The sequence below is a fragment of the Planktothrix agardhii genome (assembly GCF_904830935.1).
Lineage (GTDB): Bacteria > Cyanobacteriota > Cyanobacteriia > Cyanobacteriales > Microcoleaceae > Planktothrix > Planktothrix agardhii.
The window spans coordinates 346,030-576,715 of the sequence record NZ_LR882952.1; the positions used below are offsets into that span (position 1 = coordinate 346,030).

The 230,686-nt window shown below is 39.1% G+C and carries 198 protein-coding genes, 3 tRNA genes and 3 pseudogenes (2 of these 204 running past the window's edge); 106 read left to right on the forward strand and 98 right to left on the reverse strand.

All coding sequences use genetic code 11. From position 1 onward, the window contains the following. Positions 1-548: the 3' portion of an IS1634 family transposase gene (locus tag NMG88_RS01595; RefSeq protein WP_254035043.1), read on the forward strand. It extends 1,096 nt beyond the left edge of the window; the window shows 548 of its 1,644 coding nt (coding positions 1,097-1,644); the start codon falls outside the window, past its left edge; its stop codon occupies positions 546-548. 532 nt (positions 549-1,080) lie between these two features. Here NMG88_RS01595 and NMG88_RS01600 read toward each other — a convergent pair. The 3 genes from NMG88_RS01600 to NMG88_RS01610 all read right to left on the reverse strand — a co-directional run bounded on the left by NMG88_RS01600 (position 1,081) and on the right by NMG88_RS01610 (position 6,563). Next, positions 1,081-3,033, reverse strand: coding sequence for an iron uptake porin (locus tag NMG88_RS01600; RefSeq protein ID WP_227398203.1), 1,953 nt, complete (start codon positions 3,031-3,033; stop codon positions 1,081-1,083). Between the two features lie 163 nt (positions 3,034-3,196). Then, positions 3,197-5,455: a PhoX family protein gene (locus NMG88_RS01605; protein ID WP_254035044.1), complete on the reverse strand. Its 2,259-nt coding sequence runs from the start codon at positions 5,453-5,455 to the stop codon at positions 3,197-3,199. A 367-nt stretch (positions 5,456-5,822) separates the two neighbouring features. After that, positions 5,823-6,563, reverse strand: coding sequence for a winged helix-turn-helix domain-containing protein (locus NMG88_RS01610; protein ID WP_042151207.1), 741 nt, complete (start codon positions 6,561-6,563; stop codon positions 5,823-5,825). A gap of 520 nt (positions 6,564-7,083) precedes the next feature. On the opposite strand from NMG88_RS01610, the gene NMG88_RS01615 reads away from it, so the two are divergent. Next, positions 7,084-7,830 carry a creatininase family protein gene (locus NMG88_RS01615; RefSeq protein WP_042151209.1) on the forward strand — a complete coding sequence of 249 codons (747 nt, stop codon included), beginning with the start codon at positions 7,084-7,086 and terminating at the stop codon, positions 7,828-7,830. A 129-nt stretch (positions 7,831-7,959) separates the two neighbouring features. Here NMG88_RS01615 and NMG88_RS01620 read toward each other — a convergent pair whose 3' ends face one another. After that, positions 7,960-8,628: a retropepsin-like aspartic protease family protein gene (locus NMG88_RS01620; protein WP_227349911.1), complete on the reverse strand. Its 669-nt coding sequence runs from the start codon at positions 8,626-8,628 to the stop codon at positions 7,960-7,962. A 181-nt stretch (positions 8,629-8,809) separates the two neighbouring features. Between NMG88_RS01620 and NMG88_RS01625 the strand changes: the two genes are divergently transcribed. The 9 genes from NMG88_RS01625 to metK all read left to right on the forward strand — a co-directional run bounded on the left by NMG88_RS01625 (position 8,810) and on the right by metK (position 18,347). Next, positions 8,810-9,136 (forward strand): hypothetical protein, encoded by a 327-nt coding sequence (locus NMG88_RS01625; RefSeq protein WP_042151211.1) that lies wholly within the window; start codon positions 8,810-8,812, stop codon positions 9,134-9,136. Between the two features lie 552 nt (positions 9,137-9,688). Beyond that, positions 9,689-11,218 carry a photosystem II chlorophyll-binding protein CP47 gene (psbB, locus tag NMG88_RS01630; protein ID WP_042151214.1) on the forward strand — a complete coding sequence of 510 codons (1,530 nt, stop codon included), beginning with the start codon at positions 9,689-9,691 and terminating at the stop codon, positions 11,216-11,218. A 227-nt stretch (positions 11,219-11,445) separates the two neighbouring features. Continuing rightward, positions 11,446-11,541: a photosystem II reaction center protein T gene (locus NMG88_RS01635; RefSeq protein ID WP_071782559.1), complete on the forward strand. Its 96-nt coding sequence runs from the start codon at positions 11,446-11,448 to the stop codon at positions 11,539-11,541. A 250-nt stretch (positions 11,542-11,791) separates the two neighbouring features. Continuing rightward, entirely contained in the window at positions 11,792-12,364 is a 573-nt protein-coding gene (nrdR, locus tag NMG88_RS01640) for a transcriptional regulator NrdR (RefSeq protein ID WP_036831501.1), read from the forward strand. Between the two features lie 743 nt (positions 12,365-13,107). Next, the gene (locus tag NMG88_RS01645) at positions 13,108-14,154 is read left to right on the forward strand and encodes a 30S ribosomal protein S1 (RefSeq protein ID WP_042151220.1); all 1,047 of its coding nucleotides are present in this window, start codon (positions 13,108-13,110) and stop codon (positions 14,152-14,154) included. A 154-nt stretch (positions 14,155-14,308) separates the two neighbouring features. Continuing rightward, the gene (locus NMG88_RS01650) at positions 14,309-15,079 is read left to right on the forward strand and encodes an HAD family hydrolase (protein ID WP_042156958.1); all 771 of its coding nucleotides are present in this window, start codon (positions 14,309-14,311) and stop codon (positions 15,077-15,079) included. A 239-nt stretch (positions 15,080-15,318) separates the two neighbouring features. Further along, positions 15,319-16,278 (forward strand): orange carotenoid-binding protein, encoded by a 960-nt coding sequence (locus NMG88_RS01655; RefSeq protein ID WP_027254869.1) that lies wholly within the window; start codon positions 15,319-15,321, stop codon positions 16,276-16,278. A gap of 235 nt (positions 16,279-16,513) precedes the next feature. Further along, positions 16,514-16,843: a hypothetical protein gene (locus tag NMG88_RS01660; RefSeq protein WP_254033602.1), complete on the forward strand. Its 330-nt coding sequence runs from the start codon at positions 16,514-16,516 to the stop codon at positions 16,841-16,843. Positions 16,844-17,087: 244 nt separating this feature from the next. Next, positions 17,088-18,347, forward strand: coding sequence for a methionine adenosyltransferase (gene metK / locus NMG88_RS01665; RefSeq protein ID WP_027254870.1), 1,260 nt, complete (start codon positions 17,088-17,090; stop codon positions 18,345-18,347). A 395-nt stretch (positions 18,348-18,742) separates the two neighbouring features. Here metK and NMG88_RS01670 read toward each other — a convergent pair whose 3' ends face one another. Next, positions 18,743-18,907 (reverse strand): element excision factor XisH family protein, encoded by a 165-nt coding sequence (locus NMG88_RS01670; RefSeq protein WP_202807865.1) that lies wholly within the window; start codon positions 18,905-18,907, stop codon positions 18,743-18,745. 7 nt (positions 18,908-18,914) lie between these two features. Next, positions 18,915-20,594 carry a sensor histidine kinase gene (locus NMG88_RS01675; RefSeq protein ID WP_233428017.1) on the reverse strand — a complete coding sequence of 560 codons (1,680 nt, stop codon included), beginning with the start codon at positions 20,592-20,594 and terminating at the stop codon, positions 18,915-18,917. A gap of 332 nt (positions 20,595-20,926) precedes the next feature. Between NMG88_RS01675 and NMG88_RS01680 the strand changes: the two genes are divergently transcribed. Next, positions 20,927-21,595 carry a glycoside hydrolase family 108 protein gene (locus tag NMG88_RS01680; protein WP_026797495.1) on the forward strand — a complete coding sequence of 223 codons (669 nt, stop codon included), beginning with the start codon at positions 20,927-20,929 and terminating at the stop codon, positions 21,593-21,595. A gap of 254 nt (positions 21,596-21,849) precedes the next feature. Here NMG88_RS01680 and hemL read toward each other — a convergent pair whose 3' ends face one another. Next, positions 21,850-23,145, reverse strand: coding sequence for a glutamate-1-semialdehyde 2,1-aminomutase (gene hemL / locus NMG88_RS01685; RefSeq protein ID WP_026787237.1), 1,296 nt, complete (start codon positions 23,143-23,145; stop codon positions 21,850-21,852). Between the two features lie 140 nt (positions 23,146-23,285). Here hemL and hisE point away from each other — a divergent pair, with 140 nt between their 5' ends. Further along, positions 23,286-23,861: a phosphoribosyl-ATP diphosphatase gene (hisE, locus tag NMG88_RS01690; protein ID WP_254034524.1), complete on the forward strand. Its 576-nt coding sequence runs from the start codon at positions 23,286-23,288 to the stop codon at positions 23,859-23,861. A gap of 171 nt (positions 23,862-24,032) precedes the next feature. On the opposite strand, the gene NMG88_RS01695 is transcribed toward hisE, so the two are convergent. Continuing rightward, a complete protein-coding gene (locus tag NMG88_RS01695) occupies positions 24,033-24,746 on the reverse strand; it encodes a DUF4079 domain-containing protein (protein WP_026797493.1) in 714 nt (237 codons plus the stop codon). Between the two features lie 127 nt (positions 24,747-24,873). Here NMG88_RS01695 and NMG88_RS01700 point away from each other — a divergent pair, with 127 nt between their 5' ends. The 3 genes from NMG88_RS01700 to NMG88_RS01710 are packed head-to-tail and all read left to right on the forward strand — an operon-like array spanning position 24,874 to position 30,079. Continuing rightward, positions 24,874-26,184: an FAD-binding oxidoreductase gene (locus tag NMG88_RS01700; RefSeq protein WP_235760499.1), complete on the forward strand. Its 1,311-nt coding sequence runs from the start codon at positions 24,874-24,876 to the stop codon at positions 26,182-26,184. Between the two features lie 32 nt (positions 26,185-26,216). Then, positions 26,217-27,623, forward strand: a complete 1,407-nt coding sequence (locus NMG88_RS01705) for a (Fe-S)-binding protein (RefSeq protein WP_042151234.1) — start codon at positions 26,217-26,219, stop codon at positions 27,621-27,623. Between the two features lie 53 nt (positions 27,624-27,676). Continuing rightward, positions 27,677-30,079, forward strand: coding sequence for a serine/threonine-protein kinase (locus NMG88_RS01710; protein WP_042151236.1), 2,403 nt, complete (start codon positions 27,677-27,679; stop codon positions 30,077-30,079). Between the two features lie 286 nt (positions 30,080-30,365). Here NMG88_RS01710 and NMG88_RS01715 read toward each other — a convergent pair whose 3' ends face one another. Then, a complete protein-coding gene (locus tag NMG88_RS01715) occupies positions 30,366-31,019 on the reverse strand; it encodes a peptidoglycan-binding domain-containing protein (RefSeq protein ID WP_042151240.1) in 654 nt (217 codons plus the stop codon). Positions 31,020-31,246: 227 nt separating this feature from the next. Here NMG88_RS01715 and NMG88_RS01720 point away from each other — a divergent pair, with 227 nt between their 5' ends. From NMG88_RS01720 to NMG88_RS01730, 3 genes are all read left to right on the forward strand, one after another. After that, positions 31,247-32,548, forward strand: a complete 1,302-nt coding sequence (locus NMG88_RS01720) for an FGGY-family carbohydrate kinase (RefSeq protein WP_227357715.1) — start codon at positions 31,247-31,249, stop codon at positions 32,546-32,548. Positions 32,549-32,891: 343 nt separating this feature from the next. After that, positions 32,892-33,128 carry an SDR family NAD(P)-dependent oxidoreductase gene (locus NMG88_RS01725; RefSeq protein WP_072005166.1) on the forward strand — a complete coding sequence of 79 codons (237 nt, stop codon included), beginning with the start codon at positions 32,892-32,894 and terminating at the stop codon, positions 33,126-33,128. A gap of 44 nt (positions 33,129-33,172) precedes the next feature. Continuing rightward, positions 33,173-33,742, forward strand: a complete 570-nt coding sequence (locus NMG88_RS01730) for a Uma2 family endonuclease (RefSeq protein ID WP_026797546.1) — start codon at positions 33,173-33,175, stop codon at positions 33,740-33,742. A gap of 150 nt (positions 33,743-33,892) precedes the next feature. Here NMG88_RS01730 and NMG88_RS01735 read toward each other — a convergent pair whose 3' ends face one another. After that, positions 33,893-34,423, reverse strand: a complete 531-nt coding sequence (locus NMG88_RS01735; protein WP_155806214.1) for a WcbI family polysaccharide biosynthesis putative acetyltransferase — start codon at positions 34,421-34,423, stop codon at positions 33,893-33,895. 272 nt (positions 34,424-34,695) lie between these two features. Between NMG88_RS01735 and NMG88_RS01740 the strand changes: the two genes are divergently transcribed. Both NMG88_RS01740 and NMG88_RS01745 read left to right on the forward strand, forming a co-directional pair. After that, entirely contained in the window at positions 34,696-34,938 is a 243-nt protein-coding gene (locus NMG88_RS01740; protein ID WP_254035045.1) for a hypothetical protein, read from the forward strand. A gap of 210 nt (positions 34,939-35,148) precedes the next feature. Further along, the gene (locus NMG88_RS01745) at positions 35,149-35,943 is read left to right on the forward strand and encodes a hypothetical protein (RefSeq protein ID WP_254035046.1); all 795 of its coding nucleotides are present in this window, start codon (positions 35,149-35,151) and stop codon (positions 35,941-35,943) included. Positions 35,944-35,957: 14 nt separating this feature from the next. On the opposite strand, the gene NMG88_RS01750 is transcribed toward NMG88_RS01745, so the two are convergent. The 7 genes from NMG88_RS01750 to NMG88_RS22445 all read right to left on the reverse strand — a co-directional run bounded on the left by NMG88_RS01750 (position 35,958) and on the right by NMG88_RS22445 (position 52,289). Beyond that, positions 35,958-38,417 (reverse strand): glycosyltransferase, encoded by a 2,460-nt coding sequence (locus NMG88_RS01750; protein WP_254035047.1) that lies wholly within the window; start codon positions 38,415-38,417, stop codon positions 35,958-35,960. 630 nt (positions 38,418-39,047) lie between these two features. Continuing rightward, a complete protein-coding gene (locus tag NMG88_RS01755) occupies positions 39,048-40,097 on the reverse strand; it encodes a class I SAM-dependent methyltransferase (protein ID WP_254035048.1) in 1,050 nt (349 codons plus the stop codon). A 20-nt stretch (positions 40,098-40,117) separates the two neighbouring features. After that, the gene (locus NMG88_RS01760; protein WP_254035049.1) at positions 40,118-40,930 is read right to left on the reverse strand and encodes a sulfotransferase; all 813 of its coding nucleotides are present in this window, start codon (positions 40,928-40,930) and stop codon (positions 40,118-40,120) included. 76 nt (positions 40,931-41,006) lie between these two features. After that, positions 41,007-42,317: a glycosyltransferase family 4 protein gene (locus NMG88_RS01765; RefSeq protein WP_254035050.1), complete on the reverse strand. Its 1,311-nt coding sequence runs from the start codon at positions 42,315-42,317 to the stop codon at positions 41,007-41,009. A gap of 42 nt (positions 42,318-42,359) precedes the next feature. Continuing rightward, positions 42,360-45,680, reverse strand: coding sequence for a tetratricopeptide repeat protein (locus tag NMG88_RS01770; protein ID WP_254035051.1), 3,321 nt, complete (start codon positions 45,678-45,680; stop codon positions 42,360-42,362). A 32-nt stretch (positions 45,681-45,712) separates the two neighbouring features. After that, positions 45,713-50,845, reverse strand: a complete 5,133-nt coding sequence (locus NMG88_RS01775) for a tetratricopeptide repeat protein (RefSeq protein WP_254035052.1) — start codon at positions 50,843-50,845, stop codon at positions 45,713-45,715. Positions 50,846-51,089: 244 nt separating this feature from the next. Next, complete coding sequence (locus NMG88_RS22445) at positions 51,090-52,289, reverse strand: calcium-binding protein (RefSeq protein ID WP_278047049.1); 1,200 nt, start codon at positions 52,287-52,289, stop codon at positions 51,090-51,092. Positions 52,290-52,500: 211 nt separating this feature from the next. On the opposite strand from NMG88_RS22445, the gene NMG88_RS01795 reads away from it, so the two are divergent. After that, positions 52,501-52,719: a hypothetical protein gene (locus NMG88_RS01795; protein WP_027249426.1), complete on the forward strand. Its 219-nt coding sequence runs from the start codon at positions 52,501-52,503 to the stop codon at positions 52,717-52,719. Positions 52,720-52,908: 189 nt separating this feature from the next. Here NMG88_RS01795 and NMG88_RS01800 read toward each other — a convergent pair whose 3' ends face one another. Continuing rightward, complete coding sequence (locus tag NMG88_RS01800; RefSeq protein ID WP_027249425.1) at positions 52,909-54,111, reverse strand: argininosuccinate synthase; 1,203 nt, start codon at positions 54,109-54,111, stop codon at positions 52,909-52,911. A 174-nt stretch (positions 54,112-54,285) separates the two neighbouring features. On the opposite strand from NMG88_RS01800, the gene NMG88_RS01805 reads away from it, so the two are divergent. Continuing rightward, positions 54,286-55,206 carry a glycosyltransferase family 2 protein gene (locus NMG88_RS01805; RefSeq protein ID WP_227349934.1) on the forward strand — a complete coding sequence of 307 codons (921 nt, stop codon included), beginning with the start codon at positions 54,286-54,288 and terminating at the stop codon, positions 55,204-55,206. Positions 55,207-55,338: 132 nt separating this feature from the next. Here the strand turns inward: NMG88_RS01805 and NMG88_RS01810 are convergent, their stop codons facing one another. The 3 genes from NMG88_RS01810 to NMG88_RS01820 form a co-directional block, all read right to left on the reverse strand. After that, on the reverse strand, positions 55,339-55,593 hold the full coding sequence (locus tag NMG88_RS01810) for a hypothetical protein (protein WP_027249423.1): 255 nt from the start codon (positions 55,591-55,593) through the stop codon (positions 55,339-55,341). Positions 55,594-55,717: 124 nt separating this feature from the next. Continuing rightward, entirely contained in the window at positions 55,718-56,440 is a 723-nt protein-coding gene (locus NMG88_RS01815; protein ID WP_027249422.1) for a response regulator transcription factor, read from the reverse strand. A 9-nt stretch (positions 56,441-56,449) separates the two neighbouring features. Continuing rightward, positions 56,450-56,629 carry a hypothetical protein gene (locus tag NMG88_RS01820; protein WP_042151281.1) on the reverse strand — a complete coding sequence of 60 codons (180 nt, stop codon included), beginning with the start codon at positions 56,627-56,629 and terminating at the stop codon, positions 56,450-56,452. Positions 56,630-57,000: 371 nt separating this feature from the next. On the opposite strand from NMG88_RS01820, the gene NMG88_RS01825 reads away from it, so the two are divergent. From NMG88_RS01825 to NMG88_RS01845, 5 genes are all read left to right on the forward strand, one after another. Further along, positions 57,001-58,284, forward strand: coding sequence for an ABC transporter substrate-binding protein (locus NMG88_RS01825; RefSeq protein ID WP_346732937.1), 1,284 nt, complete (start codon positions 57,001-57,003; stop codon positions 58,282-58,284). Positions 58,285-58,293: 9 nt separating this feature from the next. Beyond that, entirely contained in the window at positions 58,294-59,202 is a 909-nt protein-coding gene (locus tag NMG88_RS01830; protein WP_227349936.1) for a carbohydrate ABC transporter permease, read from the forward strand. After that, a complete protein-coding gene (locus tag NMG88_RS01835; RefSeq protein ID WP_254035053.1) occupies positions 59,203-60,066 on the forward strand; it encodes a carbohydrate ABC transporter permease in 864 nt (287 codons plus the stop codon). A gap of 34 nt (positions 60,067-60,100) precedes the next feature. Beyond that, the gene (locus NMG88_RS01840; RefSeq protein ID WP_227349938.1) at positions 60,101-61,165 is read left to right on the forward strand and encodes an ABC transporter ATP-binding protein; all 1,065 of its coding nucleotides are present in this window, start codon (positions 60,101-60,103) and stop codon (positions 61,163-61,165) included. A 76-nt stretch (positions 61,166-61,241) separates the two neighbouring features. Further along, positions 61,242-61,445: a DUF751 family protein gene (locus tag NMG88_RS01845; protein WP_026787086.1), complete on the forward strand. Its 204-nt coding sequence runs from the start codon at positions 61,242-61,244 to the stop codon at positions 61,443-61,445. Between the two features lie 64 nt (positions 61,446-61,509). On the opposite strand, the gene NMG88_RS01850 is transcribed toward NMG88_RS01845, so the two are convergent. After that, on the reverse strand, positions 61,510-62,064 hold the full coding sequence (locus NMG88_RS01850; RefSeq protein WP_144390412.1) for a peroxiredoxin: 555 nt from the start codon (positions 62,062-62,064) through the stop codon (positions 61,510-61,512). A gap of 189 nt (positions 62,065-62,253) precedes the next feature. Between NMG88_RS01850 and NMG88_RS01855 the strand changes: the two genes are divergently transcribed. After that, positions 62,254-63,597, forward strand: coding sequence for a peptidylprolyl isomerase (locus NMG88_RS01855; RefSeq protein ID WP_254035054.1), 1,344 nt, complete (start codon positions 62,254-62,256; stop codon positions 63,595-63,597). 73 nt (positions 63,598-63,670) lie between these two features. On the opposite strand, the gene NMG88_RS01860 is transcribed toward NMG88_RS01855, so the two are convergent. From NMG88_RS01860 to NMG88_RS01880, 5 genes are all read right to left on the reverse strand, one after another. After that, entirely contained in the window at positions 63,671-63,877 is a 207-nt protein-coding gene (locus tag NMG88_RS01860; protein WP_026787083.1) for a hypothetical protein, read from the reverse strand. A gap of 70 nt (positions 63,878-63,947) precedes the next feature. Further along, positions 63,948-65,303 (reverse strand): DUF3370 domain-containing protein, encoded by a 1,356-nt coding sequence (locus NMG88_RS01865; protein WP_254035799.1) that lies wholly within the window; start codon positions 65,301-65,303, stop codon positions 63,948-63,950. A 139-nt stretch (positions 65,304-65,442) separates the two neighbouring features. Next, positions 65,443-65,514: transfer RNA gene (locus NMG88_RS01870), tRNA-Asn, on the reverse strand. 124 nt (positions 65,515-65,638) lie between these two features. Beyond that, the gene (locus tag NMG88_RS01875; RefSeq protein WP_227349940.1) at positions 65,639-66,184 is read right to left on the reverse strand and encodes an NYN domain-containing protein; all 546 of its coding nucleotides are present in this window, start codon (positions 66,182-66,184) and stop codon (positions 65,639-65,641) included. Between the two features lie 324 nt (positions 66,185-66,508). Then, entirely contained in the window at positions 66,509-67,408 is a 900-nt protein-coding gene (locus NMG88_RS01880) for a 2OG-Fe(II) oxygenase (RefSeq protein WP_042151296.1), read from the reverse strand. Positions 67,409-67,631: 223 nt separating this feature from the next. On the opposite strand from NMG88_RS01880, the gene NMG88_RS01885 reads away from it, so the two are divergent. Continuing rightward, positions 67,632-70,037 (forward strand): dynamin family protein, encoded by a 2,406-nt coding sequence (locus NMG88_RS01885; protein ID WP_254035055.1) that lies wholly within the window; start codon positions 67,632-67,634, stop codon positions 70,035-70,037. A gap of 607 nt (positions 70,038-70,644) precedes the next feature. Here NMG88_RS01885 and mnmG read toward each other — a convergent pair. Beyond that, positions 70,645-72,561 (reverse strand): tRNA uridine-5-carboxymethylaminomethyl(34) synthesis enzyme MnmG, encoded by a 1,917-nt coding sequence (gene mnmG, locus NMG88_RS01890; RefSeq protein ID WP_254035056.1) that lies wholly within the window; start codon positions 72,559-72,561, stop codon positions 70,645-70,647. A gap of 257 nt (positions 72,562-72,818) precedes the next feature. Between mnmG and NMG88_RS22450 the strand changes: the two genes are divergently transcribed. Continuing rightward, a complete protein-coding gene (locus tag NMG88_RS22450; protein WP_267880436.1) occupies positions 72,819-72,953 on the forward strand; it encodes a hypothetical protein in 135 nt (44 codons plus the stop codon). Between the two features lie 9 nt (positions 72,954-72,962). Here NMG88_RS22450 and NMG88_RS01895 read toward each other — a convergent pair whose 3' ends face one another. Together NMG88_RS01895 and NMG88_RS01900 are read right to left on the reverse strand one after the other, a co-directional pair. Next, positions 72,963-73,649 carry a DNA-methyltransferase gene (locus NMG88_RS01895; RefSeq protein WP_254035057.1) on the reverse strand — a complete coding sequence of 229 codons (687 nt, stop codon included), beginning with the start codon at positions 73,647-73,649 and terminating at the stop codon, positions 72,963-72,965. 65 nt (positions 73,650-73,714) lie between these two features. Continuing rightward, a pseudogene (locus NMG88_RS01900) lies at positions 73,715-73,881 on the reverse strand (FAD-dependent oxidoreductase); the annotation flags it as partial. 100 nt (positions 73,882-73,981) lie between these two features. Between NMG88_RS01900 and NMG88_RS01905 the strand changes: the two are divergent. The 9 genes from NMG88_RS01905 to NMG88_RS01945 all read left to right on the forward strand — a co-directional run bounded on the left by NMG88_RS01905 (position 73,982) and on the right by NMG88_RS01945 (position 80,106). Continuing rightward, positions 73,982-74,170 (forward strand): type II toxin-antitoxin system Phd/YefM family antitoxin, encoded by a 189-nt coding sequence (locus tag NMG88_RS01905; RefSeq protein WP_042151303.1) that lies wholly within the window; start codon positions 73,982-73,984, stop codon positions 74,168-74,170. A gap of 23 nt (positions 74,171-74,193) precedes the next feature. Further along, the gene (locus tag NMG88_RS01910) at positions 74,194-75,519 is read left to right on the forward strand and encodes an AAA family ATPase (RefSeq protein ID WP_254035058.1); all 1,326 of its coding nucleotides are present in this window, start codon (positions 74,194-74,196) and stop codon (positions 75,517-75,519) included. 3 nt (positions 75,520-75,522) lie between these two features. Further along, positions 75,523-75,672 (forward strand): hypothetical protein, encoded by a 150-nt coding sequence (locus NMG88_RS01915; RefSeq protein ID WP_158442869.1) that lies wholly within the window; start codon positions 75,523-75,525, stop codon positions 75,670-75,672. A 36-nt stretch (positions 75,673-75,708) separates the two neighbouring features. Then, positions 75,709-76,137, forward strand: coding sequence for a DUF29 domain-containing protein (locus NMG88_RS01920; RefSeq protein WP_042151307.1), 429 nt, complete (start codon positions 75,709-75,711; stop codon positions 76,135-76,137). A gap of 97 nt (positions 76,138-76,234) precedes the next feature. Continuing rightward, the gene (locus NMG88_RS01925; protein ID WP_042151310.1) at positions 76,235-76,777 is read left to right on the forward strand and encodes a Uma2 family endonuclease; all 543 of its coding nucleotides are present in this window, start codon (positions 76,235-76,237) and stop codon (positions 76,775-76,777) included. 64 nt (positions 76,778-76,841) lie between these two features. Then, complete coding sequence (locus NMG88_RS01930; protein ID WP_026793748.1) at positions 76,842-77,318, forward strand: YbjN domain-containing protein; 477 nt, start codon at positions 76,842-76,844, stop codon at positions 77,316-77,318. After that, a complete protein-coding gene (locus NMG88_RS01935) occupies positions 77,287-78,078 on the forward strand; it encodes a lipoate--protein ligase family protein (RefSeq protein WP_036842407.1) in 792 nt (263 codons plus the stop codon). The genes NMG88_RS01930 and NMG88_RS01935 overlap by 32 nt, the downstream gene beginning before the upstream one ends. Before the next feature lie 39 nt (positions 78,079-78,117). Next, positions 78,118-79,320: a 4-hydroxy-3-methylbut-2-enyl diphosphate reductase gene (locus NMG88_RS01940; RefSeq protein WP_254033559.1), complete on the forward strand. Its 1,203-nt coding sequence runs from the start codon at positions 78,118-78,120 to the stop codon at positions 79,318-79,320. A 171-nt stretch (positions 79,321-79,491) separates the two neighbouring features. After that, positions 79,492-80,106 carry a Uma2 family endonuclease gene (locus NMG88_RS01945; protein ID WP_227349946.1) on the forward strand — a complete coding sequence of 205 codons (615 nt, stop codon included), beginning with the start codon at positions 79,492-79,494 and terminating at the stop codon, positions 80,104-80,106. Positions 80,107-80,204: 98 nt separating this feature from the next. Here the strand turns inward: NMG88_RS01945 and NMG88_RS01950 are convergent, their stop codons facing one another. From NMG88_RS01950 to psbN, 5 genes are all read right to left on the reverse strand, one after another. Beyond that, complete coding sequence (locus tag NMG88_RS01950) at positions 80,205-80,429, reverse strand: DUF4926 domain-containing protein (protein ID WP_042151323.1); 225 nt, start codon at positions 80,427-80,429, stop codon at positions 80,205-80,207. 21 nt (positions 80,430-80,450) lie between these two features. Next, positions 80,451-80,999, reverse strand: a complete 549-nt coding sequence (locus tag NMG88_RS01955; protein ID WP_042151326.1) for a DUF3747 domain-containing protein — start codon at positions 80,997-80,999, stop codon at positions 80,451-80,453. Between the two features lie 48 nt (positions 81,000-81,047). Continuing rightward, entirely contained in the window at positions 81,048-81,959 is a 912-nt protein-coding gene (locus NMG88_RS01960) for an MBL fold metallo-hydrolase (RefSeq protein ID WP_042151330.1), read from the reverse strand. Between the two features lies 1 nt (position 81,960). Further along, the gene (gene aroC / locus NMG88_RS01965) at positions 81,961-83,061 is read right to left on the reverse strand and encodes a chorismate synthase (protein ID WP_042151333.1); all 1,101 of its coding nucleotides are present in this window, start codon (positions 83,059-83,061) and stop codon (positions 81,961-81,963) included. A gap of 132 nt (positions 83,062-83,193) precedes the next feature. After that, positions 83,194-83,325, reverse strand: a complete 132-nt coding sequence (gene psbN / locus NMG88_RS01970) for a photosystem II reaction center protein PsbN (RefSeq protein WP_026787065.1) — start codon at positions 83,323-83,325, stop codon at positions 83,194-83,196. Between the two features lie 231 nt (positions 83,326-83,556). On the opposite strand from psbN, the gene psbH reads away from it, so the two are divergent. The 7 genes from psbH to gifA (NMG88_RS02005) all read left to right on the forward strand — a co-directional run bounded on the left by psbH (position 83,557) and on the right by gifA (NMG88_RS02005) (position 87,743). Then, positions 83,557-83,760, forward strand: a complete 204-nt coding sequence (psbH, locus tag NMG88_RS01975) for a photosystem II reaction center phosphoprotein PsbH (RefSeq protein WP_042151338.1) — start codon at positions 83,557-83,559, stop codon at positions 83,758-83,760. A 182-nt stretch (positions 83,761-83,942) separates the two neighbouring features. Continuing rightward, positions 83,943-84,203 carry a TatA/E family twin arginine-targeting protein translocase gene (locus NMG88_RS01980; protein WP_026787063.1) on the forward strand — a complete coding sequence of 87 codons (261 nt, stop codon included), beginning with the start codon at positions 83,943-83,945 and terminating at the stop codon, positions 84,201-84,203. A 49-nt stretch (positions 84,204-84,252) separates the two neighbouring features. Continuing rightward, complete coding sequence (gene pth, locus NMG88_RS01985; protein WP_042151341.1) at positions 84,253-84,897, forward strand: aminoacyl-tRNA hydrolase; 645 nt, start codon at positions 84,253-84,255, stop codon at positions 84,895-84,897. Further along, on the forward strand, positions 84,894-85,160 hold the full coding sequence (locus NMG88_RS01990) for a DUF3146 family protein (RefSeq protein ID WP_042151344.1): 267 nt from the start codon (positions 84,894-84,896) through the stop codon (positions 85,158-85,160). The genes pth and NMG88_RS01990 overlap by 4 nt, the downstream gene beginning before the upstream one ends. A 278-nt stretch (positions 85,161-85,438) precedes the next feature. Next, the gene (locus tag NMG88_RS01995) at positions 85,439-87,031 is read left to right on the forward strand and encodes a glycoside hydrolase family 57 protein (protein ID WP_042151347.1); all 1,593 of its coding nucleotides are present in this window, start codon (positions 85,439-85,441) and stop codon (positions 87,029-87,031) included. 236 nt (positions 87,032-87,267) lie between these two features. Then, positions 87,268-87,459, forward strand: coding sequence for a glutamine synthetase inactivation factor IF7A (gifA, locus tag NMG88_RS02000; protein WP_027249406.1), 192 nt, complete (start codon positions 87,268-87,270; stop codon positions 87,457-87,459). 92 nt (positions 87,460-87,551) lie between these two features. Beyond that, positions 87,552-87,743 (forward strand): glutamine synthetase inactivation factor IF7A, encoded by a 192-nt coding sequence (gene gifA, locus NMG88_RS02005; RefSeq protein ID WP_027249405.1) that lies wholly within the window; start codon positions 87,552-87,554, stop codon positions 87,741-87,743. A gap of 42 nt (positions 87,744-87,785) precedes the next feature. On the opposite strand, the gene NMG88_RS02010 is transcribed toward gifA (NMG88_RS02005), so the two are convergent. Next, a complete protein-coding gene (locus tag NMG88_RS02010; protein WP_227349950.1) occupies positions 87,786-87,995 on the reverse strand; it encodes a type II toxin-antitoxin system HicB family antitoxin in 210 nt (69 codons plus the stop codon). 347 nt (positions 87,996-88,342) lie between these two features. Between NMG88_RS02010 and NMG88_RS02015 the strand changes: the two genes are divergently transcribed. Genes NMG88_RS02015 through NMG88_RS02025 form a run of 3 tightly spaced genes read left to right on the forward strand, consistent with a single transcriptional unit; the run spans position 88,343 to position 89,158 of the window. Beyond that, a complete protein-coding gene (locus NMG88_RS02015) occupies positions 88,343-88,543 on the forward strand; it encodes a hypothetical protein (protein WP_042151350.1) in 201 nt (66 codons plus the stop codon). Then, positions 88,534-88,950, forward strand: a complete 417-nt coding sequence (locus NMG88_RS02020) for a type II toxin-antitoxin system VapC family toxin (RefSeq protein ID WP_042151353.1) — start codon at positions 88,534-88,536, stop codon at positions 88,948-88,950. The genes NMG88_RS02015 and NMG88_RS02020 overlap by 10 nt, the downstream gene beginning before the upstream one ends. Before the next feature lie 10 nt (positions 88,951-88,960). After that, a complete protein-coding gene (locus NMG88_RS02025) occupies positions 88,961-89,158 on the forward strand; it encodes a hypothetical protein (RefSeq protein ID WP_042151356.1) in 198 nt (65 codons plus the stop codon). 21 nt (positions 89,159-89,179) lie between these two features. Here the strand turns inward: NMG88_RS02025 and NMG88_RS02030 are convergent, their stop codons facing one another. Beyond that, on the reverse strand, positions 89,180-90,643 hold the full coding sequence (locus tag NMG88_RS02030) for a glycoside hydrolase family 13 protein (RefSeq protein WP_254035059.1): 1,464 nt from the start codon (positions 90,641-90,643) through the stop codon (positions 89,180-89,182). Positions 90,644-90,852: 209 nt separating this feature from the next. Here NMG88_RS02030 and NMG88_RS02035 point away from each other — a divergent pair, with 209 nt between their 5' ends. Continuing rightward, positions 90,853-92,817 (forward strand): S8 family serine peptidase, encoded by a 1,965-nt coding sequence (locus NMG88_RS02035; RefSeq protein ID WP_254035060.1) that lies wholly within the window; start codon positions 90,853-90,855, stop codon positions 92,815-92,817. Between the two features lie 50 nt (positions 92,818-92,867). Here NMG88_RS02035 and NMG88_RS02040 read toward each other — a convergent pair whose 3' ends face one another. Further along, the gene (locus NMG88_RS02040; RefSeq protein ID WP_254035061.1) at positions 92,868-95,498 is read right to left on the reverse strand and encodes an NACHT domain-containing protein; all 2,631 of its coding nucleotides are present in this window, start codon (positions 95,496-95,498) and stop codon (positions 92,868-92,870) included. Positions 95,499-95,777: 279 nt separating this feature from the next. On the opposite strand from NMG88_RS02040, the gene NMG88_RS02045 reads away from it, so the two are divergent. From NMG88_RS02045 to NMG88_RS02060, 4 genes are all read left to right on the forward strand, one after another. Next, positions 95,778-97,067 carry a glucose-1-phosphate adenylyltransferase gene (locus NMG88_RS02045; RefSeq protein WP_026793759.1) on the forward strand — a complete coding sequence of 430 codons (1,290 nt, stop codon included), beginning with the start codon at positions 95,778-95,780 and terminating at the stop codon, positions 97,065-97,067. A 206-nt stretch (positions 97,068-97,273) separates the two neighbouring features. Beyond that, positions 97,274-98,437: a hemolysin family protein gene (locus tag NMG88_RS02050; protein ID WP_042151369.1), complete on the forward strand. Its 1,164-nt coding sequence runs from the start codon at positions 97,274-97,276 to the stop codon at positions 98,435-98,437. A gap of 97 nt (positions 98,438-98,534) precedes the next feature. Continuing rightward, positions 98,535-98,616: transfer RNA gene (locus NMG88_RS02055), tRNA-Tyr, on the forward strand. Positions 98,617-98,684: 68 nt separating this feature from the next. Beyond that, positions 98,685-98,756: transfer RNA gene (locus tag NMG88_RS02060), tRNA-Thr, on the forward strand. Positions 98,757-98,835: 79 nt separating this feature from the next. On the opposite strand, the gene argZ is transcribed toward NMG88_RS02060, so the two are convergent. Further along, on the reverse strand, positions 98,836-100,953 hold the full coding sequence (argZ, locus tag NMG88_RS02065; protein WP_254035062.1) for a bifunctional arginine dihydrolase/ornithine cyclodeaminase: 2,118 nt from the start codon (positions 100,951-100,953) through the stop codon (positions 98,836-98,838). A 668-nt stretch (positions 100,954-101,621) separates the two neighbouring features. Between argZ and NMG88_RS02070 the strand changes: the two genes are divergently transcribed. Next, positions 101,622-103,820, forward strand: a complete 2,199-nt coding sequence (locus NMG88_RS02070; protein ID WP_254035063.1) for a hypothetical protein — start codon at positions 101,622-101,624, stop codon at positions 103,818-103,820. A gap of 283 nt (positions 103,821-104,103) precedes the next feature. Here NMG88_RS02070 and NMG88_RS02075 read toward each other — a convergent pair whose 3' ends face one another. Both NMG88_RS02075 and NMG88_RS02080 read right to left on the reverse strand, forming a co-directional pair. Continuing rightward, a complete protein-coding gene (locus NMG88_RS02075) occupies positions 104,104-104,667 on the reverse strand; it encodes an EF-hand domain-containing protein (RefSeq protein ID WP_042151378.1) in 564 nt (187 codons plus the stop codon). Between the two features lie 301 nt (positions 104,668-104,968). Then, a complete protein-coding gene (locus NMG88_RS02080; RefSeq protein ID WP_027249394.1) occupies positions 104,969-105,208 on the reverse strand; it encodes a type II toxin-antitoxin system HicB family antitoxin in 240 nt (79 codons plus the stop codon). Between the two features lie 239 nt (positions 105,209-105,447). Here NMG88_RS02080 and gltB point away from each other — a divergent pair, with 239 nt between their 5' ends. After that, entirely contained in the window at positions 105,448-110,043 is a 4,596-nt protein-coding gene (gltB, locus tag NMG88_RS02085) for a glutamate synthase large subunit (RefSeq protein WP_227382136.1), read from the forward strand. A gap of 389 nt (positions 110,044-110,432) precedes the next feature. On the opposite strand, the gene NMG88_RS02090 is transcribed toward gltB, so the two are convergent. The 3 genes from NMG88_RS02090 to NMG88_RS02100 form a co-directional block, all read right to left on the reverse strand. Beyond that, positions 110,433-111,083 (reverse strand): Uma2 family endonuclease, encoded by a 651-nt coding sequence (locus NMG88_RS02090; RefSeq protein WP_254035064.1) that lies wholly within the window; start codon positions 111,081-111,083, stop codon positions 110,433-110,435. 159 nt (positions 111,084-111,242) lie between these two features. Continuing rightward, a complete protein-coding gene (locus NMG88_RS02095) occupies positions 111,243-114,068 on the reverse strand; it encodes a hypothetical protein (protein ID WP_254035065.1) in 2,826 nt (941 codons plus the stop codon). 53 nt (positions 114,069-114,121) lie between these two features. Further along, complete coding sequence (locus NMG88_RS02100) at positions 114,122-114,280, reverse strand: type II toxin-antitoxin system Phd/YefM family antitoxin (RefSeq protein WP_193372470.1); 159 nt, start codon at positions 114,278-114,280, stop codon at positions 114,122-114,124. Between the two features lie 181 nt (positions 114,281-114,461). Here NMG88_RS02100 and NMG88_RS02105 point away from each other — a divergent pair, with 181 nt between their 5' ends. Together NMG88_RS02105 and NMG88_RS02110 are read left to right on the forward strand one after the other, a co-directional pair. Then, positions 114,462-114,674, forward strand: a complete 213-nt coding sequence (locus NMG88_RS02105) for a hypothetical protein (RefSeq protein ID WP_026797583.1) — start codon at positions 114,462-114,464, stop codon at positions 114,672-114,674. 70 nt (positions 114,675-114,744) lie between these two features. After that, positions 114,745-115,398, forward strand: a complete 654-nt coding sequence (locus tag NMG88_RS02110) for a peptidase M15 (RefSeq protein WP_254035066.1) — start codon at positions 114,745-114,747, stop codon at positions 115,396-115,398. Here NMG88_RS02110 and NMG88_RS02115 read toward each other — a convergent pair. Then, a complete protein-coding gene (locus tag NMG88_RS02115; RefSeq protein ID WP_254033546.1) occupies positions 115,388-116,752 on the reverse strand; it encodes a cytochrome P450 in 1,365 nt (454 codons plus the stop codon). The genes NMG88_RS02110 and NMG88_RS02115 overlap by 11 nt on opposite strands. A gap of 245 nt (positions 116,753-116,997) precedes the next feature. Between NMG88_RS02115 and NMG88_RS02120 the strand changes: the two genes are divergently transcribed. Continuing rightward, the gene (locus tag NMG88_RS02120; protein ID WP_254035067.1) at positions 116,998-119,190 is read left to right on the forward strand and encodes a phosphoketolase family protein; all 2,193 of its coding nucleotides are present in this window, start codon (positions 116,998-117,000) and stop codon (positions 119,188-119,190) included. A gap of 489 nt (positions 119,191-119,679) precedes the next feature. Then, the gene (locus NMG88_RS02125; protein WP_026787023.1) at positions 119,680-120,438 is read left to right on the forward strand and encodes an LmeA family phospholipid-binding protein; all 759 of its coding nucleotides are present in this window, start codon (positions 119,680-119,682) and stop codon (positions 120,436-120,438) included. Between the two features lie 188 nt (positions 120,439-120,626). On the opposite strand, the gene psb35 is transcribed toward NMG88_RS02125, so the two are convergent. After that, the gene (psb35, locus tag NMG88_RS02130; RefSeq protein ID WP_162832327.1) at positions 120,627-120,800 is read right to left on the reverse strand and encodes a photosystem II assembly protein Psb35; all 174 of its coding nucleotides are present in this window, start codon (positions 120,798-120,800) and stop codon (positions 120,627-120,629) included. Between the two features lie 151 nt (positions 120,801-120,951). On the opposite strand from psb35, the gene NMG88_RS02135 reads away from it, so the two are divergent. The 3 genes from NMG88_RS02135 to NMG88_RS02145 all read left to right on the forward strand — a co-directional run bounded on the left by NMG88_RS02135 (position 120,952) and on the right by NMG88_RS02145 (position 125,801). Continuing rightward, positions 120,952-123,804 carry a glycerol-3-phosphate acyltransferase gene (locus tag NMG88_RS02135; RefSeq protein ID WP_254035068.1) on the forward strand — a complete coding sequence of 951 codons (2,853 nt, stop codon included), beginning with the start codon at positions 120,952-120,954 and terminating at the stop codon, positions 123,802-123,804. 131 nt (positions 123,805-123,935) lie between these two features. Beyond that, complete coding sequence (locus NMG88_RS02140; protein ID WP_071782555.1) at positions 123,936-124,583, forward strand: ApaLI family restriction endonuclease; 648 nt, start codon at positions 123,936-123,938, stop codon at positions 124,581-124,583. Positions 124,584-124,607: 24 nt separating this feature from the next. After that, positions 124,608-125,801: a DNA-methyltransferase gene (locus NMG88_RS02145; protein ID WP_254034491.1), complete on the forward strand. Its 1,194-nt coding sequence runs from the start codon at positions 124,608-124,610 to the stop codon at positions 125,799-125,801. Here the strand turns inward: NMG88_RS02145 and NMG88_RS02150 are convergent. Further along, positions 125,798-126,085 (reverse strand): hypothetical protein, encoded by a 288-nt coding sequence (locus NMG88_RS02150; protein ID WP_027249387.1) that lies wholly within the window; start codon positions 126,083-126,085, stop codon positions 125,798-125,800. The genes NMG88_RS02145 and NMG88_RS02150 overlap by 4 nt on opposite strands. 266 nt (positions 126,086-126,351) lie before the next feature. On the opposite strand from NMG88_RS02150, the gene NMG88_RS02155 reads away from it, so the two are divergent. Both NMG88_RS02155 and NMG88_RS02160 read left to right on the forward strand, forming a co-directional pair. After that, positions 126,352-128,601 (forward strand): protein-arginine deiminase domain-containing protein, encoded by a 2,250-nt coding sequence (locus tag NMG88_RS02155; protein WP_254034490.1) that lies wholly within the window; start codon positions 126,352-126,354, stop codon positions 128,599-128,601. A gap of 4 nt (positions 128,602-128,605) precedes the next feature. Further along, positions 128,606-129,973 (forward strand): 2-succinylbenzoate--CoA ligase, encoded by a 1,368-nt coding sequence (locus NMG88_RS02160; protein WP_254035069.1) that lies wholly within the window; start codon positions 128,606-128,608, stop codon positions 129,971-129,973. On the opposite strand, the gene NMG88_RS02165 is transcribed toward NMG88_RS02160, so the two are convergent. Next, positions 129,951-130,367, reverse strand: coding sequence for a DoxX family protein (locus tag NMG88_RS02165; protein ID WP_173400993.1), 417 nt, complete (start codon positions 130,365-130,367; stop codon positions 129,951-129,953). The two genes, NMG88_RS02160 and NMG88_RS02165, sit on opposite strands and share 23 nt — an antisense overlap. 65 nt (positions 130,368-130,432) lie before the next feature. After that, the gene (menA, locus tag NMG88_RS02170) at positions 130,433-131,332 is read right to left on the reverse strand and encodes a 2-carboxy-1,4-naphthoquinone phytyltransferase (RefSeq protein WP_042151411.1); all 900 of its coding nucleotides are present in this window, start codon (positions 131,330-131,332) and stop codon (positions 130,433-130,435) included. 345 nt (positions 131,333-131,677) lie between these two features. Between menA and NMG88_RS02175 the strand changes: the two genes are divergently transcribed. After that, the gene (locus tag NMG88_RS02175; protein ID WP_026797591.1) at positions 131,678-133,159 is read left to right on the forward strand and encodes an isochorismate synthase; all 1,482 of its coding nucleotides are present in this window, start codon (positions 131,678-131,680) and stop codon (positions 133,157-133,159) included. Between the two features lie 98 nt (positions 133,160-133,257). Further along, positions 133,258-134,271, forward strand: coding sequence for a thiamine-phosphate kinase (thiL, locus tag NMG88_RS02180; RefSeq protein ID WP_027249381.1), 1,014 nt, complete (start codon positions 133,258-133,260; stop codon positions 134,269-134,271). Between the two features lie 26 nt (positions 134,272-134,297). On the opposite strand, the gene NMG88_RS02185 is transcribed toward thiL, so the two are convergent. Next, complete coding sequence (locus tag NMG88_RS02185) at positions 134,298-135,317, reverse strand: type I glyceraldehyde-3-phosphate dehydrogenase (RefSeq protein WP_042151414.1); 1,020 nt, start codon at positions 135,315-135,317, stop codon at positions 134,298-134,300. 184 nt (positions 135,318-135,501) lie between these two features. Here NMG88_RS02185 and NMG88_RS02190 point away from each other — a divergent pair. The 4 genes and pseudogenes from NMG88_RS02190 to NMG88_RS02205 form a co-directional block, all read left to right on the forward strand. After that, a pseudogene (locus NMG88_RS02190) lies at positions 135,502-135,777 on the forward strand (site-2 protease family protein); the annotation flags it as partial. Positions 135,778-135,852: 75 nt separating this feature from the next. Next, positions 135,853-136,875, forward strand: a complete 1,023-nt coding sequence (locus NMG88_RS02195) for an ABC transporter ATP-binding protein (RefSeq protein ID WP_227349974.1) — start codon at positions 135,853-135,855, stop codon at positions 136,873-136,875. Positions 136,876-136,953: 78 nt separating this feature from the next. Continuing rightward, a complete protein-coding gene (locus NMG88_RS02200) occupies positions 136,954-137,829 on the forward strand; it encodes an ABC transporter permease (protein ID WP_026787011.1) in 876 nt (291 codons plus the stop codon). 158 nt (positions 137,830-137,987) lie between these two features. Then, the gene (locus NMG88_RS02205; protein WP_051340064.1) at positions 137,988-138,353 is read left to right on the forward strand and encodes a hypothetical protein; all 366 of its coding nucleotides are present in this window, start codon (positions 137,988-137,990) and stop codon (positions 138,351-138,353) included. A 117-nt stretch (positions 138,354-138,470) separates the two neighbouring features. Here NMG88_RS02205 and NMG88_RS02210 read toward each other — a convergent pair whose 3' ends face one another. After that, positions 138,471-139,058: a phycobiliprotein lyase gene (locus tag NMG88_RS02210; RefSeq protein WP_042151423.1), complete on the reverse strand. Its 588-nt coding sequence runs from the start codon at positions 139,056-139,058 to the stop codon at positions 138,471-138,473. A 222-nt stretch (positions 139,059-139,280) separates the two neighbouring features. On the opposite strand from NMG88_RS02210, the gene NMG88_RS02215 reads away from it, so the two are divergent. Beyond that, positions 139,281-139,448 carry an NblA/ycf18 family protein gene (locus NMG88_RS02215; protein ID WP_042151427.1) on the forward strand — a complete coding sequence of 56 codons (168 nt, stop codon included), beginning with the start codon at positions 139,281-139,283 and terminating at the stop codon, positions 139,446-139,448. 196 nt (positions 139,449-139,644) lie between these two features. Here the strand turns inward: NMG88_RS02215 and pstB are convergent, their stop codons facing one another. The 4 genes from pstB to pstS all read right to left on the reverse strand — a co-directional run bounded on the left by pstB (position 139,645) and on the right by pstS (position 143,935). Continuing rightward, the gene (gene pstB / locus NMG88_RS02220; protein WP_042151430.1) at positions 139,645-140,463 is read right to left on the reverse strand and encodes a phosphate ABC transporter ATP-binding protein PstB; all 819 of its coding nucleotides are present in this window, start codon (positions 140,461-140,463) and stop codon (positions 139,645-139,647) included. A gap of 160 nt (positions 140,464-140,623) precedes the next feature. Further along, a complete protein-coding gene (pstA, locus tag NMG88_RS02225; RefSeq protein WP_042151433.1) occupies positions 140,624-141,523 on the reverse strand; it encodes a phosphate ABC transporter permease PstA in 900 nt (299 codons plus the stop codon). 69 nt (positions 141,524-141,592) lie between these two features. Further along, positions 141,593-142,549 carry a phosphate ABC transporter permease subunit PstC gene (pstC, locus tag NMG88_RS02230; RefSeq protein ID WP_026797593.1) on the reverse strand — a complete coding sequence of 319 codons (957 nt, stop codon included), beginning with the start codon at positions 142,547-142,549 and terminating at the stop codon, positions 141,593-141,595. 219 nt (positions 142,550-142,768) lie between these two features. Then, entirely contained in the window at positions 142,769-143,935 is a 1,167-nt protein-coding gene (gene pstS / locus NMG88_RS02235) for a phosphate ABC transporter substrate-binding protein PstS (RefSeq protein WP_042151436.1), read from the reverse strand. 262 nt (positions 143,936-144,197) lie between these two features. Here pstS and bioB point away from each other — a divergent pair, with 262 nt between their 5' ends. From bioB to NMG88_RS02255, 4 genes are all read left to right on the forward strand, one after another. Continuing rightward, positions 144,198-145,316 (forward strand): biotin synthase BioB, encoded by a 1,119-nt coding sequence (gene bioB / locus NMG88_RS02240; RefSeq protein ID WP_042151439.1) that lies wholly within the window; start codon positions 144,198-144,200, stop codon positions 145,314-145,316. A 19-nt stretch (positions 145,317-145,335) separates the two neighbouring features. Then, positions 145,336-145,920 (forward strand): biotin transporter BioY, encoded by a 585-nt coding sequence (locus NMG88_RS02245; RefSeq protein WP_144390413.1) that lies wholly within the window; start codon positions 145,336-145,338, stop codon positions 145,918-145,920. 72 nt (positions 145,921-145,992) lie between these two features. Next, positions 145,993-146,463, forward strand: coding sequence for a signal peptidase II (gene lspA / locus NMG88_RS02250; RefSeq protein WP_254035070.1), 471 nt, complete (start codon positions 145,993-145,995; stop codon positions 146,461-146,463). Positions 146,464-146,512: 49 nt separating this feature from the next. Next, on the forward strand, positions 146,513-148,783 hold the full coding sequence (locus NMG88_RS02255) for a transglycosylase domain-containing protein (RefSeq protein ID WP_254035071.1): 2,271 nt from the start codon (positions 146,513-146,515) through the stop codon (positions 148,781-148,783). Positions 148,784-148,907: 124 nt separating this feature from the next. Here NMG88_RS02255 and NMG88_RS02260 read toward each other — a convergent pair whose 3' ends face one another. Beyond that, on the reverse strand, positions 148,908-149,543 hold the full coding sequence (locus NMG88_RS02260) for a Uma2 family endonuclease (RefSeq protein WP_254035072.1): 636 nt from the start codon (positions 149,541-149,543) through the stop codon (positions 148,908-148,910). A gap of 359 nt (positions 149,544-149,902) precedes the next feature. On the opposite strand from NMG88_RS02260, the gene NMG88_RS02265 reads away from it, so the two are divergent. Continuing rightward, positions 149,903-151,927 carry a serine/threonine-protein kinase gene (locus NMG88_RS02265; protein ID WP_254035073.1) on the forward strand — a complete coding sequence of 675 codons (2,025 nt, stop codon included), beginning with the start codon at positions 149,903-149,905 and terminating at the stop codon, positions 151,925-151,927. Positions 151,928-151,975: 48 nt separating this feature from the next. Here NMG88_RS02265 and NMG88_RS02270 read toward each other — a convergent pair whose 3' ends face one another. The 10 genes and pseudogenes from NMG88_RS02270 to NMG88_RS02315 form a co-directional block, all read right to left on the reverse strand. Then, a complete protein-coding gene (locus tag NMG88_RS02270) occupies positions 151,976-152,266 on the reverse strand; it encodes a nucleotidyltransferase family protein (RefSeq protein WP_083620904.1) in 291 nt (96 codons plus the stop codon). A gap of 111 nt (positions 152,267-152,377) precedes the next feature. Further along, entirely contained in the window at positions 152,378-152,749 is a 372-nt protein-coding gene (locus tag NMG88_RS02275) for a DUF5615 family PIN-like protein (protein ID WP_026793793.1), read from the reverse strand. Next, on the reverse strand, positions 152,724-153,077 hold the full coding sequence (locus NMG88_RS02280; RefSeq protein ID WP_254035074.1) for a DUF433 domain-containing protein: 354 nt from the start codon (positions 153,075-153,077) through the stop codon (positions 152,724-152,726). Before NMG88_RS02280 ends, NMG88_RS02275 begins: the two co-directional genes overlap by 26 nt. A 189-nt stretch (positions 153,078-153,266) precedes the next feature. Then, complete coding sequence (locus NMG88_RS02285) at positions 153,267-153,584, reverse strand: DUF433 domain-containing protein (protein ID WP_026793796.1); 318 nt, start codon at positions 153,582-153,584, stop codon at positions 153,267-153,269. A gap of 194 nt (positions 153,585-153,778) precedes the next feature. Continuing rightward, the gene (gene rpoD / locus NMG88_RS02290) at positions 153,779-154,870 is read right to left on the reverse strand and encodes an RNA polymerase sigma factor RpoD (RefSeq protein WP_430204088.1); all 1,092 of its coding nucleotides are present in this window, start codon (positions 154,868-154,870) and stop codon (positions 153,779-153,781) included. Positions 154,871-157,555: 2,685 nt separating this feature from the next. Then, positions 157,556-158,740 (reverse strand): annotated as a pseudogene (locus tag NMG88_RS02295) (WD40 repeat domain-containing protein); the annotation flags it as partial. Between the two features lie 165 nt (positions 158,741-158,905). Continuing rightward, positions 158,906-159,214 carry a TMEM165/GDT1 family protein gene (locus tag NMG88_RS02300; RefSeq protein WP_027249374.1) on the reverse strand — a complete coding sequence of 103 codons (309 nt, stop codon included), beginning with the start codon at positions 159,212-159,214 and terminating at the stop codon, positions 158,906-158,908. Positions 159,215-159,233: 19 nt separating this feature from the next. Further along, positions 159,234-159,542 carry a TMEM165/GDT1 family protein gene (locus tag NMG88_RS02305; RefSeq protein WP_227351445.1) on the reverse strand — a complete coding sequence of 103 codons (309 nt, stop codon included), beginning with the start codon at positions 159,540-159,542 and terminating at the stop codon, positions 159,234-159,236. A 290-nt stretch (positions 159,543-159,832) separates the two neighbouring features. Continuing rightward, positions 159,833-160,189, reverse strand: a complete 357-nt coding sequence (locus NMG88_RS02310) for a YkgJ family cysteine cluster protein (RefSeq protein ID WP_026786992.1) — start codon at positions 160,187-160,189, stop codon at positions 159,833-159,835. A gap of 21 nt (positions 160,190-160,210) precedes the next feature. Further along, positions 160,211-161,377, reverse strand: a complete 1,167-nt coding sequence (locus tag NMG88_RS02315; RefSeq protein ID WP_052369330.1) for a Ycf66 family protein — start codon at positions 161,375-161,377, stop codon at positions 160,211-160,213. 230 nt (positions 161,378-161,607) lie between these two features. Here NMG88_RS02315 and NMG88_RS02320 point away from each other — a divergent pair, with 230 nt between their 5' ends. Beyond that, the gene (locus tag NMG88_RS02320; protein WP_155806209.1) at positions 161,608-161,763 is read left to right on the forward strand and encodes a hypothetical protein; all 156 of its coding nucleotides are present in this window, start codon (positions 161,608-161,610) and stop codon (positions 161,761-161,763) included. A gap of 377 nt (positions 161,764-162,140) precedes the next feature. Here the strand turns inward: NMG88_RS02320 and NMG88_RS02325 are convergent, their stop codons facing one another. Together NMG88_RS02325 and rfaE2 are read right to left on the reverse strand one after the other, a co-directional pair. Continuing rightward, positions 162,141-162,893, reverse strand: coding sequence for a GUN4 domain-containing protein (locus tag NMG88_RS02325; protein WP_042156990.1), 753 nt, complete (start codon positions 162,891-162,893; stop codon positions 162,141-162,143). A gap of 75 nt (positions 162,894-162,968) precedes the next feature. Next, complete coding sequence (gene rfaE2, locus NMG88_RS02330; protein WP_042151474.1) at positions 162,969-163,457, reverse strand: D-glycero-beta-D-manno-heptose 1-phosphate adenylyltransferase; 489 nt, start codon at positions 163,455-163,457, stop codon at positions 162,969-162,971. A gap of 184 nt (positions 163,458-163,641) precedes the next feature. Between rfaE2 and hpsJ-B the strand changes: the two genes are divergently transcribed. Together hpsJ-B and NMG88_RS02340 are read left to right on the forward strand one after the other, a co-directional pair. Continuing rightward, positions 163,642-164,475, forward strand: a complete 834-nt coding sequence (gene hpsJ-B / locus NMG88_RS02335; protein ID WP_042151479.1) for a hormogonium polysaccharide biosynthesis protein HpsJ — start codon at positions 163,642-163,644, stop codon at positions 164,473-164,475. A gap of 156 nt (positions 164,476-164,631) precedes the next feature. Next, entirely contained in the window at positions 164,632-165,528 is an 897-nt protein-coding gene (locus NMG88_RS02340) for a glycosyltransferase family 2 protein (RefSeq protein ID WP_227349990.1), read from the forward strand. 239 nt (positions 165,529-165,767) lie between these two features. Here the strand turns inward: NMG88_RS02340 and psbC are convergent, their stop codons facing one another. Together psbC and psbD are read right to left on the reverse strand one after the other, a co-directional pair. Beyond that, complete coding sequence (gene psbC, locus NMG88_RS02345; RefSeq protein ID WP_026786983.1) at positions 165,768-167,150, reverse strand: photosystem II reaction center protein CP43; 1,383 nt, start codon at positions 167,148-167,150, stop codon at positions 165,768-165,770. Continuing rightward, positions 167,134-168,192 carry a photosystem II D2 protein (photosystem q(a) protein) gene (gene psbD / locus NMG88_RS02350; RefSeq protein ID WP_026786982.1) on the reverse strand — a complete coding sequence of 353 codons (1,059 nt, stop codon included), beginning with the start codon at positions 168,190-168,192 and terminating at the stop codon, positions 167,134-167,136. Before psbD ends, psbC begins: the two co-directional genes overlap by 17 nt. A 344-nt stretch (positions 168,193-168,536) precedes the next feature. On the opposite strand from psbD, the gene NMG88_RS02355 reads away from it, so the two are divergent. The 4 genes from NMG88_RS02355 to NMG88_RS02370 all read left to right on the forward strand — a co-directional run bounded on the left by NMG88_RS02355 (position 168,537) and on the right by NMG88_RS02370 (position 172,422). Further along, positions 168,537-169,103, forward strand: coding sequence for a photosystem I assembly protein Ycf4 (locus NMG88_RS02355; RefSeq protein WP_042151486.1), 567 nt, complete (start codon positions 168,537-168,539; stop codon positions 169,101-169,103). A gap of 32 nt (positions 169,104-169,135) precedes the next feature. After that, positions 169,136-169,894, forward strand: coding sequence for a peptidylprolyl isomerase (locus tag NMG88_RS02360; RefSeq protein WP_042151489.1), 759 nt, complete (start codon positions 169,136-169,138; stop codon positions 169,892-169,894). 150 nt (positions 169,895-170,044) lie between these two features. Further along, a complete protein-coding gene (locus NMG88_RS02365) occupies positions 170,045-171,202 on the forward strand; it encodes a beta-ketoacyl-ACP synthase (protein ID WP_254035075.1) in 1,158 nt (385 codons plus the stop codon). An 86-nt stretch (positions 171,203-171,288) separates the two neighbouring features. Continuing rightward, a complete protein-coding gene (locus tag NMG88_RS02370; RefSeq protein ID WP_254034485.1) occupies positions 171,289-172,422 on the forward strand; it encodes a DNA cytosine methyltransferase in 1,134 nt (377 codons plus the stop codon). On the opposite strand, the gene NMG88_RS02375 is transcribed toward NMG88_RS02370, so the two are convergent. Both NMG88_RS02375 and NMG88_RS02380 read right to left on the reverse strand, forming a co-directional pair. Next, positions 172,411-172,878, reverse strand: a complete 468-nt coding sequence (locus NMG88_RS02375) for a DUF29 domain-containing protein (protein ID WP_227349993.1) — start codon at positions 172,876-172,878, stop codon at positions 172,411-172,413. The two genes, NMG88_RS02370 and NMG88_RS02375, sit on opposite strands and share 12 nt — an antisense overlap. 168 nt (positions 172,879-173,046) lie before the next feature. Next, entirely contained in the window at positions 173,047-173,568 is a 522-nt protein-coding gene (locus NMG88_RS02380; protein WP_042151498.1) for a DUF4149 domain-containing protein, read from the reverse strand. 312 nt (positions 173,569-173,880) lie between these two features. Between NMG88_RS02380 and queC the strand changes: the two genes are divergently transcribed. After that, positions 173,881-174,567 carry a 7-cyano-7-deazaguanine synthase QueC gene (gene queC, locus NMG88_RS02385; protein ID WP_042151502.1) on the forward strand — a complete coding sequence of 229 codons (687 nt, stop codon included), beginning with the start codon at positions 173,881-173,883 and terminating at the stop codon, positions 174,565-174,567. Between the two features lie 150 nt (positions 174,568-174,717). Here the strand turns inward: queC and NMG88_RS02390 are convergent, their stop codons facing one another. After that, complete coding sequence (locus NMG88_RS02390; RefSeq protein WP_042151504.1) at positions 174,718-175,650, reverse strand: isoaspartyl peptidase/L-asparaginase; 933 nt, start codon at positions 175,648-175,650, stop codon at positions 174,718-174,720. Between the two features lie 24 nt (positions 175,651-175,674). Further along, positions 175,675-175,821, reverse strand: coding sequence for a DUF2256 domain-containing protein (locus NMG88_RS02395; RefSeq protein WP_071782553.1), 147 nt, complete (start codon positions 175,819-175,821; stop codon positions 175,675-175,677). A 47-nt stretch (positions 175,822-175,868) separates the two neighbouring features. Between NMG88_RS02395 and NMG88_RS02400 the strand changes: the two genes are divergently transcribed. Both NMG88_RS02400 and NMG88_RS02405 read left to right on the forward strand, forming a co-directional pair. Continuing rightward, on the forward strand, positions 175,869-176,633 hold the full coding sequence (locus NMG88_RS02400; RefSeq protein WP_042151507.1) for an RNA methyltransferase: 765 nt from the start codon (positions 175,869-175,871) through the stop codon (positions 176,631-176,633). Between the two features lie 218 nt (positions 176,634-176,851). After that, positions 176,852-178,339 (forward strand): serine hydrolase, encoded by a 1,488-nt coding sequence (locus tag NMG88_RS02405; protein WP_254035076.1) that lies wholly within the window; start codon positions 176,852-176,854, stop codon positions 178,337-178,339. Between the two features lie 213 nt (positions 178,340-178,552). Here the strand turns inward: NMG88_RS02405 and NMG88_RS02410 are convergent, their stop codons facing one another. The 6 genes from NMG88_RS02410 to NMG88_RS02435 all read right to left on the reverse strand — a co-directional run bounded on the left by NMG88_RS02410 (position 178,553) and on the right by NMG88_RS02435 (position 188,512). Beyond that, complete coding sequence (locus NMG88_RS02410; RefSeq protein ID WP_254035077.1) at positions 178,553-179,128, reverse strand: Uma2 family endonuclease; 576 nt, start codon at positions 179,126-179,128, stop codon at positions 178,553-178,555. Positions 179,129-179,221: 93 nt separating this feature from the next. Next, entirely contained in the window at positions 179,222-180,676 is a 1,455-nt protein-coding gene (gene brxL / locus NMG88_RS02415; protein WP_254035078.1) for a BREX system Lon protease-like protein BrxL, read from the reverse strand. Continuing rightward, the gene (locus tag NMG88_RS02420; protein ID WP_227382111.1) at positions 180,663-182,882 is read right to left on the reverse strand and encodes a PglZ domain-containing protein; all 2,220 of its coding nucleotides are present in this window, start codon (positions 182,880-182,882) and stop codon (positions 180,663-180,665) included. The genes brxL and NMG88_RS02420 overlap by 14 nt, the downstream gene beginning before the upstream one ends. Next, entirely contained in the window at positions 182,875-187,191 is a 4,317-nt protein-coding gene (locus tag NMG88_RS02425; RefSeq protein ID WP_254035079.1) for a coiled-coil domain-containing protein, read from the reverse strand. Before NMG88_RS02425 ends, NMG88_RS02420 begins: the two co-directional genes overlap by 8 nt. Positions 187,192-187,245: 54 nt before the next feature. Further along, positions 187,246-187,695 (reverse strand): hypothetical protein, encoded by a 450-nt coding sequence (locus NMG88_RS02430; protein WP_235750933.1) that lies wholly within the window; start codon positions 187,693-187,695, stop codon positions 187,246-187,248. Further along, complete coding sequence (locus tag NMG88_RS02435) at positions 187,682-188,512, reverse strand: DUF4007 family protein (protein ID WP_235750934.1); 831 nt, start codon at positions 188,510-188,512, stop codon at positions 187,682-187,684. The genes NMG88_RS02430 and NMG88_RS02435 overlap by 14 nt, the downstream gene beginning before the upstream one ends. 480 nt (positions 188,513-188,992) lie before the next feature. Between NMG88_RS02435 and NMG88_RS02440 the strand changes: the two genes are divergently transcribed. Continuing rightward, complete coding sequence (locus tag NMG88_RS02440; RefSeq protein WP_158442870.1) at positions 188,993-189,160, forward strand: hypothetical protein; 168 nt, start codon at positions 188,993-188,995, stop codon at positions 189,158-189,160. Here the strand turns inward: NMG88_RS02440 and NMG88_RS02445 are convergent, their stop codons facing one another. Continuing rightward, entirely contained in the window at positions 189,161-189,493 is a 333-nt protein-coding gene (locus NMG88_RS02445) for a 2Fe-2S iron-sulfur cluster-binding protein (RefSeq protein ID WP_042151530.1), read from the reverse strand. It abuts the gene before it with no gap. A 199-nt stretch (positions 189,494-189,692) separates the two neighbouring features. Between NMG88_RS02445 and cimA the strand changes: the two genes are divergently transcribed. The 3 genes from cimA (at position 189,693) to NMG88_RS02460 (ending at position 193,989) form a co-directional block, all read left to right on the forward strand. Next, positions 189,693-191,312 (forward strand): citramalate synthase, encoded by a 1,620-nt coding sequence (cimA, locus tag NMG88_RS02450; protein WP_254034480.1) that lies wholly within the window; start codon positions 189,693-189,695, stop codon positions 191,310-191,312. Between the two features lie 148 nt (positions 191,313-191,460). Next, on the forward strand, positions 191,461-192,990 hold the full coding sequence (locus tag NMG88_RS02455) for a YifB family Mg chelatase-like AAA ATPase (protein ID WP_026793818.1): 1,530 nt from the start codon (positions 191,461-191,463) through the stop codon (positions 192,988-192,990). Positions 192,991-193,164: 174 nt separating this feature from the next. Beyond that, entirely contained in the window at positions 193,165-193,989 is an 825-nt protein-coding gene (locus NMG88_RS02460; RefSeq protein ID WP_042151536.1) for a PEP-CTERM sorting domain-containing protein, read from the forward strand. A gap of 63 nt (positions 193,990-194,052) precedes the next feature. On the opposite strand, the gene NMG88_RS02465 is transcribed toward NMG88_RS02460, so the two are convergent. Further along, the gene (locus NMG88_RS02465; protein WP_346732938.1) at positions 194,053-194,793 is read right to left on the reverse strand and encodes a peptidylprolyl isomerase; all 741 of its coding nucleotides are present in this window, start codon (positions 194,791-194,793) and stop codon (positions 194,053-194,055) included. 20 nt (positions 194,794-194,813) lie between these two features. After that, positions 194,814-197,174, reverse strand: coding sequence for a calcium-binding protein (locus NMG88_RS22455; protein WP_278047050.1), 2,361 nt, complete (start codon positions 197,172-197,174; stop codon positions 194,814-194,816). 187 nt (positions 197,175-197,361) lie between these two features. Here NMG88_RS22455 and NMG88_RS02475 point away from each other — a divergent pair, with 187 nt between their 5' ends. Further along, the gene (locus NMG88_RS02475; RefSeq protein WP_026793820.1) at positions 197,362-197,565 is read left to right on the forward strand and encodes a hypothetical protein; all 204 of its coding nucleotides are present in this window, start codon (positions 197,362-197,364) and stop codon (positions 197,563-197,565) included. 123 nt (positions 197,566-197,688) lie between these two features. On the opposite strand, the gene NMG88_RS02480 is transcribed toward NMG88_RS02475, so the two are convergent. From NMG88_RS02480 to NMG88_RS02505, 6 genes are all read right to left on the reverse strand, one after another. Continuing rightward, positions 197,689-197,961 (reverse strand): hypothetical protein, encoded by a 273-nt coding sequence (locus NMG88_RS02480; RefSeq protein ID WP_235750938.1) that lies wholly within the window; start codon positions 197,959-197,961, stop codon positions 197,689-197,691. A gap of 98 nt (positions 197,962-198,059) precedes the next feature. Further along, positions 198,060-198,284, reverse strand: coding sequence for a hypothetical protein (locus NMG88_RS02485; RefSeq protein WP_235750939.1), 225 nt, complete (start codon positions 198,282-198,284; stop codon positions 198,060-198,062). Positions 198,285-198,747: 463 nt separating this feature from the next. Then, the gene (locus tag NMG88_RS02490) at positions 198,748-199,125 is read right to left on the reverse strand and encodes a HetP family heterocyst commitment protein (RefSeq protein WP_026793823.1); all 378 of its coding nucleotides are present in this window, start codon (positions 199,123-199,125) and stop codon (positions 198,748-198,750) included. A gap of 30 nt (positions 199,126-199,155) precedes the next feature. Further along, a complete protein-coding gene (locus tag NMG88_RS02495) occupies positions 199,156-200,772 on the reverse strand; it encodes a beta-barrel domain-containing protein (RefSeq protein ID WP_227382089.1) in 1,617 nt (538 codons plus the stop codon). A gap of 497 nt (positions 200,773-201,269) precedes the next feature. Continuing rightward, positions 201,270-204,347: an ABC transporter transmembrane domain-containing protein gene (locus NMG88_RS02500; RefSeq protein WP_235765573.1), complete on the reverse strand. Its 3,078-nt coding sequence runs from the start codon at positions 204,345-204,347 to the stop codon at positions 201,270-201,272. A gap of 480 nt (positions 204,348-204,827) precedes the next feature. After that, positions 204,828-205,532, reverse strand: a complete 705-nt coding sequence (locus tag NMG88_RS02505) for a YdcF family protein (protein WP_227366363.1) — start codon at positions 205,530-205,532, stop codon at positions 204,828-204,830. 16 nt (positions 205,533-205,548) lie between these two features. On the opposite strand from NMG88_RS02505, the gene NMG88_RS02510 reads away from it, so the two are divergent. The 6 genes from NMG88_RS02510 to NMG88_RS02535 all read left to right on the forward strand — a co-directional run bounded on the left by NMG88_RS02510 (position 205,549) and on the right by NMG88_RS02535 (position 212,757). Continuing rightward, positions 205,549-205,908 carry a hypothetical protein gene (locus tag NMG88_RS02510; protein ID WP_051319773.1) on the forward strand — a complete coding sequence of 120 codons (360 nt, stop codon included), beginning with the start codon at positions 205,549-205,551 and terminating at the stop codon, positions 205,906-205,908. A gap of 85 nt (positions 205,909-205,993) precedes the next feature. Then, positions 205,994-208,750 (forward strand): efflux RND transporter permease subunit, encoded by a 2,757-nt coding sequence (locus NMG88_RS02515; RefSeq protein ID WP_227350012.1) that lies wholly within the window; start codon positions 205,994-205,996, stop codon positions 208,748-208,750. A gap of 28 nt (positions 208,751-208,778) precedes the next feature. After that, positions 208,779-209,768, forward strand: a complete 990-nt coding sequence (gene hpnA / locus NMG88_RS02520) for a hopanoid-associated sugar epimerase (protein ID WP_227382085.1) — start codon at positions 208,779-208,781, stop codon at positions 209,766-209,768. A 44-nt stretch (positions 209,769-209,812) separates the two neighbouring features. Beyond that, the gene (gene hpnH / locus NMG88_RS02525; RefSeq protein WP_026786951.1) at positions 209,813-210,823 is read left to right on the forward strand and encodes an adenosyl-hopene transferase HpnH; all 1,011 of its coding nucleotides are present in this window, start codon (positions 209,813-209,815) and stop codon (positions 210,821-210,823) included. Positions 210,824-210,945: 122 nt separating this feature from the next. After that, positions 210,946-211,767, forward strand: a complete 822-nt coding sequence (locus tag NMG88_RS02530; RefSeq protein WP_026786950.1) for a metal ABC transporter permease — start codon at positions 210,946-210,948, stop codon at positions 211,765-211,767. A 69-nt stretch (positions 211,768-211,836) separates the two neighbouring features. Then, positions 211,837-212,757 carry a hypothetical protein gene (locus NMG88_RS02535; RefSeq protein ID WP_254035080.1) on the forward strand — a complete coding sequence of 307 codons (921 nt, stop codon included), beginning with the start codon at positions 211,837-211,839 and terminating at the stop codon, positions 212,755-212,757. 91 nt (positions 212,758-212,848) lie between these two features. On the opposite strand, the gene NMG88_RS02540 is transcribed toward NMG88_RS02535, so the two are convergent. Next, positions 212,849-215,539, reverse strand: a complete 2,691-nt coding sequence (locus NMG88_RS02540; RefSeq protein WP_254035801.1) for a DEAD/DEAH box helicase — start codon at positions 215,537-215,539, stop codon at positions 212,849-212,851. Between the two features lie 167 nt (positions 215,540-215,706). Between NMG88_RS02540 and NMG88_RS02545 the strand changes: the two genes are divergently transcribed. Both NMG88_RS02545 and NMG88_RS02550 read left to right on the forward strand, forming a co-directional pair. Then, complete coding sequence (locus NMG88_RS02545) at positions 215,707-216,840, forward strand: M14 family zinc carboxypeptidase (RefSeq protein WP_254035081.1); 1,134 nt, start codon at positions 215,707-215,709, stop codon at positions 216,838-216,840. 57 nt (positions 216,841-216,897) lie between these two features. Then, a complete protein-coding gene (locus NMG88_RS02550; protein WP_026786946.1) occupies positions 216,898-217,377 on the forward strand; it encodes a flavin reductase family protein in 480 nt (159 codons plus the stop codon). A 294-nt stretch (positions 217,378-217,671) separates the two neighbouring features. Here NMG88_RS02550 and NMG88_RS02555 read toward each other — a convergent pair whose 3' ends face one another. The 3 genes from NMG88_RS02555 to NMG88_RS02565 all read right to left on the reverse strand — a co-directional run bounded on the left by NMG88_RS02555 (position 217,672) and on the right by NMG88_RS02565 (position 221,194). After that, positions 217,672-219,651, reverse strand: coding sequence for a sensor histidine kinase (locus NMG88_RS02555; RefSeq protein WP_043938705.1), 1,980 nt, complete (start codon positions 219,649-219,651; stop codon positions 217,672-217,674). 90 nt (positions 219,652-219,741) lie between these two features. After that, positions 219,742-220,422 (reverse strand): response regulator transcription factor, encoded by a 681-nt coding sequence (locus NMG88_RS02560; protein ID WP_026786945.1) that lies wholly within the window; start codon positions 220,420-220,422, stop codon positions 219,742-219,744. Between the two features lie 79 nt (positions 220,423-220,501). Beyond that, positions 220,502-221,194, reverse strand: a complete 693-nt coding sequence (locus tag NMG88_RS02565) for a response regulator transcription factor (protein ID WP_254035082.1) — start codon at positions 221,192-221,194, stop codon at positions 220,502-220,504. A 140-nt stretch (positions 221,195-221,334) separates the two neighbouring features. Here NMG88_RS02565 and NMG88_RS02570 point away from each other — a divergent pair, with 140 nt between their 5' ends. From NMG88_RS02570 to NMG88_RS02585, 4 genes are all read left to right on the forward strand, one after another. After that, a complete protein-coding gene (locus NMG88_RS02570; protein WP_254035083.1) occupies positions 221,335-221,751 on the forward strand; it encodes a heavy metal-responsive transcriptional regulator in 417 nt (138 codons plus the stop codon). A gap of 118 nt (positions 221,752-221,869) precedes the next feature. Further along, positions 221,870-222,301, forward strand: coding sequence for a protein tyrosine phosphatase family protein (locus tag NMG88_RS02575; RefSeq protein WP_254035084.1), 432 nt, complete (start codon positions 221,870-221,872; stop codon positions 222,299-222,301). Between the two features lie 93 nt (positions 222,302-222,394). After that, on the forward strand, positions 222,395-222,637 hold the full coding sequence (locus tag NMG88_RS02580; RefSeq protein WP_254035085.1) for a thioredoxin family protein: 243 nt from the start codon (positions 222,395-222,397) through the stop codon (positions 222,635-222,637). Positions 222,638-222,771: 134 nt separating this feature from the next. Beyond that, entirely contained in the window at positions 222,772-223,764 is a 993-nt protein-coding gene (locus NMG88_RS02585) for a permease (protein WP_254035086.1), read from the forward strand. A 20-nt stretch (positions 223,765-223,784) separates the two neighbouring features. Here the strand turns inward: NMG88_RS02585 and NMG88_RS02590 are convergent, their stop codons facing one another. From NMG88_RS02590 to NMG88_RS02610, 5 genes are all read right to left on the reverse strand, one after another. Further along, entirely contained in the window at positions 223,785-225,722 is a 1,938-nt protein-coding gene (locus NMG88_RS02590) for a tetratricopeptide repeat protein (protein WP_254035087.1), read from the reverse strand. 204 nt (positions 225,723-225,926) lie between these two features. Next, on the reverse strand, positions 225,927-226,097 hold the full coding sequence (gene psb34, locus NMG88_RS02595) for a photosystem II assembly protein Psb34 (protein WP_141294150.1): 171 nt from the start codon (positions 226,095-226,097) through the stop codon (positions 225,927-225,929). A gap of 100 nt (positions 226,098-226,197) precedes the next feature. Beyond that, positions 226,198-227,025: a thiazole synthase gene (locus tag NMG88_RS02600; protein ID WP_042151572.1), complete on the reverse strand. Its 828-nt coding sequence runs from the start codon at positions 227,023-227,025 to the stop codon at positions 226,198-226,200. A gap of 113 nt (positions 227,026-227,138) precedes the next feature. Further along, positions 227,139-228,014: a sulfurtransferase gene (locus tag NMG88_RS02605; protein ID WP_042151577.1), complete on the reverse strand. Its 876-nt coding sequence runs from the start codon at positions 228,012-228,014 to the stop codon at positions 227,139-227,141. 228 nt (positions 228,015-228,242) lie between these two features. Next, positions 228,243-229,493 (reverse strand): NupC/NupG family nucleoside CNT transporter, encoded by a 1,251-nt coding sequence (locus tag NMG88_RS02610; RefSeq protein WP_227366358.1) that lies wholly within the window; start codon positions 229,491-229,493, stop codon positions 228,243-228,245. Between the two features lie 163 nt (positions 229,494-229,656). On the opposite strand from NMG88_RS02610, the gene der reads away from it, so the two are divergent. Beyond that, positions 229,657-230,686: the 5' portion of a ribosome biogenesis GTPase Der gene (gene der / locus NMG88_RS02615; protein ID WP_254035088.1), read on the forward strand. The gene runs 335 nt beyond the window's last position; the window shows 1,030 of its 1,365 coding nt (coding positions 1-1,030); its start codon is at positions 229,657-229,659; its stop codon lies off the right edge, out of view.

Below are 230,686 nucleotides of genomic sequence, written 5' to 3' on the forward strand. Positions count from 1 at the left end.
AAACAGAAAAAGGGAATCAAGAAAAGACAATAGTTTATCAAGTAACAGGAGAGATAGAACCTAGAGAATCAGTGATAGAAGCGGAAAAAATCAAAGCCGGAAGATTTATATTAGCGACAAATATATTAGACAAGAAAGAGGTGAGTAATGAAAAGCTATTAGCCGAATATAAAGCGCAGCAAAGTAACGAGAGAGGATTTAGATTTTTAAAAGATCCGTTATTTTTCACAGCAAGTGTATTCGTGAAAAAACCAGAGAGAGTGGAAGCAATAGCGATGATAATGGGATTGTGCTTGTTAGTGTATAACCTAGCTCAAAGAAAATTGAGAAAACAATTAGAAACAGCCCAAGAAGGGGTGAGGAATCAGGTCAAGAAAATCACGAATAAACCGACAATGCGGTGGATATTTCAAATGTTTCAAGCGGTACATTTAGTCAGGATAAATGGGGAGAAACAAGTGAGTAACTTAACCCAAGAACGTCAAGAAATATTGCAGCATTTAGGGAAAGATTGCTGTCAATACTATTTAATGATTTCTGGAGGATAAAGATTAAGAGAAAGGGTGAAATAGTTGTAAAAAATCTAAGTTATGAGTCAAGATGAGAACTCTTGGCTGAAACGAATTTGGTGATAAAATACAAATATATTTAAAAAATGGGATTCTATTTCTATTAAAAAACAGCAATTATTTATGTTTAGTTAAATAGCGGTAAACTAGCTATATAATTTGATAGTAAAGCCTCGGAAGTTCACCGAAAAATTGGAATAGGTTTCTATTTTTTAGAATTAGTGGAAAATTTGACCCCTATCTGCGGAATGTGGGTTTTATCGCGATCGCACTCCATCGAACTCACGTTTAATAGTAATAATTAGTCCCCCCTCTCTTCGCAGGAGAGGGGTTGGGGGAGAGGTCACACAGTTTTTCCTAGAGAATGAAACAGCCCTGGGGTTTGGGGGGGCTGTTCCCAGATCCGGCGTTCCCTGTTCCCTGCTATATCAGTAAAAAAAAGAAGTTAAGAGTTAACTCTTAACTCTTAACTCTTAATTGTTAATTCTTACACTGATAACTGTTTACTGATTTAGAAGCGGAATTGAGTCCGCAGAGTTCCGACCACGATTGTATTGTTATTGCTATTTTGGTCGGGGTTAGTAACTACATAGAAACCAGGAGTAATGGCGATGTAGTCGTTGAGAGGATAGCGGTAGAAACCTTCAATGTGAATGGAGGTATCTTTATCTTCTAAAGCACTGATATCATGGCTGGTTACTTTAGGAGGCATACCGACAATTAAACCACCTAAGCCGCCTTCTTTCAGGACATCGGGGAACGCCAAAGAAACAGCCCAGTTAATAATGGTCGCACTGTCATTACCGCCATTCTTTTGGTTAGCCCAGGTGGAACCAAACCAGCCACCCAACTCAAAGTTTTTGGAAATCCGCCAGTTGGCTTGGAAACCCAGGTTTTCGGTGGTGGTTGCATTTTGACCAAAGGGTCTATTGGCAATCCAACTTCCTGTTCCCCCAGAGACAAACACACTGTCATTGGTGAAGTAGCGGTGGTTATACTCTAAACCCACACCAATCTTAGGACTGGGTTTAAACACCAATTGCAGACCCGCACTGTAGCCACCATTGAATACACCCTGACCTGAGTTGGCTAAAGATGAACTGGCTTGGTCAGCCAAGTAGCCTAAATTGACTTTAAACTGATCACTGAAGGCATATTTCAGACCCACACCTGTGCCTTGCGGCCCTCGGAAGGTAGTCGGGTTATACCGACCAAAGCGGGAAAGTGCTCCATCTCCAGAACCACCAAAGGGGGTTACTGTATCATAGATATCATCATTGTCAAGACCCTTAGCTCCAACGAAGACATTGCCTTTACCATTGGCGATCGGGAAGCGGTAGTACAACTCATCTAATATGACACCATTATCCACACCATCGATGCTAGTACGACTCATCAAGGTATTGGTGATGTTGAAAGCAGACAGGTTAGGAATAGATTGAGCTTGTAAACGAGTTCTCAACAAATCCTGACCCGTGAAGCTCGTATCAAAGTTTAAACGGGCGCGGTAGCCAAAATAGGCTTCCGTTGGATCACTATCCTGGTGAGCGAACTGACCCACTACGTTATAAGTAGCCCGATCTCCGGCGGCGTCTCCACCCCAGAAGATGACTTCTCCACGGAGTTTGGTGGTGGTAGAGAACTGATTGGCTTCTAATTCGGCAGTTCTAGCTTCTAAGGCATAGACACGACCGCGTAGAGTGGCTAATTCCGCCGCAAATTCTTCTTGTAACCGTTGCAGAACGGCTAAATCTTCACGGGTGACCAAATTGGCTACAGACGCCGCAATTAGTTCGTTAACCCGTTCTAAACAGGCATTTAAACCCGCGGCAAACTCAAAACGAGTCATGGCCCGGTTGCCTTTAAAGGTTCCATCGGGATAACCCGCGATACAACCATAGCGTTCAACCAAGGATTGCAAAGCCTGGAATGCCCAGTCAGTGGGTTGAACGTCAGATAATTGAGAAACTGAAGTGACTTGCTCTAGGGCATCGGCAGCTTCAGCATATTCATTAATTTGTTCTAAGCCTGAGACGCTGGTTTCGCTCGGCTCAGTTGATGACATCTGAGCCACTTGGAACTCAGAAGCTTGAGCAGTTTGTAGTGGGGCCGAAGCCTCTGAAGTTAGGATGTTTAACTTTTGAGCCGTGGCAAAAGTCTGCGGTTCGTTCTCGTTTGTAGCCTCACCATTGACTAAATTGGTGGGTTCAACCGCAACATCAGGGGTCAAAGACAGGGCTAGTTGCTCTGCGGATGACTCGGAATTGGCTTGAGGTTGCAACTCATTATTCTGTCCAGTGGTCGGAACTGCACGGGCAGCTTCGAGGGTGATGGTCGCTGTATCTGTCGCATTTGCCAATTTCTCCGATGGAGCCTCGGTTGCGAAGGCTGCATTCGTTAAGAGAATAGCTGCTCCCAGAACGCCTGGACTATGCTTTAGAGTGTTCAATAAAACTTTGTTCATCATCTCAATTCTCACACCGACACTTAAAATACCACAAAGCAAGGGAGTCCCTAGCTCGACTGAACCAATAGTATCATATCTTAACTATAGTTTTTCCACAGTCAAGTGGGGGAACAAAAGTTAAGACTTGTTTTCAACCGGATTCAATCGGTATAACCTTTACTTAGAGAGGGTTTGGCTTCTCTACAATTTGTTCAGAATTTATCCGTCGAATTGCCACTAATGATGGTTTGGGTGGATGATTGGGTTGTTTACTGGGCCAATTTGATCCCCAAGGAACTTGACGAGTTTGGATAAATTCTTCTCCTTGGGTGGTTTGTAAAGCAAATTCGAGGGTTTTTGTTGCCATATCCCGGCGAGTTTGGTTCTTTTCCCCCGGATGTTGGACAGCAATAAATAGGGTTTTTTGATCAGGAGTAAAAAATGGCCCAGTTAGTTCGCAGTCCATTGGCCCGATAGCAAATAAAAAGGCTTGACCCCCATATTCCCCTGATGTTGGTAAAAACCAAAACGAATTATTACCATATAGTCCCAATAACTCCGCGCCCTCTAAGGGTTGTTGATTCTTGTCAAGACGACCCTGGGCAACGGGTTGATTATGTTTGCTGGTGGAAATATCCGTAACCATCCATAAATTCCCGATCGCATCAATGGCTAAATTATCAGGGTTGGCAAATCCTAACCCTCCTTGGGCCACTTCTCCTCCGGTGGCGACCATTTCCCATCGAAAGGTCATCGCCTGGGGAACATTCCCATCTTCTACTAAACGCATCACCCATCCGTATTCATATTGTTTTTCCTCCGAAGGAGATTTAAAAATCTGGAGGTTGGGGCCCCCGGTTTCAGTATCGGCCGTACCTGATGTGAAGGCAATAACTAAAGATCCATCAGGCGCGATTTCCGTATCTTCAGGACGGGCGGCACAGGTCGCGCCCACAGCACTCGCAGCTAAATGGGCATCAATCAAAATTGACCCTTGTTGTTCTTCTGGAATTCCGGTATACAAATCTCCTAGGGTTTTAAACTGTTGTTTGAAGTTTTGGATATCTTTATCGGTTTTGGCAATAAAACTCCCACCTTTTGGCCGTTGGGGTAAGGTAATAATTCCCCCAGCATGAATATTAGGCTGATCAGGATTTATAGTTGTATCTGCTGTTAACGGAATCCATTGCCCTGTACCATCAGGATTAAATTTGGCCGCATATAACATCCCATCAGTTAATAATTGGGAATTTTTTTTGTCTTGGGGGTCTTTAACTGTCCCTTTGCTGACAAATTTATATAGGTGTCCACTGCGGCGATCGCATCCTGAATAAAATGCTAAGGGTTGACCGACTTCGACCCGAATTCCCACCGCTTCATGGCGATAACGTCCTAACCAGGTGTGTTTTGTGCCATAGTCCTTGGGATTTGTCGGATCAACTTCTACGATCCAACCATACTTATTTCCCGCTAGTCCAAATACATTACCCAAACCCTCCATTTCTTCTAATAAAAAAGGAGTTTCACTAGGAGGATAGGTTGTTCCATCGGGATAAACGGCTTCAGTTACCTGACTTTGGAAATTTTCTTCCGCACTCAAGACCGTCCCCCAGGGAGTTGTTCCCCCGGCACAATTAGCGAAAGTTCCAATAATTTTTTCCCCTAATTGATCATTGTACCCCTGACCTTTTTTTATAAATACGGCAACGGCCGGCCCGGTCGCTTTTAAATATTGGTTATTTTCCCAACCCGATAGTCCGCTAATAACTCGATCAGCAGCAGAATTGGTTCTCACCCAACGACCATCAGCTTGACGCTGAACAGAAATCACCGCTATACCTAAATCGGTTAAGCCTTCTTGAGACAGTTTTAAAATATCCTGGCGTAAGGGGTCTTTTTCTGGTAATTCAAAAGCGTTTATTGTTGGCTTTGGATCGGAGGATTGAAGATTTTTTAGAGGTAAGGGTTCACCGATAATCTGTTGATAGGTTTCTAACCAAACAGCAGAACTAATGTACTCAAAGTTAACGGTTAAAAAACCTTGATCTTCTCCCGTAGAAATAAAGGAAACATAATCATTGTTATAGCCAAATCGAGAATTTCCTACTTTGTCTCCCCAAGTGGCAATAACATCATAAGTAAATCCTTCAGGTAGAACTAAATCATCAACGACTTCGTAGGTACTATAGGCTTGAATTTGTTGTGCAGAAAGGGAATTATCACTAACTGGAATTACGGATTTAGAAGTTTGGGCTTGAATCAAATCTAAGCTATTAGGTAGTGGCCCTTTGATGGGTTTAAACGGTAAAGATTGAGGAAATTTAGGTTCCGGGGATGAGAAGATATTAGGTGATTTTGAGGAATTTTGACAGGAACCGACGGCTAATGTCGTAAATCCTGCACTCAAAAACAATAGAAAATCACGACGATTCACAGACATAAATTTGTGTTAAATTCTGAAAAGGGAATTACAAATTACGAATTACGAATTACAAATGGGGAATGGGGATGTTGCTTGTTTCCTTAATAAGTTTTTTCTGTTGCCTGTTTCCTGCCCCCTTAATTTTAATACAAATAAATTTAAACTCTATAGTAATTACTGCTACGCTTTTTAATCTGTTAAAGCTATTATTTATTGCTATTAAATATTTTCAATACCAACAAATATTCACTCTATTTAATAACCAATAATTACGAATTACGAATCAATAATTACGAATTGAGAATTAAAGATTAATAATTCTTAACTCGTAACTCGTAACTCGTAACTCGTAATTCTTAATTGCTAATTCGTAATTCATCTAACTTCAACCAAATCGATAGCCAAAACCCCGAACTGTAATCACATATTCTGGTTTGCTCGGATCTAATTCTAGGTTTTCGCGTAACCAGCGAATATGAACATCAACGGTTTTGCTATCCCCAATAAAATCTTGTCCCCAAATAATATCTAATAATTGTTCCCGTGACCAAACTCGCCGAGGATAACTTAGAAATAGCTCTAGTAAACGAAACTGTTTAGGAGATAGTTTCACCTCTTGGCCACGAACCAGAACCCGACATTCTTCTTGATACAAAATCACTTCTTTATATTGCAGCATGACTGGCTCTGGCAGTTGAGAATAGCGTCTTCGTCGCATTAAGGCCCGACAACGCGCCATAAACTCCCGCATTCCAAAGGGTTTAGTTAAATAGTCATCGGCTCCTGCTTCTAAATAAAAAGCCGAGTTATTCGCGCTCTCCCGCAACCCAATAATTAAAATGGCCACAGAATTTCCCTGATGTCGTAACATACGACACAGATCCAAACCATTAATCGAGTCCATAATTAAAAGGTTGAATGGAAAATCCCCGACGGGATAATTAGGGTTCTGAATTGAAGGGAGAGCATCTCGTCCATCGGAAGTCACCATCACCCGATGACCCTGTTCTTCCAAAGCTAGGGAAAGCATTTCTCGCCAAGGCTGTTCGTTTTCCAAAAGTAAAATATGGCCATCTTGTCTTACATCAGAACGGTAAGGAATCTTGCTCAATTCAGGAGAAAACATAAAAAAAATTTTGCGGGTTGGATAAGTAGAAGTTGTTGAAACTGGCTATTGTCGCCACAAGTAACTCGACATTCTGAGGAGTTAGTCCAGTGTCAACCATCCAACGTAATTATGTTCTCCGTTACGAATTCCTTCACATAGAGACGACCGATATTGGACTGCTAAGGCAAATCCAACCCCCGATTTTGTTGGGAGGTCGCCAGACTCATCCTGATTTAGCCTCGGTTCTAGGTTTTTAAGCATTGTTAACGCTCAATTTGCCTGGTTGTTGGAAATCTGAATATGGTCGATAGCCTCATGATAATAGGGAAAGGTTAACAAAAGGTAAAGGCTTAGTAATCTTATGGTTAAATTATTCTAATCAAATTAAAATTCTGAACGGGTCGTATTTTGGGTTGGTAGGGTGTCAATTCCTAGAGTCTGTTTGACTTTTGTTTTTATTAGGTGAACAGATAACTCAGGTACAATATTGAGTAAATCTGAAATTTTAAAATTGCTTAACTTAACTTAACTTAACATAATGTTACTACATCTGAGTACCTGGCAAGAAGTAGAAGTTTATCTAACCCACTCTGGCGGTATCATCATTCCTATTGGTTCCACAGAACAACATGGGCCAACAGGATTAATCGGCACTGATGCAATTTGCGCTGAAGCGATCGCCAAAGGAGTAGGAGAAGCAACCAAGGCCTTAGTTAGCCCGACTATCAATGTTGGTATGGCACTACACCACACAGCTTTTCCAGGTACTATAAGTCTGCGACCGACAACTTTAATTCAGGTAATCAATGATTATATCACAAGTTTAGCCAAAGTTGGATTTACTCACTACTTTTTTATTAACGGACATGGGGGAAATATTGCTACGCTTAAAGCGGCTTTTTCTGAAACCTACAGCCATTTATCCGATATCAATATACCCAAAGCCCATCAAGTCAAATGTCAAATCGGCAATTGGTTTATGTGTGGCTCAGTTTATAAGTTAGCAAAAGAACTCTATGGCGATCAAGAAGGTTCCCATGCCACACCCAGCGAAGTCGCTTTAACACAATATGTTTATCCTGATTCGATTAAACAAGGTTTCCTGACACCAGAAGTGGCTAAAGGACATCCTATATATGGCTCGGAGGATTTTCGCCAACACTATCCCGATGGTCGGATGGGCTCTAATCCTGCCTTGGCAACCCCTGAACATGGCCAACAATTTTATGAATTAGCCGTTAAGGAATTAAGTCAAACCTATTTAGATTTCCTCAATAATCAGTAATCAGTTAACAGTAATCATTGATTAGTCCAAGAGTTCACAGTAATCAGTCCAAAAGTTTACAGTTTATAAATGAATAGCCAATAAATTAAAGGCTATTTCTTCTACTGATAACTGTTAACTAATAAGTGATTAAGTTCTAGCTCGAAATTCAACAACATCTTCCTTAATAGTAACATCATATCCACTTAAGAAATTTTGACCCAGTAAACCCACATCCAGGGCTGGAGCGATCGCCACAGTCAGATTATTTTTTATAGCTCCAGCAACATTAAGAGTCTGAATTAAACCTATTTCAAATTCAACTCCCTTTTGACTAGGTGTATCCGCTTTACCTCTTCCGGTTGGAGTCACCCCCAGCTGTTCCGCCATCATAGAAGTAATAACTGTGCCACTGGCTCCAGTATCTACCAACATTTCAAAAGGAGTTTGGTCATTAAAAATTACTAGAATAACCGGGATTCCACCTTGTTTTCTAACAATTTTAGCCTGATAAACTCCCGGTGTTTTTAGGGGAGCAACAGCAGTTTTTGGGTCGGCTTGTGGAAAAACACAAACTTCATTTAGAGATATAACTCGTCCTGATTTTGTTTTCAGAAAACAGCCAGGATGTTCTTGAGATAAGGCTCCAATATCATCAGTTAATATCAATCCTGTGGTCAATAATAAAATTGAAACCAGGGATATTAATGGAGATAAGCCTTGATTTTGGACTCGATGACCAGGTTTCAAAAAATTGGGCATCACCGCCATAGAAGGAGATAATTGGTATAACCGAACTAAATAAGGGGAATTGTTCATGATTGTAATAGTGTGAATAGTTAATTTAATCTTTACAGATAGATTTTAAGCGGTCAATTTCCTAATTTCCGATCCAAGGAGGTCTTGACCTAGAAAAATTTTACCTCTCAATTGAGAACGATAGATCTTTTCGCGGTATCCTAAACAATCGGAGCCAAAGTCAGTTCGTTTAAGGAAGTCTGTGAAATACTTTTTTTTAACCGATGGATGGACAATTGGACGGGTCTGGGGAGTAGGGGGTTTGTGGGATCAATCTCTGCGGCGACGTCCACCAGAAATTCAAAGAATGGATTTGTGTCTTTGGGATCGGAATCAACAAGAAAAGATGTGGCTGTATAGGGTGGAAGATTCTGTCCTGATGTTAGAAGTTAGACCAGACATTGCCACAATGACCGACTCCTCTAACACCATTGGTCAAGTGGTTCTCACCCGATTAATTACAGCGGAACAAGTCCTAGAACGTTTAGCCAGTGCTGCAACTGAATGTCAAATCAACCAAAGCCTATAATCCGTGTAGGATTAATTGTAGTCAGCGTTCGTGATATTATATTACTGCTCTCTTGAGAATCTCAGTGCCTTTATATCTGAGAACGTCAAAGCAAAGTGATCAAGACATTGGGTTTTAAACCCCTAATCCCTTGTTCAGCTTGTTGCTAGAATGTCAATGTCAAGGTTAAACTCCTTCGCCATCGTGAAACGGTTAAGACACACTTTTAGGCGTAAAGCATTGGGCCAAGAGCGGCGAAAACTCTTAAAACAGCAAGAGAATCAACTTAATTCTCTCTACCAGAAAATAAATAATTAGGTTTACTTAATTCAGTAGGGCGGGACACGCCCGAACTCTAGGCTTGTAGTATCCTAGTAAGCTTTTGGGGATAGACCCTCTGGGATAGCTATGACTTAGACTTTGTAATTGGTACAGTAGTACGGTTAAGAAGTTTAAGAATTGCCGCAAGGACATGGTTCTTAAAGGTCAGTCGCTGAATTAAGAATTCTCGTCTCTTTAGAGCGGGGAGTGTCAAAAAAAAGTAACCATTATCAATTAGAAGGAGCGTAGTCAATGGGACTACCCTGGTATCGTGTACACACAGTTGTCCTGAATGATCCGGGACGGTTAATCTCTGTGCACCTGATGCACACCGCTTTGGTGGCAGGTTGGGCTGGATCTATGGCCCTGTATGAACTCGCAATTTATGATCCTTCTGATCCCGTCCTCAACCCGATGTGGCGTCAAGGGATGTTCGTCATGCCCTTTATGGCCCGCTTGGGAGTAACCCAATCCTGGGGTGGCTGGAGTCTCACCGGAGAAGCAGTAACTAACCCTGGAATTTGGTCTTTTGAAGGGGTAGCGGCTACTCATATCATTCTGTCTGGTTTACTGTTCCTCGCTGCCGTTTGGCATTGGGTCTTTTGGGATCTGGAACTGTTTACCGACCCCCGTACAGGCGAACCCGCTTTGGATTTGCCCAAAATGTTTGGGATTCACCTGTTTTTATCCGGTCTGCTTTGCTTTGGTTTTGGAGCCTTCCACTTAACCGGCTTATTTGGCCCGGGGATGTGGGTATCCGATCCCTACGGCATTACAGGCAGTATTCAACCCGTTGCACCCGCTTGGGGGCCAGAGGGATTTAACCCGTTCAATGCGGGGGGAATCGTGGCTCACCATATTGCGGCTGGGGTTGTGGGGATTATTGCGGGTCTGTTCCATCTATCCGTTCGTCCACCCCAAAGGTTATACAAAGCCCTGCGGATGGGGAACATTGAAACAGTCTTATCCAGTAGTATTGCCGCCGTGTTCTTCTCGGCTTTTGTCGTAGCGGGAACTATGTGGTACGGTTCTGCTGCTACCCCCATCGAACTGTTTGGCCCTACCCGATATCAATGGGATAGCGGTTATTTCCAACAGGAAATTCAACGCCGGGTACAATCTAGCGTTGCCCGTGGGGATAGCTATTCTGAAGCTTGGGAAAAAATTCCTGAAAAACTTGCCTTTTATGACTATGTGGGCAATAGCCCCGCGAAAGGCGGTCTGTTCCGGGTCGGCCCCATGAATAACGGCGATGGCATTGCCAAAAATTGGTTAGGCCATCCTGTATTCAAAGATTCTGAAGGACGGGAATTATCGGTTCGTCGTCTTCCTAACTTCTTTGAAACCTTCCCGGTTATCCTAACGGATAAAGAGGGTGTGATTCGGGCGGATATTCCCTTCCGTCGGGCTGAGTCTCGCTACAGCTTTGAACAAGCTGGGGTGACGGTCAGTTTCTATGGTGGTGACTTAGATGGCAAAACCTTTAAGGATGCTCCTACCGTCAAGAAATATGCCCGTTTAGCTCAACAAGGGGAACCCTTCGAGTTTGATCGGGAAACCTTGGGATCGGACGGTGTGTTTCGGACGAGTACCCGGGGTTGGTTCACCTACGCTCACGCTTGCTTTGCGTTATTGTTCTTCTTTGGCCATATTTGGCACGGTTCTCGGACGATCTTCCGCGATGTGTTCGCTGGGGTGGAAGCCGATCTGGAAGAACAAGTGGAGTGGGGTCTGTTCCAAAAACTGGGTGACAAAACCACTCGTGTTAAAAAGACCGTCTAGGATATCTCTAGTTCAGGCTTGTGGGGTATTTTTGTAAACCCTAATTTTCAAAAGAGTTGGAACTTTATTCATAAAGTCTCCAACTCTTTCTTTATGGGGAATTGGTGGGTCAAAGTTAATCGGTTTTTTCTTTCTTCTAAAACTGGTAATGTGGGTTTAAATGCAGTGGGTAGTTCACTCGCTCAATGGTAGACTATTAGAAAATAATAGGTTTAGGAAAAATTGACATGGAAAGTGTTGCTTACATCTTAGTTTTGACATTGGCTTTGGGAGTTATCTTTTTTGCAATTGCGTTCCGGGAACCGCCTCGGATTGGTAAGTAAGTGACAATCAGAGCATCTTCGTCCACTCCAATACTGAGTCATGGGTTTTAAGGTTGATTGAACGCTTTTTGCACTGAGCGAACCCAGACGCGCCTAAATTTTAACAAGGGATTGGGGTGTTCACTGGTTTAAATAAAACCCTGAGTTCTCATAACTCAGTATTGGACTGTTAAAGAGTTAAAGGCTGTGCTTGTAATCGCTGATCAAAAAACTCCTATTCAGTGAAACAACCGCTCAAAGGACGTTAATCATGCAGTGTCCAGTTTGTCAATATACGAATAGTCGAGTTCTTGAGTCCCGTGCTGCTGAATCGGGTAAAAGCATTCGACGACGCAGGGAATGTCTTCAGTGTCAGCATCGCTTCACCACCTATGAACGGATTGAATTTGTCCCGATTACGGTGATCAAGCGGGATAAAAAACGGGAATCGTTTGACCGTTCCAAGTTACTGCGCGGAATGGTTCGAGCTTGTGAAAAAACAGGACTTTCTGCTCCCGATTTAGAATCAATTATTGATGAAATCGAAGCAGAATTGCAACAACGTTCCCAACGGGAAATTCCGACTCAGGAAATCGGAGAATTGGTTTTACACCGACTCAAATCCTTGAGTGAAGTGGCTTATGTCCGATTTGCTTCGGTTTATCGACAATTTCAAGGGATTCGAGACTTTGCAGAAGCACTGAATCACTTTGAAACGGCTAATGATCATGCTCAAGAGTTAGAAATCGTTTCAGAAGAAAATTCTGTCTGTAACTGTGAGGATTCATCAATGGATGCCTCTGCTTCTCTGTGTTCTGCATCCCTACTCGGATCTCAACATTAATAAGATTAATCACCCGTTGTTAGTTTGCTAACAGTCTCTAGTTTATGCTAGGATTCAGGCAAGATATATATTGCCTCAATATCAAAACAAAAGTCAGCGAAAAAGTATCGGCATTCGTCCAATATCCAGTTAATGACCTAGAGATCAGCACTAATTTTGTTTCGGCCGGAGCCTTCGGTGACTCCCGTTACAGTTGATCAACTTAACGGCAGGTCGGTTGCGACCAAAAAAATGATCCAAAGTAAAAAAAAAATGATAAGATAGAAAAGCTAATCTACCAAACTGTGCCAAGATCAGCAAGATTAGTGATTCTCGCTCTTAACAAAATGTCCAGCCGAAATATAAATACCTGATCACAGGGGCGACATTGTTGATGAACGGGAATTCAGATTATAGTTAAGGTTTTTTGGTCTGCTGTCGGACAGTCAGTGGAGTCTAAATAAGTGCTTGTGTAAAAGAATCTGAACGTGGTTTTTAGGACAGAGATGATCTAAAACTAAACAGACCCCTTGCAACAAGACTCTCTTATTGCATCGATTATGGTGTGATGGTGAGAATGTAAAATCGACTGGACGTGGTAATGCTCGCTTTTTCTGTCTTGGACAGGTATGCCCGGCACGAACGATGTCAAGTCAGCAGTTTTGATCTAAGCTCAAAAATTGACCCTATCGGTCATGATCAAAAACAAGAGCACTTACTGCAAAACAACCATTTAATAGGAGCAACTTTAGGATAAAACTCGCATGATCAATCAGAAAACAAAACCAAAAGATGTGGGCTTCACCCACGAAGATTTTGCCGCCTTACTCGATAAATACGACTATCACTTTAGTCCCGGTGATGTAGTGGCGGGGACAGTTTTTAGTCTGGAGCCAAGGGGCGCTCTGATTGACATTGGCGCTAAGACCGCAGCATACATTCCACTACAAGAAATGTCAATTAATCGGGTGGAAAGTCCTGATGAAGTATTACAGTCTAATGAGACCCGTGAGTTTTTTATCCTGACCGATGAAAACGAAGACGGTCAGTTGACTCTTTCCATTCGTCGCATTGAGTATATGCGGGCCTGGGAGCGCGTTCGCCAACTGCAAGCGGAAGATGCTACCGTCCGTTCTCAAGTCTTTGCCACAAATCGAGGCGGCGCTTTGGTTCGGATTGAAGGATTGCGGGGCTTTATTCCTGGCTCCCATATTAGCACGCGCAAACCTAAAGAAGAACTCGTTGCTGAAGAATTACCCTTAAAATTCCTAGAGGTTGATGAGGATCGCAATCGTCTTGTCTTAAGCCATCGTCGGGCTTTAGTTGAGCGGAAGATGAACCGCTTAGAAGTGGGTGAAGTGGTAACAGGAACCGTTAGAGGCATTAAACCTTACGGGGCGTTTATTGACATTGGTGGCGTGAGTGGTCTGCTCCACATCTCAGAGATTTCTCACGATCACATTGACACACCTCATAGTGTTTTCAATGTCAACGATGAGGTCAAAGTCATGATTATTGATCTCGATGCAGATCGAGGCCGAATTTCCCTTTCTACAAAACAACTGGAACCCGAACCAGGATCTATGGTTAAAAATCCTCAGCTTGTTTATGAGAAGGCTGAGGAAATGGCTGCCAAATTCAGGGAGAAACTCTTGGCTGCGGGGCAGGGAGTCGCGACGGAAGAAGTTCCGACGGAACTGGACGAAGCGGATATTCCATCGGCTATTGAGGAAGATATCCCATCGGCTGTTGAGGAAGATATCCCCTCTGCGGTCGAAGAAGATATTGAACCTGTGGCCGGAGATGTCTAGGGTTTAACTCATAAAGACAAAAAGGGGGATTGTCCCTCTTTTTTTTATCGAAAATAAGGCATCTGGATATTATGCTCACGGTCATGATTCAGGTTAAATGGCTGGTCTGAAACCGATGAGAAACCTATAAAAATTGAATTGGGAGTTTTTGAGATTGGTTACCCTGCAAGTTCAAAATATTACCTTTAAGAATATCGAAGCCGTTATTTTTGACAAGGATGGAACCCTAGAGGATTCTGGAGATTTCTTGAGAAATTTGGCTCAAAAGCGATCGCGTTTAATTGATGCCCAAATTCCAGGAGTTGGGGAACCCTTATTAATGGCGTTTGGCGTTCAAGGAGATACCCTTGATCCTACAGGATTAATGGCCGTGGGTAGCCGACGGGAAAATGAAATTGCGGCGGCGGCTTATATTGCGGAAACTGGACGAGGATGGTTAGAGTCTGTCAATATTGCCCATCATGCTTTTGCCGATGCGGATCAATATTTGAAATCTAGCCCCCCTTCGACCTTATTTGTCGGGGGTTTAGAAACCCTCAAATCCCTATCCGATGCGGGGTTAAAACTAGGAATTGTGTCGGCGGCTCCAACGGCTGAAGTCCAAAATTTTGTCACCCACCATCAGTTAGAACCCTATATTAAATTTCATCAGGGAGTAGATGGCGGCCCAACTAAACCCGATCCGATTTTATTCCTGAATGCTTGTCAAGCCCTGGGAGTGCATCCTTCTGTGACTTTAATGGTAGGGGATGCTCAAGGAGATATTGATATGGCGATCGGGGCTGGGGCTGCGGGTTGTGTGGGGGTTTGTTGGAACCAATCCAACCCTAAATACCTAAATCGGGCGACGGTGGTGATCTCCCATTGGGATCAATTGAAAATTAAGAGCTTGACACTCCCAAGAGTATCTTTCGGGGATTCTTAAAACAATTTGACAACGCCTCTACGAACTGGACTAGGATCTAACCCTAGTTTTGCTACTACTTTTCGCCAAGATCGTAATGTTTTCTGAAAATTTATGTAAAGATTTTTGTACTTTCTTTAAGATTTGTGTGCTATAGTCAAAACATGAGCAATTTTTAAGATCATGTTCTGTTAAAGTTGATCCCCTGTTTTGAAACTCAGGATTGGTTTTTGTCCAAATTTTAGTCTGGAATTTACTTTATGTCATTTACAGTCGATTCAGCCCGTGGGATTTTTCCAAATACTTTAACTGCTGACGTAGTACCAGCTACAATCGCCCGCTTCAATCAACTTAATGCTGAAGATCAACTGGCATTAATCTGGTTTGCTTACCTTGAAATGGGTAAAACGATTACAGTTGCCGCTTTAGGCGCGGCTAATATGCAGTTTGCTGAAATAACGATGAATCAAATTCGGCAAATGTCTTTCCAAGAACAAACACAGGTCATGTGTGATTTGGCAAACCGAACCGATACACCAATTTCACGGGCTTACGGTAGTTGGACTGCCAACATTAAGCTAGGTTTTTGGTATCAGCTTGGAGAATGGATGGCTCAAGGAATTGTCGCTCCAATTCCATCAGGATATAAGCTATCAGCTAATGCAGCTTCTGTACTGCAAGCAATTCAAGCACTAGAATCAGGTCAACAAATCACTGTTTTACGCAATTGCGTTGTTGATATGGGATTTGATACAAGTAAGCTTGATAGTTCTCAGAGAGTTTCTGAACCTGTGGTTGTTCCTAGAGATATGGCACAACGGACTCAAGTTACTATCGAAGGCATTGATAATCCCACGGTTCTCAACTACATGAATAACATGAACGCCAATGACTTTGAGGTGCTGATTGAGTTATTCACTCCCGATGGCGCGCTTCAACCTCCTTTTCAGAAACCAATTGTGGGGAAAGATGCTGTTCTTCGATTTTTCCGAGAAGAGTGTCAGAATCTCAAGTTGATTCCAGAGCGAGGCGTAACAGAACCCGCAGATGGTGGTTATACCCAAATCAAAGTAACTGGTAAAGTGCAAACTCCTTGGTTTGGTGCTGGTGTGGGCATGAATATGGCTTGGAGATTTTTGCTAAGTCCTGAAAATAAAATTTTCTTTGTGGCAATTGACTTGTTAGCATCACCTAAAGAGTTGTTAAATTTAGTTCGTTAATTAATAAACGAATCTAATTTAATATAGCAACGGGTTTAAACCCGTTGCCACCCAGATAAAACCCTGATTGTGTGGGTTTTTTAGAGTCTATTTTTTAATAAATAGTGTATTTTAACTTGTGATTTAAGGGGGAAGATAATAAATAGTTTTTATTTTCCCTGTTGGTGCGATTTAACAAACATAAGCCTAATTATGGTTGTGTAAGTTCTGATTAATAAACCTTTTAACTTTAGTGATGATGCAAGTAAATGAGATTGAATGGTCTGAGGCGGAAAAAGAAGTAGCTAAAGCTGCCTTTGATATAGCTTATAAACGAGAAATAAATGCTTTGATAGACGAAGTTCGTAAACAATCAAGTGAGATTGTAGAAATTGATGATATCTGGCGTTTGCACGACTTTTTAAGTGCTAGAAGACACAATATAGATGGCAAATATGATTATGAATATTCAGGACTAATTTTTGTTTTTGCCAGTTTGGTTAAAGATGGTTGGCTACATCTTAATGAACTAGATGGACTCAACACAAATAAGCTGACTAAGATAGCCGCTATTGCTCGTATTTGATACTCTGGGCGAATATGGCGACGGGGATTCTTAAAACAATTTGAGTTTTAAACCCATGATTTTCGGTAAATTGGGAATAACCCCTGTATAATTGCTGATCGTCGCAACTTTCTATAATAGAATCCGTCCCATCCTAAAAGTAAACTTGCGAATTTGATGGGGATTAAGAGATGATGCTGTAGTGGTGTAATTTCAATCCGGTTCTACTGAATCAATCTCACTCGCATACAAGGAGGAATGATTATTGTCTCGCCGTTACCTGTTTACGTCTGAATCCGTGACCGAAGGCCATCCCGATAAAATCTGCGATCAAATTTCCGATACGATTTTAGATGCCTTATTAACTCAAGATCCTAAAAGCCGTGTGGCCGCAGAAGTAGTTGTCAATACGGGTTTAGTATTGATCACGGGTGAAATTACCACCAACGCGCAAATTAACTATATTGATTTAGCTCGGAAAAAAATTGCGGAAATTGGTTATGTTGATGCAGATAATGGCTTTTCTGCGAGTAGCTGCTCCGTTCTGATTGCCCTAGATAAACAGTCTCCTGATATTGCTCAAGGGGTGAACCAAGCCCACGAAGCCAGAGAACTGTTAAGCGACCAAGAACTTGATGCCATTGGTGCTGGGGATCAGGGGATTATGTTCGGTTTTGCCTGCAATGAAACCCCGGAACTGATGCCTATGCCGATCAGTTTAGCCCATCGGATTTCTCGGCAATTAGCAATGGTGCGGAAAAACGGCCAACTCCCCTATTTACGTCCCGATGGTAAAACCCAAGTGACCGTGATCTATGAAGATGATCGTCCCGTGGGAATTGATACTATTTTAGTCTCGACTCAACATACTGAGACGATTGGGGACATTACCGATACTGCGGCGGTACAAGAAAAAATCAAAGCCGATCTCTGGTCTGCTGTTGTTCAACCCGTATTCGAGGATATTGCGGTTAAACCCGATGACCAAACTCGCTTTTTAGTGAATCCAACGGGCAAATTTGTGATTGGTGGCCCTCAAGGGGATTCTGGGTTAACGGGTCGTAAAATTATTGTCGATACCTATGGCGGCTATTCCCGTCATGGTGGCGGTGCGTTTTCAGGAAAAGATCCCACAAAAGTAGACCGCAGCGCGGCTTATGCTTGCCGTTATGTAGCGAAAAATATTGTTGCTGCGGGGTTAGCGGATAAGTGTGAAGTTCAGTTGAGCTATGCAATTGGGGTGGCTCGACCCGTGAGCATTTTGATTGAAACCTTTGGAACTTCTAAGGTGGATGAAGATAAACTGCTCGAAGCTGTACAAGCCAACTTTGAACTGCGTCCGGGGGGAATGATTCAATCGTTTAATTTACAAAAATTACCGGGTATGCGGGGAGGTCGTTTCTTTCAAGATTTGGCTGCTTATGGTCATTTAGGTCGGATAGATTTAGATTTACCTTGGGAGAAAACCGATAAAGCAGAATTACTCAAAGCTGCTTTACTGCAACCTGCTACAGTTGGAAAGTAGTACAGTAACCGTGATCACGGTTAGGACATGGATTCATTGCCGGAGTTTACCTTGAAGAAAGTATGCCCTTGCGAAAGCGGGAGTAAATCCAGAAATAAATATCGTCAAGTTGTTGCGGTATTGTACGAACGGGGATGTCAGACTCCATCTTGGGCGAAAGTCTAAGTTGCGGCATTCCCCCGTGATTACAAAAGCAGACACTGTACTTGGTACTCCAAGTTAGTGGGGGCATTCCACTCTTGTTGTCTTTCAAGCCTTCAGTTTCACCTGGGGGTTTTTTCGTGTTTTTATCTGAGGTCGATAGTAATACTAAGGAATCAAAAACAGCGATACCTTCGGTCAGCTTTGCTAACGCATTCTCCAAACTCCCACAATGTCATAATTTTAAACTTCTTTCAAACTATATTTTTCATTAATGAAGAACTAATAAAACTTTTAATCTCAATAATAATTTTACGTTGTTTTTGTTCTTCTGAAATGAACTTTTCTACTGCTAAATCAGGATAAAGTTCAACATCCTCATATTCCAGACGATAGGGATCAAGGGTTGTTTTATGCAATTTTTTTTCATTCGGTTTCCGAGGTATTTTGTAATGGTAAATAAATCGTCATTATGTTCCTTTGTTGTGGGCGCTGTTTAATTACCAGTTTCCCACCTAACGCATGAAATAGATTTTTTGTCACCGCCATATTTAGGCTTAAACTTCCGGTTTCCGGTTGGAACATTAATAACGGCCCTATTGATTTTAATGGAGATTGAGGAGATACCGCAAAGGGGGAATTACCTTCTTTTTCGGGTTGGGGTTCTAATTGTAATTTTAACTGATGTCCTGCTAATCTTACCCCGACTTTAATATGGCTACCACAGGGAAGACTGCGGGTAAAATTATCAATGACGACCGTTAATACTTGATCAAGCATAGTCGGATCACTGATTACCGTCGGTAGTTTATGCGGCAAAATTACCTCTAAGGTTTGGTTACGCTGACTTGCTTGTTTTTGCCATTGAGATAGACTACTTTGAAATACATCTCCTAATGACATTGCTGTTAATGGTAGGAGTTGATCATTACTATTTCCTCGACTATTTTGTCGCCCTTGTTCTATTTCTAATTCAACAGCACGGAAAATTAAGTTAAACCGATCAATTTGGGTTGTACATTCTTGATCGATCATTTCTAAACGTTTATGAATTACTTCGGCTGGTAAATTTGGCCGTTTTAATAGTAACCTTGTTAATGTGCGAATTGTCGCTAATGGTGTCCGAACTTCATGGGCGATCGCTTGTAATAATTCGACTTCTGCTGTTGGGATTGGATTTTCCAGAATAGTTGTTTCTGGCCCTGAATGATAGGATTTTTGGCTTTTATTTTTATCTGAATTAGCTGCTTTTTTAACCGCAATTCCAACGGTTTTTAACTTATTTTTTAAAGGTTCGATTTCTGATTTTTTTTCTATTTCTAAGGATAGATTATTTAATAATAAACGACTAAATTGCATCACCGTTTTATAATTGGGTTCAATCGGGATAAACTGGGCAATGCTTTCTTCTAATTTGGCTTTTTGTCTAGCTACTTCCATCCCTAAATCACGGTTTGCTGTAGCTTTAATTAATTCCATGCGATCGCACAAAATTAATAATGCTTTTTCCACAATATCAGGATCAAAGGAAAATAGAAAAGCCGGACTTCCGGTTAAATCCTGACCCAATACCATAACCAAACTAAACTGACTGGTTAAAACTAAACAAAACTGTTCTTTAACTAGAGGATCTTTCCCATGTAAAGGACAGGCTTCTGTTTCAGGCATAGAGTTATAAAATTCATCCGATGCCGGAAGTAAGGCTTTAGGATGATGTAATTTTAAAACTAATTCATCCCCTAATTTTGATAGGTCATGGGTAAAAATTTGAGTCGCAAAATGAATCGCTAAATCAGGATGAATTAAAACCGGAACTGGCCCGGAAATAATTAATCCTAAATGGAATAAGGGATCGGAACTTGAAATCGAATTTTCTGCTAATATATTAATATTAGATTGGAGTTCTTCTAATAAAAAATTCATAGATTTAACTCCACTATACCATTCTTTCTCAGCCTTTAAATATCGTTTCACCTCAGAAGCAATATTAGGATGATTTTCTGAATGGCACAGAAATTGAGACGAATAGGAATAACCTAATTTATGGGTTTCATCTTCTGTTAAAATCTGACTGAGCGTTGGTAATAATATTTGGTTCATCATCATCCCCTTGAGAATTAAGAATTACGAATTGAGAATTACAAATTACGAGTTAAGTAGTTAAAGATTTATAATTCGTAATTCGTAATTTATAATTCGTAATTTATAAACGGTTTGTTATGCTTTCACCATAGCGACATTTGGCTGATTCGTACATTCGTAGAACCGAACTTCCTAGGGGTGAGTTTACCACTTAGAGCGGTGGGGGAGGGGAGACATCCTTGCTGGGGTGAATAACTAAGCCTCAACTATTAACCAGATCTGCTATCCTAGACTTTGGCTTGTTAGTCCCTAGTGCGCTAAATAGCCCTATGGTAAATTTCATCCCCTCTAAACCTATGAATTGGCAGCAAATGCTCCCTGGAAAACTAAAGACCCAACTCAAGCCCCAGGTGATCGCCGGAATGGTGTTATTAACCCTAGCATTTTCGGTTGTGATTGGTAGCCAAAGTTGGGCAAGAAATAAAATTAGAAGTGATTATGAAACCAAATTATTTAATGCGGCTTTAGGATTTACCCTGTATTTTGAAGGAGGATTCAGTGATCACCCCTCCGATGTTGGGGGAAGAACCTATCGAGGAATTACCCAAGCGGAATATAATGTCTATCGTTCTAATCGAGGATTACCTGGCCTAGATGTGAGTCAAATGTCTGAGACAGAATTAATTGAAATTTATAATAGCTATTGGCAAGGAAGTGAGGCTGCAAAAATGCACCCGTCCCTGGCTATTGTGATGTTTGATACTTCTGTTAACTTTGGAATTAATAACTCAATTACGTTTTTACAACAAGCATTAGGATTACCTCAAACTGGAGTATTTGATTCAGAAACCCAGGAAGCCTTAGAACGCGGAAATAACCAATACACAGCCCTACAAATTATTAATGAACGAATTTTATATCGTTATAAACGGGTTCAAGAAAATCCCAGCCAAATGGCATTTTTTCACGGTTGGTTAAGTCGAGATTATAGTTTATGGGGTTATGTAGAAAAGATTAAAAATTAAGTCTTAAAAGTCTGCAAACCTAAGCGAAAAGAGGGTTGGAAGATCCAACCCTACGATAATATGATTTGATTTTCTGGTTTAGTCCAATTTTTGTTTCACGCTACAGAAAATTGTTCAGAATGATAGGTGAATCCTTTGTCAATTTAACGCCAAAAGCCCGAAATTTATTTTCGGGCTTTAGAGACGTGCCATGGCGCGTCTCTTGACAACAAAATTGCCCCTACATTCAATTCAATTCGTAGGGGAGGAAAAAATTACAAACTAGACATAACTTCTCTAGCCGCCGCTAAGGTTTTATCAATGTCTTCGTCCGTATGGGCTAAAGAGGTAAACCCGGCTTCAAATTGAGAGGGGGCTAAATAAATTCCTCGCTCTAACATTCCCCGATGAAAACGACTAAATTTGGCTAAATCGGATTTTTTAGCATCTTCATAATTGTGGACTGGCCCAGGAGTAAAGAATAAACCAAACATTCCACTAATTTGACCACCACAGGCTGCATGACCTGTTTCTTTAGCTATTTGTAACAAACCATTACTTAATTTTTTGGTGATTTTATCCAAATATTCATAAGTTCCTGGTTTTTGTAATAACTCTAGGGTTTTGATTCCTGCGGTCATCGCTAGGGGATTTCCCGATAACGTTCCGGCTTGATACATCGGGCCAGCAGGAGCCACCATCGACATAATATCCCGGCGTCCGCCATAGGCCCCTACGGGTAAACCGCCACCAATGACTTTTCCTAAAGTCGTTAAGTCTGGTATCACCCCGAATTTCTCCTGAACTCCGCCATAGGCAATGCGAAACCCGGTCATTACCTCGTCAAACACCAATAAAGCCCCATTTTCACGAGTTAACACCCGTAAACCTTCTAAGAAACCGCCATCGGGAGGAATAAAACCAGCATTGCCTACAATCGGTTCTAGGATGACTCCGGCAATTTCACCCGGATTTTCATTAAATAGCTGTTTGACGGCTTCTAGGTCATTGTAGGGGGCCGTGAGGGTACTAATAGTAACGGATTTAGGAACCCCAGGAGAATCCGGTAAACCTAATGTGGCGACCCCGGAACCAGCTTTTACCAGGAACATATCCCCGTGTCCGTGATAGCAGCCTTCAAATTTAATCAGTTTCTCCCGTCCGGTGAAGGCTCGCATTAAGCGCAAGACTGACAAACAGGCTTCGGTTCCTGAATTGACAAATCGTACCATTTCCACGCTGGGAACGGCATCAATCACCATTTCTGCCAAAATATTCTCTAATAGGCAGGGAGCCCCGAAACTGGTACCTTTTTCTAGGGCTGCTTTCAGGGCGTTAATGACGTCGGGATGGGCATGACCGCAAATAGCCGGCCCCCAAGAGCCAACATAATCAATATATTGATTCCCGTCTACATCCCAAGCATAGGCACCTTTGACGCGATCAAAAACAATGGGCTGTCCCCCGACGGACTTAAACGCCCGCACGGGAGAATTCACGCCACCGGGCATGATTTTTTGGGCAGAGGCAAAGATTTCTTCTGATTTTGTAGTTGTTAAGGGTAGGGTCACTCTGAAATAATCTCCTTGAACTATATATAGTTTGGGTTAATGGGCAAAAAGCAATATTCCGATTACTTTTACTGGGTATCGCCTAACCAACCAGATGATATTGTAATCAAGTTAGGGATCTCGTTGTATTCGGTAAATTTATGTCAACCTTAAAACCCTTAGAGTTAAGCCTGTTGAGTGAAATTGATACAATTCGTTACAACAAAAACGGATTAATTTTGGCGATCATCCAAGATTGTTTAGAAGGAACGGTGTTAAATTGGGTTTGGATGAATGCAGAAGCCCTAGAAAAAACGATTACATCAAAACAGGTTTGGTCTTGTCAAGAAACAGCGATTGTGTTATGGAATTCGGAAATAACGGTAAAGGAAATTCGTTACAATGATGATAGTCCGATGGTGATTATCGGGGTGGAAGAACAGCATCAAGAGTTATCAGGAAATACGTTATCGGGGTTATTTGATGTAATTTGCGATCGCCGGGATTATCCACAATTAGAGTCCTATACCTGTAAATTATTGGCGGGGGGAGATAATAAAATTCTCAAAAAAATTGGAGAAGAATCGGCTGAAGTAGTTATGGCTTGTAAGGATAATGAAAAAGATGCGATCGCCGGGGAAGTTGCGGATTTATTCTATCATACCTTAGTTGCCTTAGCTTATCACGATGTTGAGTTAAGAAATGTTTATCAAAAATTAGAGTCAAGACGAAAATAGCATAGTGCTGGGGAATAGGGAACAGGGAACAGGTAATAGGTAATAGGTAATAGGTAATAGGTAATAGGTAATAGGTAATAGGTAATAGTAGACTATGGGAGGTTTACTATTGTCAAATACCTTAATTGGTAGCGCTATATAAGACCAATTTGGGGGATAAAACTTTAACTCCTAACCTTGAGGCGGTTGAGGACAGGTTTTCTGATTCCAGTCACATTGATAGAGATGTTGTTGTTGCCAACTGAGGGGAATTTCTAGTAAATCTCTAGTTCCCGTCATCCCTTGACCTAGAAACAATAATAAAGCCATACAATTTAAAACCGTATGGGTAATTCTCCAGCGATTTGATTGATAAATATCAGGGACAATTGCCAAAGCAAAAACCATTAATAACGCCGATGCTACCCCGTAATAGTAATGGGAGAATTGCCACTCATAACCCCGTCTAAACACTCCCTCCTGACATCCGATAACAACAATTCCCATTCCGGTTAAAGTGGCAAAAACTCCTCGCCAAATCCGTTGATTTGGTTTAGCTTTATAGAGTAAAATCAGTGAAGCAATAGTGAATATAAACATAAAAACAATAAAAATTGCTTGAGGCATTTTCTCAGGAGATAAATCTTTAAAAACCCCCTTAAAATAAATCGAATACCCTAAAGCAATTAACGTAATTCCCACCACTGAACCCGTTAACCACCGACCTATTTTTAAATGTTCTTGTCCAACATTCGGCGGGATTTTACTCTTATTTTCTTGATTAGAATGATGTAGACGGCGTTGACGGGTTTGCCATGCCATATATACAGAAATCCCGATTAAGGGAAACACAAAAACCACCGCCAACACAGGATGGATTAATCCAATAATATCCTTAAATTCCATAACGGTCTCCTAGAAAAAATTACTACCCATTGCTTGAATATCCTTTTCCCTATTCCCTATTCCGGTGTTTTTTGCTATAGAATAGTTATAACTTAATTTTGCCTCAATCAATCTCTGAATTTTTTAAATGAACGCCATTTCTAGCACTCACCCTAAAAACCAACAGGAATTAGAAAAAATTGTCGGGGTAGGGAATGTCCAACTCTGGGACGAAATTGAATCCGTGCGACAACAACAAATCATTCAAAGTTTGGCATCAGGAACCCCAATTCAAGGGTTAATTTATCCTCAAACTCAACAACAATTAGCGGAGGTTATTGCCTATACTAACCAACAGCAATTAAAGGTTTTACCCTGTGGTTTTTGTAGTAAAATTGATTGGGGAGGACTGGTCAAAAATATTGATTTTGCCGTTAGTACCCAGGGCATGAATCAACTAATTGAACACGCCGTTGGAGATTTAACTGTTACCGTAGAAGCGGGGATGAAATTCTCCCAATTACAAGCAATTTTAGCCCAGGAAAATCAAGTATTAGGATTTGATCCGAGTTATCCTGAAACCGCAACAATTGGCGGAATTATTGCCACTGGAGATACAGGTTCTCTCCGACAACGTTATCGGAGTATTCGTGATTTGATCCTGGGAATTTCCATTGTTCGTTATGATGGAAAAATCGCTAAAGCTGGGGGACGAGTTGTTAAAAATGTGGCGGGTTATGACTTAATGAAACTATTCACAGGTTCCTATGGAACTTTAGGAATTATTAGTCAAATTACCCTACGAGTTTATCCCCAAGCTGAAGCTTCCGGGACGGTAATATTAACAGGAGAAGCTGAAGCAATTTCTCAAGTAAATCAAATTTTATTAGCTTCTGCCTTAACTCCTGTTGCTGTGGATTTAATCTCATCCGACCTATCAAAAATATTGGGATTTGGAGATAATATTGGTTTGATGGTGAGGTTCCAAAGTATTGCAGAAGGTGTTAAACAACAATCTCAACGCTTAATAGAATTAGGAGAAAAAATAGGATTAAAAGCAATTTATATTGACTCCGATGAGGAGAATTTATGGCAACAATTAAAACAGCAAATCTGGCAATCTGAATCTAATACTGATATTGTTTGTAAAATCGGAATTGCCCCCACCTCTGCTGTCAAAACCTTAACCCAATGTCAAACCCTGGGAATAATTCATGCTGGAGTTGGTTTAGGGGTATTAAGGTTTGAAAGCGTTTCTCCAGAAACTCTGTTAAACTTAAGAAATTGGTGTGAATCTCAAGGAGGGTTTTTATCAATATTAAAAGCACCTGTAGACCTAAAACAACAGTTAGAGGTTTGGGGATATGCTGGAAATGCTTTAAATTTGATGCGTCAAATTAAACAACAATTTGATCCTCAAAATCAGTTTAGTCCTAACCGTTTTGTCGGTGGAATTTAATTAATAAATTATTTTAGGAGAATTTAGTTAAAATGCAAACATCTGATCAAATTATTGACCCGAAATCAATTCCCGCTAAACAAAGTAACTTTTTAGGGCAAAATCCCCATTTAAACCCGACTGAAATTCCAGGTTTTGACTCCACAAATCCACCAAATCCTAATTTAATTAGTACCTGTGTGCACTGCGGATTTTGTTTATCAACTTGTCCCAGTTATCGAGTTTTAGGAACAGAAATGGACTCCCCAAGAGGGCGGATTTATTTAATGGATGCGATTTCTAAAAATGACGCCGCTTTAGGGGAAACCAGCGCCCAACATTTTGATACCTGTTTAGGATGTTTAGCTTGTGTTACCACTTGTCCTTCAGGTGTTAAATATGATCAATTAATTGCCGCTACTCGTCCTCAAATTGAAAGAAATGTTCCCAGAAGTTTATCCGACCGTTTAATTCGAGGATTAATTTTTAATTTATTCCCGTATCCTAAACGTTTACAAGCATTTTTAATACCGCTTTTCATCTATCAAAAATTAGGGTTACAAAAAATAGTCAGACAAACGGGTTTATTACCTAAAATTTCTCCCCGTTTAGCCGCAATGGAATCAATTTTACCTGCTATTCCTAAAGACGCTTTTCGAGAAGATTTCCCGGTAATTATTCCCACCCAAGGCGAAAAACGCTATCGAGTTGGAGTAATTTTAGGCTGTGTACAAAGGTTATTATTTAACCCGGTTAATGAAGCCACGGTGAGGGTTTTAACCGCCAATGGGTGTGAAGTTGTGATTCCGAGAAATCAAGGCTGTTGTGGAGCTTTACCCGAACATCAAGGACAAACGGAACAGTCCCATACCTTAATTAAACAAATGATTGATCGATTTTCTGGGACTCGTTTAGATGGTATTATTATTAATGCGGCGGGCTGTGGTCATACCTTAAAAGAATATGGACATATCTTAAAAGATGATCCCCAATATCGAGAAGCAGCGCAAGAATTTTCAGCAAAAGTTAAAGATATTCAGGAGTTTTTAGTCGAAATTGGGTTAACAACACCCCTATCTCCCTTAACAGAAACCGGAGAATTGACTATTGTTTATCAAGATGCTTGTCATTTATTACATGGACAAAAAATTAGTTCCCAACCCCGTCAACTGCTGCAACAAATTCCGGGGGTAAAATTACGCGAACCGATAGATGCTTCCTTATGTTGTGGAAGTGCGGGAATTTATAATTTATTGCAACCGGAAATTGCCGAAGAATTAGGACAGCAAAAAGTAGACAATTTAACAAATACGGGAGCAGAATTAATTGCTTCTTCTAATCCTGGTTGTTCTTTGCAAATTAAAAAACACTTACAATTGCAAGGAAAAGATATTAATTTAATGCACCCAATGGAATTACTAGATTATTCAATTCGAGGTGTTAAAATTAATATTTTATAAGTTTACTGACGATTAATGTCATAATCAAACAAAATAGGGTCAATGTTTTTGCTATGGTTGGTCAGCTTTTAGACGGACGCTATCAAGTCATAGACGTGATTGAGTCAACGGATTTCGGGAAAACCTATCTCGCTAGGGATACTCGCCGACCCGGTGAGTCCTTATGTTTTGTTAAACATTTGCATCTGACTCCAGCAGATGCCAAACTCGTTAATGTAGCCCGTCAGCGCTTTCAACAGGAAGCCAAGGTTTTAGAAAAACTCTCCCAACATGATCAAATTCCCCAACTGTTAGCTTATTTTGAAGAAAATCGAGAATTTTATTTAGTTGAATCTTATGTTGCGGGTCACTCATTAATGGATGAGATCTTACCCGGTAAGCCCTTGACCGAAAATCAAGTCATTAATTTACTCACCGATGTATTAGGCATACTCCGATTTGTGCATCAACAGGGAGTGATTCATCGGGATATTAAACCGAGTAATTTAATCCGTCGTCAAACCGATGGAAAAATTATTTTACTGGATTTTGGGGCGGTTCAAGAAATTAATTTGAATTCTGATCAAGATTCCCCCAGTAGTCGGGTTGGAACCCTTGAATATATGCCCATTGAACAGTTTCAATGTCATCCCCATTTTAATAGCGATATTTATGCTTTGGGGATGGTTGCCATTCAATCTTTAACGGGTTTGCCTGCATCGGAATTGTCAAAATTGCGAAGAAATAATGGTTCAGATACAGGAGAAATATTTTGGCGACATTTAGCAATTGTTAGTGTTGAATTGGGTGATATTGTTGACAAGATGGTGCGGTCTGATTATCACCAACGTTATCAATCTGTCGATGACGTTTTATCTGTTCTGAAAACTCTGCGTTCCTCCTCAGCACCTAATCTTTCTAAACTAGAAATCTATCGGGAAGAAGTTCAACGGTGTGCCAACCATCATCGGGGTGAAATTTCTATTATTGGTCGGCAAATTTTAGAGGAATTACGCTTAAGTTTAGACCTGTTGCCTGAAGATGCAGAAGCGGTTGAAGATGAAATTTTAAACCCCTATCGTAAATATCATGAAAAGGGAGAACGTTATGAACAAGCCTTAATTGCCACAATCAAGCAGGAATATCCTTTTAGCCCCGAAACCAGAGAAGAACTCAAACGATTTCAACAACTTTTAGGGTTAAATGATCAAGATATTGCCGTTATTGAAAAACAGGTTTTACCCCAATCTATTTTAACTCAATTTGCTCAATTTATCCAGAATTTTCGCCCAATTCCTAGCCTAGCTAAATCTCAAAATATAGAGTCTAAATTCTTAAAAAAAACTCGTCTTTCTCAACTGCTTTGGTTAGGTTTAGGACTGGTAAGTTTATTGGGAATAATTCTGGCAATATCTGAATATCAAAAATGGAGAAATCTACAACAATTTCAAACCCAGAAAATTAATGCTATCCAGGGATTATTAGTCGCAGGGAAATATGAGCAATGTTTAAATGAAGCGGACAATATTCCTGAAACCGCCTTGAAAAATCAAGCTATTGAAAATCTAATTCAACAATGTCGAGATAAAGTGTTTTGGAAAACCGTAACGCCTAAAGAATTTGCTCAAAATGCTGATGCGATTTGGGCAGTTACCTTCAGTCCTGATGGTCAAACTATTGCCAGTGGGAGTCAAGATACAACTTTGAAATTGTGGGATATTAAAAGTAGAAATGAAACTAAAAGTTTAGTTGGAGATTTCTCCCCAATTTATGCTGTAGATTTTAACTCCGATGGTACAGAAATATCCTCTGGAAGTGGGTTATGGCGGATTTTAGAATGGAATCTGACTACTGGAAAAGTCTATCCCCCCCTAGAACATTTAGCAACTATTTGGTCAGTTGATGTTAGTCCTGATAATCAAGCAATTGCTAGTGCAAGTGCGGATAAAACCGTCAAAATTTGGGATCGACAAACGGGTGCTATTTTACAGAATTTAACCGATCATCAAGATCAGGTTTATGCGGTTGTTTTTAGTCCCGATGGTCAACTATTAGTTACAGCTTCTCTGGATAAAACCATTAAAATTTGGAAGGTAGAAACAGGAGAATTATTAAACACGCTTACCGGACATTTAGATGGGGTGCGATCGCTGGCAATTAGTTCTGATGGTAAAATTATTGTTAGTGGTAGCTTGGATGATACCGTTAAAGTTTGGAACCTAGAAACTGGTGCGTTAATTCAGACTTTAACCGGACATTCTAACGATGTCTTATCCGTTGCTATTAGTCCCGATAGCCATATTATTGCTAGTAGCAGCCGAGATAAAACCATTAAACTATGGAATTTAAAAACGGGAGAATTATTAAATACCTTAACCGGACATCAAGATGAGATTTATTCGATTAAATTTAGTCCCGATGGGAATAGTTTAGTCAGTGGAAGTAAAGACAAAACCATTAAATTGTGGTTACGTTAATATAGCAAGAGGCAATAGGGAATAGGCAATGGGCACTCTTGTAAATACTTACTGTGAGCATCTTTTAGCTTTCAAGAATGTCCTAACAGATGCTGCAACTGCTATACCAACCGCGTAGAGACGTTGTATAGCAGGGGACAGGGAACAGCCCCCCCAAACCCTCCGTGCACGGGGGGCTAGGGGGGGAGGGAACAGGGGGAAATCACTTCACCGTATGGGTTCCAAGATACGTCTGGTGTCCTAACTGCCTTGGCGGTTGCTATATACAACGTCTCTACAGAAGCAGCTAAATTCCTAATGCTGCCATGGTTGCCGGGCCAGCAATACCATCAGCCGAGAGTCCACAATTTGCTTGGAAGGATTTAACAGCCTGGGCCGTTAATTTGCCATAGTAACCTGTGGAGTTAGCATTAAAATAACCCAGGTTGGCTAAACGATTTTGTAAGCGTTTGACCTGACGGCTACTATCGCCCCGGGACAGATATCCACCGCCACCACAGCTATGACTACAACCATAACTAGCATTGCTATAGTGATGTTTATTGGGTTTGTGATAGCCTACTCCCAATGCCCGTGCCGTCGAACGGCCAACAATTCCATCGGGATTTAAGCCATAATCCTTTTGAAAGGCGATGACGGCGTGTTTTGTCACCGACCCAAAGTAACCCGTTGCTCTTCCGTTAAAATAGCCGTAATTCTGCAAGGCATATTGAACACTTTTCACACCCTGACCGCTATCGCCACGGGAGATGGCAGCACTGGCAGGTTGGCTTACACTCATCACAGACAAGCCAATAGCCGTTGCTACAATGGGCAACCAGCAAGCGGTTGATATTTTACTCCAATTCACAGATCGCAGTAGTACCAAATCCCCTGTGAAATGGGTTTGGCGAGGGGACTCATAAGCAGAAACTAGATGATTGTAAGCAAGAGTATCCATAAAATCCTTGATTAACGCATTAACAGTACGATAGCCAGCAGTTGATCCGATTAAAGTTCAACTACCGACTCTTAATTTATAACTTTGTGAGCCATTAACGTCCAGAGTAATTTTACTTTTTCCGTACATTTTATTAAAACTTAACAAAATAACTGACAATCTTATAATTCGCAAACCTACTATCATACTATAAATAAAAAAATACGAATTGAACTTAGATAGAAATAATGGTTAATTTTTATATCGGGATTGATTTTGGCACATCCGGCACTCGTTCAATTACAATTAATTCTCAAGGAACAGTGGTGGCCCAAACTCAATTTCCTTTCCCCCCATTTACGGATACCTGGGAATTGGTTAGCCTTTGGAAAACGGCTCTGTTTGACGTGATTCAACAAATTCCGTTACATTTTCGCCGTCAAATAGATGCGATCGCTATCAATGGAACCTCAGCCACCGTGCTACTTTGTGATCCTAATGGCATTCCACTACAATCCCCAATTCTATATAATGATAGTCGGGCTGTTACCGTCTTAGAACTGTTAAAAAAAATTGCTCCTCCCGATCATATCGTCAACAGTGCCACTTCTAGTTTAGCTAAACTTATTTGGTGGTTAACTGCTGAAACTACCAACACTAAACCACAAAAATCCTCGGTCTGTTATTTTCTGCATCAAGCCGATTGGTTAGCATTTTTATTACATGGAAAATTAGGGATTAGTGATTATCATAATAGCTTAAAATTAGGCTACGATGTCAAAAATTTGACCTATCCCAATTGGTTAGTTAACGGTTTACAATCCCTGACCAATTTAGAATTATTGAAACTACCCGATGTGGTTGCTCCTGGGACTTCGATTGCTTCCATTACCTCCGAAATATCAGAACAGTTACAATTACCTAAAACCTGTGTTATCTGTGCGGGAACTACCGATAGTATAGCAGCATTTTTAGCTAGTGGCGCAAAAATTCCAGGGGAAGCCGTAACATCTTTAGGTTCAACTTTAGTCTTAAAACTCCTCAGTAATATTCCTGTAAATAATACTAAATATGGCATTTATAGCCATCGTTTAGGAGATTTGTGGTTAACTGGAGGCGCTTCTAATACCGGGGGTGCGGTCTTACGTCAATTTTTTAGTGATCTTGAACTGGAAAATTTCAGCCGTCAAATTAACCCCAATTATAATAGTAACTTAAATTATTATCCCTTAATTAAAAAAGGCGATCGCTTCCCTATTAACGACCCCGAATTACTTCCCCGTTTGCAACCTCGTCCCGATAATCCTGTTGAATTTCTACAGGGTTTATTAGAAGGAATTGCCCAAATTGAAGCACAAGGTTATCAACTTTTACAACAACTTGGAGCAACTCCCCTAACTCAAGTTTATACCGCCGGAGGAGGGGCAAAAAATCCCGTTTGGACAGCCATTCGTCAGCGCTATTTAAACGTTAATATGGTTAATTCTATTCATACAGAAGCGGCTTATGGAAGTGCGTTACTTGCTATTAATAGAGGAATAGGGGTGTAGAGTTGGGGTATTAAGCTGTTACGCATTTAAACTTTATCAGGACTTACGCAAGCAGGCTATATATAGCGTGTCAAAAGTAGGCGATCGCATACCAATAATAATAGCAATCGCCCTCAAAAGTCCTAATTATTTATTTTCCCCCCAAAATTGGGGTCTAGGGGGCTAGATGGCTTGAAATGTATAGTGTATTTGCCCCCTAAATCCCCCAATTTTGGGGGACTTTAAGAGGTTGTCCTGTTAAAGTGATCGCGCTCGTAACTCAAACGAGATCGCTACATATAGCGTAATTGCGTAAGTCCTGCATACTCCTATCTAACTCTAAAACCTGGAACAGATAACGATTATGGTTAAATGCTCTCTTGTAATCCGATGTTATAACGAAGAAAAGCATATAGGAAGGTTGCTCAGTGGTATCATCGAAAAAACTGTACATCCGATAGTTAAGGTGATGGCCGTCAATGTCCGCTCGGTTTATTTGGGTGTCCGTCAGCTTTATCCTTTGATGAAATCTCAAGGCGGGGTAATTGTGAATGTGAGTTCGGTTCATGAGATCGCCACCTGTCGGTTAAGTACAGAGTAAAAAATAAAGCACTATACTAACCAAATGTTGTTAGGAGGTAAAAAATGGTTGCGGTTAATCAAATTCAAACAAAAATCACCTTAGAGGATTTTTTAGGATTTCCTGAAACAAAACCTTCTAGTGAATATATTAATGGACAAATAGAACAAAAACCCATGCCCCAGGGAGAACATAGTCTGATTCAAACTTATTTATCTGCAAAGATTAATGAAGTCGGAAAAGCAAATAAAGCAGCTTTAGCTTTTACAGAATTAAGATGTACTTTTGGTGGACGTTCTCTAGTACCTGATCTTGCCGTTTTTACTTGGAAGCGCATCCCAAAAACAGAACAAGGGAGAATTGAAAATCGCTTTGAAATTTACCCTGATTGGGTCATTGAAATTCTATCTCCCGAACAATCTCCTAACAAAGTTATTAAAAAGATTATTTTTTGTCTGAAGCATGGAACAGAATTGGGATGGTTAATTGATCCTAAAGATGAATCAGTCATGATATTTCAGCCTAATCAATTTCCTGACATCAAATCAGAGTTAGAAATTTTACCGGTTTTAGAAAGTGTTAAAGATATGAAATTGTCGGTGACAGAAATGTTCACTTGGCTGAACATTGAATGAGCATTAAATTAAGATTAATATTTAATCAACTTGTTTAACCTGTACCCTTTGATGGTATAGTAAGGATGGGTGAATGTGAGTTCGGTGGAATATACTCCTTACTACAGGGCGGAAACTATTTCAGATTGGGTAGAGCAGTTTAAAAAGTTTTCAGTTCAAAATCACTTGAATTTCGATATTTGTTTTTTGACTGTTTCTTTCCGCAGTATTTAATTTTGGTAGTCCTAGATTCGTTAGAATTCTATCTGCTACTTCCAGCAACACTAAGTTAGTAGGATGATTCATAGAATGAAATAATTTAATTTTCGTCCAATTTTCTTCTATAAAATCTGAAATAATTATATCTGTTATCATTTCTCTTTTTCTCAATTCACTTAAACTATTCTTAGCATTTTCCCAGATAAAATCATTACTATAATATTCAATATCTAATATGCTTGATACTACGTCAGACTCACTTTTTCCCAGAAGGTAGTCTTTGATAACATTTGAATCATGATAATCACAAAAACGTTTAACTATAATACCATTATGTTTTAAGTAAGTGGTTTCTGGATTGTATCCTTTATAATGACTATTGGGAAAAGATATTTTTAGACAATTAGGTTTTAGCATTTTCAACAAAAAATCTGTCGATGATTTTTCTCCGTAAGATGCTCCATTATTTTGATATATAAACAAATCTATATTTTCAATAATTTGACAAAAGGAAAAGTAGCTCGAAGCTCGGTGTTGTAGCGATACAACTCGGCACGACTAACTTTTTCATTGTCTATCCAATACCGTAAACATTAGCAATTTTAATGCCTAGAGTTAGTGTAATTATTCCGACTTATAATTGCGATCGCTTTCTTCGGTGAAGCGTTTGTATGTTAACATCATAGATAGGATTCTCTGTCTAAGTCTGGGCGGGGATTGTTTCTCGGTCTAACTCGAATGGGAGAGGGGGCTTTATGCAGTCAATTAGGGGTATTTTTAAAGATGGGGTAGTTCATCCCAGTGAACAAGTTTCTTATGGCGAATTTCACCCAGTTATTATTATATTCTTGGATACACCGACAACTGCTACAACAGTAGGTGTATCATCGGATCAATCTGAATCTGGGTGGGACAGGTTGTTATCGGTTATAGAAGAGTGTCAAATGGAAACGGGAATACCTGATTTAGCAGATCAACACGATCATTATTTGTTTTAGATTAATATAAAGAAATCAGGGAGTGCGATCGCAAATAATTAGTGACAATTTATAGGAATAATAAAAAATATGACAATTTCAACTAAAAACAAACTTCAAGAATTGTATCAAAGCGACGATTACTTATGGTTGCAACAAACCATTGAATTATTAAGGATAAAAGACTTTGAAAATTTTTATGTAATTTAGACTCAAAACTTTAAATTTGTTATGAATGAAAAAGATTTAAGCGAATTTTTTCAAAGAAATTTCAAAGAAATTTACCCAATTAGTTCTGAACAGTTTACTTTAGTTTCAAATCTCAATCCAATGGATGTGAGTGATCAAGATTTTTTACGAATTACGGAGAAATTTAACAATGAAGAGTTTGTCCGTGCAGCTTATAAAGCTTATCTTAAGCAAGAGGTGAGTGAACAATCTCTTAAATTTTGGACAACAGATATTGAATTAAAAAGAAAGCGGATTATTGTTCTAATTGCTTTAAAAAAAACAGATAGATTTCAAGATATCTACTCTATAAAAAACATTTTCTTCTCAAAACTATTTCAATTTGAAAATAGCTGGATACTTTATTTTTGTTTTTCATTAATTCGGTTAATACAAAAAATATTTTTTGGTCTTAACGATATTAAAATTTTATCTATTATTAATCTAATTCCAGAATCGACTGATGAAATTTTAGGAACTTATATTGACCGCCCAAAAAAAGGAGATAAAATTAAACAGTCAAAATTGTGGATTGCGGGTTGGTTCGTTCCCAAAAAAAGTCAGTCAGTGACGATCAGATTAATTGATAAAAAAGTTTTAAGTGAAGTTCCCTTAATAGTACCTCGTCCCGATGTAACTAGCTTTCATTGTCTTCAGTCAACCACTCATCTTTGGGGATTCAGTATTTACTTAGATATAAAAGATTTACCTGATCAGGGTGAACTACAATTACAAGCTATTTTTAAAGATAGTCAAAAAATAGTACCCATTAGCCGAATTAAGTATCTTAAAGTTTAATTTTTTTGACTTTTTTAATTAAAAATAGAACCCAATTTTTCTGAAAATATTTGAGGAGAACATTCAGTTTTTACTCGCTTCAGGGCATTTTTTCTGAGTTGATTCCACCGGGTTGAATCTTGATAAAGTTTGACGCATTGTTGAGCAAAATTTACAGGATTATCCGCAACTAATAATTCTATTTCCGGGTTCCATCCTAACTGTTGAGCAATTAAGGATGTGGTAACAATGGGTAAACCATAAGCTGCGGCTTCATGAACTTTATGGGGAATTCCGGCTGCGTATCGGGTTGGGGCTAGAAATAATCGAGCTTGATTATAGAAAGGTGTTAAATCATCAACTTTTCCTAATAATTTGATTGATGAATTGTTTAAATTATTAATTTTTTGTTTAATTTCTTCGACGGTATTATTACCAATAATTATAAGTTCAATTGTCTGATCAAGTTGATTTTGAATCAAGGGAAAGATTTCATGGGTTAGCCACAACAATGAATCAGCATTAGGAGATTCTAGTTCATAAATTGAACCCACAAATATTAAATTTTGCCGTTCCGCAAAGGGTTTAGGTGTGGGATAAAGCGAAAGAGTATGACCTAAAATGCTAACGTTTGTGTAGCCATGTTGAATAAATTGTTGTTTTTCTTGGGGAGAAACAGTAATAATATGATGGCTATTTTTAGCTAGTTTAATTTCCTCTGTAATAGCTTTTTGACGTTCTTCTTCAGTAAAATCAATTTTATTTAAACGTTTATATTCATAATCTCGGATGCTAAAAATTGCTTCTGCGTCATAAATAATTTTTGCTGAATTTAGGAAATTTTCTTTAACTAAAATGGAGTTTAAATGTTTAATATTATGGGGACGACTAACAAAAACTAGATCATAATATCCTTGGCGTTCTCTGAGAAAATCTTCTAACATTACCAACCCATATCCTCGCATAACTTCGACAGTTTGGGGAATATCAGCATAAATCATTGACCAATCTTCGAGATAATACAAATCCCCAGGATAAAGGGTAATAGCATAGTCTAATTTAACAAGATGAGACAGAATAGAATGACTGCGAGTATAGCCTGAACCGACCCAAGGATGAGGGATTCTATCATCAATATATAATAGGCGTTTTTGTTTTTCTCTAGCTTGAGTTCGAGCAAATATTAGGTTTTTGAGATCGGAGGGATATTGAGATTTAAACCAGTCTTTGTGTTTTTCTTTTAAAAGTTGCTGATTTTTTTCCATGAGGGCGATCGCATGATCACTTGAACCCGTATTACTAGAACTAGCAAACTCATAATGGAGAATATTAACATTAGGATCATAAATAATTTTTTTGCCTATTTTTTGTAGTCGAATACAATAGTCGGTTTCTTCATAATAAGCAGGTTGATAATCTTGATCAAACCCACCCAACTGTAAAAATAAATCCCGTCGGGTTAATAGAAAAGCCGCAGAACAATAATCAACAGCACGTTTAAATAGATATTGAGGTGCATTAGGTGAATCTCCCCGTCCATATCCTAAACAAGTTCCATCTTGCCAGATAATACTACCTGCTTCTTGCAAAGTTCCATCGGGGAGAATTAATTTTCCACCCACTGCGCCAATATCCTTTGAGGATTTAATTGTATTAAAAGCCGAAGAAATACTATCTCCTAAAATTTGAGCATCATTATTTAAAAATAAGAGATAATTTCCTTGAGCAATTTTGCTGGCTTGATTACAGGCAAAAAGATAATGAATATTTTGCTCATTAAGGATAATTTTTGCACCATTAATCTGTTTTAAAAGTTGGCGAGTTGCATCAGTAGAATTATTATCGACTAATATTAACTCAAAAGATTTAAAAGGATTTATGAGAATAGAAGATAAACAGCTTAAAGTCAGTTCCGCTCGATTATAGAGAATAATAATAATACTAATTTCTGGATGTTCAATAGTTGGGAAATGCAGTTGAGAGCCAGTATTGAGAAAGCTATCAAGGGTAATTTGGTTGAGGGTATCAACTGCTTGTTTTGCTTGGTCAAGTTGGAGGGAGGATTTTGTGAGTGATATTAAGTTGGGTTTAATATCCTTATTTTGAATAGAGTGAAAACCCTGTAATTCTGGATGATCTGGTTGTAGTTGCAGAACTTTTTGATAGGCAAGTTGAGCTTGATCAAAGTGTCCTTTTTTAGTCAGAGCTTTGGCTAATTCAAGGTAAAGATCGGCATCATTAGGAGAGATATCTAAAGATTGATAGTAGGTTTGTAAATCATCAGGATTTTGCTGGATTTTCTGTTGATAAAGGTTAAGAAGGTGGGAGCGTTCTGTTTTGGCTTGCTTTTGGAAAAGGTTCCCTATTTTTTGATGAATTCCTGGGATATTAGGGTTGAGTTCCAGGGCTTTTTGGTAAAGGCTGATCGCTTTTTCCCAATGTTGATCTTTGTAGAAAGATTTGGCTTGTTCTAAATAGTATTCCCAAGTTTCCATATTGTAAAATTTTTAAAACTAACATAAATTCTCACTGATAAAATTTTTGAATTACTAACTAACTTGTTTTTAAAATCATGTACTTTATCTATTTAGTTTAAATTATAGCTATCTATTAATTCTTTAGTTAGTTAAGTAGATTAGTGTAATATTTAAATATCACAATATAGTTAGGGCTTGCTGAAAAAAGTCTTATGATGGCAATAGTGACCGGAAACAACCCTTAAATAATAAATTAGGATATATGCCATGGCAAAATTTTGGGACATTTAGACGAAAAATACAAGTATTTGAGTGACTGATTCACCATAACCTTGCACTTTTTTCAAGAAAAAATGAGTATAATTCTTATCCCATAAGACTTCTGGATTTATTTAGCAACCCCTAGTTAGTTTTAATTACGCCTAGATATGTTATATATAAGTAGGCGGGCATAAATAACGTCAACAAACCGAAAGCTAAAACCCTTATCCTGAAGGACTTACAACATTTAGTATTTTAACTTTAATTATGACCACCTACTTAGCGGTTTTCTAGCTAATAAGGTACAAGTTTAATATTAAGCATTAAATGGCAAAGACCAAAGGAATTATAGTGTATTCCGATAGAGTGAAAAGCGCTATACATGATTTATGTCCCTACTAAGGTTATGCAATCCAAATCTTTTTCGTCTCCCCAGTTAATTACAATTTGCTCTTTTATTATTAATCCCGACCCAGTAGCGTATTCTGCAAATAATTCTTTAGTCATATAATTTCTGGCATGAGGGTTCTGTCCATAATGCTTAAAATTATTATTTGGATAATTAGAATGATGGTAGAGAGCTAATCCGCCGGGAACAAGTATTCTTTTGGTGTCCTGCAAATATGATAAAACACACCTGTGATCAAAGTGAACCATAGCGTCATAGCAAAAAATTGACCTGACCGAGTTATCGGGAATCGGCTGAAAATTAATTCCATTGTTTTTTATAACCTCAAAGTTTTTTTCATTCTTGAATCTTTCGGTGCAAAATTCAATATTGGATGTATTTATATCCATCATGGTTAATTTTTGGGCTTTACCTCTCAGCTTTTCACCATGACGACCATGACCACAAGCTAACTCTAAAACATGAGTTAAGTCTAATTGGTTAAAAAGTTTTTTAAAACAGGTACTCTCATCCCAAAAACCCTGTAAACTCTTTTCAGCTTTTTCGTAGTAAGGACTTTCTATCCAATTATTTCCTATATTATTAGCTATTGATAGTAAACTACCTTTAGATAAATATTTCTCATATTTGATAGTGGCAATCTTAACTATTGTTCCATCGTCGAAAATTGCTTCTAAAATAATTTCCCCATTATTAGATAGTTCATCCATTTTAAGAGACTCTAAAAAACCAGACATTTCCGTATTAGGGAAATCAGGATAATTTAGGGTAACATCAGGCCTTGAGCGCTCAACTTTAGTTTCTTCTATGATTTTTTCTGAAGTACAAAATCTAATAAATTTTACCGATTGCTTTTTGCCTATTATCCAACCAGTAAAAAAAATTTTCTCATCAAATTCAGTAATTTGATTATGAATATTTGGGCTTTCCAGGTGAAAAATGTGGTCGATAGCCGTTTTATCTCCAGAAAATGTTATTTCTTTGACACAAGTTTTCTTGGATAATAAAAGATCATTAAAGCCTTGCATAAAATATTACTCCCCAAAATTTATAAATTAAAGTTTTTTTTCAATTCTGCTGTATTTTCTAAATAATAGCATGAGGATTCGCTATATCCAAATTTTTCACTCACTTCCCCACAATGCTTTCTAAAAATTTCAATTTGTTCATCTGTCCAACCTACTTCTTTTATATCTTGGGCCTTTGATTCTTCTACTCCTCCGGTACTTTGGGGTCTTTCATGGGTAAATATATGTTCTATTTTGGCAATTTTTTCTGGCTCTAGTCCTAAAAAATTACCGATCTTTTCAGCCATAACTTGAGGATGAAGAGCGATCTCTCTCTGCTCGACTTCTATGTACAAAGTTGGACTCAATATTTTCCTAACATTTAACCAAGATGCCATACAGTCTGCCCAAAAAATACAGTGATCTTCAAAAGAGACATGGGGAAATTTTTTTAAGCGAGATTGGATATTTTCTATTCCTCTCCTCTTGGCAAAGATAAAGCGGGACTCCGGCCATATTCTGAGCAAATAAGGTAAAGCTTTAATCATGGCGGAGTCGGGAGACTTATCTAACCAGATTTCATAAGGACATAAAGTTTCACAGCGTTGGCGGAACATCTCTAATATCTCATTTTCAATATCATTTTGATTTATATGAGTTATCATATGCTCCTCATAGATGAGCAATTCTTGTTTAGAAAAATAATACATTTCTATATTTTCCATCAAAAACAAAACTAGAGGGAGAAAATGTCCTTCAAAGTATCCATAGATCCCCCCCCCTTCTATTAAAGCACCTGTAATTATACTTGTTCCTGAACGACCTGACCCAATAACAAAAATCGGCTTTACCACTTTTAATTTTCTCCTATAGTTAATTTTTATTTTTAGGAAACTTAAAAAAGGAAGTTTATTGATTTAAGTTGTTACATCACGAAAGGTGATCATACAACCTAGTATGGTACCTTAAACAATCTTCAATTGATAAACGAGGTTTAATATGATTGACTAGCTGTTGCCATAACTCCGCATCAGAACTAGCTTTTTGCATAGTTTTCGCCAAGCTGACAGCGTTGCCCACTCGAAAATGTAATCCAGTCACTTGATCTTCCACCTTTTCAGCCATTCCTCCTATATTACTACAAATGATCGGTCTTTTGTGCATGAAAACTTCTTGAATAACAAGGGGAGAGTTTTCCCACCAAGTTGAAGGGACAATAACCCAATCAACGGGTTGAATCAGTTCTTTCAGTTCTTCTAATTTATACTGACCATTATAATTGACATAATCTTTAAATTCATGCAAAAATCCCAAAAACTGATCTGCAAAATCTGGAAAACCTAGAGCTACATTACCAAAAATTTCTACCCGAAAGTCTTGATAATTGTTTTTAACCAAAAATCTTACAGCTTCTAAAATAACCAGTATCCCTTTATAGGGATTGATTTGGCCAAAATATCCAAATACATTCCGTTTTTCCCCTTCAACTAATACTCGATGGGGTGCAGATTCTGTAATTGGACGACCGTTTTCTATGACTCTCATTTTATCAGAGGGAATACCCCACTGGATAAAGCGGTTTGCCAAAAAGTGACTCGGAGAGATAAACATATCTACCAACTCTAAATGAGCTTTAATAAAAGCCTCCCGCATTTTAAACTGCTGAGGAGAAAACTCAGGAAAACATTGGTGACAGCGATCTGGAGAAGCATACTCACACAATTCATTATTCTGTGTGCGTACCATCTGACCATCACGGTAACACATCAAGAGATACTCATGAATAGTATATACAATTTTTACATTTGGCAAAACTTGACGAGCAATTTGCAGAACTTCTAAACCGATTCTAACAATATGATGAAAATGGATAATATCAGGTTGAAGTTGTTGGAGAAAACTTTTAAAATCACTATAAATAAATTTCAAAACCTTTTGAGAATGATAAAAGTAGTCATAACTATCACCCGAAAATAAAACTTCATTAGGGCTATCAACCAGCATTTGAAAGGGTGTACCTTCACGACTTGTTCGGCTCACTCCAGCAGTCGCAGCTAGAAAAAACGGTTGGTATTCATTTTCCTCCTTACCAATAGCTTTAAATAAGTCATAAGCTACAATCTCAGCACCTCCTGGGAAAAATAGAGGATGATTATGAGCAACAATTAAAATTTTCTTTTTTCGCGCTTCCGAAAGAGTTTCAGAACCAAATTGCACTTTTTCTATTGATAATTTTACCATGATTTAATGAAAATAGTGAAGTTTTTAATCGAAATTGGTATGCTAGTTATTGGAGATATTTTTCATAATAATTTCAATATGACTCTGCCATTTACGATGATGGAGCCAAGCATTATAACGCCAAGAAAGTGTCCCAGAAAAATCATTATTTAGTACCATCGACTGCCTCTCTAAATGATAAAGCTCTACTTCAGCAAAATACCAGCTTTCATAACCCAATTCAGAACATTTAAAACACAAATCTGAATCTTCAAAATCCCCAATAATATACTCTGTAGTATAGCCTCCAATTTGTTGATAAAGATCTTTTTTGATCATTAAGCAAGCCCCGGTTACAGCCGGAACACGGCGACTCCTTTGTGCTGGTTGATAACGGTCAGGAAAACCTTTATAGTAGTGAGCAGTAACCCAAAAAGGAAAAGTTGTTTTTTCAAAGAACATTCCTGCGTGTTGCAAAGATTGATCCTCATAAATCAATTTAGGAGCCAATGCTCCAATTTGAGGATAAGCTGAATAGAATTTAAGCATTTTTGATAACCAACCTTTGCTTTTGGGAAATACATCGGAATTCATTAAAACTAAATATTCGCTTTCGGCATATATAGCACCGATATTATTTGCTGATGCGTAACCACTATTATAATCCATAACAACTAATTTAATGGGTAAATCATAAATTAGGTTGTAATTTTGTAATAAGTTTTTAACCTCTTGTTCTTGCTCAGGAGAATCTAAGACATAAATAATTTCAGCTTGCTGAATATCCTGATCATTTGCCATTGTCGCTAACTGAACTTTAACAAAATCTAATTGTTTATAGAGAGGAATAATAAGAGATGCTAAAGGTTTTTCAAGGGATGGCTTGATTTGTGAAAACTCTTTTGCTTCCACTTTTTGCATACAGATTCTCTGTAACTTAGAGGCTATTACACCCAGACATTTTTCTAAAGTTTCATCAGTAATTTTATCGGGCGGAGCGATTTGCAAAATCATATTTCGAGATGTAAAAACATCGTAATATTTAGCATCAGGAATAATAGTGATTTCAATATTACCTTTAAATTTAAACTTGAACCGAAAGCTATGCAATTCAGCTAAACCGTCAAGTTTATGATGTATTTCATCAGGAATTTTAATATATGCACAGAATCCTAATGGATGATTAGAGGATTGATAGCGCGTTTTAGCAATATACTCATTCACATCAGTTCGATTAAAATTGTATATATCTTTCCGATTAATTTCAATAGAAAACCCTAAATCTGAAAACACTTCAATACTTTCCAAATGATGATGAGAATCATGAAACCAACCCCACAAAGCTACACCTTCACATCCAATAGGAATAAAATGATCAATAAAAATATTAACAGGTAAGTTAGAATCCATTAAAGAAGTGGGCTTAAATTTTATAAAATATTGCAATTTATCAATAATTTTTCTCACTTTTTTCTGAATAAATTTAGGAGTAACTTCGATCAAACTCCAATTTATTGTATCTCTAATTAAAATTCTTTGGTGTTCAGAAAGACTGTTTAAATAATCTATAAATTCAAGACCGTAAGCTTTTTGGCTAATTGTACCATCAATTAAGATAGGATGATGATCAAAAATTACTATAAGCTCATATGATTGGTAATTTTGATTATAAATTTCTTGGTTAAAAATGGCTATAGCAGCTATCTTATCAGGAGATATTTGAAAAAAGTGAGCTGGAGTGACTTGGCATATATCATTAGCTAATAGTAAGATTTTAGTCGTTTCTAAAATCCAGCATCCTTCAACTATAGTTTCAAAATAAACAACATTAGGTGATAACCAACATCCGTAATCTATTGTAAGTTTTGGGTATTGAGGAAGATGTTGTCGTAATTTGGCTATTATTTGATAATATTCATGATTAGATGATAGTTTCAAATTGTCTAGGGTATTTATAAAAAACAATAAGATTTTTTTAAGTTCAATTTTTAAAACTAATGAATCTAAAAAAGCTATTAACTGTTCATTTGGGAGAGGGGATATTTCCTCTGATAAAATTTCAAAATCAGATAAATCTTGAATATTAATTAAAAATGGTTCATTGCTTATTTGAAATGCCTTTACATCAGAAAGAATAAAAGTATAGTAAATTTGGTCTTGATCTTGTAAAATTTTTTCAAAATTAATCTGTTGAATTTGTCGGTCATTAACCCATATCTTTAAATCTTCTTTAAAATTGATGCACCCTGAAATGATCAGCAGTAATGTATCATTTCCTAAATAAATTGATTGAACAGAATTTAAGTTATTGTGAGAAGTATTATTGATAGGAATAGGACTCACTTTTTGGGAAGAATCCAAGTCAGATATAGTTTCTGATACTGAGTTTTCGATTGTGATCAGTATTTGAGCTAAGTTTTTATGCGCTTCTTCTAAGTCAGGTTGAATTAGAAGTAACCTTTGATAAGTATCCCTTGCTTTCTGGTACTCCATCTTCTGATGCCAAGCATTCCCTAATCCCAAATATAAATCAACATCATCCGGCTTAATTTCTAAGGCCTTTTGATAACTTTCAACATCCGTTGGATCGTTTTCGATCGCCTTCCGATAATAACTTAATGCTGTTTCTAATCTGGTTTTAACTTGCTGATGCAATGCCTGATTTAATTTTTCTTCTACTTCTGTTAAATCAGGTTTAATATTTAAGACCTGCCGATATTCTTCAACTGCTTCATCCCATTGATCTAATTTTACAGAAACCTCAGCTAAATTATAATATGACCAAACAAAATTCGGATCTAAATCAACCGCTTTTTGATAAGCTGCGATCGCCCCTTTCCAATCTTCTTTTTTAACTAAAATATCCCCTAAATTATGATGAGATAAAGCAAAATCTGGTTTCAATTCAATCGCTTTCTGATAAGATTGCGCCGCCTGATCCCAGCGTTGCAACTCCCGCAACCCATCCCCCAAATTATTATAAGACCAAGAAAACTCAGGATTCAATTCAATCGCTTTTTGATAGGCTGCGATCGCATCTTCCCAGCGCTGCAACTTCAGCAAGGCATCCCCTAAATTATGATAGACCTCAGCCCCCTCCGACCGCAGGCCGATCGCCGTTTCATAAACCTGAACAGCCTCATCCCAGCGTTCCAACTTCAGAAACAAATCCCCTAACTCCCGTTGCACCTCAACCCAATTCGGTGTTATTCTTAATGCTTGCTGATAGGCTGCGATCGCTTCTTGCCATTTTTCCTGCTTAACTAAAGCCTGGGCTAACCGATAGGAAGGTTCGGCCGGAGAAACGGAGCGACGACGACTTTTAACCATAGAAGACACCTGGGGACGATCAGAAAGACTTGAGGGTTGTTGCTGAATAACCATAATGATTACTTTACCCAAAACGAAGGATTAAATTAAGGCACTTTCGATAACTCCGCAGCCTGTTGATAGGCTTCAACGGCCGCTTCTAGTTCCCCCTGTTGCCAGAGGACATCACCTAATTTATGATGCACTTCCCATAACTCCGGCGACCTCTCCAGCACTTGCTGATAACAAGTGATCGCCTTTTGACACTGTCCTTGATGTGACCAGATATCCCCCAATGCTTCTTGAACAGAAGTCAATTTCGGGTTTAACTGAACTGCCGTTTGGTAATATTCGGTGGCAGCGTCCCATTGCTTCTGTTCTGCATAGATATCCCCTAACATCCCGTAGACATCTGGATCTTCTGGCCGAAGTTGTCGCAGTTGTTCGTAAACAGCCAAGGCGGGGGCAATTTCTCCTTGATTGTATAAAGCCTGGGCCATCAACCTATAGGCTTCTGGCTGTTCTGGCTCCTGCTGAATCAGTTGACGACAAATCTGAATACAAGTTTCCCACTGACTTAACTCCAAATTCCGAGCAGCTTGTGAGCATAATTCCGTTTGATCCTGTTGAGTTAAGCCAGGTTTACCCCTAGGATAAACATCAATAGCCGGATTTGTCAAAGACGGTTCTAACTCTTGATATTCCTGGGACTGGGGTTCGCGTAACCTTTGCCCTAACTGGGGATGGCGAACCGCTAGATGGGGATCTCTGACTAGGGCCTGACCATAACAAATGATCGCCTGGGTTCTTTGTCCCCGTTCCCACTGGGCATCCCCCAGTTGCAAACAGTCCTGTACTGAAACCCTATCTGGTTCTAAACGGAGAGCCTCATACATACAATCCTCGGCATTTTCCCGATTTCCTAGGGCTTGCCACCCTTGGCTTAATCTTCGATAAACCAGAGCAGAAGGCCGGAATTGAATCACTTTTTGATAACAAGCAATGGCTAGTTTCCAGTTTTTCTCCCGGGCGTAAAGTTCTCCTATGCCCAGATATCCTTCTGGGCGCTGGGGTTGTAGCTTAATTCCCTGTTGATAGGACTGTTTGGCCTTTTCCCCATTCCCCAAGGCAGCCCAGGATTTCCCCAATAGCCAATAAACCGCAACCTCTCGGGGGTAGGAAACTAATAGTTGCTCACAGTCAGTGATACAGTTTTCATAGTTCCCTTGCCTAAACTTAGTCCGAGCTTGTTGATACTGACTCGACTCCTCTAGGGATGGGGAAATGGATACGGCGGTTGTTGTCCAGGTTTCCCCAACTTTACCGTTTTGTAACTCCCGTCTGGGTAGGGATGTGCCGAACTGAGTTTGTCCGGGCAGAAAATTCTTTGTTAACAGGTGCAATATCTGGTCAGATTTCTCACTATGAGGTAAAGAATGACTGCTTTGAATCAGGGCTTGGGTGAGATTCTGCACCGCCATTAATAATCGAGGATTCAATTCCAAAGCCCGATGATAACAGGTTAAAACCTCTGGCCATCGACCTTGGACAACTAAAGCCTTGCCTAAACTATTGTAGGTTTCAAAGGCCTGGGGATTAATTTCTAAAGCTCTTTGATAGTGGGCAATTGCCTGATCCCACTGCCCTTGAGTGGCTAACACTTCCCCTAAGTTATGGTAGGCTTCGGTACAGTCTGGATCTAGCTGAATCGCCCGTTGGTAACAGGTGGCGGCTTCTAGGAGTTTGCCCTGACGGAGTAACAAACGGCCCAAGGCTAAATGCTGGCTGGGTTTCGCCGCTTCGGGTTTCAGACTAAATCCTTGATACCAATATTCGACGGCGATATCCTGTTTTCCCACCCGATCTAATACTTGGGCCAAATTACGATAGGCTACGGCTAGGTTAGGATTGATGGCGATCGCTCTTTGATAAGCGAGAACTGCCGATGGCCATTGCCGTTGTTTAGCGTATAAATTCCCTAAATTTGTATGGGCGATCGCATCTTCAGGGCTGAGTTTGACCAATTTTCGATAGGCTCTGACGGCCATATCTAAGCGGCCCAGTTGATTTAAGGCTTTCCCTAAAATCTCGTAGGCTTTAGTTTGGTTGGGAGATTGGGCAATTACCTGCTGGCATTGGCTGATCGCCTCTTTTAACAAATTGTTTTTAAGATCTAGTTCTGCCTGTTGTAAGATTTTTTGATCATCTAAAAGAGTTATTTTTGGATCTGAAATAAATGAATTGATTTTTTTATGGTTGGAAACAGAAACTTGATCGGATTTGATCTTCGCCTGTTCAGCTTTCTCTAATTCTATTTGAGCCTGTTTCCAACTCGGATTTGATTTTAAAATATCGTTAAAACAAGCGATCGCCAACTCAATTTTTCCCTGTTCTAATAAGGTTTTTCCTAACTGTAAATGTTCCTGGGCTGTTACCTGTTCCGGCTGTAACCGATAACTATGATACCAGCACTCCGTCGCTTCATCCGGGCGATTTAATTTTGTTAAAACCTTAGCTAAATTGCGATAAAGTTTATCACAATTAGGTTTATATTTTAACGCTAATTGATAATATTTAACCGCTAAATCCCATTGTTGTTTTCTAGCATACAAACTCCCTAAATTTCCTAAAGGTTCCGGGGATTCGGGTTGTAACTGAATTGCGGTTTTATAGGAGTTGTGAGCTTGTTCAAACTTCCCTTGAAGTTGTAGCACGTTGCCTAAAATCGTGTAGGCTTCCCCACAATTAACATCAGTTTCCAATACCTTTTGACAGGCTAAAATCGCGGACTCAAAGTGGTTTTGAGCTAAATGATTTTTAGCCTCTTGCAACCTATTGGCTAAGGTTGTGACCTGATCAACAGAAGATGGCATAATTATTCTGGGTTTACCAGAGGAATTATAAGATTTACCCTTATCTTTAAGGATATCACAAACTTGCAGCAATCTTTGTAAAGATTTCAGATTAATTTGGATATCTTCAAACAGTGGCGTGGGATACATCAGTTGTTGCAAAAAAGCACATTCCAAAGTTTCCCCCTGGATAGAATAGTGTTGGAGTCCTAACTGCCGACTAATTTGCCAATAATAAGGGCGCAGATAATGGGGAGAAACTAACTCAATGACAACGGTATGGGGTTGACAAAAAACTAAATTAGTTAGTCCGGCTCCATGAGGTGCTATAATAACTTCAGCCTGGGAAAATAAATTAGCCTGTGCTTGAACAGTTAGGGTTTCTAACTCTACAGAAACAAATCCCCATTGACTCAAATAGTCTAAAATTTCTGGTTCGTTCAAAAGTCGCCGATATCTGGCTTTATTACGACTAATATAAATTCGGGGGGGATAGGTTTTTATTGGTGGAGAAATATCGGTTAAAAACAGACTTCGCAGAAAGTTGATTGTATGGGGGACAACCCACCCGACAGCAGCAGGATAGGAAGGAACAATTAAGCTGGATGCTTGGAGATAAGAAACTTGATCGGTTTCTATAATTTTATGGCGAGGAATTCCAATTTTTTCTAAGGTTTCCCGTTGAAAAGGTTGTTGGGTAGAATTAATTAAAAACCAATCTATGGAATCTAAATCAATCCCATTTTCTGGTAATATTTTAATTCTTGGTAAAATATCAACTAGCCAATGAAAATAGACATTTCCCGACAGTCCTGATAAAACAGCAACTCGTCTTTCAATGATTTTTAAGGGGGGAATTTCTGCTAGGGAAAAAATCTGATGTTGACTCCAATCATAATTTTTACAGTTGGGTAACGGTGTGGGATAAAATCGAGATAATTCGGGAATTAATTCCCTGTCTTTATTGAAAATAGCGATCGCATTACACACATTCCACCAACTGGTTTTAGGGGCGACCCAAACCCGTCCTTGAGGAATAATTGTGACGGTAGTTTCGGTTAATTTATCTGGTAAATCATCTAAGGGAAAATACTGTTCTATTCCTAATCCTAAATGCTGAGGTCGAAAGTATTGGCGGAGTTTTTTTAAACAGGATTGACAATCTAATCCTTGACATTTAGGCTGTGATAAATCTGGATTTTGCAGAGAAATCGGAAGTGTCAGATGTTCCCTATCTTTGACTAAAACAACTTTTAATTTACCCTGTTCGACTTGTTGCTGTTTTTCTAAAACTTGACTAACTTTTTGGTAAAAATCAGGATTCTGCGGGTGTTGTCCTAAAGCTTGATGATATTGTAAAGCTGCATCATTAAAACGCCATTGTTTGGCTAAACAATCTCCCCAATGAATATAAGTTTCAGCTAATTTAGGATCAATATCAACTGCTAGTTGATAATAACGTTCTGCACTTTGATAGTTGCGATATTCAACAAAAGCATTCCCCAAATATAAATAGGTTTGAGCTAAATATTTTTTAACTTGAGTAATATCAGGGTTTTGCTGTTGTAATGTTCGCAAAAATTGACCACAAGCCACCGTAGCTTGATCGATAATATCTTCAGTCTTAAACTGTTCTGTCCATGCACAATAGGCGGTGATCCAGGGTTGTTCTAATCCTACAATTTTTTGCAGATAAATAGTAGCTTCGGGATAGTTTTTCTGGGCGAGAAAGGCGATCGCGCATTGACTATAAAGTGAAACAGAGTCTGGTTGGATTTTTAAGCCTTGCTGAAAGTATTGTAGGGCGACAGCAAATAAGTTTTGTTGATAAAATACTTGCCCTAAATTTTGATAGGCTTTAACTAAATTTGGTTCTAATTTAATGGCTTTTAAATAATGGGCGATAGCCTCATCTAAACTACCATTTTTTAAACAAGCCTGACCTAAATTATTATAAAGTTCTGCCTGATCTGGATTGAGATTAATCCCCTGTTTAAAAACTTCAATCGCTTGGGAATATTCTCCTATTTCTAACCACAAACATCCTAAATTATTATAAGCGCGAATAAGTTCAGGCGCAAGAATAACTGTTTTTTGATAAGTCTTGATAGCTGTTTCAATTAAACCCTGTTTTTGATAAATAACTCCTAAATTATAATAGGCTTCGGCATAATTATCGGCTTGTAAAATAGCTTTTTTGTAGCAGCTAACTGCCCCCGATAAGTTCTGTTGTTGTTCAAAAATAATCCCTAAATTATAATAAACTTCCGGCCAGTTAGGACGAATTTTAAGTGCCTGCTGATAAGATAAAACAGCCTGATCTAGTTGTCCTTTACTTTGGTAAAATAAGGCCTTATCAGCTAATTTTCTTGCTTCAGAATCTGACATTTGCATGAAGTTACCAAGACTGTAAAAATCCGAGAAAAGCACATTTATTTTTAGATTTTGAGGGTACTATAGCAATCCTATTTGAGTTGTGTTTAAAATCCCTGATCAAAAGGGAACACCGGAACAGCCCCCCCCTAGCCCCCCGTGCACGGGGGGGGGAGGGATCTGGGGTAATACTTCTGGCCGTTTCATATCAGTATTGAAATGTTACAACCTATTTAGGATTGCTATAACTATTAGGGTTCTAAATTAAATCAAAATTATCATTATTCAGGGTTAAATTTTTACCCATATCTAACATAGGAGTTGTAATCCCTTGTTTGTCAATATAGTAGAGTAAACCACTTTCTGGGTCGTAGATTAAATTAGCATCTCCCGCATCCGCAGCATTTCCAGAGAAGTTAGCAATAGTTTGGAATTCTCCATTGGCTAAAGCACCTGGTACACCCGGAGCTAATGCTGAGAAATCCGTGGAATTTAGGGCAATTGCATCTTCTGAAACATTAAAATCAGTTAATGTATCTTGGCCTAACTGATCGATAGCTCCTTCGTAAACAAAGGTATCATTTCCCTTACCACCCGTTAGGAGATCATCCCCCGCACCGCCAATCAGGGTATCCTTACCTTGACCACCAAACAGAAGATCATCATCCAGTCCTCCGGTCATGGAGTCGTCCCCTTCTCCAGCAGAAAGAATATCTTTCCCTAGTCCACCGTCAAGAATATCATTGCCTTGATCGCCAAAGAGCAGGTCATCTCCTTCTCCGCCAACCATGGTATCGTCACCACTTCCACCATAAAGGGTATCCTTACCTTTGCCACCAAACAGAAGATCATCATCCAATCCTCCGGTTAGGGAGTCGTCCCCTTCTCCACCATAGAGAGTATCCTTCCCTGGCCCACCGTCAAGAGTATCATTGCCTTGATCACCAAAGAGCAGGTCATCTCCTTCTCCGCCAACAATGGTATCGTCACCACTTCCACCAGAAAGGTTATCATTTCCAGCCCCTCCATCCAGGGCATCCTTTCCTTTGCCGCCATAGATAATATCGTTACCCTCTTCCCCGAAGAGCGTATCATCTCCTTCGTCGCCGGAGATCAGGTCACCGCCTTTTCCACCACCAACTAGGTCATTTCCTTTGCCAGCAGAAATGTTATCGCTCCCCTTACCACCGAGGAGAATGTCATCTCCCTTTAAACCCAGGATGATGTCATTGCCATCACCCCCATCAACAGCATCAGCTTGATTGCCCCCCGTGGCAAAATCATTGGCGGTACTGCCTGCAAATACATTGCCCTGGTTTAGTGAACCGATAATCTCTAACCCCCCATCATCCCTCTGAAACTGGCTGACTGGAGGAGTTTGGTTTTCTTGAATTTTTTGTGACAAATCAGCCAAGATTGACTGATTGGTGGCTACCACTGGAAATATAAAATTTGACATAAATTTGTTTGAGATGCAAAGCCCTATTTTGTAGTTATAACCATTTTTTTTTGCTTTGTCTTCAGTAAAAATACTGAATTTTTAATGGAAATTTATGTATTGTTTTATACTTACAGGACTTACGCAGAATACCCAATTATACACCATCTGTAGGGGCTAACGGCCGTTCGCCCCTACTAGATATGGTTGTTTTGCGTAAGTCCTGACTTAAATGAAACGCGACGCAGGCACTTTTAAGTGGGGTTCTTTTAAGTTGATTAAACACAGAAATAAGTGGTATGCCTATCTGTCGATAACAGAGGATGTTCCAGAAGTTGAGACAGAGAAAAGATTGGGATGTGACCGAGGGCAGAATAATTTATGTAATGGATTCATCCGGTTTAAATTATGGGGTGTTTGGCGCACCCCCGAACTCGGTGAAAAACAATAAAAAAGAGTATATTCAACTGTCTTTATTTGATTGGGCTAGATACGAGAATCCCACCCCTACGCTACGCTAAAGGGGTGGGAGTGTCAAAAAACAATGATCAAGATTATTAATCTTAAAAAATACCGAGATTGCTGTGTAGGGGCGAGGTGCGTCTCACCCCTAGGATGAATTTGATTTCTAATCAGATTATTAGTCTCTTATTTTCTCAGACCAAACACGAGTCGGTAAACCCCAGACATAAATGAAACCTTCCGCCGCTTTATGATCAAAAACGTCTTCGGAGCCGTAGGTTGCTAAGTCCAAACTATAGAGGGAATTGGCAGATTTCCGGCCGACAATTGTGGCATTTCCCTTAAATAATTTGACTCGGACAACACCCGAAACCCGTTCCTGAGTTTGTTGAATAAAGGCATCCAAAGCCGCTTTTAACGGACTATACCAGAGGCCATTATAAACCAACTGGCTATAGGTTTCTTCAATGCCCCGTTTATAACGAGTCACATCGGCGGTTAAGGTTAAACTTTCTAAATCTCGGTGAGCATTAATTAACACAATCATCGCCGGAGATTCATAAATTTCCCTTGATTTAATCCCGACTAAACGGTTTTCAATCATGTCCAGGCGTCCAACCCCATGATTTCCGGCAATTTCATTTAATTTTCCAATTAATTGAACACCGTCCATTGCCTTACCATTTAAACTCACCGGAACTCCAGTTTCAAACCCAATTTCAATATATTCAGGTTCGTTAGGAGTCTCAGAAATCGGTTTGGTGATCGCATAGACTTCTTCCAGGGGCTCCGTCCAAGGATCTTCTAAGGGCCCAGCTTCAATCGCAATTCCTAACAAATTTCTATCTAAACTGTAGGGAGAGGATTTTTTCACCGGGGAAGCAATGCCGAATTTTTCCCCGTAGGCAATGGTTTCTTCCCGACTCATGCCCCATTCCCGGGCGGGGGCCAGAATTTTTATTTTCGGGTTGAGCGCACCAATGGAGACGTCAAACCGCACTTGGTCGTTACCTTTTCCGGTACAACCGTGAGCAATAGCATCGGCTCCGTATTTTTCGGCCACTTCCACTAAGGTTTTAGCAATTAACGGACGGGCTAAGGCCGTGGCCAGGGGATAACGGTTTTCGTACAAAGCATTGGCTTGAATGGCCGGAAACGCATAGTCTTTGACAAATCTATCTTGGACATTAATTACCAGGGACTCGACGGCGCCAGAGTCCAAGGCTTTTTGTTGAACAGGCCCTAATTCATCCCCTTGTCCCAAGTCTACGGCCAGGGTAATTACTTCTTTGACGCCAAACTCATTTTTCAAGTAGGGGATACAAACGGAGGTATCCACCCCACCTGAATAAGCAAGCACAACTTTTTCAGCGCGACCCATGATTAATATTTCTCCTCAAGTAACCAAATGTTACATTATCTCGCCTTTCATGCCCTTTTGATGTCAGGAATTCTATATATTTGAGTTGGGGCCACTTTCAGGGGGAGGGGACTGGATTTTTTTCGGGTAAGTAGTTAATAATAATAGTGATTTAAGTTTCAGGTTAGAAAAACTGTGTTTTTAAGTATTGTCATTCCTACCTATAATCGTTTACCGATTTTACAAAAGTGTTTAAAAGCCTTAGAACAGCAACAATATGATCATACTATTACTAACTATGAGGTAGTTTTAGTTGATGATGGTTCAACCGATGGAACCTTAAATTGGTTAGAGGAAAATAAGTTAGATTTTCCCCATGTTCAGCTATTTTGTCAATCCCATCAAGGGCCAGCCGCGGCGAGAAATTTAGGGATAGAAAAGGCTTTGGGAGAAACTATTATTTTTATTGATAGTGATTTAATAGTAACCAAAACGTTTTTACAATCCCATGCTAATAGTTTAGTTGAGGGATATCAAACTTCAGATCAAGTTTTTACCTATGGTCGGGTAATTAATACTTGTAATTTTGAAGATCCAACTTCTGAACCTTATAAAATTACTGATTTTTCGGCGGCTTATTTTGCTACTGGAAATGTGGCGATCGCTCGTCATTGGTTAATTGAAGCCGGGTTATTTGATCCTCAATTTCAACAATATGGTTGGGAAGATTTAGAATTAGGGGTAAGGTTAAAAAAATTAGGTTTAAAGTTAATTAAATGTCCCGATGCTGTGGGTTATCATTGGCATCCGGCGTTTGATTTGGAACAATTACCGAAATTAATAGATCGAGAAATTCAACGGGGGAGAATGGGAGTTTTATTTTATCAAAAACATCCCTCTTTTGAAGTTAAAATGATGATTCAAATGACAATATTACATAAAATATTATGGGGTTTATTATCTTTGGGAGGGCGTTTAAATGAACGGACAATGGCGGGGTTTTTACAATATTTAATTAATCAAGGAAAATCACAATTAGCTTTAGAAATTGCTAGAATATTTCTGAATTGGTATAATGTTAAAGCGGTTTATTCGGCTTCTAATAAATTAGAATAGTTATCGTAGGGGTTTGGTCTCCAAACCCTCTTTGCTAGGCATAAACTAGCGAGCGAGGACGCTCGCACTACTACAAGGATTTAAGGATTTCAGAATAGAGAATTTATATGCTTAACCGCTTATAAAAATACTTTATAAACTTGATTCTGAATCTGGAGCAATTTCTAACCCGGGTATTTGTCGAATTTGCTGCTGCTCTTTAACTAAATCCGATAGGGAATCAATATTAACTCCAATTCTACGACAAGCGGTTTGCAGTGCATCCATAAATTTGTCTACATCATCCCCATAACCCGATAGTTTGGCTGCATTTGCAACGCCTTGTTTAGCATTAGCTTTCGCACAATCAATTAATTCTAGGTCTGTCAGAGGTTTTGATTTACTCATTGTGATAACATTATTAATACAATTAATCTATTTTACCTTAAATACCTCAATTTTAATTAAAAATATAGCAATAGGCAATAGGCAATAGGCAATAGGCAATAAAGTCTTTCTTCCCCATTACCCATTACCCATTACCTCCTATAACAGCATCTTCAAATTTGTATCCCACCCCGGTCACAGTTTTAATAAAAGTGGGATGGGAGGGGTCAGGTTCAATTTTTTTCCGCAGTCTAGCGACGTGGGTATCCACAACCCTTTCATCACCAAAAAAGTCATCTCCCCAAAGTTTATCAATGAGTTGGGTACGACTCCAAACCCGACCCGGATAACTCAGAAAAGTTGATAATAAATTAAATTCTAAAGTAGTTAAATCCAGGGTTTCTGTGTTCCCTGACTCTAATTGATAGCTGGCAATTCTTTGGTCTAAATCGACTAAAAAATGCGGGGTTTGATAGACTTGATTCGGTTGACTTCCTTGGCGCAAACTCCGTCTTAATAATGCTCTAACTCTAGCAACTAATTCTCTAGGACTAAAGGGTTTAACAAAATAATCATCCGCGCCAGTAGATAAACCAATAATCCGATCTAGTTCTTCACCTTTGGCGGTTAACATTAAAATATAAGGGTCTTTTTGCCCAGGTTTCTGACGAATTCTAGCACAGACTTCTAACCCATCTAACCCCGGAATCATTAAATCTAAAATAATTAAATCCGGTTGTAATTCTTGAAATTTTTGTAAAGCGGCTAAACCATTATTAGAAATTTGGCAAGAAAATCCTTCCGCTTCTAAGGTATGCTGAATTAAACGGGCAATTTCTGGTTCATCCTCAACAATTAAAATATCCATAAATTAAAATTAAATGCCAATTTGTTCAGGACATTCCAGATGCAAATTGCGATCACTAAAGGGTGCATCCACGAAATCACAATGATGGGGGCGATCGCTATTCGGATAACGATCAGCCTGAAAAAAGTGACAGGTGACACACATTTTTGAGATCGGAATTTGACCAGCCTCTTGCAACTTCAGAATCATTTTAATCAATCCCCGCAAGAAAACCGTCTGCTCAAGTTCAGAGAATTATATCAGAAAGCAATAAAAAACAATACCGCCCTCCATTACCATTAAATGGCAGGGCTTTAAACCCAAAATCCCTGGTATAGCAAGAGGCAATAGGGAATAGGCAATCTCGCTATAGGTAAATACTTACTATGAGCAGCTTTTAGTTTTCAAGAATGTCCTAATAGATGCGGCAACTGCTATAAATCCCAGATTAGTTAAGACTCCTAATCAATATCTCCTTCCTCCAAGCCCTGTCAACCCCTGCTAGAATAAGGAGTCTAAGGACAAAATTATGTTGTTAGGAAAATGAAAAGATAAAAATCCATAATTTTGAGGTTTAAAAAATGATTTTTGTTAAATTTAAAATTCCATTATTTTATAAATTTATTTTAACTTTATTGATAGGAGTTATCATCAGTATATTAATGATTAAACCTGCTTTCACACAACAACCTGTTACCCTTAAAGTTTTAGTTCAAGCATTAGAATCAACCCAATGGCAACCGATTATTAATAGTTTCCATCAAACCCATCCAAAAATTCGTTTAGAAGTGGTTAAAGCCCCGAATAATAGTAATCTGGTTGAAGATTTATATACCTCTGCCTATTTACTCGGAGATTCTCCCTATGATTTAGTCTATATGGATGTGGTTTGGGTACAAAAATTTGCCGCAGCAGGATGGTTAGAAGATTTAACCAAAAAAGTTGATCCTCAGAAATTAACTGATTATATTCAGGGCGATGTTCAAGGAGGAAAATATCAAAATAAACTGTATCGAATGCCCTTTAGAACAGATGTTGGAATGTTATATTATCGAACGGATTTATTAGAAAAAGCCGGATTAAAACCCCCTAAAACCTTTCAAGATTTACTCACCACCTCCCAAACCCTTCAAAATCAAAATTTAGCCCAATGGGGTTATGTTTGGCAAGGGAAACAATATGAAGGATTAGCCGCCATGTTCACGGAAATTTTACAGGGATATGGAGGATTCTGGGTTAATCCTGAAACCCAAGCTATCGGATTAGATGCGCCCGAAAGTATAGAAGCCGTTAATTTTTTACGACAAACCATTGAACAAAGTATTTCTCCCCCTGGCGTTACGACCTATGCAGAAGAAGAAACTCGCCGATTATTTGAAAGTGGAAATACGGTTTTTTTAAGAAATTGGCCCTACGTTTATGCTTTGGCTGCTAACTCTCCCATTAGGGGAAAATATGGGATTCAACCAATGGTTAATTTACCCGGAAAACAAAGCGGTGCTTGTTTAGGAGGGTGGGGATTTGGGATTTCTAAAAGTTCTAAACATCAACGGGAAGCATGGCAAGTGATTGAATATTTTAATCAACCCGATATTCAACGACAATATTTTTTAGAAACGGGCTATGTTCCCTCTCGAAAATCCTTATTTACCGATGATATTTTAGTCGCCAAATATAACTATTTACCCGCCCTCTTACAAGGGGCTGAAAATGCGGTTTTACGTCCTCCCATCCCCCAATATGCCCAAGTCTCAGATATTCTCCAACGCTATTTGAGTGCGGCATTAACCGGGAGTAAAACCCCGGAAGCAGCCATGAAAGAGGCAGCCAGGGAAACTCGAACTTTATTAAACATTAATGAGTGAATTTTGAGCATGAATACTAACTCTTTAGAAAAACAAGAAAAACGAACCGGATGGCTGTTAATTTCACCCGCTTTGTTCATGATTGCCTTAGTGTTTATTTACCCAATTTTAAGGGCTTTTTCATTAAGTGTATTCACCCAAAATTTAGGAACTCAATTACAACCCATTTTTTCAGGATTAAATAATTATCAACGTATCTTAGCGGATGGTCGATTTTGGCAAACCTTATGGAATACAACGGTTTTTACCAGTATTTCTATTATCTTAGAATTAATCTTGGGTTTATTCATGGCTTTAATTCTGAATCAAAGTTTTAAAGGTCGAGGTTTGGTCAGAACCACAGCTTTAATTCCTTGGGCCTTACCTACGGCGGTCATGGGGTTAGCTTGGGCTTGGATTTTTAATGACCAATATGGTGTGGTGAATGATATTTTACAGCGTCTTAATATTATTAATAGTCCTATGACTTGGTTAGGAGAACCCAGTCGAGCCATGTTTGTTTTGATTATTGCCGATGTTTGGAAAACTACCCCTTTTATTGCTATTATTTTACTAGCCGGACTGCAATCTGTTTCCCAGGATTTGTATGAAGCCCATGCTATGGATGGGGCAAACTCAATTCAAAGTTTTTATCAAATCACAATTCCTTTAATTACCCCTCAAATTATTATTGCCTTATTGTTTAGATTCGCTCAAGCCTTTGGGATTTTTGATTTAGTTCAAGTCATGACTGGAGGGGGGCCAGCAGGGGCAACGGAAACCGTTTCTGTTTATATTTATGCCACCATTAGAAGGTATCTGGATTTTGGTTATGGGGCGGCTTTAGTGGTCGTCACCTTTTTATTATTAATTGTTGCGGTTTGTATTGCGGCTTTTTTCTTATCAAAACTGCGTGTTAATATGATTGGAGATCAATAAATGGCAAATTTTAATCCCTCAAATTCCGTTAGTTTTATCCCTCGAAAAAAGATTTTACTCACCCTGGGAATAATCTCCACAGTTTTATTTTGTTTGGCTCCAGTTTTCTGGCAATTACTCACTTCTTTTAAAACTAATGCTGCGATTTCAACGGTTCCTAATATTTATTTTCCCAGTTTAGAACAACTGACTTTTCAACATTATCTCAGCTTGGGAAGTCAATTTCTGAGATATATTTTCAATAGTGCTTTTGTCTCTATCATTTCAACTTTATTATGCTTAACCCTTGGCGCTCCGGCTGCCTATGCCCTGACTCGATTAAAGCTACCTGGAGAAAATTTAATTTTGGTACTGATTTTAATTATAACATTATTTCCCTATATTTTATTATTTATGGGATTGTTAGAGTTAATTAAATTTTTTCAGATTGGAAATAATTATTTAGCATTAATTATCCCCTATACAGCAATTAATTTACCCTTAACCATTTTAATTTTAAGAACTTTTTTCCAACAATTGCCTAAAGATTTAGAAGATTCTGCCAAAATTGACGGCTACAATACCCTATCTATGCTATTAAATATTGTTTTACCCTTAACCTTTCCTGCCTTAGTCACCACGGGTATATTAACCTTTATTTTCGCCTGGAATGAATTTATTTTTGCCCTAACCTTTATTACCCGGGAAGATTTATATACCATTCCCGTGGCCGTCGCTCAACTGGGGGGTGCTTCTTTATTAGAAATTCCCTATGGGCCAATGGCGGCTGCAACTTTAGCCGGAACTTTTCCTTTAATCATTTTAGTCTTGATTTTTCAACGGCGAATTGTTCAAGGCATTACCGCAGGAGCCGTCAAAGGTTAACAATAATCTTAACAATTAATGGAGATCATAAATCATGGCAAAACTCGAAATTATCAATTTAAAAAAGCAATTTTCCCACCAAGTCATTCCAGTAAAAGATATTACCCTAGAGGTCAATGATGGGGAATTTCTCACCCTATTAGGCCCTTCGGGTTGTGGAAAATCAACCTTATTAAGAATGATTGCAGGACTCGACCAACCCACCGAGGGAAAAGTTATTTTAGGCCATCGAGATGTGACCACCCTTCCCCCCGGTCAACGGAATATTGCCATGGTCTTTCAAAGTTATGCCCTGTACCCCCATTTAACGGTTTTTGATAATATTTCAACGGCTTTAAAATTAAGAAAAATTCCTATTTCTGAGATTGAAACCCGGGTTAATGATGTCGCTCATCGCTTAGATATTCAACATTTATTACTCAGAAAACCTGCTCAACTGTCCGGGGGGCAACGTCAACGGGTTGCTTTAGGACGAGCTTTAGTCAGAAATCCCGAAGTTTTTTTATTAGATGAACCCTTAAGTAATTTAGATGCTCTATTACGAGAACAGGTAAGAGCCGATTTAAAACAGTTATTTAATTCTCAACAAAAACCTGTTGTTTATGTTACCCATGACCAAACCGAAGCCCTAACTTTATCGAGTAAAATTGCTGTACTTCATCAAGGTTATTTACAACAATTAGCCTCTCCTTCAGAGATTTATAATGCTCCGGCTAATCAATTTGTTGCGGGTTTTGTGGGAAGTCCTCAGATGAATTTAATTCGCTTAAATTGTCGCGAAAATTATGGGATTTTAGGAGAATTTCAAATTCCCTTACCTGAGTTGAAAACCCAACCTTCTCAAATTATCTTAGGAATTCGCCCCGAAGATATTTATTTAGAAAATCGGGAAGATTCTGTCAATGTAGAAAGTAAAATTTTTTTAGTGGAAGATTTAGGAAAAGAAAAACTGTTGAATGTGAGAATCACCCAATCCCATGAAACAATCCGTTTTTTGGTTCCCGCACAGCAAACTTGGGAAGGTGAAACCATAAAGTTGAGTTTATCGCCCCAACGGATACACTGGTTTGACTCGGAATCGGGCGATCGCTTATCCTAAAATTATCTTAAAAAATAATCCCGAAATCTGTTAAAATTGTAAAACCTTTAATCTGAAATTAATCCCAACCACGACAATGCAAGAATTTTTTCAAAACGTTTCTCGCTATCCCCGTTATTTTATTACCTTTACTTTAGGAATTTTCTTTTTCCTATTTGAACGTCTCAAACCCCTCTTAAATCGTCCGGTAACAGCAACTGCATTAATAATTTTATTATTAAGTGTTTTTGCATTTACCTTTTTTACCTTAAAGGCAATGTTAGGATTAAACCCGGTTTAAAGAAAAGTAATTTTAAAAAAAGGGATGGTGATTTCAACCTTCCCTTTTTGGCTGTGAATTTAAACTAACTGGTTTTGGTTTGTTGCAATTCATCCAAACGTGCTAACACTTCCTGACTATGAATAGCAGGATTAACCCCTAAAAATATTTCCCTTAAAATTCCATCAGGATCAATAATAAAAGTATGACGCATTGATATAAAATTAATCCATGAGCCATAGGATTTACTTACTTTTCCGTCAACATCAGCCAGTAAGGGAAATTTTAAACCTTCTGAATCACAAAACTCAGCATGGGATTGAATATCATCGGCACTAATCCCTAAAATTTTAGTATTTTTAGCTAAATATTTTGGTAAATCCTGTTGAAAACGACGAGCTTCTAAAGTACAGCCAGAAGTAAAATCTTTAGGATAAAAATAGAGAACAACCCATTGTCCTTGATAATCAGATAAAGAAATTTTTCCCTCTCCACTATTAGTTGGTAAGGTGAAATTAGGGGCGGGTTGATTCAATGGTGGCAATTTTCCCCCTAACGCCCAAGCGGGCGCAGTGAGTTTGAAGCTAAACACAGCTAAACCCAGAGATAAGAGGAAACTTAGAAAGAAACGACGGGACATGATTATGAAGGATAATTACAACTTTTGATCCAGTTTACCCAATCTTAGGAATAACAGGAACTTAAATTTGAGGTTGGGTGTCCTAATATTGGCAATATCTGATTCTAATTGCAATCTTTATTGTAAAATATAAAGAGACAATTAGGTTAATTGTACCTCATTTTAGACCATTTAACCCACTATTTTATTATGGCTGATCTACCCAACTTAACCAGTGCTGCTACTGTGATTATGGTAGTTGAAGGACTACCAATTACGATTCAAGTTGATGGTGCAAATGCTCCGATAACGGCTGGAAATTTCGTTGATTTAGTTGAACGAAATGTTTATGATAATACCCTATTTCATCGCGTTGTTATTGACCCCACGCCCTTTGTTGCTCAAGGTGGTGACCCCCAAAGTAAATATCCTAATGTGGCTGCAAATTTGTTAGGAAGTGGGGGTTTTATTGATCCTGCTACGGGTAAAGTTAGAAATATTCCCTTAGAAATTAAACCCAAAGGTGCTACAGAACCTATCTATAGCAAAACCTTTAAAGAAGCAGGAATTACCGTTCCTCCGGTGTTAAGTAATGTCGTCGGTTCCATTGCCATGGCGCGGTCTTCGGGAACCGATACGGCTTCATCCCAATTCTATTTTAATTTAGCAGATAATTCCACAAACTTAGACGGAAATTATGCGGTTTTTGGCACAGTAACTCAAGGCTTTGATGTCGTCAATCAAATTCGAGTAGGTAATCAAATTTGGGATGCAGCCGTTGTCGATGGAATTATTCCCAGTCGGGTTTCTGGAATTATTTCAGATGCGAATATCTTGAATGGATTTATTAATACCATCAATCGTGCTAGTTTGCCTTTAAGTTATGCCTATCCTCGTAATTTAGATGCAGATAATGTCATAACCATGACTCCTGATATTACCCTAAATAATCATCGGGGACTATTAGCTGGAGGCGGTAATGATTTGGTTACTGGTTCGACAGGAAATGATGTAATTAATGGAAATGCTGGAAATGATTCTCTGGATGGAAATGATGCCAATGATTATATTTTGGGAGGAAAAGATAATGATATTATTACCGGGGGACAAGGCAATGATATTTTAAATGGAAATCGGGGGGATAATACTATCTTTGGAGGTGCAGGTTCAGACTTTATTCGAGGTGGACAAGGCAATGATAGTTTAAATGGCAATAATGGTAATGATTTCCTAATCGGAGATTTAGGAACAGATACTTTAACCGGAGGAGGAGGGACTGATATTTTCATGTTGCGAGGGGATGAATCCGCCACGGTTTTTGATATCAATTTAGCCAATATTATTACGGATTTCAAGGTTTCAGAAGGCGATAAAATTCATATCCTTGATACAATTCCTCTGGCTAATTTAAGTTTTACCTCCTCTGGGAATGACACCGTAATTAAGATTACAAATTCAGGAATTTTAGGAATTGTTAAAAACGTCCAACCTAGTGTTGTCCAAACAGCCACGGTCATCACATCACCCACGGATTTAGCCTTAACCATTGGTTAATTTTTTTTGAATTTTGTTGCGCTTTAGCGCTCTTAATAGAGGTGCTAAAGCACAACAACGAAATGATAACCCCCTAATTATCCGATTCTGTTTGATCAAAACTAGGAGTTAATGGTCGGTTTTGACTATCTCCAAATCCCGAAGCATTTCCTATCGCAATAATGAATAAAAATAATGCAACGATTAACCATCCTAATGTCCCCCAATCAGGAGGTTTTGGGGGCGGTGGCGGGGGTTTATCCAGAGGTGGTTTAGGTTTGGGTGCATCGCTTTGAGACATAAAATCAACCTACAAAATTAGTGTTTATAAATTCTTTGTGTTTTTGTGGTTAAATAAAGACTACAATCTATCATTTTAACGGTAATGTTTTCACCGTCAAAACTTGAGGAGCAGAAGCATCAGGAGGATAGAGAAAATCAACTTTAACGGGTCGAGTTTCTTGAGGTTTTAGGGTTAATTGTACTAACGCTTCCCCTTGTTGTCCCCGTCTTTGAACCAAATGCAGATAGCGAATTTGGGATTTTCCCTGATCATCTTCATAGCTCAACCTAACAGTACCTCGGAAGAAAACTTGAGGGGCTGGAGGGTCAAAAAACCTTAATCCAGGTTGGGATAATTTTTCTTCTTTGATCGGAGTTTGTAAGGTTAAAATAACTTGTTGGGGTTGACTTTTGGGATTATAAAGTGGTAAAATTAAGTTATATTCTATCCCATAATTTCCGTGAGCTTGATAGGCGGTATCGGGATATCTAACCACTAAAGGAGCACTTTGAATTTGATTAGTTCCTAACTGTCCTCTAGGTAAGGTTGCAATCGGATAAGAAAATGCTTTTCCCGATTCAGGAATAGTTAAAATAGAACTATTTGGATCAACAATATTAGCATTCCAACGGGAACCCAATGCCACTCCAGCCACCCGTCCATAGATAATTTGTTCAGAATTAGTATTAGGAGGTGTGGGGGTACGATCTCTAGGTGTAACTAACATTCCTTGCTGTAATAATTGTTCCCATTCTGTTAAAGTAGGCGCGATTTCTATTCTATTTGGTTGTAGTGTTGCATATTTAGCTAAACTAGCAATATAAACCTCGCCATCACTCTCTAAACGCATTAAAGTAGACCGACCATTTAAAGGAGGTTCTAAATTTTTAACCGGAATTGGAGCATTTAATAAAAGACGACTACTTTGGGGGGGAATAATAATTTTTTCCACAAATTCAGTTTGTCGTTTTCCCCGTAAAATATCATTCATCACCCGACTTCCTGGCCCAGCAAAAATATTACCTGCGGAATTATCTAAAATAGCATCAAGGGGAATAAAAGGCGCATCGGGTTGACTTAAATAACTGGCTGCTTCTAAAATATTAATAGTAACGGGTTTATTCCCTGGATTATAGGCTAATATGCCTAAATAAAGGGTTCTTAAATCATGTTCTTGGGGAGGTTTAGCAATATGGTGGGCAAAAATATCAAATTTGCCTTGAAAGGGAAAATTTAAGTGGGCTTCTGGCTGTTTTTTATTGGTTTTTGGAAAAGTAGAAAGTAAAATTCCTTCGTTTAAAATCAGTTCGGGACTGTTACTATTAAATACCGGAATTTTATCTAATTGTCCGGGTAGGGGTCGCACCTGCTGCGGTTGCAAAATTTCATTCACCGGAGGGGCGGCTTGGGCCAATAAGGTTAAACTCAGAAATAAGGGTAAGATCATCCTTGATATCAGATGTAATGGTTTTGAGCATATACAAAACAATATCCTACCTTTCTCAATAGAAATGTAGGATACTGGCTTAAAATTTCAGACTAGGTTAAAATCTAACCTGAGATTCAAAGAATATTTTGTTAAACTCCTCGGGTGGGATTCGAACCTACGACCAATCGGTTAACAGCCGATCGCTCTACCACTGAGCTACCGAGGAACGTTGTGTCTCTCTTTTAGCCACAGTTACTAATAGTAGCGCCTGATCCTAATTTTTTGCAAGCTTTTTTGAAAAAATTTTTTTGACTTTGGTTGCAAAAGCTGAAACCCTCTTTATACCGTGATTATAACCCCATCCTCATGCGAGCCAGACGGTTTTGAGCTTCTGCGTCTAGGGAATTAGCCAAGAAACGACTCGAAGATGGCTTCCGTGGTTGATGACGACGCTGACGACGCTGGGTAGTGGCTTCCACCGCTTCTGCTAACTGTTCGGCGGACATCCACTCAGCACCATAGCCCGTCACGGTTAACCGTTGAGCGCGGTCTGAAGTCGCCACAATTAACCGACGTCGGGACAACCTCAGTTGGCGGCTTAAAGAAGCACAGAGTTTTTCAATATAAGTATCTGCGGTTTGCCCAAAACTGGTATAATGAATCGACACATTGCGAGTAATAGTTTCGCTGACACCGGGGGTATTTTGATAGTGAGCATCAAAAACCAGTCGGGCATCAAGTCCCTCAAAGGCACTATAGTCCACTAAGGTTTCAATCAAGTGTCTCCGCGCTGTTTCCATATCATCAACATCGCGTTTCTGTCGCAATAGGGGCCATATTCCAATTATGTTATAGCCGTCTACAAATAAGACAGCTTTGGTTAGGGAGCTACTCATGGTTAAATTTTAAATAAACCTGCATGGACTCGACAATAAATAAAAGATCGTCGAGAGTCCATTTCTCCCCATATTATCACATAATTTTGACACTCTCAGGTCTGAAGACACTCTGAGTGTCGAAGTTGTGATGTCTACTTGACACTCCCCAGCCCTAAAGGGACGGGGATTCTTGAAGATTCCATAAACGGACTTTCAATGGTGCTGACAAAGACACCCTACTGATTCCACTAAGGTCTAACCCTAACTTCATCGCTACTTTTTTAATGATAAAAAATCCTGACACCGATGGGGGGTTTGGGAGCCTGTTTCCTACGATAGCTTTTATTTTCTCACCCAACCATTCACCGTAAATCGACTATCTTTGAACTGTTTAGAAGGACAATTAACGGGCAGAACTTCGTGCATTAAACCACTATAGAAAAAGATAATTCGGTTATTCAGAGGTTCAATAGCTTGAAAATTTTCTAATTTAGAATAAGCATATTGACCTTGCCATTGGGTATCATAAATTAATAATTCTCCTCCAGTAAAAGCCTTGGGTTCCTGATAAAAATAATAAACGTAACTTAACATTCGAGTTTCATCTCTAGCCGAACCATTATCATTATGAATGCGGAAATAATGACCATGATTATGGGCAGTCAGTTGGGCATCAATATGGGTAATTGGAAACGGGGGAATATCAAGTTTTTCTAAGGCTTTCCAGAACATCGCTTTAACTCGGTTTATAACCATATCACCAAAATCTGGAGAATAATAGAGAACCAAAGAATCCCGATGTTCAGGATAGTCTGATGTGTTGGTAGCTGGGCCAGTTAATTGGAATTGCTGTTCTTGTTCTAAAGCATAATTCAGAAGATTTTGATAGTCTTCTGGAGATAAAAAATTATCAATTTGCCAATATTTAAGTTTAAAAATTTCCCCTTGGGGTGTAGCTGGAATTGCGGGAGTATGAGCTTTAATAAAAATCGGTGGTTCGGTAATTACTCCGACTAGAGAATTACTAGAAAACCAGAGGGCTTGTTGTTGTCCATTCATCGGAATTTGAAACAATTTTGGCGGTTCATCCTGATTTTTTTCGGTGGGATGAACTACCGCATTTAATAAATTTAAGAGTAAGGGAGAATTGGAGGGTAAGGTGATTTGATATTGATAACCTCCCAAAAGGAGTATCGTCACCTTAATATCTTGAGTTGTTAATGCTGGTGTCAAATCGTCCATATTTTATAATACAAGGGTCTATTTTAAAAGTAAAGATGTACCACTATATGAATTAAATTGGCATTTGATTATAGCATACTTTCTTTAATTTACCTCAGTTAACTAAAACTAGAACCTGATTAACACTGAAATTGTAAATTAAAGTAAAATTTAATCCCAAAGTTATATCTGATCAGGGATAATCTAAAGTGAGACATTTTTCAATAAAGGTAAAGTTGTATCTATGAGTCATCCCCTATCGCCCCAGTGCCAAAATTTACAACATCAGGTTGAAGGCTTAGTCAAACTTCTGCATCAAGAACCCACTCTGCGCCAACAGGATATTACTGCTGTTCATGCTTCTTTAAAGAAAGTCATTTCTCCCAAATTTGAAATTGTGTTTGCGGGGGCATTTAGTGCAGGAAAATCCATGTTAATTAATGCCCTTTTAGAAAGGGAATTATTATATAGTGCCGAGGGACACGCCACCGGAACTGAATGCTATATTGATTATGCTGAACTTGATCAAGAACGGGTAGTTTTAACCTTTTTAAGTGAAGCCGAAATTCGGGAACAAGTTACTAATTTATGTCAATTATTGGGGTTATCTTCTAACGTTAATATCAATCGAAATGACATGATTGATGTATTAGTAGAAGGATGCGAAAGAATTATTCAGCAAGAAGGAGGAGTGAATAAATCGGAACGGGCAAAACAAGCTAAAGCCTTAGATTTATTAATCAAGGGATTTACGGAAAATCGCGATCGCATTCAAACCCTAAATAACGCCACTTATTCGATGGAACAGTTTAACTTTTCCAACCTCAAAGAAGCGGCGGGTTATGCCCGTCGAGGGAGTAATAGCGCGGTCTTAAAACGGATTGAATACTATTGCTACCATCCCCTATTAAAAGATGGAAATGTGATTATTGACACCCCGGGAATTGACGCTCCCGTGGAGAAAGATGCCCAATTAACCTATAACAAAATCGAGAACCCCGATACCTCGGCGGTGGTCTGTGTTTTGAAACCCGCATCGGCGGGAGAAATGACGATAGAAGAAACGGAACTCTTAGAAAGAATTCGTCAAAATCCGAGTATCCGCGATCGCGTTTTTTATATCTTTAATCGGATTGATGAAACCTGGTATAATGCCCAATTACGTCAACGGTTAAAGAACTTAATTTATTCTGACTTTCAGGATACCACCAGGGTCTATAAAACCAGTGGATTATTAGGGTTTTATGGTAGTCAAATTAAAGGTACAAGTGGACGCGATCGCTTTGGTTTAGATAGTATTTTCGCCGAAAGTATTAAAGGATTTGGAGGCGAAGAAGAAACTCCCCAATTTGTCTATGCTTTTAATAACTATTGTGGCAGTTCTCGCAAACTTCCCATCCAGTTTCGAGTCACAATTAATGGTTTTGAATCTCCGAATCAAAACTACACCCGAATTTTAGCCGATTGGGGACAACCCTTAGTTGATCAGTTAATTAAAGATAGCGGAATTGAGGAATTTCGTAACGCCATTACTTACTATTTAACCGAAGAAAAACGCCCCCAACTGTTTAAAAATTTAGCGGATGATTTAGAAGATATTTGTATTCCCCTACGCAAATATTATGAATCAATTCAAATTGATTTAGACAGTCAACCCCGGGAAATTGAAGCGATGAAAGCCCAGGAGTTACAACTGCTGAATCAACAATTACAAGAAGCGGGACTGGAATTTCGAGATCATATTACGGAGGAAATTAATCAGATTATTACCAATAAATGTGATAGCTTTGAACAGGATTTTAAGCAATTAGAATCTCGGATGGTGCGGCGTTTAGATGAATTATTAGATTGTTTTTCGGTAAAAGAAGCCTATAGTCGGGCTACTTTCAATCATCCTCGGAATGCAACTGCACCTTTATTAGCGGTTTTAGTTGAAGCATTGTATTATTTAGCTAATCAATTAGAGGATATTTTAGTGGAGTCTATTAAATCTGTGAATGCAGGTTTTTTCCGTCGTTTAGTTGAAAAAGTTCGCAAGACTGAATATTATCGCAAACTCAATCGTTTATTAGGGAATGATGGGGGGTTAGAAAAACGGTTAAAAGAGTTAGAAGCAGAAGTTAATCAAGCCTTAATTGCAATGGCTAAAACTGAATGCGATCGCTATGTCCGAGAAAGTCCTAAATTCTATGATGAAGGCACATTTTCGATTTATCAATTTCGCCAAACTCTATTACAAACCTCATCCAGTTATGACGTGAAAGCAATAGTTGATGCCGAACCCGCTATCCGTCAATTGTTGAAGTTAGATTTTGAACCCAAAGTCTCAAAAACGATTCATCAAACCTTCCGCCAAACTGTTAACCAAACCCTAAAAACCCATTTATTACCGATGACGGATATTCAAGCGGATGAGATTATGCAGCAGTATAGTCAAGCGCGGGTTTATTTGGAAAAAACTTTGGCACAGGAAGCGGAGGAGAAAATTAAAAATAATGCCAAATCTCATTGGGAAGTGAATCAAAAGATTAACGAATACAATCAATTTGTTTCGGAAATTAATAGTTGTTTACAGTCGATGCAACTGTTTGAACACTTATTACCAACTATTGCTGATTCTGGCGTTAGTGATAAGCATTTTGATTTCTAATTAGACTCTAAAAACCCCGGTTTCTTTGAGAACCTGGGGTTTTAGCTACACCAAATTATAATAATTTTAATATTGACAAAATATTGTTATAACTCTAAAATAAATATATTGATATTTTATGAGATCATTGTTAGATATGAGTGATATAGTTGATTCAAAAAATTGTGAAGATTATGAAGTTCTGTTATTTGGAGAGCATACTTGTCTTGTTGAAAGACTGAAACAAGATCTTGAGTATGCTTTGAAAAAACGTGCAGGAGCTATTATAGAATTACTTGTATTGTTGTATTTGTTGTTAGAAAGAAATAGCAGCGATCGCTTCCTATGCAAAAGCTCTATAATTCAGAAATGGCAAAAGTTTTCGGAGAGTAACAGAAGATGGCTATAGCAATCCCAAATAGGTTATGGAGACAAATTAGCCTGAAACCCAGGCACAGCAAGGAGCCAATGTGACAACCTATTTAAGATTGCTAAGTACCTAAACAAAATTAATTACACATCTTCTGCCCAGATCCGGCGTTCCCTCCCCCCCTAGCCCCCCGTGCACGGGGGGTTTGGGGGGCTGTTCCCTCTCTCAACTAGGTAATTTATTTTGTGCAACTACTTATTAGGAATTGAGAGTAACAGTTTGTTGACGATTTCTAACCTCCAAATAAATCAACAACGCATTAATATCTGACGGATTTACTCCCCCAATTCTCGACGCTTGACCAATGGTTAAAGGTTTAACCTTCATTAACTTTTCTCGCGCCTCCATTGACAAAGTTTCGATTTTGAGATAGTTCAAATCCTCCGATAATGCTCGATTAGATTGGCGACTAACTTGGTCAATTTGGTTTTGTTGCCGTTGCAGATATCCTGAATATTTAATCTCAATTTCTGCCCCTTCTTTTTCCACTTGATTTAAGAGATTATTACCTAAATCATACCGTTCTAAATCAACGTAATGCAAACCAGGACGGCGCAATAAATCCGCTAAAGTAATTGACCCTTTAATTTTTTGTTGGGTATCATTAACAATCGCCATTCCCACCGGATCATTCTCCTTAATTCGAGTAGCATATAATCGTTCTTTTTCCCCAATAATATTACCTTGTTTCCGTTCAAATAACGCCCATCGACGGTGATCAATTAACCCAATTTCTCGACCCAAAGGTGTTAACCGTTCATCCGCATTATCTGACCGTAATAATAACCGATATTCCGACCGACTGGTTAACACCCGATAGGGTTCTCGCAGGTCTTTTGTACACAAATCATCAATTAAAGTTCCGATATAACTATGTTCCCGTGGGAATACAATCATCTCTTGATGTTTAACCAATCTTACCGCATTAATTCCCGCCACTAAACCTTGGGCTGCGGCTTCTTCATATCCGGTTGTACCATTAATTTGCCCTGCACAAAATAGCCCTTCAATGTTTTTTGTCATTAAAGTTGGATAACATTGAGTGGCGGGTAAATAATCATATTCCACCGCATAGGCTGGACGCAACATGGCACAATTTTCTAACCCCGGAAGACTTCTTAACATTTGCAATTGCAAAGTTTCAGGTAAACCCGTAGAAAATCCTTGAATATACAATTCAGGAATATCTCGACCTTCGGGCTCAATAAAAATTTGATGACTTTCTTTATCCGCAAATCGAACAATTTTATCTTCAATACTCGGACAATAACGGGGGCCCTTCGCATCTACCCAACCGCCATAAACCGGAGATAAATGCAAATTTTCTCGAATAATTCGGTGAGTTTCGGCCGTAGTTCGAGTCAAATGACAACACATTTGTTCCCGTTCAATTTGTACTTCTGGATCGAAACTAAACCAGCGCACTTCTGTATCTCCGGGTTGCGGTTCTAACTTAGAATAATCTACAGAACGTTTATCAACTCGCGCCGGAGTTCCAGTTTTTAATCGTCCGGTTTCAAAGCCTAAACGGTTGAGGGTTTCTGTTAACCCAACGGCGGCAAATTCTCCCGCCCGTCCTGCGGGCATTGATTTATTACCTACCCAAATAATACCGCCTAAAAATGTACCTGTTGTTAATATTACCGCTTGACATTTAAAGGCAACTCCAAAATAAGTTTCTACCCCAATAATTTCTTGATTTTTACCTAAAATTAAATCCGTTACCATCCCTTCTCGGACGGTAAGATTATCCTGATTTTCCACAATATTTTTCATCACCGCGGCATATTCCCGTTTATCGGTTTGGGCGCGTAAAGCCCATACCGCCGGGCCACGAGAAATATTCAGCACCCGTTTTTGTAAATAGGTACGGTCGGCCATTTTGCCAATTTCCCCACCTAAAGCATCGACTTCATGGACGAGTTGGGACTTAGCCGGGCCACCGACGGCCGGGTTACAGGGTTGCCAAGCGATTTTATCGAGGTTGAGAGTTAGGAGCAGGGTACGACATCCCAACCGGGCCGCAGCCAGCGCCGCCTCACAGCCCGAATGTCCGGCCCCGACCACAATAATCTCAAATTCATCTAAAAATTCTACTGAGGATGTTAGGGTCATAGGTTAGGTTAAGGTTTTATAGACTTATTTTTTAATTTTAGCGGTTAAAATTAATAAGTAGGCGGGCATAAATAACGTCAACATACCGAAAGCTAAAATCATTATTCCAAAGGGCTTACAGCATTTAGGATTTTAACTTTAATTATGACCACCTACTTATTGGATACTTAAGTGGACTTGATTTTTCAGAAGAAACAGTCGCAAACTTTATAGCAACAGCAGGCGTAGGTTTAGGTGCTAATTGGGGATTAACTACAGTGAGTGGAGAAGTTGCTAAACTTATACCTGGCGTTGGTAGTGTAATTTCCGTAGCAAATAATACTGTGGCAACTAAGGCGGTAGGAGAACTAGCAATTAAAATTTTTATTGATCAAGAAATTCCTGAAAAATAAAAGTAGGAATTAATTTACACTATCATTATTTTTATGATAGTGTAGATTTCCTTCCGTTAAGCGTTCAATAATCACATCACAATGAGGAATGTCTGTCCAAACATCGGTTAAATTGACTCCTAATGGGTTCATGGCATGACGATGACCGCCATAATCTTTAATTTCACCCCCACAATGACGGCAAGTTTCTATGGGAGTTCTAATTTTACGGAATACTTTAGGCTTGCCTTTTGTATAATATAAAAGACTATAATGGCTAGGATATAATCGCCCAGGAATAGGTAAACTCGATTTTTGACTAATAGTAATCCAATGTCTAAAAGTTAAACCCTTATTCATTAAATAACTGCCTAATAACATATTCCATTTAGGTAAATTGTAAATAAATAAACTGCCCCCGTCTTTAAGAATCCGGCAACATTCATCCAGCCAAGTATAACACCAGTTTAGATATTCACTATCTTCGAGGCTATCATCATGCTTTTTGCCATATTTTTTCCCTAAATTAAAGGGAGGATCGGCAAAAACAACATCAGCTACACTGTTATTGATCTGTTTTAAAAGTGGTAGACAATCTTCTTCAAAAAGAACGCCCTGTTTTGAGATGAAGCAAGGTTCTTGTTTCATCTGATTAAACATATAGTTTTGATAAGGAAATTGATCAGGACTTTTAAATTGAAGATAAAGTTGCTGCATGATGATTTTATTAATGATCAATACTATTCTATCAAACTAAAAACCACGATTGATCCAGCCGTGGTTAAAGCATCGACTTCATGGACGAGTTGGGACTTAGCAGGGCCTCCAAGAGCAGGGTACGACATCCCAACCGTGCGGAAGCCAGTGCCGCCTCACAGCCCGAATGTCCGGCCCCGACCACAATAATGTCAAATTCATCTAAAAATTCTACTGAGGGTGTTAGGGTCATGGGTTAGGTTAAGGTTTTATAGACTTATTTTTTGATTTTAGCGGTTAAAATTGATATCATCTTAGGGTAAGGTTTTCATAAAGTTCAAGGGGAGTTAAAAATGACTAATGTTGATATTACCGAAATTCAAGGGAATTTTTCAGAACTTTTAAGTCGTGTTGAACAGCAGGGAGAGAAAGTTGTGATTGAGCAAAACGATCAAGAATTAGTTACATTAGAAGATGTTATTAAAGGTTATAATGTGCTATACGGAACTAATTTTACCTTAAAAAATATTACCAATAATTAACAAATACAAAATTGATTCGCTATATGCTAAAAAAAATACGTTTAGAACGATTTAAAAATTTTAAAGAAGCCGAATTAACTTTGGGTGATTTTACAATTTTAGTGGGTACTAATGCCACAGGTAAAAGTAATATCGGTGACGCTTTACGTTTTTTACATGGAATTAGTCGAGGTTATAATTTAGCTGAAATATTAGGAGAAAAGTGGGGACAAGGAGGTTTTTTAGAATGGGAAGGTATTAGAGGAGGAAAACAGAATATTACTTTTCAAAATTCTCCAACTTTTGCTATAGAAGTAACTTTATATTTTCCTGAAGAATTTGAATGTGATGAAGAAGGAAATTTGATTTTTAAAACTCAAGATGAATATGAATTAATCTATCGCATAGAGGTGAATCCAGGGATTAATGGAAAATTGCCAAAACTTGTAGAGGAAAGTTTATATTATCAAAAATCTCTTAAACTTAAAATTGAGAATTTACCTAATAATTCTGGAAAAATGTTACTTCAGATATATGAGGATTCAGAAACTAAGAAAATCATAGAATTTTCAACAAAAGCCGATAAACCCCTACTGATTGATAGTGAGTTAATAAAGAACATCTTTATTGAAAATAAAATAAATGAAAGTATTTCTCACAATGTTGACATTTACATTAATGAAGTTTTAGACGAATTCATTAATTTACAATTCTTAGATTTAGTTCCTGATGCGATGCGAAGACCCTCTAACCCGGGTCAAAATATTTTAGGCGATCGCGGAGAAAACTTATCTTCAGTATTACAAGCAATTTGTGAAAATAAAAACCGTAAAATTGCTGTATTAGAATGGTTAAAAGCATTAACGCCAATGGATGCGACGGATTTAGAATTTGTTACAGATATAACAGGTAAAATTCTACTGGTATTAATAGAAGCGAATGGGCAAAAAATCCCAATTATTAGTGCATCCGATGGAACTTTAAGATTTTTAGCTATGATTGCAGCGTTATTTAATGAATCTGATGATTTACCTAATTTTAGTTGTTATTTCTTGGAAGAATTAGATAACGGTCTTCATCCCACCCGTTTACATCTTCTCATAGAATTAATTGAAACTCGTGTTAAACAAACTAACTTGCAAATTATTGCCACAACCCATTCCTCGCAACTATTAAGATTATTAAGTTTTGAAACATTACAAAATACGTCTTTAACTTATCGCTTAGAAAATCAACCTGATGCCAGAATTAAAAGAATTTTTGATATCTCCCCAGAAACAGAAACTTTAATTAAAGAACAAAGTTTAGCCCGTCTCCATGAGTCAGGATGGTTAGAAAATATTATGGAATTTTCTCAGGAGGAGGAATAATTTATGAAAGTTTTAGTTATTCCTGAAGATTTCCGTAAAGATCAATATATGCTCAAACCCATTGGAAACTATAAACGACTACGGCAACTTTGCCGAGAAGATTTGTTGAATTTAGAACAGCGAATTAAAGACTGGCTAGATATTTTAAAATGAAGCAATATTTTTGTATCTTGAATTACAGGAGAACTCATGAACTCAACCACCCATGAAACAGACTTTTATGCTTGGACAAATGAACAGGTACAGCTATTAAAAACGGGACAACTTAATCAAATTGATTGGCAAAACATTGCTGAAGAAATAGAGGACATGGGACGCTCGGAAAAACGACAATTAGAAAGCCGATTAGAAGTCTTAATTATGCACCTATTAAAATGGCAATTTCAGCCTAACTTACGCTCTCGGAGTTGGCAATTAACGATTAAAGAGCAACGCCTCCGGTTAGAAAAAATTCTACAAAAAAACCCTAGTCTTCAATCTAATTTGACGGAAGCGATAGAAGAGGTGTATCCTTTGGCGACCCTAAGCGCGGAAAGAGAAACCGGGTTATCTTTATTTCCTGAAACTTGTTCATATACCTTAACAGAGATTTTATCCCCCGAATTTTTGCCAGAGTAAATAATTACATAAAATTTTACTCTATTTTGTGACAACTCCCTAAAAAATGTTAATATAGGAATAACTCAACTCTCTAATAAAAATAGGTAATTCTGCCATGAAGACGTTAGCAAAATGGTCTGTAGAGGATTATCACCAGATGATTGATGCTGGGATTTTATGCGATCGCCAAGTCGAATTATTAGCAGGTGAAATTATTGAAATGAGTCCAGAAAGTCCCATTCATTACTATACAACTGAGGAAGGTACACAATACTTACAAACCTTGTTAGCAAGTAAAGTTCATGTTCGTTTTAATGGCCCTATTACCCTTTCGGATTCTGAACCCGAACCGGATATTGCTATTGTCCGACTACCCAAGTCAACCTATAAAGATCATCATCCCTATGCTGAGGATATTTTTTGGCTCATTGAAGTGGCTAAAAGTAGTTTAAAAAAAGATTTAGAATTAAAATTATCAATTTATGCTCAAGCTAGAATTGAGGAATATTGGGTTTTAGATTTATACCAAAAACAATTAATCGTATTTAGAAATCCTGAGAATAATATTTATTTGAGTCAACAAATTATTAATCAAGGGATGATTAACTCCTTAGCTTTTCCAGATATTGAGATATCTGTTGAAAGATTATTGAGTTAAATAATCTTCACAAAGGCAGGGCTAGTTACGATACAATTCAATGTAAAAGCTAGTATCAAGTATTATGACAACTACAGAACAAGCACCGTTAACGACTGAGACTGATGCAGAACTGATTGATAATGCTATGGCCACCGTCAGACCCTCAGAAGAAATTGAAAACGTCCTCATCGGGTTAGCTCAAGACCAAAAGGTAATGGTCGGACAGTCCGAAGCGGGTAAGGTTTGGCAATTTGAATATGGTAGTGTGGAAGTTTTTGTGCAACTCACAGGGGAAACCGATGAAGATACCATCACGGTTTGGGCTACGGTGCTAAAATTTCCGGTTAAAAATGAAAACCAGTTAATGCGAAAATTATTAGAAATGAACTGGTTATCTACTTTAGAATCCCATTTTGCGATTACGAATGATCAAGTTGTAGTTTTATCGAACCGCACTTTAGCAGATATTTCTGCCACTGAAATCTCACGCATTATTACCATTGTGGCGACAATTGCCGATAATAACGATGATAGCTTACAAGCCGAGTTCAAAGTCTAATATTTGGCGTTTAATTCCTGTATTTAAAGCCTCTGGACATTTGCAAATGGCAATTGACCATTGGTTGTTTCGTCAACATCAACAGGGAAAACATCCCCCCAGTTTACGGTTTTATTTTTGGGAACCTGCGAGTATTTCTTTAGGTTATCATCAGAAATCTTGGCCGGAACATTGGCAACAGTTAACTTGGCAAAACCAACCTTTAGAGTTAGTTAAACGTCCCACCGGAGGTCGGGCGGTTTTACATCAAGGGGATTTAACCTATGCGGTCATCGCTTCGGGATTGCCCCAAAATTCTAGGGTAGCCTATCAAACATTATGCCAATTTTTAATTGAAGGATGGCGATCGCTCGGCTATGAACTCCACTATGGTTCTGCTGGACGGGGATATATTCACAACCCCAACTGTTTTGCCACCGCCACCGCAGCCGATTTAGTCCTATCCGATGGCACTAAATTAATTGGTAATGCCCAACTCAAGGGAAATGGGACAATTCTACAACATGGCTCCATTCGGTTAACTCCTGATGCAGAACTGTTTCGTCAGGTGTTTGGCCTGGAAATGCCCTCACCAACCCTAACTACTTTACCGTTTGGGGAGGAGTTGGTTTCAACGGTTATTGATGCTTTGGGGGTAGCAGCCCGTTGTTGGTTCGGGGGAGAATGGGTAATACAGGCCCTCTCAGATAGGGAATTGCAGACCATTGAAGCCGAGTATTCAACCCCTTGGGGCGTGTTTGCTGACGCCATGGTAGTTTAAGATCATCAATGACAATGCACCTGATTTCAAGATAAAAAAATGGATACAAAAGCATTTATACGTTCCTTACAAGAGTCAGAAACCTATCATCGTAAAGGCTTTGGTCATCAGGAAGAAGTGGCAAATGTTATGCACTCAGCCTATCAAAGTTCTTTAATTCAAGAGATTAGAGAGAATAACTATAGTATTAAACGGGGAAATGTTACGATTCAAATGGCTCAATCCTTTGGGTTTTGTTGGGGTGTGGAAAGGGCTGTGGCTATGGCCTATGAAACTCGTGAACATTTTCCAACGGAAAATATTTGGATTACCAACGAAATTATTCATAATCCTTCGGTGAATCAACATTTAAAGGATATGAAAGTTGAGTTTATTCCTGTCGAAAATGGGAATAAGGATTTTTCAGTAGTGAATTCTGGGGATGTGGTAATTTTACCTGCGTTTGGGGCAAGTATTCAAGAAATGCAAACCTTGAACGAAAAAGGCTGTAAAATTGTTGATACCACCTGCCCTTGGGTGTCTAAAGTTTGGAATAGTATTGAAAAACACAAAAAAAGAGATTATACCTCTATTATTCATGGAAAATATAACCATGAAGAAACCGTTGCCACCATTTCCTTTGCCGATAAATATTTAGTAATTTTGAATTATAAAGAGGCGGAATATGTGTCTAATTACATTCTGAATGGAGGCGATCATCAAGAGTTTTTAGCAAAATTTAGTCGAGCCTATTCCGAAGGTTTTGATCCCGATCAAGATTTAAAGCAAATTGGCATTGCTAACCAAACCACCATGCTGAAAAGTGAAACCGAACAAATCGGCAAACTATTAGAGCATACAATGATTAAAAAATATGGCCCCGATCAATTAAATACTCATTTTCAAAGTTTTAATACCATTTGTGATGCCACCCAAGAACGCCAAGATGCCATGATTGGGATATTAGATCAACCGTTAGATTTAATGGTTGTGATTGGGGGCTTTAATTCTTCTAATACCACCCATTTACAGGAAATGTCCGTGGAAAAAGGAATTTTATCTTATCATATTGACTGTGCAGAACGCATTTTAGCGGATAACCAGATTGAACATAAACCGTTAGGCAAATCTTTGGAAATTCAAGAAAACTGGCTTCCTGATGGGGAGATTTTAGTTGGAATTACGTCCGGTGCATCAACTCCTGATAAAGTTGTCGAAGAAGTAATTGAACGGATTTTTTCACAGAAACTTTCTCAGGTTTAAGACTAAAAATAAACGAGATTTTCTCTCCCATGATTAGGATAATCAAGCCAGGTTATAATCATCTTGATTAAGTTTTCCGGCTTTGATTATCCTGAATTTATTAAACCCTTTTGCTCAACAATTTTGAACATAACTTAAATGGGATTGCTATATTCATTAATTATTAGTATAATGATTCAATCAGCAACAAAACTCTTAAATGTTGATCAATTTATTACTGAATATGGTGATAGCGATCGCCATGAATTAATAGATGGAGAGTTAATTGAAATGGAACCGACTGGACTACACGAACAAGTAGGAGCTTTTATCAGTCGAAAACTAAATGTAGAAATTGATCGTCAAGACCTGCCTTCCCTAATTCCCCATCGTTGTTTGATCAAACTATTAGGAACAGAAACCGCTTTTCGTCCCGATCTGATTGTATTAGATCAAACAAAACTGATTTATGAACCCCTATGGGAACAAAAACCTATAATTACATCAGGAAAATCCATTCAACTAATTGCTGAAGTTGTCAGTACCAACTGGCAAAATGATTATGCGCGGAAGGTGGAAGATTATGCTTTATTCGGAGTTCCTGAATATTGGATTATTGATTATTTAGGAATAGGAGGTAGAGAATATATTGGTAAACCAAAACAACCTACTCTTACTATTTGTAATCTAGTCGGTGATCAGTATCAAAAACAATTATTTAAAAATAATGATTTACTGGTTTCATCAATCTTTCCCAATTTAAAAATCACCGCCCAACAAATCTTTGCAGCAGGTCGTATCGTGTAACATTATCATCTTGAATAACTTTGAGTGTAAAGGTTGTTTCTCTAAATAATCAGAACTGTTTAAACTCACGGGCGATAGATTAAATCCCTTCAACATAATTAGCTCAGAACTCGTGCTTGGGCAATTTCTCTATTACCAATCGCCCGAATTTGAGAACTAAATAAAGAAATAATAGTAATTGTTTGACCTGTGAGGGTCATAAATTCTACTTCGTATCCTAAACCTTCTTGATGGACTAAAACTACAGTACCAATATCGCCTACTTTTAAATTATATTCGGCTAAATCATGAGTTAAAACCACTCGGTCTAATTCAGTAATCATAAACCCATCAAATCATCTTGTTTAAGAAGCTGGAGAATCGCTGGTAAAATAAATATGACCTAGGGTTTTTCCCTGATAAACTCGTTTAGTTAAACGCCAACCCGGTTCTAAAATTATTTTAGCGAAACCACTCGTAAATCCATAGGTTCTACCAATAATAATCGGTGGCGCGTAGACATCAGCCCGGGACTGGGCAACCAATAAAATATCACTCGGCGTACTTTGAACACTCAGCGCATGGGACAGCACCAAATCTGTTCCAGCCATTCTCACCGAATACCCGTTACTATCGGTGGCTCGTCCGCAAATCCCAGTAAAATCAAAATTCAACAGTAACGGATCAACAATCGTGGGTTGACTACCGCTTTCACTCCAACAGGGGCGACGATCCGAGACCTGTTCCACAATCACTAAAGTATGTCCAAAGGCGCGAGGCACAGCGATCGCGACAAACCGATCCTGATCGACCTCTGTTTGATCAAACTGAAAGGCGATCGCATTTAAGCTAAAACTCAGGACTGATATCCCGATTACCAAAGCAACTATAATTGGTTGTAGAGCTGATTTCATCTCAATTTGCACCGTCTAATGGTGGCACGAATTTACTCTAAATACTTTCTAAAATCCCACGGGAACCACTAACCCTTCCCGTGCCATAATTGCTTGGGGAGATATCGCTTGGACTTCCTTTTCTACCTGATCGAGAAAGTCATCGCTGTGGCTAGGGTCATGGTGGAAAATCACCACTCGCTTAACTCCGGCAGCTTTAGCCATCTTTACGGCCTCTTGCCAAGTGGAATGTCCCCAACCGATTTTGGGAGATTTAGGATTATGATACTCCTCATCGCTATACATAGCATCGTAGATCAAAATATCGGCATTTTGAGACAGATTTAAGACATTTTCATCCAAGCCATCGGGGAGATGTTCGGTATCAGAACAATAAACCGCTGTCCGTCCCTTCCAAGTCACCCGATATCCCATGGCTGTATTCGGATGGTTCAGTTGTCCGGTTTCAATCAGAATATCATCCAACATCATCGAATCCCCAGGCTTGAGTGTATAGAATCTCAAGTCACCTTGCAGTCCCGTCAGGGGAACTGGAGAATTAGGATGCAAAATTCGGTCGATAAAATGTTGTTTCATCGAGTCCCCATCCGGCGGAATTGCCCCATAAATATGAAAGCAATTACCCCGCATAAAAGCCGGGGTAAACAGGGGAAATCCTTGAATATGATCCCAGTGGTAGTGGGTAAAAAACATATACGCCTCCACCGGGGCTTCTTTGAGTAAATCATCTCCTAGGAGTCGCAGGCCAGTTCCGCCATCAAAAATCAAGCGTTTACCAGCCACTCGCATTTCCAAACAGGAGGTGTTACCCCCATAACGAATCGTCTCTTTTCCGGGGGTGGGAATACTGCCCCTAACCCCCCAGAACTGGATCACAAAATCCTCTGGGTTAGAGTCGGGAGCCGATAAATTAGAGAGCTTCTGAGGGTTAGCCCCCACAGACGATAGGCTGGTTTCCATTTTATTCTTCAGGCTTCAAAGTTCCACACTGACCATGATGACGCAATAAGTGATCGCACAAAACTAGAGCAACCATCGCTTCTACCATTGGCACAGCCCGAGGTAAAACACAGGGGTCATGCCGTCCTTTCGCCGATAACAACGTTTCCTCTCCCTCCTGGGTGACGGTGCGTTGTTCCTTCCGAATTGTAGCAGTTGGCTTAAATGCTACTCGGATAATAATATTTTCTCCATTGGAAATCCCACCCTGAATTCCACCCGATCGATTGGTTGCTGTTCGGACGCCGCCCACAGAATCAATATAAAATTCATCGTTATGTTGACTGCCTGTGAGCAGAGTGCCAGCAAAGCCAGAGCCAATTTCAAATCCTTTACTCGCGGGTAAGGACATTACCCCTTTGGCTAGATCTGCTTCTAGTTTATCAAATACTGGAGATCCGAGTCCTAAAGGAATATTTCTGGCAACACATTCTACCACGCCACCAATAGAATCCCCCTGATCCCGAACCTGTTCAATCCGTTCTATCATGGTTTCGGCACAATTGCCATCGGGACAACGAACAATATTACTTTCCACTTGTTCTAGGGTGACGCTATTGGGATCAATCACTCCTTCGATATCTTGAATTCGTTTCACATAACCAATAATTTCTACCCCAGCATATTGTTTAAGAATTTGTTTAGCGATCGCCCCAGCTGCCACTCTTCCAATAGTTTCTCTGGCCGAAGATCGTCCCCCTCCTTGCCAATTTCTAATCCCATATTTAGCATCATAAGTAGCATCGGCATGGGAAGGGCGATATTTAACCGCCATATCACTATAATCTTGGGGGCGAGTATCTTGGTTCCGTACCATAATCATAATCGGGGTTCCCAAGGTTCGTCCCTCAAAGACTCCACTGAGAATGTCACAAGTATCGGTTTCTTTGCGGGGAGTAGTAATCTTACTTTGTCCGGGGCGACGTCGATCCAATTCCGCCTGAATATCTGTAATATCAAGTTTTAATCGGGGAGGGCAACCATCGATCACAACTCCCACCGCCCCACCGTGGGATTCTCCAAAGGTCGTGATCCGAAATAAATGCCCAAATGTGTTGCCCATAATGGTTGTGTTTATTTTGCCAAACTCTTTATTATAGCAGATATGGAGCTAAATCAGACCTGAAACCCGTAGAAAATACAAAATATCAGAGACGCGCCGTGGCACGTCTCTACGGATATCCCCAACCCCATGTTAATCTTCGTGTTCTTCAAAGGGGTCGCGCAGGTCGGTAGAAGCGGGGCCGAAAGCTGTGTAAATCGCATATCCCGTCAGGGCGATCACAAACACAGCAATACAAATGCTCAGAGTTAATGCGGGTTCCATTATGATTAATCCCTTGTTATTCGTGTGCTTCTATAATAAAATAATTAGAAAACTTAAGACAATTTAACAATTGTTTCAATTCTGGGGTTAGGATATTGTGTTTAACCCGATATGGGGACACCTAAATCGGGTAACATTAGCCTAAGCCTCTCCGGTCTTCCCTAGCTTGAAGCGGTGAGAGTGTCCAAAATCCAGAAAAAATTTTGTTGACGTAAAAAATTTAGGTGAACTATGGCACAACGGACTTGGTTAGGAGATTTATTAAGACCTTTAAATTCCGAGTATGGTAAGGTTTCTCCCGGTTGGGGAACCACCTCTTTAATGGCAGTGTTTATGGGTCTGTTTTTTGTGTTTCTGTTAATTATTTTACAGATTTATAATTCCTCACTGCTGCTTGAAAATGTGGATGTAAACTGGGCTAATTTAACCCGCTAATCAAGTTTACAATCCAGTTAATCGTGAACTGTGAGGATCAATTTAGGAAATAGGTTTTAAGGTATAATAATTTTAAAATACTTAACCTAAATTCTGTATTGCTACTTCTGGAAAGTTAAAAATCACAGTTCACGGTTTTCTATTGATAACGATTATTTTTTGCAACTTAGGAGACTATTTTAATGAATATATTTGGTATTGGTTTACCCGAAATGGCTGTGATTTTGGTACTGGCACTATTAATTTTTGGCCCGAAAAAGTTACCCGAAATTGGCAGTAGTTTAGGTAAAGCCCTAAAAGGATTTCAACAGGCTTCTAAAGAGTTTGAAGATGAATTTAAAAAAGAAGCTCAAAAGTTAGAAGAAACAGCTAAAATTCAGCCAGAAAAAAACTCAACTGTCGCATCTACCCCAACGGAAAATTCCGTCAATACCCTTGATTAATTAATAGGTAAAATCAATAAATTAACGTTATTTAGATATATCAATAATTATGATTATGGAGGTTACGCCTGCTAAAATATTAATTGTTCCTCAATTAATCGTAGGTTTAGGAAATCCTGAAACTAAATATGAGCAAACCCGACATAATATTGGTTTTGAGGCTATTGATGCGTTAGCAAAGGCTTGGCGAATTCCAATTTCAGAAAATCGCAAATTTAAAGGAAAATTCGGTGAAGGAGTAACATCTTCTGGGGAAAAAATTAGATTATTAAAACCTCTAACCTATATGAATTTATCAGGACAGGCAATTCGCGCTGTTGTTGATTGGTATAAACTCCCGCCCACATCAGTATTAGTAATTTATGATGATATGGATTTACCATTAGGACGGTTGCGACTGCGGTTGTCTGGTTCAGCAGGAGGTCATAATGGGATGAGATCTACCATTTCCCATTTAGGAACCCAAAACTTTCCTCGGTTGAGAATTGGTATTGGTAAACCCAAATCAATGGCTGGAACAATTGAACGGGAAACGGTTTCCTATGTGCTAGGAAAATTTTCCTCACCGGAAATGCAAATTATGGAACAAGTTCTAAAATGGGCGGGGGAAGCGATTGATTTAAGTTTGCATCAAGGTGTAGAAAAAGCCATGAGTCTGTACAATAATCGTAGTTTTGTTGATAGTACAGAGTGAGTTCTAAAAGTTTACCGGAAACAACAGCGTATGTGCGAATTACGCGACAATCTTGGCACCAGGGTCTACTCGAAGGGGAGGTCAGTGCTGGGGATTATGAGTGGCGATTTCAGTGGCGATTTCGACATACCAAAAAACTCACAATTCAACCATCCCAAGGACGAGCTTTAATACAAGAACCCTTGGGACGGTTTTTAGAAAAGTATGATTATCAATTAGAACCTGGTGGGGATTATTCTTTTACTGTTCGCGCTCAATTTTAATTCACAATCAAGGGTAAGTGACCATTTTTATCGGATTTGATAAACCGGAATTTCCACAATAAATTCTGTCCCTTTGCCAATCTATCTACAGTATAAAACATCACTTATAATCTTGGATATCAATTTTATTGTCCATAGCCTTTGGCTGAGTTGCAAAAATTATCTACAATCACCTCCTAAAATTCAAGTGACTCGGATCTTACCCTTTCGTTTTAAAATCTTAATAATATTGAAAAACTATCTAGCTCCGATAACAAGCGTATTTCCATTAAATCCCTATGGCTATTGGCTATCTCGCCCTGGTTCTCCATGCCCATCTTCCCTTTGTTCGCCACCCTGAAAGTGACTATGTATTAGAGGAAGAATGGCTATTTGAAGCAATTACCGAAACCTACATCCCTCTAATCAAAATGTTTGAAGGGTTAAAGCGGGATGGAATTGATTTCAAAATCACCATGAGTTTGACTCCACCCTTGGTGTCGATGTTGCGAGACCCTCTGCTCCAAGACCGATATGATCAACACCTGAGTTTACTCCAAGAGTTAACCGAACAGGAAATTGATCGCTATCAAAAAACCCCTCATCTTCGTTACCTCGCCGAACATTATGCCGAAGAATGGCAGGAAGCCCGTAAACTTTGGGAACGCTATCAAGGCGATTTAGTCACGGCTTTTAAACAATTTCAAGATAGTAATAATTTAGAAATTATCACCTGCGGTGCGACTCATGGCTATTTACCGCTAATGAAGATGTATCCCCAAGCAGTTTGGGGACAAATTGAAGTCGCCTGTCAACACTATGAAGAAACCTTTGGCCGTCGCCCTCGGGGGATTTGGTTGCCCGAATGTGCCTACTATAATGGCTTAGAACGAATGTTAGCGGATGCAGGAATTCGGTATTTTCTCACCGATGGTCATGGGATTCTCTACGCCCGTCCCCGTCCCCGTTTTGGCACCTATTCCCCTGTTTATACGGAATCTGGTGTGGCTGTATTTGCCAGGGATAACGAATCTTCTCAGCAGGTCTGGTCTTCGGAAGTAGGTTATCCTGGGGCGGCGGAATACCGAGAATTTTATAAGGATTTGGGCTGGGAAGCCGAATATGAGTATATTAAGCCCTATATCATGCCTAATGGTCAGCGCAAAAATACCGGGATTAAATATTACAAAATTACGGGTCGGGGTCTAGGACTGGGAGAGAAGGAACTTTATGACCCCTATTGGGCAAAAGCTAAAACTAGCGAACACGCGGCGGACTTTGTATTTAACCGCGAGCGCCAAGTAGAACATCTGCATGGAATTATGCAGCGTCCCCCGATTATTATCTCTCCCTACGATGCCGAATTATTCGGACATTGGTGGTATGAAGGGCCTGCGTTTCTCGATCAATTATTCCGCAAAACCTGGGAAAATCAAAAGGTTTATGCCATGACCCATTTAGCCGATTATCTCCAAGCCTTTCCCACCCAACAGGTTTGTCATCCCGCCCAGTCCAGTTGGGGATATAAGGGATTCCATGAATATTGGCTCAATCATACCAATTCTTGGATTTATCCCCATCTCCACAAAGCCGCCGAAAGGATGATTAAAATGGCGGGTCGAGAACCTAGAGGCGACCTAGAATTACGGGCGCTTAATCAAGCCGCAAGAGAATTACTCCTAGCACAGTCTTCCGACTGGGCCTTTATCATGAGTTCGGGAACTATGACCCCCTACGCCGTGCGTCGTACCCGTTCCCACCTAATGCGGTTTAACAAAATCTACGAAGATCTCAAAATTGGCAAGGTAGATTTAGATTGGCTGGAAAAGGTCGAAGCCATTGATAACATCTTCCCTAATATCGATTTTCGCGTCTATCGACCCTTGATGTAATGGGTAATGGGTAATGGGTAATGAAAAGAGTTTACCTCCCCTACTCCCCCTGCTCCCCCTGCTTCCCCTACCTCCCTGGGCTAGGGTTTTTTTGTTCTTGAATTCTAATAAAAATGTAAAGATTTGTTAAATAAGGGCATTTTGTAAATTAGACTACAGAATGTTCTGGTATATTAGAAATTGAAGACCAAAACAGCCTTTTATTTTCTAGGCTATTCATTCAGGAGAACAAACTCATGGGTACTCAAGAACAAGCTCGCGCTTTAATGATGCGTCATCACCACACCATCAAAAATCGTCAACAGTCTTTACTCAACCGGATTTCCGATCAAGTCGGTACCGAACCTGGTGAGCCAACCACGATTCAAGGCAAACTCAGAGCCAATTCTGCCAGCAGTTACGATCGCAGTAATGCCACAATGAGCTAGGAAGATTAATAATTGTAATCTTTCTTCATATTTTAGTTAAGCAAATTTTAGCTCAAAAAACCATTCAATTTTAAACAGAGGAGAAACAAATTATGGATACTCAAAATCAAGCTCGGGCCTTAATGATGCGTCATCATCAAGTAATTAAAAACCGTCAACAATCGATGTTGAATCGGGTTTCGGATGAAGTCGGTACAGAACCCGGTGATGTCTCAACCATTCAAGGCAAACCCAGTGCCAATTCTGTTAGTAATTATGACCGCAGTGGCTCGTCCATGAGTTAATTCAGTTGTTATTGAGATAACGGTAAATTCATTATGAATCTATCAATGCCCCCGCTTTGCCTGAGCAAGTGGGGATATTTTTATGATTAACGGATAACTAATTTCTATACTTGTCACTAATCTTGGGGTTGTTTCCACTAAAGGAGATTCTTCAAGATAAAGTCTTGTAGCTTCTTTGAGATTAGCGATCGCTTCTTCTATGGTTGCGCCTTGGTCAACTGTTCCTACTTCTGGACACTCGGCTATGTACATATCATCTTCTGGAGTAAATTATGGCAGTTAAATTTTTATTTTTGATCAATATTTTTAGGAAATGATTGTTATGTATTTAGCATATCCGACAGTATCTAGTTTGGCAAATCGATCTATCAACATCTTTAATCGCAATTCTTGGAAATCAAAGAGCGATAGCAATTTTGGAAAATAAAAGACCGATGCTCGATAATTGATCTCAGTTATGCTATAATGATCTTAAAATGTTGATATTAATAAACATAAAAAAAGTATTATTTCTATCTGACAATAATACTGCTAATCAAGGATTTGTTGGATGAATAATTAGCACTTGCTTTGTATATTTTTTCAACCTGGGAGGATTTATGATAATCGATCAAATCATGCAAGAACTCCAAGATATCCCAGAAGATAAACTGGCAGAAATTTATAACATGATTCAGGATTTTCGTTTAGGGTTAAATCCTGAAAACTCCCAACCTCGTATCCCTGGACTCCTCACCGGAAAACTGGGGGACGCATTCTTTGAACCCCTACCTGAAGGGGAACTCCAGCAATGGGAATGAGCTACCTCCTTGACACTCATATTCTCCTCTGGTGGCTTTTTAATGACCTCAAACTTGACAAAGAATGCCGAGATATCATTCGCCATCCGAACCATAACATTTTAGTTAGCAGTGTTTCCGCTTGGGAAATTGCTACCAAATACCGTATTGGGAAACTTCCTGAAGCTAAATTTTTGGTTGAGCATTATCAGGACACATTAAACCAAGCCAAGTTCAACGAACTTACCATCACGGTCGCTCATGCTCTGAGAGCCGGAAACTTGCCCATTTTACACCGAGATCCGTTTGACCGGATGCTGATGGCTCAAGCTGAACTGGAAGAACTGCCTATTATCACTTACGATCAGGCTTTCCAGACTGGGTTAATTGAGGTAATTCCCTCTGCATCAACGGTTATCCGAATCTGAACAACTTCTGATGTTGTGGTTAGCTAACCAAGATAAAACAGTAGATATTTTGAGTAAACCGACAGAGTTTTCATCTGATAACGATTTTTTAAGGGCGATACAATCTTTAAAAAAACGGGGTTTAATTCAACAAGTGAGGAATAATAAAGAATCTTACTGGAGTCTTGAACCTGTGATTAAAGAATATATGAAAAATCAATCTCGGTAACTGCTCTGGCGACGGATATAACTAAGAATTAACTAAAATTATTCCTTGACGGGGAGGAAGATAGACCTCTAATTCTGTTGTGCCATTTTCTTGTTTCCATCTGAACTTACATTCTCCATAAATTAACTGATTAGGACGATTTTTTAACTCAGTAACCATTAAGTTGATTTCGGCTGCTTCTGTTCCCGAATTGACCACAATAATTAATTCTTGATGGTCTAAACATCGAGCAAATCCATAAACCATATCCTGAGAATATAATATATTGTAAGAACCTGCTCTTAAAGCCGGATATTGGTGACGAATAGCAATTATTTTTTTGTGATATTCTAAAACATTTTGATGCCAAGAATCTTGCATCGGAAAACTGCGGCGAGAGTCGGGGTCAAGATGTCCTTCCAACCCCACTTCATCCCCATAATAAATACTGGGCGCACCTGGAAAAGTAAATAACAATAGGGTTGCTAACTCAACACTTGCTTTATCTCCTCCCGTCACACTAATTAATCTAGCGGTATCATGACTATCGAGTAAATTCAGTTGTGTTAGTTGAATTTCCCAAGGATATAACGCTAATAAATCTTGTATTTTTTGACCATATTCTTTAGCAAATAGAGCCGGATAGGGAAAATAAGAGGGGCTTTCAACCAATTCCATTTGAACGCGATCGCCTGCAACAAAAGCAATAGTTGGAGCCGTAAATAAATAATTCATCACCCCATCAAATTGCGTCCCATCTAACCATTCTCTGGAATCTCCCCACACTTCCCCAACAATATAAGCCTCTGGATTAATAGCCTTAACTCTATCTCGAAATTCCTGCCAAAAACCAGGAGTTTTGACTTCAAAAGGCACATCTAAACGCCAACCATCAATCCCAAAATTAATCCAATATTCAGCAATTTCCATGATATATTCCCTAACATCAGGGTTATCATGGTTAAATTGAGGTAAAGCCCGATTTCCAACCCAACCCACATAATTAGCAGGTTGACTACCATCATAAGCCGATAAGGGCCAGCCTTCAATTTTAAACCAATCTAACCAAGGAGAATTGGGGCCGTTTTCTAAAATATCATGAAACTGGAAAAAGCCCCGACTGGCATGGTTAAAGACTCCATCTAAAACAATTTTAATCTGGCGTTGATGGGCTGCATCTAATAACTCTTTAAAAGCAGTATTTCCTCCGAGTATGGGGTCAATTTGATAATAATCATGGGTATGGTAACGATGATTACAAGCCGATTGAAAAATAGGAGTAAAATAAATCGCATTAATCCCTAAATCCTGTAAATAATCTAATTGTTCAATCACGCCCCATAAATTGCCTCCTTTATATCCCTGTAAACTCGGTGGTAAATCCCATTGTTCCCAGTGATCGGATTTTAACAAGGTTTTGCGCGGAATAGCTGCTTGAGCAAAGCGATCGGGAAAAATTTGATAAAATACCGCGTGTTTGACCCAATCAGGAGTTTGTATTTGCATAAATAATTTTTAATCACATATGATTAATTATAACTGCTAAAATTAAGCAAAACTGAGCTTAGAAATTAGCTATTTAATTTTAGGCGATCGCTAACCTCCCCAGCAAGTCCATCACTCTAATCAGATATTTAAGTTTTATTAAGCAGACCTGAATATCTTATTTACCAATGATAAATTAGAAACAACTTATTGGATGTACACCCAGAGGAATGAATGACCCCAATAGTAATTTACCACCCATTGTTTACGCAGAAGCCTCAGTTAATTCACAAGGAGGGGTTTCCCTATTCCGATCTTCAGAACTAATTACCCGTGAGAATATTACTCAATTTTATTCTCATCCTCAACAGGTCAATTTAGCAATTCAACGTCTAAAAGCTGAAGGGTTTGAAGTTTTAGAAACGGGACGAGTCACTCTTAGTATTGCAGGTTCTGCTGATTTGTATGAGCGTGTTTTCAACACGCAAATTATTGCGAAAGACAAACCTGTTATCAAAGGGGGCGGATTAGAAAGTATAGGCACATTTTTAGATACTCCTGATACTGATATTATCGGTTTTGTTGATCCGTCTTCAAGTAATTTATCTAACTTAATTGAAGGAATTGCTTTAAGTGAACCCGTTTATTATACCGATGTTAGCCGACCTTCAGAATCTCCTCCAAATCCGTCCTATTGGCATTTAATTCCCCAGGATATTGCCCAGGAATTGAATGCAGTTACGGCTCATCAACAAGGAATTAAAGGTCAAGGCATTAACGTTGTCATGGTCGATTCAGGATGGTATAGTCATCCTTTTTTTGCCCGGAACAGATATCGGGGTAAAGTTATTTTAGCGGCCGGATGTATTAATCCCGAAGTTGATGAAAATGGACATGGAACCGGAGAATCTGCCAATCTATTTTCCGTGGCTCCTGAAATCAATTTTACGATGGTAAAAGGGAACTTCAAAAATTCCATTGCTGCCTTTAAAAAAGCGGTTTCCCTGCGTCCTGATATTGTTTCTTGTAGTTGGGGAAGTAGCAAACAATATGCCCCTTTATCGGCCTATGATATTGCTTTAACTGCTAATATTGCCGATGCAGTTTATCAAGGAATTATTGTTGTTTTTTCCGCCGGAAATGGGCATTGGGGATTTCCCTCTCAACACCCGGATGTGATTGCGGCTGGAGGCGTTTATTTGGATTCTGATGGCAAATTAGAAGCGAGTAATTATGCTAGTGGTTTTAGCAGTAACATCTATTCTGGACGCATTGTTCCTGATATTTGTGGGTTAGTTGGAAAGAAACCTAGAGCCGCTTATATTATCTTACCTGTTCCCCCTGGAAGCACGTTAGATGCCCTTTTTGGTTTACCCGGAGTTAAACATCCTGACGCGGATGAAACTTCATCAGAAGATGGTTGGGCCGCCTTTAGTGGAACATCCGCCGCAGCGCCCCAACTCGCGGGAATTTGCGCCTTGATGAAGCAAGTTAATCCCCAATTATCCTCCCAACAAGCAAAAGAAATTTTGCAACAAACTGCCATTGATGTCATTGCAGGAAATTCCAATTCTGCAACCGGAGGACATTCGGCCAAACCCGGATTTGATTGGGCAACGGGAAACGGTTTAGTTAATGGGTTCGAGGCGGTAAAAACAGCCCAACGTTTAGCCAAAAATTCCCATTCACCTAAACAACAACCGAAGAAACAACGTAATTTTTCATCTCAAAAAACACCCATTACTTTAACAGAGGTTAATATGGATTCTAAACTCAGAAAGAACTATGAGAAAATTTTGTGTGCATTAGATAATGCCCTGCAAAATGTAGATCCAGAAATTAAGGATGAGTATGAGTTAGTCATTAGTGCTGCCAATTTTGTACCGCGATCGCCGATTTCAAAAGCAGCTTATCAATTAATCATCACCCTAAATGATAAAAAGGCTGATCTCAAAGCTAAAATTTTTGCTGCACAAGGATTATTAAAGCTAGGTCGTTATCAAGAAGAAGCGATTGCATTTCTTACATTAGCAATCACTGATGAATCCAATATACCAGCTATCAAGGATAATAAAGATCGCTCGGAGTTGTTGGCTAATGCTATGGAAGCGTTAGGAGAAGCAAGTTCACACGCGCAGGAGAATAGTAATTTATTAAGTGAGCAAGAATTTCATCGTTGTCCTCCATGTCCTTAATGTTCTTCCTCTCGATAAGTGGTATTATCTAAACTCTTGTCCGAATAATCCTAGTCGAAAATTCTTTGAGAGAGTTCTTCTAATATTACTTGAGGCACTATATCCTTTTTCTTTTGGCAGCAATCCTGCACAGCTTGTAAGAATCCTTTAATACTTTCTGGCGCACCGGGTTGAGCATCCGCTTGTGCCAGAAATTCAGTCCATAATTTTTCATTATCCTTATAAAGATCAACTAAATACAAACCTGCTAAAAATTCTGCTAAGGGATCAAGAGAAAAACGAATTTGATCTTCACTGGGTTTGATGGTTTCAACAATATGGAGAGAGTTTTCTAAATACTTCAGGTGAGTTTTTGCTTGCTCCTCGCTCCAGTGTTCACCTAATACTTTTAATAGGGTATCAAGTGGAACAGTAGTGGATCGATAAGTCTGTTTTAGACATTGCCATGCTATCACTTTAGCAACCTGATGAACAGTCAGATTGTCTAAATGATTTTCTAGTCCCTTTTCAATCAGTTGACAATTGATTTGATTTAAGTAAGATAACATCAAATCAGGAATATTATCAGGTAAATTTTTAGTGGTCTGGTTAGATTCATTCGCAATCAATTGATCCGCATAGAGTTTGGCTAATAAAACGGTAATATCTCGTTCACCGACAAGCTTTGAAAGCTGGATACAGGCTTGAAAAAGTTCTTGATCCGTTTTGAATAAATCTTGTTTTCCTTTCTTATTAACATAAGCTTGTAAAAACTCTGCCAGTTTACTACTGTGAACCCGCATCATTTTAATAATCGTTTTATTCACACCGCCTAAAGATTCATCATTTCGTGAGGTGAGAATCAAAGCATTTGCTACAAAACTGGGTAATTCGGGTTTAATTTTGTTACGAGTTGCTGGACGCATTTCTGAATAACCATCAACAATCACCAGCAGTCGTCTTTCTCTTAATAAATGTTCGAGTAATTCTTCAGAAATTGGTTTGACTGCCTCAATTAAATCTCTCAGTTGTCCATGAATCGCTTCCATTAAAACCTGTTGTTGATTCCCAGTTTCATCGCTCAGTTCTTGATCAATTAAAATCGGTAACATTCGATGATTAGGACAAAGACGTTGCTCTGGATCATCTGCCATTGCCCACTTTGCTAACTGACAAGCTAAAGTTGTTTTTCCTGAACCACCTTCTCCCCAAATCAGTAAAGTTTCTCTCGATTCACTAAACTTATGTTGTAAATCTTTCGGAGTCAATTCAGGAATTGAATCACCATTCAAAATTACAGGAATTGTAGGGACATAAATGTTTCTCTGTTTAACCGTCTGCTTATTCTCGAACTGACGGCGTGCTGTTTTCAGATTCGTTTTTACCCAATCATCAAGTACCCTGGGATGATATTGTAAGTCAAACAACAATTTTCTTAATGTTGTAGTCTGAATATTAACCCCAAGAACTTCTAAGGATAAATCAGTTTTTTGTAAAAAATTGTTCAGCCATAATAGAGATAATGGTTTAACACGAAGTAATAGAAAAAGCAGAGACAGCCAAAAGATAATGAAAAATATGAAAATTGACAGTATTTGGTGTTTACTGAGGAAGTTCACGAAAGAATTTGCAGGCTTTGGAAGCGACTTAATAGTCTCAATCGCGTTATTTAAAGAATTTTTAATCACAAATAATTTATCATTTTTTAATTCAGAATTATTTTTTTTCAGGGTTTCTTGTGCTAAATTGAGACCTTCAAGCCATTTTATTTTCTGATCTTCTTGATCAGCAATTGTATAAGCTGTTTGTGACAGTTCATCAGCTATAACTTGTATGGAGTCAAGCGCAGATTCTTTTTGAGAAATAGGAGTTTCTGCTTGGAGAAACTCTGTTAAAACTTCCATTGATAATTTAACATCGTGACCACTGAATCCAAGAGCTTGTGCCACACCTATTCGAGTTTTCCAATGTTCGTTTTTATTTTGAGCTATTGTTTTTATATGAGAAAGTAAATCTGGAGAATTATTTTTTTCAAATTTTATTTTTAAAGATTCTGCAAGAGGATAGGTTGCTTGAGCATAAACTTGATAATTTTCATCATTCAATATACTAATAAGCGTTTTAATCTGTTGATTTTCAAGAGTTAAATTACTTCCTGAAATACTATCACCCAAATAGTATAAAGACCATGATCTGAAGTCTGCTGTATTGTTATTATTTTTCAATTGATTAATTAATTTTTCAATGTTTTTTTGAGATATGTTTTTAAATCTTAATAAACTTTTAGTTGTTGCAATACGAATTTTATCATCTTCCTTTTGAGCCTCTATAATTTTAATTAACTGCTCAACAGCTTTCTCGGATTCATGATCGACTTCTCCTAAAGCCTTGACAATAGCCAAGCGAACTTCAACAGAATTATTATTATTGTTAAACTCTTGAATTAATAAATCTACGATATCCTTATTTTCTTTGAGTTTATCAATAGCTGTTTGATCATTACCTTCATTATCATCCATCAACATTTCAATCGGCTCTTTAATTCTCGGATCAACCTGAATAGCTTTTTGCTGAACATTCTGTTGCGCCAACCCTGCACTCGACAACAATAAAGGTAAAGAAACCCCGACCACAGCCACTTTAATCGCCTGAGAAACCTTATGCCAATATAGGTGCATCATAAATCCTCTATCTTTAATCAAAATTGATCGTGTTTATTCTCGTATAACCTGAAATTAACCAAACAATCCCCGATAAATCCGGTAAAAAAATATAAAGAATTATCAACTTCTAAACAGCTAGAAAATTTTCAACCCTTAAAATTCAATAACTGTTTAACAATTCTTTGGCCTTTTCCGTTCCTCCTAACCCCACCCTAACCCAAACTTAATGTCGGTTTTGCCTCTCCCCCCTTGTCAAGAGTACCGTACAGTCGGACACTGGACTTGGGAAGACTATTGGCAGTTGAGAGGTAATTTTTTGTGAAACGAGTTTTAGCAATCATTCTCGGTGGCGGTGCAGGTAGCCGCCTGTATCCTTTAACCAAAATGCGGGCCAAGCCTGCGGTTCCCATCGCCGGGAAATATCGGTTAATCGACATCCCCATTAGTAACTGTATTAACTCAGAAATTCTCAAAATCTACGTTTTAACCCAGTTTAACTCAGCATCCTTAAACCGCCATATTGCTCGCGCCTACAACTTCTCTGGCTTTGATGATAGCTTTGCAGAAGTCCTAGCCGCCCAACAGACCACCCAAAACCCCAATTGGTTCCAGGGTACGGCGGATGCGGTGCGTCAGTATTTGTGGCTGCTGAAGGAATGGGACGTTGACCAATTTCTGATTTTATCCGGTGACCATCTCTATCGCATGGACTATCGGGAATTTGTCCAACGTCATTTAGACACCAAAGCGGATATTACCCTTTCGGTATTGCCCATTGACGAAAAACGGGCTTCGGATTTTGGCTTAATGAAACTTGATGACTCTGGACGGGTGGTGAGTTTTAGCGAAAAACCCAAAGGGGACGCCCTCAAAGAAATGCAGGTGGATACCTCGACGTTAGGTTTATCTCCCGAACAGGCTAAAGAAAATCCTTATATTGCTTCTATGGGGATTTATGTCTTTAACAAAGACACCTTGATTAAGCTATTAGATGAAAATCCCCAGGAAACTGATTTCGGGAAAGAAGTAATTCCCAACGCATCGGCCAATTTAAACGTTCAAGCCTTTTTATTTAAAGACTATTGGGAAGATATTGGAACCATCGAAGCGTTTTATCATGCCAATCTGGGTTTAACACAACAACCCCACCCCAACTTCAGTTTCTACGACGAAGAATCTCCGATTTATACCCGTTCTCGTCACTTACCCCCTACGAAAATCCTAGATTGTCGGATTACGGAGTCTATTATTGCTGAAGGTTGTATCCTGAAAGAATGTCGGATTGATCATTCTGTTTTGGGGTTACGTTCCCGGGTGGAAGCTGGATGCGTGATTGAAGATACCCTACTCATGGGTTCCGACTTTTATCAAGCATTCTCAGAACGTTCTTCGGGTTTACGAGAAGGTGAAGTTTCACTGGGTATTGGTTCCAATACCGTAATTCGTAAGGCTATTGTTGATAAAAATGCTCGCATTGGTCGCAATGTCCAAATTATCAATAAAGAGGATATCCAAGAAGCGGAAAGGGAAGATTTAGGATTTTATATCCGCAGTGGTATTGTTGTGATCCTGAAAAATGCGGTAATTTCCGATTATACCGTTATTTAATCTGGGTCTGACACCAAAACCCAATCTATTTATTTATAGGACTTCCTACTCCCAGGAAGTCTTTTATTGTATAGCACAGCAGATTACCTATTACCTATTACCTATTACCCATTACCTATTACCCATTACCCATTCCCTGTTCCCTGCTATATTAAACCCCATCGGCTACAATCAAAACAGTTTTTTCAGATAACTTTATCCCGTTGATGTTCGGAACCTTTCCCTCAGAATCTCTATTTGCTGTTTCTGCAAGCGTACCTTTATTGGGAAATATCGGGCTAGATATTCTAGTGCTGGTATTTATGCTGATTCTATCAGCCTTGTTCTCCGGTTCCGAAACCGCCATTACCGCCCTCGATAACTTAAAATTACGAGCTTTAATTAAAGAACAGGGCGACCCCAACCGCATGTATACTCTAGTTTTAGAAAAGCGGGCCAGATTTATCACCACCTTGTTAGTCGGAAACAACCTGGTAAATAATTTCTCGGCGATTCTCACCAGTAATTTATTTGCGATTTGGCTAGGTAATGCGGGGATTGGGGTAGCTACGGGTGTTGTGACTTTTCTAGTATTAATTTTTGGGGAAATTACCCCGAAATCCTTTGCTATTAACAACATTTTACCCATTTTTAAAGCTACGGTTCGGCCGATTTATTTGTTATCTATTGTCCTCTCGCCAGTGATTGTCCTGTTAGAAAGTATTACCCAAGGGATTATTCGGATGTTTAGTCCGGGGGGGGTTCAGCAGGGATTATCGGTACAGGATTTGCGATTGATGATCGAAATTTTAGGGGGTCGGGGTCAGTTAGATTGGCAAAAACATCAACTCTTGAATAAAGCCTTGATGATGGATTATTTAATCGCCCGAGAGGTGGTTAAACCGCGAATTGAGATGCGAACTATTTCCCATCAAGCTACCTTACCAGAAGTGATTGAGTTATGCCTAGAAACGGGATATTCTCGGATTCCAGTGCAGGGAGAATCAAAGGATCAAATTGTCGGGATTGTCCATTTGAAACGGGCGTTACAATTAGCCCATGCCCACGATGAGGAACGGGACAACATTTCTGTCACCGAAGCCATGAGTCCTCCGGTTTATGTCCCCGAAACTAAACGGGTTGGGGATTTACTCAAGGAAATGCTGCAACAACGCTTACATCTGGCAATTGTGGTGGATGAATATGGGGGAACCGTTGGGTTAGTAACCCTGGAGGATATTTTGGAGGAGTTAGTCGGGGAAATTTACGATGAGAGCGATTTTCCCAGCCGCACCCAACCGCTTGATAAACTCACGACAGGCCGGCCTCGCACCCGTTCTTCCCGTCCAACCCGCCCAACCAAAAAAGTCCGTAAACTCCCTGAACGCTAGGGTTATCAGCCCCCTTTACCCTAGACTAAAAAAGTTTTTTGCCAAAACCATTGACATTTTCTGAGATCGTGCTACTATATAAAATTGTTGAATAAATGGGTCGATGCCCGAGCGGTTAATGGGGGCGGACTGTAAATCCGCTGGCTACGCCTACGCTGGTTCAAATCCAGCTCGGCCCACCTCTAAAGTTAAAAAAATTAAAGATTAGAAGCTATAATATTTTAGTTTTTTGTTATTAATTTTTTTTGCCCGTGTAGCTCAGTGGTAGAGCACTTCCTTGGTAAGGAAGAGGTCACGAGTTCAATCCTCGTCACGGGCTTTATTTTTTTTGATTATAACAGAAAGGATCACATTCAAAAATTTTGAATGTGATCACTTTTCGTTAATTCAAAATGAAATTAACCGACTTGTACGACCCCGTAACGACTGGTTAATTTATCCAATTGATTGACTAATAAACTCAGGAATAGTCCCACGTCAGTAACAACACCAATGGACTCCACAGAACCGCGATCACTCAGTTTGGTCACAACGGCCGGGTTAATATCCACACAGACCATCTTAACTCCCGAAGGCGTCATATTCCCCACCCCAATCGAATGCAGCATCGAGGACAGCATCAGAATCATATCGGCGCCCTGCAAAAGTTCGGCATAATCTTCTTGGGCTTTAATTAAGTCCATTTGGGTATCCGGTAGGGGGCCATCATCCCGAATCGAACCCGCTAAGGAGAAGGGAATATTATTTTTCACACATTCGTACATTACCCCACTCTTAACCAAGCCATTTTCAACGGCAGTGGCAATACTCCCATAACGGCGAACACTGTTAATCACTTTAAGGTGATGTCGATGCCCTCCTTTAACAGCGATGCCTTGTTTCATATCGACACCAAGGGAGGTTCCCATAATCGATTGTTCCATATCGTGAACCGCGATCGCATTTCCCCCTAATAACGCCTGCACATAGCCTTCACGGATCAGATGGGATAAATGTTGCGCCCCTCCGGTATGGATTACCACTGGGCCGGCTGTGACCACCACTTTACCGCCGCGATCGCGAATTTGGCGCAATTCCCAGGCGACCTGTTCCACAATTAACTCAACCCGGCGTTCACTGGACACCCCAGCCGACATAAAGCTGAATTCCTGGGGTGCATTCCGGGCTTCCCTGGATTCGGTTTTGCGGATGGTGCGAAGACCAACCACATCCACAACAACCCGTTCTCCGACCTTTAAGTCCCGCAGAATTTTACATTGGGCGACTAGGCCGTTGGGGGTTTCGGAAATCGCGATCGCGCCGTCCATGCGTTGATGTTGAACCGTCAACCATTGGCCATCAACCCGAACTTCCGTGGGGTAAATGGTGGAGACGTAGAAATCATCGGGGCCAACGCCATCTTGTTCGACGGGTTGTAAGCGGGCGTCCCGTTGGTCATCTTCTAAGGACACCACGCCAATATCAATTAATTGGCTGATAATTTCTTCCATCACCTCATGGGAGGGGGCGGAAATTTTAATCTCGGCTTTAGAGGTGCTTTGGCGTTGTTCCCCTAAATTGAAGTTGAGGACTTTGAAACTACCCCCACCTTCGATAACTAAATCCAAGGCGCGGTTAATTAATCCGGCGTCTAATAGATGTCCTTCCATTAGGACGGTGTGGCTTTCGACTTTAACCACCGCATGACGATCAACAATTACAGGTTCAGTCACCCGCAGGGTTAAACATTTGGCAGCCCCACCTGCTTTTAAAAACTCAGTTAGGGGAGTTTCTAGGACAGTAAAACCTGCTTCTTCGATTCTAGCTTTGAGGTTTTCACTGGCTTTGTTCATAATCACCATCTGATTAATATTGACGGTGTTACAAGCAAAGTTAATGGCGTCGGGTTCCTCAACAATAATCCGTTTTTCGGGAGGAATTCGCATTTCAATTAAGCGATTTGAATAGGAATCAAAGGCGGGAGGATAATACATTAAATACCCGCCTTTTAAGGGACAAAAACAGGTATCCAAATGATAAAAACGTTCATCCATTAACCGCAGGGATAGGACTTCAATATCGAGCCATTCGGCAATTAAGGGGTGAGAATCGAGTTCAGACCGAAATCCATATCCTGCCCATAAATAGCGCCCTTCCCGGTCAAATAATGCGTCTCCAGCGCCTTCAAAGGGGAGGTCTTTAGGGAGTTCGTGAACGGTAAATCCTTGACTTTCAAACCAGGTTTTGAAATAGGGTTCTTCTCCTTGGCGTTCTTTATGATAAAAACGACTAAGAACGACGGTTTTATCGAGAACTAACCCGGCGTTGGCGGTAAATACCATATCCGGCCAACCTTTGGCGGGGTTTACTAGGTCAACAATGGCGTGATCTTTAATCAGATGGTACAAATTTTGCCATTGTTCTCTAGCCTTGTCAAAGGAGGATTTGTGGATGTTTCCCTCCATCCAAGGATTGATCACATAGTCCACATCATAGTGGTCTGGAGAACACATCAGAAAGCGAATTGATTCTGTCATTTTAGGTACAATAGGGTAGACGCTACGGTTTTCTACTGATAGGAGATTTGAGTCACTACAAAATCCCACTTCTACGGTTGAGAAGGGGGAGTTAGTTCTATAAAAAGCCAACTTTTTATTATATCATCCGAATGTGGACAAGCCTTGCGATTCAATGTGAGGAAAACTTGACATTAACTCAGGAATCATATTGATTTCTGCTTAATGGGTTTGAAAAAAAGTGATTTCATTTTCTTGAGTTTGTTGTAAAATAAAATTTTATACCGCTACCTACAAGTTTTTTGATCCAAGCACAACTCAACGCTCAGAGGTTGAGGACAGTCTCGCATACCCAAACAATTTTAAGAGGATTAAACTATGTTTTCAGACAATAAGGTCAATGGCTTCCTGTGACTGCGTTATAGCCAGTCTAAATGAATTGTGAAAAAGCATCATAGTTAATTACAGAAAAAATGAAATACTCTCAATTAAAAGCAATTTTCGTCTCCTCCAAGGTGACAATATCAGCGTCAAAAATACTGCTAAGTTTTAATACTTCGACCAAGAGGGTTCAATTTTCTTGGGGTGACGGAGAGGATAGGTTAAAAGGAAAGCCCGCCCGTGAATGGACGGGAGTTTTTTCTTCTACAGACTTTCCCTCAGTCACCAATGATGGAGATATATTGGAGGTGATTCCTCAAAAAGAGGATGGTTTAATAAAAATAAAATTATCCTCTGAAGAAATATACCTCCCCTGTCAATTTGTTGGCGGAGGATTGGGATCATCGGAAGACCTTTTATGGTCAACCGACCAACTGACAGATGGGGATGCGGAGTGGTTCCGAACCCATCACGGTGCGTCGAAAATGCACATAGAGGTGCATGGAGGGAGCATCTTAGCCATAGCCACCTATAAAGACAGTGGGCTACAGGCTTTACGCCTACTAAAAGGCGAGTCTTGGCAAAAAACGTCAACGACCGTAAGGGGGGAACGTATAATGTTTTCCCCTGAAACTATCCCATTAAAAGGGATGAAGGGAAAATTGAAGTTATACCGCTTTAGTGGTGGGATACAGTTCTCCCTTCGGACTGGATACGAGGTGATAAGCCACCGAACTCCAATATTGGAAGTAATCCCAGGGACAACTATAGATCACTTCAATATCTTGGCAACAGGGGATCTCGTCAACTGTCCTCCCGATTTCGGGAAAAGACTAAAAACCTTGGTCAAAGAAATGACCGAGAAAAACAAAGTGTCCTTCTCTATGAAGGTAGAAGAAGGCATTTTAACCATCGGAAAGGAGGGTATTTGTTTAACCTCTCCTGAGAAGGAGGCTACAGGGTCGGTAGTCTTCGCCTTCAAGAAAATGAAAAAATTCATGGAATTAGTTCCATCGACATTCCCTAAAAGAATCGGGGTTTCATTCCCCAATCAACTCGTTGGAGTTAACAAAGAGGGGCTTAAAATCCCCGAATATGTCGTCATCACATTAATACCTGATGAGATTGTTGATAAATTCGACGATGATTTGATTCATTGCGATCGCATCCTAATAGCCTGTGAGGTGAAAGTGCTTTACAAGCTATTCGGCCAAGAGGTTAATAATATGACCGAAATAAACAAAAAGCGCATAGTAGAAGCTACTATGCGGGATGTTGAAAAAACAGCCGAAAAAAGTATTGAGATATTAGATGCGATCGCATCTGTGATAAAAAAAAAGGTAAAAAAATCGGCTGTACCTTTCGGTGTTGGTGATGAGTTGACCCCTGAATTTATTCAGGGAAAGAAAAACGAGATCGAGGCAATGATGAAGAAGCTCGCTCCCCTGAAAAACGGGGGAGATTTGAGAGCGTTTAAGGCACAGAAGATTGTGTTGCAAGCGTTAGACTTTCAAGGTCGGATGCTTGAGATCATCTATGAAATAGAAACTTCTGCGTTATCCAGGGGAATCTTATTAGATTTTTTTGGTGATCGATTTTCCCTGGCAAAAACAGAAATTGAAGTGGAAGTTGAGGAAGATATTAATCTATTAGGACAGTTTGTGACAGATGTTGTCAAAGCCATTCAAGATCCAGCTACTGAACATATTAAATGGACACTAGAACAAATCCAAAAAACCTTAGAAGCCTTAGAAGCTGGCCTTAAAGTGTCGAGTAAAGCGGTTGGCGATACAACTCAAGAAATTACCAATATCCTTAATGGAATCACTAAAAAATCAGACCAATTTGTTAAACAATTACTGCAACAAATCATTAACTATTGGAATGAATATTGGAAAGAAAGAATTTTAGAGTGTATTTTGAGTATGGGTCTAGCGGAAAAAGCACTTACTATTGTTAGTAAAATCAAGAAAAATTATCCAAAATTTTCAAGCAGCCAAATTGCTCAAAATGTCATCAATGAAAAACTTTTGTATTCTTTAATTACTGGTATGGTTGGTGCAATTCCAGGAGCTACTTTTTTGGTAGACCTAAGTGTAACGACACCTTTATTAATTCAAATGGTTTATGAAATTGCTTGTGCTTATAAGCAAGATATTAAATCCCCAGAATCAACACAGGAGATTTTAGCAATTTTAGCTTTAACTTTGACAGTTGATAATTTACCCAAAATGGGTTTAGGATTTTTGCTCAAACATACTCCGATTGCAAGTTGGGCAATTAATCCAATAATTAATGCAACCTTATTTTTAGGGGTTGGATATGCAGCTTGTCAATATTATGAAGTGAAATTAAGTGGTAAAGATCCTCTTTCAGCCGAGACTTATCAAGAGTTAATTGCTAAGGTTAATAGCTATTTTGATCAATTAATTACGGAAGGAAAGAAAGTTCAAGAAATAGTCAATAAAGCAATTTCTCTAAAAGACAAGTTACCAGCAGCAACTTAGAAATAATTGAGGTTGATTTTCTAATTTCCATAAAATCAACCTCTGATCAATCCTATCGGTATAAAGACTTTGAAAAGTTTATCCAGGTAACAGATTCTATAGAACCTCTGAGTCAACTAGAAAATCTGATTAATATAGCTTTGCAAAATTGGTTAGAAAGGTTTTAGAAGAACAGCGTACTTTAGATCCAAATAGAGAACTTTAGCTCCAAATGTATACCAATAAACAGAACAATTTTTTGTTTTCCCCAACCCCCCTAACTCCCCCACAATCATGGCGTGCATTACTCCACAGAACCCCAAAACCAGTTACCTACAGCACCGGGTTCCTTTTCAGTTAGAAATTCTCTCTTAGCAGAAACAAACTCTTTTTTAGAGAGAATGCCGTCCTGGTCGATATCAAGTTTGGAGAAGACAAAAGCTGATTTTTCAGCATCTAGGTCAAACACACTGAAAAAGAGACGATGCTCTTGTTGTGAGATGTGACCATCACTGTCTAAATCAACAATGTCAAACAAAGTCTCTATTAAAGGGTCGTTGTAATCTGGATTTGAAACCGCTTCTTCTATGCCCTGACAAAATTCTTCGGGATTAACCTTACCATCTCCATCCAAATCCGCTTTAGACCAAAAATTCTCCCAAACATCAAGCCACTTAAACAACAAATCTTTGTGAATATCTGAACCAAGCTCTGCGCTACGGAGCCGGGCAAATCTCTCAGCAAAGATCTCAGCATCTTCTTTGCCAATGAAGCCCGAACTATCTGCATCCAGACAGTAAAAGTGATGCAGTAACTTTTTTCTATGATATTCGCTTAACAATGCTTTTTCCTTTTGCTTAATTAACATACCTAGATTAACATATCAGTATGGAATTTTTCCACAACCTCGGCGCGGATTGCTATATTTAGCTCCTTATTTTTGTTTAAGTCCCATTAACTGGAATTGTGTAATTGTTTGTAGTGAGTCCTTTAGGACTCAGAAAGCCCTGAAGGGCTTACTACGGTTTAAAGTTCAAGAAATTTGGGATTAGATTCAATAGATTCTGGATTATTTTCTGGGTCTTATTGATTATTTTTGGGGGATGAATTAGAACCCAAATTTTCGATAACTTTGATAAAGTCTTTAGCTTTGACGCTTGGAAAATTACTCATGCTAAGATCCTTAAGGGCTTAACAATTAAATCTTCTCTAGGAATTGGCTGATCATCAGCCCTTAAACTTTCAATATATAATTCAATCGCTTCTGTAATATTATCGATCGCTTCTTCAAAAGAATCTCCTTGAGAATGACAACCTTTTAGAATAGGGCAAAAAGCATGATAACCGACCTCGGGTTCTTTTTGCAGAATCACTGTATAATTGTAAACCTGTTTATTATTGTTATCCATAAGTTTTTAACTTGTTAGTAATCTACCTAATTTTACCTCGGCATCATTCTATTTAGTCCAAATGTATCCCAACAAACAGAACAATTTTTTGTTTTCCCCAACCCCCCTAACTCCCCCACAACTCCCCTGAACCAAGGTAAGCTGACATAATAGGTTTTTCCCTCCCTTAATGGGCCTTTGTTGCCCTCGGAGACTGTAAAGCCCTAGGTATCTACATTCATAACCTGAAATTGACTGCCATGAATACTCACACATTCCCCGAAAAACAGGGTTTATACGATCCACAATTTGAACACGACGCCTGTGGGGTCGGGTTTATTGTGCAGATGAAAGGTAAACAGTCCCACGATATTGTGGAACAGGGGTTAACTATTCTCCTCAACCTCGACCATCGCGGCGCCTGTGGTGCGGAAACCAATACGGGTGACGGGGCGGGAATTTTAATGCAACTCCCCCACAAGTTCCTGAAAAAAGTGGCCGCGGCGGAGAATATTACCCTCCCCGCACCCGGTCAGTATGGCGTCGGGATGATGTACGCTTCCCCCGATACCAACGCCAGGGAAAGCGGTCGCCGGATATTTGAGAAAATTGCGGCGGATGAAGGTCAACAGGTCTTAGGGTGGCGGGACGTACCGACGGATAACTCCTCCCTGGGAAATACCGCTAAAATGAGTGAACCCTTCATGCAGCAGGTGTTTATTCAACGGGGTTCGGGCTTAGTTGATGATTTGGCCTTTGAACGGAAACTGTATGTGATCCGTAAACGGGCCCATACTGAGATCCGGGTGACACAAGTTGACACCTATTTGTATTTGTCGAGTCTCTCCTGTCGGACAATGGTATATAAGGGGATGTTGATGCCTGTACAGGTGGGTGATTATTACCCCGAACTCCATGATCCCGATATGGAAAGTGCCTTAGCGTTGGTTCACTCGCGCTTCAGTACCAATACTTTCCCCAGTTGGGAACGTTCCCACCCCTATCGTTATATTGCCCATAACGGCGAAATTAATACCCTGCGAGGCAATATTAACTGGATGACCGCCCGCCAGTCGATGTTTGAGTCGGAATTGTTTGGGGAGGATCTGAAAAAAATTAAACCCGTAATTAATATTAACGGTAGCGATTCTACTATTTTTGATAATGCCCTAGAATTGTTAGTCTTGGCAGGGCGATCGCTTCCCCATGCGGTGATGATGATGATCCCCGAACCTTGGACGGCCCACGAGTCCATGAGTGACGAGAAAAAGGCCTTCTATGAATACCATTCCTGCTTAATGGAACCTTGGGATGGCCCGGCTTCTATTGCCTTTACCGATGGCACAATGATGGGTGCTGTCCTTGACCGGAACGGTTTACGACCCTCCCGCTATTATGTCACTAAGGATGATTTGGTGATTATGGCCTCCGAGGCCGGAGTCCTACCTATTGAACCGGAGCGGGTGGCCCATAAAGGTCGGTTACAACCCGGGCGGATGTTCCTGGTGGATATGGAACAGGGGCGGATCATTGCCGATGAGGAAATTAAGGCTAAAATCGCTACGGAACAGCCCTATCGGGACTGGATCAACCAGAATATGGTGGAATTAGCCAACCTGAAAGACCCCGTAGAAACCAGCGATGGTGCGTCTACGGATGGGTTAGTTCAGCTACAAACGGCTTTCGGTTATACCTTCGAGGATCTGCGCCTATTATTAACGCCAATGGCGCGGGATGGCGTTGAGGCGGTGGGTTCGATGGGAACTGATACCCCGTTGGCGGTGTTATCCGATCGCCCGAAACTGCTTTATGATTATTTTCAACAACTGTTTGCTCAGGTAACAAACCCCCCTATTGACTCCATTCGGGAAGAAATTATCACCTCAGCCGAAACTACTATCGGGTCTGAACGCAACTTATTAAAACCCGAACCGGAAAGTTGCCACCTGATCGAACTCAAAAGCCCCATTCTGAGTAACGAAGAATTAGCTAAACTCAAATTTGTTAATGAAGACGGTTTTCAAGCCGTTACCCTGCCAATTCTATTTAACCCCAAAGATGGGGTAAAAGGGTTAGAAGCGGTCATGGAAGGGATTTTTGCCCAGGCTGACGAAGCAATTGCAGCCGGGGTGAACCTGTTAGTTTTGAGCGATCGCGGTGTTGATTCCAACAATGCCCCCATCCCGGCTTTATTAGCGGTATCCGGTTTACATCACCATCTAATTCGTCAGGGGACTCGCACCCGGGTAGGAATTATTTTAGAATCCGGTGAACCGCGAGAAGTCCATCATTATGCCCTTTTAGTCGGTTATGGCTGTGGTGCGATTAATCCCTATATGGCGTTTGAAAGTATCCACGACATGATCGAGCAAGGATTATTAGTCGGTGTGGACTATAAAACCGCTTGCAAAAATTATGTCAAAGCCGCCACAAAAGGGGTGGTTAAAGTTGCTTCAAAAATCGGTATTTCCACTTTACAAAGTTATCGTGGTGCCCAAATTTTTGAAGCCATTGGTTTAAATCAATCAGTGATTGATCGATACTTTAGTTGGACAGCTACCCGGATTGAAGGCGCTGATTTAGATATTATTGCTCAAGAAGCAATTATCCGCCATACCCACGCTTTCCCCAACCAACCCGGAGATAAAACCCATACCCTAGATGTGGGTGGTGAATATCAATGGCGTAAGGAAGGAGAAGCCCATTTATTAAGCCCGGAAGCGATTCATTCTTTACAGAAAGCAGTGCGCCTGGGAGATTATGAATTGTTCAAAAAATACGCCCAGTTAGTGAATGAGCAAAACCAAAAATATTTTACCCTGCGCGGCTTATTGGAATTTAAAGATCGTCAACCGATTCTATTAGAAGAAGTCGAACCCATTGAAGCAATTATGAAGCGCTTTAAAACCGGGGCGATGAGTTATGGCTCGATTTCTAAGGAAGCCCATGAAACCTTAGCGATCGCCATGAATCGGATTGGTGGTAAGTCTAACACAGGAGAAGGCGGCGAAGACCCAGAACGTTATACCTGGACAAACGAACAAGGGGACTCGAAAAATAGCGCTATTAAGCAAGTCGCCTCCGGTCGGTTTGGGGTGACGAGTTTGTACCTTTCCCAAGCCAAGGAAATTCAAATCAAAATGGCACAAGGCGCAAAACCCGGAGAAGGGGGACAACTCCCCGGACGCAAGGTTTATCCGCCTATTGCCAAAGTCCGCCATTCTACCCCCGGCGTGGGTTTGATTTCCCCCCCTCCTCACCACGATATTTATTCTATTGAGGACTTAGCCGAATTAATCCACGATTTGAAAAATGCGAATCGGGCAGCGCGGGTTAGTGTGAAATTAGTCTCGGAAGTCGGAGTTGGAACCATTGCCGCCGGGGTTGCTAAAGCCCATGCCGATGTGGTATTAATCTCCGGTTTTGATGGGGGTACGGGGGCGTCTCCCCAAACTTCGATTAAACACGCCGGACTCCCTTGGGAGTTGGGTTTGGCAGAAACCCATCAAACCCTGGTGTTGAATAATTTGCGATCGCGCATTGCTGTTGAAACCGATGGTCAGATGAAAACCGGCCGGGATGTGGTGGTAGCCGCGTTGTTAGGGGCGGAGGAATTCGGCTTTTCAACAGCCCCGTTAGTTACCTTGGGTTGTATTATGATGCGGGTGTGCCACCTGAATACCTGCCCTGTGGGTATCGCCACCCAAAACCCCCAACTGCGGGAAAGCTTTTCGGGTGATCCTGAGTATACCGTTAATTTCATGAAGTTCATCGCCCAGGAAGTCCGAGAAATCATGGCACAGTTGGGTTTCCGCACCTTAACTGAAATGGTGGGACGGACGGATATTTTGGAAGGCAAGAAAGCCGTTGACCATTGGAAAGCCAAGGGTATTGACCTCTCGAAAATCCTCTATCAACCGGAAGTTGGGGAGGATATCGGCCGTTATTGTCAAATTCCCCAGGATCACGGTTTAGATAAATCTATGGATATCACCGTGTTACTGGATCTGTGTAAACCCGCTATTGAGAATGGTGAGAAGGTTGAGGCTACCTTACCGATTAAAAATATTAACCGGGCGGTGGGAACGATTTTAGGCAATGAAATCACCAAAAACCATTGGCACGGTTTACCGGAAGATACGGTGCATCTGCATTTCCAAGGTAGTGCGGGTCAAAGTTTTGGGGCTTTTGTACCCAAGGGTGTGACCTTAGAATTGCAAGGGGATGCTAACGACTATGTGGGCAAGGGATTAAGCGGAGGTAAAATTATTATTTATCCACCAGCAATTTCCACTTTTATCCCTGAAGATAACATTATTATCGGGAATGTGGCGTTATATGGCGCAACCCTTGGGGAAGTCTATATCCGAGGGTTAGCGGGTGAACGTTTTGGGGTGCGTAACTCCGGCGTGAATGCCGTTGTGGAAGGCGTGGGAGATCACGGTTGTGAATATATGACCGGAGGTAAGGTGGTTGTCCTGGGTGCGACCGGACGGAACTTTGCGGCGGGGATGAGTGGCGGTATTGCTTATATCTTTGATGAAACTGGCGATTTTGCCACCCGTTGCAATACGTCCATGGCGGATTTAGAAAAGTTGGAAGACCCGGAAGAAATTAATCAGGTTTACCAATTAATTGCTAAACACGCGGAGTATACCAAGAGTCAAAAAGCGCTGAAAATTTTGGCAAATTGGACGGAAATGATTCCGACTTTTGTTAAGGTGATTCCACGGGATTATAAGCGGGTTTTGGAAGCATTAAAAGAGGCTGAAAAATCCGGTTTAACGGGGGATGAAGCGTTAACGGCGGCGTTTGAAGCAAATTCCCGTGATGTGGCGCGGGTTGGCGGAAGTTAAGTGTTAGAAACCGGGTTTCTTAAGTTATCTCTTGGTTGAGAAACAAAGTTATGACAGAAACCCGGTTTCTCGGAGCACGATGGAGGTCAGAAACCGGGTTTCTCCATAAATCTCTGTTAGGAAGCAAAGGTGATCGCAGAAACCCGGTTTCTAGGAGGTCATATTTTCAAATAAGATATGACTATTTTTCCATTTTCTATACGGCAAATTACTGAATTATCTGCTTTCAGATTGAAAAATTTTACAATATAGTCCGGTATTGGCAAAGCTAAGGAATTACCCAAGTTGCTGATGTTTATTTTTGCTGTCATACATTGGCGATTTTAATGCTCAGGTCTATCTATTATAACAACTAGATATAGTCGCGTGGGTCTGAGAAACAGGGTTTCTTATTGTTGGATTTCATCGGTTAGCTCGTTTACTTCTTCTGCGTTAGCCTCAAAATTAATTCGTTGGTAAATATCTCTCATTGGTATTTGAAATTCTACGGATTCTAGGGTTAATACAGAGTCTTCTGAATCATATTCTGTTAATTCCCATTTGCTCTTAGAGTTTTTAGCAAATTGCTCAATATGATAGCTATATTGGTCAATCAAAATGTATTCTCTAAAGGTAGGGATTGAGCGATAAAAGAAGAATTTATTACCGCGATCGTAGTTTTTAGTTGAATTGGATAAAACCTCAATAATTACCAGAGGATTTGTTACAACTGTTTGGTTATTTTCTTGATAGATTGGTTCTTCTTGAATTACCATGATATCGGGATAGACATAACGGCGAGTTTGGGGTATCCACAGACGCACATCATTGATAAATATCTCATAATTTTGCTCCTTTATAGTCAAAGGAAATTTGCGGCAAAAATTCAGTGCGAGTTTGTTGTGGTTGGTTGTTCCGCCTGTCATTGTTACTATCTCCCCATCATGGTATTCACTTTTGTCGATCGCAGTTTCTTCTAATGCCAGATATTCCTCCGGCGTGTAATAGCGTTTCTCTGTTTGTGGTAGCTTTTCGATAGCTGATTTTTCTTGGGTTTGCATGATCATTTCCTTCTGCTCTCAAGTGATTTTATGATAACATGAAATAAGTTAGATTAAATAGCAATTGGAGCGCTGCTGGAGGTCAGAAACCGGGTTTCTCAATTAATCTCGGTTGGGAAACAAAGGTTATTGCAGAAACCCGGTTTCTCGGAGTCTGGGTCACACCACCCGCCAAATCATAATCGTGTTGTCAGCACTGCCACTCACAAGGGTCTGCCCATCAGGGCTAATGGCGACGGAATTAACCGAGTCAGAATGCCCAGTCAGGGTGCCAAGTTCCTGCCCCGTACTCAAATCCCAAATCGTAATCGTGCCATCACCACCAATCACAAGGGTCTGCCCATCCGGGCTGATGGCGAGGGAAATAATATCCAATTCAAAATCCACAGTGAGGGTACGAAGTTCTACGCCCGTACTCAACTGCCATATCTTAATCGTGGTGTCAAACAAACAACCCATAGAACCCATAACAGTATGACTACTCGCAAGAATCTGCCCATCGGGGCTGATGGCGAGGGAATTAATCGAGCCAGCCCCAGTCAGGGTGCGAAGTTCCTGCCCCGTACTTAACTGCCAAACCGTAATCGTGTTGTCATCACTGCCACTCACAACAGTCTGCCCATCTGGGCTGATGGCGAGGGAATTAATTAAGCAATCCCCTTTCAGGGTGCGGAGTTCCTGCCCCGTACTCAACTGCCAAATCTTAATTTTATTGATTGTATTGTAATCATTGCCCATCACAACAGTATGAGACTCAGAATTGTAATAACCGCTCCTCACAACAGTATGACTGCTACTGACAAGAATTTGCCCATCCGGGCTGATGGCTAGAGAATTAATCAAGCCATCCCCTTCCAGGGTGCGGAGTTCCTGCCCCGTACTCAACTGCCAAATCTTAATCGTCTTGTCACTACTACCACTCACAACAGTCTGCCCATCTGGGCTGATGACGACGGAATTAACCGAGTCAGAATGCCCAGTCAGGGTGCGAAGTTCTTCGCCCGTACTCAACTGCCAAATCTTAATCGTGTTGTCATCACTACCACTGACAAGAATTTGCCCATCCGGGCTGATGGCGAGGGACTTAACCCAGCCGGAATGCCCAGTCAGGGTGCAAGCAACTGAGGCATTTTCTAGCTTGCGTTTGCGCTCAATTTCTCGTTGTCGCTGACGTTCAGCTTCCAGTTGTTCCTGACGTTCAGCTTCCAGTTGTTCCTGGCGTTCAGCTTCCAGTTGTTCCTGACGTTCAGCTTCCAGTTGTTCCTGACGTTCAGCTTCCAGTTGTTCCTGACGTTCAGCTTCCAGTTGACGTTTGTATTCCGCTTCTTGGCGCTGCATCGCCACCCGAATCATTTCCTGGTGTTGACTTTCCCCAACAGCCTCCAAACACCCATTCAGCTTTTCCAAATATTCTTTATCCCCCACCGTCAAAGCTGATGTAACAGCCTCTAATAACTCCAACAAACCCGGTTTTTTTTCTTCAATAGAAGAAACCCGATTTCTCAACATCAGCCAAACTTTTATCGAATACTTAATCTGTTTTCTGGCCCAAGATTGATCGGGTAAATAACTCAAACTCTGGGCTAAATCTAAATATAAATCGGGAATCAGATGAGGGCGATCGCATCCTGCTAATTGATAGAGATTTTGATAGCTGGAAACAATCTCACCCACCAGCATTTGATTCAAACTTTCACTCGGCACTTTTTCCAATAATCCCGGCAATAGTTCTGGCAATTTCGGACGCACATCAGCATGGGAAAAATGATAGCGATCGGCCATCAAACCCACTAAAATACAATGGCAAATCCCTAAAAATTGCGCCAGTTCTCGAATATATTTATCTTCGCGCACATTGTATTTATAATCATGCTGACCGCTTCTGCCAAACTCACGGTCTTCTTCCTCTTCTTCTAAAATTAAAAGATTCAGTTCATCATCCCCACCCCGTCGCTTCAGATCCTCTAAACTTCTGCCTTTTTCTAATAACTTCATTCGGTACTCTCGCCACTCTTGGGCATATTTGCGGGCGATGGGATACAAAACCTCTTTCCAGGGAACCGTCAGCACTTTTTCATAATGAGGGACTTTTTCTAGCATATCCCAACCTGCTAAATAAATCCGTAGCAAATCCCCATCAACTTTAGACTCTAAAACCACAGTAGGAATTGATTTAAGGACATGATGCAAAATATCCACTGCAATCTTACCATGAGAAGATTTGCTTTCCCAATCTGCACCTTGATATCTGACAGGTCTTTCCTGACTGGTGAGGGGATAATATTTGCAAAATTCCTGCACTTGATCTGTTAAGGAATCTTCTATTTTACTAAAACCTTGGGAAGCATTGGGAAATTTTTCAAACTCTAATACTGGAGGTGAAATAATCACTAAAAGCGGAATATTCCGATAATTTTCTTGATAGATTTTGTAAGCATCTAAAATCACTATAGCTGGAGTTTTTAGGGGAAAAGTGTCTCGAATTGCTTGATCATCGGCGAGTTCTATCGCAGTTAATAATTGAACGCGAGATAATGTTAGTTGAGTTTCCCGACGGTATTCTTCTAATCGTTGTTCATGTTGTAAGCGTCTTGCTAACTGTTCGGCTTCAAAATCTTGTCGTTTTTGCAGTCGCGCATTTTCGCAAAATTGGCGATAGTCTTCAAGTTCTCGATTGAATTTTTGTCTTACCCCTTCCAAATCGGCTTGAAATTCTTGCCCCCTGGTTTGCATGGCAAATTGAGCATCAATTTTTAACCCTTCTAAAGACGCTTGAAAAGTTTGTTGACGTTCTTGTAAGTTGAATTGAGAAGCTATTCTATAACCTTCTAATTCTGCCTGAAATTCTTGGCGATTTGCTTCTAAATAAAACTGAGTTTCAATTTGATCAATTGTATTTTGTCGTTGCGCCATCGCTACCACTGTTTGCGGTGCAAAAAATCCTTGAATTGCTGTTATCATTCCTTCAGCAAAATTCCAAACCATTTTAATTCCTCCTGGGGTTTTCAGAAACCCAGTTTCTCGGTTTCCGATTTAAACTAAGATAAATTCAATATTTGCTTAACTTCATCTAAAGAAAAAGTAGGACTTTCTTGTTCTTCTTGCTGTGCTGTTCTTAACTCTTGTAAATCCTGTAAATTTTCTAATATTTTTTGAATTTTAACAAATTCTTCACTCAATTTAATCTCAAAAGACATGGGCTATATCCTCCTAATCGTTGTTAATCTAGTATAGCGCGATCACATCACATCCCTACAGACCAAGGTATTATACATCTTTTAAAAATAGCGATCGCCCCATACCAACTCAGAACCAAATCAGTTATACTGGGATTATGTTTTAATTTGTACCCTAAGAGCAATGTAAAATAGGCTAAATATGAGCAATACCTATACGGCAATTATTAAACAAGATGGGAATTGGTGGATTGGCTGGATTGAAGAAATTCCAGGAGTGAATTGTCAAGAATCTTCCCGTGATCAATTATTGGCAAGTCTTAAAACTACGTTGGAAGAGGCATTAGAATTTAATCGCCAAGATGCTATTAATGCTGCTAATGGTAATTACCAAGAAGAAAAAATAGCGGTATGAAGCGTAAAGAATTTATCCGCAAATTTGTAATAATCTGGGCATAAAATCCTTCAAATAAATGATGGATGAAATGAATAATGCTATGAGAAAACCAGAAACTGTTAAAGCGTTAGAAGAACTCGGACGGGTACAACTTTCTAAAAGTTTTTTTATGCGGGAATTTCTATACTCAGAAATTTCTCAAATAGAGGGTATTCCTAATATACCCGATGATCCAGAATTAGCGATCGCAGCCGGAAAAAACCTCTGTGAAAATGTACTAGAACCTCTACAAGATGCCCTCGGAAGAATTAGTATTCGTTCGGCTTATCGGTCTTGTGAAGTGAATGCTAAAGGCGTAGGTCGATATAATTGTGCCTCAAATGAAAGCAATTATGCGGCTCATATTTGGGATAGACGAGATAAAAATGGTTATATGGGAGCAACGGCTTGTATTATTGTCACTTCTTTTATTCCCTATTATGAACGGACTAAAGACTGGACAGCATTAGCTTGGTGGATATATGATCAGATTAAAGGTTATGCTGAGATGCAATTTTTTCCGAAATATGCAGCATTTAATATTAGATGGCATGAAGATCCAAATTATCCAAAATCCATCTATAGTTATGTTGAAAATCCCCATACTAAATCCAGAGGATATTTAACCAATAAAAATATGGATAATTTTACAGGTTCCCATGCAAAATTTTATCAAGATTTCATTCGGGATCTTAAAAAATAATATGAAGTGGAAGTTTCTTTAGTAGTTGCATTTTAATCCCGCCTTTGGGGGCTAAAGTTACCCCTCGACGTACCGCTTTTACCGGTTGTTTTTCCCACAAATTTAACTCATAATTCAACAAAATTGTAGCCAAGACTAACTTCATTTCATATTGAGCTAAAGCCATTCCTATACATAAACGACTTCCTCCTCCAAAGGGAAGAAATTCATAGGGGGAAAACTTACGTTCTAAAAAGCGTTCCGGTTTAAATTGATCTGCTTGCGGATATAAGTCTTCCCGTCGATGGGTTAAATAAATACAGCCGACTACTGGAGTTTTTGGCGGTAATTGATAACCCATTAAATCGACAGATTCTTTATTGGTTCGAGCAAATGTTAACATTGCCACGGGATAAATTCGCAAGGTTTCTTGACAAACTGCTGTTAAATAGGGTAAGCGAAAAATATCCATTCCCTCAGCATTTTCAGGTAAACTTTTTAACTCTTGAATTAGTTTTTTATGGACTTCTGGCTGGCTATGAATCCAATATAAAGCCCAGGACATTGCCGTAGCTGTGGTTTCATGCCCAGCAAATAATAAGGTTAATAATTCATCTCGTAATTCTTGATCCGTCATCGGGTTGCCTTCTTCATCCCTGGCAGCCATCATTAAATGCAGCATATCCTTACGAGATTCATCGAGGTTTTCACGACGTTCTCGAATTTCGGTATATAATAATTCATCAATTTCTTGACGTTGTTTTAAGAAATATCCCCAAGGACTCCAAGAGCCTAAATTTTGTTGTAAAATAGGAAAGAATAAAAAACTAGAACTGAAAGGAGATTTAAAAACGTCTAATATTCCTGATAACAAACGTTTTAACTGACTATATCGTTCTCCTGCATAGACCCCAAAAACCACTTTTAAAATCACATCTAAAGAAATTGCTTGCAGGGTTTCTCGGGCGGTAAAAGACTGTCCTTCGGAGCATTGACCGATGACTTTTTGGGTAATATCTGTGATTAATTCCCCATAATCTCGCATTCTTTCCCCATGAAAAGAGGGCATTAATAATTTCCGTTCTCGTTTATGGCGATCGCCCTCTAACATAAAGATAGAATTATCTCCGGTTAAAGGCTGTAAAATTTTATTAAAAGCACCTGGAGCTTCAAAGATATCATCGGTTAAAATTTTCTGAATGGCTTGGGGATGACTCACGAAAACCCAAGGAGTTTTTGCCCCCAGAATATAATTACTAAAAATATCCCCATATTTTTGGGTATGGGTATCCATATAATTAAGCGGATCAGAAATCCAATATACTTTTTCTTGAAAAGCTGGACGTGGGGATGCGGGAGGAAGTTGTGTATTCATAATCAAAGTTTCAGAGTGATCAAATTAGGTTATCGTTTCTTCTATATTAACTATATACAAAAATTTTGCAACCAGGTTTAAATACTCCCCGGAGACCCCAATAGTAAACTAATTTTCTCTCTATTCATTGACATCAATGATTTTAATTTATTTATCGGTTTCAAAAATAAAATCATTTTTAGGGACAAGCAATTGTAAAATAAATCTTAACTCAAAAAATTAGAATGACCGAGAAGGGATTAAATATGACAACAACAATACCAGAATTTTGTCAAGGAATTCAGTATTTTAAAGACAGTTTCCCCGAATTCGACCGCTATGGGAATAGCCCAATTATTGCTGAAAATACTGTATCAATTTCCGATGCCCATGATACTAAGGCTGCCTATCAAACCTTACTCTATGCCGATGCCCTGCGTTATTTGACCTTACAAGTCACCGCCAGTAAAGCCTCTGGACACCCAGGGGGATTTGCTTCTAGTGTGGAAGCTTATGCGGCCTTGGTGATGCTGGGTCATAAAAATATTATGACAGAAGTGGGACACCATGCCCCAGGATTTTATAGTGCGGTCTTCTTGGATCGCTCCCTGGAGGATATGGGAATTGTCACCGTCCAACAATTGCGCGATCGCTTTCGCGAAAAACATGGACTACTTGGCCACCTTTCTGGCTTTATTCCTGGCTTGCTCAACCCCGCCGGGCCGTTGGGACAGGGACAACATTTTGCCATGGCCGCAGCCCTGTTACACCGGAACGTCCTATTTCCCTTCACTCTCGGCGATGGGGGCATGGGGGAACCGTACCCCATGAGTAGCATGATGCACTTCCATACCGCCTATCCTGAAGTGACTAATTTCTTGCCTGTGTTGGTTTGGAATGGTTACAGTCAAGAGCATCATAGCATGGTTTCTACGAAAACCAATGCAGAAATGATTGCTTACTGGAAAGGAAATGGATTTTCAGAAGTGATTTTAGTCGATGCGAAAGATTTTGATGATCAAAATCAAGCGGGTAATTATGTTGATAGTACCGCCTTTTCTATTAATAAACGAATTGAATTTACCCAAGCAATTTTAGTGGCAATGGATAAAGCTGCAAAATCGGCTTTAGGGGGTAAATTAACCGTGTTTATTATTAAACAATTGAAAGGAGCGGGAGTTCACGCCCTGGGTGCAAAATCCCATAATCTTTATCCAGGGGATACCTTAGATAGTCCCCATATTATTAACGCTTTAAAAGAACGGGCCTTACCTGTGGCGGCTTGGGAATTAGTGCGGACAAATTTAGAGCGTTCTAGTGGTGGCCCAGCAGCCAAAACCGTTGTCACAGAGTTTGATTACCATTTAGCGGATCTGGGAGAATTACCCCTAGAAGAATATGCTGTTGGCGGTGATCCCAAGGTTTCAACAACGGCAATGGGGGCGTTAGTTGTTCATGTTGGGCAAAAAGATCCCCATTTTATTGTTACCAATGCCGATGGAAATGCGGCTTCGGGAATTAACAATATTAACCAGGGATTAAAGATTATTCACCCAACAACGGATAATATTTATTTTCAACAACCCCAAGGGCAAGTTTATGAACCCTTAAGCGAAGATGCTTGTGCCGGGTTAGCGGTGGGATTATCCCTATTAGGAGCCCGAACATTATGGTGTTCTTATGAGTCTTTTGCGATTAACGGTGTGCCAGTTTTGCAAACCGTAGCTCAAGCTATGGCTGAGTTACGACGTCCTACCCCCTCAACGGTGTGTTTATTCACCGCCGGAGCCTTAGAACAGGGTCGCAATGGTTGGACACATCAACGGCCTGAAATTGAGGCTTATTTCGCAGCTATGATGCGAAGTGGGAACGTTTTTCCGGTGTTTCCTCCCGACGCCAATAGCATTCAAGTGTGCTATAATTGGGCTTTAAATACTAAAAATAAGAGCATTATTATCACCGCCAGTAAGTCCCCCTTACCCATCCGCACCACCTTTGAGCAAGCTGATCAAGGGTTAAAAGATGGGGCGGTGGTCTTACAGGAAGTTCCAGGGGATAAAACCGTGGTGTTTGCGGTGATTGGGGATATGACCTTAATTCCGGTGTTTGAAGCGGCGGCATTTTTAGAAACTGAAGGGATTGGAGTGCGAATTGTTTCTATTATTAACCCTCGGCGTTTATATCGTTCTCACGATGTTTTATCCGAGACTTGTTCCGAACCCGATAACAATTTTGCCAGTGATGAAACCTTTAATCAACTGTTTGCTGGAGATGCGTTAATTGGAGTAACAGGTGGTTCCAGTTTGATGTTAGAACCGATTATGTTACGCAGCAATTCTAAGCGGGATACTTTCGCTTGGAAACGGGGGGAAACCACCGCCAGCGCAGGGGAGTTAATGGCATTTAATGGTATTACTTCTGAGGCGTTGACGAAACGAGCTATTGAGTTAATTCATTAATATTTTCCGAGCTCAATAAACCTATATTATCCTCATTCCCTGGTTCTGCTAGGGAATTTTTTATTGAAGGATAAACTGTTAAGGATTTTAACCTCATAAGTAGGTAATCATATTTCGTTGTTGCAAGGATCTCCCCGATTTCAGAAAGATTGCCACTCTGTTGAAGTTATAGCACTACGCATTACAGTTAAGACACTTATAGCAGGGAACAGGCTGCGTCGTGAGCCGTGAGCCAGTCGAACGGTCGAACGAGAACAGGGAACGCCGGATCTGGGAGGAAAAGATTTCACCGTCTAGCTTTGCTGCATCACTCTTTGTCCTAATAGGTCTGGCGACTGCTATACTTATAAGTCCAGCAAACGAATTCACTCTTCCCTGTTCTGATCCCACCGCACCCCCGCTCCTCCTTATTCTGTTGATAAGCATTACTAATTGTTATAAAACTTTATAAAAAGTTATAATAGGGAAGTCAGCTAACGAGCAATAGGAATGGTACAGGCTTTGTTTGGAAGCACTTCTTTTCAGAATCAAAGTGGCGATCGCCTTGTCAGTAAGGTGGTTGGGGCTGCGATCGCAGCTTTATTCAAACGTTCTGAAAAAATTGAAGCCAACGTTCGGGCGGAACCTGTAGCCAAGCTTTTGCAGGGAAGCGTCGATGGTTTCGATTTTATCGGTAACGGGATGCTGATGTACAATGGCCTCCGCATTGCTGTCATGGAACTCTATGTGCAGGCGGTGTCCATTGATTTCAGCGCGATTTTTACAGGTCAAGTCAAGTTACGACAACCCACTCAAGCTAGTTTGCGGGTGGTATTAACCGAAGAGGACTTGACAGACTCTTTTAACACACCCTTTGTGGTAGAAAAACTCCAGCGCTTGCAATATCAGGGAGAATCCTTAACCTTTACAAAAACCCTGATGACAGTTACTCCTGAGAAAAATCTTAGAATTCAATCGGGAATTTTACTCGGAAATGCAGAAGAACCCGTCCAAGTTGATTTCACCACTCAAGTCGAGGTGGAAGATCGTCGGAAAATCCAATTTATTGACGTTCAATATAGCGGAAACCAGGAGGAAATTAACCTCAGTCAAGCCCTAGTCAACCATGTTAATGATTTATTAGATCTGGACAAATTTGCCTTAGATGGAACCCAATTAAAAGTAGATAGATTGCGAATTCAAAACAATTCCCTCATCTTTTATGGGTCAGCCCAAATCAACCAATTTCCCAAGGGTAAGAAAAACTAAATCCTTGTTAATTTGCCCTTAAATTTGATTGCTGGAGGAGAATTGTTCAAGACCATTGCTTTTAGTTGAAAGTCGGGAAAAGCGAGTATTCTTCCCGACTTTCCTCTTAAAAGCAGATCAATAAGTTCCGAGGATATTGAAAAGCTCTATGTATTTTTTTGTCTTTATGGTTAAATTAATCTTAACCCTTATTTATTCTCATCTTCTTGATTCACTTCAGGAACATAATCCGGTCTTTGTTTATCTTCCCAACCTGGGGGACGCTTGGAGTTATACCAAGCAATTGATCCAATACCCACCGCCGCTACAAATCCGACAATCAGCACTGCAATCGGAATCCATAGAGTATTACTACTTGCCATAATGTTGATTTTTCCTTAATTATAATGATACCTTGACTATTATCTCATTTTTGGTTAATTAAATGTTAAAGATTCTATTGATGACATCCTACCCCAATTAACCCTAGGATCTGATGCTGAAGGTCTTACTGATTACCGGAGAATATTTCTGATGTCTTTTTGGGTGATTGTATTACTATTAGCAGGTAGCTTTAGTTTGGGGACATTACCCCTAACGGGTTGGGTTGTCCGACTCCTATCTGGCAAAAAATTATCAGAATTAGGCACAGGAAATATTAGCGTTTCCGCCGCTTTTTATCAAGGAGGAAAACAAGCGGGAATTATTGCTGTTATCCTAGAAATAGCACGAGGAATTATTCCAGTTATTACTGCTAAGATTTTATTCCCAAATGCTCCAGTTTGGCAACTGGTGAGTTTAATTTTATTAGTCGCAGGACGATATTTTGTTGCTAAAGGAGGCGGAGTTACCAATGCAACCTGGGGAATATTAGTTTATTCTCCAATTATTGCGATTAGTAGCGGAATCACCGGATTATTCATCTGGAGATTCAGTTATTTATTATTGCCAATTTCTAAATATTCCTCCCGACTTTGGGCTTCCCGTTTAGGGTGTTTAAGTGGGCCATTTTGGGTCTGGTTTTGGCATCAAACCCCTGAATCTCCTCCTTTGTCTCCTGGGGAATTGGTGGCAGTTATGGGGTTATCTATTGAATTAGTGATGATTAATTTAGCTCAAAAAGATGATTTAGGATTGTATATGAAACAACAGTTTTTTGCTTTAGAAAATAAACTAAATATTAAACAATATGGCGAAAAAGCCACCCGATTAAGTGAATTAAAACGGGCAGGATTTAAAGTTACTTTAGGATGGATTTTGCCAGCAATTAACCGTTTAGAAGATGTAAATATTTCTTGTAAAAAAGAAATTGATCCGATTAATTTTCCCTTAATTGTCCGTTCATCTGCGGTGGGAGAAGATAGTAACTATGCTTCAGCCGCGGGACAATATCAAACCATTGGCCCTGTTTATTCCGCTTCAGAATTACACGAGGCAATTATTCAATGTCGTCAATCCTATTGGACTCCAGAAGCCATTTCCTATCGTCAAAATCAACAACTTCCTGATATGGGAATAGCCGTATTAATTCAACCCTATTTAGCCAGTGAAGTCGCCGGGGTAATATTTACTCGTAACCCCTTAGATGGCGGTTCACAAATTATTATTGAAGCCTTACCAGGAGGGGCAGAATCCGTTGTTGGCGGGCAATTTACTCCGATTCATTTAGAAATAGAAATTAATACCTCTATTGATGATTTAGAACTACCTGATATTTTACCAAAAACAATTATTTTGGAATTAGTCAAACTCGCCCAAGAAATAGAAACCTTTTATCATGGTTTACCCCAAGATATTGAGTGGTGTTGGGATGGGGTAAAAGTCTGGATTTTGCAAACTCGTCCCATTACCAATTTACACCCCATTTGGACGCGAACCATTGCCGCAGAAGTGATTCCTGGGGTAATTCCCCCCCTAACTTGGTCAATTAATCGCCCCTTAACCTGCGGGGTTTGGGGAGAAATATTTACCTTAGTTTTAGGGAAAAAAGTAGCAAAATTAGACTTTAATCAAACCGCTACATTATTCGGTTCTCACGCCTATTTTAACGCTACTTTATTAGGGGAAATCTTTACCTTAATGGGACTACCAGAACATGGGTTAGAGTTTTTAGTCCGAGGACAAAAAATGGGAAAACCTCCAATTGGTAAACTCTTACCTTCCTTAGCAGGTTTATGGCGATTAATTCAACGAGAACGACATTTAGATCAGGATTTTCAAGAGGATTTAGAACAGCTATTTTTACCAATATTGCAACAATTAGAGGCGGAATTGTCCCTAGAATCCCTAACTTTAACCCAACTTTTAGAACGGTGTGAAACCATTCAAACTATATTAAAATCAGCCACTTTTTATAATATAATAGCCCCGATTGGGTTAGCAATTCGACGAACATTATTTAAAGTATCTGATAGCTGGATACCAACCCAAACCGCCCCAGAAATTGCCTCAATAGAAGCATTACAAACGATTGCCAATAACATCAGAGAAACCTTCAAAGAACCCGAACAAATAACCCATGAATCCTTTAATCAAATTTTAGCTAAAAATCAACAATTTGAAACTTGGTTACAAACCTACGGCTATTTAAGTGAAGTCGGAACCGATATTTCTGTTCCTAATTGGTTAGAACAACCAGAGATATTAAAAGAAATGCTCTTTAAAATCGTTAAAAATCCTAACTACCGCATAGAAAATTTAACGGTTTCCAACTTAACCCGATGGGAAAGATGGCGGCAAAAACAATGTTATCAACGCACCCTAACAAAAAGCCAAATTGCTGAAATTTACGGTAAACTTTTAGCTCATTTACGATGGACAATATTAGCCATAGAATCCCAAGCAATAACCCAGGGAGTATTAGAAAATGCTGGAGATATTTTCTATTTAGAATGGGATGAAATTGAAGATTGGATAAAATCAGATATTGCCACGGATTTTGTCTCTAAAATTAGTCAACGGAGGCAAATTTTCATAGAAGATAGCGATCGCACTGTTCCGGCTATTATCTATGGTAACATATTACCAAAACCTCGATCAAAAACCATACAAAATCCGGCTTTTTTACAAGGTATTCCTGCTAGTATTGGCTGTGTAGAAGGAACCGTTAAAATCTGCCGTAGTTTAACCAATATTATTGATCAAACTGAGAATATGATTCTCGTAGTTCCCTATACCGATGCGGGATGGTCGCCAATTCTCTTAACAGCAAAAGCGATTATTTCTGAAGTCGGTGGACAACTTTCTCACGGCGCAATTATCGCCAGGGAATATGGCATCCCGGCGGTGATGAATATTCAAGGCGCTACTACCTATTTAAAAGACGGTCAACGGGTGCGAGTTGATGGTTATCAAGGGACTGTTGAAATTTTGGAGAGTAGGGAATAGGGAATAATGAATCGAGAATCTAGTATTAAATATATTGACATGATGAACAACTTAAAGCTATAATCAAACTATTCCATCATAATGTTAATTAAATATAACTTATACTTGTCTATAAAAATATTATTTAATTTATGGCATCTATCACGAATTCAAGTTTGGAAGAAAAAATCCATAATTTAGCACAAAAATCTTCCGAAGCTCTACTAAAACAAATCAACTTTCGTTTAGAAGAAATGAAAGTTGATGACACCTCTCATTTTCTAATCTATAGAGTTTTGGGCATCACTGAGCAAGAAGGAAGATTAATAGATATTTATCAAAACAAAGGTCGTTTTTTATATAAATATGCAGGTTCATTTTTAGAGAAGGCTACTCAATTATCTTTCCTAGAAAAATACCCTGATTCAAAATCAGTCAAAATTACTAATACTCTGGGTTCAAGACCGAAAACATTTGAAATTGATTGTTTAGAAGGAAATAATGCCATTGAAATTAAATGGAGAGATGCAACAACAGATGGAGATCATATTACAAAAGAACATACTAGAATCAAAGCTATATCAACCGCAGGTTATAAACCTATTCGTATTATGTTTTATTACCCCAATAGGCAACAAGCTATCAGAATTCAACAAACTTTAGAGACACTTTATAAGGGTATTGGCGGTGAATATTACTATGGAGAGAGTGCATGGAACTATGTAACTGAAAGAACAGGCATAGATTTAAAAGCAATTTTACAAAGAATTGCGGATCAAAATACGGCTTCTGATGAATAATAATTGATTAATCCATTAAAAATTATGAGCAATACTTACAATATTATTCAAGGAGACTGTCTTGATATTGTCCAAGGAATGCAGCAAAATTCCGTTAATCTGATTTATTTAGATCCTCCTTTTTTTACTCAAAAACAGCATTCTTTGAAAACAAGAGATAGACAATCTGAATTTAGCTATGATGATTTATGGGAAAGTCATCAAGACTATGCAAAATTTATTCATGATAGGTTAGCTGTTCTACATCAGGTTTTAAAGGAAGATGGGTCAATTTTTGTACATTGTGATACCCATGCTAATTATATTATTAGATCAATTTTAGATCATATTTTTGGTCAAGAAAATTTTAGATCAGAAATTATTTGGAGTTACAAACGATGGTCAAATTCTAAAAAGGGATTATTACCCGCCCATCAAACTATCTTCTTTTATTCTAAGACAAATCAATTTATTTTTAATCCAATTTATTGTGATTATTCAGAGTCTACGAATATTGATCAAATCTTACAGAAACGTACCAGAGATGAGCATGGTAAAGCCGTTTATGCTAGGGATGATCATGGGGAAATCATTCCTGCTGATCCCAAAAAGGGAGTGCCATTAAGTGATGTTTGGGAGATTCCCTATTTAAACCCTAAAGCTAAAGAGCGTGTGGGTTATCCCAGTCAAAAACCAATTTTACTCCTAGAACAAATTATTGAATTAGCCTCTAATCCGGGGGATATTATATTAGACCCTTTTTGTGGAAGTGGGACAACAATTATTGCAGCTAAATTATTAAATCGTTCAGCCTGGGGAATTGATATTTCCCCCGATGCTGTTCAAATCTGTAAAGATAGATTAAAAACTCCAATTAAATCCGAATCTTTGCTCCTTCAAAAAGGTCGAAAAGCCTATCTTAATGCCAATGAAGATGCACTCAATATTATTGCTAGTTTAGATGTTATTCCAGTTCAAAGAAATCAAGGAATAGATGCTATTTTAAAACAGAATTATCAAGGAAAGCCCGTTCCTATTCGGGTACAGCGTCGGGGAGAAAGTTTACACAAAGCACTCGCTTTACTGCATAAAGCATCTCAAATTAAAGGGGCTGTAAAATCTATTTTAGTCAAAACATCTGATGATCTTTTTGAGCTTGAAATGACAGATATTCCCGACCATATCATGATTATAGAAGCTCCGGCTTATGCTGTTCAAAAAGGGTTTTACTTAAATTAAATTGTCGCTTCAGTTATCCCCAAAAATTGTTGTGTTTGTTCAGTTATACCAAATAAGCGATCGGCATGACAAAAGATTTCCCAAGAGCGAATTCCCATAAAACCAATCCCGACAACCGCTAAGGGTATGGCAGCGGCACCTAAAAGCGTGGCAATGGGGGGAAATATCATACAAACTGTTAACAGAATGGCGGTGATTACACCCCCCACTATAGCCGCTTTTGCCGTGGCGGTGGCGACGTTTTTAACTAACTCTGATTTGGTAATTTTGCCTTCAACGTACAATAAAGAGTTTTCTAAAATAGAAAATACTAACTCAATCAGGACTTACGCAAATTTGGGGATGTAACCCTAGATGTAGGGGTAATTCATGAATTACCCCTACTATTGATAGCGGTGATGCGTCAGTCCTGAGAATATCAGGAGGGCGAGAAGACCTCGCTCCTACCATTAATAATTTTAAAATTTGCCTCTTTAAAAAGGATTGAGGGATATCTGATCAACAGTTAGCCAATTTCAGGTACAATTAATCAGGATATCTGAGGTTAAGTATGAATTGGATGCGCTACATTGCTGTTGCTTTAATTAATGCTTTGGGTGTAGTTGTTGGAATTATCCTAGTTCCCGCCCCGTCAACTTTAGCCCAATCTTCACCAACGGATCTCAATTTGGAGTATCGGATTAATGACTCCGGGGTGCAATTTCAAGGATTTGAAGCAGGCAATAATGGCAATTTTAACACAGAAACCACAGAAGTTACACCCAAATCCTTAGAGGAATTATATCAATTACAGGATTTGATCAAAGCTGAATTGAAGAAAGTTTCTAGTCCTCCTGATATTAATAGTAATTTAGAAGTTTGGCAATATCAACTACAACTGAAACAATATGAAACTTTAGTTAAAGCTAATCGCCAAGTTGAAGCTCAAATTAAATTTGAAGAAAAAACCCTGGAAACTTGGAATCAGGTGATTAAAATAGCCACTAAAGCAGCAAATTTTGGCAAACAATCTGAAACTAATACAATAGAAGATTGGGAAACCGCACAACAATTATGGATTCAAGCGATTGATACCCTACGGAAAATTCCTAAAGAGTCTTTTCTGAGTTCTAAAGCTATTGATAAAACCGTAGAATATCAAGGTTATTTAGCGATCGCCACCTATCAACGCGCCTTAATCCAACAATCCCAACAACAACAACCAGAAAAACCTCAAACAATTTCCCCCGTTTCCGTTGCTAATCCTCAATTTCCGGGTTTTAAACTTTATGGAGATACCAACCGAGATGGTATTGTGAATGAACAAGATCAACAACGCCCGGAACAATGGTCTTTATCCCTAGGGCCGTTAATATTATTTAATAATGATGATGATGATGTTAATGGATTACCCGATTGGCGAGATAAAATAGTTAATGGGGCTGAAGATGAAAAGGATTTGGCTTTAGTTCATTTTAAAGTTAATCCAGAGTACAAAGGTTCGGAATTATTTCTCACCGTTGACGAAGCAGCACAACCCTATATTAATATTTTCCAGCAAACTTCAACCGGGTGGAAAGCTATTGATTTGTCGGGCGCAACGCCTTTAGAATTTGGTTCAGATATTGTTTTAGGAGTAGAAGCAAAACAATTTGCTAATAGCAATTGGTCGGGTTTAGTTAATTTAAAAGCCATCGCTCGGAAACAAGGAATTGTGACGGCAACGGATACAATTTCTATGGGAGTTGCTCCTTGGATTATGTCTGATAATACTGAATCTGTTTCTGAGGTTCATATTAGCGATCGCGGTGATAATCAAACTATCATTAAAGATGTAAAAACCATTGTTGAAAAAACTGGAGCAAAGGTTAAAGTCACACCTGGAGAGACTTTGTGGATGCAGGGAACTCAAGAAATCGGCTATGTTCAGTTTCCTAAACCTGAAGGATTAGAGCAATATCCGGTGGTTTTAAAAGGCAATCGGAGTGAGGAGAGTGATGATTATGCTAAATCTTTAATGAATCAAAATTTTGGCTGGTTTGAAGTGGGTAAACCTCGTCAATTAGATGCTTTTAATCAATGGGCAGATTGGTATAATAATTTAGCCGTAACTCCCGCTTTACCTGATTATCCTTTGGGAAGAATTTATTATGGCACAGCCGATAATGTTAGTTTAAATCCCGAAGTTGTTGAGTTTTTAAAAGCCCAAAAAGTTCAAGGTGATCCCGTTGCTATTGATACTTCTTGGTTAATGTTGCGTCATGTTGATGAAATTATTAATTTTATTCCTAGTGCTTCTGGTGAACCTTTAATGTTAATTGCTAGTCCAGAAGAAGGAGTTAAACTATTAAAAGAACTGGAAAAACAAGGCTATGAAGGAGCGGCAATTAATCGCGGATTAAGCACACAAACTACTGTGCGAGCCACTTTGAATAATCAATTATTAATCCAACATAATCTGAATTTACAAAAACAGAAAATCGAACCCTTAATTAATCAACTCAAAACAGAATTTAATCTCAGAAATGATCAAATTATTAGAGTTCCGGCTTTATTTAGTTATAGTGGGTATGCTTGGTGGCCCAATTTAATCAATTCGGTTTATGTGAATGGGGAATTGTTAGTTTCTAACCCTAAAGGAGCATTAATTGATGGACGAGACTATACCCAGGAAGACTTTAAACGTCGGGTTGCGGTTGCTGGAATTAATATTAATTTCTTAGATGATGAATATTATCAAGAATTACAGGGAAATATTTACAGTGCTACTAACACGACTCATGTAGGAAATGAGCAACCATTCTGGCAAGATATACCCTAGAATTATGAATATAATTGATAAAATTCAAAATAGATTAGTTTTAAACAATCAAGACTCTTTAATTGATCGTTATAAAACTCATTTACAAACTATCAATCAATGGATTAAACTTAATAAAAATTATCCTAAAATTCTAATATCAGAATCCGACCCTATTTTATTTTTATCGGCTTTTATGACTGCGATAACGGCAAAATGTCCGATTTTTTTATGTAACCCTCAATGGGGACAACAGGAATGGACACAGGTTTATCAAATAGTTAAACCCAATTTATTAATATCTCAAGGTAAGATCTTAGACTATCAAAACCCCTTAAATTCTAATCATGAAAACCTCAAAAGTTTGACTATGATTCCCACGGGAGGAACATCGGGAAATATCAAGTTTACTGTTCATCATTGGGATAGTTTAATAGCTTCAGTTCAAGGAGTCAAACAATATTTTAATGTATCAGCTATTAATTCTTTTTGTACATTACCTCTTTATCATGTTAGTGGATTAATGCAGTGGATGCGATCGCTTTTAACCGATGGACAATTGATTATCACATCCTTTAAGACTGTAGAAGCAGAAGAATGGATTAATTTTAATCCCACTGACTATTTTATCTCCTTAGTTCCGACTCAATTACATCGTCTATTACAATCTCCATCCCTAACCCATTGGTTATCTCAATTTCAGATCGTATTATTGGGAGGAGCGCCACCTTGGTTAGAATTATTAGAACAGAGTCGTTTACATCAAATTCCCCTAGCTTTAACCTACGGAATGACAGAAACCGCCTCCCAAATTGTGACTTTAAAACCCTCGGATTTCTTACGGGGTAATAATAGCTGTGGACAGGTTTTACCCCATGCTGAAATTAAAATATATGATAAAAATGGAAAGGAATTAAAAACTAATCAAACAGGAATAATTAAGATTAAAGCTGATTCTTTAATGTTAGGATATTATCAAGATAATTTTAATCCAAACTTACGAATTAATACCTTTACACCCGATGATTTAGGCTATTGGGATGAACAGGGATATTTAACCTTGGTAGGGAGACAAACTAATAAAATTATTACCGGGGGAGAAAATGTATTTCCCACCGAAGTAGAAGCAGTAATTCGTGCTACGGGTTTGGTTAAAGATATTTGTGTGATTGCAAAACCCGATCAATATTGGGGTGAAATTGTTGTTGCGGTGTATGTTCCTGATTCTAAAGAGGTTTCACAAGCTCAATTAGAACAAGCAATTTTAGGAAAATTATCTAAATTTAAACACCCAAAATTATGGATTTCTGTAGAACAATTACCTCGCAATTCTCAAGGAAAAATCAATCAACAACAGATTCAAAAATGGGTTATGGATTATCAGGATCAGTAAAATCAGTACTACTCATGGTAATATGTTCATCAACACTCACTGGCCCAGCCCCAAAATAGGTAATCATCAGTAACCCGCCCATGATAGATAAATTCTTGAGAAAATCAATTTTTTCTGAGGGAACTTCCCAAAAATTATGAAAAATCACCGTGGCGGGAATTAAAAATACAATCAGAAGCCAAGCCCCCCAACGAGTTTTATAACCTAATACTAAAGATAATCCACCTAAAATTTCAACAGCAATTGTTCCAACCAATAATACCCCAGCCAAAGGTAATCCTCGTCCCGTCATCATAGTTTGAGTATCGGCAAAATTGAAGATTTTATTAATAGCTGCGTGTATAAAAATTGTTGCTAAAAATGTTCTACCGATTAAGGGAATAAACTGAATCATTATTTAACCTCTAGTTGCTTTGTTTTCTTCTGGGTGGAATTAACCCACCCTAATAATAGATTCAATTAACCTAAAATCAAACCAATTCCTAAGAATAAGCCACTCCAAAACTGTAGAGCAATAGCGATAAACTTGCAATTGCTGACTAAGTTAGGTTGATTATGGTATTGACTGACATGGCGACAAAGTTTAATCCCAGAGGGAATTGCAACAAAACTAAGTAGAGTCCAAATCGGGAATATTCCCCATAGGACAAATCCACCCGTCAGAATAAAAATACTACCACAAAACCAAGGTAAAAGTTTTGCTCCCCGTTCGGTTCCTAAACGAACAATCGGCGACTTTTTCCCCGCATTAATATCATCTTCAACTTGATGAAAATGGGAACAAAAGAGAACTAAAGTAATCGGAATTGCCACAATAATTGAGGTGGCTAAACAGACCCAAGACCAGTTTTGAGTTTGGCTATAATAGGCGGCGGAAACTCCCAAGGGCCCAAAGGCAAAGAAACATAAAAATTCCCCTAAACCTTGATAACCCAAACGAAATGGCGGCCCCTGATATAAATAACCTAAGCCACAGCAAAGCAGAATTAAGCCTAGAACCGTTAAATCCTGTTGCCACCAACAAATCCCTAATAAACCTAAAATTGCTAAGGCTAAACAGCTATTTCCCATGGCTATAACTAATGATTTATTTTCGGTCAAATTGACTAAAGAATGATGTTTATTTTTGTCAATTCCCGTTTCTGAGTCAAAGACATCATTGAGAATATTTTCCCAAGCTAAAATTAAAATAGCTGCCGTAATAAAAGTGGTAAAAATTTTCCAATTAATCGTAGAAGTTTCAAAAACAGCAACAGCAGTTCCCACCCAAATTGGCATAATTGCCACACTATACATCGGGGGTTTAATCGCTGCTAACCATAATTTATTTTTTGAGGCTGCAATTAATTCTGTGGTCATAGAAACAGGATTTTAAACTTTGACTGGCTTATTGTCCCATAAGACTATCTGATCATGCTAGAGGACTTGAAAAAGGTTGAATCTGATACTGACAGGACTAATACCCGCAAGGAGGGTAGAGGAAAGGTGATGTGGGTGTCCGGTGTCTGTCACAGTTGGGAAGTAGGGGAAGGAGGGAAGAATTATGAACTTTTTTTACAGACTGAGGGCAATATTTTTACAGGGTAGATTATGAATAAGGGGTAAATGACTCTGAAAGTCGTTAACATAGATTAAAATAACATGAGTTAACGATTTTTCGGTGACAGTTTTCCCTGTTTTAACCTTTTTTTGTTCATTTTTTATATGCCAGTTTTTCCTTCTGCAACCCCGTTATTGCAAGATCGCCAAGAACTGCATCGTTTTTTGTTAGAGTTTCAAAATTATGGATTACAGGACTATCAGACTAAAATTCTGAGTATTGCCCATGAAATTCAATGGATTGATCCTTTAGCAATTTTACAGCAATTTTATCATCCAAATTTAATTCATTTTTATTTTGAAAAACCTCAATTTGAGGAGTCCTTTGTGGCGGTTGATACGGCTATTAAATTCATAACGGCGGGAAAAAATAGGTTTATTGAAGCGCAAAAATTTATTCAATCTTGTTTAGATAAAACCGTTATTATTGGTTCTAAAAATAGCCATTTACCTAAGCCTTATTTTTGCTGTAGTTTTACTTTTTTTGATCAATATTTTAATCCTAATTTATCCTTAAATTGCGGACAAAATCTTGCGGTTGAACCGGAAAATGTTTATTTCCCGCCCGCTACCATATTTTTACCTAAATGGCAAGTGATTAGAAAAAAAAATCGCTGTATTTTGATTGTTAATATTGTTTTGAAGAAAAACTCTAAAATTGAAAATATTTTGAGTGATGTCTGGTATAAAAGTCAACAAATTAATGGGTTAGAAACCACCTCAATTCCTTCTGTCACCAGTAAAACCCCTAGTTTATTATTAACCCAACAAGTCGAAACTGACCCCAAACCCTATTTACAATTTAAACAGTCTGTCCATTCTGCTTTGGATTTAATTAACTCTAAATCCTTGAAAAAATTAGTTCTTTCTCAACCGATTGATGTGGTGTCTAAAACCCCATTTAATTTAATTCATTCTTTAAATAATTTAAGACTTTTGTATCCTGATTGTTATATTTTTTCCACGGGTAATGGCAAGGGTCAACAGTTTATTGGGGCGAGTCCAGAAAGATTAATTAGTCTGAAAAATAATCAATTAATTACTGATGCCTTGGCGGGTTCAGCCCCTCGCGGAAAAACACCGATAGAAGATATTAATTTAGGTCAAGAATTACTCAATAGTGAAAAAAATCTGCGGGAACATCAAGTGGTAATAGATTTTATTATCGAACGTTTATTAAGTTTGGGTTTAACCCCAGATTTAACGGATTTACCTTGTTTAAGACAACTCACAAATATTCAACACCTTTGGACACCGATTAAATGTCAAGTTTCAACCAATATTCATCTCTTGGAAATATTATCACAATTACATCCAACTCCCGCCGTTGCGGGAACTCCCAGAGATATTGCCCAACAATATATCCATAATTATGAAAGTTTTGATCGCTCTCTTTATGCAGCACCAATTGGTTGGATTGATCATCAAGGAAATGGAGAATTTGTGGTGGGGATTCGTTCGGCTTTATTAGACGGAAATCGTGCTAGACTCTATGCAGGAGCCGGAATTGTTGCGGGTTCAGAACCGGAAAAAGAAGTAGCTGAAATTCAGTTAAAGTTACAGGCTTTATTAAGAGCATTAGTGTAATTACGAATTACGAATTACGAATGGGTAATAAACTGGTAACTGATGACTAATAACTCATAACTGATAACTCATGACTGATGACTGATGACTGATTTACGATGCTAATTAAAGATATTGGAGAACAGGGTTTACTGGAAATTGTTAAGGGTTTTTGTCCCTCGGAAATTGTGGGGGATGATGCGGCAATTTTGGCGGTTTCTGGGGATGAATCCTTAGTAATTACTACGGATATGTTAGTAGATGAAGTTCATTTTAGCGATCGCACTACATCACCTTTTGATGTGGGTTGGCGTGGCGCTGCGGTGAATTTATCCGACCTGGCGGCTATGGGTGCTTTTCCCATCGGAATTACCGTCGCATTAGGAATAACAGATAATAAAACCGTTAGCTGGGTAGAACAACTTTATCAAGGATTAACCACCTGTTTAAATCAGTATCAGACGCCGATTGTGGGTGGCGATATTTGTCGGTCGGCGGTAACTTGTATTTCTATTACTGCTTTTGGAAGGGTTAACCCAAAATTAGCAATTCGGCGTTCCGTTGCCCGTCCTGGCGATAAAATTATAGTTACTGGAGATCATGGGGACTCCAGGGCTGGATTAGAATTACTCCTACATCCCGAATTAGGAGCCGAATTAACAGCTAATCAACGTTTATCCCTAATTCAAGCCCATCAACGGCCCCAACCCCGCTTGGATATTGTCCCGAAATTGCAAAATTTTTTAGCCTCCCATCCCCAGACAACAATTGCGGGAATGGATAGTAGCGATGGACTGGCCGATGCGATTGTCCAAATCTGTCGAGGAAGTCAAGTTGGGGCTAAAATCCAACGTCCTCAAATTCCGATATCTCAAGCCTTAAAAACCTTTGTTTCCCCGCAACAGGCTGTTCATTGGGCCTTGTATGGGGGAGAAGACTTTCAACTGGTATTGTCTGCGGCTGCGGATATAGCTGAAATAGTTGTTGAATACCTAGGAAAAACCGCCACTATTATTGGTGAAATTACTGCTAATCCAGATATTTTATTAATAGATGATGCTGAACCCTCAACCATCGAAAAACTATCCTTGAGTCGAGGATTTCAGCACTTCGCACCGATAACAGGGAGTTAAAACCCTGCCTGGTGTCCCAATTAAATCTAGGCTTTCCAGTTGGAAGCTACCAATTCGGCTAAATCAACCACCCGTTGACTATAACCCCATTCGTTATCATACCAGGCGACTACTTTCACCATGTCGCCACCCATCACCATTGTTAAGCTGGCATCCACAATTGAAGAAGCATCATGTCCTTTATAGTCAGAAGACACCAAAGGCAGATCGCTGTATTCCAGAATCCCTTTCATTGCGCCGTCAGCAGCTTCTTTCAGAGCTAAATTGACTTCTTCAACAAAGGTTGCCTTCTCCACCTGTACCACTAAATCCACAATCGAGACATTAGGGGTAGGAACTCGAAAAGCAATCCCGTTGAGTTTTCCTTTCAGTTCAGGAATCACTAAAGAAACGGCCTTTGCAGCACCCGTAGAAGTAGGAACAATATTCACCGCCGCGGCTCTAGCCCGACGCACATCGCGGTGACTGGAATCTAAAAGACGCTGATCTCCAGTATAGCTGTGGGTTGTGGTCATTGTGCCTTTAACAATGCCGAATTTCTCATGCAGGACTTTGGCAAAAGGAGCTAAACAGTTGGTAGTACAACTGGCGTTACTCAGAATTCGGTGTTGATCATGATTGTAGTCATGGTGATTCACACCCACCACAAAAGTATCCACGCCTTCACCCTTTCCAGGAGCCGTAATCAGGACTTTTTGGGCTCCGGCGGTAATATGCCTAGAAGCACCTTCCTCGGTAATAAATACCCCGGTGGATTCAATAATTAAATCCACACCCCATTCTTTCCAAGGCAAATTTAATGGGTTACGATCAGAAACACATTTAATGGTTTTGCCATTGACTGTAATGGAATTCTCATTGGCTTTGATATCAACGCCTTTGAGTGTGCCGAGCATGGAATCGTATTTGAGCAAATGGGCATTGGTACTGGGATCGGAAGTATCATTGATGCCCACAAACTCTAAATTGCTATTTTGCCGGGTTAACCAGCAGCGTAAAACGTTACGTCCAATCCGTCCAAAACCGTTGATTGCGACCTTAATCACTTACTTTGTTCCTCCTAACAATGGCATCGCCCAAACCAGGCTAAAGTTTGACTAGATAGATGTTTCTATTGACCCCAATCATACCGTAAAGGCTGTCGCAATTTTCCAGACTATTTTTTGGCTGGGGTCGATGATCACAGGCGCGAGACCGCTAGAATAAAATAAACGGAGTCAAAGACATCTCATGCAAGCAGGTTGGCGGATTGGATCGTTATTTGGAATTCCCTTCTTTGTTGATTCTTCTTGGTTTGTGATTGTTTTGCTGTTCACAGTCGCCAATCGCCAGAGTTATGCGGAGTGGGGGCAAACTTTATCTTGGGTTACTGGGTTTGCTATTGCACTCTTATTGTTTGCTTCGGTATTATTACATGAACTGGGCCATAGTTTGGTGGCCCAATCCCAGGGAATTCGAGTCAACTCGATTACTCTGTTTTTGTTTGGGGGAGTGGCTGCTAAGGAATTTATCCTCCGGGTTTACAGTTAGCAGCTTTAGCAAAAAGTATGGTTTAACCACAAAGACACAAAGTTTAATAATATGATTCCTGCTATTGTGATCCAAAATCTGAAAAAATCCTATGGTGCTTGTCCCGCCATTAAAGATGTGTCTCTTGATGTCCAACCGGGGGAAATCTTTGGTTTACTAGGGCCCAATGGAGCCGGAAAAACCACAATTTTAAGGGCGTTGTGTACCTTAATTACTCCCGATGCTGGGCGTTTAGAGGTTTCTGGTATTTCTGTGGTTGATCAACCCAGACTTGTTCGTCAACGCCTCGGTTATGTAGCCCAGGAGGTCGCCTTAGATAAGGTCTTAACCGGGCGAGAGTTATTGCAATTACAGGCTGCTCTCTATCATATTCCTCGGCCTAATATTGCCGAACGAATTAATCAAGTTACAAATTTATTAGGATTACAAGATTGGATTGATCAAAAAACTGGAACCTATTCCGGGGGTATTCGCAAACGTTTAGATTTAGCTTTGGGTTTACTCCATCAACCGGATTTATTAGTATTAGATGAACCTACCGTGGGATTAGATATTGAAAGTCGGGTCGTGGTCTGGGATTTTCTGCGTCAATTAAGAGAAAATGGCACAACGGTTTTAATTACAAGCCACTATCTAGAGGAAGTGGATGCTTTAGCCGACCGGGTGGCAATTATTGACCAAGGATTAGTGATTGCTTTGGGTACACCTTCTGCTTTAAAAAATCAACTCGGAGGCGATCGCATTACCCTCAGAATTAGAGAATTTTCCCCGGTTGAAGAAGCAGAAACAGCCAAGTTCCTATTACAATCTTTGCCTTTTGTACAGGAAATTATTATTAATTCGGCTCAAGGTAATTCTTTAAATTTAGTAGTTAAAACTCAAAGTGATGCCTTATTTACGATTCAACAGGCGTTAAAAGATGCGGGTTTACCCACCTTTGGGATTGCCCAATCTCGCCCAAGTTTAGATGATGTTTATTTAGCAGCCACGGGTCGAACCTTACTTGATGCTGAAATTGCGGCTTCTAGTAATCGAGATTTGAAAGCTGAGAAAAAGAAAAGTATGCGCTCTTAGCCAGATTTCCTAATTTTTTGTACAATCTAATCAAACAAACTGTTACCGATATCGTTAATTGTCAAAACCTTAATAATCATGAGTAGTTCAACAACCTCTGTTAAAATTTTAACCCCTAATCAAACGGCTGATCAGCAACCAAATTTAGTCGGGGAATTTATCCAAGAAACAATGGCCTTAACCCGGAGATTGTTTATTCAATTAAAACGTCGTCCTTCCACCTTAATTGCTGGGATTATTCAACCCTTAATGTGGTTAATTTTATTTGGAGCATTATTTCAAAATGCCCCCAAAGGATTGTTTGGCGGAACTCTAAATTATGCTCAGTTTTTAGCTGCGGGAATTATTGTTTTCACAGCATTTGCCGGAGCCTTAAATGCCGGATTGCCAATCATGTTTGATCGAGAATTTGGCTTTCTAAATCGGTTATTAGTCGCTCCTTTAGTCTCTCGATTTTCGATTGTTTTAGCCTCGGCAATTTATATAGTTACTCTGAGTTTAATTCAAACCTCTGTTATTATTACCGCCGGAGCATTTTTAGGGGCAGGATTACCCGGAATTACCGGATTAAGTATCATTACCCTGATTGTGTTTCTATTGGTTTTGGGAGTAACAGGTTTAAGTCTAGGATTAGCTTTTGCCTTACCCGGTCATATTGAATTAATTGCGGTAATTTTTGTCACCAATTTACCGCTTTTATTTGCCAGTACCGCCCTCGCTCCTTTATCTTTTATGCCAAATTGGTTACAGGTGGTGGTTTGTCTGAATCCCCTAAGTTATGCGATTGAACCCATTCGTTATTTATACCTCAATCAAGATTGGGCATTCAATAGTGTGGTCATGGAAGCCCCCTTTGCTACGATTACTTTCGGCGGTGCGTTGTTAGTATTAATAGGGTTTGCAACCTTGGCTTTATTATCGATTCAGCCTTTATTAAAGCGTCGTTTTGCCTAAACAAACCCATCAACTTTAGAAAAACTTTATGCCTATTAATCCTCCCAACTGTTCACCCATGTTAGGGGGGTATATTTATGTTGAATTTTCAGAAAATGTAGCTATAATATGGGAATCTAAGTTTTTATAGTTATTTTTGAAATCGTGAGGTTGTGATCGTGCAATTTAAGCAATTAAAATCGGCTCTGGGCATCTTCTCTTGTACTTTTGTAGCTGCTGGGATGGGAGTTTTTGGGTTCAATTCAGTCAGTCTAGCTCAATCTACTTCCGCTACCCCTTTACAACAATTTCAACGTTCTGATAACCCAGACCCCCTGAGTGGTGAAAATAGTGGGAGAACAATGTTAGATATTATTCATAATTCTCGGTTAGGGAGATTTAATGTTGATTATGAAGCGGTAGGAAATAAACAACGCCAAAATATTCAAGATGCGGCGACTCAATTTCGGGAAAAACAACGCTTACTTCTCCAAGAACCTGAAGTTACTGAAACCTCAACTGACCCTGTAGAGGTTAAACCTTAAGCTGTTAAGAATTTTCTGATAAAACAGGACTTAAGCAAGTACGATATACATAGGATGCTTGCTTAATTCCCATAAAGATTAGGTGAGTTAGGGATTTGTACCCACCCAACGTAGAAATTACCAGCCAAAAGCTGAATAAAACTGACTATCCTCTGGGGTAGATTCCAAAACCGTTTCCGCATCAGGATTAACCCGAATTTCCGTACAAAAGGTGGAGGTATTGAACCCACCAAACCGTTTAACCGCACTGGTTCGCATCCGAATATCCGAACCCATAAACCAGAAACGCTCAATCGCACTCATGGTTTCATATTCAGTAATTAAAATTAAAGCATCGTTCTCATCCATCTCAAATTGACCCGCCACGGGCATAATTTCTGCATAACCCCGTTCTCGCAACATTTGACCTTTACGGGGATTTTCCGGGTCGGGAACAATGGCAAATACCGTTTCTCCCTTATGGTTTTCATCGTCCTTATCCCAGGCCATTTCCCCGGCCCAGGTGACATAGGCTCCCCCGGCGGATAAACTAGGGTCAACATTGTGCATCTGACAAATTTCGATCACTCTAGGGTCGTCTGCATCCAAGCTGGTGACTTGAATATCTGAAAAGCCTTTCTCAGCTTGTCTGAAGGCTAAATGGTGGGTTGTCCGTTGCGATCGCCAAGTTCCAGCACTTTTGCGAAAAAATTCTATTGCATCCATCACGCTTAAAATTCCTTGACTGACTATGATTTATGGGTTTGACCTCTATCATAAGTCGATTCTGAGTCCATTTTTAATTTCTGTAACAGAGATTAGTTTAAAAATGTGCATTGTGGACAGATTGTCAAGGACTTGTTACGATACTTTACATTCAGTGTGATATAGATAAACTTAGTCAGTCCCAATCTTCGTGATTTGTACAACTCAGTTAGAGGAGTGAACATGAAAACGCCTGCAAACCTCAGTCTTGAACAACAATTCAAATTACAAATTCTCCGAGAACAAGTCAAAAACCTAAATTTAGAAGAAGCCCAAGATTACCTACTCGAAGTATTATGCCAGAGTATGGTTAAAGATAATATCCTGCGTCAATGGATAAAAAACCCATAAATCAGTTATCAGTCATCAGTTATCAGTTAACAGTTGAGAGTTGAGAGTTAACAGTCATTATTTCCCGATGATCTATTTGGATGCGTTACTAGCTTAGTGATTAGTGTGGAGTTATCTCCCAACTGATGACTATAAACTATAAACTGTTAACTGATGACTGTTAACTGATGACTGTTAACTGATGACTGTTAACTGATTAACCAAAGCGACCACTCACATATTGTTGAGTGGATTCTTCTTTGGGGTTTTGAAAAATACTTTGGGTATCGTTATACTCCACCAAATAGCCAAAGCGTTTCCCACCTTCAATGGCTTTAGCATTAAAAAATGCTGTCATATCGGCAACCCTTGTGGCTTGCTGCATATTGTGGGTGACAATAATAATCGTGTATTTTTGTTTGAGTTCGTGGAGTAAATCCTCTACCGATAAAGTAGAAATCGGGTCAAGGGAAGCACAGGGTTCATCCATTAATACTACATCAGGATTAATCGCGATCGCCCGGGCAATACAAAGCCGTTGTTGTTGACCTCCAGATAGGGCAAAACCACTTTGACCCAGTTTATCTTTTACCTCATCCCATAACACCGCTTGACGTAGGGATTTTTCGACAATTTCATCTAATTCGGCTTTATTTTTAGCTAACTTATTGACTCGGACTCCATAGGCAATATTATCATAAATTGACTTAGGAAAAGGGTTAGGTTTTTGGAATACCATCCCAATGCGGCGACGAACTTCTACGGGATCAACATTAGGTGCATACAGATTTTGATTATGATAGAAAATATTACCTTTCAGTTTGAATCCTTGAACTAAATCATTGAGACGATTAAAACAGCGCAGAATTGTACTTTTCCCGCAGCCTGACGGCCCAATAAAAGCCGTAACTCTGTTTTTTGGAATATCCAAACAAACACCCCTAACGGCCTTAAAATCCCCGTAATATATATCAATATTTTCCGTTTTGATTACCGTTTCCATCTGGGTAGAAGGATAGTCATGGGCATCAGACATAAAAATCAACTCCTGAAGGTATAAAACATCAAAAAAATCAACATCAAAATAGAGTATTTTATTTAATTAATACTAAATTATGATGATCGTTAGATACAGATTCAAGTTAAACAGAACCAACTAACCCAGGAATAAAAATTCCCAGGTGGAAAGCTCAGACTTAAAACTGTTTTTGCCGAGTTGCCCAACGAGCAATTATGCTAGTTAATAAAACTAAAACCACAATTACCAAAGACGCAGCCCAGGCAAATTCCTGTAAAACTTGATCAAATCCTCTAGCAAATTCAAAAACCAAATAGGCTAGGGATGGGAGAGTTTGAGAAAATATTGCTCCCGGCCAGTTATTAGTATAAACAACTGTAAATAATAAGGGTGCAGTTTCTCCAGCGGCTCTGGCGACGGCTAAGGTAACTCCGGTTAAAATCGCAGGTAAGCAGGCAGGAAGCACTACTTGTAAAACCGTTTGATAATTAGAAGCACCTACCCCCACCGAAGCCCAGCGAATTTCCTGGGGAACAATTTGTAAGGCTTCATCGGTGGTGCGAATAATCGTGGGTAACATCAAAACCGAGAGGGCAATTGCCCCCGCCAGAACTGAAAAAGACCCCATTTTTAAGACAATAAAACTGTAAGCAAATACCCCCGCAATAATAGAAGGAACACCACTTAAAACATTAGTGGTAAATCGAATCCACCGCACAACTTGACCATTTCCCCCAAATTCAGAGAGGAAAATAGCTGCTAGAATCCCAAAGGGAACTGCAATCAAAGTGGCAATAGAAACGACTTGAATTGTTCCTAAAATCGCGCTGGCAATGCCTCCAGTTGTTTGTCCCGCAGATGGGGGCAGTTTGGTGAATAAATCTAAATTTAAACGGGCAGACCCCTTGATAAAAATATAAGACAAAACCGCCACAAGCGGTATCAAGGTAATCACAATACAAGCCGATGCAATCCCCGTCATTAACAATTCAAAAATATCCCTGGAACTTCTAGGATTACGAATTAAACTAAAGTTATTGCCTTCAGAATAATTCGGATCTTTTGTTAGATTTGACATACAGAAAAAATACTAAATTTTTCAAGCTGATCAGATTCTTCTAACAGGATTAATTACTCCTGATGCAGATTATTGATATTTAGCTTTAACTTGATTAACAATCCACTCCGCCGCAATATTGACTAATAGGGTGAGGGCAAACAAAACTAAGCCCGCATACATCAAAGCCGAAACCTGTAAACCCGAAGCTTCTGGAAATTGATTTGCCATCAAAGAAGCAATAGTATTCGCCGGTGCAAATATGGAAGGTCTGAGATTATTAGAGTTACCAATAATCATTGTAGCTGCCATAGTTTCTCCCATAGCCCGCCCCAGTCCTAACATAATTCCGCCCACAATTCCAGAAAAAGCGGCCGGAATTAAAACTCTAAAAATCGTCACCCACCGAGTCGCCCCTAAACCTAAAGAAGCTTGACGTAAATCAGGAGGTAAACTGGCTAAGGAATCCCTAGAAATTGCCGTAATAATTGGCAGAGTCATAATCGCTAAAATCACCCCGGCAGGAAATAATCCCGGCCCCCCAGGAGGGGTACTAAATAAAGGAATCCAGCCGAAATTTTTATACATGAACATCCCAAAAGGTCTTAAAAAAGGAATTAATACAAAAATTCCCCAAAGACCATAAACCACACTGGGAATGGCGGCTAACAATTCTACCAGAAAGGTTAAGGCGGTGCGAATCGAGGGAGGAATAAAATCTTCACTGAGGAAAATTGCGGTTCCCACACCTAAAGGTACTGCAAATAATAGGGCAATTAATGAACTCATCAACGTCCCAGCAATCATGGGAAACACGCCATATTGATTAGCAACCGGGTTCCAATCACTACCGAATAAAAACCCCAATCCAAACTGTTGAATGGCGGGAATTGCTTGTTGAGCGATGGGAAAACCCAGTAATAATAAGACGACAACAATCCCCCAGGCAAAAATTTGGGTTAACCAAACAAAACCTTGATCAAGTTTTTTTTCGATCGGGGAACGAGATTGCGGAATTGCTGTTACATTCTGATTGGGTACAACCATACATTGAAAATTATACAGGATTAATGGAAATAAATAACCTTGATTATCATTTTTGAAAAGATAACAACCCCAAACTGAATAGGGCAAGGAGGCAATTTCAAGTTTAACCTCAACAGGTTTAAATACTTCAAATGCCATCCTGCCCGTCTGTTTACAACTTACAAATGTCAAGTTGAGTATTAACTAAGCCTGGTTCATCCTGTGCAGGAATTTACCCGATTACTCAACTTTAATTGTAAAGTCTGGGCTGATTTGATCCGCTTTTGCTGCTACTTTTTTGACTACCGCAGCAGGTAGGGGAATATAACCCAGTTGGGGACTGACTTTTTGACCTTCAGTGAGTCCATATTGAATCATGGCTTCAACGGATTTAGCTGTTTCTGGTTTATCGTACTTTTGATAGGCCATAATCCAAGAGTAGCTAACAATTGGATAGGATTCGGCTCCTTCAGGATTAGTAATAAAAGCGCGTAAATTTTCGGGTAATTCTACGAATTCGAGGGTTTTTGCGGCTGACTCATCATTGGGTTGAATAAAATTTCCCGCTTTATTTTGTAAAGAGGCCATTTTTAAGTTAGCACTTTTGGCAAACCCATATTCAATATAACCAATAGAACCGGGCGTTTGACTGATTTGAGCCGTAACCCCCTCGTTACCCTTACCGCCAATACCTACGGGCCATTGAACGGTTTTACCTTCTCCCACGGTACTGTTCCAATCTTCACTCATCGCGGCTAAATTTTTTGTGAAAACTCCCGTCGTACCGCTACCATCGGAACGATAGATAACTTGAATCGGTAAATCAGGGAAGGTGACACCCTGATTATCTGTGGCTAGGGCTGGATCATTCCAATTAGTAATTTTACCTAAAAAGATATCAATTAGGTTTTGTTGAGATAATTTAACTTCTCCTACATCGGGGATATTGTATGCTAAAACAATACTTCCGGCGGTCATGGGTAGGAGTAAAACGCCGTTGGGGACTTTAGCAATTTCTTCATCGGTCATGGCGACATCACTTGCACCAAATTGAACTAACCCTTGTACAAAACGTTCTACCCCAGCACCACTACCCACGGATTGATAATCAATTTGTAGATTTTTGGTGCCGCTACTAATATCACTAGCCCAGCGTTGATATAAAGGAGCCGGGAATGAAGCCCCCGCACCGATTAATGCCACAGGTTGTTCTAACGCAACGAGTTGGGCTGGACTGGGGGCGGGGGTATTATTAGCCGCTCCTTCTGTCCCTGGTGTTGCATTTGGAGCCGTGCTAGTTGTAGTATTACTGCCACCGCAGGCGGCTAAACTCAAACTCAAGGCTAAGACGGAAAATCTAGCTACAAATCGACTGGAAGAACGAATAGAATTCAAAGAAAACGGCATAACTAAAAAAATCAGTATTTTGTTAGGGTCAATACGGTAAAGAATATCGTCTCCATAACAAGTTAGGGTTAAGGGAGGGTTAAGGATTGCCCCGATGCCATTGATGGTAAAATAACCCAGGAATAGGGGAAGCAGGGGGAGTAGGGGAAATCAAATATTACCCATTACCGATTACCCATTACCCATTCGTAATTCGTAATTCATAACTCCCCGCTATAACTCTTAACCGTCAACAATCATTTTAATAACTGGCAATTCTGGCATGATCAATGTAGTTCCAGCACGACCCGCTCTTAATAGTTTGTCTTCGTTGAGTGATTCCCCATTGGAAGTTCCTCAAAATTGGGAAACCCTAGAAGACCTACAAATCTGGCTAAATAAATTAGTTGAAAGAATTATATCTGGCGATCGCATTAGTCGAGAAGCAGCCTTAGCTCTAACAAAGATTGAAGATCAAGAACAAATTTTATTACTCTGTCAAGCCGCCGATCAAGTTCGTCAAGCCTGCTGTGGTAATACCGTTGATCTCTGTAGTATTGTTAATATTAAATCGGGAAATTGTTCAGAAAACTGCGGTTTTTGTTCTCAATCTGTCCATCATCCAGGGGAAGCTTCTCCGATTTATGGATTAAAGTCCAGTGATGAAATTTTAGACAATGCTAAAGCCGCAGAAGCCGCCGGAGCCGCCAGATTTTGTTTAGTTTCTCAAGGACGAGGAATTAAATATAATAGTCCAAAATCCTCGGAATTTGAACAGGTTTTAGCCACGGTTAAACGAATTATTCAAGAAACTAATGTTAAACCCTGTTGTGCTTTAGGGGAATTAACCTTAGAACAAGCTCAGGCTTTAGCTGAGGCGGGAGTTACTCGCTATAACCATAATTTAGAAGCCTCAAAAGCCTTTTATCCCCAAGTAGTAACTACCCATACCTGGGAAGATCGGGTACAAACCGTTAAAAACCTGAAAGCGGCAGGAATTCAAGCCTGTACCGGGGGAATTTTAGGAATGGGAGAAACTTGGGAAGATCGGATAGATTTGGCCTTCTCCCTAGCTGAATTAGAGGTGGAGTCTGTGCCAATTAATTTATTAAACCCACGCTCGGGAACTCCTCTATCCGAACAATCTAAACTAGATCCCTATGAAGCCTTAAAAGCGATCGCAATTTTTCGTTTAATTCTTCCAACTCAAATTCTCCGCTATGCGGGAGGACGGGAGGCGATCATGGGAGAATTGCAAGGAAAGGGGTTAAGATCGGGAATTAATGCCATGTTAATTGGTAATTATTTAACCACTTTAGGTCAAGCTCCCGAACAGGATCAGGCGATGTTAAAATCCTTGGGACTTGAAGGGGGTGAAGCTACTATTCCTAATTTTTCCTAATGGTTAATATTTCCCTATTGTGACAACGACCTCTGATTTTTTCTGGGCAATTATTGGTGTTTTATTAACGATTGGTGGTACTTTTTTAGAAGCCTTTGTCACCAGTCCCTCTTGGCTTTGGCAACAAGAAAATGTTGCAGTTCACTCTTTGGGTGTTACCTATCAAATTGGGGCAGTTTTGTTAGTGGGTTGTTTAGGAGGGAAAAATGCCGCCGCCATGTCCCAAATTGCTTATCTGGCTTTGGGATTAACTCTATTACCCATTTTTTCAGAAGGCGGAGGAATAGATTATTTAAAACAGCCCACCTTTGGATATTTATTAGGGTTTATTCCCGGCGGATGGCTCTGTGGTTTTTTAGCTTTTAAAGCCTTACCTAAATTAGAATTATTAGCCTTTAGTTGTTTATGTGGATTACTTACGGTTCACAGTGTAGGGTTAATTTATTTAAGTTTAAGTCACGTTTTTAATGGCGTTGCTACCCAAGGAATTATTCTGGGAGATGCGGTGGAAAAATATTCTATCCAACCTTTCCCCGGACAATTAGCGGTCAGTTGTGCAGTAGCTGTTTTATCTTATCTTTTAAGAGGATTACTATTTTATTAAAGTAGTTTATTGACCGTTGATTGGTATTACCCATTACCCATTACCCATTACCCATTCCCTGTTCCCTGATTTATGCGATTTAAGAAGAATTGGAATTTCTGGATAGTTGCTCTGGTTAGTTTAATTGTGGATCATCTGACTAAATTGTGGGTGGTACAAAATTTTGAACTAGGAGAAACTTTACCCCTGTGGCGTGATGTGTTTCACCTTACCTATGTTACAAATACAGGAGCAGCCTTTAGTTTATTTAGTAATGGGGGCATCTTGTGGTTACGTTGGCTATCATTATTGGTGAGCCTCGGATTAATGGCAATGGCTTGGTTTGGCCCCCGTCTGCACCCTTGGGAACAGGTTGGATATGGTTTAATCTTAGGAGGAGCTTTAGGGAATGGAATTGATCGGTTTGTTTCTGGTCATGTCGTGGATTTCCTAGATTTTCAACTAATTAATTTTCCCGTATTCAATTTGGCAGATATCTCGATTAATATTGGAATCTGGTGTTTAATTATGGCAATGTTCACACAATTAAAACCTGAGTCCTGAAACGAAACGGTACAATAGATACAGACCCACGCAAGTCTGAGTGCTGAAAATGTCCACCCCCTTGCCTCCTCAGAAACCTCAAACACTCCTGAACACAATCACACAGGTTGTCCAGACCCTTCACGCCAAAGTTAATTTTTCTCGGCTGATCCTCAAACCCAATGCCAAAGTCCCAGAACTGATAGTACATCAGGCTGATACTAACAAAGCCGAAGTTTATCCCCTATTAGGCGATCACTATGTGGTCGGGCGATCTTCCCGAACCTGCGATATTGTTGTTCGTAACCCCCTGGTTAGCCAAACCCATATCAGTATTGTCCGATCTGCCAAAAAAACAGGATTATTGCCGAGTCGCACCGGGTTTATGATTCAGGATGAAAACTCCACGAATGGTCTATATTGGGGACGAAGACGGGTTAAGGAATTGCCGTTACGACATGGGGATAGTTTCACCTTGGGGCCCCCGGAATTAGCCTCCGTTGCCCGGGTCGAATATCGTGATCCGCCTCCTTGGTATCTGCAAACCCTCCGTTATGGGTTTTATGGAATCTGTGGTTTAAGCGCCGCCGTGGGCATTGTGGTGCTGTTTGAGTCGCAAAAATTTGAAGTCGATCCCTTACCAAAAACCGTAACCGGGCCAGTGATTATTCACGCCGCCGATGGCCGTCCCCTGCGAGAAGCTAATACGATCGCCCATTTAGAAGCGGATAAGTTATCGGATTTTGGCACCTATTTACCCAAAGCCGTTGTCGCCTCTGAGGATGCTCGGTTTTACTGGCATTTGGGAATTGATCCATTAGGAACATTGCGGGCATTATTAACCAATGTGCGGGATGGGGAAATTCGAGAAGGAGGAAGTACCCTTTCTCAACAGTTAGCCCGGAGTTTATATCGGGATTATGTCGGTACAGAAGATTCGGCGGGGCGGAAATTTAAGGAAGCGGTTGTAGCCCTGAAATTAGAAGCGGTTTATGGTAAAAATAAGCTCCTCAAAACCTATTTGAATCGGGTTTATTTGGGGATTAATTTATATGGGTTTGAGGATGCGGCTAAATTCTATTTTAACAAATCTGCCCGGGATTTAACTCTTTCAGAAGCAGCAACCTTAGTGGGAATTTTACCCGCTCCGAATAGTTTTAATCCGATTCAAAATTATCAATTAGCGGTGGAGTATCGCGATCGGGTGATTAGTCGGATGTTAGAATTGGGCATGGTTAGTGAAGATGAAGCCGATCGCGCTCGCCGTTCTCGGATTGAAATTAATCCTAAAGCTCAGGAGTTTTTAGAAAGTACCATTGCTCCCTATTTTTATGATTATATTTTTGCTGAATTAGAGAAATTATTAGGGGAACAATTAGCCAGGGAAGGCAATTTTATTGTAGAAACAGCATTAAATCCTTCCATGCAAACCATTGCCGAATCTTCCCTAAAAAGTTCAATTCAGACTAGAGGAGCAACTGATGGATTTTCTCAAGGAGGTCTGGTAACATTAGATTCTGATACCGGGGAAATTTTAGCCATGGCGGGGGGTACGGACTATAAAGAAAGTCAGTTTAATCGTGTTACCCAAGCTCAACGTCAACCGGGATCAACGTTTAAATTATTTACCTATTTAGCAGCACTTGATCAAGGTATTCCTCCGGGTCAAATCTATTCCTGTGAACCCTTAACTTGGAAAGGACAAACTTATCAAGGGTGTGAACGCAGTGGGGGCGATCTGGATATGTATAGAGGGTTAGCATTATCAGAAAATGTGATCGCCCTGAGAATTGCTCAAGATGTTGGATTAGATCGAGTTATTGACATGGCAAAACGCCTAGGAATTAAGTCAAAACTTGATCCTGTTCCAGGTTTAGTGTTAGGTCAAAGTGAGGTGAATCTATTAGAAATTACCGGATCTTATAATACTATTGCTAATAATGGTTTACGTCATTCTCCCCATGCAATTAAACGAATTTTAGATAGTAGTGATTGTACGGATTTTAATGATATTAATACTTGTCGGGTGATTTATGCTTATGATCAGCAAAATCCAACAATTCCCTCGGTTTTATCTGCTTCTGTCGCCGAAACCATGACAACCTTATTGCAAGGAGCAATTCGTCGGGGTACGGCTAAAAGTGCCTATATCGGGTTAGGAGAAGCGGGTAAAACTGGAACGACAAATGATAATATTGATTTGTGGTTTATTGGTTATCTTCCTGATTCTCAATTAACCACGGGAGTTTGGTTAGGGAATGATGATAATTCTCCTACTAATGGCAGCAGTGCAAATGCGGCTCAATTATGGCGAGATTATATGAGTCAGATTGCTAGGTAATTACGGTTATTATAGGGAACAGGGAATAGGGAACAGGGAACAGGGAATAGGGAACAGGGAATAGGGAATAGGGAATAGGGAATAGGGAATAGGAAATAGGAAATAGGAAATAGGAAATAGGAAATCAAGATTCCCCTAACTGAAAAATTTGTGTTGGGGTTAAATTTAATTCGGGGAATATAGCCGATTCTATTCTATCATTTTCTCTAAATAAATTTACCATATATTCCCCATCAATCATTTGATAAACAGAAATTGTTGGCTGTTTAGGATTGCCAATATAGCGCCGACCTCCTAACCCCAAATAATCAATAATCCAATATTCTTTAATTCCTAATTTTTCATATTCTGATAATTTCATTAAATAATCATCTTGCCAATTCGTACTCACAACTTCTACCACTAAAGGTAAACTTTCACCTTGAGTAATAGTTGAGCGCTTTTTCCACATTGGTTCATTTTCCAGAGCATTTTTATTGATCACGGTCACATCTGGAATATAACCTGAATTATCAGAATCAATCGGTTTGATAATACATTGTCGAGGAATAAGGTAAGGTAATTGTAAACGCCGAATTTCTAAGGTTAACTCCGCAGCAATTTCTCCAGCGACTTGTTCATGAGTTCCTGTAGGCTGCATTTCTTTAATAACTCCTTGATGTAATTCATACCGTCCGTAACCATCGGGAACCCAGTCCAGAAATTCGTCTAGGGTGATTAACTTAGTTTCCGATTCCAATTCTAATAGAGTTTCCATCATAGCTTTTAATGGTTTTAATCCTAAATTATACACATATAACGATAGTATAACAATTAAAATAGGCGATCGTTGTCACGGTGATCTTTAAGAATGCTTCTGCACTTGTCACCACAAAGACACAAAGACACAAAGAGCAGTGTCTGAGTATAGGAGGGACAAAACCGAAACCCTCACAAGTCCCTCACCCGAATAAAAACTGCTATCAACCTTAAATACCTCCTTGATCTCTTCCTTCGTGTCTTTGTGTCTTTGTGGTTGCTTCAACAGAAAAAAAATAGCGAAGGTATGATCCCAAAAACCCGGTTTATTAAGGTTATCTTAGACTAAAATAAACTTAGGCTAGTTTGAGTTATATCATAATGAGTTATTGCCTAAATCCCCAATGCCCTCAACCCCAGAACACCCCAGAGGTTAAATTCTGTTTAACCTGTGGGGCAAAATTGTTATTAAGAGAACGGTATCGGGCTGTTAAAGTGATTGGTCATGGGGGGTTTGGCAAAACATTTTTGGCGGTGGATGAAGATAAACCCTCCCGTCCTGCTTGCGTGATTAAACAATTTCATCCTCAAATGCAGGGAAATTCTCAAAAAGCCATTGAGTTATTTCATCGAGAAGCAGAAAGATTAGATGAGTTAGGAAAACATCCCCAAATTCCTGAATTATTAGCCCATTTTGAACAAGACAATCATCAATATTTAGTCCAAGAATTTATTAATGGGCCGAATTTAGAAGAAGAACTTTTACATCAAGGAGTATTTAATCAAGCCCAAATTCGTCAAGTCTTAGATGACTTATTACCTGTTTTACAATTTATTCATCATCATCGGGTAATTCACCGAGATATTAAACCCGCTAATATTATTCTTAGGGAGGGTTCTTTATCTGCACAATTACCTTTAGTTCGTCCCGAAGTTTTACAACAATTGCGGGGAGAATCTTCGCCTCCAAATACTCCTGCGGGTTCTCAACCTCAAGGTCAGTTAGTATTAGTAGATTTTGGGGCGGCAAAGGTTGTCACCGATACTCAAGTGCCAATCATGGGAACAGTAATTGGTAGTCCCGAATATGTCGCCCCGGAACAAACTAGAGGACAGGCAATTTATAGCAGTGATATTTATAGTTTAGGGGTAACTTGTATTTATTTAATGACGCAAATTTCTCCTTTTGATTTATATGATATCCATGAAGATCGGTGGATTTGGCGAGATTATTTAAAACAGAATTTTGTGAGTGCGGAATTAGGAAAAATATTAGATAAAATGTTAGCAGTATTACCCAGTCAACGTTATGATTCTGCTTTAAAAGTATTAAAAGATCTGCATCCGAGTGGCATACCTCCAGCGATCGCCCGCCATTTACAAACCCCATCCCCCCCATCTCCCGCACCACAAACCGTTAGAACTCCAATCCCATCGCCCTCCCAGACCTTACCCCCCCGCACCGTCCAACAACTCACACCGCCACAACAGCAGCGTGTTCAACCGTTGCAAGCGCCCTCTTGGAAGTGTGTACATACCCTCAGTGGTCATCGCAACGCTATTACGGGAGTGGCTTTCAGTCCCGATGGCCAGACGTTGGCGAGTGGGAGTCAGGATCAGACGATTGAAATTTGGCGGCTGGACTCGGGGAAACGGTGGTATACCTTAGTTGGTCATAGTAACTGGATCACGACCATTGCTTTTAGTCCTGATAGCAAGACTTTAGCCAGTGGGAGTCGGGATCAAACTATTGAAATTTGGGATATGACCAAGGGTAAAAGGTGGTATACCCTCACGGGTCATCAAGACGGGGTGGAAGCGGTGGCGTTTAGTCCCAATGGTCAATTATTAGCGAGTGGAAGTCGAGATAAAACTATTGAAATTTGGAATATGAATAAGGGAAAACGGGGGTTTACCTTAACAGGTCATCAAGACCGAGTTTATAGTGTGGCGTTTAGTTTGGATAGTCAAAAGTTGGCAAGTGGGAGTCGAGATCAAACGGTAAAAATTTGGGATTTGAACACAGCAAAGGAAGTCCAAAGTTTAACAGGTCATGGGGACTGGGTGAGAAGTGTGGCGTTTAGTTTAAATGGTCAATTATTGGCTTCGGCGTCTAAAAATGGCATGATTAGAATATGGCAAAAGCAACAGGAAAAATGGGGTTTATTAAGAACATTAAGAGCCGATGATCAAGAGATATTTAATATTATTTTTAGTCCAGATAATCGGTTTTTAGTGAGTGGAGGAGGACAGGGAATAATTGATATTTGGGATGTCCAAAAAGGGATATTATTAGAAACAATTAAAGCCCATGAAAGTGATGTTTTTACGGTGGCGTTTAGTGGGGATGGTCAATGGTTAGCAACGGGAAGTTATGACCGGACAGTGAAGTTGTGGAAACAATAAAATTGATTTTTGGAGGTGAGCTTAAAATCTATATTTTGGAATCACTTCTCATAAGGAAATTGCTTCTTTTAATACTTGTTCACGAATGCGTTTTTTTAAACCTTTTTCTGTAACAACATCAACTGGACACCCTAATAAATTTTGTAAGTCCATCAGCAGTCCACCTAAATCGAAAAGACTTCTTCCGGGTTCAAGCTCAACTAAGAAATCTACATCACTATTAGAATCTGCTTCATTTCTAGCCACAGATCCAAAGATTCGGATATTATAGGCTCCATATTGAGCCGCAATCCTTAAAATTTCTTGACGATAACTTTTCAGCAGGTCATCAAGGTTCATGAGTTTATTAGGGATTAATGAGTTAAAAACGGTATAGATTATTATATCTTAAATTCGATCCATTTTCAAATAATTAAACTTTTTTAAAGAATAGCAATAATCACCACTGATTTACAATAAATAACTATAAGGTAGATGAATAATTTGATCCTGGTATTCATCTCTAAAAGAAACCTCTGCTAGAAAAATCAGTTCCTCAATATTTGCACCTATACTTAACTTGGGGTTAAGGATAAAAATACCAGGAATATGACCCCCTACATTGATATGATCAACCAAGTGAACAGGCATAGAAGCCCGGTTATTTGTTACTAAGATAAAACCTAATTTCTCACACCAAGTTAGAATATCTGGATCTAGTGTCCCCATTTTTGGACTATTCGGATCACCAACTCTCCAAACAATTAAATCCCGATTCTGTTTAGCAAGTTGAACTTTATAGATAGGAGCAATATTTTCATCTAATAGATATTTCAGTTCCATTATTTTTTCCTGCTCTTTTCATTTCTGCTCGAATTTCGCGTAATCGCAGCAGGGTTGGTGTTGGATTTAATTGCTGATTTTGCCATTTTTCATGACTCCACTCTAACCAATTGGCAATATATTGATTGATGGTTTCTGTGTTGTGTAAGTAATACAAAATTGTGGCATAAACCTGTTCTAAGGTTAAAGATGGGTAGGTTTGAGCAATGTCTTCAGGGGTACGGGCGCGATGAATGAAATCATAAAGAACTGTTTCGATCCCGATCCGAGTTCCTTTGATCCGAATATCATCAGGACGTAAAAAGTCGAAATAGTTTTCGAGTTGCATCGGTTTATCACCCTAGTTAGGATTAATTAATTATATCTTAAATTTGATCCATTTTCAAGTAATCACACTGTTTTAAATAGGAGCGATCGCCACCCCAATCAAATTAACACGCACCATCTTACTAAAATTGATATTAATATAAGAATGTGCGATCGCAAATACAATAATATTAAAACAATAATTTTAGGGTCATTTAATGAGTCCCTGGGTGCGAAGTTTTTTAACTAAAGCAGATTCACCTGCTTGTTGACGTAACGTTTCAACATTCTCAAATCGTCGCTGTATATCAGCATCTAGTTCTTCTTTATTATCCCAATAGTAAGCTAAGGTAGAATAAATTTGACTCATGCTTAAATAGGGATGTTGAAATTTAATTTCTTCGGGACTCCAACCAAAAGCCAGATGACCGGAAACTAATTCAATTACTTTCATGGTTGTTCCGGCAATGTAGGGAACGTTGTTTTCATTCAGTTCTATATACTTGTGTTGTGTCGTAGTCAAGTTCATAGAGTTTGCCTCGTTACTGAATTTAATTATAGTATATTTTTGGCAATTTATTCTGAAGTGCGATCGCGGTCAATAATTGATATTAATATAAGAATGGGCGATCGCAAATACAATAATATTAAAACAATTAATTGGTGGATGTTGGGGTGTAGCGAGCGAGGACGCTCGCACTGCTTTAGGTCATAAAATCACAACTACCTTATATATTCTTTCAAGATACTATTGCGGTTAGGATGACGTAACTTTCTGAGAGCTTTCGCCTCTATTTGAAGAATGCGTTCACGGGTGACATTAAAAATCTCACCAATTTCTTCTAATGTCTTCATCTGACCATCATCTAATCCATAACGTAAACGTAAGACATCTCGTTCACGGGGACTGAGGGTATCTAATACCTTTTCTAAATCTTCTCGTAATAGATTCTTAGAAACATAATCTTCAGGAGTTTCGCCATCGGATTCAATAAAATTCCCTAAACGAGAATCTTCTTCTTTCCCAATCGGTGTTTCTAAAGAAATCGGAAGTTGAGCCGATTTAGCAATAAACCGTAACTTCTCGATGGTCATTTCCATGCGAGTTGCGATTTCTTCTTCCGTGGCTTTACGACCCATTTCTTGAGATAATAACTTGGTAGTTTTTTTAATCCGAGAAATGGTTTCATACAGGTGAACTGGTAGTCGGATTGTCCGAGATTGATCGGCAATTGCCCGGGTAATGGCTTGACGAATCCACCATGTAGCATAAATGGAAAATTTGTAACCTTTTTCGTGATCAAATTTCTCGGCGGCTCTAATTAATCCTAAACTGCCTTCTTGAATTAAATCTTGGAAAGAAAGACCTCGATTCCTGTATTTTTTGGCAATCGAAACCACCAGTCGTAAATTAGACTTTACCATCTTATCTTTTGCCCGACGGCCAATATAAAGACGGCGGCGGAACTCTGGCAACCTCATCTCAACCGCGCTCGCCCATTCCTGCTCATTGGGTTCGCGGTCGTAATGTTCCATTAGTTTCTCTCGAATTCGCTCTAGTTCGAGTAAGTCGGCAATTTTACGAGCGAGTTCAATTTCTTCATCCGCGCGTAATAATCGAATCCGACCGATTTCTTGCAGATAGAGATGAATCGAATCTTCTGTATAGTGTTTTTTCTTAGCCTGAGTCCTTTTCCGAGATTTTGCTACTTTTGCAGCTTTGCCCTCCTCATCTTCATCCGCGATAATATCCCCTGAGATTTCTTCTTCTTCGATTCGATTTAGATCTTCTTCATCTGGTTCATCATCATTAATTAAATCGCCAATGAAGGGTTTCTTTTTATTTTCAAGGCTAACAAGGCTAACAACTCCTATCCGGGGTGAAATTGTGGTTGCGAGTTCGTTTTTCGGGTTTTTCTTGGGTTCGGGACTTGGTGTTGGACTTGGTGTTGGACTTGGTGTTGGACTTGGTGTTGGACGTGGAGTCGGACTTGGTGTTGGACTTGGTGTTGGACTTGGTGTTGGACTTGGTGTTGGACTTGGTGTTGGACGTGGAGTCGGACTTGGTGTTGGACTTGGGGTCGGACGTGGAGTCGGACTTGGGGTTGGACGTGGTGTTGGGCGTGGAGTCGGACTTGGTGTTGGACGTGATGTTCGTTCGGGGTTAGGATTATTTTTGGAATTATCTAATTTTTCTATTGTTTCACCGACCGTTTTAATCACTTTATCTATGACAGAACCTTTAACCGGATTTCTATTGCTAAAATCTTGTGCCATATAAACATCTGGCTTTGGAGTCACCCGAACAATTTTAAACTCAGCTAAATCGATAATATTCTCTGGGATAGCTTTAGCAGAAACTTCATAACTTCCATCAGAGGATGCTGAAGGAACAAAATAACCATTCTGATTAATTGTTCCCCCAGTTGCCTCCCATTCAATATAATTAGGTTCGATAAAATCTCCCTGCTGATCAAATCCAGTAACTTCAAATTGAAAATGTTGATCAGATTTAATTTCAAGTTGATCAAATCCAGTAACTTGTAATTTAAAATATTGATCAGATTTAATTTTAACTCGTTCTGGCTGAATTCTTAACCTTCTTAAAACAGGAACAACCTGGATCTTAACAGAATCACTAATTTGAGCCAAATTAATACAAGAATTACCCACCCAATTTAATAAACGAATACTTATTTTAATCGCCTGTTTGATCACCCATGCTTGAAAAGCGATTTCAAAATTAAATAGTTCTGAAGACGAATTTTGCTCAGAAGCGGGAGAGATATTATTAGTTGTTTCAGATTCCTCTTGAATCTCTGTTTCCGCAGAATTATACAATAATAAACTTTGAATATTATCACTCAGAGAAGATAACCGTTCTGTCCAGAAAATACTCCGAGATATTAATTTTGTATAAATGCCAAAGGCTAATATTTTTGAGCGAATATCATAGGGAGATAATGGAGAAACTTTAGCCGTTACTTTATATGACCCTTTATCATTATCCTTAGCGGTAAATTTCCCATTCCGATCAATTCTTCCCCCTTTTGCTTCCCAGACAATATTTCCTGTTTCAATTTCATTTCCATATTGATCAAACCCAACGACATTAAAAGTTATACTTTCATTGGGTTCAAGAAAAATATTTTGAGGGGGATAAATTTTAATCCGTCTTAAAACAGGTAATATATTAACAGTTGTACTAACTTGAAGCGAGCCAACTTGAGCCGTTACAGTAACTTGCCTTTTATCGTAACCGCCCTTAAAAATTCCCTCTCGGTCTATTCGACCTCCGGCGGTACATTTCCATTCAATATTATTCACCCAAAACCAATCTCCAATCTGATCTAAACCCATGACTTGAAACGTTATCGGTTCATTAGGTTCAGCAGAAATAGTCTGCGGTGAAATGATCAGATTAGTTAAAATAGAAGGAACAATGATTTTAGCCGTTGCGCTAATTGTTTTACCAGGTATTGAAGCGGTGACGGTGAATTTTCCTTTACTATTATTCCCAACAATATAAATTCCATTGCCATTAATTTTGCCTCCTGTTGCAGTCCAATTGACATTTTTAATTGCAATATAATTTCCTCTTTGATCTAAACCCTCAACTGTAAATTGATAGGTTTGACCCGGACACATTTCTATCAATGATGGAGAAATGATCAAAGAGGTTAATCTTGGACGTTCAATAACTTCAACTTGGACAGATTGACTAATAGTTTGAACCTTTGCGGTAATAGTAACCGTTTTTTCAAAGTGACCCGCAACAAATATTCCATTATTAGGAATTTGTATATTGTCAGCCGTCCAAGTGACTTGTCCGATGGAAATAGATTGATTATATTGATCAAAACCTTTAACATTAAATTGTTGAGAGTCCCCACAATATAAAGTTTGTCCTGAAGGATTAATTGTTAACGATGTTAGTTTGGGGTTTTCAGGAATTGTAATTATAATTTGACAATTAACAGAGTTAACTTGTGCTTCTATTTTAAAGTTAGAACCTGATATATTTCCGGCTGTAAATAGTCCGTTTTTAATCGTTCCTCCTGTAGCAGTCCAACGAACTTGTCCGAGGGAAAAAGGTTGATTATATTGATCAAAACCTTTAACACTAAATTGTTGAGAGTCACCACAATATAAAGTTTGTCCTGAAGGATTAATTTTTAACGATGTTAGTTTAGGTTTTTCAAGAATTGTTATTAAAATTTGACAATTAACAGAGTTAACTTGTGCTTCTATTTTAAAGTTAGAACCTGATATATTTCCGGCTTGGAATATTCCGTCTTCGACCTCTCCTCCTGTAGCAGTCCAAGTTATATTTTCAATTTTAATCGGTTTATTATATTGATCGAAACCTTGAATAGTAAACTCTTGATAGTCACCACAATATAAAGTTTTTCCTGGGGAATTAATTTTTAACGATGTTAGTTTAGGAGACTCACCTTCTAAAATATTTAAAATTTCTCCTGTTTGTAAATTCCAAAGTTTGATCCAATTCCGACTCCCACTAACAAATAGTTTACTATTAGCACTAACAGCAATAGAACCAATAAATCCAGCATGACCTGTAATTTTACGAGATGGATTAGGGTATTGATTAAGGTTTTGAATATAAATACTGCCATTATTTGTTCCCATGACTTGAATATTACCATTAGAAGTAATATCAAAATTAGTCATTGTTTGAAATTTTCCGGTGATAGTCTTAACACATTTTAAACTATTGACAAGTAATTGAAATGGGGATTGATTATTACTCTTTCCAAAAAAGAAACTCAAAACATCGGTTACAAAAGGAATATTAAAATTTTCATTTTTACCTTGAGTATTAGGATCTTTTTGCCAAATTTTAAGAGTTCCATCTCGACTACCTGTAACTAAAGATTGATTATCAGAACTAATGGCGACATTTTGAATCCAATCTGAATGTCCTTCAAGAGTTCTTAATAATTGTTTGTTTGTCAAATCCCATGATTTTATGGTTTTATCTGTGCTTCCACTCACTAAAAATTTACTATCTGAACTTATTGCTAAACAAGAAATCCATCCGGTATGACCGTTAAAACTATGGATAATTTGTTTACTTTCTAAATTCCATAGTTTAATCGTTTTATCGGCACTTCCACTAATTAAGGTTTGATTATCTGGGGTAATTTTAACCACATTAACCCAACTGGTATGACCCGTAAAAGTATGCAAATTAATTTTAGTTTTTAAATTCCATAACTTAACGGTTTTGTCAATACTACTACTAACTAAATATTGACCATTGGAACTAATCGCAACGGATAAAACCCAATGGGAATGGGCATTAATTGTATTAATTAATTTTCCTGTATCTAAATTCCAAATTCTGATGGTTTTCCAACCGCCACCGACGATAATTTTATATTCTGAACTAATTGCTACACAAGAAATTGTATCTTGAGGTATAATATTAGGCGATCGCAAATTAACATTTTCAGTTAAATAAGGATTATCACCATACAACACCCAATACGCAGATTGTTTAACCTGTTCTGAAGGGTCGGTTAATGCTTGCTGCGCTAGTAAATCTAAACCTTGATCAAATTTTAGACAGTCTGAAAGTGCTTTAAGTCGTTGTTGAAGGTCTGGACTGGTGAATTTACCCCGAAGATTCTCAATAGCTGGCCGTTCAGAGGGTTCGGTCATGGTCTTAACTATTACAGGTTATCTATTCATTTTAAACTCATAACCAGATAAAATAACAAAGGTTTGATTAAGAAAAATAATCACACTTTGTAAAAGCCTTTGCTTCTGCTATAGTGAGAACAATTAAATAATTAACCAGGCAAAACTGAACGAGTCGCTTATATCTCAGCACTCAAGTGACTGATCTTTAGGCTTACCTGGTATTCCCGTAAACCATAATAATCGAATTCCTAATACCGCAAAACCGATGGCGGCTGCTATTTTAACTAGACGAGCGGGTAGAACTTCCGCAAATCCTTGTCCAACTATCACACCGAGGAAACTGGCTAATAATAAGGCGGTGGCTGTACCAAAAAAGACCGCGCGGGGGGATTTGCTAGTACCACTGAGAGCGATCGCAGCCACTTGACTTTTATCTCCTAATTCTGATAGAAAAACCGTGATAAAAGTCAATCCTAATAGTTGAAAATCCATAGACTTAATTATAACTAATTTAGTGTAAAACTTCCCAAAACAATAGCACCGAAATCAATAATAAACTGCTACCCGCAGCCAGTTCCAAGGTTCTGGGTGAAATCCGAGAAGCTAACCATTGTCCGACTAAAACCCCTAAAAAACTGGTTAAAACTAATGCGCTTCCCGCCCCAGCAAAAACTATCCAAGGATTATGGGATTCTGCTGTCATTAATAAAGTTGTAAGTTGGGTTTTATCTCCAATTTCAGCTAAAAAAATAGTAATGAATGTGGAAACAAAAATTTTCCCCGTATTGGGTTTTGCTGAATCTTGCTGTTGATCCGCGATCGCAGATAGGTTACTAGCGGGGTCTTTAAACACTGATTTCACAGATTTCACGGATTACGTTTTTTGCATTTGTTTGACACTGATTAATACGGATTAATATGATTGTGCGGATTATCCTAAGAGCTTCGCACTAAATAAATCTTGAGCGAAGCAAGGAACGTAATCGGTGAAATCCTCTTAATCCTCTTGAATCTGTGTTCATCATTGGTTGACGGTTGGGGTAATATCAAAACTATATCATAATCTTTTCATATTTTACCCCATCCGGCAATAAAAAACTGAGAAAGTCCCTAGGATTCATACCCGACCGCTTGATTAAAACGCTCTATTTCCGGGGAAGAATCCCCATAGACTCCTTCAATTTGTTGTTGACAACAATCAATGGCAAAATCATTTAATTCTGATGCTTCAATTCCATATAATTCTTGAAAAATATCGGATTCTACCCGACAAAATCGAGGGCGCTGATCATAAATTTTGCATTCTTTAGTTTCAGAATCAAAATTAATACACCATCCATCTTCCCCGACTAAACTCAAATATAATTGTAAGTCTTTCGGGGCTAAATATTGATCTAATTCAGGACGTTCACTGGGGTCAAGATGACAGCAAGCCCCACATTGTTTGATACAAAGCCAAGTGGTCATGATTCTGGTTTAGATTCGCGCTTATTTTTGTTCAGACGGTTCAGGTGTAACCGATGGGGACGGATTAATTTCCTCGGATTCCGTTATTTCTGAAGCTGTTTCAATTTCAGAAATTGTAATAACTTCCACAACGGTTTCTGGTTCTAAATTATTAGTTTCTGAGGATATTTCTTCTGTCACAGATTCCTGTATTTCCTCAACTATAGGATTCACCTGTTCTGTGATTATCTCCACCACTCCTTCAATCTGGGAAGTAACAATTTTTTCAAAGGGTGAAGGGGCAGGTTTTTCAACTTCTTCTACGATTTCGGGAACACTAACCGCAGTTTTTGGAGTAGAGTTCTCCTCAACAATTTTTGTTTCTAAATCCTCAAATTCAGCAAATTCATCCTTCGCCACCTTCTGATTATCTTCTACAACCGTAACGGGGGGAACAGGGGTGGGTTCCGGGGATTTCGGTTTGCTGGGGGTTTTGGGTTTTTTATTAAATAAACCCGTTAAATTACCAATAAAACTAGATAAAGTTCCAGCGAGCGCCGGGATAGATTTTTGGGTTTTAGACGTCGTTTTTGCAGTCTTGACCTTGGGAGTAACTGGGGGTTTGTCAGCTTTAACCTTGGGTGTTTTTACCGGGGTATCCGAAGTTAAGGGAGTTACTGATGGTGTTTCTTCGACTTCAGGAAGATTCTGTCCTTCGGTTATAGGGGGAAGCGGAGGTTCCTCTACAATTTCTGAGGATGGGGAAATAACTTCTGGTTCGGGTTGTTCCTGTGTTTCTACTGGGGTTTGAGCAACCACTGGGTTATTCTCAAAGACGGGTTCGGGAGTAGTAACAATATCCCGTACAGGTTCAGGAAAAATTACCGGAGACTGAACACCAATCAAACCGTTAACTCGTTTTTTCACCTTCGCCGGAATCGGGGTTTTTTCTGTGGCGGGGGTTGCTGTTCGTCGTAGGGTCAGAACTTCCCATCCAAACCAAATCAACAGGGACACACTCGCCACCTGACCTAATAGTACGGCTCCGGTAATTCGTCCCGCACAGGCCCACAGAATCAAGCCATAGAACAATCCAACTCCACTCCAGACGAAATCACTTTTCCGGTGAACTTCTGGAAAGAAGAAGGCGGCTAGATAAAGGCCAAAACTTGCTAAACCCACTGCAATCGCTAGAATATATGCCAGCATTTTTCCTTCTCACTCTATCAAAAAACCTCTATTGCGTTATTTTACCGTTAACGGTTGACGGTTAGCCGTTGAGGTGTTGACGATTTGTGATTCAGATCAGAATTTGATGTGAATTTTATCACCTATCAACATTGTAGGGAATCATACGGAAAAGAAACATCGTCTTATTAATATAGATATATCTACCATAGAAGGGTGCGGCTAGAAGTTTTTTGATTGGGGAGTTGATTATGTTAGAAAAATTATTGTTGGCTGCTTTTATTACGTTGTCTCTGCATTTGCAAGTCAGTCTTAACTGGTTCGGCTATAAACCATTATTCTCAATGGGAGTAGCCTCTCAAATGCAAATGGAAAAAATTGTTTTGTCTCAAGACGTGATCAAATAAATTCGATTAACTCAGGCTATTTTGGGAAACCAATCATCCTTCTATCCCGTAGATGGAGGTTCCCTAAAAATTGATTTCTCTTTGATGAAACTTTTCTCATCAAGATTTAATTTATAATTTATCCTAAATTGTCATAATAAAAGTGCCTGCGTCGCGTTTCATCCCACGGCTGAAGCCAGTGGGCTTTCACGCTCCCACCCTGGCTTTGTAAAATTAAAACGGGGGTTTAATCCAGTAAATCCGCCTAATAATCGAGGCGCAATACCATTTTTTATAATTTGATCCACAATAATTGCTGTAATTAAAACTTTTACCCCTAACCAAATACTATTTAAAGCAACTAAAAAACGGAAGAAATTCTCTTGGTTTTGATTAATTTATCTGATTGTCACTGAGGGTTGAGACTGCGACCAAGCTGGATGGGAGAGTAGGGCTTCGATGACTCTAACGCCCCGTAACTGATTAGATAGGGGAAGATGACCCTTTGGGGCGGTTAAATCCCAGGTAAATCCTTGGGGGTAGCGTGTCCAATTGCGACCCGTGCGCCAGCCAATTTTAGGCCATAATTTATCCCAATTTTTATTCACACCCAGCCAAAGTTCTCGCTGGACAGAATAGCCGAATTTACCCTCGGAATGGATACACCAAAGGCTATCAATGGTTTGTAAATCCGTAATCGGGAATCGTTCAATTTCGGAAAAATAAAGCCACTTTCTTTGTACCGCAGAACTTCCAGCTAATTCACAAAGTTTTTGTACGCTTAATTTATCCGCTTCTAAAAAGTCTTGTTGGGCGAGTAAGGTTTGTAGGGGAATATAATCAATTCCGGTATCGGATTTTAAGGGAACAATTCCCGTAGGAAAATGAAGTTTTAAAAAATGACTCACTTTTTCGGAAGTGGGAATAGCGGTATATAAAATTTGATAAACTTTACCGTTAATTAAACTAAAGGGATTAGATTGTTGTTTTAATAAAAATTCCATTAACACTTCCCAAACCGTTTCCCCACCTTGGGTTAATGTTTCTAATAGTTGGAATTGAGCCTTTGCTGAGGCACTAAAAAGCCCAGAGCGCAATTCATCCGCACTCATGGCATAGTTCTCTTGGGGGGAAGTGGTCAGGTCAGTCATGGGGCGTGGCATTAGGTAATTGGGGTTGAGCATGGCATTCTTCACCTTGACTATTGTACAAGGATCGGTCAATAGTTAACCGTTGAGAATCCTTTGAATTAGGGCGCTGGTGGAGGAGGGGACTTCAATATTAATGAAGGCAACTTGACCCCCATAGGCTTGTACAATCGGGGCTTCTGGCAAGGTTTCTAAGGTATAGTCTCCACCTTTAACATAAATATCGGGTTTCAGGGTTTGGATGAGATAATCGGCGGTGGTTTCGGAAAAAATTACTACCCCATCAATGGGCTTCAGACTAGCTAAGACTTCAGCCCGTTGTGCTTCTGGGACGATGGGGCGGGGAGGATGTCCGGGTTTTTGAGGTTTCAGGGTTTGGACAGATGAATCGCTATTTAATCCGACCACCAGTGATCGTCCTAATGCCTTAGCTGCCTGTAAATAGCGAACATGACCCGCATGAATTAAATCAAAACAACCATTGGTAAAAACCAGGGGACGCCATCGTTGAGGATTCAAGGTGATGTCTTCTTGTAATTCGGTTAAGGTGTAAAGATAAGCAGTCATTCCAGTTAATTGGGGAGGAAGAAATTTATTTAAGTCAGTCTATCCAGAGGTCTGAACCGATTAGAATTGTAACGTTTGTTGATCTTTAATCTCGAATATTTCCGAACCAGCCCTACAAACTTAGGGTTAGGGAATATATCAACAAGCCCAAATCGAGATCATAACTTAGTTTACGGATCATTTAATGAAAGCTACTTCTAGCCGTCAATTTTCTTCTACAACCTCTCTCATCTTGAAACTGGTTGGAGTAATTTTAATTTTCTCGTCCCTAGTGGATTTTCTGGTAATTTTGATTCCGCCCAATTTTCTTAACCGAGGCTGGCAAATTAGCGTTACCAGTGATTTAGTAGATCGAGGTATTGTCCCGATGGTGGGAATGACCTTAGTCTTTATTGCTTTTTGGATGGATGCCGCCACCGAAGGGAATATCAAGCCAGCTAAACCCTTTGCGAGTTTAAGATTTTGGATAGCATTGCTGGCGAGTTTATTCGGGTTATTGTATCTTTTACTATTTCCTTTGCATCTCAATAATACCCGTTTAGCCAGAGCCGAGGCCCTCGCAGAAATTAATCAACAAGCTACTCAAGCTCAAACTCAACTGGAAAGTCAACTCGGAAGTCCCGAATTTCAGCAGCAAATTCAACAGAAAAAAACCCAGCTTAAAGATCAATTTGCCGGGTTAGCACAAAATCCCGAAGCTCTGAATCAAGCCCTTGCCAACCCGAATCTTCCTAACGAAGTTAGACAAATCTTAGAACAGTCTAAATCGAATCCCAAGGCTGTTGAGGAGTTTTTGAATCAACAGGCGGATAATTTACCTACACAATTGTTAGGTCAAATTCGTGATCGCAAACAAGAACTGGAAAAACAAGCTAAAACTCAGTCCTTAAAATCGAGTTTGAGAACAGGAATTAGTAGTTTATTATTAGCGATTGGCTATATTACTCTAGGTTGGACAGGGCTCAAAGGTTTAGGAATTTTACGCGGTGCAAATCGTCGTAAAACACCAACCGCTTAACAGTTATCAGTTATCAGTTATCAGTTATCAGTTATCAGTTATCAGTGGAAGAAATAAAATCTTGATTTTATTGATTCTATAACCCAAAACCCAAAACCCATTACCTATTACCCATTACCTATTCCTCCTTCCCTGTTATAACTTTAATTATCCTTCATGTTTTCAATTTATATTCTCACCGCAAACGAAGAAATTGATATTGCGGATTGTATTGAGTCTGCATTATTATCAGATGATGTGATTGTGGTGGATTCTTTGAGCCAAGATCGCACCGTTGAAATTGCCCAACAATATCCAGTTAGGGTGTTACAACATCGTTTTGAAAGTCACGGAAAACAGCGCACATGGATGTTACAGGAAATTCCGACCAAACACGATTGGGTCTACATTTTAGAAGCCGATGAACGGATGACTCCTGAATTGTTTACAGAATGTTTACAGGCGATTCAAAGTGATGATTATATTGGATATTATGTTGCCGAAAGAGTGATATTTTTGGGAAATTGGATTCGACGCAGTACCCAATATCCTCGGTATCAAATGCGTCTATTTCACAAGGATAAAGTTTGGTTTACCGATTATGGTCATACGGAACGGGAAGTTTGTGATGGCTCGACGGGATTTATTCGAGAAACCTATCCCCATTATACCTGTAGTAAAGGGTTATCCCGTTGGATTGATAAACATAATCGTTACTCAACGGATGAAGCAGTAGAAACCCTGCGACAGTTACAGACGGGAACTGTGAATTGGAAGGATTTATTATTAGGAAGTTCGGAAGTTGAACGACGACGAGCCTTAAAAGATTTATCCTTACGTTTACCGTTTAGACCTCTGATTCGCTTTGTTTATATGTACTTTTTATTGGGAGGATTTTTAGACGGTCGTTCTGGGTTTTCTTGGTGTATTTTACAAGCCTTCTATGAATATTTGATTCTACTTAAAGTTTGGGAAGTTGAAAATTCTCCTCAACTGTATGATCTGGGTTTAGAGACTTCAAAAAAAGTCGAGTCCCAGAACGTTATCTCCAATCTGGGAACATCAGACTCTTAGTTTTTATTTCATGCTTCAGGGCACTTTTATCGGTTGATATTTCTTTTCTGTATCATCAAAAATTAAAGAATTAATGTGGGTTTTAACATAAGATTTATTTGTAATTATTGATTAGGCTGAATTGCTATTTAGCAAATTATCATATATCGGTTTTTATTCCTATAAAAAGCCCCACCTGACGAATCAGGCAGGGTGTTTAATTAACAATCTAAGCAGTGATTAGACATCTAGGTGAAACCCTAGTCTAAATCAGGCATAGAAAGTACAGCTTCCGATTTCCGGTCAATGCCTTTCTCGAAGCCAGCCACCGCAGCCCGGGCGCGACCGGCGTGCCAGAGGTGACCAATCAAGAAGAAGAAACCCACGATGAAGTGGAAACCAGCCAACCAAGCCCGGGGGTTAACATAGTTAAACCCTTGAGCTTCGGTAATAATCCCACCCACGGAGTTAATCGAACCGTTAGGGGCGTGGGTCATGTACTCAGAAGCCCGACGAATTTGCCAAGGTTGGATATCGTTTTTCAGCTTGTTGAGGTCAAGACCATTAGGCCCACGCAGAGGCTCTAACCAAGGGCCACGGAAATCCCAGAAGCGCATGGTTTCACCACCAAAGATGATTTCCCCAGTCGGAGAACGCATCAGGTATTTACCCAGACCTGTCGGGCCTTGGGCCGAACCAATATTCGCACCCAGTTTTTGGTCACGGACTAAGAACACAAAGGACTGAGACTGAGAAGATTCAGCGTTTGTGGGGCCGTAGAACTCACTGGGATAAGCGGTATTATTAAACCAAACATAGGAAGCAGCGATAAAGCCCATCAAAGACAGAGCGCCTAAACTGTAAGACAGATAAGCCTCTCCAGACCAGATGAAAGCCCGACGCGCCCAGCCAAAGGGTTTGGTTAGGATGTGCCAGATACCACCGGAAATGCAGATCAGACCAATCCAGATGTGACCGCCGATGATGTCTTCCATGTTGTCAACACCGATGATCCAGCCTTCTCCCCCAAACGGAGCTTTAACTAAATAGCCAAAGATCGCGGCCGGGTTCAAAGTCGGATTGGCAATCACACGGACATCGCCACCACCTGGGGCCCAAGTGTCATAGACACCCCCAAAGAACATGGCTTTGAACACTAACAGGAAAGCCCCCAGACCCAATATAATCAGGTGATACCCGATAATATTGGTCATTTGGTTTTTGTCTTTCCAGTCATAACCAAAGAAAGAAGAATATTCTTCTAAAATTTCAGGGCCACGGACGGCATGATAAATACCGCCTAAACCCAAAACCGCAGAGGAAATTAAGTGCAGAACCCCAATCACGAAGTAGGGGAAGATATCAATCACTTCACCACCAGGGCCCACACCCCAACCGAGGGTAGCCATGTGGGGGATCAGGATCAAACCCTGTTCATACATGGGCTTTTCGGGAACGAAGTGAGCCACTTCAAACAGTGTCATCGCCCCAGCCCAGAACACGATCAAACCAGCGTGAGCAACGTGAGCGCCCAGCAACTTACCAGACAAATTAATCAAACGGGCATTACCTGACCACCAGGCGAATCCAGTGGATTCTAGGTCACGGCCGCCGACATAAGAAGTATTAGAGAGCGTTACCACGCGGTAATACCTCCTCAGGGAAAATAAAGTTTTCGTGGGGTTGATCCGCAGGAGCCATCCAAGCCCGCAGACCTTCATTTAACAGAATGTTCTTAGTATAGAACGTTTCAAATTCAGGATCTTCGGCCGCCCGTAACTCTTGGGAAACGAAATCATAAGCCCGTAGGTTCAGAGCTAAACCAACAATGCCGATAGAACTCATCCACAGACCCGTGACCGGCACGAATAACATGAAAAAGTGTAACCAACGTTTGTTAGAAAAAGCAATCCCGAAAATTTGTGACCAAAAACGGTTGGCGGTCACCATCGAATAGGTTTCTTCAGCTTGAGTCGGTTCAAAAGCCCGGAAAGTATTGGCTGTATCTCCATCTTCAAACAGAGTATTTTCCACCGTCGCTCCGTGAATAGCGCACAATAGCGCACCACCCAAAATTCCCGCCACTCCCATCATGTGGAAGGGGTTCAGCGTCCAGTTATGGAAGCCTTGTAGGAACAGAATAAACCGGAAGATTCCGGCTACCCCAAAGCTAGGGCCAAAAAACCAACTGGACTGACCCAAGGGGTACATCAGAAATACACTGACAAATACCGCAATTGGGCCAGTAAAGGCGATCGCATTATAGGGACGAATGCCGACTAAACGAGCAATTTCCAACTGACGCAGACAAAAGCCGATCAGCGCGAAAGCACCGTGCAGAGCCACAAAAGCCCATAAACCGCCCAGTTGACACCAACGGGTGAAGTCCCACTGAGCTTCCGGCCCCCAGAGGAACAGTAAGGAATGTCCTAAACTGTTAGCGGGACTACTGACGGCGGCTGTTATAAAGTTGCAGCCTTCTAAATAAGAGCTTGCTAAACCGTGGGTGTACCAGGAAGTTACAAAGGTTGTTCCGGTTAACCAGCCACCGAGGGCTAGATAAGCGCAGGGGAACAATAGAACTCCTGACCAACCCACGAAGACAAAGCGATCGCGTTTGAGCCAGTCGTCGAGGACGTCAAAGACGCCTCTTTCAACCTGCGGCCTTTCGACTGCTATAGTCATTTGGTGAACGATCCTCTTGGGTTTATCAAAAACATTATCCTTTGTGAAGTACCCAGCAATCAATCGGAATCTCGATTTTTGTTTGGGCTAACCTTCTCAGTTGCTTAACCTTTTGTGGGAATACTTCCGAACGGAGTTCGGAGGAAGGTCTGACAAAGCAGTTTCTATCCCTTGCGGTATAAACTGTTCAGCAATTGGTCGGATGCTTATAGCTTACCACTTTTTCCCTCGTCTAATCGGGGGGACATTTAGCGGTAGACTCTTAAGCAAGTTAACATAACTATATATTACAGTTAACAATTTTTGCAAAGGTGTTGACTGTAAAAGTTCACATTCTTACTTTCATGAGTACCCAAACAAAGACTACAACGAATCAAATTCTTTCTAAGAAAGTTACGGGCTCCCGTCGCTTCAGCAACTACTGGTGGGCCAGTGTGATCACTATTGGGGGTACGGGTTTCCTTTTATCCGGTATTTCTAGCTATTTGAAAATTAATCTTTTACCCTTCGCCGATCCAACTCAACTGATCTTTATCCCCCAAGGCATTGTCATGGGTTTATATGGAGCCGCTGCTTTATTACTGGCTTTGTATTTATGGTTAGTGATTTTCTGGGATTTAGGCGGGGGATACAATGAATTTAACCGGGATACGGGAAAAGTAAGTATTTTCCGATGGGGGTTTCCTGGAAAAAACCGCAAGGTGGAGTTCAGTAGCAACCTGAATGATATTCAATCCATTCGTGTTGATATCAAGGATGGAATTAACCCCCGTCGAGCTTTGTACCTAAAACTCAAAGACCGTCGGCAAATTCCCTTAACCCGTGTGGGCCAACCCCTACCTCTGTCTGATGTGGAAAACCAAGGGGCAGAATTAGCTAAGTTTTTACAAGTCCCCTTAGAAGGACTTTAGAACCTCCGACCGCAAAAACATTGAAACCTAAGATGAAGAAACTCAACACACAGCAATGGTTTTTACCTTTTTTGCTGATTTGTGTATTAATTGTTGGGGGCTGTGCTTCTAATACAACCTCCACCGAAATCCAGAATAACAATTCTGCTGATAGTCAATCTGCTACACCTATTTCCCAAAATCCGACTCAACCGATGACAAATTTACCTCAATTAAACGGAAAAGCTACGGTAGTAATGACGGTCAACGGATCGCCGATTACGATTGAAGTGGATGGAACTAATGCCCCGGTTACGGCTGGAAACTTTGTTGATCTGGTCAATAAAGGAGTTTATGACGGTCTAGCTTTTCATCGGGTTGTCCGTGAGCCTGATCCCTTCGTGGTTCAAGGGGGTGATCCTCAAAGTAAAGATCCTAACTTTCCCAGCGCTAGATTAGGTACTGGGGGATTTATTGATCCGGCTACTTCTAAAGAACGCATGATCCCCTTAGAAATTAAGCCCAAAGGTGCGGAACAGCCGATTTATAGTAAAACCTTAGAAATTGCTCGGATCACCGCAGCACCCGTTTTATCCCACCATCGCGGCGCGGTAGCTATGGCCCGTTCTCAATTTCCCGATTCGGCTTCTTCTCAGTTCTATTTTTCTTTAGCGGAATTGCCTTTTCTGGATGGGAGTTATGCGGTTTTTGGGAATGTTACCGATGGGATGAATGTTGTGGATAAGATTCAACAAGGCGATCGCATTGACTCGGCAAAAGTCACCCAAGGGTTAGAAAATCTGAAAAATTAATCAACTCTTAAAAAATGTCAACACGAATCCCCGATTTATGGCATAGAGATTAAGTCCCTGTAGGGGTGGGTTCACCGAGATTAATCGGATTTGACAGATCATCTTGATCAACCCGCCCTGACCGCTATCCTGGCTGAGTCTTAACAAAGAATGCAAGTTGTTGTTACTGGTATTGGTTTAATCTCGGCATTAGGAAATTTGGAAATAACCTGGAAACAATTGTTATCGGGTCATTCAGGAATATTACCCCATCAACCTTTTCCTGAACTTTTTACTAAACCCCTGGCTTTAATTAATAATATTCCTTCTGATCCTACGGAATTATTAGAAACTGCGATCGCCGATGCCTTAATTATGGCTAATTTAACTCCACCTTTATTAGATTGTGGTGTTGTAATTGGTTCTAGTCGGGGATATCAAGGAAAATTAGAACAATTAGCAAGATTTTACCCCCCCTACCCCTCCTTACTGCGGGGGGGAGAAGATACGGGAATTAGTTTAAGCAAATTTGTAGAATATTTACCTTTTAATATTGCTTTAAATGCAGCTAAAAAAATAGGTTCTACGGGAATTATTTTATCACCCATGGCGGCTTGTGCTACGGGAATTTGGGCGATCGCTCAGGGATTTGAACTAATTAAAACCCAACAGTGTCAGCGTGTAATAGTGGGAGCAGTGGAAGCACCAATTACTCCTTTAACCTTAGCAGGATTTGAACAAATGGGAGCCTTAGCCAACACAGGTTGCTATCCCTTTGATCGAGATCGAGAAGGGTTTGTTTTAGGGGAAGGGGCGACTATTTTAATCTTAGAATCAGAAGATCTAGCGCAACAGCGAAATGCTCAAATTTATGGGAAAATATTAGGATTTGGATTGACAGCAGATGCTTGTTATGGTAATAAACCTGATAGAGTTGGAAAAAGTGCGATCGCCGCGATTCAAACCTGTTTAAAAAATAGTAATTTATCATCTGATGAAATTGATTATATTCATACCCATGGAACCGCTACAAAATTAAATGATGACCATGAAGTTCAATTAATTAAACAATTATTTCCCCAAGGTGTTTCTGTTAGTTCAACAAAAGGCGCAACCGGACACACATTAGGGGCGTCAGGAGCATTAGGAGTGGCGTTTTGTTTAATGGCATTAAAGGATCAACTTCTACCCCCCTGTGTGGGTTTAAAAACACCAGAATTTGATTTTGATTTTGTTACCTCTGTTCGTTCTATGGTTATCAAAAATACTTTGTGTTTTAGTTTTGGATTTGGAGGACAAAATGCTATTATTGCAATTGGTAAAGCCTAATCGTTGTTGCGCTTAAGCGCAATCTTTACAAAGGCTTTCATCCCAACAACATAATAGTAATTACTCAATACTAATCAAAATAAATAATGCCATTAACTGAACGTTTATCTAAAATTAAATGGGAGCATATTCCCTCAACTCTGTCTTTATTTTCGGGATGTGGAGGGATGGATTTACCTTTGCATAAAGCTGGATTTAAAGTGGTTTGGGCGATTGATGCTAATAGAGATGCTTGTCAAACTTTTCGCCGAAATATTGGGGATGTAATTGTTAATAATCAAATTGAAAATATTAATATTGCTGAAGTTCCTGATGCGGATTTAATTACGGGCGGTTTTCCTTGTCAAGATTTTTCAATGATTTGGAAACGTCCAGGGTTAGAAGGAGAACGGGGAAATTTATATACTTATTTTCTTAAATTTGTTCAAGATAAAAAACCGAAAGCGTTTATTGCTGAAAATGTTAAAGGGTTATTAAGTGCTAATAATTATCAAGCAATTGAACAGATTATTTCTGATTTTGAGAATATTGAAACCGGATATTTAGTTAAACCCAAACTCTATAATTTTGCCGATTATGGGGTTCCTCAATTTCGAGAACGGGTATTATTAGTAGGAATTAGAAAAGATACGGGATTTAATTTTATTCATCCTGAACCGGAATATGGTTTAAATCGAAAATATCCCTATCGGACTGCATCGGACGCATTAGCAGGAGTCGAAAATATTTCCAATAATAATGAACATCAAAAAATCCAACCGAGAACTATTGAAATTTTAAAACGGATTAAACCCGGTGGCAATTTTACCGATATTCCTAAAGATAGCGAATATTATGTTAAAGGCATGATTAGTCATGTTTATCGGCGTTTACACCCTAACCAACCTTCAACTACTATTATCGCAGGAGGCGGTGGGGGAACTTGGGGATATCATTACGATGAACCCAGAGCATTAACCAATCGGGAACGCGCTCGGTTACAATCTTTTCCAGATGATTTTATCTTTGAAGGATCATTTACAGAAATTCGTCGCCAAATTGGAAATGCAGTTCCTCCTGATGGGATTGTAGCGTTAATTGAAGCGTTAATTCCTTTATTTACAGGGAAATATCAGAGTGTTGATTTATATGAGTTAAGTGAAAATTTACAAAAATTATCAATTAAAGAACGATTGAAATTAGCGAATCAAGAAAACCGTGAATTAGTATCACTCCGGTAGATAATCAGGGTTTAAGGTGTCCTCTTGAGAAAACGGTGATTCTACAGGAAAAGTATTAATTGATAATCCCGTTTCATCCGCAGCTAATTCTCTGGCATCCTGATAACATTCTTGAAAAACTTCAAGAAAATATCGCTTTAAACTCGGACTATTTTTAAAATCATTTCGTAATCTTTTTCGATGTTCTCGAATAGTAAATAGCCAACTGTTGGTTCGTTTCTCAGATTGATACTTATATTTTAATAGGTGCATTAATAAAATTCTGAGATTACTCTCAATTGCTGATTTTTCACTTCTTCCCATAGCTTCTAATTCTTCAATTAAATTAACCATATCAACTTCAGGTAACTTTCCATGTTGTAACTGATGAATAGTATTCATTAACCACAAATGATAATCTTCTTCATATAAATCAGAAGTTTGTTTAGATTCTGTGATAGAAAGTTGGGTTGTCATGGGATATCCTACACTCAGTTAATTTTAATTATATAATAGGGAACAGGCAACAGGCAACAGGGAACAGAAAGAATATACCAGTCTATGTTCTAACCTTGGAATTCATATATAAAAAATAGGTTAGATTTTGTTTTCTTAACCCAACCTACCTTAATTTTGATGATCAATTTAGAATGTGAGATCGAGTTTACTGTGGTTACGATAACACCAGCCTAAAATAATCCCTAAAACGGATAATTTAATCATTTCTAGGGTAAAATAACTTAAGTGCAGTTGGTTCATGCCCTCGGGAATTGTATTGAATCCATTAAATAGATTTAAGTTAATTCCTAATGCACTCATTTGAGGGGTAAGAATATAGGTATAAACCATGGCAATGGCAAACAGAAATAGCGATAATCCAGTGATTGTCCGTAGGCGACTACTGAATTTTTCAGGAAGGTTCATCGCTAAAGCAATTAAACCCGTTAAACCAACCGCCGCACAAACTAATTCAATCCGGTTAAAGACTGAAAAAATTAGAGTTCCCGCCGAAGTAAATCCGGTTTCTTCCATCATGCCAGAAATATACATCGTCGGCATAATTACAAAGTCAAGAATCAAACTTCCCGCCATCCATAATCCGAGAGTGGCTAACACCAGTGTCAGCCAGCGTGTGGGATGATATTCTGCTTTAGAGATAGTAGCCATAGTAATGATTACCTTGTATGAATAATAATTGCTGTCTTCACTTTTTATAATAGCGAATATTTTCACAATAGAATGTGAAGTATTTTGTATAACAAAACTTTACAAAAAAATATAAATCTTTAAGTCTTGGTTCTTAAACAGGATAAAAGCTGAGTTTTGAAATCTTTTTTTAGACAGCCTAAATTTTCCGATAAAATACGGTTTCTTAATTGTAAAAATTGTTACTTGCGGAGGGGATAGTAATATGGTATGAATTTTTGCTAAAATTAACCCAGATATAATCAACACTAAGAAAAAGGATAAATAATTAAAGTGAAAGCAGTTATTTTATTGTCCGGTGGCTTAGATTCTTCGACGGTTTTATACCAAGCAAAAGCAGATGGTTGTGAATGTTATGCCATTTCTTTTGATTATCAACAGCGACACAGTAAGGAACTCGAATCAGCGCGAAAAATTGCCGAATTTGCCGGAGTTGTCGAACATCAAGTCGTAACTTTTGATTTGAGTCTATGGGGGGGGTCTGCCTTAACCGATAATCGCCTCGATTTACCCCAGGATAGATCTACAGAAATAATGGCTGGAAGTATTCCAATTACTTATGTTCCGGCTCGGAATACTATCTTTTTAAGTTTTGCTTTAGCCTATGCAGAAGCGATCGCCGCCCGGAAAGTTTATATTGGTGTTAATGCGTTAGATTATTCGGGTTATCCCGATTGTCGTCCCGATTATATTCAAGCCATAGAAGAAGTCTTTAGATTAGGAACAAAACAAGGTCGAGAAGGTGATCCGATTACGATTGAATCTCCACTGATTCATTTAGCAAAAACAGAAATTATCAAATTAGGAAATCGCTTAGGGGTTCCCTGGGAATTTACTTGGTCTTGTTATGCCGGAGAGGAAAAAGCCTGTGGTGTTTGTGATTCCTGTCGTTTACGATTAGCCGCCTTTGCTGAACTAGAATTAATAGATCCGATTGCTTATATAGCAGGGAATAGGTAATGGGTAATAGGTAATTACGAATTACGACTGATATCAAATAACGAGAAGTATTACTCCTGTTCCCTCCCCCCCTAGCCCCCCGTGCACGGGGGGCTAGGGGGGGCTGTTCCGGTGTTCCCTGCTATACTTTCTTCCTTATGGTTGGTGCAGTTAAATGTGATCTGAAAAGACCTGAGTTCCTTTATCAGCTTCTAAACTATCTCCTTTATTTTGGCCGTCGTGGAAGGCGCAAAGAATCACATCACAGGTTTTTCCCCAGGCGAGTGCCCCAGTTCGATCAATTCCAATTGCTCCAAAATCCCGTTGATGTTCGTGGGCTTCGGTGAAGGATTTTTTAAAGGCGGTCTGTAAAGACTGACCATCGGTGACTCGGATCACAATTTTAGCCGCCAAACACTCATCGAGAATATCTTCCCCAATGCCCGTACAACTGACTCCAGCTTGATCTGTAGCATAATTTCCGGCTGGTGTGGCGGAGTCACTCACCCGGCCAATGCGCTCAAATCCCTTACCCCCAGTGGATGTCCCTGCGACTAATTGACCCTTTTGATCTAAGGCCACAACCCCGATGGTTCCGGTGCCTGCGGGTTCAGAAACCACATTCGCCATGCTGCGTCTAAAATTGTCCTTACGGTCTTCGAGCCATTCCTGTAAACGTTGGTCGGTGAGGGGATTATATGGGGGTAATTGCAGTTCCCGGGCTAATTCGGCGGCCCCATAATCGGATAAAACGTGATCGGAGGCGTCTTGTAAAACCACAGCTAAATCTATAGGATTTTTCACCCGTGAAACGTTAATCACTCCACTAAAACGCTGTAAAGTTCCATCCATTAAGGCGGCACTCATGCGGATTTGGCCATCGGATTGCAGTACCGAACCTGTACCCGCATTAAACCGAGGATCGTTTTCTAGGAGTTGACAGCCAAGCACTACGGCTTCTTTAGCGCTCGCTCCCCGGAGGAGTAGGGGGTAAACTTGATCAATGACTCGATAAAGGGATTTGCGTACAGTTTCTAATCCTCCTTTGCTTTGGAGAGAACTACCAGCACCGCCATGAATAATTAGTTTGGGTTGAACGGCCATGAATGTATTGATAAGGGATAATTTTTAAGCAGAACGGCGACGACGACAACGTTCGGAACAATATTTGACTTCTTCCCAACAGTCGGCCCATTTTTTTCGCCAGGTGAAGGGGCGATCGCAAACGGGACAAGTCTTCGTCGGTAAGTCGGACTTAGATCGCTGGCGTGCCATGCTAAGTTATTGAAGTCGCTTTAATCAGGGATGATTATATCATTTCCATGTCACAGACCTTACCCTATACCCCCTTAACGCCGATTCGGATTGTGTTAGTGGAACCCGCAGGGCCTTTAAATGTGGGTTCTGTTGCCCGGGTGATGAAAAATATGGGGCTTGGGCAGTTGGTGTTAGTTAATCCTCAATGCGATCCCCTGGGGGATGAAGCGAAACGAATGGCGGTTCATGCTGGGGATATTTTAGCAGGGGCGATCACGGTTTCCTCGTTACCAGAGGCTTTAATTGGATGTCAACGGGCGATCGCCACTACCGCCAGATCCCGATCAGGTGCTTTACCTACGGATTTAGAAGATCCCAGAACGGTTTTACCTTGGTTATTAAACTGTCCCTCTGCTTTGATTTTTGGGCCAGAAGATCGGGGTTTAAATAATGATGAATTGAGTTATGCTCAAAGGTTTCTCCGAATTCGGTCTAGTTCTGTTTATCCGTCTTTAAATTTGGCTCAGTCGGTGGGGGTGTGTTGTTATGAATTACGATATTGTGTGTTAGAACCTCAAGAGAGGGTAAGCAACTCTATAGAAATTCCTCCGGCTTCTACGGTTCCCTTGGAGGTGTTAGAGGGTTATTATCAACAGTTGGAAGCAATTTTACTCAAGATTGGATATGTCTATCCCCATACCGCCAGTAGTCGAATGAAAAAGTTTCGGCGTCTGTATAATCGAGCTAATTTAACCTCTGAAGAAGTGGCGATGTTACGCGGTATCCTGAGTCAAGTAGAATGGGCATTATCAGTAATCAGTCATCAGTAATCAGTTATCAGTTCAGAAGTGAACAGTCAAGAAGTGATCAGTCGTGGGGGCTGAGTCTCCTTGTCGTTACCAGTAATCAGTAATGAGTTTAGAAGTGAACCAATTTACCCTTAACTCCTAACTGTTAACTCTTACACTGATAACTGTTAACTGGTGACTGATGACTGATGACTGATGACTGATAACTGAAAAGTAAAATTCTAGTTAGGTGTTTAGGTGTGGCTCAACGATCTCCTCGTCAGTCGTTATTCTCGATCTTTTCCTTTAATAAGTCTGGCTCTAACTCCTCTGAGCCAAAATCTCGCAATGGAAAAGCGTCTCAACCGCAACCGAGGCGTCGATCTCGTCATGATCCGGTAAAAACGGCTCCCCGTCGCTCTCCGTCAACAGAACCACGACAGAATAATGATTTAGGCCGTTCGGAGTCTTTTGAGCCTCTACTTTCTCAACTGCGACAAAAACCCGTTCCGCCTAAATCTCGTAAACGCCGCCCGACCCCAGGTAAACGCCCCCCTAATGCGGCTACTGGTGCTTCTGTTTTGCCCTTTCGTAAGCCTGCTGATCCTTATCCCCGTCGCAGACCGGAGGGGGACATGATTCCGGCTCCGACCTCTCCCCTCGCCCCTAGGGATAAATTAGTAAAACGGGTGAGAAAAAAACGTCGAGTCTCTCCGATAATTTATGTCGCCCGCTTGGTGATTTTAGGACTGGGAATTGGTGTGATTTCGGGGACGATTCTTTCGGTTTTAAATGCTTTGGGTCGTTCTAGTGCCGCCGCCGATCAAACTGTAAATTTAAGCCTGGAACAACAACAAAATTCTACGTCTTCTAATGCTTTAGTTTCATCCCTACAATTAACTCAAGAATCTTCGGATTTAAAAACAGCAATTCTGGGTTTAGCGAAGGATTTACCTAAGTTAAAACCTGGGGTGTTTTTAGTGGATTTAGATACGGGAAATTATGTGGATATTCAAGGGCAAGAAGCAGTTCCGGCTGCAAGTACCATTAAACTTCCTATTTTAGTCTCATTTTTCCAAGCGGTTGATGAGGGCAGGATACGTTTAGATGAAGTCTTAACCATGGAAGAAAAACACGTTGCTAAGGGGTCTGGAGAACTGCAAGATAAACCAGTCGGGAGTAAATTTACAGCCCTAGAAACAGCAGATTTAATGATTACAAATAGTGATAATACCGCTACAAATATGTTAATTGATCGCTTGGGTGGGATTGAATCCTTGAATCAACAGTTTGCTTCTTGGCAATTAAAACAAACTCAAATGCAAAATATTCTTCCTGATTTGGAAGGAACAAATAAAACCAGTGCTAGGGATTTAGTTAATTTAATGGCGGACATCAATCGAGGAAAGTTAGTTTCTTTGAAATCCCGCGATTTTATGTTAAGAATTATGCAGCAAACTCGCAATCGTTCTTTGTTACCTCGTGGTTTAGGAGATGGGGCGTTTATTGCTCATAAAACGGGAAATATTGACTCGGTTTCTGGGGATGTTGGTTTAATTGATATGCCTAATGGTAAACGCTATTTAGTTGGGGTTTTAGTGCAACGAGAAGCAGATGATCCCCAAGCTAATGAACTAATTCGTAAAATTTCTTCTACTATTTATCAATATTTTGATACTGCTACTGACCCTAAACCAAATCCCGATTTGCCAACTACTCCCGATCAGGTTCAAGATAATCAACAATAACTTATTCTGGGGTGTGTTATAGCAGGGAACACCGGAACACCGGAACAGCCCCCCCAAACCTTCCGTGCACGGGGAGCTAGGGGGGAAACACTTCACCGTATGGGTTCAAAGATCCGTCTGGTGTCCTAACTGCCTTGGCGGTTGCTATAGCGTAAGCACACACATCACCCAATAGTTTAAGGATAATTTTAATAGAATAAAAAACAATATTCTCTAAAAAAGAGATAAATTCAAACTAAACCCTGGTAATATCTCCTTACCGGATAATTCTGTGGGGAGATTTCTCAATTCTATGGGTTTTTCAATGGGATAAATTTCTACCTGTTGCTGTTGAGGATTAATCAACCAACCTAATTTTACACCTGCATCTAAATATTCTAACATTTTCCGCCGCAGGGGTTCTAATTCATCCGTTGCTGACCTTAATTCGATCACAAAATCTGGCGCAATGGGGGGGAATTTCCGGCGTTGTTCGGGGGTGAGATTTTCCCAACGTTCTTTTTTAATCCAAGCAACATCAGGAGAACGATCTCCACCATTAGGAAGTTTAAAAATGGTTGAGGAACTAAAAGTATAACCCAGTTTTGTTTGACGATTCCAGATCACTAAATCAGCAATGAGATTTGCTTCTCGATTTCCACTTTCTCCCCCAACTGGAGACATAATTGTTAATTCTCCTTGAGTATTTCTTTCAAATTTTAATTCTCGGTTATTCTGACAGAGTTGATAGAACTGTTCATCACTAAGTTGAACCCGATCTAGGTTTAATATCACAGGACTAATAACCATATTGTTAGTCTCACCAATGCGATCGCTATTAATTATTATTATATCGTCTAATTCCAAACTGGGTGTTAAAAATTAATCAAGATACATTAAACATTATTTAACATCCACATAAATATCTTTTTCGTATTGCTTAAATTCATCATCAAGGTTATATAGTAAATTGCGGATATGTTGTCGAAGTTCTTTGGCGGGTTCTAAACAATCTCTTTGATAATCTTGTAAGGTTAATTCCAGATTAGGATAAAGTAATTTTAAAAATCCTGATGCTGTTTTGAGAATTGCTTGTTGATCTCGGATCATGATATTATCACCAAATTGAGTATGTTGTTGAGCATATTGGTTAAAACGATTATCTTTTCTTAAAGATAATAATACTTCCCCAAAAAAATCCATTTTAAACCCGATTTGATCAGCAATCATATCGCTTTGAAATTTAGGAATTTCCCACCCTGGTAAAATCCCAGCAAAACGATCTAAAAGTGCTGTTTCTGAGAAGAACTTAGGCAAATTTGCCATTAAGTTATATTCATTTTTAGGACAGAGATATTCATTTAGTTCAATATTTCCTAATAATACTAAAGAACAATCACTAGCAATATCAGCAAATCCTGAACGATTATAACGTCCATTAGCAAGATAGGTTTTTAACGGCCCAATAATTTCATCGGGATTGTCAAAGGTTAAACTTTGAACTTCATCTAAAACCACGACATCATAACGTCCTAATAAGCCCACTTCTTTCGTTCTTCCATTAATAAATAGTTGAGAAGGGGTTACTTTTCCCCCACTAATCACAGAAACTTTATTATTAATATTTTCATAAACAAAGCTTTTTCCTGTTCCTTTTGGGGCTAGTTCAATTAAATGATAATTAGATTCTACTAAAGGTAATAAACGAGTTAAAATCCAAGTTTTTACTCGATGATTATAGCTGGGATGTTCGAGATTAAAACCCATGGAACAAAACATTAAATCTTGCCATTGTTCTGTGGTAAAGTTTGAGCGACATTCAGCATAAGTAGTGAGGTTAACTTCAGAACATTGGAAGGGATCAAAATCAATCACGCAGACCTTAAATTTATCATCCGTAGTATTTTTATATCTTAAAGTTATTTTACCCCATACTCCCTGTCTCAATAACATTTGATAACGTTCTACGATATCGGTAGAAATTTCACAATCGGATAAATTTAAAACGGGAATATTAGCTAAAGGTTCAGGAATTTGTTTAGCGTTTGGTTCTAATTTTATTCTAACTTGAAGTAAAGCAATTAATTTATGTATTTCTCCTTGAGTTAGTTTAAATTTAATAACTTCTTGATCATCTTTTCGGGGAAAAGCATTTTTCACAAAAGTATTAATTTTTTCTAGTTCGGAGTCATTTAAAGTACCAGTTCCAGGGACAATTTTATCCAATAACCATTCAGCGACAAAACTAGGAATACCTAAAGTAGTTAATCTACTAGAGGGTAAACGTTTTTTATCTATACTCAGGGTTGTAAAAACTTGAGTAACTAGCTCATTGTTATAATTATTAGAAAAAGTCATCTAAACCTCCTTGAATACCGCTACTAAATATTTGTTTGATAATAATATATGATTGTGGATCAAGGTTTGATTGACTCGAATCAGTATTGGAAAAGCTAAAAGTTAATTGACCTGATAATTCAATCTTGTTTTCATTTTTATCGGGTGCTAAATCTGGATATTCACTAATAGATATTTTCTGAGTAACTTGATCATTTGGTTTAATGGTGATATCTAACATTTTTCCTGTTTTAAAATCATTTAATTGATTAATATATAAACAAAGATTAGTCAAGGATACTGGATTATGATTATGAATCGTAATCGTCAATTCTCCTGGTCGTTTTGCTTTCCCTTCTCCGCTACAAGTTACTATCACTGGATAACGTTGTAAAGATTGACTTAAAACTGAAAATCCAACAACAACTTCTTCGGGAAATAGTCCACCATGAGAACCAATAATTTGCTTGTCTTTTGTATAATTAAACGCGCTAATACAGTCGGAATTTCTGACAATACTAATATCGTGAGGAAGTCCAAAACGTCTAGCGTCAAGAAAAACAAAACGAGAATCATCTGTTTTCCCGATCGCCATTCTACCTTTTGATTCTAATTCTTCTGGACAATTAGATAATTTTTGCACATCTCCCATGATTTGGCCATGATCACTAGAGATAACAACTTTTAATTTTTTAGAATTAGGACAGTGATCTAAAAAATGTTGAATATTTCTAGCAATTCCTTCTAAACGACTGATTCTTTCTACTTGATATAAAGTTTTCCAATCTTTTTCTTGATGATAAAGTTCATCTAATTGATCTGTATCCCAACAATAAATCTGATATTTATTCTCTTTTAAGTCTTGGATTAATTCATGTTTATTCTGATCGGTATAACGGTTTCCTGATTTTACCATAGAAAAACCTGATTTTGCGTTAGGTTTCCAAGATGGATGTTGTGGTAAAAGTTGAGAATAAATACTCCATTTTGCATATTCAGTTTTGGTAGGAAGGATACTAAAGCGCGGGGTAATATCTGTTTCCAGTAATAGTTGATTATTTTGGGTCAAAATTGTAACTAATTCTTGATGATCTAACCATCCCAAACCATCAACAACTACCCAAATCACAATACTTTCCTGTGCTAATTTTAGCAATTGAGAAGTCCCATTATAATTTAAAAATGACTTGTCAACATTATCTATTTTTAATTCTGGGTAATTTTTAAGCATCCAGTTAACAAAATTATCTGCTAATTGTTGACTAATTTGTTCTTCCTTGGGAGTATGATTAATTGTTGTTTCCCAACGTCTAAAGGGTAAATAAGATTCTGTCACCCATTCTAAAGCATCTTGAGGACTCGCATCAATAGACAAGAGTAAAGGTTGAATAGGCGGTAATTGTTGCTGTAGTTGGGATGTTTTTTGATTTCCTAAATAGAAACTAATTTTATTAATTCTTTCTGGAGTGTTCCAAATTGGTTTATTCGATAAAATATCATAGGCGATAGAAGCTATTATCTCATTACCAGTTTGTTGATGTAATATTAACTCATCTAAGATTTCAGCTTCTGTTTGATAAATTTTTTGTCGCCAAAAATCACTAAATTCTTTCAAATAAACATCAGGAATATTTAAGTGGTATTTCCCTAATATATTAATAATATCAAGATCCGAACCTAAACCCAACCAATTTATTAAAATTTGATGCTTATTTTCGCTTTGATAATAACTAATTAAATTATCATTGTCATGGTTTTGACTAATTTTATGTTTCCAAACATTTTCAAATATTTGATGAACTTGGGGAACTTCAATACATAACCATTGTGCTAAATGTTCTACTGATAGCTTATCTATTAACCAAAAATTGTCTTCCGTATTCGTTACACCAGCTAATAAAGATTCAATAGGATGATTTGAAGCATAACTATCAAGCTGAGTAATCATTGTAAAAATATGTTGGTCATCCCAATTATTAGGGATAGAGAAAGGCGCAAAAATAGCTTCCAATTTTGGACGGGGGTGTTGTTTTATCTCAATAATTAAATCATCTTTATTCCATACTCTTAACCATTCTTTTGTCCAATCACAGAGTCTTTTCCCTTTAATCCAATAAGCAGAAGATTCAAGCGGAAAAGATTGTAACCACTCCACTTCGTTAGTAATAACTAGATAATCAGTTAGTGGTTGATATAATCCCGTAGGATCTAAAATAATTTTATTCATTAATTTCCTCCTCTTTAGATAAATATTCTCCTAATTTAGCATATAAAATTTGTTGTCTTTCAGGAGGAAGTTGTATAAATAAATCGATAATTTTCTCCTCTTGACTTTCATTTTTTCGGTCTATAGATTTAGTTTTAAGGACTTCTAATAACTGTTGATACTCGGAATAATCATCAGAGTCTTTAAAAATCAAGTCTAATTTAGCTAAGTCGGTTTGAAGCTGACTTAACTGTTGATCTGTTTCTATTTTATCAACTTGCTCTTTTAAGTTTTCAAATTGTTGTTGAAAATCTAAAACTTGATTATTAAGAGCATTAATTAATTGTTCGATTTCCGTATTAAATCTTTCAGGATAATTAAGCTGAGAGCGTAAATTAGTTATTTTTTCAATTCCTTGTTGACATAAATTGATAGTATTTAAAAATTTAGGATTATTTTGGCGTAACTGTTGCATAATTTCACTGTCTTGCTGTTGCTTTCTTGCTTGAGTTTCTTCCTCATTTGAGATTTCTAAAATAATCGGGTTTAATTGTTCTAATATTTCTTTAACTTTTTGAGCAGATTCAATTTGAGTAAAACGATTTTTTTGCTCACTGACTTCTTGCGACAGTTTAAGAGCTTCATTTTTAGTTATACCTGTTAATCTTTCCGACCAAATTTCAAGAGTTGTTTCTAAATCAGTTTGTTTACTTTCAACATCTTGAATGATTGTTTGATACTGAGATTCTTGTTTAACAATTTCAAGATTATTAGTTAAGTTTTCAATTTCACTCAATGCTTGAATATAATCCTCTTGACTCGCATTTGTACTCAGAGAATTATAACGAAGGTTGATTTTTTCCAAACAGTCTTTAATTTCAGTTTGATGTTTAATTTCATCTAGTTTTCTTGTAGCAACTTGAAGGGAGTAATTTAACGTTTCTTTTAAATGGGAAGGTAGGGAAACTTGATCAATTTTCTCAATTGCTGTTTCAAGTTCTCCTTGATAATATCCATAGTCTTGTTCGGTTTTGAGAGACTCTGATTTTTCACTTAACTGATCAATCAGTTCTTGAATTTTATCGTTAATAATTATTACAGCCTCAGCTTGACGTTGATTTTGTTCCTTAGTACGATTAACAACAATACTATCTGATTTAAGGGGTGACGCGAGATTAATATTTTGGGGTTGTTGTTGAAGACCAGGATAAAGTTTTAGTAAGGTTTCCAGGTTGACATTATCGGGTAAGTTTTCTGCTTCTTCTACGGGTTTAAACCAATCATTAATTTTCTTGATTTCATCTAAAAGCTGTTTTCTTTTCAGTTTAATTTCTTCTACTTTTGCTGGATCTGGATCAGCAGAATTGATAAATTGATCAATCTCTTTGATCAGCTTTTCTGCTTGATGATAATCAATTGTTACTGGTATTTCAGGACAAGCAACAGTCTTACTCCGAATTAATCGAGGTGTTTTTCCAGGGGCTAAAATCCATTTATTAACAAAATTTTGGGCTGTTTCAAATACATTAGTTGTCGCCCAATCTTTTAGCAGTTTTTCTTGAATTAATACCTGCTCTTTAGTATTTTTAGGAATTCCAAAACTTCCGTGTAACATGACTTCACTACGATAATAAACTATCCATGCAGTAAATAGCATCGTAAATGTATATTCATTATAGCCAAAGGGAGGTTTAGATAACTCTTGCCAAATTTTATCTATATTAATAGATTTGCGTTTTTTGTCTTCTAAAGCTGTTAATTGATCTATTCTATCCCATGCTTCTCTAACATTTTTATTGGTGGGAATTTGGACTGAGTATTTTTGAGAAGTAGTTGTAAATAATTCCCAACTATTAACAAATACTTGGTTAACCAAAGTATTATAGGATTCATTTTTAGGAAATTTAGTAGGATTAAGCTCGTCTTCTAGTAATCGTTGAGCTATATAACCAATTATACTATTTCCTTTACTTTTAGGCTTTAAGGCCATTTTATCACAGCTACCCAGGGGAGGGACAAAAGGATAAAGTTGTTTTAAAAGATGACTAACAATACTCTCTGGATTTTGTTTTTGAGCAGTAGTGAGTTGATCTAATTCAAGACAATAATAAGTAGAAGAACCAATTATTGCTTTAACTTCTCTTTTGATTTTTTCTTGCAGTTGTTTTTTATATTGTTCATAAGCTGTTCCTGATTCTTGTTTTTCACTTTTTCTTTTTCTGGTAATAATATCTATTGCTAACAGGTCTTTACAGATATCTATAATGGGTTTATTGGGAATAGCAACAGCAATCTGTTTTTTGTTTTTTGCTTGGGAAAGCAAATCATTAATTTGATGGCGCAGGTCTTGTAATTCTTCAATAGTTTCCGCTAAAACGTAAGCAAAAATTCCTTTAGCCTTTAAATTTTCTAGGACTTGATGACTATTTAATACCCGTTTAAAATCAGGAATGTTATAGAATTTATATTCAAAAAACCATTCATCATTCAGTAATTTATTCTTGTTAATAAAATCTATTCCTTCTACTTTTTGAGATGGAAAATAAGTTTCAACTTCTTCTTGACAATGATTAACCGCTAAATTTACTGAGATTTCATTAAGTTTTTTACTAACTTCTTCTTCTATTTCTTGACTAATTTCTAGTAAATTGCTACCGGAATAAAAACGATAGGTATTATCTCCAGTATTAAGATAAATGACTTGTTTTTTCTGAGATAATATATCTAATGTTTCTTTAGTTTCTTTTTCCGATAAACCCGTTAATTCACTAAGAATAACATCATGTTTTTCTGATTCGGATTTGTTGAGTTTATTTTGACTCACATAAAATAAGAAAAGTCCTTTTAAAACTGCTTTCTCAGCTTCCGTAGCTGAGGAAGCAATAGTATCATAGGCTTTTTGATATTCTGAATAATGGCGAGAAAATTCTAGTTGTTCAAAAAAACCGATTAAGGAAATAGCCGGAATATAGTTTAATTTGCCATTTTTTTCAACGGGTTGAGAATTAATAAACTGTTTAACATTTTCTTTAATATATTGAATTACTGTACGTCCTTGGGTAAAATCTAAGTTACAAAGTAGGTAACTATTAAGAGGATGAAGGGGAAAACAACCAACGGTCAGATTTGTCTGAAAATCTTGTAATTTCCAGCCCCTTTCACGATAAATATTAATTCTGGTTTCATGGGCTTTTCTACTATCTCCCAAAAGAGTATTATTCCAGGTTTGAAAAAATTGTTTCCATAAATTACTATTAACTTGTTGATCTAATAATCCTTTAATTACTAACTCTAAGCTGGAAACGGGTTCATAAGTGCTTTCAGAAATTTCTAACCGAGATGCTAGTTTTTTATAATCTTCTGCTGATTGATTTGGAACTGATTTTAAAGGTCTAATTTGAGTAAAACAAACGAGCGCTATTTTACTTTTATAATTTTCACAAGCATCAGTTATGTTCTGTAAAGTAAGTCCCCCCGAATTATATGGATCTGTTGACCAGGCTTGAAGATAATTATTAAGTTCATCAAATAAAATCAAAATTCCTGAATATTTGGCATCTGCTCCAGAGCATAATTCAGTGATTAATTCTTCTAAAATTCTATCAACACTTAAATCTGTCTCAAAATCAATAGGAAATCCATCGTTTAGCTCACTGCTAATTGATTTGACTGTAGAAACAACTCGATAATCATCTTGATTTAATTCCTTAATTATACTATCTAAATCTCCGAATTTATGACCGTTATTTTCTAAATATTGATTAGCTCTTTCTTTTTGAGTGTCTGTTAGTTGGGTTAAATATTCTAGGGGTTTTTGACAAATTTGTGGTGCCAAAGAATCCGTAATCCCTTCTGTCTCTAAAGTTTGACGTAAAGCCCGCAAAAATATTTTTCTTAAATCTAATTCTGATGAACCACCATTAATACAAATAACTAAATGTTTAGGATTACGTCTTTTATAGGTTTTTAAATCTTGTACGATTCCTTGATTATGTTCTGAAGCGATTTTTATTTGATCTAATATTCCTTCAACTTCGGGACTGTCTAATAATTGTTTAAAATAGTTGGCTGCAACTAAGGCAAAATGAGATTTGCCCTTACCATAATCTTGGACAAATAAATGAATATTAGCTTGATTAACACTCTGATAACTTTTCTGAATGGCATCGAGAACACCTAATGTTGAGGATTTAGGATGACCCTGATTGTAATTAAAAACAAATCCTCGACACAACTGCAAGTTTTTATCAGCATCAGCCATCATCCCAAAGTTAACGGCGTTAGCTACAATTCCCGATTCATTAATTCTAACAATTTGATGAAGTTGCATAGTTTAAATTTCCTTTGGGTGTTTGGTTGTTGGGCTTTAGCCCTCCTATCTAAGTTAATTAGGGCGGTCACTAACAACGGATTGAAGATGTCTTTTATTCCAATTTGGCGGACTAAGTTTAGAAGGCAGTAGAATCCATAGAATACTTTGTAAATGTCTCATATATTCTAATTTGTGCCAAAATAAGCTAATAGGAGCATTTGGCTGTGTGTAAAGATAAGTAATCAAGATATCAAGGTCTGTTAGTAATATAACAGGTTTTGTGGCAGATTCACAAATTTGTTTAATTGCTTCTAATTCTTGACCTAAATTTTCATGAAGGATTAAAAATTTTTGTTCATTGTTAATCCGACTCAATAAATTATCCCGATAACTTATTCGTTGAGCATTATTTTTAAACAAAAGTTGATTTATTTCCAAATCATTCGGAGTATCCCATAATAACAAATGGGGTATATCCGTCGGTTTGGCATCTTCGAGAGATAGATGATTAATGTTTGACATAGGCTTTCTCTAATAACGTTAAAGGATTATCCCAGCGCCGGATAATTTGATAGGGTGCAACTGTTCGTCTTTGTTCAATAATTCCTAGAGCTTCCATCGCATTAAGATGTTGCTGTAATGATTCAGCTTGAATCCCTAAAACGGGTAAAATCCCCATTTTTTGGTTGATAATATCCTCGGTTAAAACTGAAGTTTCTTGATCAAAATCCCGTTGCCAAAGTTTAGCTAGAAAATAACCTATTAAATAAGAATTAGGAAGATTAGGATGTCCTGCCTCATATTTATTGGTTTTAAATTCCTTGATAAATTGACAATTAGCTAGGGCTTGTTGCTCCGTATAGGCTCTTAAAATATATTTCATTCTTTCAGGAATTACTTTTTCCGGTTCTTCAAAGATAGAAATACTATTTTTATCTAAAATATCTTTAGTAAAAGTTGGATTGTGGGGAAGAAAAGTATAAACAAAATAAGTCCATCCTCCCCAATCAGCAGGATTTTCTGGTATTTTATTTAAGCCTTGATTTCCAAAACTTAAGTAAAAGTGCATTAACCAATCAGTAATAATTGATTGTAAATCAGGATCATGTTTTAAAACTATTTTTCCTTCGGGGCTTAAATGGTTATCTTTAATTAATCCTGATCTCACTGACCAAGTTTTAATTTTGCCGACTTTAGCATTACCTAAACCCGTTTTTGCCATTAGATTTTGTAAAGTATCTTTTAACCCTTGGGTTTCTGAAGCCGCATCTAGGATTCTCTTAATTTCTTCTTTTTTAAGGGCAAAACTAGCGTTGAAATGGAGTTGTATTTTAGTCATAGTTGCTCATTTCCTTGTAATGTTATATTCTTCATTCCATTCCTCATGCGTAAAACTGACCAAGTTGGTCTTTGTTTGAATGTTTTGAATAGCAGCCATCAGGTTCACGATTAGCTTGAGTAGACGGCAAATACTCTGTTTCATCTTGTTGAATATAGCAATCCTAAATAGGTTGTAACATTTCAATACTGATATGAAACGGCCAGAAGTATTACCCCAGATCCCTCCCCCCCTAGCCCACCGTGCACGGGGGGTTTGGGGGGGGCTGTTCCGGTGTTCCCTTTTGATCAGGGATTTTAAACACAACTCAAATAGGATTGCTATAGATGGGTTAGTATTTGTCTCAAGAACATCTTGTTTAACTAAAACAATCACTTCAACAATTATTCCTCCGGCTAAATCAGAGGTTTGAATTTCTATTTTGCCATTTCTGCCAACGACCACTTGCTGTTTAATACTACTGAGCACGATCAAACCCTCATGGTACTATATCTCACATTAATTTTAGTTTACCATGATATTAACATAAAAGAATATGCTCAATTTTCCATCCAAATGCCTACTAATACTAAATTGGCATTTGAATGGAAAATTCTTAAAATTTCTGAATTTTTAGCCTACTGGGTGATCCAGAATCTGGATTTCTAATTAGGGAGTCCAGGCGGTTTGGGAACCTTGACCCCAGAAACCATCATATTTTTTAACTTTGATATCCCCCAAAACCTGAACCTGACAGGCTAAACGGCGTTGTTTATCTGAGGAATGGGGAGGAAGGGAAAGGCGGGTTTTCTCTTTCCATTGGGGTTCGGAAACTTCCCCTTCAATTTCGACGCAACAAGTCCCACAAGTCCCAAATCCGTGACAGTTGATCACCGAAGCTTGACCATTATAGAGATCAATTCCATTTTCTAATAGGACTTTACGGAGATTAGCACCGCGATCGCAACTGATAGTTTTCCCTTGAGCTTGAATTTGTACCATTTTTCCCTGAATAAAAGTTATGCAATGATTCTTAACTAAATTGTTACTTTTTTCAAGCCCAAAACGAGAGATTTAAAAGTAAAATAATATTGAAAAAGAAAAAATTAGCTGGAATGGATGATTATAAGCCCATAGAGGTCACAGCACCAAATCCCAACGCTAAAATATGATTAATTGTTAACTATAAATCTTAGAACCTATGACTCATCCCCTTTGGATATACGATACAACATTAAGAGACGGCGCCCAACGGGAAGGATTATCTTTATCTCTTGATGATAAATTGCGAATTGTGCGTCAATTAGATAGTTTAGGAATACCTTTTATTGAAGGAGGATGGCCGGGGGCTAATCCTAAAGATGTGCAGTTTTTTTGGAAGTTGCAAGAACAACCCTTAGTTAATTCGGAAGTTGTGGCATTTTGTTCGACCAGAAGACCGAATAGTAATGCGGCAGAAGATGATAATTTAAAAGCAATTTTATCCGCCGGAACTCATTGGATCACATTGTTTGGAAAATCCTGGGATTTGCACGTCATCGAGGGATTGCAAACAACCCTAACAGAAAATCTGGCGATGATTGCGGATACAATTAAATTTTTTAGGAGTCAAGGAAGACGGGTAATTTATGATGCAGAACACTGGTTTGATGGCTATAAAAACAATCCTAATTATGCTTTACAAACCTTAATAACGGCGGCACAGGCGGGGGCGGAATGGTTGGTTTTTTGTGATACGAATGGAGGGACTTTACCCCATGAAGTAACTCAAATTGTTAGGGATGCAATCCAAGCTACAAAAGACTTAGAAACGCCTTTTCCTCTGCAATTTGGGATTCATAGTCATAATGATTCGGGAACGGCTATTGGTAATGCGATCGCAGCCGTATTAGAAGGGGTAAAGATGGTACAGGGAACAATTAATGGCTATGGAGAACGTTGTGGAAATGCTAATCTTTGTACTTTAATTCCCAATTTTCAATTAAAATTAGACTATAATTGTATTCAAGATGAACAGATTAAAAGACTAACAGAAGTGAGTCGGTTTGTGAGTGAAGTTGCCAATTTAGCCCCGGATGATCACGCGCCTTTTGTGGGATTATCTGCCTTTTCCCATAAGGGAGGAATTCATGTTTCTGCGGTACAAAAAAATCCCCTAACCTATGAACATATTCCCCCAGAAATTATTGGAAATCAACGGCGAATTGTGGTTTCAGATCAAGCTGGTTTAAGTAATGTTTTAGCCAAAGCTAGAACCTTTGGGATTGATTTAGATCGGAATAATCCCGCCAGTCGTAAAATTTTACAACAACTGAAGAATTTAGAAAATCAGGGTTATCAATTTGAAGCGGCAGAGGCGAGTTTTGATTTATTAATGCGAGAAGCATTAGGAACCCGCAAAGCCTTTTTTACACTGAAAGGATTTCAGGTACATTGTGATAAATTCAGCGATGAAGTTTGCCATGCTTTAGCAACGGTGAAAGTTACTGTTAATGCTGAAGATATTTTAGAAGCCGCTGAGGGAAATGGCCCTGTATCAGCCTTGGACGCTGCTTTAAGAAAAGCATTAGTAAATTTTTATCCGATGATTGCTGAATTTCAACTGCGGGATTATAAAGTTAGAATTATTGATGGCGGTTCAGGAACATCGGCAAAAACTCGGGTTTTAGTTGAGTCCAGTAACGGTCAGCAACGTTGGACGACGGTGGGAGTTTCTACTAATATTATTGATGCTTCCTATCAAGCGGTTGTAGAAGGCTTAGAATATGGTTTATTACTTAAACAGCAGGAAACTCCGGTTAGTGTTGTTGCGGTAATTTAACCCTGGCTTCGTTTCAATTCGTCATTACCCATAAACCCGGTTTTTTATCAGATGTGCAGGTCACTCAGAATGAAGATTGTTTCCCAATGGTGGCGATTGGTCACGGTAACGATGCTATGATGGGTTTAAAACCTAAGAGTTAAAAATCATGTTAGCTAGGGTTTGGAGTGCCTCTATTGTTGGAATTGATGCGGTTAAAGTTGGGGTGGAAGTCGATATTTCCGGGGGACTGCCTAAAATTATGGTGTTGGGACTTCCCGATGCGGCGGTTCAGGAATCACGAGAACGGGTAAAAGCGACTTTAAAAAATGCCGGATACGCTTTCCCGATGCGAAATATTGTAATTAATTTAACTCCGGCGGATTTACGCAAAGAAGGGCCAAGTTTTGACCTTCCGATTAGTATTGGGATTTTAGCCGCATCGGAACAAATTAAAGCTGATTTATTGGGGGATTTTTTATTTTTAGGAGAGGTGAGTTTAGATGGCGGATTAAGACCCGTTGCTGGGGTACTTCCGATTGCTGTAGCAGCCCAAAAAATGGGAATTACTGGATTAGTTGTTCCTGAAGATAATGTTCAAGAAGCGGCGGTTGTTCAGGGATTATCGGTTTATGGATTTAAAAGTTTATTAGATGTTACTGATTTTTTAAATCATCCCAGTGCTTATCAACCTATTAAATTAACTGCATCGCATTTATTATCTCAAAAAACAACAATTGGCTTAGATTTAAGTGAAGTTAAGGGACAGGCTCACGCTAGACGGGCGTTAGAAATTGCGGCGACCGGAGGACATAACTTAATTTTTGTCGGGCCGCCGGGGAGTGGAAAAACTATGTTAGCCCGGCGTTTACCTGGGATTTTACCCCCTTTAAGTTTTGAAGAATCTTTAGAAGTAACTCGGATTTATTCGGTGGCGGGACTATTAAAAAATCGTGGAACTTTAGTTAGCGATCGCCCTTTTAGAAGTCCCCATCATTCCGCTTCCGGCCCGGCTTTAGTTGGGGGAGGAACCTATCCGAAACCAGGGGAGATTTCTTTAGCCCATCGGGGCATTTTGTTTGCCGATGAATTGACAGAATTTAAACGGGATGTATTAGAGTTTTTAAGACAACCTTTAGAAGATGGATTTGTGACGGTTTCTCGTACTAAACAATCGGTGATTTTTCCGGCTAAATTTACTTTAGTAGCGAGTACCAATCCCTGTCCCTGTGGATATTATGGGGATACTATTCAACCTTGTACTTGTTCGCCTCGTCAACGAGAACAATATTGGGCAAAATTATCGGGGCCATTGATGGATCGGATTGATTTACAAGTGGCAGTTAATAGATTAAAACCAGAGGAAATTTTACAGCAATCTCAAGGTGAAAATTCTGCTAATATTCGACAACGAGTAATTACAGCCCGGGAGCGAACTTTTCAACGATTTGCAGATGAGCCCCAGTTAAAATCCAATGCGGAAATGCAGAGTCGGCATATTCAAAAATGGTGTCAATTGGATACTGTGGGACAGAGTTTATTAGAAAATGCGATTAGAAAATTAGGGTTGTCAGCAAGGGCGAGTGATCGGATTTTAAAGGTAGGTCGAACTATTGCTGATTTATCGGGGGAAGATAATATTAAACCCGCCCATATTGCCGAGGCTATTCAATACCGAACTATTGATCGAATGCAATAAACTATAGGGATAATTTGTTGTCATTAATCTTTTTATTGTATCTTTACAAAAAAAACTAAAATCTTTACACTAACCCCTGTTAATTCCTGGATCACCAGACTATATTAAATATATAGATTATCGGTATTGATACCGTGATCAATTTTGATTTAAAACTTAACAAAATAATTTAACATGAATATTCTACCCAAATCAACTTTGAAATTCTTGATAGTAGCCACTCCCGTTGTTACTTTATTAAGTAGTATTTCTCCCGGTTTTGCAGCTACATTTGCTAATGCTGAAGCTGAAACCTTAATTTATAATTTTAGTCAAGTTCCTACCAGCATTTCCACGTTTACAGATGCTCAAACCCTAGCAGTAGCTCGGAAAGGGGCTGTATTAGCTGAAGCGAATGCTAATGCCTATTTTGATGTTAACTGCTCGGAACCTGACTATTGTTTTCCCCTGGCTAACAATAGTTCACAAGCGAAAACTCAAGGAGAAGGTAAAGAATATTTGGGTTTAGCTCAAAGTCAAGCATCAGCTATTGGTTATCAATTTGAAATTGCTGGAAACCAAGAATTTTCTTTTGATTTTATCTCGATTTTAAATTTAGAAACCCAAAAATCACTGCAACAAGAATCGACTCAATCCGCGAATTATATCGCTTTCTATTTGTTTGAAGATTCTACCAATAATTTGTTAGATTTCTTTAGTCTAAATAGCTCGATGAATTCTGCTAACAAACATAATTTATCCACCAAAAATAGTCAGGGGTTTCAATTATCACCATTGACAACAACAAACGCCGAAGAAAATCAAGCATCTGTCAATATTTTATTATCGGGATTATATTCACGTCAGTTTAGTCAAGGTCAAAACCTAACGTTAATTACCTATCAAACCAGTTCAACAAAGGTTAAAGTACCTGAACCTTCAACTGCTTTGAGCTTATTAATTTTCGGTGCATTAGGAACAGCATTGGGCTTGAAAAAAAGATCCAGTTTATCTGATTAATTCTGTCAACTAATCAATTTCAGGGTGCATTTTATCGGGTGACAATAACTTTAAAGTAAAACTTTAAGTGTTATATAGCCGATAATTCAATTCACTAGCCAACCAATCTTTAAATAGTTTCTGAAGAATTTCTTGATAACGTTCAGGAGTCAATTCAGCTTGAATAAACTCCTCAACTAAGATTAGATGATAACCTTGGTCAGTTTTGACTGGAGTTAATATTTCTCCTGGGTTTGAACCAAATACAATGGCGGCAAAATCCGCTTTTAACCCCCAACGATAAAGTTTACCTTCATAGCCGCATTGTTCACGACGTCGGGGGTCAATATCATATAAATGGGCGGCATGATAGAAACTAATTTCTTCTTCTTCTATTTGATAAAATAATTCCCTAGCCAAGCGTTCATAGGGAACAATAATTTGATATAATGAAACTTGCTCGAAATTCAAGCGATTTTGAATAAAGTATTTTTCAACATCTTTAGCAAATAAAGATTCCGCTAATTTTTGCGCTAAAAGATGTTCTCGAATTCCCGCTTCCCAGTCATCGGAAGTGATCATTTGGTCAGCTAACCAAGCTAAGGTATCCGCCGCCTTTTCTAAGCGTTTTTCATGACGTTGTTGGTTAGCTTGGCTTTGAATTTCTTCAGCCGTTACCGTAATTGCTCTTTCCTCAGCAACTTGATTGATTACTTTTTGAAACAATATTTTTTGATAGAATTGCTTGAATTCCAGGTTTTGTTTCAGGAAACCAATAATTTCCTCATTATCAAGTGAGTCTTTGGAAAGTTGCACCATGACCATTTGTTGTAATCCTAACTCTTTTAGCTTAACATTAGCAGGCTGTTAGAAATCACGGTGAAATCGGTTGGCGTTAATGTCGTTTGTCCATTTACAGAAACTGTACCTAACACAACACCAAGAACTTCAGATTGACTATCACTACCGAGTTTAATGATAGTAGCATCAAGACTTCCATCAGCATTATAATCGAAGGTTTCTAATATTAACGGTTGTCCGATTAAGTTTTCCGATAATCCAATCTTATCACCTTCAGCAGCATTAAAGTCTGTAATTATATCTGCTAAATTGGGGTTGGAGTTTGGGAAATTGGGATTTGTGTTGAAGACAAATACATCCGCATCTGCTCCTCCTGTTAATTCATCTTGACCGAGATCACCGATTAGAATATCATCACCATTGCCACCGATTAAGATATCATTGCCTTTCCCCCCTCGAAGAATATCGCGATCATTTCCTCCATCAAGAGTATCATTACCTTTGTTTCCTTGTAATAAGTCTGTTCCACTTTTACCTTCAATTTTATCTGCGCCTTTAAACCCGCGTATTGCATCATTTTCATTGCTACCAATGAGTTGATCATTTTCGATACTACCGAGTTGTGGTGTGCGTTCAATAGCTATAACGGTTAAAGGATTCGGTTCTGGACTAATCTGAATTAAGATACTAGAACTAGAATTACTATCGTTATTGTTATTATCAGATTCTATTGCCAGTTTTACCTCGGTAGTTGGTAATATATCCGTACCACTAATAGCTGTTGCTGTTGCTTCACTAGAAGTAGCATCGGGAATAAATACAGACTCACTACTCTGTTTAACTTCTCCAGTTGGGGAAATTGTTGTAGCTTGACTTTCTCCCCCCGCACCGATGTCATTGACAATAGTAGTCGAACTAGAACTAGAATTACTATCGTTATTGTTATTATCAGATTCTATTGCCAGTTTTACCTCGGTAGTTGGTAATATATCCGTACCACTAATAGCCGTTGCTGTTGTTTGACTAGAAGTAGCACCAGGAATAAACACAGACTCACTACTCTGTTTAACTTCTCCAGTTGGGGAAATTGTTGTAGCTTGACTTTCTCCCCCCGCACCGATGTCATTGACAATAGTAGTCGAACTAGAACTAGAATTACTATCGTTATTGTTATTATCAGATTCTATTGCCAGTTTTACCTCGGTAGTTGGTAATATATCCGTACCACTAATAGCCGTTGCTGTTGTTTGACTAGAAGTAGCACCAGGAATAAATACAGACTCACTACTCTGTTTAACTTCTCCAGTTGGGGAAATTGTTGTAGCTTGACTTTCTCCCCCCGCACCGATGTCATTGACAATAGTAGTCGAACTAGAACTAGAATTACTATCGTTATTGTTATTATCAGATTCTATTGCCAGTTTTACCTCGGTAGTTGGTAATATATCCGTACCACTAATAGCCGTTGCTGTTGTTTGACTAGAAGTAGCACCAGGAATAAATACAGACTCACTACTCTGTTTAACTTCTCCAGTTGGGGAAATTGTTGTAGCTTGACTTTCTCCCCCCGCACCGATGTCATTGACAATAGTAGTCGAACTAGAACTAGAATTACTATCGTTATTGTTATTATCAGATTCTATTGCCAGTTTTACCTCGGTAGTTGGTAATATATCCGTACCACTAATAGCCGTTGCTGTTGTTTGACTAGAAGTAGCACCAGGAATAAATACAGACTCACTACTCTGTTTAACTTCTCCAGTTGGGGAAATTGTTGTAGCTTGACTTTCTCCCCCCGCACCGATGTCATTGACAATAGTAGTCGAACTAGAACTAGAATTACTATCGTTATTGTTATTATCAGATTCTATTGCCAGTTTTACCTCGGTAGTTGGTAATATATCCGTACCACTAATAGCCGTTGCTGTTGTTTGACTAGAAGTAGCACCAGGAATAAATACAGACTCACTACTCTGTTTAACTTCTCCAGTTGGGGAAATTGTTGTAGCTTGACTTTCTCCCCCCGCACCGATGTCATTGACAATAGTAGTCGAACTAGAACTAGAATTACTATTGTTATTGTTATTATCAGGTTTGAGCACTACTTTTACCTCGGTAGTTGGTAATATATCCGTACCACTAATAGCTGTTGCTGTTGCTTCACTAGAAGTAGCACCAGGAATAAACACAGACTCACTACTCTGTTTAACTTCTCCAGTTGGGGAAATTGTTGTAGCTTGACTTTCTCCCCCAGCACCGATGTCATTGACAATAGCAGTGGAACTAGAATTACTCCCTTGAAAATTGGCATCGGGGGAGTTAATTGTAGTGGTCGGAGATACTGTATTTATAGGTTCATCTAGGATAACGGGAATATCGTTAGAATTGTTGGTAATATTGCTCATTGCTGTTACAGAAAATTAAGTAATGTAGTAAAAAGATCATTGTCAAAGTCAGGAAATTTACTAACTTTTTGGAGCCAAGCTATAAAATCAAAGTGTAACTAAATTATTTTGATAAATGTTGCCAAAATGGCAACATTAGCTTCATAAATTAGTTTATGTTCTATCCTAATAAGTTGGTATTAAAATTATGTCTAACTATAAAGTAGTATTCAAACGCATAGTCTCACCGGATGGTAAAGTTATTGCGGAGGCTAAAAGTATAGTTTCAACATCAGATGATCAAGAAAATGAAATTAGCCAAAGTGTTTTTGTCAATATTTCATCTGTTAATGGTTACAGTCAGGCTAAATCGAGTTCTAGTTCTTCCTCAACCTCTAGTTATCCTAATTAACTTTAGATTAACAAGTTTAAAATAAAAAAGTCCCTATTTTATCAGGAATAGGGATTTTTATCTGTTGAATATTTTTACTTAATCAAAAAGTGAATCATGAGAAAAAACGCCACTTCACAGAGGTTAACTGGCATAGGTGGAAGCATAGGCATAGGTAGATGTACTTCCATCTGAAATCGCACCAGCTACCGCACCAGCAGCAGAGCCACCATAAGAAGCATATATCGAGTAGCTGTCATCAAATCTTTGAATAATGTAGAAGGCATTGTAACTGGAACTATGATCGGTACTGACAGATTTAGAAGGAGCAGAAAAATAACCGCCACCTTTTATTTCCTGTGCATTAGTACCCGTATTTTCACAAAAACTCAAATTAGCAATGGTGATCTGACTCATAAATTTCTCCACAAATATAAAAAAGCACTGAAAGCTTTCAATGATTAAATTGAACTAGCTTTCAGCGATGGTATTGCAACTACTAGCCGTAAATTTGATTAAGCAGCCGCCGAAGAACTAACAGACTCAGAGTTAGCGGAGGTATAGCTTCCAAACCACCAGCTAGACCCTTGAGAGGCGGAGGTATAAGTTCTGGTAAAAGTGGAAGCAAAGTAGTTACCGTTTGCATAAGCACCAGCATAAGCATCAGCAAAAACAATACCGCCTTTGATATTGGATGCTTCGTCAACGACTTCTAAATGGTTTAAATCTTGAATAAACATGGTTTTTTTCCTAAAGAATGGTTTACTTGGGTATCAACTTTGTTTGTTTGTTGATGTTTCTAATATAATCTGGTTTCTCTTGCCTGTGTTGCCATTTTGGCATATTTGTAGATTATTTTTTTGGAGTTGAAATCAATAGATGAAAAAGGATTGATTTTGAAAAACCGACCATAAATAAGGCTCTGAAAATCAGAAATAACTTTCAGAGGAGTTCGTTTTATTCAAACTTTAATATTCAAGGTCGTGTAAATGGTATTGTAATTACGTTTCGGAATAATTGTTGTCATTTTGGCAGTTTTTTTATATTTTCCAAAAAAAAACCTGCTTGAACACAGGTTGTATAAAAGATGAAAAGATGTGGAAAAGCGGATTTTTTTAAAAAAGTGAAAAACAGACTCAAAAAAATGATTTTAAACTTAGGCGAACAGAAGGTTAAAGTTGGATCGGTCGTTTAGTGCAGTTTCTAAGGACTATAGAAGTTCTCGACAACCTCTAAATGCCGAAATCCTCCCGAAACCCCCCGACTCAATTCAGGAATAGGCTCCAAATAGGTTAAGTCCCGAACTTTGCCCGCACCAGAAGGTATAGTCTGGGTGTGAGCACTTGACTTAACAGATGTCGGATTACCTTGAGACTGAGAATTAGAATTATTATCCTTAGCCAGTCGGTTATAGGTGCGATAGGGAATATAATGCAGTGGATTATATCCGGCAAAACGCAGGATTAAAACACAAGCCCAAGAATACTTTCCCGATAAAATCGCATCTAGGATTTGTTCAAATTGTTCTTCACTCATCGCTTTAGCGACTTTCGAGTTATTGTAGGAATATTGAGCAGACATTTCTTGCACTCCTAATTAGTAAATAGTGTTCTACAAATCTATGCCATTTTTCTGCAATTGCAGAATGGGATTAAGTAGAATATCCATAATCCGACGACGACGAATAATAATATCCGCACTAGCCGTTTGTCCAGATTTTAACTGAATTTTCTGATCCTTTTGCAAAACGTAGTCTTTTTTTAAGACAATTTCTAATTTATAAACTGACCCGACTGCTTGATCGACTTTTGTATCGGGTGAAATTGAGCGAACTGTTCCTTCAAATACCCCATAATTTTGATAGGGATAAGCATCGAATTTGACTTTAACCGACATTCCGGTTTTCACAAATCCAGCTTTCTCATTCGGGAGACTAGCTGTTAAAATTAGGGGTGCATTTTTGGGCGTAATTTCAGCCACGGTTTGTCCGGGTTGAATGACTTCTCCCACATTAAACACATTCAAGGCAGAAATAACTCCATCAATGGGAGAATAGAGATATCGTTCTTGAAGTTTAGCTTCAGCCGTTGTAATTAAATTTTGAGTATTTGTAATTTGCGCTTTTAATTGAGTTACTTCTAACTCAGTTTGTTGAATTTTTTGCTGGGTTGCGACTTGAATTGTTTTTGCCTCCGCTTGTTTCTGGGCTAATTCCGCATTTAATCGTTCAATTTCAACTTGAGATTGTTTTAATTCTCCTTGAGATTGGGTGATTAATCTTTGTCGATCCCGAAAACCTTGTTCCGCTTGAAAAATCAGTTCTTGGGTACTATTTTTTTCTGATAATTGAGCTTGAACAATGCCTCTTTGTTGATCCCGCAAGTTTTGTTCGGCTTGAAATAATAGGTCTTTAGAAATAGCACCACTTTCTAACAGAGGTTGTAGCCGTTCTAGTCGTTCTTTAGCCGCTGATTCTCCCTCCTGCAATTTTTCAATTAGGCTTTGAGTTTCTGCCTTTAAGGGTTGTAAAGATTCAACTCGTTTTTGAGTTGCTGACGCCTCAAAATTGAGTTGACCTAGTAAGTGCTGATTCGATACAATTTGGCTTTCAACTCGTTCAATACTGGCTTGTTGAGATTGAAGTTGAGCCGTGGCAATCGCCGTTTGGGTTTGGGCTTCTAAATGAATCCGTTCAATTAACCCTTTTTTTTGAGTTAGTTCGGCTTGAAAGGCGGTGAGTTGTTGTTGTAATCCCGCTAATTCTTGGGTGGCAATTTGTCGATCTAGTTCGGCTAAAACCTGACCTTTTTTAACAGTTTGCCCTTCTTTAATCGAAATTAGAGAAACTTTTCCCAACTCAACGGGATGGATTTTGTAAACTTCTCCTTGGGGTGCTAATTTCCCTCTAGCTTGACCGACTTCATCTACGGTTCCGAAATATCCCCATGCACCAAAGGCGATACAAAAAATAAATCCTCCTAACATTAATTGCAGGGGAAAAGACGCCGGGGGTTGATCCAGTAGGGACTGTAAGGCATTTGACCAGTCCGGTTTTGCCGTCGGAACACTAGCTGGAGGATGGGATTTTTTGGGGATTTTTTGGGGGGGTGCAAGTTGAGGAAAGGGAACAGAACCCGCTATACCGCCATAAATATGATCGGTGTGTTTTGTCTGTTCAATACCCAATTCCAGATCCTCTAAGTATTCCTCCTGTGAGGTTACAGACAATTGGGAGTCTGAATCATCATTAGTGTTTTTACTGAGAGAGGAAAATAGTTTGTACGGTTTCATAGGGTTATGTAAAACCTAGCCAACAAAGGTTGGTGTTTTAATTGTTTTTTTAAAATGAAATAGTGATCTTACGGTCAGACCAGTGTTCTTGTTTTTATCAAAATCCTCTGTATTTATACTAGGGTAACTTTTGATTTTAAACTGCCAATTTGGCACATTTGTTACAGAAATTTTTTAAAATAGCAGATCGGAGAAGATGAGCTTAGGATTTGGGGCGGTTTTATTTTTGATGGTAAATCCTAAGACCTAACCCCCCATTCCCGACCTCTCCCTGCTCTCTCCTACAAGGAGAGGGAAAAGGAAGAATATTTTTATTCGGAAGGGGGAGTAATTAATATTTTTAAATCTTTTTATTTTAAGATTTAATAGTAAGAATTCTTCCCCCCTCGCTTGTAGGAGAGGGGTTGGGGGAGAGGTCACGCAATTGCCCTGGGCTATAAAGCCAGTTGTTGTTGAGCTAAATGATAATAGAGTCCTTGAGTTGCCATTAGGTGTTCATGGTTGCCCTGTTCAACTAAAATTCCTTTGTCTATAACTAAAATACAATCGGCACTTCTCACGGTTGAGAGACGATGGGCAATAATAATGGTGGTGCGGTCGCGTTGCATTTGTTCTAAATTGCGTTGAAAACGGTGTTCACTTTCGGTATCTAAAGAACTGGTTGCCTCATCTAAAATTAGAATTCTAGGACTTCCTAATAAAGCTCTAGCGATCGCTACTCGTTGCCGTTGTCCTCCCGATAAACTTGATCCTCGTTCTCCAACTTTGGTATAATATCCTAAAGGTAAACCTTGAATAAATCCATGAACTTCTGCTAATTTTGCAGCCTCAATAACTTGATCTAAAGTATATTCATCCCGATACAGAGTAATATTTTCTAAAAGCGTTCCTGAAAATAAATAACAATCCTGGGGAACAACGCCCATTTGTGAACGTAAAGAAGGGGGAGAAACATGGCGAATTTCATGCCCATCCACATAAATATGTCCGGTTGTGGGATGGTACAAACCTTGCAGTAATTTAACTAGGGTGCTTTTCCCTGAACCACTGCGCCCAACAATAGCAATGGTTTGACCTGGAGGAAATTTAAAAGAAAGATTTTGCAAAATATTCGTTTCGGCATCTTCCTGATAACGAAAAGTCACGTTATCAAAGTGAATTTCTCCCTGGATTCTCGGTAATACAATTAACGGTTTTTGCGGGGTTTCTTCCGGTTCTTGTTCAAATACATCATTTAACCGTTCTACGGAAATTAATACTTCTTGCAATTCGTCCCATAATCCTACTAAGGCAAGAATCGGACTAATTACATAACCCTGCATCATATTAAAGGCGACAAACTGACCAATAGTTAATTGATCTTGAATTACTAAAGTTGCACCAAACCAAAGTAAGGCTGTACTTCCTATTGAATTAATTAACCCACTGACAAATTCTAAATTAATCCCTAATTTCTGAGCTTTAAACTGAACATTCATCTGTTTGGTTAATCGTTCTTCCCAACGCCAACGTAATTCCGGTTCCGCCGCTACTGCTTTTACTGTATTAATTCCGGTCAAAATTTCCACTAAAGTTGAATTTTGATCGGCAGAGGCATTAAATACTTGACGGGAAATATGTCGTAACATTGGCGTTGCTGCTAAGGTTAGAAGAATAATTAAAGGCACAATTCCTAAAATTAAAATTGTGAGTTTCCAGTTGTAATAAAGCATCAACCCTAAATACACAAACCCCGTCACAACATTCAACGCCGACAATAAAATTTGACCGACGAGAAACCGTTGAATTTTCTGATTTTCTTGAACTCGGGTAATGATATCCCCGACGCGGCGGGACTCAAAGAACTTTAAAGGAAGTTTTAGGGCGTGGTTAATAAACCCACCAATTAGAGTTAAATCCAAACGATTTGATAAGTAACTCAATAGATATTGTCGAATTGAAGATAACCCCAAACTCCACACGCCAAATAATAACAACCCCAAGGCAAATACATTCAAACTGGTGAGACTTTTATTCACCACAACCCGATCTAAAATAATCTGGGTTAATAAGGGAGTAACAATCCCAAATATCTGAATTAATAGGGATAACAAAACAATTTGTAATCCTAAAAACCGATGGGGCCAAATTACCCCAGCAAACCGACCGAGAGAGCGTTTCTGCTCTTGGAGTTCATGGAATTGATCGGTGGGTTCCAAAAGTAAAGCATAGCCCGTCCATCCGGTTAAAAACGCCTGACGAGAGAGGGTTTTTCTGCCCTCACCCGGATCAGCAATCACCACTTGATGGCGCCGGACTTTATAGACCACAATATAATGATCCCCTTGCCAATGGGCAATCCAAGGTTTTTTTTCGGTTTCTAAACGATTCAAACTTGCCCGGACTGGTCGCGCTTGATAACCTAATTTTTCTGAGGTAAGAGTGAGATTTTTTAAGGAGACTCCAGATCGTCCTACATCCGAAATATTACGGAGGCTATTAATACTTAAATATTTCCCCCAATATTGACTAATCATCGCCAAACAAGCGATCCCACAGTCGGAGGAGCTTTGCTGTTCTATAAAAGGATAGCGTTGCCAAAATCCTCGCCAGACTCGTTGACGTTTGGGTTTTGGGAAGCTGAGGGTTTGGGGCGTTGGCGGAGCGATCACTGGAGAGGGTTTCACAGTGGGGGGTTGAAGATAAACGGTTTTTTCCTGTGTCCGTATCGGAGATTTCCCGCCTTGTACGGATGTTGTCTGTAAGGTTTCTGCGGGAAGTTGATACACGACTAACTCCGTGGCGGCGATCCATTCTGGGGAGATGCGATCGGGTTCTCCCCAACTGTCGCCCACCTGGGGAACGGTATCGGCGCCTGTAATTTGTCCTTGATACAGCCAAAATCGGCTCTGTTCTATTGGGATCGCAGAGAGTACGGGAGTTCCGGCGTTGATGTGATGTTGGGTGCAGTTGGATAAAAGTTCTTGTAGTCGGTGACTGGCCAACCGTCGCCAGTCCGTTTGGGTTTTGAAGAATAATAGCCGTTGTCGGCTTTCGATGGTGGTTTTTAGATAGGTTTGTAGTTGGGTCTGGGCTGGAATTTCGACAAGAGGAATCGAAGCCACAATGACATCACTGGCTGCGATCGCTTGATAAGATAAATTTGAGTATTCCCATCCGGCTTGATCCCCGCCAAAGGTTTCACCGGGTTCAATCACTGAAACTGAAACCTCCCGATTTAGATTTTTGTCCCAGGCTAGGAGTCGGACTCGACCTTCAACGACTAAATAAACCAGGGGTTTTGGATTGGGTTCACTGTTAACTGTTTTTTTGGTAAAAATGGCTATATCATCAATAGAATCTCCTAGTTGAAACGAGTGGAGATGCCAATGTTGACTCCAAGCTGCAAGATTAATGGTATCGACTTGGATTTGTGTTAAGAGATTTTCTAAGGTGGCAATCAATAAATATTGAGAAGTCTTAGGGCTAGGTGTAAACGCCCGATCCCGTTCAGTTAAGTTAGGTTTGATCATGGTTTTGAGGGTATAAATAGTGTAGATTAGCAATCAATGAAGCAGCCCGTAGGAATACAAATTAGGCTTTTCTAGTCCCTTCAAAACCTCCTTCGCAAATGGAAATCTAGCCCCCCCTTAGCAAGGGGGGTTGGGGGGGGTTAACAGTTGTCCGGTGAGATCCCATTGATAAGGGAGACTCCTAAAAACAAGAGTCAAGCACCAATTGAGTAAAAACCAAGGTCTAACAGCACCGATTGCTTTTCAGATAATTTAGAGGATTCTGATATTCAATCAAGTTGCCTATCGCCGTAAGGTATCCTGGCATAATGGCATATTTTAATCAAGGGTGTTCCAGACTTGAAGCAGATACCGATGATTTTTATTAAATCTTTAACTCAATCTTTATATTGATGGCTGAAATTTTATGGCTTGTAAGACCTATGAGATGGAAGGTTGAGGGACTTTTTTTTCAAAAGCGTATGTAAAGTTAAGCTCTAATTAGGGCTCCTTTTCCTGACAAATCAACTTAAAATCAATCCCACTTTGATATTCACAGCTAAATTTTTCCTGACACCACTTTTTAAGATTTACCTCCTCAAGTTGAGTTAGATTAGAACAGGAGGGTTGAATTACTTGACTTGCTAACGCCCATAAAAAAGTTCGGGTTACATCCATTCCTGTTTTTAGCCACAATTCCCGATTTGCAGGAACTCCGCTTTCTTTTACTGTTTCCACATCTACCCAAATTCCATGAGATCCTAACATAATTTGAGCCATCCATTTTGCCCTGGGTAAATGGGTGGGAGAGGTAATTAATTTAACATGATGAGCCTGCCATTTGCTCAGAATAGGTTGACTATAAAAAAAATTATCAAAAGTAGAATTTGCACACTTTTCTAACCAAACTTGTTGCGTCGGAGCTTGTTCGCGTTCAAATAATTTTAAAATACAGGGATCATCTGATCCGGTTGAAATTAAAATCCGAATATCGGGATTTTGTTTTGCTAGTTCGGTGACATACATTTCCCGTTTAATACTTCCCCCCAGGACGAAAAATGTATCCACAGGTTGCCCGGAGGCGACAGATAGCTTCTGGAATTGATGCCAAACACTACTCGAAAACGTGATCAATAGAATAATAACACCTAGGAGTAAAATTTTTAGGCACAATTTATGTTTTAATTGTAATGGTCGCCAATTCATTTAAAACCAATCCTTTATGAATATTATCAGTCCTTTCGTCGTTGTTCGTCTATTGTATTTTATATTATTCTTGGCTTTAGGACTCTATCCGGTTTCCACCCTGGCTCAAAATAATTCTACTCAACCCAAACCTAAATATCAATATCCCCAAGAAATTGTTAATACTTATATCAGTGGTTGTAGTCAACGCAGTGTTCAAGAAGGTTTAACCCAGCAACAGGCAAAAACTGTTTGTCAATGTACGATTAATCAATTTCAATCTCGGTACAGTTTTGATCAGTTTATAAAAATTTATACTCAAGCTCAAAAGACAAAAGAATCCCCTGATGAGTTTGTGGATGTTGGGATTGAATGTGCTGAAAAATTGCTCCAATAAACTTAATTTTGCAAATTAATTATTTCAGGTTTATCTTGAAGAAGATAATCATTTTTTGAATAATCATTTATTGTCAATCTTTGCTATGATTCAGTCTCCTCTCAAATCTGCTATGCGAGAAAAGTTTAATATTTCTCGCGCTTGTATCGCTCATCCTCGAATTGCAATTGGGTTTTGGATTGGGGTAATTATAGCCGGAATTTTGGCATTTAGTCATCTCAAATATGCCTTATTTCCAGAGGTGACATTTCCGGTGGTAGTTGTGAGTACCACTGCACCCATTTCTACCGCAACGGACACGGAATTAAAGGTTACTTTACCGATTGAAACGGGGGTAAAATCTATTCCTGGGGTCTATGATTTCCGTTCATCGACTTATCCAGGTAGGAGTATTGTTAGTTTAGCATTTTTAGTGGGAACCAGTTTAGAATCCTCAACAAATCAAGTAGAAACAGCTTTAAAAACTATTCAATTACCTGCTGAAACTACTTATAATATAATTCCTTTAAACTTAAACGAATCAACGGCAATTACTTACGCAATTAAAAGCGAAAGCAAAACCTTAAAAGAATTAACCACAATTACTAAAAGTGCAATTATTCCCCAACTCAAAGATTTACCAGGGGTGTTAAAAGTTAATCTATTAGGAGATGGATTAAGTCGGGAGGCGAAAAAGGATATTGCCTCCTTATCCAGTTCTCAAACGTTAATTCAAGACCCGCAAACTTTAGTTAGATATAATGGGGAAAATGTCTTAGCGTTTCAGGTGGTAAAACGCAGTGATGCCAATACCTTAGAAGTAGTTAATCAAGTTAAAAATACCATTAATAGTATACAAAATAAATTAACAGATGTCAAGCTAATTTTAGCAGAAACCCAAGCCGATTATATTAGAGAAGCTACCAATTCTACAGTTAATGAATTATTGTTAGCAATTGTTTTAGCCATTGCAATTGTATTTCCATTTTTAAGGAATTTTAGGGCAACCTTAATCACCGCCTTAGCCATTCCCACTTCTTTATTAGGAACCTGCATTGTGATGGCAATTGCTGGATTCAACTTAGAAACAATAACCCTATTAGCTTTAGCATTAGTAATTGGAATTGTTATAGATGATGCTATTGTTGATGTAGAGAATATTGCCAGATTAATTGATGCTGGAGAAACACCCAGAGAAGCCGCGATAAAAGGAACAGATGAAATTGGGTTAACGGTGACAGCTTCCACCTTAACAATTGTAGCAGTTTTCCTCCCCGTAGCCTTTATGGGAGATGCGTTGGGACAGTTTTTTAAACCCTTTGCTTTAACGATTTCTTCGGCTGTAGTTATATCATTATTAGTCGCCAGAACTTTATCTCCAGTTTTAGCAGTTTATTGGTTAAAACCCGCAAAAAATAGACCGGAAAATTATACTCCCAAACCCAACCCAATTATCGAAAGTTATCGTCGATTATTGCAATGGTCACTCAGCCACCGAAAACGAGTTATTCTAATCGCTATTTTGAGTTTTGTTGCTGGTTTAGCCTTAATTCCTTTTGTCCCCCAAGGGTTTTTACCGCGACTCGATAGGGGAGAATTTGTGATTAATTATTCCTATCCCCTTCCTCAAATTTCTAATCTTCAACTTCAGAATAAATCTGAACCAAATACCCCCCCCAGAGACGCACCAGGACAAGTCTCCAATGATATATTTCAAAAGCAAGGAGCGTTTGATTGGTTAACAGATTTAGCCAAAAATCCAATTCAACTATTTCTGAGAAAAACTCGCACGACCGCCGAAAAAATAGAAACGGTGGTTTTGAATACTCCCGATGTTGAAAAAGCCTTAATAATTATTGGAATTAAAGGACAACCAAATAAAGGTAGAATTTATGTCAAACTAAAAAATAATCGTCAACTAACAACCTTAGAATCTCAAGATCAAATTCGTTCAAATTTGCCCAAAATTAATAACGTTACTATCAGTGTGGAAGATATTCAATTTGTAGAAACAGGGGATGAAAAACCCCTACAAATTGTGTTAGTTGGAGAGGATATTCAACAATTAAATAATATAGCCAAAACCATTAAAGAAAAAGTCGCAAAATTACCGGGTTTTGTGGATGTTCGGGTAACGGGTGAAGAAAATATATCTAATACTATCAACCAAATTGAACGATTTAACGGTCAACGGGCGGCTTATATTACTGCTAATTTAAGCCAAGGTCAATTATTAGGGGATGCGACAAATCAAGTTATTGAGATTGCTCAACCTTTAATTTCTAATGGAGTTACCTTAAAATTAACTGGAGATTCTGCCAGAATTGGTCAAGTTTTAAATAGCTTTCTGGTAACTCTTTTATTTTCTGTTATTTGTATGTTAGGGTTACTATTCCTATTATTTGGTCGTTGGGTAGAACCTGCGGTAGTTGGGTTAACGCTTCCTTTGTGTTTAGTGGGAGCAATGTTAGCTTTATTAATCACTCAAAGTGATTTTGGCATTATTTCTTTAATTGGGTTGATTTTCCTGTTAGGATTATTAGATAAAAATGTGTTATTATTGATGGATTATATTAACCAATTACGTCAAAAAGGTATGGGTCGAAATCAGGCAATTATTGAGACGGGAGTTGTACGTTTAAGACCCATTGTGATGACTACTGCTTCGACGATTTTGGGAATGTTACCGATTGCGTTAGGATTAGGTGCAGGGTCAGAATTAAGACAACCGATGGCCGTTGCGATTATTGGGGGTTTAATCACTTCTACTTTATTAAGTTTAATTGTTGTTCCGGTTTTAAATACATTTTTGGAAGATGAATGGTTGAAGATTAAAAAACGATTTAAGAAACAAAGTTTATAGAAATAAACCACAAAGATACTAAGATATAATGAAAGTATTTGTAACGGGTGGAACGGGGTTTATTGGGGCGAATTTAATTAGATTATTATTGCAAAATAATTATGCAGTTCGAGTGTTAGTTCGTCCTGAGAGTAATTTAGATAACTTGAAAAATTTAGAGGTTGAAATTGTTGAAGGAAACTTAACAGATGCTAACTTATCTCAATCTTTAAAAGGTTGTCAAGTTTTATTTCATTGTGCGGCCCATTATTCCCTTTGGCAACGGGATAGATTATTATTAGAACAGTATAATATTATCGGAACTCGTAATATTTTAGCCGCCGCTAGAGAAGCGGGAATTAAACGAACAATTTATACCAGTTCCGTTGCTGCTATTGGAGTAAAACCTGGGGTTGCTGTTAATGAAAATTATCAAAGTCCAGTTGAGAATTTAGTTGGATATTATAAAAAATCTAAATATTGGGCAGAACAGGAAGCCCAAAATGCGGTAAAATTAGGTCAGGATATTGTGATTGTTAATCCCAGTACACCCATTGGCTATTGGGATATTAAACCCACGCCAACGGGGGATTTGATTTTACGATTTCTCCGCCGAAAAATGCCCGCTTATATTAATACTGGATTGAATTTTATTGATGTTAGAGATGTCGCCCAAGGTCATTTACTGGCTTTAGAAAAAGGCAAAACCGGAGAACGTTATATTTTAGGTAATCAGAATTTAACCTTGAAACAATTCTTAGATTTATTGTCAGAAATAACCGGATTACCCGCCCCTGAAAAAACCATCCCAGTTTGGCTTCCCTTGGGCATTGCATGGGTCGATGAAATGATTTTAGCTAATTTAGGAAAAAAACCTTCTCTCCCCTTAGATGGCGTTAAAATGTCAAGACAACCGATGTATTATAATCCCTCAAAAGCGGTTCAAGAATTGGGTTTACCTCAATCTTCAATTAAGACCGCCTTGAAAGATGCCGTTAATTGGTTTATAACACAAGGGTATGTTGATGAGTTAGGGTGATTTTAGATTAACCCAATTCTAAATTTATTTAAGGTGAACAAAAAATGGCCATTCAAATTGAACAAGCAATCACCGTTGGTAAATATTTATTCATGCAACGGTTAATGGGGCGAAAAAAATTCCCCCTAGTGTTGATGTTAGAACCTTTATTTCGCTGTAATTTAGCCTGCTCTGGCTGTGGAAAAATTCAACATCCGAAAGAAATTCTCAAGCAAAATTTAAGCCCAGAAGACTGTTTTAAAGCCGTAGAAGAATGTGGCGCACCTGTGGTTTCTATCCCTGGTGGTGAACCTTTATTACATCCGCAAATTGATCAAATTGTTGAGGGTTTAGTTGCTCGCAAAAAGTTTATTTATTTGTGTACTAATGGAATTTTACTTGAAAAAAGTTTAGAAAAATTTAAACCTTCTCCCTATTTAACCTTTAGTGTGCATTTAGATGGTTTAAAAGAACATCATGACCACTGTGTAGACCGAGAAGGCGTGTTTGAAATTGCAGTAAAAGCGATTAAAGTTGCTAAATCAAAAGGATTTAGAGTCACAACTAATACAACGGTATTTGCTGGAACTAAGCCGGAAGAAATGCAGAAATTCTTTGATTTTCTGGAGACTTTGGGTTTAGATGGGATGATGATTTCTCCTGGTTATAGTTATGAATGGGCACCCGACCAAGAACATTTCCTAAAACGAGAACAAACTAAAGCCTTATTCTGTGAAATTTTATCTCCCTATCAATCAGGTAAAAAGAAATGGAATTTTAATCATAATCCTTTATTCTTAGATTTTCTCATCGGAGAAAAAGACTATGATTGTACTCCATGGGGAAGTCCAAGTTATAGTGTTTTAGGATGGCAAAAACCCTGTTATTTATTAAATGAAGGTTACTATTCTAGCTATCAAGAATTACTGGAAAAAACCGACTGGGAACAATACGGAAAATCAAGCGGAAATCCTAAATGTGTAGATTGTATGGTTCACTGTGGTTATGAACCAACAGCCGCAATAGAAGCGATGAAACTTGAAAATATGGGGCGTTCGATTGGGGCGTTATTTTAGTTAACTTAGGAGGCTAGAGTCGATTAAGGAGTTACCCCCCTAACCCCATAAAAAAGGGGGGAATTTGGAGAAAATATAACTGACGATTTTACAATCTATTCCATTTTCTATAATCAAAAATAATGCTAACAGAATTAATTAAATTGTTTGAATTTGAATTTATGAGAAATGCTTTAATAGCAGGACTTTTAGTTAGTATTGCCTGTGGCATGATTGGAACATTTGTTGTTGTGAATCGGATTGTTTTTATTAGTGGCGGAATTGCCCATGCTGCTTATGGAGGCATTGGTATGGGTTACTTTTTTAAATTTAGTCCCGTATTAGGAGCAATTATATTTTCTGTCATTTCTGCCCTAGGAATGGGGTTAGTCTATCGTAAAACCCAACAACGGGCAGATACTATTATTGGGGTGATGTGGGCAATAGGAATGGCAATTGGGATTATTTTTATTGACTTAACCCCTGGTTATAAAGTTGATTTAATGAGTTATTTATTTGGCAGTATTCTCACCGTCCCCCAATCGGATTTAATTCTAATGTTAATCTTAAATATTTTAATTGGGGTGATGATTATTTTATTTTATAAAGAATTAGTAGCAATTTCTTTTGACCCAGTTTTTGCCGAAACTCGAAATTTACCAGTTGACCAACTTTATCTAATGTTAATAGTTGCCATCGCCTTAACCGTGGTGATGGTGATGAAAGTGGTAGGTTTAATTTTAGTGATTGCTTTATTAACTATTCCGGCGGCAATTTCAGGACAATTTGTTAAAGACTTAAAACAAATGATGCTATTATCCAGTATTTTAGGAATAGTTTTTACCACCCTAGGCTTAGGAATTTCCTACTTTCTTAATTTAACCTCCGGTGCAACGATTATTTTAGTCGCGGGTTGTGCTTATTTATTCAGTTTAAGCCTAAAAAATATGATTAAACCAGCCTGATTTGATTCAATTTTCCTGATTTATGTTAAAGTCCTCTGTTGAACCTTGAATCATCCTTTAAATTAACTTATGAAAACAAAAATTGCCCTCTGTTTAACTTCCCTAATTTTAGGCTTTTCCTACCCGGCAACGGCACAGAATCTTAACTGTCCGACTTCTGTTTCTGCTTGTCAAAACTCCAACTCAACAGAAACCGTGGCAATTTTAGAAGATGGTCGGTCTTATGAATATGAAGCCGGACAGGGGATTTATCGAGTTCGCTACAATTACACTGGAGAAAATTGGACTCATGCTGATGTGGCTCCCATTAGAATTAATACTAACAAACCGATTGCAATTTTACCGATGCAATATACTAGCAATGGTGTACAATCCGGGGCCAGTGTTAACGGTGTTTCCGTGGGTCGAATTTGGAATTCTATTACGGTTGAAGAAATGAAACGACGGTTAGAAGCGTTAGGGTTTTATGTGTTAACACCGACTATTTCTATGTATGGAGAAAATATAGATGGATTTCAAGCTTTAGAACATTTTATTGCCGGAGTTCATAAGGGAAATTCTTCGGTGCAAACGGTGGTTTTAACCGCCGATGCTAATGTGGCAAATGCTGCTAACCCCCGTCCTGGTGCTCAAATGTTAGTTACGGGACTCCATCAACGGGATTTATGGTGGGAATATCGCATCCAAAACCGTTTAGTTGGGTTTTATCAACAGCAGGGTTTAGTTAATATTGGGCCGAGAGTTCGTGGGGGAAAAAATAATCGTGAGGGTCATTCTTTGGCTTGGCATCCGATGATTGAAAGGGCGGCGGAATATAATCCTAAAGTGGCTATTATTGAGGTTGCTCAAGCCGCAGAAATTATTCAACGGGCGGGGTCAATTCAAGCAGGGAGACAATGGGCGACCCCTGTATTTGACGGTGTGGCTTTAGGAATGGCGGAAGAAGCCTGCGCTACAGGGGCGAAATTAGAAATATGTAAGGGGCAGTAGGGGAGCAGGGGAGCAGGGGAGCAGGGGGGGTAAACTCTTGCTATTACCCATTACCTATTACCTATTCCCTCCCTTAGTAAGATGTTAAACCCTAATCTACCGCCTCATTAATCGGGTATCGGTCTATTAACTGACGGGCGCGTAGGGCATTTTTTTTCAAAGATTCACTTAAATAAGGAACATGGGGGATTTGAGAAAGAAAATCTAAAGTTCTTCGGAACATTCGGACAATATCTCCTTCGTCTAAACTGGTATTAGAGACCAACTCCAACCAATCGGTTTCTAAAGCCCATTGCTCAATTAAACCAGTTAAATCCCGTTCTAACCAGATGGGTAAAGCAACCCGATACCGTCGTTGCTGTTTAAACAATTCCTGGCGCAGATGGCGCAACTGTCCCAGGGCGTTTTCTACCTCCTCCGATAAGTCATAGCGCGTCCAACTATCGGGACGGGAAACCTCAGTTACCAAAGCTGCACAGGCCGCTGCTAAATGGTGGGGGTCAAGTTGGTCAAAAATCCCCGACTTCAAGGCTAACCCTAACCATAATTCGTTATCTCCCCGCAGAGCGGCGGTAGCCTGTCCTAAATCCGTAGGCTTCAACTCATCTAGGGCTTGAAAGTATTGCAAAATTGAAATTAAAGCCATAAATTCATCCCAATGACGGGCTAAATCTTCTTCTAATTCCCCTCGCATTTCTTCAATCATTTCATTTAATTCTGCCCAGCGTTGCCACCGTTTTAACAGTTTATTCGGTTTGCCCCATTTATGAATAGGATGGGCGTCTAATTCTAACTCTAACCGTTCGACTTGTTTTTGTTGAGCGATGACTTCTGGGGGCGATTCAGGTATATTTAATTCGGGAATTTGTTGGGTAATGGCTACGGTTAACTCATCTCCTTTACGACATTGACCGAGTTTAAACGGAATATTAGGAATTTCCAAATAATCCACATTTAACCGTTTAGAATCGGGTTGCAAAATCACAATATCAGCCGCACTCACCACATACCAGCGATTATCCCGTCCTAAACAGAGGAAATAGGGTGCCTGTCCCGAACTGGGGGTTTTGGCGACTAATACGGCCGGAATGGGGTCAGACTCAATTTTGCGAGCCGTAGGAACATTTTTTCCCCGTAAACCTAAAGTTGTACCCAAGGGGGTAGCATCCATGTCATGGGCCATCCGGTGCATTCGGACATCTTCGGCTTGCTGTTGTAGGAATTTTAATAAACGACGTTCTTCCCGTAGACGGTCATAAACTTTTTCAAAACTGGCTAGGGTTTCTTCCAACAATGCCATATTTTGTTCGCCACTAAAGCCAAATTGGGCTTCAATTAACGATAATTCCGCCTGCATAATATCAATTTCTTCTTGGGCAGGAATTAAATTAATTGTAGACAGATATTGTCCGAAACTTCGTTCAACTAATTCCCTAGATTTTTCTAAACTATGCCGTTGTAATAAGTTCAAGACCATGCCATAACTAGGGCTGAATTGACTTACTAAGGGGTCGGGTTTAGATGTTGCTAAATAGGCTGCTTCCTTTGCCCCCTCAAAGGGAGTTTGTACCGTCACCACATAGCCTTCGGTGTCCATGCCGCGCCGTCCCGCCCGTCCTGACATTTGCAGAAATTCCGAGGCTTTTAACAGGCGATGACCGTCATCGGTGCGTTTTGATAAACTAGAAATTACTGTAGTTCTCGCGGGCATATTAATCCCGGCGGCGAGGGTTTCCGTGGCAAAGACTACTTTAATTAACCCTTGTTGAAATAACTCCTCCACTAACCCTTTCCAAGTGGGTAATAGTCCGGCATGGTGGGCGGCTATTCCTTTATATAATACTTCAACTTGTTCGGGACGAATGCCTTCGGGACTCGATGCTAAAAACGCATCAATTCGCTCTTTTAATCGGGCGGTTTCGGCTTCATTAACTAAGGATAAATGACGCACTTCTCCGACGGAGCGATCGCAACCTTTCCGACTAAAGATAAAATAAATAGCAGGTAACATATCCCTTTCTTTTAGATGGGATATAGTCGCGCCTAAATTCGGAATATCATTGCGTCTACCCCGTGGAGGAAGGCCCTTTTTTTCTTTGAGGCGAGGATTAATTCTTTTCAGGGAATCATCTAATAGGGGAAAGAAGCCTTTAATATTACAAAAATGATATTGTAAGGGTACCGGCCGAAAGGTAGAATAAATTAACTCCGTTGGGCCATGAACTTGAGAAATCCAGTGGGTTAATTGTTCACTATTAGCCACCGTTGCCGATAACGCCACCAATTGAATTTCCCTGGGACAATAAATAATTGATTCTTCCCAAACCGTCCCCCGTTGGCGGTCATTCATATAATGGCATTCATCCAAAACCACCGCTTCTACCGCTTCCATGGAAGTTCCGACTTCTCCAATCGGTGTACCATAGAGCATATTGCGGAAAATCTCCGTAGTCATCACCACCACGGCCGCGTCCCGGTTAACGGAAATATCCCCCGTTAATAACCCTACCTTGTCCGCCCCAAACTGTTCTCGAAAGTCCCGAAACTTTTGATTGGATAGCGCCTTTAGGGGTGTGGTATAGAAGACCCGCCGATTCCCTGCTAAGGCCCGATGGATGGCATATTCTCCTACTAAGGTTTTTCCCGAACCCGTTGGCGCACAAACCACAACGGACTTTCCATCATCCAACGCTGTAATCGCATCGTGTTGAAAGTCATCCAGGGGAAATGGAAATAGGGCGTTGAGATCCAGTTGGGGATTGTTTTCGGTAGAGTAGGACACAGGAATATAAATAATAAGACTAATTTTAACGTTAAAACCCCCATCATAGCATGGATTTTTTTCAAAAGTGTAGAGACCTGCCATTTAACTGTAAACTTATTAACTGTAAACTTATTAACTGTTAACTGATAACTGATAACTGTTAACTGATTACTGATGACTGATTTATGATTCCTAATATTTCAACTATTCCCTTGATTCAACTAGCTTCTGGCGATCAATTATTTATTCAAAGTTATCAGTTTAAAGGCGAAAATCCAGGCAAAAAAGTTTATTTACAATCTAATTTACACGGGGCTGAAATTAGTGGAAATGCGGTAATTCAGGATTTAATTAATTTTTTAATAACTTTGGATAAGACTCAGTTAACTGGAGAAATTTTATTAGTTCCTGTTTGTAATCCTTTGGGGGTGAATCAGCGATCGCATTATTTTTCCTCCGGTCGATATAATCTTTATGATGGCAAAGACTGGAATAGAATTTTTTGGGATTATGAAAAAACCGGAGCAGATATTAGCCAATTTGCCCAAGATAATCAGGATTTAGAACAAGATGAAATTCAAGCAAAATATCGTCAAACTATTTTAAATCAATTTTATCAACTGGCTAAACTCATTAGAAGTTACCCCGGAGTTTCCTACAATAATTATTATCGCTATCAACTCCAAAACCTAGCCCTAGATGCTGATTATCTGATTGATTTACACAGTTCAACGAATAACGCCCTGGATTATTTATATTGTTTTCACAGTCGAGAAGCAAGTGCTAATGCCTTTCTATTAGATACAGGAATATTAATGAATGATTATGATGGGGATGCCTTTGATGAAGCCTTTATGAAGCCCTGGTTAGCCTTAGAAAACGAATTAGCTAAACTAGGAAAAAATATTAGATTTGAGATAGAATCTTGGACATTAGAACTGGGTTCCGGGTTAGAAATGAATCCCGAATCTGTGCAGAAAGGAATTAGGGGAATCAAAAATTATCTAGTGACCAAAGGACTTTTATCAATAAAAGATTTCCCCTTAGCTTCCAACCCCAATCATCAGATTCATCTTACCCCTAAACACAAAATTCAACGCTATCATTCCCCCGGCGGAGGCATGATTGAATTTTATGTTAAACTGGGAGAAACTATTTATAAAAATCAGAAACTCTATACTATTTTGAGTTTTAATAAAATTGGAGAATTACCCCAAATTCGGGAGGTTTTCGCCGAAGGAGACGGACTCATTTTCGATATCACCAAAAATCATTCCGTAAATCAATGGGATTATGTTTTAGGGGTAATGCCGTCTTAACTTCTAGTTTTTTGCTAAACTAATTGCGTAAAATCACTCAATACTTAAATTAAAACCGTGTTAGACGAAGCCGCTAAAAAAACAATTCTGCGTAAAATTCCCCACGCCCTCTATATTTGTGGAGTCAAAGAGGGAGAGGAAGTCAATGGTTTTACCGCCAGTTGGGTGACACAAGCCTCCTTTGAACCGCCCTTAGTGGTCAACTGTGTTAAAAATGATTCTAAATCCCATGCCATGATTAAAACCAGTGGTGTGTTCGCCCTCAGTTTCCTGGCTGAAGGTCAAAAAGACATCGCCCAGAAATTCTTTAAACCCCAACATCGAGTGGGAAACAAATTTGAAGACATCGAATTTTATCTAGGAGAAACCGGTTGTCCGATTATTTCCGCCGCCCTGGGTTATGTAGAATGTCAAGTGGTGGGTTGTGTTGAACACGGCGACCATACGGTATTCGTCGGGGAAGTCATCGCCGCAGGTGTTCATCAAGAAGCCGAAATTCTTAACCTCGCCAGCACAGGATGGAATTATGGCGGATAGGTAGGGGAACACTGCGATTAATGTTTTTAACTCTTTCAGGACTTACGCAATTACGCTAAGTACCTAAACAAAATTAATTACACATCTTCTGCCCAGATCCGGCGTTCCCTCCCCCCCTAGCCCCCCGTGCACGGGGGGTTTGGGGGGGGCTGTTCCCTCTCTCAACTAGGTAATTTATTTTGTGCAACTACTTATATATAGCGCATAGAAAATCGGGCGATTTTCGTTGATTTGGCTCAGAAAATCGCCCGACATCAGGATTAAATTAGTCTCAAATTCATGAGTTTTAAAATCCTATTCTGCTATCACGGGATGGGAAGAAATAGAGCTTTGAGTTGAAGGTGATTTTGTATTAGTATCAGATAGGGGAATACTAATCATCACAGTGGTTCCGAGATCTAAACCTGGACTATCTAGGGTAATAAAACCCCCCATCATTTGCATTAAACGGCGAGAAATAGCTAAACCCAATCCAATTCCCCCGAATTCCCTTGTGGTTGAACCATCGGCCATGGCAAAGGGTTCAAAGATTTTTTGCTGATGTCCTAACGCCACACCAATTCCGGTATCGGTAATGGTGACTACAACTTGATATCGCACGGTCGTAGATTTTGAGGCGGTATTATTTTGCATCTCAATCAGAGAATTGGTAGCCAATTCAATCCGGGTAGAAATGGTGATTCCTCCCGATTTAGTAAATTTGACAGAATTATTGAGAATATTAATAAAAACTTGCTTTAACTTATCAGGATCAGCCTGAACAATAATCGGTTGATCGGGGGTGGGTAAGTCGAGGGTTAAGTTTTTGTGTTGAATATCCAACATTTGCAAATTCACCGCATCTTTGACAATTTGCATTAAATCCGTGGGTTCAAGCATCACAGATAATTTGCCTTCTTCAATTAAAGCAATATCTAAAATATCATCAACTAAATTTAATAGATGTTGGCTGGAATCCGAGGCAATTTTCAGATATTCTTCCTCCTCTGTTTTGGTATCACAGTAACCATCTTGAATCAGACTAATTGAATTAATAATCCCATTTAAAGGGGTTCTTAATTCGTGGGAAATAACTCGTAAAAATTCATTTTTTAATTGATTAGCAACTTGGGCTTCTTTGGACGCATATTCTAGGGCTTGCGCTCTCGCTCTAAGACTTGCTACCATTGTATTTAGAGCTTCAGCCAACTGATTAAACTCTGTTATTCTTAGATTGTCAGGAACATCACCCGGACTATCTAAATTTTTAGCTCTGAGTGCATAATCTCTCAATTTTTCTAAAGGAATTGCTAAATCCCTAGAAACATACACCGCAGCAATAATACTGGCAATAACTAAAGATAAAACCAAGGAGATTAACAACGATTTAATATCTTTTAATCCCGATAGAGCTTGCTGTAAATCAACAACCGCTAAAATCACCCATTGCTTATCGTTTTCCGAGGTAATCGGGCTAGGAATTGAATCATATCCCGCTAGAAGTTCATTCCCCGATTGATCAAAATAAAATAAGTGAATAAAAGAATTTTTTTTACTCTCTAACGCATTAGATAATAAATTTTTGAGTCTATTAGCATCGGCTTGATCTTGAATATTTTGTCCCAATTTATTCAAACTTGGATGACTAATAATTGTTCCTCCTTGATCAATAATAACGGTAAATCCCGTTAAAGATTTAGGAGGTTCTTTCGATTCTAAATATAAAGTTGATTGCAGACTTAACAAATATTTTAACTGATTTTTATTGTTTTGATTGACATAAATCGGGGAGTTGAATACTAATTTAATTTGATTTCGCCATTCTGAATTTTTTTGATCGAGACTGGGAACTAAATAATTAATATAAATCTCAGGATTTTGCTGTTTTTGGGACGACCAAAAGTTTTTAGGAATAGAATATATAGGCTTTTTCCCGCAGGTCGTAGCAATCAGTTTTTGCGTTTGTAGATCAGTCAATTGGAGACAACTAACCAAGGGAGAAAACTGCTCCTGAAGTTGAGAAAGCAGCACAGAATACTGTTGAGGTTTTTCGGGTTGTAAAACAATATTATTGGTGGCAATCGTCAAACCAGACTTGTTAAAATCAATCCATTCATTAATGGTTTGTGCTTTTTTACTCGCACTTTCTGTTAAATTTAATCGGGCTGTTTCGAGTAAACCAGAACGGGCTTTTCTATAGGTAACATATTCTCCCACGAGCAACACAGGAAGACTAAGCAGTAAAATCTGCGAGAGTAAAATCTGGCGAAATGACGATTGACCCGACTTAGGCATAGTAGAACATGGGACAGAAGACAGAACGTAGACAGCAGTTAGACCAGAGTAGACAATAAACCATAAACATTATACTAATAATCCCCTCTATTAATTGAAACGATAGCCAATACTTCTAACCGTTTGAATAAAAGAAGGATTTTTAGGGTCAGGTTCAATTTTTTTTCTAATTTGACCAATATGAACATCAATAACCCGCCCCCCTTCACTACTATCGTCTTGATAACCCCAAACTTTTTCTAAAAGTTCTGTGCGTTTCCAAGCCCGACCCGGTTTACTGGCTAAACAATAAAGTAGATCAAACTCCAACGCACTTAAAATTACTAATTCTCCTTTGAGATAGACTTCTCGCCGATTCGGGTCAATAATTAAATCCCGATAGGCTAAATTTTTGTGTTCTAAATTAGACATAGATATGCGGCGTTTTAAAATAGCCTTAATCCGCAGACTTAACTCCTCCAAATCAAAGGGTTTAGTTACAAAGTCATCGGCTCCTTCTTTTAACCCGAGTTTTGGATCTTGTTCACTGGTGAGCATCAGGATCAGAACATGAGTTTGATTTTGCATTTCTCGACATAATATTAAACCCGTTGTATCCGGCAAATTCAGATCTAAAATGACTAAATCGGGGTTGAACTGTTCAAATACTTTCAACGCCGTCTTGCCATCAGCGGCCACTTCTATTTGGTAATCCTGTTGGCTTAAATAACGACTAATTAAATTTCGGATTGCCGGATCATCATCAACAACAAGAATCTTTGCTGAATTCATAACTAAAAAGCCCGTGAGAATTTAACGATTGATAATCGGGCATGAATGGTTAAGAATATAGGACAATTATCCATTACAATTAACGTTCACCCGTGCGCCGATCAAACATATATCCCACACCCCGAATTGTTTTTATAAAGGAAGGTTGCTCCACATCCAGTTCGATTTTTTTGCGAATCTGACCAATATGAACATCAACAACCCGCTGCTCGTTTTCATACTCATAACCCCACACTTCCTGCAATAATTCTGGCCGTCGCCAGGCTCGACCCGGTTTGCGGGCTAAACAGTAGAGCAGGTCAAATTCTAATGCACTTAGGGCGATTAATTCACCACCAATATAAACCTCTCGACGATTTGGATCAATGACTAAATCCCCATAAATTAAATTTTTGGGTTGTGTATCTACTTGATTTCGTTGACGCTTTAAAATTGCTTTGATTCTAAGGTTTAATTCTTCTAAATCAAAGGGTTTGGTCACAAAGTCATCGGCTCCCTCCTTTAACCCAAGTTTGGGATCTTTTTCGCTGGTTAGCATTAGGATAAATACACTGGTTCGACTTTGCATTTCCCTACACAATGCTAAACCGGTTGTATCCGGCAAATTTAGATCTAATACCACTAAGTCAGGATTGAACTGTTCAAACCTTTCCAATGCGGAATGGCCGTCACTCGCTATTTCAACTTGATAGTCTTGTTGGCTAAGATAGCGACTTATTAGATTCCGTATTGCCGGATCATCATCAACTACGAGAATTTTTACAGATGCCATAACCACGCATATTCAGCAGAAGGTTGAGCCAGAATATTAAATAGACATCTCAATGTTAATGGAAAAGTTGAGCTTACACCCAATAAAATACCAATTTAGTTGTATTGCTTTACAGAGTTTAACCCACAATCACTAAATCAATGTTCCAAATCGGCGCAGTTTCCCGTATTTTAGGGCTAAATCCCCAAACTGTTTATTTTTATGAACGCATTGGCCTGATTCCTCCACCACAAAGGACAGAGGCTGGTTATCGGCTATTCAGTCCATCAGACATGGAAAGACTGGAGTTTATTGTTCGGGCTAAATCCTTGGGCCTGAGCTTGGAAGAAATCAGAGAAATTTTGGCATTGAAAGATGGACAACTGCTCACCTGCTCAGAAGTTCAAAATCGCTTAGTCAATAAACTAGAGGCGATCGAGGACAATATCCGTCAATTACAGGCTTTACGAGAGGAACTTCTTCCTTTAGTAGCTCGTTGTCGTCATAATCTCGATCCGATCAATCCAGAAAAACAGTGTGTTGTTTTAGAGGAGAATAGCAATCAATCTGCCGATTAAGGTTGAGAAAACACCACCAGCCCTAAAAAAATTTCTGCAATCCCCTTGACCTTATACCTTAGTATAGACTCTATGATGATTAGTGTTAGAAATTAAATCTATTTTTTGAGGAAAACAGATGTTTGCAGTGATTAACGACTCTCTGGCTATCGGTAGTATTACGGATTTGACAGAAATCAACAATATACAAAAACAGGGCTATCAAAGCCTGATCGATCTTTGCCCAACAGCAGAAGGAAATAAACTTAATGCCGTTGATATCGAAGCCCAGGGGTTAAAATACACAAGTGTACCAGTTTCGCCTATGAATCTAAATCAAGGCACTCTCCAAACCTTTTGCGACACCATTGACGCAGCTCAAAAACCGATTTATGTCCGTTGTGCATCGGGAGTCAGGGCGGCGGTGATGTCGTTATTAATGCTGGCTGATCAGGAAAAATGGACAGAAGAACAGTATATCGAACGCCGGGATGCTTTGGGTATTCAGCATAAGCCTAACTGTCCAATTGAGGCTTATGCTCATCAACATTTTGCTAATCGCCAAAATTAATACTAATTGGGTGAAAATAATCCAAAACTTCTATTTTCATTCCCTACCCAGTCAGGATCAATTATCCGATCAAATTTAACCATAAATTCAGCCATGAACACGATTAAAGTTGAAATACTCGGAACAGGTTGCAAGAAATGTCAGCAACTAGAAGCGAATGCCAAAGAAGCGATCGCTACTCTCAATCTTGAGGCGGAATTATTACACATTACCGATCCGATTGAAATTGCCAAACACCATGTTATATCTACACCAGCCCTGGCTATTAATGGCAAAGTTGTCAGTCAAGGAAAGGTAATTTCTTCCGATCAAATTAAACCTTTATTGCAAAAGTAATCAGTAATAGGTAATGGGTAATGGGTAATAGGTAATGGGTTTTAGAAACAGAAGTATTATCCCTGTTCCCTGTTCCCTGTTCCCTATTCCCTTTTACCCCAAAATTTTAAACACAACTCAAATAATATTGCTATATGTTTGATCCTTTTTATCCATTTGATTGGTTAGCAACTCAGATCGTTAGCCAAGTATTTAGGTTGTCGCTAGAATCCCATTTGGGATCTAGTCTGCACTTTTTTTTATATGATGTTCCTAAAGTTCTAACATTACTGATCGTAATTAGCTTTTTAGTAGGAACTTTTCAAAGTTTCTTAGAACCAGAAAAAGTCCGATCTTGGTTAGAAGGAAAACGCACTTTTGGGGGAAATATAGTTGCTGCTCTGGTAGGAATTATTACGCCCTTTTGCTCCTGCTCTGCTGTGCCTTTATTTATCGGTTTCTTAGAAGCAGGAGTTCCCCTAGGAGTAACGTTTTCCTATTTAATTTCAGCCCCGATGGTCAACGAGGTGGCTGTGATTTTATTATGGGCATTATTTGGGCTAAAAGTAACTTTATTTTATATTGGCTTTGGGGTAATATTAGCGATTATTGCGGGTTATCTGATTGGTTTACTCAAACTAGAAAAATGGGTTGAGCCTTTTGTTTGGGAATTACAAAAAAATCGTCAGAATATCTCCCAAAATGATGACTTATATCTAAATCAAATAACTTGGCAAGAACGGTTTGAACAAGGAGGATTTCAGTCAATTGAAATTGTTAAATCAGTCTGGCCCTATGTGGTCGGCGGAATTGCAATTGGAGCCCTAATTCATGGCTATGTACCAACAGAATTTATCGTTAGATGGGCTGGGGCTAATAATCCTTTTGCCGTGCCCATTGCTGTTATTCTAGGTGTACCGCTTTATGCTAATATTGCGGGGGTGATGCCAATTACAGAAGCCTTAGTTAATAAAGGAATGCCCCTAGGAACAGTATTATCTTTTACGATGGCAGTAACAGCCCTATCTTTTCCAGAAATGGTAATTCTTAAAAAGGTACTCCGTCCCCAACTTCTAGCCGTGTTTATTGGTCTAGTCACTTTTGGTATTATTAGTATCGGCTATTTATTCAATGGGATTCTTAGCTGAATTAGGACACAACTTTAAACCTAAATTTTAGGTAATATTTCAGATAGTAAATGGGCGGGAATTTGAGATAAAGCCTGATTTTGTCCTGGTAATCCTGACTCATTATAGAAAGCCCGAATAGTTCGCAGTAAATAACCCAAAGTTGTTTGATGATGTTCGCTGGTTTTGGAATTAGAAATAACATGATCTGTGAGTGGTTGTTTTGACTCACTAATAACAGCTTTAACATGATGTCTAAGTGCAGCTTTTAAACAAGCCATGCGAGTCTTTTTTTCGAGGTTTAAATTAGAGTCGGTCGCCAGTTGATAGTGGGTTAATCCCAGGTTATTCTGGGTTGCTAAGGGGTCAAAATTGAGTTGAGATGGACTGATATCGGTAACAATAGAGAGAGCCTTTTTATAGGCTGCGATCGCCCGTTTCAGAAATTTAGCCCGAATTTCCGACTTTTGATAGTGGTTTGCTAAATGCCAATAGACAATACCTAAGTTATTATAGGTAGCTGCACAGGCGATCGGGGCTGAGGCCGTCGTCCGATAGGTCAAGGCTTGATGATAGGCATAAATAGCTTGTAAGAGCAATTTAGCCGAGGGTTGATATTGGCTTAATGTCCAATAGGCCGTGCCTAAATTGGTTTGTAGCAGGGCATAATTTAGGGGATCTTGTTGTGGGGTATAAAATTCCATCGCCTCAGTATAGGAATCAATTGCCGCTTTTAGATGGGGAATAGGTTGGGTTTTTTGGGCGAGTTTCCAATAGGTAGTTCCCAGATTATTTTGAATTGTAGCATAATCTTGAATTTGGGAAATATTAATTTCAGGTTGGTTAAAATTGAGATAACATAAGGCTTCTGTATAGGCAATAATTGACTGTTCTAAATTTTTACTCCCATCTTGCCAAGTCGCTAAATCTGCATAAGTCGCTCCTAAGTTTTTTTGGATTTGTATATATAAATTTGGTTGAATTTCAGGATCAACTTTCATTAAAGCGTTTTGGTAAAAAATAATACTTTTTTCTAAATAACACATCACATCCAGAGATTTTGGATTCTCTTGAACCCTTTGGCGAAATTCCATCCAATATAATGTTCCTAAGTCATTAAAAACATTAATAGAATCATCAAGATCGTCGGAAGCAATAGAACTTTTATTCAATTCTGGAATAATTTCTAAAACTTTTTCGTATGCTTGAATAGCCTGGGTATAGTTGAGTTCTGAATTGTCCCCAGCTAAAATGCGATCGCGGTATATATTCCCTAATTTACGATAGGCTGGAGATAAGCAGGAAAGGGCAGAATGTTGCTCAAATTGTTGAATCTGATCGAGAAGTTCCTGCAACGGATCAGATATTTGACCCCGTTCAACAGGTTCGGAAGTTTCCCCAAAATCTAAGGAAATGGTCTCCGACTCCAAGTTACTCGGAGTGGGATCACTGATCCATTCAAATACTCCGGTTCGTCGCTCCCAAAACTCCGGTACTGACTGTTGAATACAAGATAACCAAGGGGAAGAAATCCACAACAGCAAACTAAATTCAAATTGGTCGAGATGGTTTTCTAAAGTGCGTAAATATCTTAAAAATGACCATTGTACCGCCGGAGGTTGACGGGTTAAATGTTCTACCCCTAAAATTTGAAATCCGATAATATCTGGATGACTCTCATTAGATTTATTTTGAGCATACCATTGGATAATTGCCTGAAATGGATTCGGATCACTTAAATCAAGTTTTACACTAATTAAACCTGAAGAAATGGGAGATTGGGGTATAATATTCTCCTGATGTTTGGATAAAAAATCCGTTCGTAACTGTAGCGCCAAATGATTTCGCAGATTTAAGTTATCACAAACTCCAAGAAAAACTTGACGGCGAAGTTGCAAAGCCAGCGCCTGTTGTAAACGATCGTAGATTCGCTGATGAGTTTGGGAAACTAAAACAGAACAATTATTGGTCATCGCCATTATCAACCCTTAAACCATCACCTAGGACATCTAATTATCTTCTTCCATCTAGCGGTTCAGGTTCAGGAGAGAGGCAGGTTTTTAAGGGTTATTCTTATTCTTTTTGTCTCTATATCTTTGTGGTTTGCTTCAAATCCGGGGGGCATTTCACGATTAGCAAACGTAAAAATACCCAAAACCCGCCCGGACTGAATGATTAATATCTCAGGATACAGTGAAGGCAAGGAATAATAAAACCCCTATCAAGGCAATCCCAGCAAGACCACCGATAATATAATTCCGTTTTTGTGAATTGGTAGGGGGTTCGGCTGTATAAACTTTAGGTTCCACTGCGAAGTTATTCAGACGTCCACCTTGTTCATTGATATAAGGCATGATGAAAAATCCATAAGTTACTATTTGGGATCAAGAATAACAAAAATTTAACAAAAATTTACACTCCATGGAAAAACTTAATAATTTGAAGACTGACAATTTAACCGGCGATTGTCCCAGTTAGGGGTGAGGACGCTTGAGCGTAGCTTTTGACCGGAATTCGCCCAGCCAGATAAGCCAGACGTCCGGCTTCCGTGGCCATTCCCATAGCTCTAGCCATAGCGGTGGAATTTTGGGCCAAGGCGATTGCCGAATTAATTAATAACGCATCCGCCCCCATTTCCATCGCTAAGGCCGCTTCACTGGGCGCACCAATACCAGCATCCACAACCACTGGAACCCTGGCATTATCAATAATAATGGCAATATTGGCAGCGTTTCTAATTCCCTGTCCTGAACCGATGGGAGAACCCAAAGGCATCACCGTGACACAGCCAACATCCTCTAAACGTTTCGCCAGCAGGGGATCGGCATTAATATAGGGTAAAACGGCAAAACCTTCTTTGACTAGCTGTTCCGCCGCTTCTAACGTGCCAATCGGGTCAGGAAGTAAATATTTACTATCAGGAATTACTTCTAATTTGACAAAATTATTGTCTTCCTGTCCTAATAATTTTGCCATTTCCCGTCCTAATCTAGCCACCCGAATTGCTTCTTCTGCGGTTTGACATCCGGCGGTATTCGGTAACATCCAAATTTTACTCCAATCAATAGCTTCGGCTAACCCTTCATGTCCTGGGGCTTGGGTTTGGACTCGTCTAACGGCCACGGTAACAATTTCGCACCCACTGGCGGTAATACTATCCTGCATTTCTTGGAGGTTGCGATATTTCCCCGTCCCGGTCATTAACCGAGATTTAAAGGTTTTTCCCGCAATAATTAAGGAAGTATCAAGGAAAGATGAGTTAGTTTTTTCTATGGTTTGCATAATGGGTAATGGGTAATGGGTAATGAGGATCAAGGATTTAGGAGGATTTCACGGATTTCACGGATTTTAATCTGTGTTAATCTGCGTAATCATCTTAAATCCGTGTTCTAATTTTAATCTGTGTTAATCTGCGTAATCATCTTAAATCCGTGATCTGATTTTTGTGCTTCTGTTAAATAGGAACACCAATCACTCCAACTTCCTCCATATAATTTAGCTTGATCAATTCCTGCTAATTCTAAGGAAAATAAATTCACACAGGCAGTAACTCCTGAACCACAATAAACGATTATTTCTTCTGAGTCTTTAATATTCTGCCAGCGTTGGGATTGTTCGTTTATTTTAACAAAACCCGTGGTTTCTGTCACCTCTTGCCAAGGATAATTTACCGCGCCCGGAATACATCCAGCAATTGGATCAATGGGTTCGGTTTTTCCTAAATAGCGTTCGGGTTCCCTGGAGTCAATCAGCACCACTCCGGGTAAGTCTTTTCGAGCTTTTACAGTTTCAATATCAACTAACATTTCTGACTGGATTTCTGGCTTAAATATTCTTAATTTTGGATTAGGAATATTAGAACTAATGGGATAGTCTAAATTTTTCCATTGACTAAACCCTCCATCTAATAAAACAACTTGATTATGCCCAAAATAACGTAATAACCACCACAACCGAGAAGCAAAAGCTAACCGAGAATCATCATAAGCAACGACTAAGGTTTGTTGAGAAGTTATACCAATTTCTGATAACTTTGCTGATAGTTTTTCTGGGTTAGGTAAGGGGTGACGTCCGCCGTGTTTTTGAATCGGACTTGATAAATCTTGGTCTAAATCTAAATAAAATGCTCCTGGAAGATGACCTTCTTGATATTGTTGTTGTCCTAATTTGGGATTGGCCAAGGAAAACCGACAGTCTACAATCACAATATTATCATCTTCGAGATGTTCTGCTAACCATTTTGGAGAAACGATCAATTGAGATGCAGTCATAGTAATTTCAAGAATCAGTAACCATAACAATTATTATAATATCTTTTTATAAAGAGAAACAAAAGTAGAAAAATAATTCATAAGTCTAGCAACAGCAAATAATCTTTTTATGTTTTATTAATATTGTAGTTTTGAATCGACTCAATTAATGTAAAATATTGTTGCAAGTTTTTGGTTTTACTTTACAAGAATTAATCATTTTTTGACGAGGATGGGGGCTGTTTTTTATTATAATAATATACCAGCAATACAAGCGGTCATAAAACAGGCAATAGAACCCGCGATCATCGCTCTAATTCCTAATCGAGCAACATCGGCTTGTCGTTCTGGAGCGATCGCAGAAATTCCCCCAATTTGTATGGCAATCGAACCAATATTAGAAAACCCACAGAGGGCATAAGTAGAAATAATTATAGCCCGTTCAGAAATAGTAGAAACGCTATTTTCTCCCCCCTTGCCTTGAGCGAGTTGTTGAGAATTTTCGATCAATTGTTTTAAATCTAAATAGGCAATAAATTCATTTAGAACTGTTTTTTTACCCAATAAAACTCCCACCTGTAAACAATCTGCGATTGGAATTCCCATTAACCAAGCCACCGGAGCAAATAAATAACCCAAAATTCCTTCTAAAGATAAAGAAGGCATCCCCCAAAAACTTCCCAACCATTGTAAAACCCCATTAATTAAGGCTAATAATCCTAAAAAAGCAATTAACATTGCCGCCACATTTAAAGCTAATTTCATCCCGTCACTGGCGCCAGTTGCCGCCGCATCAATCCCATTAGCAGAAGTGGGTTGAACTTCTATTTTAACTTTTCCTTTAGTTAAAGAGATTTCCGTTTCAGGATAGAATATTTTAGAAATTGCTAAAGCAGCAGGAGCCGACATCACAGAAGCCGCCAGAATATGTTCGGCGGGAATGCCAAAGGAAATATAAGCGGCCATCACCCCTCCGGCAATGGTGGCAAATCCCCCAGTCATCACCGCATGAAGTTCTGAATTTGTTAAGGTATAAATATAGGGTTTAATTAATAACGGAGCCTCCGTTTGTCCGATAAAAATATTCGCCGAACAGGATAAAGTTTCTGAACCTGATGTTTTCAAAGTTCGCATCATTACCCAAGCCACGGCTTCTACAATTTTTTGTAAAATTTTATAATGATATAAAATAGAAATAAAAGAGGAAAAGAAAATAATTGTTGGTAAAACTTTAAAAGCAATAAAATGGTCTTGAAAATCTTCTCCAAAAACAAATTTAGCTCCCTGATCAGAAAAGTTAAGAAAGTGACTGACCGCATTTCCTAAAAACTCAAATAAAGCAAAACCAGCCTGAGTTTTGAGGATGAGTACGGCTAAAATAAACTGTAATCCAATCCCCCATAAAACCGGATGCCAACGCACCGCTTGACGATTCACCGAACAGAGATAGGAAATTCCTACAAAAACAAATAATCCCAAAAGTGAAATTCCACGTTCCATAATTGTTTGATTTAATGTAGATTTTCAATGTATAATTAGAATGCTGTGCAAAAAGCGTCAGAATCCAAAATCAACCCTTTGCCAATTACTGTTAGCCCCAGCACACTATAGGAGAAAAGCAATTATATCTCCTACCGTTAATTACGTCTTACCAAACAGGTTTATGTCTCTACCTATTGTTGCTATTATTGGCCGTCCTAATGTCGGAAAATCAACTCTAGCCAATCGTTTGGCGGGAAATCCCGAAGCGATTGTGCATGATCAGCCCGGTATTACCCGCGATCGCACCTATCGCCCCGCCTTTTGGCAGGATCGAGAATTTCAAGTTGTCGATACGGGCGGTTTAGTCTTTGATGATGATACAGAATTTTTGCCCATGATTCGAGAACAAGCAATGATCGCTTTAACCGAAGCCACCGCCGCGATTTTTGTGGTAGATGGTCAGGTGGGTTTGACGGGTGGGGATGAAGCGATCGCAAGTTGGTTACGAGAACAATCAATACCGATTTTATTAGCAGTAAATAAATGTGAATCTCCCACCACTGGAATTGTTCAAGCCGCCGATTTTTGGGAATTGGGACTAGGGGAACCCTATCCGGTTTCTGGGATTCATGGATCGGGAACCGGGGAATTATTAGATGATTTGATTAAGCATTTACCCCCGATTAATGAACTCGAAACTGAAAAAGAAATTAAAGTAGCAATTATTGGTCGTCCTAATGTTGGAAAATCAAGTTTATTGAATGCCTTTTTAGGAGAAAATCGCGCCATTGTTAGTCCGATTTCCGGTACAACCCGAGATGCAATTGATACGGTAATTGAACGGGATGGAAAAACCTATCGCTTAATTGATACCGCCGGAATTAGACGCAAAAAAAATGTGGAATATGGGGCGGAATTTTTTGGGATTAATCGAGCTTTTAAAGCTATTAATCGGGCGGATGTGGTGTTACTTGTGATTGATGCGATTGATCAAGTTACCGATCAAGATCAAAAATTAGCTGATCGGATTATTGAAGAAGGTCGATCCTGTGTAATTGTGGTGAATAAATGGGATGCGATCGAGAAAGATACCTATACTATTTTAGACTATGAAAAAGAAGTTCGAGCCAAACTCTATTTTATGGATTGGGCGGAATTAATTTTTATCAGTGCTAAAACGGGTCAACGGGTTGAAAAAATTCTGAATTTAG

Bases quoted from the DNA above. Each gene is read 5' to 3' on its own strand.
- NMG88_RS01600 (WP_227398203.1), bottom strand. From the start codon at position 3,033: ATGAACAAAGTTTTATTGAACACTCTAAAGCATAGTCCAGGCGTTCTG.
- NMG88_RS01605 (WP_254035044.1), bottom strand. From the start codon at position 5,455: ATGTCTGTGAATCGTCGTGATTTTCTATTGTTTTTGAGTGCAGGATTT.
- NMG88_RS01610 (WP_042151207.1), bottom strand. From the start codon at position 6,563: ATGTTTTCTCCTGAATTGAGCAAGATTCCTTACCGTTCTGATGTAAGA.
- NMG88_RS01615 (WP_042151209.1), top strand. From the start codon at position 7,084: ATGTTACTACATCTGAGTACCTGGCAAGAAGTAGAAGTTTATCTAACC.
- NMG88_RS01620 (WP_227349911.1), bottom strand. From the start codon at position 8,628: ATGAACAATTCCCCTTATTTAGTTCGGTTATACCAATTATCTCCTTCT.
- psbB (WP_042151214.1), top strand. From the start codon at position 9,689: ATGGGACTACCCTGGTATCGTGTACACACAGTTGTCCTGAATGATCCG.
- NMG88_RS01635 (WP_071782559.1), top strand. From the start codon at position 11,446: ATGGAAAGTGTTGCTTACATCTTAGTTTTGACATTGGCTTTGGGAGTT.
- nrdR (WP_036831501.1), top strand. From the start codon at position 11,792: ATGCAGTGTCCAGTTTGTCAATATACGAATAGTCGAGTTCTTGAGTCC.
- NMG88_RS01645 (WP_042151220.1), top strand. From the start codon at position 13,108: ATGATCAATCAGAAAACAAAACCAAAAGATGTGGGCTTCACCCACGAA.
- NMG88_RS01655 (WP_027254869.1), top strand. From the start codon at position 15,319: ATGTCATTTACAGTCGATTCAGCCCGTGGGATTTTTCCAAATACTTTA.
- NMG88_RS01660 (WP_254033602.1), top strand. From the start codon at position 16,514: ATGATGCAAGTAAATGAGATTGAATGGTCTGAGGCGGAAAAAGAAGTA.
- NMG88_RS01675 (WP_233428017.1), bottom strand. From the start codon at position 20,594: ATGATGATGAACCAAATATTATTACCAACGCTCAGTCAGATTTTAACA.
- NMG88_RS01680 (WP_026797495.1), top strand. From the start codon at position 20,927: ATGAATTGGCAGCAAATGCTCCCTGGAAAACTAAAGACCCAACTCAAG.
- hisE (WP_254034524.1), top strand. From the start codon at position 23,286: ATGTCAACCTTAAAACCCTTAGAGTTAAGCCTGTTGAGTGAAATTGAT.
- NMG88_RS01695 (WP_026797493.1), bottom strand. From the start codon at position 24,746: ATGGAATTTAAGGATATTATTGGATTAATCCATCCTGTGTTGGCGGTG.
- NMG88_RS01700 (WP_235760499.1), top strand. From the start codon at position 24,874: ATGAACGCCATTTCTAGCACTCACCCTAAAAACCAACAGGAATTAGAA.
- NMG88_RS01705 (WP_042151234.1), top strand. From the start codon at position 26,217: ATGCAAACATCTGATCAAATTATTGACCCGAAATCAATTCCCGCTAAA.
- NMG88_RS01710 (WP_042151236.1), top strand. From the start codon at position 27,677: ATGGTTGGTCAGCTTTTAGACGGACGCTATCAAGTCATAGACGTGATT.
- NMG88_RS01715 (WP_042151240.1), bottom strand. From the start codon at position 31,019: ATGGATACTCTTGCTTACAATCATCTAGTTTCTGCTTATGAGTCCCCT.
- NMG88_RS01720 (WP_227357715.1), top strand. From the start codon at position 31,247: ATGGTTAATTTTTATATCGGGATTGATTTTGGCACATCCGGCACTCGT.
- NMG88_RS01725 (WP_072005166.1), top strand. From the start codon at position 32,892: ATGGTTAAATGCTCTCTTGTAATCCGATGTTATAACGAAGAAAAGCAT.
- NMG88_RS01730 (WP_026797546.1), top strand. From the start codon at position 33,173: ATGGTTGCGGTTAATCAAATTCAAACAAAAATCACCTTAGAGGATTTT.
- NMG88_RS01740 (WP_254035045.1), top strand. From the start codon at position 34,696: ATGCAGTCAATTAGGGGTATTTTTAAAGATGGGGTAGTTCATCCCAGT.
- NMG88_RS01745 (WP_254035046.1), top strand. From the start codon at position 35,149: ATGAATGAAAAAGATTTAAGCGAATTTTTTCAAAGAAATTTCAAAGAA.
- NMG88_RS01750 (WP_254035047.1), bottom strand. From the start codon at position 38,417: ATGGAAACTTGGGAATACTATTTAGAACAAGCCAAATCTTTCTACAAA.
- NMG88_RS01755 (WP_254035048.1), bottom strand. From the start codon at position 40,097: ATGCAAGGCTTTAATGATCTTTTATTATCCAAGAAAACTTGTGTCAAA.
- NMG88_RS01765 (WP_254035050.1), bottom strand. From the start codon at position 42,317: ATGGTAAAATTATCAATAGAAAAAGTGCAATTTGGTTCTGAAACTCTT.
- NMG88_RS01770 (WP_254035051.1), bottom strand. From the start codon at position 45,680: ATGGTTATTCAGCAACAACCCTCAAGTCTTTCTGATCGTCCCCAGGTG.
- NMG88_RS01775 (WP_254035052.1), bottom strand. From the start codon at position 50,845: ATGTCAGATTCTGAAGCAAGAAAATTAGCTGATAAGGCCTTATTTTAC.
- NMG88_RS22445 (WP_278047049.1), bottom strand. From the start codon at position 52,289: ATGTCAAATTTTATATTTCCAGTGGTAGCCACCAATCAGTCAATCTTG.
- NMG88_RS01795 (WP_027249426.1), top strand. From the start codon at position 52,501: ATGAAACGCGACGCAGGCACTTTTAAGTGGGGTTCTTTTAAGTTGATT.
- NMG88_RS01800 (WP_027249425.1), bottom strand. From the start codon at position 54,111: ATGGGTCGCGCTGAAAAAGTTGTGCTTGCTTATTCAGGTGGGGTGGAT.
- NMG88_RS01810 (WP_027249423.1), bottom strand. From the start codon at position 55,593: ATGAGTAAATCAAAACCTCTGACAGACCTAGAATTAATTGATTGTGCG.
- NMG88_RS01815 (WP_027249422.1), bottom strand. From the start codon at position 56,440: ATGGATATTTTAATTGTTGAGGATGAACCAGAAATTGCCCGTTTAATT.
- NMG88_RS01820 (WP_042151281.1), bottom strand. From the start codon at position 56,629: ATGATTCTGAAGTTGCAAGAGGCTGGTCAAATTCCGATCTCAAAAATG.
- NMG88_RS01825 (WP_346732937.1), top strand. From the start codon at position 57,001: ATGATTTTTGTTAAATTTAAAATTCCATTATTTTATAAATTTATTTTA.
- NMG88_RS01830 (WP_227349936.1), top strand. From the start codon at position 58,294: ATGAATACTAACTCTTTAGAAAAACAAGAAAAACGAACCGGATGGCTG.
- NMG88_RS01835 (WP_254035053.1), top strand. From the start codon at position 59,203: ATGGCAAATTTTAATCCCTCAAATTCCGTTAGTTTTATCCCTCGAAAA.
- NMG88_RS01840 (WP_227349938.1), top strand. From the start codon at position 60,101: ATGGCAAAACTCGAAATTATCAATTTAAAAAAGCAATTTTCCCACCAA.
- NMG88_RS01845 (WP_026787086.1), top strand. From the start codon at position 61,242: ATGCAAGAATTTTTTCAAAACGTTTCTCGCTATCCCCGTTATTTTATT.
- NMG88_RS01850 (WP_144390412.1), bottom strand. From the start codon at position 62,064: ATGTCCCGTCGTTTCTTTCTAAGTTTCCTCTTATCTCTGGGTTTAGCT.
- NMG88_RS01855 (WP_254035054.1), top strand. From the start codon at position 62,254: ATGGCTGATCTACCCAACTTAACCAGTGCTGCTACTGTGATTATGGTA.
- NMG88_RS01860 (WP_026787083.1), bottom strand. From the start codon at position 63,877: ATGTCTCAAAGCGATGCACCCAAACCTAAACCACCTCTGGATAAACCC.
- NMG88_RS01875 (WP_227349940.1), bottom strand. From the start codon at position 66,184: ATGAGTAGCTCCCTAACCAAAGCTGTCTTATTTGTAGACGGCTATAAC.
- NMG88_RS01880 (WP_042151296.1), bottom strand. From the start codon at position 67,408: ATGGACGATTTGACACCAGCATTAACAACTCAAGATATTAAGGTGACG.
- NMG88_RS01885 (WP_254035055.1), top strand. From the start codon at position 67,632: ATGAGTCATCCCCTATCGCCCCAGTGCCAAAATTTACAACATCAGGTT.
- mnmG (WP_254035056.1), bottom strand. From the start codon at position 72,561: ATGACCCTAACATCCTCAGTAGAATTTTTAGATGAATTTGAGATTATT.
- NMG88_RS01895 (WP_254035057.1), bottom strand. From the start codon at position 73,649: ATGCAGCAACTTTATCTTCAATTTAAAAGTCCTGATCAATTTCCTTAT.
- NMG88_RS01905 (WP_042151303.1), top strand. From the start codon at position 73,982: ATGACTAATGTTGATATTACCGAAATTCAAGGGAATTTTTCAGAACTT.
- NMG88_RS01910 (WP_254035058.1), top strand. From the start codon at position 74,194: ATGCTAAAAAAAATACGTTTAGAACGATTTAAAAATTTTAAAGAAGCC.
- NMG88_RS01915 (WP_158442869.1), top strand. From the start codon at position 75,523: ATGAAAGTTTTAGTTATTCCTGAAGATTTCCGTAAAGATCAATATATG.
- NMG88_RS01920 (WP_042151307.1), top strand. From the start codon at position 75,709: ATGAACTCAACCACCCATGAAACAGACTTTTATGCTTGGACAAATGAA.
- NMG88_RS01925 (WP_042151310.1), top strand. From the start codon at position 76,235: ATGAAGACGTTAGCAAAATGGTCTGTAGAGGATTATCACCAGATGATT.
- NMG88_RS01930 (WP_026793748.1), top strand. From the start codon at position 76,842: ATGACAACTACAGAACAAGCACCGTTAACGACTGAGACTGATGCAGAA.
- NMG88_RS01935 (WP_036842407.1), top strand. From the start codon at position 77,287: ATGATAGCTTACAAGCCGAGTTCAAAGTCTAATATTTGGCGTTTAATT.
- NMG88_RS01940 (WP_254033559.1), top strand. From the start codon at position 78,118: ATGGATACAAAAGCATTTATACGTTCCTTACAAGAGTCAGAAACCTAT.
- NMG88_RS01945 (WP_227349946.1), top strand. From the start codon at position 79,492: ATGATTCAATCAGCAACAAAACTCTTAAATGTTGATCAATTTATTACT.
- NMG88_RS01950 (WP_042151323.1), bottom strand. From the start codon at position 80,429: ATGATTACTGAATTAGACCGAGTGGTTTTAACTCATGATTTAGCCGAA.
- NMG88_RS01955 (WP_042151326.1), bottom strand. From the start codon at position 80,999: ATGAAATCAGCTCTACAACCAATTATAGTTGCTTTGGTAATCGGGATA.
- NMG88_RS01960 (WP_042151330.1), bottom strand. From the start codon at position 81,959: ATGGAAACCAGCCTATCGTCTGTGGGGGCTAACCCTCAGAAGCTCTCT.
- aroC (WP_042151333.1), bottom strand. From the start codon at position 83,061: ATGGGCAACACATTTGGGCATTTATTTCGGATCACGACCTTTGGAGAA.
- psbN (WP_026787065.1), bottom strand. From the start codon at position 83,325: ATGGAACCCGCATTAACTCTGAGCATTTGTATTGCTGTGTTTGTGATC.
- psbH (WP_042151338.1), top strand. From the start codon at position 83,557: ATGGCACAACGGACTTGGTTAGGAGATTTATTAAGACCTTTAAATTCC.
- NMG88_RS01980 (WP_026787063.1), top strand. From the start codon at position 83,943: ATGAATATATTTGGTATTGGTTTACCCGAAATGGCTGTGATTTTGGTA.
- pth (WP_042151341.1), top strand. From the start codon at position 84,253: ATGATTATGGAGGTTACGCCTGCTAAAATATTAATTGTTCCTCAATTA.
- NMG88_RS01995 (WP_042151347.1), top strand. From the start codon at position 85,439: ATGGCTATTGGCTATCTCGCCCTGGTTCTCCATGCCCATCTTCCCTTT.
- gifA (WP_027249406.1), top strand. From the start codon at position 87,268: ATGGGTACTCAAGAACAAGCTCGCGCTTTAATGATGCGTCATCACCAC.
- gifA (WP_027249405.1), top strand. From the start codon at position 87,552: ATGGATACTCAAAATCAAGCTCGGGCCTTAATGATGCGTCATCATCAA.
- NMG88_RS02010 (WP_227349950.1), bottom strand. From the start codon at position 87,995: ATGTACATAGCCGAGTGTCCAGAAGTAGGAACAGTTGACCAAGGCGCA.
- NMG88_RS02015 (WP_042151350.1), top strand. From the start codon at position 88,343: ATGATAATCGATCAAATCATGCAAGAACTCCAAGATATCCCAGAAGAT.
- NMG88_RS02020 (WP_042151353.1), top strand. From the start codon at position 88,534: ATGGGAATGAGCTACCTCCTTGACACTCATATTCTCCTCTGGTGGCTT.
- NMG88_RS02025 (WP_042151356.1), top strand. From the start codon at position 88,961: ATGTTGTGGTTAGCTAACCAAGATAAAACAGTAGATATTTTGAGTAAA.
- NMG88_RS02030 (WP_254035059.1), bottom strand. From the start codon at position 90,643: ATGCAAATACAAACTCCTGATTGGGTCAAACACGCGGTATTTTATCAA.
- NMG88_RS02035 (WP_254035060.1), top strand. From the start codon at position 90,853: ATGAATGACCCCAATAGTAATTTACCACCCATTGTTTACGCAGAAGCC.
- NMG88_RS02050 (WP_042151369.1), top strand. From the start codon at position 97,274: ATGTTCGGAACCTTTCCCTCAGAATCTCTATTTGCTGTTTCTGCAAGC.
- argZ (WP_254035062.1), bottom strand. From the start codon at position 100,953: ATGACAGAATCAATTCGCTTTCTGATGTGTTCTCCAGACCACTATGAT.
- NMG88_RS02075 (WP_042151378.1), bottom strand. From the start codon at position 104,667: ATGTTAATTAAGCAAAAGGAAAAAGCATTGTTAAGCGAATATCATAGA.
- NMG88_RS02080 (WP_027249394.1), bottom strand. From the start codon at position 105,208: ATGGATAACAATAATAAACAGGTTTACAATTATACAGTGATTCTGCAA.
- gltB (WP_227382136.1), top strand. From the start codon at position 105,448: ATGAATACTCACACATTCCCCGAAAAACAGGGTTTATACGATCCACAA.
- NMG88_RS02090 (WP_254035064.1), bottom strand. From the start codon at position 111,083: ATGCAAACCCAAGAAAAATCAGCTATCGAAAAGCTACCACAAACAGAG.
- NMG88_RS02095 (WP_254035065.1), bottom strand. From the start codon at position 114,068: ATGGTTTGGAATTTTGCTGAAGGAATGATAACAGCAATTCAAGGATTT.
- NMG88_RS02100 (WP_193372470.1), bottom strand. From the start codon at position 114,280: ATGTCTTTTGAGATTAAATTGAGTGAAGAATTTGTTAAAATTCAAAAA.
- NMG88_RS02105 (WP_026797583.1), top strand. From the start codon at position 114,462: ATGAGCAATACCTATACGGCAATTATTAAACAAGATGGGAATTGGTGG.
- NMG88_RS02110 (WP_254035066.1), top strand. From the start codon at position 114,745: ATGAATAATGCTATGAGAAAACCAGAAACTGTTAAAGCGTTAGAAGAA.
- NMG88_RS02115 (WP_254033546.1), bottom strand. From the start codon at position 116,752: ATGAATACACAACTTCCTCCCGCATCCCCACGTCCAGCTTTTCAAGAA.
- NMG88_RS02120 (WP_254035067.1), top strand. From the start codon at position 116,998: ATGACAACAACAATACCAGAATTTTGTCAAGGAATTCAGTATTTTAAA.
- NMG88_RS02125 (WP_026787023.1), top strand. From the start codon at position 119,680: ATGGTACAGGCTTTGTTTGGAAGCACTTCTTTTCAGAATCAAAGTGGC.
- psb35 (WP_162832327.1), bottom strand. From the start codon at position 120,800: ATGGCAAGTAGTAATACTCTATGGATTCCGATTGCAGTGCTGATTGTC.
- NMG88_RS02135 (WP_254035068.1), top strand. From the start codon at position 120,952: ATGTCTTTTTGGGTGATTGTATTACTATTAGCAGGTAGCTTTAGTTTG.
- NMG88_RS02140 (WP_071782555.1), top strand. From the start codon at position 123,936: ATGGCATCTATCACGAATTCAAGTTTGGAAGAAAAAATCCATAATTTA.
- NMG88_RS02145 (WP_254034491.1), top strand. From the start codon at position 124,608: ATGAGCAATACTTACAATATTATTCAAGGAGACTGTCTTGATATTGTC.
- NMG88_RS02155 (WP_254034490.1), top strand. From the start codon at position 126,352: ATGAATTGGATGCGCTACATTGCTGTTGCTTTAATTAATGCTTTGGGT.
- NMG88_RS02160 (WP_254035069.1), top strand. From the start codon at position 128,606: ATGAATATAATTGATAAAATTCAAAATAGATTAGTTTTAAACAATCAA.
- NMG88_RS02165 (WP_173400993.1), bottom strand. From the start codon at position 130,367: ATGATTCAGTTTATTCCCTTAATCGGTAGAACATTTTTAGCAACAATT.
- menA (WP_042151411.1), bottom strand. From the start codon at position 131,332: ATGACCACAGAATTAATTGCAGCCTCAAAAAATAAATTATGGTTAGCA.
- NMG88_RS02175 (WP_026797591.1), top strand. From the start codon at position 131,678: ATGCCAGTTTTTCCTTCTGCAACCCCGTTATTGCAAGATCGCCAAGAA.
- thiL (WP_027249381.1), top strand. From the start codon at position 133,258: ATGCTAATTAAAGATATTGGAGAACAGGGTTTACTGGAAATTGTTAAG.
- NMG88_RS02195 (WP_227349974.1), top strand. From the start codon at position 135,853: ATGATTCCTGCTATTGTGATCCAAAATCTGAAAAAATCCTATGGTGCT.
- NMG88_RS02200 (WP_026787011.1), top strand. From the start codon at position 136,954: ATGAGTAGTTCAACAACCTCTGTTAAAATTTTAACCCCTAATCAAACG.
- NMG88_RS02210 (WP_042151423.1), bottom strand. From the start codon at position 139,058: ATGGATGCAATAGAATTTTTTCGCAAAAGTGCTGGAACTTGGCGATCG.
- NMG88_RS02215 (WP_042151427.1), top strand. From the start codon at position 139,281: ATGAAAACGCCTGCAAACCTCAGTCTTGAACAACAATTCAAATTACAA.
- pstB (WP_042151430.1), bottom strand. From the start codon at position 140,463: ATGTCTGATGCCCATGACTATCCTTCTACCCAGATGGAAACGGTAATC.
- pstA (WP_042151433.1), bottom strand. From the start codon at position 141,523: ATGTCAAATCTAACAAAAGATCCGAATTATTCTGAAGGCAATAACTTT.
- pstC (WP_026797593.1), bottom strand. From the start codon at position 142,549: ATGGTTGTACCCAATCAGAATGTAACAGCAATTCCGCAATCTCGTTCC.
- pstS (WP_042151436.1), bottom strand. From the start codon at position 143,935: ATGCCGTTTTCTTTGAATTCTATTCGTTCTTCCAGTCGATTTGTAGCT.
- bioB (WP_042151439.1), top strand. From the start codon at position 144,198: ATGATCAATGTAGTTCCAGCACGACCCGCTCTTAATAGTTTGTCTTCG.
- lspA (WP_254035070.1), top strand. From the start codon at position 145,993: ATGCGATTTAAGAAGAATTGGAATTTCTGGATAGTTGCTCTGGTTAGT.
- NMG88_RS02255 (WP_254035071.1), top strand. From the start codon at position 146,513: ATGTCCACCCCCTTGCCTCCTCAGAAACCTCAAACACTCCTGAACACA.
- NMG88_RS02260 (WP_254035072.1), bottom strand. From the start codon at position 149,543: ATGATGGAAACTCTATTAGAATTGGAATCGGAAACTAAGTTAATCACC.
- NMG88_RS02265 (WP_254035073.1), top strand. From the start codon at position 149,903: ATGAGTTATTGCCTAAATCCCCAATGCCCTCAACCCCAGAACACCCCA.
- NMG88_RS02270 (WP_083620904.1), bottom strand. From the start codon at position 152,266: ATGAACCTTGATGACCTGCTGAAAAGTTATCGTCAAGAAATTTTAAGG.
- NMG88_RS02275 (WP_026793793.1), bottom strand. From the start codon at position 152,749: ATGGAACTGAAATATCTATTAGATGAAAATATTGCTCCTATCTATAAA.
- NMG88_RS02280 (WP_254035074.1), bottom strand. From the start codon at position 153,077: ATGCAACTCGAAAACTATTTCGACTTTTTACGTCCTGATGATATTCGG.
- NMG88_RS02285 (WP_026793796.1), bottom strand. From the start codon at position 153,584: ATGAACTTGACTACGACACAACACAAGTATATAGAACTGAATGAAAAC.
- NMG88_RS02300 (WP_027249374.1), bottom strand. From the start codon at position 159,214: ATGGATTTTCAACTATTAGGATTGACTTTTATCACGGTTTTTCTATCA.
- NMG88_RS02310 (WP_026786992.1), bottom strand. From the start codon at position 160,189: ATGACCACTTGGCTTTGTATCAAACAATGTGGGGCTTGCTGTCATCTT.
- NMG88_RS02315 (WP_052369330.1), bottom strand. From the start codon at position 161,377: ATGCTGGCATATATTCTAGCGATTGCAGTGGGTTTAGCAAGTTTTGGC.
- NMG88_RS02320 (WP_155806209.1), top strand. From the start codon at position 161,608: ATGTTAGAAAAATTATTGTTGGCTGCTTTTATTACGTTGTCTCTGCAT.
- NMG88_RS02325 (WP_042156990.1), bottom strand. From the start codon at position 162,893: ATGACTGACCTGACCACTTCCCCCCAAGAGAACTATGCCATGAGTGCG.
- rfaE2 (WP_042151474.1), bottom strand. From the start codon at position 163,457: ATGACTGCTTATCTTTACACCTTAACCGAATTACAAGAAGACATCACC.
- hpsJ-B (WP_042151479.1), top strand. From the start codon at position 163,642: ATGAAAGCTACTTCTAGCCGTCAATTTTCTTCTACAACCTCTCTCATC.
- NMG88_RS02340 (WP_227349990.1), top strand. From the start codon at position 164,632: ATGTTTTCAATTTATATTCTCACCGCAAACGAAGAAATTGATATTGCG.
- psbD (WP_026786982.1), bottom strand. From the start codon at position 168,192: ATGACTATAGCAGTCGAAAGGCCGCAGGTTGAAAGAGGCGTCTTTGAC.
- NMG88_RS02355 (WP_042151486.1), top strand. From the start codon at position 168,537: ATGAGTACCCAAACAAAGACTACAACGAATCAAATTCTTTCTAAGAAA.
- NMG88_RS02360 (WP_042151489.1), top strand. From the start codon at position 169,136: ATGAAGAAACTCAACACACAGCAATGGTTTTTACCTTTTTTGCTGATT.
- NMG88_RS02365 (WP_254035075.1), top strand. From the start codon at position 170,045: ATGCAAGTTGTTGTTACTGGTATTGGTTTAATCTCGGCATTAGGAAAT.
- NMG88_RS02370 (WP_254034485.1), top strand. From the start codon at position 171,289: ATGCCATTAACTGAACGTTTATCTAAAATTAAATGGGAGCATATTCCC.
- NMG88_RS02375 (WP_227349993.1), bottom strand. From the start codon at position 172,878: ATGACAACCCAACTTTCTATCACAGAATCTAAACAAACTTCTGATTTA.
- NMG88_RS02380 (WP_042151498.1), bottom strand. From the start codon at position 173,568: ATGGCTACTATCTCTAAAGCAGAATATCATCCCACACGCTGGCTGACA.
- NMG88_RS02390 (WP_042151504.1), bottom strand. From the start codon at position 175,650: ATGGCCGTTCAACCCAAACTAATTATTCATGGCGGTGCTGGTAGTTCT.
- NMG88_RS02395 (WP_071782553.1), bottom strand. From the start codon at position 175,821: ATGGCACGCCAGCGATCTAAGTCCGACTTACCGACGAAGACTTGTCCC.
- NMG88_RS02400 (WP_042151507.1), top strand. From the start codon at position 175,869: ATGTCACAGACCTTACCCTATACCCCCTTAACGCCGATTCGGATTGTG.
- NMG88_RS02410 (WP_254035077.1), bottom strand. From the start codon at position 179,128: ATGGTTATTAGTCCTGTGATATTAAACCTAGATCGGGTTCAACTTAGT.
- brxL (WP_254035078.1), bottom strand. From the start codon at position 180,676: ATGACTTTTTCTAATAATTATAACAATGAGCTAGTTACTCAAGTTTTT.
- NMG88_RS02420 (WP_227382111.1), bottom strand. From the start codon at position 182,882: ATGAATAAAATTATTTTAGATCCTACGGGATTATATCAACCACTAACT.
- NMG88_RS02425 (WP_254035079.1), bottom strand. From the start codon at position 187,191: ATGCAACTTCATCAAATTGTTAGAATTAATGAATCGGGAATTGTAGCT.
- NMG88_RS02430 (WP_235750933.1), bottom strand. From the start codon at position 187,695: ATGTCAAACATTAATCATCTATCTCTCGAAGATGCCAAACCGACGGAT.
- NMG88_RS02435 (WP_235750934.1), bottom strand. From the start codon at position 188,512: ATGACTAAAATACAACTCCATTTCAACGCTAGTTTTGCCCTTAAAAAA.
- NMG88_RS02440 (WP_158442870.1), top strand. From the start codon at position 188,993: ATGGTACTATATCTCACATTAATTTTAGTTTACCATGATATTAACATA.
- NMG88_RS02445 (WP_042151530.1), bottom strand. From the start codon at position 189,493: ATGGTACAAATTCAAGCTCAAGGGAAAACTATCAGTTGCGATCGCGGT.
- cimA (WP_254034480.1), top strand. From the start codon at position 189,693: ATGACTCATCCCCTTTGGATATACGATACAACATTAAGAGACGGCGCC.
- NMG88_RS02455 (WP_026793818.1), top strand. From the start codon at position 191,461: ATGTTAGCTAGGGTTTGGAGTGCCTCTATTGTTGGAATTGATGCGGTT.
- NMG88_RS02460 (WP_042151536.1), top strand. From the start codon at position 193,165: ATGAATATTCTACCCAAATCAACTTTGAAATTCTTGATAGTAGCCACT.
- NMG88_RS02465 (WP_346732938.1), bottom strand. From the start codon at position 194,793: ATGGTCATGGTGCAACTTTCCAAAGACTCACTTGATAATGAGGAAATT.
- NMG88_RS22455 (WP_278047050.1), bottom strand. From the start codon at position 197,174: ATGAGCAATATTACCAACAATTCTAACGATATTCCCGTTATCCTAGAT.
- NMG88_RS02475 (WP_026793820.1), top strand. From the start codon at position 197,362: ATGTCTAACTATAAAGTAGTATTCAAACGCATAGTCTCACCGGATGGT.
- NMG88_RS02480 (WP_235750938.1), bottom strand. From the start codon at position 197,961: ATGAGTCAGATCACCATTGCTAATTTGAGTTTTTGTGAAAATACGGGT.
- NMG88_RS02485 (WP_235750939.1), bottom strand. From the start codon at position 198,284: ATGTTTATTCAAGATTTAAACCATTTAGAAGTCGTTGACGAAGCATCC.
- NMG88_RS02490 (WP_026793823.1), bottom strand. From the start codon at position 199,125: ATGTCTGCTCAATATTCCTACAATAACTCGAAAGTCGCTAAAGCGATG.
- NMG88_RS02500 (WP_235765573.1), bottom strand. From the start codon at position 204,347: ATGATCAAACCTAACTTAACTGAACGGGATCGGGCGTTTACACCTAGC.
- NMG88_RS02505 (WP_227366363.1), bottom strand. From the start codon at position 205,532: ATGAATTGGCGACCATTACAATTAAAACATAAATTGTGCCTAAAAATT.
- NMG88_RS02510 (WP_051319773.1), top strand. From the start codon at position 205,549: ATGAATATTATCAGTCCTTTCGTCGTTGTTCGTCTATTGTATTTTATA.
- NMG88_RS02515 (WP_227350012.1), top strand. From the start codon at position 205,994: ATGATTCAGTCTCCTCTCAAATCTGCTATGCGAGAAAAGTTTAATATT.
- hpnA (WP_227382085.1), top strand. From the start codon at position 208,779: ATGAAAGTATTTGTAACGGGTGGAACGGGGTTTATTGGGGCGAATTTA.
- hpnH (WP_026786951.1), top strand. From the start codon at position 209,813: ATGGCCATTCAAATTGAACAAGCAATCACCGTTGGTAAATATTTATTC.
- NMG88_RS02530 (WP_026786950.1), top strand. From the start codon at position 210,946: ATGCTAACAGAATTAATTAAATTGTTTGAATTTGAATTTATGAGAAAT.
- NMG88_RS02535 (WP_254035080.1), top strand. From the start codon at position 211,837: ATGAAAACAAAAATTGCCCTCTGTTTAACTTCCCTAATTTTAGGCTTT.
- NMG88_RS02545 (WP_254035081.1), top strand. From the start codon at position 215,707: ATGATTCCTAATATTTCAACTATTCCCTTGATTCAACTAGCTTCTGGC.
- NMG88_RS02555 (WP_043938705.1), bottom strand. From the start codon at position 219,651: ATGCCTAAGTCGGGTCAATCGTCATTTCGCCAGATTTTACTCTCGCAG.
- NMG88_RS02560 (WP_026786945.1), bottom strand. From the start codon at position 220,422: ATGAATTCAGCAAAGATTCTTGTTGTTGATGATGATCCGGCAATCCGA.
- NMG88_RS02565 (WP_254035082.1), bottom strand. From the start codon at position 221,194: ATGGCATCTGTAAAAATTCTCGTAGTTGATGATGATCCGGCAATACGG.
- NMG88_RS02570 (WP_254035083.1), top strand. From the start codon at position 221,335: ATGTTCCAAATCGGCGCAGTTTCCCGTATTTTAGGGCTAAATCCCCAA.
- NMG88_RS02575 (WP_254035084.1), top strand. From the start codon at position 221,870: ATGTTTGCAGTGATTAACGACTCTCTGGCTATCGGTAGTATTACGGAT.
- NMG88_RS02580 (WP_254035085.1), top strand. From the start codon at position 222,395: ATGAACACGATTAAAGTTGAAATACTCGGAACAGGTTGCAAGAAATGT.
- NMG88_RS02585 (WP_254035086.1), top strand. From the start codon at position 222,772: ATGTTTGATCCTTTTTATCCATTTGATTGGTTAGCAACTCAGATCGTT.
- NMG88_RS02590 (WP_254035087.1), bottom strand. From the start codon at position 225,722: ATGGCGATGACCAATAATTGTTCTGTTTTAGTTTCCCAAACTCATCAG.
- psb34 (WP_141294150.1), bottom strand. From the start codon at position 226,097: ATGCCTTATATCAATGAACAAGGTGGACGTCTGAATAACTTCGCAGTG.
- NMG88_RS02600 (WP_042151572.1), bottom strand. From the start codon at position 227,025: ATGCAAACCATAGAAAAAACTAACTCATCTTTCCTTGATACTTCCTTA.
- NMG88_RS02605 (WP_042151577.1), bottom strand. From the start codon at position 228,014: ATGACTGCATCTCAATTGATCGTTTCTCCAAAATGGTTAGCAGAACAT.
- NMG88_RS02610 (WP_227366358.1), bottom strand. From the start codon at position 229,493: ATGGAACGTGGAATTTCACTTTTGGGATTATTTGTTTTTGTAGGAATT.